The organism is Halococcus sp. PRR34, from assembly GCF_028617175.1.
GTDB lineage: Archaea > Halobacteriota > Halobacteria > Halobacteriales > Halococcaceae > Halococcus > Halococcus salifodinae.
This window is the reverse complement of the sequence record NZ_JAQJDA010000001.1, coordinates 279,946-502,813: the sequence shown is the minus strand read 5'-3', so window position 1 is coordinate 502,813 and position 222,868 is coordinate 279,946. Positions and strand designations below refer to the sequence as shown.

At 65.8% G+C, this 222,868-nt stretch carries 232 protein-coding genes, 8 tRNA genes and 2 pseudogenes (2 of these 242 running past the window's edge); 90 read left to right on the top strand and 152 right to left on the bottom strand.

Annotated features, from left to right (window positions below):
• The 4 genes from PHA81_RS02610 to PHA81_RS02595 form a co-directional block, all read right to left on the bottom strand.
• Positions 1-158, bottom strand: the start of a protein-coding gene (locus PHA81_RS02610; protein WP_273834987.1) for an ABC transporter ATP-binding protein. It extends 910 nt beyond the left edge of the window; only the first 158 of its 1,068 coding nucleotides appear in the window; it begins with the start codon at positions 156-158; its stop codon lies off the left edge, out of view.
• A gap of 72 nt (positions 159-230) precedes the next feature.
• Positions 231-461 (bottom strand): Rdx family protein, encoded by a 231-nt coding sequence (locus tag PHA81_RS02605; RefSeq protein WP_005045498.1) that lies wholly within the window; start codon positions 459-461, stop codon positions 231-233.
• A gap of 78 nt (positions 462-539) precedes the next feature.
• The gene (locus PHA81_RS02600) at positions 540-1,217 is read right to left on the bottom strand and encodes a hypothetical protein (RefSeq protein ID WP_273834984.1); all 678 of its coding nucleotides are present in this window, start codon (positions 1,215-1,217) and stop codon (positions 540-542) included.
• Positions 1,218-1,239: 22 nt separating this feature from the next.
• Positions 1,240-2,763 (bottom strand): heme o synthase, encoded by a 1,524-nt coding sequence (locus PHA81_RS02595; RefSeq protein ID WP_273834983.1) that lies wholly within the window; start codon positions 2,761-2,763, stop codon positions 1,240-1,242.
• A gap of 94 nt (positions 2,764-2,857) precedes the next feature.
• Between PHA81_RS02595 and coxB the strand changes: the two genes are divergently transcribed.
• Together coxB and PHA81_RS02585 are read left to right on the top strand one after the other, a co-directional pair.
• Positions 2,858-3,718, top strand: coding sequence for a cytochrome c oxidase subunit II (gene coxB, locus PHA81_RS02590; RefSeq protein WP_273834982.1), 861 nt, complete (start codon positions 2,858-2,860; stop codon positions 3,716-3,718).
• 232 nt (positions 3,719-3,950) lie between these two features.
• Entirely contained in the window at positions 3,951-7,199 is a 3,249-nt protein-coding gene (locus PHA81_RS02585) for an FAD-binding and (Fe-S)-binding domain-containing protein (protein ID WP_273834981.1), read from the top strand.
• Positions 7,200-7,279: 80 nt separating this feature from the next.
• Here PHA81_RS02585 and PHA81_RS02580 read toward each other — a convergent pair whose 3' ends face one another.
• Entirely contained in the window at positions 7,280-8,140 is an 861-nt protein-coding gene (locus tag PHA81_RS02580) for a heme-copper oxidase subunit III (RefSeq protein ID WP_005045505.1), read from the bottom strand.
• A gap of 117 nt (positions 8,141-8,257) precedes the next feature.
• On the opposite strand from PHA81_RS02580, the gene PHA81_RS02575 reads away from it, so the two are divergent.
• From PHA81_RS02575 to PHA81_RS02560, 4 genes are all read left to right on the top strand, one after another.
• Positions 8,258-8,662, top strand: a complete 405-nt coding sequence (locus tag PHA81_RS02575) for a hypothetical protein (RefSeq protein ID WP_005045506.1) — start codon at positions 8,258-8,260, stop codon at positions 8,660-8,662.
• Positions 8,663-8,702: 40 nt separating this feature from the next.
• Positions 8,703-9,095, top strand: coding sequence for a DUF6684 family protein (locus PHA81_RS02570; protein WP_273834978.1), 393 nt, complete (start codon positions 8,703-8,705; stop codon positions 9,093-9,095).
• Positions 9,096-9,285: 190 nt separating this feature from the next.
• The gene (locus PHA81_RS02565) at positions 9,286-11,079 is read left to right on the top strand and encodes a cbb3-type cytochrome c oxidase subunit I (protein WP_049910366.1); all 1,794 of its coding nucleotides are present in this window, start codon (positions 9,286-9,288) and stop codon (positions 11,077-11,079) included.
• 342 nt (positions 11,080-11,421) lie between these two features.
• Complete coding sequence (locus PHA81_RS02560) at positions 11,422-11,700, top strand: hypothetical protein (RefSeq protein ID WP_005045509.1); 279 nt, start codon at positions 11,422-11,424, stop codon at positions 11,698-11,700.
• Between the two features lie 46 nt (positions 11,701-11,746).
• Here the strand turns inward: PHA81_RS02560 and PHA81_RS02555 are convergent, their stop codons facing one another.
• Entirely contained in the window at positions 11,747-12,622 is an 876-nt protein-coding gene (locus PHA81_RS02555) for a hypothetical protein (protein ID WP_005045510.1), read from the bottom strand.
• Positions 12,623-12,709: 87 nt separating this feature from the next.
• Here PHA81_RS02555 and PHA81_RS02550 point away from each other — a divergent pair, with 87 nt between their 5' ends.
• On the top strand, positions 12,710-13,105 hold the full coding sequence (locus PHA81_RS02550) for a universal stress protein (RefSeq protein ID WP_005045511.1): 396 nt from the start codon (positions 12,710-12,712) through the stop codon (positions 13,103-13,105).
• Positions 13,106-13,172: 67 nt separating this feature from the next.
• On the opposite strand, the gene PHA81_RS02545 is transcribed toward PHA81_RS02550, so the two are convergent.
• The 13 genes from PHA81_RS02545 to PHA81_RS02485 all read right to left on the bottom strand — a co-directional run bounded on the left by PHA81_RS02545 (position 13,173) and on the right by PHA81_RS02485 (position 29,894).
• The gene (locus tag PHA81_RS02545) at positions 13,173-13,934 is read right to left on the bottom strand and encodes a thioredoxin family protein (protein WP_005045512.1); all 762 of its coding nucleotides are present in this window, start codon (positions 13,932-13,934) and stop codon (positions 13,173-13,175) included.
• Entirely contained in the window at positions 13,931-14,674 is a 744-nt protein-coding gene (locus tag PHA81_RS02540; RefSeq protein ID WP_005045513.1) for an ABC transporter ATP-binding protein, read from the bottom strand. The genes PHA81_RS02545 and PHA81_RS02540 overlap by 4 nt, the downstream gene beginning before the upstream one ends.
• Positions 14,671-15,429 (bottom strand): ABC transporter ATP-binding protein, encoded by a 759-nt coding sequence (locus PHA81_RS02535; RefSeq protein WP_049910360.1) that lies wholly within the window; start codon positions 15,427-15,429, stop codon positions 14,671-14,673. The genes PHA81_RS02540 and PHA81_RS02535 overlap by 4 nt, the downstream gene beginning before the upstream one ends.
• Positions 15,429-16,571 carry a branched-chain amino acid ABC transporter permease gene (locus PHA81_RS02530; protein WP_273834976.1) on the bottom strand — a complete coding sequence of 381 codons (1,143 nt, stop codon included), beginning with the start codon at positions 16,569-16,571 and terminating at the stop codon, positions 15,429-15,431. Before PHA81_RS02530 ends, PHA81_RS02535 begins: the two co-directional genes overlap by 1 nt.
• A 181-nt stretch (positions 16,572-16,752) precedes the next feature.
• On the bottom strand, positions 16,753-17,724 hold the full coding sequence (locus tag PHA81_RS02525; protein WP_005045516.1) for a branched-chain amino acid ABC transporter permease: 972 nt from the start codon (positions 17,722-17,724) through the stop codon (positions 16,753-16,755).
• 195 nt (positions 17,725-17,919) lie between these two features.
• Positions 17,920-19,392, bottom strand: coding sequence for a substrate-binding protein (locus PHA81_RS02520; RefSeq protein WP_273834972.1), 1,473 nt, complete (start codon positions 19,390-19,392; stop codon positions 17,920-17,922).
• A gap of 159 nt (positions 19,393-19,551) precedes the next feature.
• Complete coding sequence (gene acs / locus PHA81_RS02515) at positions 19,552-21,528, bottom strand: acetate--CoA ligase (protein ID WP_005045518.1); 1,977 nt, start codon at positions 21,526-21,528, stop codon at positions 19,552-19,554.
• 146 nt (positions 21,529-21,674) lie between these two features.
• Complete coding sequence (locus PHA81_RS02510; protein WP_005045519.1) at positions 21,675-23,375, bottom strand: methylmalonyl-CoA mutase family protein; 1,701 nt, start codon at positions 23,373-23,375, stop codon at positions 21,675-21,677.
• 344 nt (positions 23,376-23,719) lie between these two features.
• Positions 23,720-24,928 (bottom strand): PLP-dependent aspartate aminotransferase family protein, encoded by a 1,209-nt coding sequence (locus tag PHA81_RS02505; RefSeq protein WP_005045520.1) that lies wholly within the window; start codon positions 24,926-24,928, stop codon positions 23,720-23,722.
• Between the two features lie 376 nt (positions 24,929-25,304).
• The gene (locus tag PHA81_RS02500; RefSeq protein ID WP_005045522.1) at positions 25,305-26,120 is read right to left on the bottom strand and encodes an ABC transporter permease; all 816 of its coding nucleotides are present in this window, start codon (positions 26,118-26,120) and stop codon (positions 25,305-25,307) included.
• Entirely contained in the window at positions 26,117-27,139 is a 1,023-nt protein-coding gene (locus PHA81_RS02495; RefSeq protein WP_005045524.1) for an ABC transporter ATP-binding protein, read from the bottom strand. The genes PHA81_RS02500 and PHA81_RS02495 overlap by 4 nt, the downstream gene beginning before the upstream one ends.
• Before the next feature lie 322 nt (positions 27,140-27,461).
• The gene (locus tag PHA81_RS02490) at positions 27,462-28,265 is read right to left on the bottom strand and encodes a CBS domain-containing protein (protein ID WP_005045526.1); all 804 of its coding nucleotides are present in this window, start codon (positions 28,263-28,265) and stop codon (positions 27,462-27,464) included.
• A gap of 48 nt (positions 28,266-28,313) precedes the next feature.
• A complete protein-coding gene (locus PHA81_RS02485; RefSeq protein WP_005045527.1) occupies positions 28,314-29,894 on the bottom strand; it encodes a DHHA1 domain-containing protein in 1,581 nt (526 codons plus the stop codon).
• Between the two features lie 146 nt (positions 29,895-30,040).
• Between PHA81_RS02485 and PHA81_RS02480 the strand changes: the two genes are divergently transcribed.
• Positions 30,041-31,195, top strand: a complete 1,155-nt coding sequence (locus PHA81_RS02480) for an FAD-dependent oxidoreductase (protein WP_005045528.1) — start codon at positions 30,041-30,043, stop codon at positions 31,193-31,195.
• 58 nt (positions 31,196-31,253) lie between these two features.
• Here the strand turns inward: PHA81_RS02480 and PHA81_RS02475 are convergent.
• Positions 31,254-31,382: transfer RNA gene (locus PHA81_RS02475), tRNA-Ile, on the bottom strand.
• A 425-nt stretch (positions 31,383-31,807) separates the two neighbouring features.
• Positions 31,808-31,880, bottom strand: a tRNA-Asn gene (locus tag PHA81_RS02470).
• A gap of 84 nt (positions 31,881-31,964) precedes the next feature.
• Between PHA81_RS02470 and cca the strand changes: the two genes are divergently transcribed.
• Entirely contained in the window at positions 31,965-33,329 is a 1,365-nt protein-coding gene (gene cca / locus PHA81_RS02465; protein ID WP_005045529.1) for a CCA tRNA nucleotidyltransferase, read from the top strand.
• On the opposite strand, the gene PHA81_RS02460 is transcribed toward cca, so the two are convergent.
• Genes PHA81_RS02460 through PHA81_RS02450 form a run of 3 tightly spaced genes read right to left on the bottom strand, consistent with a single transcriptional unit; the run spans position 33,308 to position 36,258 of the window.
• On the bottom strand, positions 33,308-34,321 hold the full coding sequence (locus PHA81_RS02460) for a histone deacetylase (RefSeq protein ID WP_005045531.1): 1,014 nt from the start codon (positions 34,319-34,321) through the stop codon (positions 33,308-33,310). The genes cca and PHA81_RS02460 overlap by 22 nt on opposite strands.
• Positions 34,318-34,761, bottom strand: a complete 444-nt coding sequence (locus PHA81_RS02455; RefSeq protein ID WP_005045532.1) for a histone-like protein — start codon at positions 34,759-34,761, stop codon at positions 34,318-34,320. Before PHA81_RS02455 ends, PHA81_RS02460 begins: the two co-directional genes overlap by 4 nt.
• Before the next feature lie 45 nt (positions 34,762-34,806).
• A complete protein-coding gene (locus PHA81_RS02450; RefSeq protein ID WP_005045534.1) occupies positions 34,807-36,258 on the bottom strand; it encodes a single-stranded DNA binding protein in 1,452 nt (483 codons plus the stop codon).
• A gap of 364 nt (positions 36,259-36,622) precedes the next feature.
• On the opposite strand from PHA81_RS02450, the gene PHA81_RS02445 reads away from it, so the two are divergent.
• Together PHA81_RS02445 and PHA81_RS02440 are read left to right on the top strand one after the other, a co-directional pair.
• Positions 36,623-36,952 carry a twin-arginine translocation signal domain-containing protein gene (locus tag PHA81_RS02445; protein ID WP_273834964.1) on the top strand — a complete coding sequence of 110 codons (330 nt, stop codon included), beginning with the start codon at positions 36,623-36,625 and terminating at the stop codon, positions 36,950-36,952.
• Entirely contained in the window at positions 36,949-38,250 is a 1,302-nt protein-coding gene (locus PHA81_RS02440) for a S8 family serine peptidase (protein ID WP_005045536.1), read from the top strand. The genes PHA81_RS02445 and PHA81_RS02440 overlap by 4 nt, the downstream gene beginning before the upstream one ends.
• Before the next feature lie 95 nt (positions 38,251-38,345).
• Here the strand turns inward: PHA81_RS02440 and PHA81_RS02435 are convergent, their stop codons facing one another.
• The gene (locus tag PHA81_RS02435) at positions 38,346-39,035 is read right to left on the bottom strand and encodes a hypothetical protein (protein WP_005045537.1); all 690 of its coding nucleotides are present in this window, start codon (positions 39,033-39,035) and stop codon (positions 38,346-38,348) included.
• Positions 39,036-39,131: 96 nt separating this feature from the next.
• Here PHA81_RS02435 and PHA81_RS02430 point away from each other — a divergent pair.
• The 3 genes from PHA81_RS02430 (at position 39,132) to PHA81_RS02420 (ending at position 41,028) form a co-directional block, all read left to right on the top strand.
• Positions 39,132-39,204: transfer RNA gene (locus tag PHA81_RS02430), tRNA-Arg, on the top strand.
• 698 nt (positions 39,205-39,902) lie between these two features.
• On the top strand, positions 39,903-40,601 hold the full coding sequence (locus tag PHA81_RS02425; RefSeq protein WP_005045539.1) for a hypothetical protein: 699 nt from the start codon (positions 39,903-39,905) through the stop codon (positions 40,599-40,601).
• Positions 40,594-41,028, top strand: a complete 435-nt coding sequence (locus PHA81_RS02420) for a hypothetical protein (protein ID WP_005045541.1) — start codon at positions 40,594-40,596, stop codon at positions 41,026-41,028. The genes PHA81_RS02425 and PHA81_RS02420 overlap by 8 nt, the downstream gene beginning before the upstream one ends.
• Positions 41,029-41,403: 375 nt before the next feature.
• Here PHA81_RS02420 and PHA81_RS02415 read toward each other — a convergent pair whose 3' ends face one another.
• Positions 41,404-42,018, bottom strand: coding sequence for a YegP family protein (locus PHA81_RS02415; protein WP_005045542.1), 615 nt, complete (start codon positions 42,016-42,018; stop codon positions 41,404-41,406).
• 131 nt (positions 42,019-42,149) lie between these two features.
• On the opposite strand from PHA81_RS02415, the gene PHA81_RS02410 reads away from it, so the two are divergent.
• Positions 42,150-42,770 carry a VOC family protein gene (locus PHA81_RS02410; protein WP_005045543.1) on the top strand — a complete coding sequence of 207 codons (621 nt, stop codon included), beginning with the start codon at positions 42,150-42,152 and terminating at the stop codon, positions 42,768-42,770.
• A 49-nt stretch (positions 42,771-42,819) separates the two neighbouring features.
• Here the strand turns inward: PHA81_RS02410 and PHA81_RS02405 are convergent, their stop codons facing one another.
• The gene (locus PHA81_RS02405) at positions 42,820-43,266 is read right to left on the bottom strand and encodes a MaoC family dehydratase (RefSeq protein WP_005045545.1); all 447 of its coding nucleotides are present in this window, start codon (positions 43,264-43,266) and stop codon (positions 42,820-42,822) included.
• Between the two features lie 146 nt (positions 43,267-43,412).
• Here PHA81_RS02405 and PHA81_RS02400 point away from each other — a divergent pair, with 146 nt between their 5' ends.
• The 3 genes from PHA81_RS02400 (at position 43,413) to PHA81_RS02390 (ending at position 45,092) form a co-directional block, all read left to right on the top strand.
• Positions 43,413-43,850: a DUF4112 domain-containing protein gene (locus PHA81_RS02400; protein WP_005045546.1), complete on the top strand. Its 438-nt coding sequence runs from the start codon at positions 43,413-43,415 to the stop codon at positions 43,848-43,850.
• Between the two features lie 65 nt (positions 43,851-43,915).
• The gene (locus tag PHA81_RS02395) at positions 43,916-44,536 is read left to right on the top strand and encodes a DUF309 domain-containing protein (protein WP_005045547.1); all 621 of its coding nucleotides are present in this window, start codon (positions 43,916-43,918) and stop codon (positions 44,534-44,536) included.
• A gap of 61 nt (positions 44,537-44,597) precedes the next feature.
• The gene (locus PHA81_RS02390; protein WP_005045548.1) at positions 44,598-45,092 is read left to right on the top strand and encodes a hypothetical protein; all 495 of its coding nucleotides are present in this window, start codon (positions 44,598-44,600) and stop codon (positions 45,090-45,092) included.
• 36 nt (positions 45,093-45,128) lie between these two features.
• Here the strand turns inward: PHA81_RS02390 and azf are convergent, their stop codons facing one another.
• On the bottom strand, positions 45,129-45,884 hold the full coding sequence (gene azf / locus PHA81_RS02385) for an NAD-dependent glucose-6-phosphate dehydrogenase Azf (protein WP_049910363.1): 756 nt from the start codon (positions 45,882-45,884) through the stop codon (positions 45,129-45,131).
• A gap of 99 nt (positions 45,885-45,983) precedes the next feature.
• The gene (locus tag PHA81_RS02380; RefSeq protein WP_005045550.1) at positions 45,984-46,592 is read right to left on the bottom strand and encodes a translation initiation factor IF-2 subunit beta; all 609 of its coding nucleotides are present in this window, start codon (positions 46,590-46,592) and stop codon (positions 45,984-45,986) included.
• Positions 46,593-46,885: 293 nt separating this feature from the next.
• Between PHA81_RS02380 and PHA81_RS02375 the strand changes: the two genes are divergently transcribed.
• Positions 46,886-47,257 (top strand): dihydroneopterin aldolase family protein, encoded by a 372-nt coding sequence (locus tag PHA81_RS02375; protein ID WP_049910370.1) that lies wholly within the window; start codon positions 46,886-46,888, stop codon positions 47,255-47,257.
• Between the two features lie 10 nt (positions 47,258-47,267).
• On the opposite strand, the gene PHA81_RS02370 is transcribed toward PHA81_RS02375, so the two are convergent.
• Positions 47,268-47,573, bottom strand: a complete 306-nt coding sequence (locus PHA81_RS02370) for a MazG nucleotide pyrophosphohydrolase domain-containing protein (protein WP_005045553.1) — start codon at positions 47,571-47,573, stop codon at positions 47,268-47,270.
• A 161-nt stretch (positions 47,574-47,734) separates the two neighbouring features.
• On the opposite strand from PHA81_RS02370, the gene PHA81_RS02365 reads away from it, so the two are divergent.
• Positions 47,735-48,253 carry a DUF5790 family protein gene (locus PHA81_RS02365; RefSeq protein WP_049910371.1) on the top strand — a complete coding sequence of 173 codons (519 nt, stop codon included), beginning with the start codon at positions 47,735-47,737 and terminating at the stop codon, positions 48,251-48,253.
• Here PHA81_RS02365 and PHA81_RS02360 read toward each other — a convergent pair whose 3' ends face one another.
• Positions 48,254-49,000 carry a creatininase family protein gene (locus PHA81_RS02360; RefSeq protein WP_273834949.1) on the bottom strand — a complete coding sequence of 249 codons (747 nt, stop codon included), beginning with the start codon at positions 48,998-49,000 and terminating at the stop codon, positions 48,254-48,256.
• Between the two features lie 170 nt (positions 49,001-49,170).
• On the opposite strand from PHA81_RS02360, the gene PHA81_RS02355 reads away from it, so the two are divergent.
• Positions 49,171-49,497 (top strand): DUF5789 family protein, encoded by a 327-nt coding sequence (locus PHA81_RS02355; protein WP_005045558.1) that lies wholly within the window; start codon positions 49,171-49,173, stop codon positions 49,495-49,497.
• Positions 49,498-49,509: 12 nt separating this feature from the next.
• Here PHA81_RS02355 and PHA81_RS02350 read toward each other — a convergent pair whose 3' ends face one another.
• Both PHA81_RS02350 and PHA81_RS02345 read right to left on the bottom strand, forming a co-directional pair.
• Complete coding sequence (locus PHA81_RS02350) at positions 49,510-51,447, bottom strand: ABC transporter ATP-binding protein (RefSeq protein ID WP_005045559.1); 1,938 nt, start codon at positions 51,445-51,447, stop codon at positions 49,510-49,512.
• A gap of 105 nt (positions 51,448-51,552) precedes the next feature.
• Positions 51,553-52,080 (bottom strand): DUF192 domain-containing protein, encoded by a 528-nt coding sequence (locus PHA81_RS02345; RefSeq protein WP_273834948.1) that lies wholly within the window; start codon positions 52,078-52,080, stop codon positions 51,553-51,555.
• 82 nt (positions 52,081-52,162) lie between these two features.
• Here PHA81_RS02345 and PHA81_RS02340 point away from each other — a divergent pair.
• Positions 52,163-52,236 (top strand) — tRNA-Val (locus PHA81_RS02340).
• Between the two features lie 170 nt (positions 52,237-52,406).
• On the opposite strand, the gene PHA81_RS02335 is transcribed toward PHA81_RS02340, so the two are convergent.
• Entirely contained in the window at positions 52,407-52,910 is a 504-nt protein-coding gene (locus tag PHA81_RS02335) for an N-acetyltransferase (RefSeq protein WP_005045561.1), read from the bottom strand.
• An 86-nt stretch (positions 52,911-52,996) separates the two neighbouring features.
• Here PHA81_RS02335 and PHA81_RS02330 point away from each other — a divergent pair, with 86 nt between their 5' ends.
• From PHA81_RS02330 to PHA81_RS02320, 3 genes are read left to right on the top strand one after another with little or no spacing between them, the layout of a single operon-like run.
• On the top strand, positions 52,997-53,902 hold the full coding sequence (locus tag PHA81_RS02330) for a DUF502 domain-containing protein (protein WP_005045562.1): 906 nt from the start codon (positions 52,997-52,999) through the stop codon (positions 53,900-53,902).
• Positions 53,899-54,324, top strand: a complete 426-nt coding sequence (locus tag PHA81_RS02325) for an archease (protein ID WP_005045563.1) — start codon at positions 53,899-53,901, stop codon at positions 54,322-54,324. Before PHA81_RS02330 ends, PHA81_RS02325 begins: the two co-directional genes overlap by 4 nt.
• A 60-nt stretch (positions 54,325-54,384) precedes the next feature.
• Positions 54,385-55,842: an RtcB family protein gene (locus PHA81_RS02320; protein WP_005045564.1), complete on the top strand. Its 1,458-nt coding sequence runs from the start codon at positions 54,385-54,387 to the stop codon at positions 55,840-55,842.
• Here PHA81_RS02320 and PHA81_RS02315 read toward each other — a convergent pair.
• Complete coding sequence (locus PHA81_RS02315; protein WP_049910364.1) at positions 55,832-57,235, bottom strand: 5'-nucleotidase C-terminal domain-containing protein; 1,404 nt, start codon at positions 57,233-57,235, stop codon at positions 55,832-55,834. The two genes, PHA81_RS02320 and PHA81_RS02315, sit on opposite strands and share 11 nt — an antisense overlap.
• A 38-nt stretch (positions 57,236-57,273) precedes the next feature.
• The gene (locus tag PHA81_RS02310) at positions 57,274-57,567 is read right to left on the bottom strand and encodes a hypothetical protein (RefSeq protein ID WP_005045566.1); all 294 of its coding nucleotides are present in this window, start codon (positions 57,565-57,567) and stop codon (positions 57,274-57,276) included.
• Positions 57,568-57,992: 425 nt separating this feature from the next.
• Here PHA81_RS02310 and PHA81_RS02305 point away from each other — a divergent pair, with 425 nt between their 5' ends.
• Positions 57,993-58,847 carry a translation initiation factor eIF-2B gene (locus PHA81_RS02305; RefSeq protein WP_273834942.1) on the top strand — a complete coding sequence of 285 codons (855 nt, stop codon included), beginning with the start codon at positions 57,993-57,995 and terminating at the stop codon, positions 58,845-58,847.
• On the opposite strand, the gene PHA81_RS02300 is transcribed toward PHA81_RS02305, so the two are convergent.
• Positions 58,848-59,321 (bottom strand): phage terminase large subunit family protein, encoded by a 474-nt coding sequence (locus PHA81_RS02300; RefSeq protein ID WP_273834940.1) that lies wholly within the window; start codon positions 59,319-59,321, stop codon positions 58,848-58,850.
• Positions 59,203-59,949: a PAC2 family protein gene (locus PHA81_RS02295; protein ID WP_005045568.1), complete on the bottom strand. Its 747-nt coding sequence runs from the start codon at positions 59,947-59,949 to the stop codon at positions 59,203-59,205. Before PHA81_RS02295 ends, PHA81_RS02300 begins: the two co-directional genes overlap by 119 nt.
• 461 nt (positions 59,950-60,410) lie before the next feature.
• Here PHA81_RS02295 and PHA81_RS02290 point away from each other — a divergent pair, with 461 nt between their 5' ends.
• A complete protein-coding gene (locus PHA81_RS02290) occupies positions 60,411-61,430 on the top strand; it encodes a mechanosensitive ion channel family protein (protein ID WP_005045569.1) in 1,020 nt (339 codons plus the stop codon).
• A 12-nt stretch (positions 61,431-61,442) separates the two neighbouring features.
• Here the strand turns inward: PHA81_RS02290 and PHA81_RS02285 are convergent, their stop codons facing one another.
• On the bottom strand, positions 61,443-61,850 hold the full coding sequence (locus PHA81_RS02285; RefSeq protein WP_005045570.1) for a universal stress protein: 408 nt from the start codon (positions 61,848-61,850) through the stop codon (positions 61,443-61,445).
• A 136-nt stretch (positions 61,851-61,986) separates the two neighbouring features.
• Between PHA81_RS02285 and PHA81_RS02280 the strand changes: the two genes are divergently transcribed.
• Both PHA81_RS02280 and PHA81_RS02275 read left to right on the top strand, forming a co-directional pair.
• The gene (locus PHA81_RS02280) at positions 61,987-62,226 is read left to right on the top strand and encodes a DUF5816 domain-containing protein (protein WP_005045571.1); all 240 of its coding nucleotides are present in this window, start codon (positions 61,987-61,989) and stop codon (positions 62,224-62,226) included.
• A 66-nt stretch (positions 62,227-62,292) separates the two neighbouring features.
• Positions 62,293-62,613 carry a hypothetical protein gene (locus PHA81_RS02275; protein WP_005045572.1) on the top strand — a complete coding sequence of 107 codons (321 nt, stop codon included), beginning with the start codon at positions 62,293-62,295 and terminating at the stop codon, positions 62,611-62,613.
• 29 nt (positions 62,614-62,642) lie between these two features.
• Here PHA81_RS02275 and PHA81_RS02270 read toward each other — a convergent pair whose 3' ends face one another.
• The gene (locus PHA81_RS02270) at positions 62,643-63,815 is read right to left on the bottom strand and encodes an alanine--glyoxylate aminotransferase family protein (RefSeq protein ID WP_005045573.1); all 1,173 of its coding nucleotides are present in this window, start codon (positions 63,813-63,815) and stop codon (positions 62,643-62,645) included.
• A gap of 146 nt (positions 63,816-63,961) precedes the next feature.
• Between PHA81_RS02270 and PHA81_RS02265 the strand changes: the two genes are divergently transcribed.
• The 4 genes from PHA81_RS02265 to PHA81_RS02250 all read left to right on the top strand — a co-directional run bounded on the left by PHA81_RS02265 (position 63,962) and on the right by PHA81_RS02250 (position 66,530).
• The gene (locus tag PHA81_RS02265) at positions 63,962-64,969 is read left to right on the top strand and encodes a metal-dependent hydrolase (RefSeq protein ID WP_005045574.1); all 1,008 of its coding nucleotides are present in this window, start codon (positions 63,962-63,964) and stop codon (positions 64,967-64,969) included.
• Positions 64,970-65,009: 40 nt separating this feature from the next.
• The gene (locus PHA81_RS02260; RefSeq protein ID WP_005045575.1) at positions 65,010-65,597 is read left to right on the top strand and encodes a hypothetical protein; all 588 of its coding nucleotides are present in this window, start codon (positions 65,010-65,012) and stop codon (positions 65,595-65,597) included.
• Positions 65,594-66,265 (top strand): hypothetical protein, encoded by a 672-nt coding sequence (locus tag PHA81_RS02255; RefSeq protein ID WP_005045576.1) that lies wholly within the window; start codon positions 65,594-65,596, stop codon positions 66,263-66,265. Before PHA81_RS02260 ends, PHA81_RS02255 begins: the two co-directional genes overlap by 4 nt.
• A 64-nt stretch (positions 66,266-66,329) precedes the next feature.
• Complete coding sequence (locus PHA81_RS02250) at positions 66,330-66,530, top strand: dodecin (protein ID WP_005045578.1); 201 nt, start codon at positions 66,330-66,332, stop codon at positions 66,528-66,530.
• 324 nt (positions 66,531-66,854) lie between these two features.
• Here PHA81_RS02250 and PHA81_RS02245 read toward each other — a convergent pair whose 3' ends face one another.
• The 29 genes and pseudogenes from PHA81_RS02245 to PHA81_RS02105 form a co-directional block, all read right to left on the bottom strand.
• On the bottom strand, positions 66,855-68,402 hold the full coding sequence (locus tag PHA81_RS02245; RefSeq protein WP_049910372.1) for a TrkH family potassium uptake protein: 1,548 nt from the start codon (positions 68,400-68,402) through the stop codon (positions 66,855-66,857).
• Between the two features lie 87 nt (positions 68,403-68,489).
• Positions 68,490-69,977: a TrkH family potassium uptake protein gene (locus PHA81_RS02240; protein WP_005045581.1), complete on the bottom strand. Its 1,488-nt coding sequence runs from the start codon at positions 69,975-69,977 to the stop codon at positions 68,490-68,492.
• On the bottom strand, positions 69,977-71,311 hold the full coding sequence (gene trkA, locus PHA81_RS02235; protein ID WP_005045582.1) for a Trk system potassium transporter TrkA: 1,335 nt from the start codon (positions 71,309-71,311) through the stop codon (positions 69,977-69,979). Before trkA ends, PHA81_RS02240 begins: the two co-directional genes overlap by 1 nt.
• 134 nt (positions 71,312-71,445) lie before the next feature.
• A complete protein-coding gene (locus PHA81_RS02230) occupies positions 71,446-73,197 on the bottom strand; it encodes an alkaline phosphatase D family protein (protein ID WP_005045583.1) in 1,752 nt (583 codons plus the stop codon).
• Between the two features lie 239 nt (positions 73,198-73,436).
• Positions 73,437-74,864, bottom strand: a complete 1,428-nt coding sequence (gene secY, locus PHA81_RS02225; protein ID WP_005045584.1) for a preprotein translocase subunit SecY — start codon at positions 74,862-74,864, stop codon at positions 73,437-73,439.
• A 10-nt stretch (positions 74,865-74,874) separates the two neighbouring features.
• Positions 74,875-75,387, bottom strand: a complete 513-nt coding sequence (locus PHA81_RS02220) for an uL15m family ribosomal protein (RefSeq protein ID WP_005045587.1) — start codon at positions 75,385-75,387, stop codon at positions 74,875-74,877.
• Between the two features lie 24 nt (positions 75,388-75,411).
• On the bottom strand, positions 75,412-75,876 hold the full coding sequence (gene rpmD / locus PHA81_RS02215; RefSeq protein WP_005045588.1) for a 50S ribosomal protein L30: 465 nt from the start codon (positions 75,874-75,876) through the stop codon (positions 75,412-75,414).
• Positions 75,876-76,511: a 30S ribosomal protein S5 gene (locus PHA81_RS02210; protein WP_005045590.1), complete on the bottom strand. Its 636-nt coding sequence runs from the start codon at positions 76,509-76,511 to the stop codon at positions 75,876-75,878. The genes rpmD and PHA81_RS02210 overlap by 1 nt, the downstream gene beginning before the upstream one ends.
• Positions 76,504-77,085 (bottom strand): 50S ribosomal protein L18, encoded by a 582-nt coding sequence (locus PHA81_RS02205; RefSeq protein WP_049910365.1) that lies wholly within the window; start codon positions 77,083-77,085, stop codon positions 76,504-76,506. The genes PHA81_RS02210 and PHA81_RS02205 overlap by 8 nt, the downstream gene beginning before the upstream one ends.
• Before the next feature lie 2 nt (positions 77,086-77,087).
• Entirely contained in the window at positions 77,088-77,549 is a 462-nt protein-coding gene (locus tag PHA81_RS02200) for a 50S ribosomal protein L19e (RefSeq protein WP_005045593.1), read from the bottom strand.
• Positions 77,542-78,492 carry a 50S ribosomal protein L32e gene (locus tag PHA81_RS02195; RefSeq protein ID WP_005045595.1) on the bottom strand — a complete coding sequence of 317 codons (951 nt, stop codon included), beginning with the start codon at positions 78,490-78,492 and terminating at the stop codon, positions 77,542-77,544. The genes PHA81_RS02200 and PHA81_RS02195 overlap by 8 nt, the downstream gene beginning before the upstream one ends.
• Positions 78,482-79,033: a 50S ribosomal protein L6 gene (locus PHA81_RS02190; protein ID WP_005045596.1), complete on the bottom strand. Its 552-nt coding sequence runs from the start codon at positions 79,031-79,033 to the stop codon at positions 78,482-78,484. Before PHA81_RS02190 ends, PHA81_RS02195 begins: the two co-directional genes overlap by 11 nt.
• A gap of 6 nt (positions 79,034-79,039) precedes the next feature.
• The gene (locus PHA81_RS02185; RefSeq protein ID WP_273834917.1) at positions 79,040-79,432 is read right to left on the bottom strand and encodes a 30S ribosomal protein S8; all 393 of its coding nucleotides are present in this window, start codon (positions 79,430-79,432) and stop codon (positions 79,040-79,042) included.
• The gene (locus tag PHA81_RS02180) at positions 79,429-79,602 is read right to left on the bottom strand and encodes a 30S ribosomal protein S14 (RefSeq protein ID WP_273834915.1); all 174 of its coding nucleotides are present in this window, start codon (positions 79,600-79,602) and stop codon (positions 79,429-79,431) included. The genes PHA81_RS02185 and PHA81_RS02180 overlap by 4 nt, the downstream gene beginning before the upstream one ends.
• Complete coding sequence (locus PHA81_RS02175) at positions 79,599-80,117, bottom strand: 50S ribosomal protein L5 (RefSeq protein WP_005045605.1); 519 nt, start codon at positions 80,115-80,117, stop codon at positions 79,599-79,601. Before PHA81_RS02175 ends, PHA81_RS02180 begins: the two co-directional genes overlap by 4 nt.
• Positions 80,114-80,935 carry a 30S ribosomal protein S4e gene (locus PHA81_RS02170; protein ID WP_049910374.1) on the bottom strand — a complete coding sequence of 274 codons (822 nt, stop codon included), beginning with the start codon at positions 80,933-80,935 and terminating at the stop codon, positions 80,114-80,116. The genes PHA81_RS02175 and PHA81_RS02170 overlap by 4 nt, the downstream gene beginning before the upstream one ends.
• Positions 80,928-81,284, bottom strand: a complete 357-nt coding sequence (gene rplX, locus PHA81_RS02165) for a 50S ribosomal protein L24 (RefSeq protein ID WP_005045607.1) — start codon at positions 81,282-81,284, stop codon at positions 80,928-80,930. Before rplX ends, PHA81_RS02170 begins: the two co-directional genes overlap by 8 nt.
• A 12-nt stretch (positions 81,285-81,296) precedes the next feature.
• Complete coding sequence (locus PHA81_RS02160; protein ID WP_005045608.1) at positions 81,297-81,695, bottom strand: 50S ribosomal protein L14; 399 nt, start codon at positions 81,693-81,695, stop codon at positions 81,297-81,299.
• Positions 81,696-81,808: 113 nt separating this feature from the next.
• Positions 81,809-82,120, bottom strand: a pseudogene (locus tag PHA81_RS02155) (30S ribosomal protein S17); the annotation flags it as partial.
• A complete protein-coding gene (locus PHA81_RS02150; RefSeq protein ID WP_206536865.1) occupies positions 82,111-82,470 on the bottom strand; it encodes a ribonuclease P protein component 1 in 360 nt (119 codons plus the stop codon). The pseudogene PHA81_RS02155 and the gene PHA81_RS02150, both read right to left, overlap by 10 nt.
• Positions 82,467-82,688 carry a 50S ribosomal protein L29 gene (gene rpmC, locus PHA81_RS02145; RefSeq protein ID WP_005045611.1) on the bottom strand — a complete coding sequence of 74 codons (222 nt, stop codon included), beginning with the start codon at positions 82,686-82,688 and terminating at the stop codon, positions 82,467-82,469. Before rpmC ends, PHA81_RS02150 begins: the two co-directional genes overlap by 4 nt.
• A complete protein-coding gene (locus tag PHA81_RS02140; protein WP_005045612.1) occupies positions 82,688-83,806 on the bottom strand; it encodes a 30S ribosomal protein S3 in 1,119 nt (372 codons plus the stop codon). The genes rpmC and PHA81_RS02140 overlap by 1 nt, the downstream gene beginning before the upstream one ends.
• Positions 83,806-84,285, bottom strand: coding sequence for a 50S ribosomal protein L22 (locus PHA81_RS02135; protein WP_005045614.1), 480 nt, complete (start codon positions 84,283-84,285; stop codon positions 83,806-83,808). The genes PHA81_RS02140 and PHA81_RS02135 overlap by 1 nt, the downstream gene beginning before the upstream one ends.
• A gap of 14 nt (positions 84,286-84,299) precedes the next feature.
• Entirely contained in the window at positions 84,300-84,722 is a 423-nt protein-coding gene (locus tag PHA81_RS02130; RefSeq protein ID WP_005045615.1) for a 30S ribosomal protein S19, read from the bottom strand.
• Between the two features lie 3 nt (positions 84,723-84,725).
• Entirely contained in the window at positions 84,726-85,439 is a 714-nt protein-coding gene (locus PHA81_RS02125; protein ID WP_005045616.1) for a 50S ribosomal protein L2, read from the bottom strand.
• Positions 85,440-85,441: 2 nt separating this feature from the next.
• Positions 85,442-85,693 carry a 50S ribosomal protein L23 gene (locus tag PHA81_RS02120; RefSeq protein ID WP_005045617.1) on the bottom strand — a complete coding sequence of 84 codons (252 nt, stop codon included), beginning with the start codon at positions 85,691-85,693 and terminating at the stop codon, positions 85,442-85,444.
• On the bottom strand, positions 85,690-86,430 hold the full coding sequence (gene rpl4p, locus PHA81_RS02115; RefSeq protein WP_005045618.1) for a 50S ribosomal protein L4: 741 nt from the start codon (positions 86,428-86,430) through the stop codon (positions 85,690-85,692). Before rpl4p ends, PHA81_RS02120 begins: the two co-directional genes overlap by 4 nt.
• Positions 86,431-87,444: a 50S ribosomal protein L3 gene (locus tag PHA81_RS02110; RefSeq protein ID WP_005045619.1), complete on the bottom strand. Its 1,014-nt coding sequence runs from the start codon at positions 87,442-87,444 to the stop codon at positions 86,431-86,433.
• 16 nt (positions 87,445-87,460) lie between these two features.
• Complete coding sequence (locus PHA81_RS02105) at positions 87,461-88,300, bottom strand: RNA methyltransferase (protein WP_005045620.1); 840 nt, start codon at positions 88,298-88,300, stop codon at positions 87,461-87,463.
• Positions 88,301-88,549: 249 nt separating this feature from the next.
• On the opposite strand from PHA81_RS02105, the gene PHA81_RS02100 reads away from it, so the two are divergent.
• Positions 88,550-88,620 (top strand) — tRNA-Gly (locus PHA81_RS02100).
• A gap of 137 nt (positions 88,621-88,757) precedes the next feature.
• The gene (locus PHA81_RS02095; protein WP_005045621.1) at positions 88,758-89,633 is read left to right on the top strand and encodes a homoserine kinase; all 876 of its coding nucleotides are present in this window, start codon (positions 88,758-88,760) and stop codon (positions 89,631-89,633) included.
• Between the two features lie 45 nt (positions 89,634-89,678).
• Here the strand turns inward: PHA81_RS02095 and PHA81_RS02090 are convergent, their stop codons facing one another.
• The 7 genes from PHA81_RS02090 to PHA81_RS02060 form a co-directional block, all read right to left on the bottom strand.
• Positions 89,679-90,194: a PH domain-containing protein gene (locus PHA81_RS02090; protein WP_005045622.1), complete on the bottom strand. Its 516-nt coding sequence runs from the start codon at positions 90,192-90,194 to the stop codon at positions 89,679-89,681.
• 355 nt (positions 90,195-90,549) lie between these two features.
• The gene (hemA, locus tag PHA81_RS02085) at positions 90,550-91,890 is read right to left on the bottom strand and encodes a glutamyl-tRNA reductase (RefSeq protein WP_005045624.1); all 1,341 of its coding nucleotides are present in this window, start codon (positions 91,888-91,890) and stop codon (positions 90,550-90,552) included.
• Positions 91,887-92,597 (bottom strand): bifunctional precorrin-2 dehydrogenase/sirohydrochlorin ferrochelatase, encoded by a 711-nt coding sequence (locus PHA81_RS02080; RefSeq protein WP_273834908.1) that lies wholly within the window; start codon positions 92,595-92,597, stop codon positions 91,887-91,889. Before PHA81_RS02080 ends, hemA begins: the two co-directional genes overlap by 4 nt.
• 298 nt (positions 92,598-92,895) lie before the next feature.
• The gene (locus tag PHA81_RS02075) at positions 92,896-93,978 is read right to left on the bottom strand and encodes an Lrp/AsnC family transcriptional regulator (protein ID WP_005045627.1); all 1,083 of its coding nucleotides are present in this window, start codon (positions 93,976-93,978) and stop codon (positions 92,896-92,898) included.
• A 93-nt stretch (positions 93,979-94,071) separates the two neighbouring features.
• Positions 94,072-94,467: a DUF5778 family protein gene (locus tag PHA81_RS02070; protein ID WP_005045628.1), complete on the bottom strand. Its 396-nt coding sequence runs from the start codon at positions 94,465-94,467 to the stop codon at positions 94,072-94,074.
• Positions 94,468-94,573: 106 nt separating this feature from the next.
• Complete coding sequence (locus PHA81_RS02065) at positions 94,574-94,768, bottom strand: cold-shock protein (protein ID WP_005045629.1); 195 nt, start codon at positions 94,766-94,768, stop codon at positions 94,574-94,576.
• 2 nt (positions 94,769-94,770) lie between these two features.
• On the bottom strand, positions 94,771-94,965 hold the full coding sequence (locus PHA81_RS02060; protein WP_005045631.1) for a cold-shock protein: 195 nt from the start codon (positions 94,963-94,965) through the stop codon (positions 94,771-94,773).
• 122 nt (positions 94,966-95,087) lie between these two features.
• Here PHA81_RS02060 and uppS point away from each other — a divergent pair, with 122 nt between their 5' ends.
• Positions 95,088-96,011: a polyprenyl diphosphate synthase gene (uppS, locus tag PHA81_RS02055; protein ID WP_049910378.1), complete on the top strand. Its 924-nt coding sequence runs from the start codon at positions 95,088-95,090 to the stop codon at positions 96,009-96,011.
• Positions 96,012-96,035: 24 nt separating this feature from the next.
• On the opposite strand, the gene PHA81_RS02050 is transcribed toward uppS, so the two are convergent.
• On the bottom strand, positions 96,036-96,431 hold the full coding sequence (locus tag PHA81_RS02050) for a hypothetical protein (RefSeq protein ID WP_273834902.1): 396 nt from the start codon (positions 96,429-96,431) through the stop codon (positions 96,036-96,038).
• Positions 96,432-96,528: 97 nt separating this feature from the next.
• Positions 96,529-97,137 (bottom strand): undecaprenyl diphosphate synthase family protein, encoded by a 609-nt coding sequence (locus PHA81_RS02045; protein WP_005045636.1) that lies wholly within the window; start codon positions 97,135-97,137, stop codon positions 96,529-96,531.
• Between the two features lie 128 nt (positions 97,138-97,265).
• Here PHA81_RS02045 and PHA81_RS02040 point away from each other — a divergent pair, with 128 nt between their 5' ends.
• Together PHA81_RS02040 and PHA81_RS02035 are read left to right on the top strand one after the other, a co-directional pair.
• Positions 97,266-98,651, top strand: coding sequence for a DUF92 domain-containing protein (locus tag PHA81_RS02040; RefSeq protein WP_005045637.1), 1,386 nt, complete (start codon positions 97,266-97,268; stop codon positions 98,649-98,651).
• Positions 98,648-99,166 carry an N-acetyltransferase gene (locus PHA81_RS02035; RefSeq protein ID WP_005045638.1) on the top strand — a complete coding sequence of 173 codons (519 nt, stop codon included), beginning with the start codon at positions 98,648-98,650 and terminating at the stop codon, positions 99,164-99,166. Before PHA81_RS02040 ends, PHA81_RS02035 begins: the two co-directional genes overlap by 4 nt.
• Here the strand turns inward: PHA81_RS02035 and dnaG are convergent.
• Together dnaG and carA are read right to left on the bottom strand one after the other, a co-directional pair.
• Positions 99,097-100,632, bottom strand: a complete 1,536-nt coding sequence (gene dnaG / locus PHA81_RS02030) for a DNA primase DnaG (RefSeq protein ID WP_005045639.1) — start codon at positions 100,630-100,632, stop codon at positions 99,097-99,099. The genes PHA81_RS02035 and dnaG overlap by 70 nt on opposite strands.
• 135 nt (positions 100,633-100,767) lie before the next feature.
• Positions 100,768-101,832: a glutamine-hydrolyzing carbamoyl-phosphate synthase small subunit gene (gene carA / locus PHA81_RS02025; RefSeq protein WP_005045640.1), complete on the bottom strand. Its 1,065-nt coding sequence runs from the start codon at positions 101,830-101,832 to the stop codon at positions 100,768-100,770.
• A 98-nt stretch (positions 101,833-101,930) separates the two neighbouring features.
• Here carA and PHA81_RS02020 point away from each other — a divergent pair, with 98 nt between their 5' ends.
• A complete protein-coding gene (locus PHA81_RS02020) occupies positions 101,931-102,344 on the top strand; it encodes an Lrp/AsnC family transcriptional regulator (RefSeq protein WP_005045641.1) in 414 nt (137 codons plus the stop codon).
• Between the two features lie 11 nt (positions 102,345-102,355).
• Here PHA81_RS02020 and PHA81_RS02015 read toward each other — a convergent pair whose 3' ends face one another.
• Both PHA81_RS02015 and PHA81_RS02010 read right to left on the bottom strand, forming a co-directional pair.
• Positions 102,356-103,060, bottom strand: coding sequence for a hypothetical protein (locus PHA81_RS02015; protein ID WP_005045642.1), 705 nt, complete (start codon positions 103,058-103,060; stop codon positions 102,356-102,358).
• Positions 103,061-103,118: 58 nt separating this feature from the next.
• Positions 103,119-103,826, bottom strand: coding sequence for a CehA/McbA family metallohydrolase (locus PHA81_RS02010; RefSeq protein ID WP_005045644.1), 708 nt, complete (start codon positions 103,824-103,826; stop codon positions 103,119-103,121).
• 53 nt (positions 103,827-103,879) lie between these two features.
• Between PHA81_RS02010 and PHA81_RS02005 the strand changes: the two genes are divergently transcribed.
• From PHA81_RS02005 to PHA81_RS01990, 4 genes are all read left to right on the top strand, one after another.
• Positions 103,880-104,878, top strand: a complete 999-nt coding sequence (locus PHA81_RS02005) for a YegS/Rv2252/BmrU family lipid kinase (protein ID WP_005045645.1) — start codon at positions 103,880-103,882, stop codon at positions 104,876-104,878.
• A 101-nt stretch (positions 104,879-104,979) separates the two neighbouring features.
• Positions 104,980-105,552 (top strand): NUDIX domain-containing protein, encoded by a 573-nt coding sequence (locus PHA81_RS02000; protein WP_005045647.1) that lies wholly within the window; start codon positions 104,980-104,982, stop codon positions 105,550-105,552.
• A gap of 334 nt (positions 105,553-105,886) precedes the next feature.
• Positions 105,887-106,234 carry a tRNA-binding protein gene (locus tag PHA81_RS01995; RefSeq protein ID WP_005045650.1) on the top strand — a complete coding sequence of 116 codons (348 nt, stop codon included), beginning with the start codon at positions 105,887-105,889 and terminating at the stop codon, positions 106,232-106,234.
• A gap of 68 nt (positions 106,235-106,302) precedes the next feature.
• Complete coding sequence (locus PHA81_RS01990) at positions 106,303-107,202, top strand: DUF6293 family protein (RefSeq protein WP_005045652.1); 900 nt, start codon at positions 106,303-106,305, stop codon at positions 107,200-107,202.
• Positions 107,203-107,223: 21 nt separating this feature from the next.
• On the opposite strand, the gene PHA81_RS01985 is transcribed toward PHA81_RS01990, so the two are convergent.
• The 3 genes from PHA81_RS01985 to PHA81_RS01975 form a co-directional block, all read right to left on the bottom strand.
• Positions 107,224-107,937 (bottom strand): DUF1405 domain-containing protein, encoded by a 714-nt coding sequence (locus tag PHA81_RS01985; RefSeq protein WP_049910394.1) that lies wholly within the window; start codon positions 107,935-107,937, stop codon positions 107,224-107,226.
• 88 nt (positions 107,938-108,025) lie between these two features.
• A complete protein-coding gene (locus PHA81_RS01980; RefSeq protein ID WP_005045657.1) occupies positions 108,026-109,222 on the bottom strand; it encodes a cystathionine gamma-synthase in 1,197 nt (398 codons plus the stop codon).
• A gap of 40 nt (positions 109,223-109,262) precedes the next feature.
• The gene (locus PHA81_RS01975; protein WP_005045660.1) at positions 109,263-110,243 is read right to left on the bottom strand and encodes a cysteine synthase family protein; all 981 of its coding nucleotides are present in this window, start codon (positions 110,241-110,243) and stop codon (positions 109,263-109,265) included.
• Positions 110,244-110,418: 175 nt separating this feature from the next.
• On the opposite strand from PHA81_RS01975, the gene pdxS reads away from it, so the two are divergent.
• The 4 genes from pdxS (at position 110,419) to PHA81_RS01955 (ending at position 113,721) form a co-directional block, all read left to right on the top strand.
• Positions 110,419-111,327 carry a pyridoxal 5'-phosphate synthase lyase subunit PdxS gene (gene pdxS, locus PHA81_RS01970; RefSeq protein ID WP_005045661.1) on the top strand — a complete coding sequence of 303 codons (909 nt, stop codon included), beginning with the start codon at positions 110,419-110,421 and terminating at the stop codon, positions 111,325-111,327.
• 336 nt (positions 111,328-111,663) lie between these two features.
• Positions 111,664-113,040, top strand: coding sequence for an NAD-dependent succinate-semialdehyde dehydrogenase (locus PHA81_RS01965; RefSeq protein WP_273834885.1), 1,377 nt, complete (start codon positions 111,664-111,666; stop codon positions 113,038-113,040).
• 38 nt (positions 113,041-113,078) lie between these two features.
• Complete coding sequence (locus PHA81_RS01960) at positions 113,079-113,525, top strand: cytidine deaminase (protein ID WP_273834884.1); 447 nt, start codon at positions 113,079-113,081, stop codon at positions 113,523-113,525.
• Between the two features lie 40 nt (positions 113,526-113,565).
• Positions 113,566-113,721, top strand: coding sequence for an acyl-CoA dehydrogenase family protein (locus PHA81_RS01955; protein WP_005045667.1), 156 nt, complete (start codon positions 113,566-113,568; stop codon positions 113,719-113,721).
• A 117-nt stretch (positions 113,722-113,838) separates the two neighbouring features.
• Here the strand turns inward: PHA81_RS01955 and PHA81_RS01950 are convergent, their stop codons facing one another.
• Entirely contained in the window at positions 113,839-115,191 is a 1,353-nt protein-coding gene (locus PHA81_RS01950; protein ID WP_005045669.1) for an MmgE/PrpD family protein, read from the bottom strand.
• 111 nt (positions 115,192-115,302) lie between these two features.
• Here PHA81_RS01950 and PHA81_RS01945 point away from each other — a divergent pair, with 111 nt between their 5' ends.
• Complete coding sequence (locus tag PHA81_RS01945; protein WP_005045671.1) at positions 115,303-115,662, top strand: hypothetical protein; 360 nt, start codon at positions 115,303-115,305, stop codon at positions 115,660-115,662.
• Positions 115,663-115,850: 188 nt separating this feature from the next.
• Here the strand turns inward: PHA81_RS01945 and PHA81_RS01940 are convergent, their stop codons facing one another.
• From PHA81_RS01940 to PHA81_RS01925, 4 genes are all read right to left on the bottom strand, one after another.
• On the bottom strand, positions 115,851-118,022 hold the full coding sequence (locus PHA81_RS01940; RefSeq protein ID WP_005045673.1) for a hypothetical protein: 2,172 nt from the start codon (positions 118,020-118,022) through the stop codon (positions 115,851-115,853).
• 96 nt (positions 118,023-118,118) lie between these two features.
• On the bottom strand, positions 118,119-118,910 hold the full coding sequence (locus PHA81_RS01935) for a hypothetical protein (protein WP_005045676.1): 792 nt from the start codon (positions 118,908-118,910) through the stop codon (positions 118,119-118,121).
• 65 nt (positions 118,911-118,975) lie between these two features.
• On the bottom strand, positions 118,976-119,302 hold the full coding sequence (locus PHA81_RS01930; protein ID WP_005045678.1) for a hypothetical protein: 327 nt from the start codon (positions 119,300-119,302) through the stop codon (positions 118,976-118,978).
• 245 nt (positions 119,303-119,547) lie between these two features.
• Entirely contained in the window at positions 119,548-119,841 is a 294-nt protein-coding gene (locus tag PHA81_RS01925) for a hypothetical protein (protein ID WP_005045680.1), read from the bottom strand.
• Positions 119,842-119,951: 110 nt separating this feature from the next.
• Between PHA81_RS01925 and PHA81_RS01920 the strand changes: the two genes are divergently transcribed.
• Positions 119,952-120,605, top strand: a complete 654-nt coding sequence (locus tag PHA81_RS01920; RefSeq protein ID WP_005045682.1) for a MogA/MoaB family molybdenum cofactor biosynthesis protein — start codon at positions 119,952-119,954, stop codon at positions 120,603-120,605.
• Between the two features lie 123 nt (positions 120,606-120,728).
• Here the strand turns inward: PHA81_RS01920 and PHA81_RS01915 are convergent, their stop codons facing one another.
• The gene (locus tag PHA81_RS01915) at positions 120,729-121,532 is read right to left on the bottom strand and encodes an aldolase/citrate lyase family protein (protein WP_005045683.1); all 804 of its coding nucleotides are present in this window, start codon (positions 121,530-121,532) and stop codon (positions 120,729-120,731) included.
• A gap of 153 nt (positions 121,533-121,685) precedes the next feature.
• Between PHA81_RS01915 and PHA81_RS01910 the strand changes: the two genes are divergently transcribed.
• Positions 121,686-122,666: a Gfo/Idh/MocA family oxidoreductase gene (locus tag PHA81_RS01910; protein WP_005045685.1), complete on the top strand. Its 981-nt coding sequence runs from the start codon at positions 121,686-121,688 to the stop codon at positions 122,664-122,666.
• 159 nt (positions 122,667-122,825) lie between these two features.
• On the opposite strand, the gene PHA81_RS01905 is transcribed toward PHA81_RS01910, so the two are convergent.
• From PHA81_RS01905 to PHA81_RS01890, 4 genes are all read right to left on the bottom strand, one after another.
• On the bottom strand, positions 122,826-124,316 hold the full coding sequence (locus tag PHA81_RS01905; protein ID WP_273834873.1) for an ABC transporter: 1,491 nt from the start codon (positions 124,314-124,316) through the stop codon (positions 122,826-122,828).
• A gap of 58 nt (positions 124,317-124,374) precedes the next feature.
• Positions 124,375-125,229 carry an ABC transporter ATP-binding protein gene (locus tag PHA81_RS01900; RefSeq protein WP_005045689.1) on the bottom strand — a complete coding sequence of 285 codons (855 nt, stop codon included), beginning with the start codon at positions 125,227-125,229 and terminating at the stop codon, positions 124,375-124,377.
• A 97-nt stretch (positions 125,230-125,326) separates the two neighbouring features.
• On the bottom strand, positions 125,327-125,560 hold the full coding sequence (locus PHA81_RS01895; protein ID WP_005045692.1) for a TrkA C-terminal domain-containing protein: 234 nt from the start codon (positions 125,558-125,560) through the stop codon (positions 125,327-125,329).
• A 128-nt stretch (positions 125,561-125,688) separates the two neighbouring features.
• Positions 125,689-126,249: a hypothetical protein gene (locus PHA81_RS01890; protein ID WP_005045694.1), complete on the bottom strand. Its 561-nt coding sequence runs from the start codon at positions 126,247-126,249 to the stop codon at positions 125,689-125,691.
• A gap of 172 nt (positions 126,250-126,421) precedes the next feature.
• On the opposite strand from PHA81_RS01890, the gene PHA81_RS01885 reads away from it, so the two are divergent.
• Both PHA81_RS01885 and PHA81_RS01880 read left to right on the top strand, forming a co-directional pair.
• Positions 126,422-127,597, top strand: a complete 1,176-nt coding sequence (locus tag PHA81_RS01885) for an inorganic phosphate transporter (protein ID WP_273834870.1) — start codon at positions 126,422-126,424, stop codon at positions 127,595-127,597.
• Between the two features lie 113 nt (positions 127,598-127,710).
• Positions 127,711-129,828 (top strand): S9 family peptidase, encoded by a 2,118-nt coding sequence (locus PHA81_RS01880; protein WP_005045697.1) that lies wholly within the window; start codon positions 127,711-127,713, stop codon positions 129,826-129,828.
• A gap of 6 nt (positions 129,829-129,834) precedes the next feature.
• Here PHA81_RS01880 and PHA81_RS01875 read toward each other — a convergent pair whose 3' ends face one another.
• Entirely contained in the window at positions 129,835-130,179 is a 345-nt protein-coding gene (locus PHA81_RS01875; protein WP_005045699.1) for a hypothetical protein, read from the bottom strand.
• A gap of 270 nt (positions 130,180-130,449) precedes the next feature.
• Here PHA81_RS01875 and PHA81_RS01870 point away from each other — a divergent pair, with 270 nt between their 5' ends.
• Positions 130,450-131,355, top strand: a complete 906-nt coding sequence (locus PHA81_RS01870) for an alpha/beta hydrolase (protein WP_005045701.1) — start codon at positions 130,450-130,452, stop codon at positions 131,353-131,355.
• Positions 131,356-131,448: 93 nt separating this feature from the next.
• A complete protein-coding gene (gene kynU / locus PHA81_RS01865; RefSeq protein WP_005045702.1) occupies positions 131,449-132,732 on the top strand; it encodes a kynureninase in 1,284 nt (427 codons plus the stop codon).
• A gap of 333 nt (positions 132,733-133,065) precedes the next feature.
• Here the strand turns inward: kynU and PHA81_RS01860 are convergent, their stop codons facing one another.
• Entirely contained in the window at positions 133,066-133,380 is a 315-nt protein-coding gene (locus tag PHA81_RS01860) for a cupin domain-containing protein (RefSeq protein WP_005045704.1), read from the bottom strand.
• A gap of 116 nt (positions 133,381-133,496) precedes the next feature.
• On the opposite strand from PHA81_RS01860, the gene PHA81_RS01855 reads away from it, so the two are divergent.
• Positions 133,497-134,315, top strand: a complete 819-nt coding sequence (locus PHA81_RS01855; RefSeq protein WP_005045706.1) for an aldo/keto reductase — start codon at positions 133,497-133,499, stop codon at positions 134,313-134,315.
• Between the two features lie 36 nt (positions 134,316-134,351).
• Here PHA81_RS01855 and PHA81_RS01850 read toward each other — a convergent pair whose 3' ends face one another.
• Both PHA81_RS01850 and PHA81_RS01845 read right to left on the bottom strand, forming a co-directional pair.
• On the bottom strand, positions 134,352-134,654 hold the full coding sequence (locus PHA81_RS01850; protein WP_241430420.1) for a creatininase family protein: 303 nt from the start codon (positions 134,652-134,654) through the stop codon (positions 134,352-134,354).
• A 382-nt stretch (positions 134,655-135,036) separates the two neighbouring features.
• Positions 135,037-136,008, bottom strand: a complete 972-nt coding sequence (locus PHA81_RS01845) for a hypothetical protein (protein ID WP_005045711.1) — start codon at positions 136,006-136,008, stop codon at positions 135,037-135,039.
• Between the two features lie 277 nt (positions 136,009-136,285).
• Between PHA81_RS01845 and PHA81_RS01840 the strand changes: the two genes are divergently transcribed.
• Both PHA81_RS01840 and PHA81_RS01835 read left to right on the top strand, forming a co-directional pair.
• Positions 136,286-136,957, top strand: a complete 672-nt coding sequence (locus tag PHA81_RS01840) for an MBL fold metallo-hydrolase (protein ID WP_005045713.1) — start codon at positions 136,286-136,288, stop codon at positions 136,955-136,957.
• A 36-nt stretch (positions 136,958-136,993) separates the two neighbouring features.
• Entirely contained in the window at positions 136,994-137,329 is a 336-nt protein-coding gene (locus PHA81_RS01835; RefSeq protein ID WP_005045716.1) for a hypothetical protein, read from the top strand.
• Here the strand turns inward: PHA81_RS01835 and PHA81_RS01830 are convergent.
• Genes PHA81_RS01830 through PHA81_RS01815 form a run of 4 tightly spaced genes read right to left on the bottom strand, consistent with a single transcriptional unit; the run spans position 137,326 to position 140,895 of the window.
• Entirely contained in the window at positions 137,326-137,664 is a 339-nt protein-coding gene (locus PHA81_RS01830; protein ID WP_005045718.1) for a hypothetical protein, read from the bottom strand. The two genes, PHA81_RS01835 and PHA81_RS01830, sit on opposite strands and share 4 nt — an antisense overlap.
• Positions 137,664-138,581: a glutamine-hydrolyzing GMP synthase gene (guaA, locus tag PHA81_RS01825; RefSeq protein WP_005045722.1), complete on the bottom strand. Its 918-nt coding sequence runs from the start codon at positions 138,579-138,581 to the stop codon at positions 137,664-137,666. Before guaA ends, PHA81_RS01830 begins: the two co-directional genes overlap by 1 nt.
• Positions 138,581-140,224: a CTP synthase gene (locus PHA81_RS01820; protein ID WP_005045726.1), complete on the bottom strand. Its 1,644-nt coding sequence runs from the start codon at positions 140,222-140,224 to the stop codon at positions 138,581-138,583. The genes guaA and PHA81_RS01820 overlap by 1 nt, the downstream gene beginning before the upstream one ends.
• Before the next feature lie 59 nt (positions 140,225-140,283).
• The gene (locus PHA81_RS01815) at positions 140,284-140,895 is read right to left on the bottom strand and encodes a CocE/NonD family hydrolase (protein ID WP_005045728.1); all 612 of its coding nucleotides are present in this window, start codon (positions 140,893-140,895) and stop codon (positions 140,284-140,286) included.
• A gap of 54 nt (positions 140,896-140,949) precedes the next feature.
• Here PHA81_RS01815 and PHA81_RS01810 point away from each other — a divergent pair, with 54 nt between their 5' ends.
• Positions 140,950-141,810, top strand: a complete 861-nt coding sequence (locus PHA81_RS01810; protein WP_005045731.1) for a PspA/IM30 family protein — start codon at positions 140,950-140,952, stop codon at positions 141,808-141,810.
• A gap of 85 nt (positions 141,811-141,895) precedes the next feature.
• Positions 141,896-142,942, top strand: a complete 1,047-nt coding sequence (locus PHA81_RS01805) for a hypothetical protein (protein WP_005045735.1) — start codon at positions 141,896-141,898, stop codon at positions 142,940-142,942.
• A 27-nt stretch (positions 142,943-142,969) separates the two neighbouring features.
• On the opposite strand, the gene PHA81_RS01800 is transcribed toward PHA81_RS01805, so the two are convergent.
• A complete protein-coding gene (locus PHA81_RS01800; RefSeq protein WP_273835165.1) occupies positions 142,970-143,518 on the bottom strand; it encodes a deoxyuridine 5'-triphosphate nucleotidohydrolase in 549 nt (182 codons plus the stop codon).
• A 334-nt stretch (positions 143,519-143,852) separates the two neighbouring features.
• Between PHA81_RS01800 and PHA81_RS01795 the strand changes: the two genes are divergently transcribed.
• Positions 143,853-145,826: an aconitate hydratase gene (locus tag PHA81_RS01795; protein ID WP_005045738.1), complete on the top strand. Its 1,974-nt coding sequence runs from the start codon at positions 143,853-143,855 to the stop codon at positions 145,824-145,826.
• Between the two features lie 359 nt (positions 145,827-146,185).
• Here the strand turns inward: PHA81_RS01795 and PHA81_RS01790 are convergent, their stop codons facing one another.
• Together PHA81_RS01790 and PHA81_RS01785 are read right to left on the bottom strand one after the other, a co-directional pair.
• Complete coding sequence (locus PHA81_RS01790; RefSeq protein WP_005045741.1) at positions 146,186-146,479, bottom strand: hypothetical protein; 294 nt, start codon at positions 146,477-146,479, stop codon at positions 146,186-146,188.
• A 51-nt stretch (positions 146,480-146,530) separates the two neighbouring features.
• Positions 146,531-147,121: a DUF6663 family protein gene (locus PHA81_RS01785; RefSeq protein ID WP_005045743.1), complete on the bottom strand. Its 591-nt coding sequence runs from the start codon at positions 147,119-147,121 to the stop codon at positions 146,531-146,533.
• A gap of 73 nt (positions 147,122-147,194) precedes the next feature.
• On the opposite strand from PHA81_RS01785, the gene PHA81_RS01780 reads away from it, so the two are divergent.
• Positions 147,195-148,124 carry a cobalamin-binding protein gene (locus tag PHA81_RS01780; protein WP_005045746.1) on the top strand — a complete coding sequence of 310 codons (930 nt, stop codon included), beginning with the start codon at positions 147,195-147,197 and terminating at the stop codon, positions 148,122-148,124.
• Between the two features lie 79 nt (positions 148,125-148,203).
• The gene (locus PHA81_RS01775; protein WP_152424530.1) at positions 148,204-149,568 is read left to right on the top strand and encodes a HEPN domain-containing protein; all 1,365 of its coding nucleotides are present in this window, start codon (positions 148,204-148,206) and stop codon (positions 149,566-149,568) included.
• 6 nt (positions 149,569-149,574) lie between these two features.
• Here the strand turns inward: PHA81_RS01775 and moeB are convergent, their stop codons facing one another.
• Positions 149,575-150,390, bottom strand: a complete 816-nt coding sequence (moeB, locus tag PHA81_RS01770) for a molybdopterin-synthase adenylyltransferase MoeB (RefSeq protein ID WP_005045748.1) — start codon at positions 150,388-150,390, stop codon at positions 149,575-149,577.
• 148 nt (positions 150,391-150,538) lie between these two features.
• Between moeB and PHA81_RS01765 the strand changes: the two genes are divergently transcribed.
• The gene (locus PHA81_RS01765; protein ID WP_273834852.1) at positions 150,539-151,387 is read left to right on the top strand and encodes a PGF-CTERM sorting domain-containing protein; all 849 of its coding nucleotides are present in this window, start codon (positions 150,539-150,541) and stop codon (positions 151,385-151,387) included.
• 141 nt (positions 151,388-151,528) lie between these two features.
• Here the strand turns inward: PHA81_RS01765 and fer are convergent, their stop codons facing one another.
• From fer to PHA81_RS01720, 9 genes are all read right to left on the bottom strand, one after another.
• Positions 151,529-152,173, bottom strand: coding sequence for a ferredoxin Fer (gene fer / locus PHA81_RS01760; RefSeq protein ID WP_005045754.1), 645 nt, complete (start codon positions 152,171-152,173; stop codon positions 151,529-151,531).
• A 100-nt stretch (positions 152,174-152,273) separates the two neighbouring features.
• A complete protein-coding gene (locus PHA81_RS01755) occupies positions 152,274-153,101 on the bottom strand; it encodes a nucleoside phosphorylase (RefSeq protein ID WP_005045756.1) in 828 nt (275 codons plus the stop codon).
• Positions 153,098-153,790, bottom strand: a complete 693-nt coding sequence (gene cdd, locus PHA81_RS01750; RefSeq protein ID WP_241430421.1) for a cytidine deaminase — start codon at positions 153,788-153,790, stop codon at positions 153,098-153,100. Before cdd ends, PHA81_RS01755 begins: the two co-directional genes overlap by 4 nt.
• Positions 153,791-154,062: 272 nt before the next feature.
• Positions 154,063-155,151, bottom strand: a complete 1,089-nt coding sequence (locus PHA81_RS01745; protein ID WP_005045761.1) for an ABC transporter permease — start codon at positions 155,149-155,151, stop codon at positions 154,063-154,065.
• Complete coding sequence (locus tag PHA81_RS01740; RefSeq protein WP_005045763.1) at positions 155,148-156,437, bottom strand: ABC transporter permease; 1,290 nt, start codon at positions 156,435-156,437, stop codon at positions 155,148-155,150. The genes PHA81_RS01745 and PHA81_RS01740 overlap by 4 nt, the downstream gene beginning before the upstream one ends.
• Positions 156,434-158,050, bottom strand: coding sequence for an ABC transporter ATP-binding protein (locus PHA81_RS01735; protein ID WP_049910385.1), 1,617 nt, complete (start codon positions 158,048-158,050; stop codon positions 156,434-156,436). The genes PHA81_RS01740 and PHA81_RS01735 overlap by 4 nt, the downstream gene beginning before the upstream one ends.
• 44 nt (positions 158,051-158,094) lie before the next feature.
• Positions 158,095-159,270 (bottom strand): BMP family protein, encoded by a 1,176-nt coding sequence (locus tag PHA81_RS01730; protein WP_005045768.1) that lies wholly within the window; start codon positions 159,268-159,270, stop codon positions 158,095-158,097.
• A gap of 293 nt (positions 159,271-159,563) precedes the next feature.
• Positions 159,564-160,967 carry a phosphomannomutase gene (locus tag PHA81_RS01725; protein ID WP_005045770.1) on the bottom strand — a complete coding sequence of 468 codons (1,404 nt, stop codon included), beginning with the start codon at positions 160,965-160,967 and terminating at the stop codon, positions 159,564-159,566.
• A gap of 57 nt (positions 160,968-161,024) precedes the next feature.
• On the bottom strand, positions 161,025-161,480 hold the full coding sequence (locus tag PHA81_RS01720) for a DUF5793 family protein (RefSeq protein WP_049910396.1): 456 nt from the start codon (positions 161,478-161,480) through the stop codon (positions 161,025-161,027).
• A 132-nt stretch (positions 161,481-161,612) separates the two neighbouring features.
• Between PHA81_RS01720 and PHA81_RS01715 the strand changes: the two genes are divergently transcribed.
• Both PHA81_RS01715 and PHA81_RS01710 read left to right on the top strand, forming a co-directional pair.
• Positions 161,613-162,266, top strand: a complete 654-nt coding sequence (locus PHA81_RS01715; RefSeq protein ID WP_005045774.1) for a class I SAM-dependent methyltransferase — start codon at positions 161,613-161,615, stop codon at positions 162,264-162,266.
• A 41-nt stretch (positions 162,267-162,307) separates the two neighbouring features.
• Positions 162,308-162,408 (top strand) — tRNA-Gly (locus PHA81_RS01710).
• A 68-nt stretch (positions 162,409-162,476) separates the two neighbouring features.
• On the opposite strand, the gene PHA81_RS01705 is transcribed toward PHA81_RS01710, so the two are convergent.
• From PHA81_RS01705 to PHA81_RS01685, 5 genes are all read right to left on the bottom strand, one after another.
• On the bottom strand, positions 162,477-163,262 hold the full coding sequence (locus tag PHA81_RS01705; protein ID WP_005045776.1) for an ABC transporter permease: 786 nt from the start codon (positions 163,260-163,262) through the stop codon (positions 162,477-162,479).
• Positions 163,259-164,239: an ABC transporter ATP-binding protein gene (locus tag PHA81_RS01700; RefSeq protein ID WP_005045778.1), complete on the bottom strand. Its 981-nt coding sequence runs from the start codon at positions 164,237-164,239 to the stop codon at positions 163,259-163,261. The genes PHA81_RS01705 and PHA81_RS01700 overlap by 4 nt, the downstream gene beginning before the upstream one ends.
• Before the next feature lie 79 nt (positions 164,240-164,318).
• Positions 164,319-165,608, bottom strand: coding sequence for an MFS transporter (locus PHA81_RS01695; RefSeq protein WP_005045780.1), 1,290 nt, complete (start codon positions 165,606-165,608; stop codon positions 164,319-164,321).
• A gap of 737 nt (positions 165,609-166,345) precedes the next feature.
• Positions 166,346-166,418 (bottom strand) — tRNA-Arg (locus tag PHA81_RS01690).
• 40 nt (positions 166,419-166,458) lie between these two features.
• Positions 166,459-166,773: a twin-arginine translocase TatA/TatE family subunit gene (locus PHA81_RS01685; protein ID WP_049910397.1), complete on the bottom strand. Its 315-nt coding sequence runs from the start codon at positions 166,771-166,773 to the stop codon at positions 166,459-166,461.
• A gap of 83 nt (positions 166,774-166,856) precedes the next feature.
• Between PHA81_RS01685 and PHA81_RS01680 the strand changes: the two genes are divergently transcribed.
• From PHA81_RS01680 to PHA81_RS01670, 3 genes are all read left to right on the top strand, one after another.
• Positions 166,857-167,030 (top strand): hypothetical protein, encoded by a 174-nt coding sequence (locus PHA81_RS01680; protein ID WP_161606977.1) that lies wholly within the window; start codon positions 166,857-166,859, stop codon positions 167,028-167,030.
• Positions 167,023-167,844: an HD domain-containing protein gene (locus tag PHA81_RS01675; protein WP_005045786.1), complete on the top strand. Its 822-nt coding sequence runs from the start codon at positions 167,023-167,025 to the stop codon at positions 167,842-167,844. The genes PHA81_RS01680 and PHA81_RS01675 overlap by 8 nt, the downstream gene beginning before the upstream one ends.
• A gap of 74 nt (positions 167,845-167,918) precedes the next feature.
• Positions 167,919-167,991 (top strand) — tRNA-Gly (locus PHA81_RS01670).
• Positions 167,992-168,013: 22 nt separating this feature from the next.
• Here PHA81_RS01670 and PHA81_RS01665 read toward each other — a convergent pair.
• Together PHA81_RS01665 and PHA81_RS01660 are read right to left on the bottom strand one after the other, a co-directional pair.
• Entirely contained in the window at positions 168,014-169,795 is a 1,782-nt protein-coding gene (locus PHA81_RS01665; RefSeq protein ID WP_005045788.1) for an AarF/ABC1/UbiB kinase family protein, read from the bottom strand.
• A gap of 13 nt (positions 169,796-169,808) precedes the next feature.
• Complete coding sequence (locus tag PHA81_RS01660) at positions 169,809-170,186, bottom strand: Hsp20/alpha crystallin family protein (protein WP_049910387.1); 378 nt, start codon at positions 170,184-170,186, stop codon at positions 169,809-169,811.
• 177 nt (positions 170,187-170,363) lie between these two features.
• Between PHA81_RS01660 and PHA81_RS01655 the strand changes: the two genes are divergently transcribed.
• The 3 genes from PHA81_RS01655 (at position 170,364) to PHA81_RS01645 (ending at position 174,068) form a co-directional block, all read left to right on the top strand.
• Positions 170,364-170,720, top strand: a complete 357-nt coding sequence (locus PHA81_RS01655; RefSeq protein ID WP_005045794.1) for a hypothetical protein — start codon at positions 170,364-170,366, stop codon at positions 170,718-170,720.
• A gap of 112 nt (positions 170,721-170,832) precedes the next feature.
• Complete coding sequence (gene glp, locus PHA81_RS01650; protein WP_005045796.1) at positions 170,833-172,047, top strand: gephyrin-like molybdotransferase Glp; 1,215 nt, start codon at positions 170,833-170,835, stop codon at positions 172,045-172,047.
• Positions 172,044-174,068, top strand: a complete 2,025-nt coding sequence (locus PHA81_RS01645; RefSeq protein ID WP_005045797.1) for a molybdopterin biosynthesis protein — start codon at positions 172,044-172,046, stop codon at positions 174,066-174,068. The genes glp and PHA81_RS01645 overlap by 4 nt, the downstream gene beginning before the upstream one ends.
• Here PHA81_RS01645 and PHA81_RS01640 read toward each other — a convergent pair.
• The 9 genes from PHA81_RS01640 to PHA81_RS01600 all read right to left on the bottom strand — a co-directional run bounded on the left by PHA81_RS01640 (position 174,046) and on the right by PHA81_RS01600 (position 183,480).
• Positions 174,046-174,675: an HAD family hydrolase gene (locus PHA81_RS01640; RefSeq protein ID WP_005045801.1), complete on the bottom strand. Its 630-nt coding sequence runs from the start codon at positions 174,673-174,675 to the stop codon at positions 174,046-174,048. The two genes, PHA81_RS01645 and PHA81_RS01640, sit on opposite strands and share 23 nt — an antisense overlap.
• Positions 174,676-174,777: 102 nt before the next feature.
• On the bottom strand, positions 174,778-175,053 hold the full coding sequence (locus tag PHA81_RS01635) for a 4a-hydroxytetrahydrobiopterin dehydratase (protein WP_005045803.1): 276 nt from the start codon (positions 175,051-175,053) through the stop codon (positions 174,778-174,780).
• Between the two features lie 76 nt (positions 175,054-175,129).
• Positions 175,130-178,351: a carbamoyl-phosphate synthase large subunit gene (carB, locus tag PHA81_RS01630; protein WP_005045805.1), complete on the bottom strand. Its 3,222-nt coding sequence runs from the start codon at positions 178,349-178,351 to the stop codon at positions 175,130-175,132.
• A 219-nt stretch (positions 178,352-178,570) separates the two neighbouring features.
• Positions 178,571-178,801: a hypothetical protein gene (locus tag PHA81_RS01625; protein ID WP_005045806.1), complete on the bottom strand. Its 231-nt coding sequence runs from the start codon at positions 178,799-178,801 to the stop codon at positions 178,571-178,573.
• 104 nt (positions 178,802-178,905) lie between these two features.
• Complete coding sequence (locus PHA81_RS01620; protein ID WP_005045808.1) at positions 178,906-179,433, bottom strand: DUF5815 family protein; 528 nt, start codon at positions 179,431-179,433, stop codon at positions 178,906-178,908.
• Positions 179,434-179,481: 48 nt separating this feature from the next.
• The gene (locus tag PHA81_RS01615) at positions 179,482-180,303 is read right to left on the bottom strand and encodes a hypothetical protein (RefSeq protein WP_005045810.1); all 822 of its coding nucleotides are present in this window, start codon (positions 180,301-180,303) and stop codon (positions 179,482-179,484) included.
• Between the two features lie 91 nt (positions 180,304-180,394).
• Positions 180,395-180,814 (bottom strand): hypothetical protein, encoded by a 420-nt coding sequence (locus tag PHA81_RS01610; protein ID WP_005045812.1) that lies wholly within the window; start codon positions 180,812-180,814, stop codon positions 180,395-180,397.
• A gap of 480 nt (positions 180,815-181,294) precedes the next feature.
• Positions 181,295-182,581 (bottom strand): FAD-dependent oxidoreductase, encoded by a 1,287-nt coding sequence (locus PHA81_RS01605; protein ID WP_005045814.1) that lies wholly within the window; start codon positions 182,579-182,581, stop codon positions 181,295-181,297.
• 146 nt (positions 182,582-182,727) lie between these two features.
• Complete coding sequence (locus PHA81_RS01600; RefSeq protein WP_005045816.1) at positions 182,728-183,480, bottom strand: glucose 1-dehydrogenase; 753 nt, start codon at positions 183,478-183,480, stop codon at positions 182,728-182,730.
• Positions 183,481-183,602: 122 nt separating this feature from the next.
• Between PHA81_RS01600 and PHA81_RS01595 the strand changes: the two genes are divergently transcribed.
• Together PHA81_RS01595 and PHA81_RS01590 are read left to right on the top strand one after the other, a co-directional pair.
• Positions 183,603-184,196 carry a DUF6149 family protein gene (locus PHA81_RS01595; RefSeq protein ID WP_005045818.1) on the top strand — a complete coding sequence of 198 codons (594 nt, stop codon included), beginning with the start codon at positions 183,603-183,605 and terminating at the stop codon, positions 184,194-184,196.
• 70 nt (positions 184,197-184,266) lie between these two features.
• Entirely contained in the window at positions 184,267-184,527 is a 261-nt protein-coding gene (locus PHA81_RS01590; protein ID WP_049910398.1) for a hypothetical protein, read from the top strand.
• Positions 184,528-184,556: 29 nt separating this feature from the next.
• Here the strand turns inward: PHA81_RS01590 and PHA81_RS01585 are convergent, their stop codons facing one another.
• The 4 genes from PHA81_RS01585 to PHA81_RS01570 all read right to left on the bottom strand — a co-directional run bounded on the left by PHA81_RS01585 (position 184,557) and on the right by PHA81_RS01570 (position 190,052).
• Positions 184,557-187,034: an amino acid permease gene (locus PHA81_RS01585; protein ID WP_273834835.1), complete on the bottom strand. Its 2,478-nt coding sequence runs from the start codon at positions 187,032-187,034 to the stop codon at positions 184,557-184,559.
• A gap of 194 nt (positions 187,035-187,228) precedes the next feature.
• Positions 187,229-188,809, bottom strand: coding sequence for a TrkH family potassium uptake protein (locus PHA81_RS01580; protein ID WP_005045826.1), 1,581 nt, complete (start codon positions 188,807-188,809; stop codon positions 187,229-187,231).
• Between the two features lies 1 nt (position 188,810).
• Positions 188,811-189,521: a TrkA family potassium uptake protein gene (locus PHA81_RS01575; protein WP_005045828.1), complete on the bottom strand. Its 711-nt coding sequence runs from the start codon at positions 189,519-189,521 to the stop codon at positions 188,811-188,813.
• 45 nt (positions 189,522-189,566) lie between these two features.
• The gene (locus PHA81_RS01570) at positions 189,567-190,052 is read right to left on the bottom strand and encodes a hypothetical protein (protein ID WP_005045830.1); all 486 of its coding nucleotides are present in this window, start codon (positions 190,050-190,052) and stop codon (positions 189,567-189,569) included.
• Between the two features lie 97 nt (positions 190,053-190,149).
• Here PHA81_RS01570 and PHA81_RS01565 point away from each other — a divergent pair, with 97 nt between their 5' ends.
• Positions 190,150-190,926, top strand: a complete 777-nt coding sequence (locus PHA81_RS01565; RefSeq protein ID WP_005045831.1) for a carbon-nitrogen hydrolase family protein — start codon at positions 190,150-190,152, stop codon at positions 190,924-190,926.
• A 42-nt stretch (positions 190,927-190,968) separates the two neighbouring features.
• On the opposite strand, the gene PHA81_RS01560 is transcribed toward PHA81_RS01565, so the two are convergent.
• The 4 genes from PHA81_RS01560 to PHA81_RS01545 all read right to left on the bottom strand — a co-directional run bounded on the left by PHA81_RS01560 (position 190,969) and on the right by PHA81_RS01545 (position 194,091).
• On the bottom strand, positions 190,969-191,583 hold the full coding sequence (locus PHA81_RS01560; protein ID WP_005045832.1) for a class I SAM-dependent methyltransferase: 615 nt from the start codon (positions 191,581-191,583) through the stop codon (positions 190,969-190,971).
• Between the two features lie 200 nt (positions 191,584-191,783).
• Positions 191,784-191,969: a hypothetical protein gene (locus PHA81_RS01555; protein WP_005045835.1), complete on the bottom strand. Its 186-nt coding sequence runs from the start codon at positions 191,967-191,969 to the stop codon at positions 191,784-191,786.
• A 55-nt stretch (positions 191,970-192,024) separates the two neighbouring features.
• Complete coding sequence (gene rnz, locus PHA81_RS01550; protein ID WP_005045837.1) at positions 192,025-192,948, bottom strand: ribonuclease Z; 924 nt, start codon at positions 192,946-192,948, stop codon at positions 192,025-192,027.
• A gap of 423 nt (positions 192,949-193,371) precedes the next feature.
• A complete protein-coding gene (locus PHA81_RS01545; RefSeq protein ID WP_005045840.1) occupies positions 193,372-194,091 on the bottom strand; it encodes a galactosyltransferase-related protein in 720 nt (239 codons plus the stop codon).
• A 161-nt stretch (positions 194,092-194,252) separates the two neighbouring features.
• Here PHA81_RS01545 and PHA81_RS01540 point away from each other — a divergent pair, with 161 nt between their 5' ends.
• Together PHA81_RS01540 and PHA81_RS01535 are read left to right on the top strand one after the other, a co-directional pair.
• Entirely contained in the window at positions 194,253-195,416 is a 1,164-nt protein-coding gene (locus PHA81_RS01540) for a glycosyltransferase family 2 protein (protein ID WP_005045842.1), read from the top strand.
• A gap of 139 nt (positions 195,417-195,555) precedes the next feature.
• A complete protein-coding gene (locus PHA81_RS01535; RefSeq protein ID WP_005045844.1) occupies positions 195,556-196,908 on the top strand; it encodes a glycosyl hydrolase in 1,353 nt (450 codons plus the stop codon).
• On the opposite strand, the gene PHA81_RS01530 is transcribed toward PHA81_RS01535, so the two are convergent.
• The gene (locus tag PHA81_RS01530) at positions 196,905-197,927 is read right to left on the bottom strand and encodes a glycosyl hydrolase (RefSeq protein ID WP_005045847.1); all 1,023 of its coding nucleotides are present in this window, start codon (positions 197,925-197,927) and stop codon (positions 196,905-196,907) included. The genes PHA81_RS01535 and PHA81_RS01530 overlap by 4 nt on opposite strands.
• 280 nt (positions 197,928-198,207) lie before the next feature.
• On the opposite strand from PHA81_RS01530, the gene PHA81_RS01525 reads away from it, so the two are divergent.
• The 6 genes from PHA81_RS01525 to PHA81_RS01500 all read left to right on the top strand — a co-directional run bounded on the left by PHA81_RS01525 (position 198,208) and on the right by PHA81_RS01500 (position 203,568).
• Positions 198,208-199,455, top strand: coding sequence for a hypothetical protein (locus tag PHA81_RS01525; RefSeq protein WP_005045848.1), 1,248 nt, complete (start codon positions 198,208-198,210; stop codon positions 199,453-199,455).
• Between the two features lie 62 nt (positions 199,456-199,517).
• Positions 199,518-200,522, top strand: a complete 1,005-nt coding sequence (locus PHA81_RS01520; RefSeq protein WP_005045850.1) for an AAA family ATPase — start codon at positions 199,518-199,520, stop codon at positions 200,520-200,522.
• 125 nt (positions 200,523-200,647) lie between these two features.
• Complete coding sequence (locus tag PHA81_RS01515; RefSeq protein WP_273834829.1) at positions 200,648-200,779, top strand: hypothetical protein; 132 nt, start codon at positions 200,648-200,650, stop codon at positions 200,777-200,779.
• A complete protein-coding gene (locus PHA81_RS01510; protein ID WP_049910391.1) occupies positions 200,773-201,783 on the top strand; it encodes a putative sulfate exporter family transporter in 1,011 nt (336 codons plus the stop codon). The genes PHA81_RS01515 and PHA81_RS01510 overlap by 7 nt, the downstream gene beginning before the upstream one ends.
• A gap of 74 nt (positions 201,784-201,857) precedes the next feature.
• The gene (locus PHA81_RS01505; RefSeq protein WP_273834828.1) at positions 201,858-202,613 is read left to right on the top strand and encodes a helix-turn-helix domain-containing protein; all 756 of its coding nucleotides are present in this window, start codon (positions 201,858-201,860) and stop codon (positions 202,611-202,613) included.
• A gap of 79 nt (positions 202,614-202,692) precedes the next feature.
• Positions 202,693-203,568, top strand: coding sequence for a sulfurtransferase (locus PHA81_RS01500; RefSeq protein ID WP_005045875.1), 876 nt, complete (start codon positions 202,693-202,695; stop codon positions 203,566-203,568).
• 24 nt (positions 203,569-203,592) lie between these two features.
• Here the strand turns inward: PHA81_RS01500 and PHA81_RS01495 are convergent, their stop codons facing one another.
• Positions 203,593-204,567: an RNA methyltransferase gene (locus PHA81_RS01495; RefSeq protein WP_049910400.1), complete on the bottom strand. Its 975-nt coding sequence runs from the start codon at positions 204,565-204,567 to the stop codon at positions 203,593-203,595.
• A gap of 120 nt (positions 204,568-204,687) precedes the next feature.
• On the opposite strand from PHA81_RS01495, the gene PHA81_RS01490 reads away from it, so the two are divergent.
• On the top strand, positions 204,688-205,257 hold the full coding sequence (locus PHA81_RS01490; protein WP_005045880.1) for a TATA-box-binding protein: 570 nt from the start codon (positions 204,688-204,690) through the stop codon (positions 205,255-205,257).
• 30 nt (positions 205,258-205,287) lie between these two features.
• On the opposite strand, the gene PHA81_RS01485 is transcribed toward PHA81_RS01490, so the two are convergent.
• Positions 205,288-205,461: a hypothetical protein gene (locus PHA81_RS01485; protein ID WP_005045883.1), complete on the bottom strand. Its 174-nt coding sequence runs from the start codon at positions 205,459-205,461 to the stop codon at positions 205,288-205,290.
• A gap of 143 nt (positions 205,462-205,604) precedes the next feature.
• Here PHA81_RS01485 and PHA81_RS01480 point away from each other — a divergent pair, with 143 nt between their 5' ends.
• Entirely contained in the window at positions 205,605-206,009 is a 405-nt protein-coding gene (locus PHA81_RS01480) for a RidA family protein (RefSeq protein WP_005045885.1), read from the top strand.
• A gap of 30 nt (positions 206,010-206,039) precedes the next feature.
• Here the strand turns inward: PHA81_RS01480 and PHA81_RS01475 are convergent, their stop codons facing one another.
• Both PHA81_RS01475 and PHA81_RS01470 read right to left on the bottom strand, forming a co-directional pair.
• Positions 206,040-206,363 (bottom strand): hypothetical protein, encoded by a 324-nt coding sequence (locus PHA81_RS01475; protein ID WP_241430423.1) that lies wholly within the window; start codon positions 206,361-206,363, stop codon positions 206,040-206,042.
• A 97-nt stretch (positions 206,364-206,460) separates the two neighbouring features.
• Positions 206,461-207,411 carry a hypothetical protein gene (locus PHA81_RS01470; protein WP_049910402.1) on the bottom strand — a complete coding sequence of 317 codons (951 nt, stop codon included), beginning with the start codon at positions 207,409-207,411 and terminating at the stop codon, positions 206,461-206,463.
• A gap of 228 nt (positions 207,412-207,639) precedes the next feature.
• Between PHA81_RS01470 and PHA81_RS01465 the strand changes: the two genes are divergently transcribed.
• On the top strand, positions 207,640-208,014 hold the full coding sequence (locus PHA81_RS01465) for a hypothetical protein (protein WP_005045894.1): 375 nt from the start codon (positions 207,640-207,642) through the stop codon (positions 208,012-208,014).
• A gap of 54 nt (positions 208,015-208,068) precedes the next feature.
• On the opposite strand, the gene hisG is transcribed toward PHA81_RS01465, so the two are convergent.
• The 5 genes from hisG to PHA81_RS01440 form a co-directional block, all read right to left on the bottom strand.
• On the bottom strand, positions 208,069-208,914 hold the full coding sequence (gene hisG, locus PHA81_RS01460) for an ATP phosphoribosyltransferase (RefSeq protein ID WP_005045898.1): 846 nt from the start codon (positions 208,912-208,914) through the stop codon (positions 208,069-208,071).
• Between the two features lie 138 nt (positions 208,915-209,052).
• Positions 209,053-209,232: a hypothetical protein gene (locus PHA81_RS01455; RefSeq protein ID WP_005045900.1), complete on the bottom strand. Its 180-nt coding sequence runs from the start codon at positions 209,230-209,232 to the stop codon at positions 209,053-209,055.
• Between the two features lie 4 nt (positions 209,233-209,236).
• The gene (locus tag PHA81_RS01450; protein WP_005045903.1) at positions 209,237-210,304 is read right to left on the bottom strand and encodes a hypothetical protein; all 1,068 of its coding nucleotides are present in this window, start codon (positions 210,302-210,304) and stop codon (positions 209,237-209,239) included.
• Position 210,305: 1 nt separating this feature from the next.
• Positions 210,306-211,838: a glycerol kinase GlpK gene (gene glpK, locus PHA81_RS01445; RefSeq protein ID WP_005045905.1), complete on the bottom strand. Its 1,533-nt coding sequence runs from the start codon at positions 211,836-211,838 to the stop codon at positions 210,306-210,308.
• 176 nt (positions 211,839-212,014) lie between these two features.
• Complete coding sequence (locus tag PHA81_RS01440) at positions 212,015-213,193, bottom strand: AAA family ATPase (protein WP_005045908.1); 1,179 nt, start codon at positions 213,191-213,193, stop codon at positions 212,015-212,017.
• Between the two features lie 338 nt (positions 213,194-213,531).
• Between PHA81_RS01440 and glpA the strand changes: the two genes are divergently transcribed.
• From glpA to PHA81_RS01415, 5 genes are all read left to right on the top strand, one after another.
• Positions 213,532-215,256 (top strand): anaerobic glycerol-3-phosphate dehydrogenase subunit GlpA, encoded by a 1,725-nt coding sequence (glpA, locus tag PHA81_RS01435; RefSeq protein WP_049910403.1) that lies wholly within the window; start codon positions 213,532-213,534, stop codon positions 215,254-215,256.
• Complete coding sequence (gene glpB, locus PHA81_RS01430) at positions 215,246-216,520, top strand: glycerol-3-phosphate dehydrogenase subunit GlpB (RefSeq protein WP_005045912.1); 1,275 nt, start codon at positions 215,246-215,248, stop codon at positions 216,518-216,520. The genes glpA and glpB overlap by 11 nt, the downstream gene beginning before the upstream one ends.
• Positions 216,521-216,537: 17 nt before the next feature.
• Entirely contained in the window at positions 216,538-217,884 is a 1,347-nt protein-coding gene (locus PHA81_RS01425; RefSeq protein WP_005045915.1) for an anaerobic glycerol-3-phosphate dehydrogenase subunit C, read from the top strand.
• A gap of 106 nt (positions 217,885-217,990) precedes the next feature.
• On the top strand, positions 217,991-219,241 hold the full coding sequence (locus PHA81_RS01420; protein WP_049910416.1) for an FAD-dependent oxidoreductase: 1,251 nt from the start codon (positions 217,991-217,993) through the stop codon (positions 219,239-219,241).
• Positions 219,242-219,310: 69 nt separating this feature from the next.
• Positions 219,311-220,603 (top strand): amidohydrolase, encoded by a 1,293-nt coding sequence (locus PHA81_RS01415; RefSeq protein ID WP_005045919.1) that lies wholly within the window; start codon positions 219,311-219,313, stop codon positions 220,601-220,603.
• Here the strand turns inward: PHA81_RS01415 and PHA81_RS01410 are convergent.
• Both PHA81_RS01410 and PHA81_RS01405 read right to left on the bottom strand, forming a co-directional pair.
• Positions 220,604-222,265 (bottom strand): annotated as a pseudogene (locus tag PHA81_RS01410) (PQQ-dependent sugar dehydrogenase).
• Between the two features lie 72 nt (positions 222,266-222,337).
• Positions 222,338-222,868, bottom strand: the 3' portion of a protein-coding gene (locus PHA81_RS01405; RefSeq protein WP_049910405.1) for a PQQ-dependent sugar dehydrogenase. Its footprint extends 1,569 nt past the window's final position; the window shows 531 of its 2,100 coding nt (coding positions 1,570-2,100); its start codon lies off the right edge, out of view; its stop codon occupies positions 222,338-222,340.

Below are 222,868 nucleotides of genomic sequence, written 5' to 3'. Positions count from 1 at the left end.
GTGCCGGTCAGCGCGCGGACCAGCGTGGTCTTGCCCGCGCCGTTCGGCCCGACGAGCGCGAACACCTCGCCGGCGTCGACCGACAGCGAGACCCCATCGAGCGCGACCCGATCGCCGTATTTTCGATGGATGTCCTCGGCGACGAGTGCCCGTTCCATACCGAAACCGAGTGCCGCAGCCGTTCTAAGGGGATCGATTCGCCGACGATCGGTCGCACCGCTGACTGGTGCTCACAGCCGACTGCGGACTTCCCGCACGATCCCGTCGACGTCGTACTCGTCCTCCTCTTTGTCGAAAACGGTCTCGTCGTCGACCGCGACCGTGAGTACGCCGTGATCGCCAGTCACGAGCGCTACCCGGTCGAGTTCCTCGCCGAGACCGGCGAGCAGCGCGTGCTGGATTGCTTCGGCTCGTTCGAGGAAACCACACGGGACGCAGTATTCGATCTCGACGGTTGCCATGCAGATCACGACGGTCGCGGGCGATTTACGCTTTTGCCCCTCTGGTCCGTCCGCGTCCGCCTGCCGGTCGTCACGGCGCTACTCATCGCCCAACGGCCGCCAGTACAGCAGTCCGACCGTCACGACGAAGATCACGGTCGAGAGTCCGTACGATCCGGAGAGCGCAGCGTTCGCGGCCGCCGAGGAGCTCCCGGCGACGCCGCCGACGAACGAGGCGATCACGGGCCACGTACAGCTCACACACGAGAACAGCCCGAGAACGCCCCCGATCGCCGAGCCCGCCACGTCGAGTACGGTAGCGTAGACGAGGACGGCGAGCGCGACGTAGCCGACGATCCTGTAGGGGAAGAGCACCAGCCGGATCGCCTCACCACCGTAGATCAGCGCGGGCCCCTGTCCCGGTGGCAGGGGGGCGATCCGAAGCCCGGTCGCCATCTCGCCGAGACCGGAGCCCACGAGCCCGCCGGCGTACGCGAGCACCGCGAAATAGCCCACTGCGAGCGCGCCCGCGGCGTAGCGTCGCCGCCGACTCGCTGCCGGCGCGTCGGTCCGAACGAGCGCCCAGAGACCGACGTTGATCCAGATGAACGGGTAGACGTAGTACCGGATCGCGGTCGGTGTGACGTTCGGCTGGACGAGGTAGAGCAACAGCGCCAGGAGTTCGGCGGTGACGAGAATCGCGCCCCACAGCAGGGCTTCGGGCGTCGGACTGACGCGAGCGAGGCGATCGCGGACGGCGATGCGGTCGTAGCTCATGAGTGGTCTGGAAAGTACGAGGTCACAGCACGACAGCGTCGATCACGACCGCGACGAGCACCGCACCGAGGTAGGCGTTCGACGCGTGGAACGCCCGGAACGCGGCGTCCTCGGTCCGCTCGCGGTGGAGCCGGACCACCGCCCAGAGGAAGAGGCCGCCGAAGGCGACCGTGGCCGCGCCGTAGAGCCACCCGAGTTCGGCGACCGCAGCGAGCACGCTCGCGCCGAGCAGGGTGGCCCCGAGATACCACAGGATGTGCCGGCGGGTGACCCGATCGCCACGCACAAGCGGCATCATCGGGAACCCGCCGCGCTCGTAGTCGTCCTTGTACGCCAGGGCGAGGTTGTAGAAATGCGCCGGCGTCCAGAGGAAGATCACGCCCGCGAGCGCGAGGCCCGGGATTCCGATCTTTCCCGTGACGCCGACCCAGCCGATGATCGCCGGCAGCGCGCCCGCAGCACCCCCGAGCACCGTGTTCTGCACAGTGTTGGGTTTGAGTACGAGCGTGTAGATCACGCTGTAAAACAGAATGGCACACAGTCCGAGCGCCGCCGAGAGCAGGTTCACGGTGGCGAACAGACCGAGCGACGCGACCGCGAGCACGCAGCCGAAGATCATCGCGTTGCGGACACCGACTTCGTCGGTCGCGAGCGGCCGGTCGGCGGTCCGCTGCATCCGCCGGTCGATGTCGCGTTCGAGGACGTGGTTGAACGTGCCGCTCGCACCGATCGCGAGCACCCCACCACCGAGCACCCGCACGACGGTGCCGGCGTCGAGGTTTGGTCCGGCCGCGAGCGCCATCCCGGCGGCCGCGACGAGACACAGCAACCACATCAGTCGGGGTTTCATCAGCCGGAAGTACGCCGTGCCGACGGTCCGTGCGCGTTCGATCAGCCCCTCGTCAGCCGGCGACGGCGATCGGTTCGACAGTGGTTCGACGCCGTTCTCGACGACCGCTGGCTCGTCCGAGTCGTCAGCGGAGACCGTTCCGGCTGTCACCTGGTCGGTGGCTGTCGCGGCCGACGGAGCGGCGTCCGCGGCTCGTGCGTCGGTATCGGCTGCTGCGGCCGGTGTGTCGGTGCCGGGAGCATCGATTTCGAGCGTCCACGCGAGCGCGACGACGAGGCCGGTGAAGATCCCGACGCCACAGAGCAGGTGGGCGGTCGAAATCCACTCCGCGCTGGTGGTCGCGGCGAGCGCACCGATCCCGATCTGGACCGGGTAGAGCACGAACGGCACGGCGAGAACGGTCTTCGCGCGTCGCGGGGTCGGCGCGCGCCAGGCGGCGACGATCGCACCGAGGACGAGCAGGCCAACGAGGGCCGCGGCGATGCGATGGCCCCACGCGATGGCGAGGCGCGGGTTCGAGAGGTCGACGCCGCAGGCTGGCCACGTCGTACACGCGGCGGCGGCGTGCGAGAGCGTCGTGGTCGCCCCGATCACGATCAGGAGGTAGACGCCGACGGCGGCGGCGGCGAGCAGCGTCGTCACCCGCGTCGGGACGGAGTCTGTATCGGTGGCCACGGCTAGTGTAACTCGACTCATTGCTTCGTCGCGACCGCACTTAGGCCCCGCGTTTTCGGCCACCGAGCGGGAAAGTCAGCAGGTATTTATGCGCTACCGGCAAACTCCAGACCAAATGAAGCGAACGCGTATCGGCCTCTTCGCACCGCTCGTCGTCGCGCTACTTCTCGCCGCTGTCGAGCCGGCGATGGCGCAGTCGGTCACCGAGCGGATGATCTCGAACCTGAACACCTCGCTGCTGTACGTGGCGATCCCGATCACGATCCTCGTCGAGGTCATCCTGATCTACACGGTCATCCGATTCCGGAACAACGACGATCCCCAGCCCACCAGGGAGAACCGTCGTCTCGAGATCACGTGGACGATCACGACCGCGATCATCCTGCTGTTCGTCGGACTCGCATCGTTCGCCGTCCTCGCGAACCCCTACGTCTCGCTGGTGCCCGACGCGAGCGGCGGCCAGGCCCAGGCCCAACAGCAGGTCGGGGCGGACGTGTTGATCAACCAGTCGGGCGCGACCGCACCCCCACCGGACAGTGACGCGGTCGAAGTCGAGATCATCTCCTACCAGTGGGGCTGGACCTTCCACTACCCCGAGGCAGGCGTCAACGCCTCCACACTCGCCGTTCCGAACGGGACCGACACCTACTTCCACATCACCTCGACCGACGTGATCCACGCGGTCCACGTCCCCGAACTCGGGCTGAAACAGGACGCGGTCCCCGGCGAGTACAACACCATCAAGACCAAACCCACCGAACCCGGCTCCTACCAGCTCTACTGCGCCGAGTTCTGTGGCTCGGGTCACTCCGGGATGCTCGCGAACATGACCGTGATGCCCCAGGACGACTACCAACAGTGGCTCGATCAGCAGGAGGCGTCCGGCGGTAACGCCTCGTCGGGCGGCAACGCTTCGGCAGGCGGCAACGCCTCCAACAGCTCGGCGATGAGTGCGGTCCCGGCGAAGCCGGCGTAAACTCCCTTCGACACGACGAGCATCGTTCCCGACCGACATCACGGCTGCTCGACCAAAGAATCATTTCTGCGCTCTCGTTTGCTGTAGACATGCAACGCATTCGTCCAGTCCACTCGTTCACGACGGCCACGCAACGAGTGACCCGACCGCGGACGACCGAGCCAGAATTCGGGAGGCGTCCCCGTGATTCAGTCTCTCTCGACGGGATCGAACGCCGGGAGGTCGCTCGACGATGACCAGCGAGTTCGACCGGTCGCCGACGGCCGACCGACCAGCACACGACGCGAGCTACGACCACCGAAGCACCACGGTGGCACGGCCGGAGCTCCTCGACGATCTCCGATCGCGGATCGAGGGCGACGCACGCTTCGATACCTACACCAGACAGCTCTACGCCACCGACGCGAGCGCCTACGAGGTGACGCCAATCGGCGTCGTCTTCCCCCACTCGACCGCCGACGTGGCCGCGGTGATGGGCTACTGTGCCGAGCGGTCGATTCCGGTGCTCCCCCGCGGCGGCGGAACCAGCCTCGCGGGACAGGCGGTCAACGAGGCCGTCGTCCTCGATTTCACCCGTTACATGGATTCGCGCGTCGATGTCGATCCCGACGCGCGGACCGCACGTGCCCAGCCAGGGAGCTATCTCGCCGACATCGACGCGGCGCTCGTCTCCCACGGTCTGAAGTTCGCGCCCGATCCGGCGTGGGGCGACAAGAGCACCCTTGGGGGTGCGATCGGCAACAACTCCACGGGCGCACACTCGCTGAAATACGGCAAGACCGATGCCTACGTCGAATCGTGCGAGGTCGTGCTTGCCGACGGCACTGTGACCGAGTTCGGCGAGTGTCCGATCGAGGAACTCCGCGACCGCGCCGATTCGGAGGGCGATCTCGAAGCCCGGATTCACGCCGCGGTCGCACGCATCCTCGGCAAAGAGGCCGACGAGATCGAGGCAGTCTACCCCGATCTGAAGCGCAACGTCTCGGGGTACGATCTCGATCGGTTGATCGAGGACGCCCGCGAGGCGCGAAGCGCCTCGGAACAGGCGAACGGCGAAGCCGTGAGCGAGTCGGGGAGCGTCAACCTCGCCCGGCTGCTCTGTGGCAGCGAGGGCACTCTTGCGATCGTCACCGAGGCCACCGTCTCGCTCGAACCGATCCCCGAGACGAAGGCCGTCGCGCTGCTGACCTACGACTCCCTCGGCGACGCGATGGAAGACGTCGATCCGATCCTCGCACACGATCCCGCTGCTGTCGAGGTGATGGATGACGTGTTGCTCGATCTCGCTCGGGACACTAGCGAGTTCGCCGACGTCGTCGGCATGCTCCCCGACGGGACCGATTCGGTGCTTCTCGTCGAGTTCTACGCTGACTCCGATGGCGACGGCAGACAGCAGGTCGCCGACCTGATCGCCGACCGGGTTCCCGACGGCGATCCGGACGTGGAGCCGAGCGACGGCGCGGCCGAACGGACCGACGAGCCACGCTACGCCCGGGCAGCGATGGAGGCCCACGATGCTGACACCCGCGCACGGTTCTGGAAACTCCGGAAATCCGGACTCCCGATCTTGCTCTCGCGGACCTCCGACGCGAAACACATCTCGTTCATCGAGGACTGTGCCGTGCCGGCCGATCGCCTCCCGGAATACGTCGCCGGGTTTCAAGAAATCCTCGACGACAACGACACGTTTGCGAGCTTCTACGCCCACGCCGGTCCCGGCGTGCTTCACGTCCGGCCGCTGATCGACACCAAAACCGTCGACGGTGTCGCAACGATGGAAGCAATTGCCGACGACGTGACCGATCTCGTCGTCGAGCTCGGCGGATCGGTCTCGGGCGAACACGGCGACGGCCGCGCTCGCACCCAGTGGAACCGGAAACTCTACGGCGATCACCTCTGGGAGATGTTTCGTGACCTCAAGTCGGCGTTCGATCCCGACTGGCTCCTGAACCCGGGTCAGGTCTGTGGCCTTCCCGACGAGTCGGCGAGCGACACTGGAAAGGAGGGTGTGGACGCACCCGATCTCACCGAGAACCTCCGGTTCGATCCCGACTACGAGTTCGACGCCGGATTCGATCCCACGCTCCAGTGGGAGAACGAAAACGGGTTCGAGGGGATGGCCGAGCTGTGTCACGGCTGTGGCGGCTGTCGTGGTCACCAGTCGACCACCGGTGGCACGATGTGTCCGACCTACCGGGCCGCAGAGGAGGAGATTCTGAGCACGCGCGGCCGGGCGAACCTGCTCCGGCAGGCGATGAGCGGCGATCTCGGGGCGGCGACAGCCGCCAACTCGGAGCGGGCCGCACGGCCCGCGAAGGGAGACGGATCTGAAGCAGCGTTCGACGTCGAGTTCATGAACGAGGTGATGGATCTGTGTATCGGCTGCAAGGGCTGTGCGAACGACTGTCCGAGCGAGGTCGACATGGCGAAGATGAAGGCCGAGGTCACCCACGAACACCACCAGCGCCACGGCGCGAGCCTCCGCGATCGTCTCTTCGCCAACATCGACCGGCTCTCGGCGCTCGGCAGTCGGTTCGCGCCGCTCTCGAACTGGGCATCCGAGCTGCCGGGCGCGCGCACCGTATTGGAGAAGACCGTCGGTATCGCCCCTGACCGCACCCTTCCCACGTTCCACGACGAGTCTTTCGAGGACTGGTTCGAGGCACGCGGCGGCGCGCGGGTGCCGGCCGGTGACGCCGATCGGCGTGTCCTGCTCTTTCCGGACACCTACACCAACTACAACCATCCGGAAGCCGGGAAAGCCGCCGTCGCGGTGCTCGAAGCCGCCCAAATCCACGTTCGGCTGCCGCTCGGGGTCGCCGACAGCGGGCGGCCCGCGTTCTCGAAGGGGTTCCTCGACAAGGCGCGCACGGCCGCCGAGCAGAACGTCGCCGCGCTCGCGCCGCTGGTCCGCCGGAACTGGGATGTCGTGGTCGTCGAACCCTCTGATGCGGTGATGTTCCAGTCCGACTATCTCGATTTGCTCGGACCCGACGAGAGCGCGCCCACGGGTACCGTCGCGGCCGGTGAGGCCGGCGAACAGCCGGCGACGGACGGTGGGACGGCACAAGGTGGCATCGAGATCGTCGCCGAAAACACCTACGGCGTGATGGAGTATCTCGATCGGTTCCGCCTCGACGAGACGCTCGACACTGCCAGTCCCGACGAGTCGCTCACGTACCACGGCCACTGCCACCAGAAGGCCACGAAGAAAGACCACCACGCGGTGGGCGTGCTCCGACGGGCGGGCTACGAGATCGATCCGCTCGACTCGGGCTGCTGTGGGATGGCCGGTTCGTTCGGCTACGAGGCCGAACATCGCTCGATGAGCCGGGCGATCGCCGACGTGCTTTTCGACCAAGTGGAGCGGAGCGACGGCGATCGGGTCGTCGCACCGGGTGCGTCCTGCCGGAGTCAGATCGGCGAGCGCGTCGACGGCGAGCCGCCACATCCGATCGAGAAACTCGCCGAAACGCTTTGAGCCGCCGAAACGCTTTGAGACGCCGAAACGCTTTGAGACGCCGAAACGCTCCGATCGACGTTTTCAGCCGCCGAAACCGCTCAGACGTTCGCGACAGCGCCGACGTAGAGCACCACGACCAGGAAGAGCCAGACCACGTCGACGAAGTGCCAGTACATCGAGACCGTGCTCACGGAGGTGTGACGTTCGGCGGAGTACTGGCCGGCGAACGCCCGGATGAGGACGATCCCGATCAGGATCGCCCCGAGCGTGACGTGGAGACCGTGGAGGCCCGTGAGCCCGAAGAAGGCGCTCGCGAAGATGCCGCTAGTGAGCGTGAACCCCTCGTGGACGATGAACTCGTAGTACTCGAGGATCTGCCCACCGATGAAGACGATGCCGAGGAGCGCGGTGACCGAGAGCAAGCCGAGGAAGCGTTGCCGGTTGCCCTTCCGGAGTGCGACCTCGGCGAAGTGGAACGTGAAACTGCTGATCACGAGGATCGCGGTGTTGGCGAGGACGAGCGAACTCACCAGCGGTGGTAGCTCGCCGGGTGCCCACGTGCCGACCCGGATGAAGAAGTAGTAGATGAATCCGGCCCCGAAGGTGGCGATCTCGGTCCCGAGGAACAGGACCATCGCGAATCGGAGGGTGTCAGCGCTGTGTTCGTCGGTGCCGCGCGCCCAGAAGTCGGCGATGAAGGCGTGATACAGCCAGCCGAACAGGCCACCGAGGAACAGTCCGGTGCTGGCGATGAACACCGCCGGACCGGCCATCGGTGACACGATCTCCACGTCGCCACGCCCCAGCAAGAACAGGGCCGCGCCGACGTACAGCCCGGCCGCGCCCGCCGCGCTCACGAACGGCCACCAGCTCGCCTCGCCGAACCCGCGCGGCCAGTCCTCGTCCGCCGGGAGGTGATGGCCGCCGTGTTCTTCCGCCGTATCGTCCGCTGTTCCCATGCGCTCGGGTTGCGGACCGACCACCAAAAACCCTCCCAACCTCCTCGGTCGCCACGATCGCCGTCGTGGTCGCGTGGCTTTCGATGGATTTCTTACGCTCGCTGCCCAACGTCGGGTATGGATGAGCAGCCCGGAATCAGCGACCAGTACCGGATGTCGAGCCCCTGGCCGCTGATCGTGGTCCTCGGGTTCGTGTGTTCGGAGCTCGGCCTCCTCTTTAACGTCTTCCCGGTCGCCGTCGGCGGCCTCCTGTTGCTCGTCGCGTCGGTCGCGGGGATCGTCCAGGAGTCGGGCTACGCCGAGCGGCCCTGGAACCTGCTCGTGGGGCTCGGGCTCGCGCTCGTGGCGCTCGGCGCGATCCTCGCGTTCACCCAGCTCGATACCCTCTCGGTCGACGCGCTCGCGACCACTCTGCTCGAACCCAGCGCGATCGTCGCCCGTGGTGCGGCGCTCGCGGTCGCGGGAGTGGTCGCCGCACTCGTGGGGGCCGGCGGACGGTACGTCGAGAACGATCCGTACTGAACCGACAACCTATTTATCGGGCTGGCCGAACCCGCGGCCAATGTCAGAGCGTACCTTCGACCGCGAGACGCTCCTCGATCTCACGGTCAACGTCATCCCCCTGGGGATCATCCTGTTTTTCGTGGTGCTGTTTCTCGTCGTCAGGCCGTGGGAGCAGAACCTCTTCCTGACGGCGGTGAGCATGGCGCTGCTGGTGGTTCCCTTCGTCGCGCTCGCGCTCCTCACGTACTTCTCCGGACGGGCGATCGCCGGAGCCGAACAGGCCGACGCCGAAGCGGTGACCACCGATTCCAGCACCGCCGACTCCGGATCGACGGGTGCGACCGCTGACCTCGCCGATGGCGTCACCGCCGAGACGGCCGACGACGAAACGACGACCGATGGGGATGACGACGATCTCGAACCGGCCGTCACCGAAGCCGACTCGGAGTGACGATCGACCGGTCGTGATCCGGCCGTCGAACCGTCTCCATCCCGCCGTCGGTCTCGACCCAATTCGCCCGCGAAGAGGCTCCTGTCGGGCGATTCGTCTTCCCGAACTGCTGGCCGAAATCTAAGGATTCTTTACGCTGTGGATTCGAGATCCGCGTATGGTACAAGCCCAGCTCGCGCTGACGGTCCTGATGGGGCTGCTCCTCGCGGGCGTGGCGGTCTGGCTCACCCGAATCGAGGACTGGCGGTCGTACACGCCGCTGGCTGGCGGCGGTGGTGCCGTTTCCGGCGAAACCGGCTACGCCCACGAGGAGAAGCCCGGCGGGATCATCCGGTGGTTGACGACTGTCGATCACAAGGACATCGGGGTCCTGTACGGAACGTACGCAACCATTGCCTTTGCCGTCGGTGGGATCATGGTCATGCTGATGCGTGCCGAACTCCTCGCGCCGGCCACCGACGTCATCGGCGCTGAGTTCTACAACTCGTTGCTCACGAGCCACGGCATCACGATGCTGTTCCTGTTCGGCACGCCCGCGATCGCGGCCTTCGGGAACTACTTCATCCCGCTGCTGATCGGCGCTGACGACATGGCGTTCCCACGGATCAACGCCATCGCGTTCTGGCTCCTTCCACCAGGGGCGATCCTGATCTGGGCGGGGTTCTTTACTGCGCCGATCGCAAGCCTCGACATCGTCCCGGCACAGACCGCGTGGACGATGTACACCCCGCTGTCGGCGGGCGTCGGGTCCGGAACGCAGGCGAACGTCGGCGTCGACTTCATGCTGCTCGGCCTCCATCTTACCGGGGTTTCGGCGACGATGGGGTCGATCAACTTCATCGCCACCATCTTCACCGAGCGCGGTCCCGACGTCAACTGGGCGAATCTCGACATCTTCAGCTGGACGATCCTGACCCAGTCCGGGCTGATCCTGTTCGCGTTCCCGCTGCTGGGGAGCGCGCTCATCATGCTGCTGCTCGATCGCAACTTCGCGACGACGTTCTTCGCGGTCGGAGAGGGCGGCGGACCGATCCTCTGGCAGCACCTGTTCTGGTTCTTCGGCCATCCCGAGGTGTATATCCTCGCGCTACCGCCGATGGGGATACTGAGTCTCGTGATCCCGAAGTTCAGCGGACGGAAGCTGTTCGGCTTCAAGTTCGTGGTCTACTCGACGCTGGCGATCGGAGTGCTCTCGTTCGGCGTCTGGGCTCACCACATGTTCGCGACCGGGATCGATCCCCGGATCCGCGCGAGCTTCATGGCGGTCTCGCTCGCGATCGCGATCCCGAGCGCGGTCAAGACGTTCAACTGGATCACCACGATGTGGGGCGGCAACGTCAGACTGACAGCCCCGATGCTGTTCTGTATCGGCGCGGTGTCGAACTTCATCATCGGCGGGGTCACCGGTGTGTTCCTCGCCTCGATCCCCGTGGACCTCGTCCTCCACGACACCTACTACGTGGTGGGCCACTTCCATTACATCGTGATGGGGCTGCTCGGGTTCGCCTTCTTCGCCGGAATCTACTACTGGTTCCCGCTGTTCACCGGGAAGATGTACCAGAAGCGGCTGGCGAAAGCCCACTTCTGGCTCACCGCCATCGGGACCAACCTGACGTTCTTCGCCATGCTGTTCCTCGGCTATCTCGGGATGCCCCGGCGGTACGCGACGTACGACTTCGGCCTCGGGCCGGTGAACATCATCACCGTCTTCCACCAGCTCGCAACGCTCGGCGCACTGCTCATCTTCGTTGGCCAGGTCATCTGGATCTGGAACATCGTCCAGTCGTGGTACGAGGCTCCGACGATGGAGGACGCCGATCCGTGGAACCTGAAGGAGAGCGGCCAGTTCACCCACGAGTGGCAGTGGCACGAACGCCGCACCGAGACCGCGATCGCCGACGGCGGTGAGGATACCGACGAGGAGACGGCGATGACTGACGGCGGTGAGCCGAGCGAAACGAGGCGAACCTCGTCGGACGAGTGAAACGAGTCTCCCGGAAGTGAGCGGTCGCAACGCGACCGCAAACCACGTCGGATCGCTCCGACGATGGTGAACGCGCCGCTGTCGTACGACTCTCGTCGAAGGAGTGAAATAGAACTCCCGAACAGCAGAAGACGAGTAGAACAGGCGGTTGTGCTGTGCGGTCGGAGATTCGATCGCAGGTTGTCGGCGACCGTATCAGCTGACGACCAGCACGACGGTCATCACCGCCATCGACATCGAGATGGCGACCAGAATCAACAGGAGGAGTTCTTTTTCGGCCATACGGCATGTGAGGCGCGCGAGGACAAAAGGCTGATTGTCCGGCGGGCGCGACGTAGCGGTATGTCGGAGAATCCGACGGCGACGACGCCATCCACCGGCCGACGCGGTCGATCGGTGGTCATGGTCGTGTACGTCGTTGTCATCGCCATCGCTGGGCTCACGGGCTTTTTGCTCGGAACCTATGGCCCCGAGGAGCTCCGCCCGGTCGATCTCTTCTTCCTGATCGAACTCCAGCCCACGCCGCTCGGGCTCGCGATCTACGGGATGGGGACGATGGGGGTCGGGCTGGGAATCGTTTTGATCCTCGTGAGCTACGCCTCGCAGCGCTACGACGCATAACGGGCGGATTCACGAGCAAGCCGGACGACGGACCAATCAGGACCGTTCAGCCGGCTGTCGTCGGCCTCGGATTCGTCTCGTTTCGATTCGACGCCGTCGCGTCGGTCGCCGCGAGCGCGTTTCCGTACCAGGTGGGGCGCTCGACATCGGTCGCGCCGATCGCGGTGTAGCGCGCCGAGACGACGATCGTCGTCGCCCCGTCGGCCCCATCACCACTGAGTCGCTGGGTGAGCGTGTAGTTCCGCACGAGCCCCTGTTCGGTGACGCCAGCACGGACGCTGACGGATCGATCCAGAACGGTCGCCGTGTTCGACGTCTCTCGGCGAGCTACCGCCGGCACGAGGCGATAGACCGTCGTACCGTTGCGGTCTGTCCGGTTGGCGACGCGGGTTTCGGCGGCGACGAACATCGTTTCGATCCGTCCGCTGCCCGCTCCCAGGACCGACGACCGCTGGGCGACGACCGCCTGTGGCGACAACCGGCGATACGTCGTCGTGTCGTTCGCCCTGGTCGTTGCTACGAGAACACGCTCGCTGTCGTCGTAGTACTCCACCTGCTGCAACGTCGTCGATTCGTTCCAGCGCCTCGTGACCCGAAAGCGGCCATCGGCGACACGAGTAGTGCTCTCGATCCGACGGATCGACGTGCCGTTCTCGGCTCGGTACACCACCGTCTGCCGTACCGTGAACGACGTGTTCTCGAACGCGGCGGTGTGTGCCGCTGCGAGCGCACTGGCGTTCACGACTCCTTTGCCGGTGAGACCCGGTGCGAGCCGTGGCACGGGCGTCGGGGTCGGTTCGTCGGTCGGGACGGCTACCGGCGTGAGCGTCGGCGTCCGTTCGTCGCTCTCTGTCCCGAAGACACCGTTGCAGCCGGCGAGAACGACACAGACGACGAGGACGAACGGAAGGATGCGGCGCATGTGGGTGCCCCTCACGATACCCGTACTGCGATTCTGGATTCGATCCCGTCACAACAGCTAAGTCGCCGCTCTCCGGAGTGGTCGGACATGTACGAGATCCTGTTGTGTGTTGACGCGGACGGAACGAGCCTCGATCGACAGCTCGACGCCGTTACTCGTCTGCCGAACGCGGCCGACGGCGTTCACGTCACGGTCTGTCACGTCTTCGGCGAGAACCCGTCGGGGGCGTCCGTTACCCAGGTTGGATCGGTCCGGCGCGCGCTCGATCGCCTCGACGACGCCGGGATCGAGAACTCCGTCGCGGAGGAGAGTGGTGACCCGACCGACGCCATCCTTCGACTGGCGACCGAGCGGGACGCCGACGCGATCTACATCGGTGGACGAAAGCGCAACCCGTCGGGAAAGGCGCTGTTCGGCAGCGTGACTCAGTCGGTGATCCTCAACGCGGAGCGCCCGGTGCTCGTCGCCGGGTTGAACGACTGAGCGCCACGTCGCTTCGACGGCGCTCTCAAAATCGGGGTCGTTCGCCGCGCGAACCGTGCTCGCGGTGTCACGCGCCGTCGCCATCTTCGTAGACCTCGGTACACGCCGCGGCGACACGGTCAGGCGTCGCCCGACCGGTGAACCCTTCCCGAAGTTCCCCGTCCGTGAACAGCGCCAGCGCCGGGGCGGCGTCGATGCCGATTGCACGCCGAAACTCGGGGCAGTCCTCACCGTCGAGACCCCCGACGGCCACCTCATCGGGGATCGCGGCGAGGATCTCGTCGAGGTCGTCCTTCATCGCCTCGCAGGGGTCACAGTGGTGTTTCCAGACCGTGACGATCGCGCGGTCGTGCGACGAGACGAACCTCTCGTAGCTCCCGTCGTCGAGTTCGACCACCGCATCCGGAACCGGTGTCCCGGGACGCAGTTCGCTCACCACACGCGCCATCCTGGCGAGGGTCGCCGTCGACGGCGACCGATCGAGGTGGGCGTCGATCGCGAGGTACGCGACGAACTCTTCGCGGGTGACGCCGAGTTCGTCGACCTGCTCGGCCGCAGCCCCCGCCGAGTCGAGACCGAACACCTCGGCGACCGACTCGTGGAACCGTTCGGCCGACGCGTCGGCGTAGGTGTCGTGATACACCGCACGGGTGTCCTCGAATTCGGCGGTCGTGGCGACCGTCGAGGTTTCCGGGTCGACCGCGACCACGCCGCCGTCGATGAGCGCGTCGAGGAGCGCTTCGGCGTCGGGGTCGGCTCTATCGTTGTCGTCACTGCCGGTATCCACGGTGGCTCCGGTGCGTTCGGTGTCGGTATCGTCGGCCGTCATACGCCGAGATACCGTTCACGGGTTTCGTCGTCGTCACGAAGCTCCTCGGCGGTGCCGTCGAACACGATCGCACCCTGGTCGATCACGTAACACCGATCCGCGATCTTGATCGCCGCCGCGGCGTTCTGCTCGACCAGCAGGAGGGTCGTGCCTGCGTCGCGGATCCGCTCGATCGCGTTCTCGACCGCCTGGATGATCTGCGGTGCGAGCCCCTCGTAGGGTTCGTCGAGCATCAACAGCTCGGTGTTCTGTTTCAGCGCGCGACCGATCGCGAGCATCTGTTGTTCGCCACCGGAGAGCGTGCCGGCCTTCTGGGATTCGCGCTCTTCGAGTCGGGGGAAGAACTCGAACACATCCTCGGTCGACATCCCGCTCCGCTGGACCTGTACCGAGCGTCCGAACGTGTTTGAACGGTTGCGCGCGACGTCCGCAAGGTGGAGGTTCTCGCCGACGGTGAGGTCCGCGAAGATCCGTCGCTCCTCGGGCACGAGCGATATCCCGGCCATCGCGACGTCCTCGACGGCTCTCCCGGTGATGTCCTCGCCGTCGTAGGTGATCGTACCGTCGCGGACGTCGGGCGGCTTCGAACTCGCGATCGAGCGCAGCGTCGTCGTCTTCCCCGCGCCGTTGCGACCGAGCAGCGCACAGATCTCGCCGTCCTCGACCGTCATCGAGAGGTCGCGCAGGATGTGGCTCTCGCCGTAGTACGCGTCGACCTCGTCGAGCGTAAGCAGGCTCACAGCTCGACACCACCGAGGTAGGCTTCCTGAACGTCCGGATCGCCCTGGATCTCCTCGGGGGTCCCCTCCGCGATGACTCGGCCCCGATTGAGGACGATGATGCGATCGGAGACCTCGAAAACGATCTCCATGTCGTGTTCGACCAACACCAGTGTGAGTCCGAGCTCCTCCTTCACGTCCTCGATGAGCGAGACGGTCGCGTTGGTCTCCTCGGGGCTCATTCCGGCGGTGGGCTCGTCCATCAGGAGGAGATCCGGCTCGCTTGCGAGCGCGATCCCGATCTCCAGCCGGCGCTTGTCGCCGTAGGGGAGATCGGCCGCCGGCACTTCGCGCTGGCCCCAGAGATCGACGGCTTCGAGGGTTCGCTTGGTCGCGTCGTCGACCGCCGAATACCGGTTGCGATGACGGAGGAAGTTGAGCCGGAACGAGCCGTGTTCGGCCCCGAGTGCAGCTATTTCGGCGTTCTCCTCGACCGTGAGTTCCGGGAAGATCGAGGCGGTCTGGAACGATTTGCTGATCCCCTGCTGGACGACCTCGTAGGGGGCACGGTCGGTGATCGACTCGCCCTGGAACACGATGTCGCCCTCGGTTGGATCGAGCATCCGCGTGATGAGGTTGATGAGCGTGGTCTTCCCCGCGCCGTTCGGCCCGATCACGCTCACGCGCTCGCCCTCTTCGATCGCGATATCGACGTCGTCGGTCGCGGTGAGCCCGTTGAACCGCTTCACGAGCCCACGGGTTTCGAGCAGCGCCATCAGCGCTCCTCCAGCCGTGCCGCGATCCACGATCGACCGTCCTCCACGACGCCCCAGACGCCCTGGGGGAACAGGACGACGACCGTGACGAAGACCAGTCCGAGCACGAGATGCCAGTAGGGGCCGATCCAGTCGAAGGGGTAGCCACCGCTCACGATGTACTCGACCCAGAGGTAGATCCCGGCTCCGATCAGCGGGCCGATCAACGTCCCGACGCCGCCGAGAACGGTCATGATGACCACTTCGCCGCTCGTGGTCCAGTACAGCGAGGACAGCGGGACGTACTCGCCGTGGACGGTGAACAGCGCTCCCGCGAGCCCCGCAAACGTCCCCGAGAGCACGAACGCCGCCAGTTTGTATCGCCAGACGTTGAAGCCGACGAACGACGCGCGCTGCTCGTTCTCGTGGATGGCACGGAACACGATCCCGTACGGTGAGTTGAGGATCCGCAGGATGACCGCGACGCTCGCCACCAGTGCCGCGGCGATGAACGCGTATCGCCACGTGCCGAGCAGCGTTCCGGCGACCGACGGGAGCTCTGTCCCGAGGTCGAACGAGCCGAGCAGCGGCCCGATCTCCACGCCGGTCAACCCGTTGTCGCCGCCAGTGATGGACGCGAGCGGTGCCGAGGCCATGTAGTAGATCATCTGGGCGAACGCCAGCGTGAGAATCGCGAAGTAGATCCCGCCCCGCCGGAGCGACAACACCCCGAGCACGACCGAGAGGACCACAGCGAACAGCACCGCGATCCCGACGATCACGAGCGGGGACTGGACGACGTTCGCACTGAGCCAGCCGGCCGCGTACGCACCCGCTCCCCAGAGCGCAGCGTGGCCGAAGGAGAGCAGTCCTGTGCGCCCGAGCAGTAGGTCGAACCCGATCGCGAAGATCCCCCAGACGAGGATCAACGACGCCAGCTCCTGGTAGCCCTGAAGCAGATCGCTGATCACCGGTGCTCGGGCGAGCAGATACGGAAACAGCGCGACGCCGACGATCGTCAGCGCGATGATCGTCGACTCCCGCCCGCGGACGCGCTCCCACCGGGATCGGACCCCATCGAGGGACGCCGTACCGGTCCCCCCACTCACGGTCTCGCCGCCGTCGGCTTCGGTCTCGGTCGCGTTCGCGTTCTTATCACTCATGCACACCACCTCCACGGACGGCCACGAATCCACGTGGCCCAGTTCCGTCGACACCGTGGAACCGTACAATGGGGGTCGGTACCGTGATCGACGGTCTCATGTCTCTCACACGGAGTGCGCGCTAATAAACGCCGCGGGCGTGGGTCGGTCGATTCACCGTGGATCGGCGTCGTCTCCAGTCTCATGAGATATCCACCTCGCTGCCGAGCAGGCCCTGAGGACGCACGAGGAGGATGATCGCGGCGATCGCGTAGATCCCGACCTGGGACCACGGCGCGAGCCCGTAGTTGATCCCGAGCGCGGGGATCACGAGGCTCCACTGGATCAGGAACGACTGCGTGATCCCGAGGATCAGCCCGCCAAGCACCGCGCCTCTGATGCTGCCGAGCCCGCCGATGACGACCGTGAGGAACGCTGGCACGAGAACGTCGGTCCCGACGGTCGGGTTGACGACGGTCAGCGGGCCACCGACGACGCCGGCGACGCCAGCCAGCGCGGCACCGATACCGAACACCGCGATGTACGGCCGCGTGATCTTGATCCCGAGGAGTTGGACCATCTCCGAATCCTGGGTGCCCGCTCTCACGGTGAGCCCGAAGTCGGTGAACTCGATCAGCGCGTACACGAGCACAACCAACACTGCCGTGATGACGATCACCCAGAGCCGCCACTGGGGGAACCCGCCGACCAGCGGCAGCTGCACCGCCCCTGACGCCCACGCGGGCTGGGCGAAGCTTTGACTGTTGCCGCCGAAAAGCACCCTGAGAGCCTGCTGAACCACGATCGCGAGCCCGAAGGTGAGGAGGATCTGGTCGGTGTCGGGGCGGTCGTAAAACGGTCGTGCGACGAACCGTTCCATCGCCATCCCGAGCACGAAAACGATGATTGGGACGATGATCAACGCGGCCAGAAATCCCATGTCGAGCCCGAGCGTGCCGAATCCGAACTCGGCGAGCTGTCCCTGCGAGAACGTCGTTTCCTGGGAGACCAGAAGGCCGACGTAGAGTCCCACGACGTACAGCGCGCCGTGGGCGAAGTTCACGAACTTGAGCGTGCCGAGGATGATCGACAGCCCGATCGCCAACAGCACGTAGATCGCCCCCGTCTGGAGGCCGTTGAGGAGAATGCGGACCGTTTCGGCAAGGAGGCTCATCGAACGCTCCTGCTCTCGCTTCTCGGTCGTTCGCCACCGACGCCGAACTGCCGACGGTGGCAGGGAGATCGGTGGTACTTGACGGTACTGTTCGAGTCGGTCGCTGTTGGATCGTTCATTCTGTCGTCTTCTCTCGGCCGGTCGCTCGATCGTCGGTACCACATATTGCCCTCGAAACGCGGTGTGATGGGAGAACTACTCGTAGCTGCCGAGCTCGCACTCGGCCGCCGGGCCGGTGTTGCAGTCGTAGCCGACCTGGTCGCTGGGGACGAGGTTGACGAGATCCAGCAGGTCGCCCTCGCTCTGGTCGCCGGTCTGTTTCCCCTGGACGACCGGGACCGCCCGTTGAGCCTGGTGGTCGCATTTCCGCATCACTTCCTGGCCCAGACCGATGTTGTTGTACTCGTAACCCTCGAGCTGTCGGATGACTTCCGGCGGGTAGAACGTCCCAGCGCGTTCGGCGGCGGCCGCGTACTGGAGGATCTGTGCGTACGCGAGCTGTGCGACGCCCGGTGGTGGGTTGCCATACTCCTGCTGGAACGCGTCGGCGAACGTGTTCGATGGCTCGTTGTCGATCCCCGGATCCCACGCGGTCGTCCCGAACACGCCCGGGATCGCCTGTTTCGCGTTACCGGCCACCAGCTGGTTGTACAGCGGGACGACGATTTCCATGTTCTCCGTCAGACCCTGGTTGACGGCCTGCTTGAGCGAGTTCGCACCGTCGAGCCCGTACTCGTCGAGGAACAGCACGTCCGCGTCCGAGCTTTGGGCCTCCGAGAGGTACGAGGAGAAATCGGAGGTTCCCAGCGGCGTCGCCGTGTTGCCGACCTCGGTCCAGCCGGCCTCCTCGAAGAACTGCTTCATCGACGACTGGACGCTCTGGCCCCACGTGTAGTCGGCGTAGAGCTGGTAGAAGTTCAGGTCGTCCCCGTACTCCTCCGTCACCGGTGGCACGAGTGCCTGTGCGGTCGTGTACGCGTTGAACATCTCCCGGAAGGCGTACCGCCGGCAGTCCTTTCCGGTCGTGGCGTTCGAGTGGGTGAGACAACACTGGTACAGCACCTTCTCCTGTTGGGCCAGCGATTCGAGCGCGATCGCCACTGCACTCGACGACCCGCCGGTGAACATGATCACGTTGTCCCGATTGATCATCCGGCTGGCGGCGTTCCGTGCCGTGTCGGGGTCGGTCGCTGTGTCGCCCTCTACGAAGTCGATCTGCTTGCCGAGCACGCCATCACCGCTGAGGTCCTCGAAGTTGCCGACCCAGCCGCCGCCGTTGTTGAGATGGTTGATGGCGAGTTTGTACGCGTTGAGTTCGCTCGCGCCCTCTGCTTGGTAGGACCCGCTCTGGGGGACGGTGAGCCCGAACATCGCGGTATCGCCTTCGATCGGGAAGTTGCCGAGTGACGGGTAATCCCCGCCGCCACCGCCGGAACCGTTACCACCACCGCCGGAACCGTTACCACCACCGCCGGAACCGTTACCACCACCACCGGACCCGTTGCTTCCACCGCCGCCACCGCCGGAACCGTTACCGCCACCACTGGAGTCGTTTCCGTCGCCACCACCGCCGAGACAGCCTGCCAAACCGGCGATACCGACGGTTCCCGATGCACCGGCCAGTTTGAGCACGTCACGGCGGGTCTGTCCTGTGTCCTCGCGTCGCATACCAGTTGCATGGAAGAAGAACATAATAATCTTTGCATCAGAACAATATCTGTGGTTGATCAATAAAGCAGGCGATTGATGCCACTCCTGGAACTGAATCGATACCGTTCGACACGTTGGACCGTCGAGACGGCTCGGTGAGGACGAGTGGACGGCTGTTTAGTCGGCCTGGACCTGGTCGCGGATCTCCTCGGGGACGCTCGGATCCCGAAGTGTGGTGGTGTTCCCCAGATCGTCACCGTTCGAGATGTTCTCGAGCAGTCGGCGCATGATCTTGCCCGACCGGGTTTTCGGGAGGTCGTCGACGAAGATGACCTCGTTCGGTCGCGCGAACTTCCCGATCTCCTGCTCGATCGCGCCCACGATCCGGTCGCGGACCGCCTCGCTCTCTTCGACACCCTCCCTGACGGTGACGTAGACGTCGGGGACTTCGCCCTTCTGGGCGTCCTCGCGCGCGGCGACCGCGGCCTCGGCGACGTCCTCGACCTCCGCGACGGCACTTTCGAGCTCCATCGTTCCCAGCCGGTGGCCGGCGACGTTCATCACGTCGTCGAGCCGCCCGAGAACACGATAGTAGCCGTCCTCGGCCTGGACCGCGCCGTCGCCCGCCTCGTACACCCAGTCGCTCGAATCGTCGGAATCCGTGTCCGAGAACCGCTCCCAGTACTCCGAGATGAACCGCTCGTCGTTGCCGTAGACGGTCTGGAGCATCCCGGGCCACGGGCGCTCGATGACGAGGTTGCCCGCCTCGTCGCTTTCGGTCGGGATCGCCTCGCCGTTGTCGTCGTAGATCGCGGGCTGGATCCCCGGTGCGGGGTGGCCCGCGCTGCCTGGCTTCATGTCTTGGATCGCGGGCAGGTTGGTGATGAGGTGGCCGCCAGTCTCGGTCTGCCACCACGTGTCGACGATGACCGCGCTCTCGTCGCCGATGTGCTTGTAGTACCAGAGCCACGCCTCGGGCTGGATCGGCTCGCCCACGGTGGTCATGTGTCGGAAGTCGAAGTCGTGGCCCTCGACGTGCTCCTCGCCCCATTTCATGAACTGACGCACGGCAGTCGGCGAGGTGTGGAAGATATCGACGTCGTAGGACTCGGCGATCTCCCAGATCCGGCTCTTGGTGGGATGATCGGGTGCGCCCTCGTACATCACCGTCGTCGTGCCCAGCGAGAGTGGGCCGTAGACGATGTAGGAGTGGCCGGTGATCCAGCCGATGTCGGCGGGACACCAGTAGGTGTCCTCGGGTTTGATGTCCTCGACGTACTTCGAGGTCCCCGTCACGTACGCGAGATACCCGCCGGTGCGGTGCTGACAGCCCTTCGGCTGGCCGGTCGTGCCGGAGGTGTACATCAAAAAGAGGGGGTCCTCGGCGTCGCGACTGACCGGCTCGACCGTCTCGCCGCGGTGGTCGTCCAGCAGCGCCGACATCATCGTGTAGTCGTCGCTGACGTCGACCTCCGGCTCGTCGTGGCGGGTCCACGCGAGGACCTCGGGATCACGGTCGGTCTCCGTCATGGCCTGGTCGGCCTTCTCGATGTGATCGAGGAACTCGCCGCGGCGGTAGTAGCCGTCGATCGTCACGATGTGATCCGACTCGGCGCTGCCGACGCGCTCGGCGAGCGCGTTCGCCGAAAAGCCCGCGAAGACCACGCTGTGGGGCGCACCGATCCGGGCACACGCGAGCATCGTGATCGGGAGCGCGGGCACCATCGGGAGGTGGATCGTGACGATATCGTCCTCTTCGACCCCGACCGATCGGAGTGCGGCCGCGGTCTCGTTGACCTGTTCGTGGAGATCGTCGTAGGTGATGTCGCGGGTCTCGCCGTCCTCACCCTCCCAGAGGATGGCGGTCTCGTCGCCACGCTCTGCGAGGTGGCGGTCGACGCAGTTGTGGCTCGCGTTCAACTCCCCGCCGACGAACCACTCGTAGAACGGTGGGTTGGAGTCGTCGAGCACCGTGTCCCACTCGGACTCCCAGTCGAGCATCTCGGCGTACTCCTCGAAGCCTGCGGGGAACTCGTCGAAGCGGTCGTAGATCGCGGGGTCGGCGGCGTTCGCCTGGTCGACGAACGATTCGGGCGGCTCGAAGTAGTCCTGTTCGGCGAGCCGCGACTCGATCGTGATATCCTCGTCTGACATGATTGTCCTCCAGTCGTGTGGTTCGGTGGTACGCCACATATCGTTAACGATACCCGCATTGTTTCGCGACACAAGAACTCGAATCGAAAATCCGGGCGTGTCGCCGTCGGTCGATCGGGCGTGTTCGGACGTCGACGCTTCCGTGATCAGGCGACGCCGACGGTCTCGCTGTACGAACCGTGGCGCGCCTCGAACACCCGCATGATCTCGCCCATCGACGTCCCGACCTTGACCGCGTCGACGATCGCCGGCATCGTGTTCTCGCCCGTCTCGATGGCGTCTTCGAGGTCCGCCAGCGCGTCCTCGACCTTCCCGTCGTCGCGTTCTGCTTTCACGTCGGCGAGGCGGGACTGCTGTCGTTCCTGGACCCCCTCGTCGACTTCGAGGATCTCCGGGCGGGTGTCCTCGTCCATCGTGTACTCGTTGACGCCGACGACGGTCTCCTCGCCTTCCTCGACGCGCTCTTGATACTCGAACGAGGCGTCCTGAATCTCGCGGTGGAAGTAGCCCTGTTCGATTCCCGTCAGGACGCCGTCTCGAACGGAGCCGTCGCCCATCTCGCGGATCTCCTCGATGTATTCCATCGCTTTCGCCTCGGTCTCGTCGGTCAGCGACTCGACCGCGAAACTCCCCCCGAGCGGGTCAACGATGTCGGCCGCACCGGATTCCTCGGCGATGATCTGCTGAGTCCGGAGCGCCACACGAACGGCGTCTTCGGATGGCAGCGCAAGCGCCTCGTCGTAGCTGTTGGTGTGGAGGCTCTGTGTTCCACCGAGCACGCCCGCGAGCGCCTGAACCGTCACGCGGGCGATGTTGTTGAGCGGCTGCTGGGCAGTGAGAGACTGACCCGCGGTCTGGGTGTGGAACTTCAACTGCTTCGATTTCGGGTCCTCGGCGTCGTACCACTCGTCCATCACGTTCGCGTAGATCCGGCGGGCGGCCCGGAACTTCGCGACCTCCTCGAACAGCGAGTTGTGCGAGTTGAAGAAAAAGGACAGTTGCGGGGCGAACTCGTCGATCTCGAGTCCGCGCTCCATCGCGTCCTCGACGTACGCGAACCCGTCGGCGAGGGTGAAGGCGAGCTCCTGAATCGCGGTCGAGCCCGCTTCCCGGATGTGATATCCCGAGATCGAGATCGGCTTGATCTTCGGGGTCTCTTCGACCGCGAACTCGACAGTATCAGTAACGAGTTCGAGTGAAGACTCGGGGGGCGTGACCCACTCTTTCTGGGCGATGAACTCCTTCAGCATGTCGTTCTGCATGGTCCCACGAAGTTTCTCGCGGGGCACGCCACGCTTGTCGGCGAGCGCGACGTACATCGCGAAGATCACGGGTGCGCTCGGGTTGATGGTGAAGGAGGTCGAGACCTCTTCGAGATCGATCCCGTCGAAGAGGATCTCCATGTCCCGAAGCGTGTCGACAGCGACGCCCTCTCTCCCCACTTCGCCGTCGGCCATCGGATCGTCCGAATCGATCCCCATCAGCGTCGGCATGTCGAACGCGGTCGATAGGCCGGTTTGCCCTTCGTCGACGAGGAAACGGAACCGCTCGTTGGTCTCTTCTGCGGTGCCGAACCCGGCGAACTGGCGCATCGTCCACGTCCGACCGCGGTACATCGTGGGGTAGACACCCCGGGTGTAGGGCTCCTCGCCGGGGTACCCGAGATCCTCCTCGTAGTCGATGTCCGCGACGTCGTCGGGGGTGTAGAGTCGGTCGACTTCGAGGTTCGAGACGGTGGCGAAGCGCTCCTGGCGCTCGCCGTGGCGATCGAGAACGGGGTCGAGCGTCTCCTCGCTCCACCGTTCTTTCTCCTCCCGAATTGCGGCGAGATCTTCATCGTCGTACATACTGGACGTTGTTACCGGGCCGGTAAAGAAGATTCGGGCATCGGTGTCGATCGAGCACGGATCGATACCGACGGACGGCCGAACGTCGACCACGACCCACTCCACAGCGGATCCGAGCGACGCCTCTCGGCCCTCGGCAACGAAACGCGGGTCGCCATCCACCGTGAGATCGCGGATGCCGAGGACGCGCTTTCCTTTTCGGACCTGCGCGAGCGAGTCGGGACCCGCGACTCGGGGAAGTCCGTGGGTTGGACGGGTGTTGGAACTGCGGAGAGGAGGGGTTTCTGGAACGCTACGCCGCTTCGCTCGTCACTCGGGAGTCATATTCGGATCCGATGACACACTCATTGCGCTATCGATGCAAATCCGTCGTCGAGATCCGCAACGAGGTCGTCGATATGCTCGATACCTACGGACATTCTGATGAGTGTATCGGTGATTCCGAGCGCCGATCGGGTTTCGGCTCCCAGCGGTTCGTGCGTCATCGCTGCGGGCAGTTGGATCAGCGACTCGACACCACCAACCGAAACTGCCAGTGAGAACTCCGAAAGCGATTCGAGAAATTCGATCGCATCGGACTGATCTCCCTGGATATCGAACGAAAGAATACCCCCGTAGCCGGACTGCTGGCGCTCGGACAGATCGTGTTGGGGGTGGGACTCCAATCCAGGATAGTGGACGGTATCCACCGCATCGTGGTCTTCCAAGTACTCTGCGATCACCAGTGCGTTAGCTTCGTGATCACGCATCCGGGCAGAGAGCGTTTTCGTCCCCCGGAGAAGGAGATATGCGTCGAATGGCGGCATCTGATTCCCCAATGCGATCTGTTGGAGGAATTTCATCTCTTCGGCTACCGTATCGTGATCGGTGACGACAGCACCGCCGATGGAGTCGGAGTGGCCGTTGAGGTACTTCGTCGTGGAGTGAGCGACCACGTCAGCACCGAGCGAAAGTGGTTGCTGGAAGTACGGAGAGAGAAACGTGTTGTCGACACCGAGCAGCGCATCGTTTTCGTGGGCAACGTTCGCTATCGTAGACAGATCACATATCCGCATGGATGGGTTCGTTGGGGACTCCATCCAGACCAGCTTCGTTTCGGGCTGGATGGCTGCCTCGACGTTCCCAGGGTCGGTTGCATCAACACTGGTCACTCGAACGTTCAACTGCTTTTCGAAGAAATCGGTCAGCATCCGTGTTGTACCTGCATAGAGGTCATCGAACGCGACGACGTGATCACCTGGCTCGACGGTGGCGAGAAACGTGGTCGCGATGGCAGCAGAACCCGACGCGAAACAGAAGCCGTGATCTGCCCGTTCGAGGCTAGCAATTCGCTTCTCAGCAGCGTGCCGTGTTGGGTTCGAGAGCCGACCGTAGAGGTATTCGCCGCGATCCGGGTCGACGTCTTCCAACGAGAGGTCGGAGTCGATACCGGGGAGGGTGTACGTAGAGGCCAGATGAATCGGGACCGTCACGTCTCCGGCACTCGTCTCTGCGGGATCTTCGCCGGTCGAGACACTCCGTGTCTCGAAACGAGGCTCAGTCTCTCTCTCCATGCCACTGCCACGGACAGCCACGCGATAAACGTGTGCAATTTCGGGTAATAAAAACCAATATTCGTATTACTTTCGATCATCACGCAACGATACTACCTCTGGATTCGTGGGTTGTGTGCTGCTTTCAGAACTTCTTCGCGATTCGGGGTGGAACCCGATCGCTCCCGGTAGTTGTCGAACCGCTCGTATTCGAAGTGTGTCCCGGATCGCCGATGCTGATAACGGTAGCAACACAAAAGCGACGACTGGTGGCGTGCAAACGGGGGACAGGCTGTCGAGAGGGTAGCGAAAGTCCATGAAATCGTGCCGATCCCGGTCGCGAACAGTTCGCCGAGCTCGGCGACGCGATCCGGGCGGAGACGGCGGCGTCGAGCGCTCAGTAGTGACCCATGACGCCCTTTCGCCGCGCGCGGCGCTGCGCCCGGTGGAAGGCGAGATAGCCGACGCCGAGATAGCCGACCGCGGTGGCGACGAGGATCGCGAGCTCGGTGACAGGAAGCTCCCAGAGCCGGACGCCATCGGTCATCGCGCGCCCGAGGAGGTGGCTGCCCTGGGCGAGCGGGAGCCATTTGAGGAGCGGGTACTGGGTGACCGGCGCGGCGATCAGGCCGATCAGCACGAACTGGACGATGTTGAAGGCGTTCTCGACCCGCTTGTAGAGCAGGGCGAGCGCCCCCATGGCGAACCCGACGCCGACCGCGGGTGCGACCGCGAGCCCGCCGAGGATCAACACCGTCACCGGTTCGATGACGAGGGACTGACCGGTCGTGGCGAGCATCAACGCGAGGATAAGCACTCCCCAGAGGAACGCCTCCAGTACGTTTACCGCGGTCTTGATCGCCATCACCCGCCCGAAGCCAAAGGGCGACATGAACAGCTGTTCGAGGGTGCCCCACTGTGACTCGCGAGTCACGTTCCACGCGAGCCCGGAATAGGCCGTGATCGAGACCGACCAGAGCATGTAGCCCACGATGATCCCCTCGATCGAGTTCGCGAGCGCCGCGCCCGCGATCGCGCGCCCGCCGAAGAAGATGATGAGGAAGACCAGATACATCACCCCGAACTGTGAGAGCGTGTTGACCGGGTAGCGCACGAGGAGGAGCGCGCGCTTTTTCGCGATCGCCCTGACGAGGGTCGCAAGGCTGGCGTCGGTGGTTGCGCCCGTTCCTGGGCTCGCGGTGTCCGTACTCATCCGTCCTCACTCCCAGTGAGTTCGAGGAACACGTCTTCGAGGTCGGGCTCAATCGAGTCGACCGACGCCGGCACGGTGTCTGCCTCTCGAAGCGCGTCCATCACGTCGTAGAGCGCGCGCCCGTCGGGCAGCGACACTGCAAAGCGTGCCTGATCGCCGACCGACTCGAACCCGTCGGCGTCGAACTCGGCTTCGAGCCGGTCGCGCACCCCGTCCGGGAGGTCGTCGACGGTGATGTGGTAGGCCTGGCTCCGGAAGAGATCGATGAGGCCGTCGACGGTGTCGTCGGTCACGACGCGGCCGTCGTTCATGATGATCACCCGGTCGCAGACTGCCTGCACCACGTCCATGTCGTGGCTCGACAGCACGACCGTCATCGATTCTTGGTCGGCGAGCCGGCGGAGCTCTCGCTGGAGTTCGAGCGAACTCTCGACATCGAGGCCGAGGGTGGGTTCGTCGAGGAAAGCCACCGAGGCGTCGCGTGCGAGGGTGCAGGCGAGCGACACCTTCTGTTTCATCCCGCGTGAGAGGTCGTTCACGGGCTTGTCGGCCTTCTCCGCGAGCGCGAGCTGGTTGAGCAGCCGATCGTGGCGGTCGGCCACCGCGGCGGGCCGCCGGCCGCTGAGCGCGGCGAAGAACTCCAAGTTCTCTCTAACGGTGAGCTTCCAGTAGACGTTCCGCGCACCTTCCAGCATCGCGCCGACTTGCCGGTAGGCCGCCCGTGGATCGTCGTGGACATCGACGCCGTCGATCGTCACCGTTCCGGCGGTGGGGACGACGAGCCCGAGCATCGCCTTGATCGTCGTGGTCTTTCCGGCCCCGTTCGGCCCCAGCAGTCCGACCACAGTGCCCGGTTCGATGTCGAACGAGACGTCCTCGACGGCGCGAACAGCGTCGTCACCGTCTCCGTAGGTCTTTTCGAGTCCCTCAACTGAAACCACGGAACGACTCCGTTCGTCGGATTGCTCGGTCGCTCGATCGCTCGCCTGTTCGTGTTCGAGCGGTGCGTTCGTGCTCATTCGATCACATTCCCATGGCCGCTATCATTAAACGTTTCCAGAGTTATATTTCTGTTTGATGGAACACATGTGTCGGGGGAGGAGTTCTCGGGACTATCTCGAATGCGACTTCATCGGCGGACACGGCGGGACCGTCGTTTCCGAGGATCCCCCTCCCGGGTCAGGGTCGCCGTTACAGTCGACACTGACACGCTCCAGTTGACGCTCGACGGGATGCTGAGCGTCGTCGATTTCGATCACGCAGCCGGGAACGCGTAGCGTCACGGGCGTCTCTACCTGCTCTAAGAACGATCGACGGTGGCGGCTCGCGCGGCCGCGTCGCTCACTCGGCTTCGTTCAGTCTGGTGATCGTCTGCACCAGGGGATGGTGGGCGTAGTCGACGACGCAGATGTCTTCGATCGATTCGAGCCCCTCCTTGCGCGCGGTTTCGGCCATTCCGAGCTCGACGCTCTCCCCGAGTACGATCACGTAGGCGTCGGACTCCTCGATCCCCTGGCGGTCGGCAGCCTTCACGCGGTGGTGGCCGTCGGCGAGCAGGAGATTCCCCCCGTTGTCGATGACGACGAGAGGTTCGGCGAGACCGTGTTCGAGTTCGTATCGCCGGCCTTCGAGTTCGTCGGCGTACACCTTCGACTGGGTTGGTGTGAGGTCGTCGAGCGCGACCCGACGGCGCTCTTCTCGCGTCCCGATCTCGTGGATGTTTTCGAGGGTGCGCGAGAGCTTGCCGACCTTCTCGGGGGTGGCGCGCTCGATCTGGCTCCGGATCACGTCGGCGTTCGAGATGATCCCGACGAGATTGCCGGCGTCGTCCACGACGGGGAGTTTCTGGATGCCCGAGCGGAGGATGACCCGTGCGGCGTCGTCGAGATCCATCTCGGGGTGGGCGACGACTAGATCCTCGGACATCACCGTGAAAACGGCGGCGTTGTCCGCGGCGAGCAGGAGGTCGCGGGCGGTGACGAACCCCTCGCACCGCCGGCCGTCACACACCGGAAAACCGCTGTGTTCCTCGTCGCTCTCGGCGACGCGGCGGGCGACCGACGCGACCGTGTCGTCGGGCGAGACCGTCACGACGTCGCGAGTCATGTAGTCGCTGACCCGCGGTGTGCCGGTGTCGGTGGCCATTGGGTGTGTGATCGTCGTCGCCGGACAAAAACCTCTCGTTCAGGTGGCTCAACCGTCGTCGGTCGTTTCGCGACGTTCGTCATCGTCGCCGGACGCCTCCTCGGGGTCGCTATGGTTCCTACTCGTTCCGTCGCCCGCATTCGTTTCGACCGCCTCGCCCGTCTCGTCCGCCCCAGCCAGCTCGGTCGCTCCCGCGGTCACGTCGGGCGTCGTCGTTGTCGGCTCCACGTCCGGCCGCGATTCGATCGCTCCGAAGAACCGATCGTTGATGACGTCGTGGACGATCCCTGAGAGCGCGGTCTCGTCGGCGTCGCCGAGCAGTCCGAGCGGGAGCTGTGCGCCCGCCATGTCGGCGTGGCCGCCGGCACTCCCGATCCGATCGAACGCGTCCCGGAGCGTCTCGCCGATGTCGAGACCGCCACCCCGCGTCCGGCCGGAGCAGTAGATCGTGCCGTCGATGATCCCGTAGACGAGCGTCGTTCGGATGTCTTCGATGTCGAGGAGCTGGTCGGCGGCCTGGGCGAGCGCGTCGCGCTCGTGGAGGTCGTCGATGTAGCTCACCAGCACCGAACCCGAGACCTCGCGGTTCGAGATCGCGCGCGCGATCGTTTCGAGCGTCTCGGCGCTCATGCTCGGCGTCTCGACCTGCTCCAAGATGTCTTCGTCTGCGTACGGGAGCAAGAACGCAGCGGCGTCGAAGTCCACGGTCGACACCTCGCGCTGGAAGTCCTTGGTGTCGACCCGAATGCCGTAGAGCAGCGCTGTCGCCACCGTGCTGTCGATCTCGATCCCGAGTCGGCCGAGATAGTCCACGAGGAGGGTGCTGGTCGCACCGACGTCGCTCCGGAGGTCGACGAACCGCGCTTCGACCGGCGCGCGCGGCGGATGGTGGTCGATCAGCACGTCGATAGGGGTGTCCTCGGGGAGCTGGTCGTTGACTCCCGGCCGCGAGTGATCGACCAGCGCGATCCCGCCGTACTCGTCGATGTCGTCGGGCGCGAGCTCGCGCATCTCGATGTCGAGCAGGTTGACCATCGCGCGGTTCTGTTGGTGGGTGATCGCGCCGAAATAGCAGACCTCGGCGTCACAGCCGGCCGCTGCGGCGATCCGGCGGAGCGCGAGCGCGCTCGCGATCGCGTCGGGATCGGGGTTGTCGTGGGTCACGATCGCGAGCGGGCCGTCGATCGTGCGGAGCACCCGCCAGAGCCGGCGGGGGCGCATGCTCTCCTCGCCGATACGTTCGAGGAGTTCGGTCGCCGCGGTCGTCGCCGACGTGATCGTGCGGTCGGCGATCGACTCGATCGCGAACCGGCGGTCGTCGGTCGGTTCTTCGCCGGTGTACGCCAGTACGAACGCGTTCGGGTGGGTTTCGCGTGCCGCCGTCGCGGCGGCTTCGTTGGTTGCAGGGTCGTCGCTCGCTACGACGACGACGTCGACCGGTTTGTCGAGGTCGGCGAGCGTCGCGGGATCGGTCGGGTCGGCTCGTCGCGCCGCGACGCGGTCGCTTCGTAGCGTCTCGACGCGGTGCTCGTCGGTGCAGAGCACCGTGACGCCGCCGGGACGATCGCCGAGCGCGTCGACCAGAATGCGCCCGACCGAGCCACATCCCAGCACGAGCCGCGAGACCATGCCCACCGATGGACGCCACGATGGTTAAAACCCTCCGCCAGCATCCGGATCATGCCGCCGGATCGTCGTCGAACGGACGACCCACCACCGTTCCGCTCCCGCCCCGGTTTCAAAGGCTTTGTAACGACTGGCCGCGCAGGACGGACATGACCGAAACCGTTGTCGTGCTCGGTGCTGGCTACGCCGGCGCTGGGGCGATCAAGAGCCTCGAAGACGCCCTCGACGACGAGGCCGACATCATCTGGCTCTCCGATCACGACCACCACCTCGTGCTCCACGAGGCCCACCGGTGCATCCGGGACCCGAGCGTCCGTCAGAACATCACGATCCCGGTCGAGGAGATCAAATCCCCACACACCCGCTTCATCGAGGGCGAGGTCACCGATCTCGACTGCGACGACCGAGAGATCGCGCTTGCCGACGGCTCGACGGTCGACTACGACTACGCGCTGGTCACGCTGGGTTCGCAAACGGCGTACTACGGGATCGACGGTCTCGAAGCGCACTCGTTCACGCTCAAGAGTCTCGACGACGCGCTCGAGATCCACGACGAAGTGAAGGAAGCCGCCCGCGACGCCACTCCCGACGACCCGGCACAGGTCGTCGTCGGCGGTGCGGGCCTCTCGGGCATCCAGACCGCGGGCGAGATCGCGGAGTTCCGTGATCTACACCACGCCCCGATCGAGATCACGCTCGTCGAGGCCTTAGAAGAGATCTTCCCGGGCAACGATCCCGAACTCCAGGGCGCGCTCAGAAAGCGTCTGCTCGAACGCGACATCGAGATCTCGACCGCCGACCCGATCACCGAGGCCGACGAAGACGTGATCCACTTCGAGTCGGACGCAACGCTCGAACACGACGTCTTCGTCTGGGCCGGCGGGGTTACGGGTCAGGACGCGATGGGCGGTACAGAACTCGACAACGAGCACAACCGCGTCAACGCCGCAGCGACCTTCGAGACGAGCGACGATCGGGTGTTCGCGCTGGGCGATTCGGCGATCGTCGATCAGCCCGAGGGTCCGTGTCCACCGACCGCCCAGGCCGCGTGGCAGGCCGCCGAGGTCGCCGGCGAGAACGTCGCGCGCGCGCTCCACGGCCAGCCGCTGACGTCGTGGACTCACGAGGACAAGGGAACGCTGGTATCGGTCGGCGAGAAGGCGGTCGCGCACAACGTGGTCAACGTCCCGATCAACACCTTCGGCGGGCCGGCCGCGAAGTTCCTGAAGAAAGCGGTCGCCGCGCGGTGGATCCGGGACATCGCGGGCTCGTCCCGGGCGGCGCGCGCGTGGCCCGACATGTAGCGGTTCGGGACCGACAACACATCTCTACGCCGTCTGCTCCTTTCTCGGTCGCTGTAAATGGGCCCTGTCGGATTCGAACCAACGACCACTCGGTGTCTCATGTCATCCGAGGGTCGCACTGAGACGGCGGTGCATACCTTCAGATGTCAGTATGAGCCGAGCGCTCTTACCACTGAGCTAAGGGCCCTTGATTGGTTTCTTCCTGTGTCTGGCCCTTTAGCTTACCGAATGTGCTTTCGGCGATCCACGATCGGATAAAAATGGTAAAATCACTCCGCTCGCCACGTTGCGCGCCGAAAGAAGCGCCGTCGTCAGATTCCGGCGGGATCTGACGGGCCGTGAGATTTCGCAGAAATCTCACGCCGTCGTGAAAACTCGATGAGTTTTCACGGGTCGTAAAATCGCGGAGCGATTTTACACCGTCGCGAGACTACGTCTCGCGGGCCGTGAATTTCCGAAGAAAATTCACGCCGCCGCCAGGGCTCGAACGCCGAAAGACGGTCGGCCTCACTTCGTTCGGCCGCTGCGACTTTCGAGCCCGACCCCTGTCGGGTTGCGCTTTCACGGCGCGCTGGTGACTCGCTCCGCTCGTCACGTTGCGCGCCGAAAAGACGCCGCCGCCAGGGCTCGAACCTGGGACAACCTGGGTAACAACCAGGTGCTCTACCAACTGAGCTACGGCGGCTCTACTCCATCCTAACGCGAGTTCGTTCATAGCCGTTTCGCTTTCGACCGACACGTTTTCGCCCGGCGGCGGGGAACCCTCGGTATGACCGACGACGCCCTCGACGCCGTTCTCACGCGGGTCCGCGATCGCGTCACTCCCGACGCCGAGGAACGCACCCGTCTCGACGAGGCCGTCGATCGGCTCACCGACGCCACTGAGCGCGCGGTCGCGGATCGCCCGGTCGAAGCGGACGTCGTCCACGTCGGCTCAACCGCTCGCGGCACGTGGCTGCCCGGCGACCGCGACATCGATCTGTTCGTCCGGTTCCCGCCTGATCTCCCGCGCGAGGAGCTCGAACGCCACGGGCTCGCGGTCGGCCACCGGGTCCTCCCCGACGGCCGCGAGGAATACGCCGAACACCCCTACGTCACGGGCACGTTCGACGGGTTCGCGGTCGATCTCGTCCCCTGCTTTCGGGTCGAGCGCGCGGCCGACGTCCGGTCGGCGGTCGATCGGACGCCCTTCCACACGCAGTATCTCGACGCCCGACTCGACGCAGGACTCGCCGCCGACGTCAGACTCGCCAAACGATTCCTCTCGGCAGTCGGTGTCTACGGCAGCGACCTCCGCACACGGGGGTTTTCGGGCTATCTCGTCGAACTCCTCACGCTCGAACACGGCGGATTCCGCCCGCTGATCGAGGCGGCCGCCGACTGGAACTCCCCTGTGCGGTTCGATCCCGCTGGCCACGGCGACGCCCACAGCGAGAGCTTCGATGATCCGCTCGTGGTGGTCGATCCCACTGACTCGGGACGCAACGTCGCGGCGGTGCTCTCGACTACCAATCTCGCCCGGTTCCAGCACTACGCCCGCGACCTCCTCGCCGACCCGCGCGAATCGGCGTTCGATTTCGACTCGCCGACACCGCTCTCGGCCGCAAAGGTCCGGACCGAACTCGAACGCCGCGGCACGATCCCGGTCGCCGTGCGGTTCGACGCGCCGGATCTCGTCGCCGACCAGCTCTACCCCCAACTCGAACGCTCCCGTCGCGGGGTAGTCGACGCGCTCGACCGTCGCGGGTTCGACTCGCTCCGCTCGGCCGCGTTCGCCGACGAGTCGGCCGTTCTGTTCGTCGAACTCGGGGTTGCCGAACGTCCAGCGATCGAGCGCCACGAGGGTCCCCCGGTGAGCGCGCGCGAGCACGCAACCACCTTCTACCAGAAGTACTCCGATACGGACTGCTACGGTCCGTTCATCGATGACGGACGATACGTGGTCGAGCGCGACCGCACGTTTCCCAGCCCCCGCGCGTTCCTCGAAAGCGACGCACTGTTCGACGTAGCGCTCGGCGCGGACATCGAACGCGCGCTCGCAGCCGATTACACGGTGCTCGTTGGGGACGAGACGGCTCGCTTGGCCGACGAGTTCGGAGTAGAGCTGGCGCGTTACTTCTCGCCGAGACCGTGAGCCGCCTGGACTTCGTCGATGACCGCACGTGCGCGATCGTCGGCCGAGCCCTCGGGTTCGACGGGATCGTACCCGCCGAACACCTCGTTCACCGTCGTGATACTTTCGGAGAGGGTGTCGAGACCGTAGCCGCCTTCGAGAACGAACCCGAAGCCCGCGTCGGACCGGGCCGCGAGATCGCGGAGTCGGGCGGCCAGCACGCCGTAGCCCTCGGTCGAGACGCTCATCCGTGAGATCGGGTCGTGTTCGTGGGCGTCGAAGCCCGCGCTCACGAGGAGGAGATCGGGATCGAAATCGTCGAGCAGCGGAGCGAGCACCTCGTCGACTGCGGCGACGTACGCCGGATCGCCCGCCCCGGAGGGGAAGGCGAGGTTCGCGGTCGTCCCCTCGCCGTCGCCCGTTCCGATCTCGCCGGCCTCGCCAGTGCCCGGGTAGAGCCCGCGCTCGTGGATCGAGGCGTAGAACACGTCGCCCCGATCCTCGAAGATATCTTGGGTTCCGTTGCCGTGGTGGACGTCCCAGTCGATGATTGCGACCCGCTCCGCGCGGCCGTCGTCGATCATCGCCTCGGCCGCGATGGCGGCGTTGTTGAGGAAACAAAAGCCCATCGCGTCGTCGGCGACCGCGTGGTGGCCCGGCGGCCGCCCGAGAGCGAACGGCGTCTCGCGCTCGCTCGCACCGTCGAGGGCGGCCTCGGCGGCCCACACCGCCTGGCCCGCGCTCCGGAGTGCGGCGTCCCACGTCGCCTCGACAGCGACGGTGTCGGGATCCCACTGGCCGCCGCCCGACGCGCAGAACTCGCGGAACTTCTGTACATAATCGGGGTCGTGGGCCGCTCGTGCGGCGGACTCGTCGATCGGATCGGCCTCGACGTACTCGACACCGTGGCGTTTCGCGAGCGCCCGGCGGATGGCGCGGAGCCGATCGGGACTCTCGGGGTGGCGCGAGCCAGGGTCGTGTTCGAGACACTCCGCGGAGTAGCCGAATCTCATTCGTTGTGGTAGTACGGCGCGAGTTCGAAGTACGTCTCGACGTCGGCGACCGTGATCGTGCGCCGGCCGGCGTGGCGCGCGAGCACCGCCGCGGCCGTCGCGACCCGGCCGGCGTAGCGTTCGAGCCGGCCGGCGAGGGCGACACGGGCGTCGCGGGCGACCCGGTAGCGGTCGTCGATGTCGAGGCGAGCGATACGGTCGACCGGCGCGACCGGGAGTTCGAGTTCCCCGGACTCGGCGGCGTCAGTCTCGAAGTCAGCGGCCTGGAGAGTCTTGCGGTCGTCGTCGGTCGCGCGCTGGGCGGCGTCTGCCGCGAGGCGCGCGCCGCGCTCCTGGATGCGTTCGGCGAGCTCCTCGGTGGCCTCACTGCTCACCCGCAGCGAGCCGGCGTGCCGACGAATCACGGCATCGACCGGCGCGAACGGGAGCTCGACGCTCATAGCGCATACGGGGACTGTTCCGGTCTTAAGGGTTTCCGTGGGACGTCAGAACACCTCGTCCGCATCGAGCGTGCCGTCGGCCGTCCGTCCCCGAGCGGTGAGCTCCTCGCCGAGATGCACAGTCGAGGACGTCTCGACACGCATCGTCTCGCTGCCGTTGTCGAGCACCACCGGATCGCTCGCCTGCACGACCGTTCCGGTGAACTCGATCGGGCCGTCCTCCGTGTTGCTTCCGGCCCCGTTTTCGGCTGCCGCGTCCACTTCCGCTTCACGTTCGGTTTCGTGTCCGTCGCCCGTCGTCCCGTCCTCGCTGTCCGCACCATCGCCGGCGAACGCCCCGAGACCCGTCTCGTCGTCTGCGCCGGCCTCGTCGTCCTCGGTAGTCGAGGGCACCCCACCAGTGTCGAACGTCGTCACGCTCGTCTGCCAGCCCGCCGAGGCTTCGAGATCGTCCTGCCAGCCGTCCTGGATCTCGACGTCCGCGAACTGGACCTCGTCACCCGGTCCGAGATCACGGTCGGCCTTCTCGCCCCACAGCGCGACGCGGATGTCGCCGGTCTCGTCCTGGACGCGGATGTTTTTGACCTGGCCCTCCGAACCGTCGTCGCGGTCGAAGGTGCGTTTCGGATCGGTCGACCTGATGACGCCGCCGATGTCGACGGTCGTATCGATTTCGAGTCCCTCGATCGACGTGGTTTCGGGCGTGTACTCGACAGTCGTGTCGACCTCCGTGAGCCCGCCGCGATCGCCGACGTGGAGTTCGAGGTCGCCGTTGCGCTCGCGGACGTAGCCGTCGGTGAGTTCGATCGTCGTGCCGGCGGCGAGTTCCTCGACCCGTTCGGCCTGGTCGTCCCAGAGCGTCACTCGCGTCCGTCCCGTTTCGTCGCCGAGCGTGAGGTTCGCCACTCGTCCCTCCGAGCCGTCGTCGCGGTCGAACGTCCTGACGGTGTCGGTATCGAGGATCAATCCCGTGAGGTCGACGTCGGACTGACCGAGCGAGAGTCCGTCGATGGTGTCGGCGGCGTCGAGATCGACGTCGACTTCGACGTCGGCCGGCTCGACCCGATCCGCGCTGACCTCGATCCCGTTGTACCCTTCTCGCGGTCGGCCCGCAACCCTGAGCACCGCACCGGTTTCGAGCTCTTCGGCCGCGCCCGTTGCCTGTTCGTCCCAGAACGCGACCCTGATTCGCCCGGTTTCGTCGGCGACCTCGACGTTGATGACTTGGCCGTCCTCGTCCTCCTCGTCGCGCTCGAAGGTGCGGAGTTCGCCGACGCTCGTGACTTTCGCGACGAACTTCGCCTCCTCCATCCCCGGTTCGACGTCGGCGACGCCCTCGACTTCGCCGTCGGCGACCTCGTGGGCGATCAACATCGCGGCGGTCTCCTCGTCGGCGAGCCCCCCCATCTCCTCGACTTTCTCCTCGACGGCCTCCCGGAACTCCCCCTCGGGTACGTCGGCGTCGAGGTCCGCGTAGATCTCTGCTATCGCACCCATGTTCTACGCCAGTCCACGAGCGATGCGCGCTTAAACATTGTCGTCACGGCGTCGCACCGCCGTGGCCACCGATTCGCCTGACGGGATCGTCCATCCGCTCGTCGCTTTCGCGGTCGCCGACGAATCGGCCCGTTCGATACGGATCGTCGCGGATCATCGGAACTGCTCACGTCGTCCATGAGAACGTGAGTTACTCGCACAGCCATCTCGAAGACGATATCGACGAATCGATCGGTCCCGTAATCCGCCTTCGTGAGACAGACACAAACACCCTTACTGAGAATAATAAAATACCGACAAATACTGTAATATCATCCAATAACCAAATGATATTTATTTATCGAACTACGATAGGCTAAAGACGATGGAACGAACCCGACGGACGTTCATGAAACTGGCGGGAGTCACCGGTGGTCTGGTGCTGGGTGCCGGTCCCGTTGCGGCACAGGGGAGCGGCGACAACCAGCGGTTCATGATCGACCTCGAAGAGGTGTCTCGGTCGGAGATTCCCGAAAGCGTGGAGATCGTCCACGACCTCTCGGCGATCGACGTGCTGGCTGCCCGCGGCGACCCCGAGTCGGTCGGTGGCGACGCGGCGACCGTCCCCGACCTCGAGATGGTCAAACACGGGTCTGCCGCGGACAAGTCGCTTCAGGGCGATGTCGCGGCGGAGGCCGAGGGGGGGGGCCGGTGAAAGAATACGACGACGAGGACGAAGACGAGGAGGGGTCGGGGCTTCCCGAGCGCCGTCGGCTCCAGTGGGACAAGCGAGTACAGGACATCGAAGAAGTTCACGAAGTCACCGAGGGTGAGGGGTCACGGATCGCCATCATCGATTCCAGCGTGTACGCCGACCACCCGGATCTCGACGAAGTCGTCAATCGCGACCTCTCGAAGAACTTCACCAGCGACGGGAAGGGGTTCTTCGCCCCTGGTGGGGGCGACCACGGCACACACGTCGCCGGCATCGCCGCCGCGACGAACGACTTCGACGGCGGACGCGGCGGCGTGCTCGGCGTCGCTCCGGAGACTGACCTCCTCGCGCTTCGGGTGTTCTCGCCGACGGCCGAGAACAGCGGAGCCAACAGCGCTATCATCGCCGCGATCATGGACGCCGCCGACAAAGGCTGTGACGTGGCGAACATGAGCCTCGGTTTCCCAGAGATCTTCACCAACCCGCGCTTTTACGAGGGGTTGCTCCCGATCAAGGAGATGTTCGACCGAGCCGTCGCGTACGCCAACGAGCGGGGAACGGTGGTCGTCAACTCCGCCGGCAACGATGGAGACGATCCCGGTCTCGACGGAACCGACCTCGACCCCAAGCGGGTACTCGGTATCCCGACTGAGGCCGAGGGCATGTTCGTCGTTTCGGCGACGGGACCGATCGGCTTCCTCTGGGACGACGAGCCGCGGACCGGCGAGGGCGATGATGAAGAGGAGGACGACGAGGACGACGGAGAGTACGAGGGGCTCCCGCCGCTCCGGCAGCCGACCACGCAGCCGGCGAAGTACACCTTTTACGGCGGCAGCGTCATCGACGTGAGCGCCGGCGGCGGCAACTTCGATCCCGAGGCGTCTACGGAGTTCGGCGACGGCGATGCGGACAAACCCAAGTATTTCTACGACCTCGTGCTTTCGACGGTCTTCAGCCAACAGAACGGCGAAGTCTCCGCCGAGTACGGCTTCAAGGCTGGAACCTCGATGGCGGCCCCGCAGGTCGCGGGTGCGGTCGCACTCGCCAGATCGCTGCGACCCGATCTCAGCGTCAGCGAGGTCGAGGACGCCATCCGGAACACCGCGAGCGACATCGGTGAACCCGACTTCCGTGGCGACGGCCATCTCGACCTCACTGCGCTGGTTGCCAGGCTGTCGGACGACGACGAAGACGATGACGGCGAAGAAGAGGACGACGGGGAGAGGGAAGACGACGAAGAGGAAGAAGAAGAAGAAGAAGAAGAAGAAGAAGACGAAAAGGAAGAAGAAGATGACTGAAAGCGGCTAACGACGCGGTCTCTTTCGTTCGTCACAAACCCCCCGATCAGAATGAGACGGCGAGTGCGCGTTCGTTCGGTCTCTCGCTCGGACGGTCAACTGCCGGGTTCGGCGGTGGTGACTGTCTCCTCGCCGCCAGCGCCGCGGTGGATCACCGTCACCGACGTCGGCTGGCTCTCCACGGTGACGGTCGCGCGATAGCTGATCCCGACGAGCGCCTGCGTACACATCGTGCCGGCGTCCGCGGCGCGCTCGGTGGCGACCACGACTTGGAGTGTCCCGTCGTCGGTCCGCACTGCATCGAGGACGGCCGTCTGACACCCGTTCCCACCGGTGATCGTTCCGGCCACGACGATCCGCGAGCCCCCGCTCTCGACGGTCACGCTCGCCTCGTTGCCCGGTTCGCCTCCTGTCTCGCGCACCGTGAACGATCGGTCGGCCGCCGAGTCGCCCGTCGCCGTGCCGTTGGTCGCTGTCCCGTTCGTCGGCCCATCCGTGGTCGTTCCGTCCATCGTCGTTCCCTCTGGCGTCTTGGTGCGGGCTGCGGTGGTTTTCGTGGCCTCACCGCCGGTCGTCGTCCCCGTCGATTCGGCGGTCGTCGTGGCCGTTTCGGTCGCGGTGGTGGTCGATTCGGCCGTGTCCGTGGCGTCGGCTTCGGTCGTCTCGGTCGTTGTGGCGGCTCCATCGGTGGGTTCGGCAGTCGAGCCGTTCTCGCCCCCGCTGTTGCCGAGACAGCCAGTGCTCACGATGGCGGCAGTCGCCACGAGGACTTCACGACGGTTCATGTTGGCACGTCACCGGGCGAAAACATGTGTCTTGTGGCGGCTCGCCGACGCGGCAACCGTAACGGGTTTAACCCGAACTGGTGTAGAGGGGAGTGAGTCCTGGTTGGGTAGTGGACTATCCTACTGGCCTGCGGAGCCGGTGACCGGAGTTCAAATCTCCGCCAGGACGTTCACTCGCTTCGCTCGTTCACGTCCTGGCGTGCCCTGCGCTCACTGCGTTCGCGCAGGACTCCGCCAGGACGTCAATTTCACATAATGTGGTGTGCTGTTGGCCTGCCACCCACTCAGCATATTTGCTCTTATCGTCGCCGTAAGACTCGTTACGTACGTTGACGACGCCGTTTCGACACACTGTGAAGCCGAAAGACTCCCTGCGTGCGCGCTTCTCGACCAAAGTTTCATTGCCGTCGCTGTCGTTTGATTGCATGGCTTTCTGCCACCATGAGAAAGCCACGTTCGGGCGCTGCAACGCCCGGACGCTTCTGTTATCGTGACTTTCTCATATATAGATATATTAAGCGCGGATATAAACCTTCCCCTGAGACTATTGGTAGCGGCAAAATACGATTGACTAATCCGTCGATCTGCGAGATATGAGGGTCTTCTAAGTCCTAGAGTAAGACCACCAACACCTTCTTATGTTCTTAGCAACAATTGATAATTGCCTCTCAATGAAAACAGTAAGAGGCTGGCTAGCAGAGAATGAATTCCGCAAGTTCTACAGGCGATAGTGGCAACTCCAAGCCGCTAACCGACAGTACGGATACTACTGAGGGAGGGTATCCGCGAGGCATTGTTACGAAGTTCGAGCCCAGCAACTCGAACCATAGGGGGTTCCTTCCAGATTGCTCGAACCTGGAATACTTGATGACGACTCGCGAGCGAGCGAAGTGGCTTGCACGTCGTCCAGAGGTATTCAACGAAACATTTCGGCCCGACCAGAAGCTCATCGTCACTACCACTCAGGAGGACAAGTATCTCGTCGATCTGGAAGTCGAAGAAGAACTCGAGCAAATCGAAGAAGTCCGCCCTGACTACTACATCCCCCACGACAGGTGGGTATACAGGTCGATGACCGCTGACGAGCAAATCGAGCAGATCGATGAGTGCATGAACGGCCTGTTGGAGATCTACGAACACCTCAATGAGATCGCCAGCAGCACCCAAATCATCCCACTTGCAAAGGGATACAAACGGTGGCATTTCAAACGATGTTTGCGGACGTTCGAGAAGATCGACACTGGGTACTGTGCGTTCGACGTCACTCAATATCCTGGCTACCGCAGTATGGTCAGACACGCCACACGTCTTGTCGACGTGATAGACCCTAGCGGAGTTCTACTCATTGGGCGGCTCGCTCCCGATCATCTTCGGAGGCTTCCCCCTCGCGTCGTCGCAGCTGCAGGTAAGAGCAACTGGATCCGTGCGTGCAGAACTGAGTCGGGGGCATTCTCTCACGAAGAATTCGCTGCATGGGAGCCCAGCCCCAGAACAGCACTTCTCAAACCAACGACGCTCGATCACTTCACACAGTCGAGCGATCAAGAGGTCGACATTCATGGGTAACACATACGGCACACGACCAGAACGGGATGAAGACGAGGACAGCGCCGAAGAAACAACTGGAACCGATTCACGACAGCAGACACTCTCGGGGGGCGGGGCAGCCGAGGTTGACCAGGGGCTAAAATTCGGCGACATCGTCCACGACATCGATGACTCGGACCCCGATGATTTGGTCGTCGTGAATCTCCCCGACGCGACCGCATCGGAATGGGATCTCCCCGGTACAGGAGAAACTCTCGCTAAGCGAGACGACCACTATCCGCCGAACGACGACGTGGTCATCGTCGTCGAGCGTGATGTGCTCGATGATTACATGCCGAGTTGGCCTGATAGGGAAGAGGAGATACCCCTCTCAAAGCTCAACGGTGATGGAGTAGATTACGAGGTGTATCCCTCTCGCCGCCTGAAGCTGGCCGAGAAAAAGTAGTCAGCGGACTCGGCCAGCAGCGATTGGCCAACAGCCAGTGACGCGCGTCTTTATCAATCCTGATCACGTCGAATCGTACTGTGAGCAGGGGAGCACGTCCTATCCGGGTTTCTCACGCGGTGCGCCCCCGGCGCACCCGTGGAGTAACACTACTGGCCTGCGGAGCCGGTGACCGGAGTTCAAATCTCCGACAGGAGATTTGAGCAGACAAGTCGCAACCTGCGAGCAAAGCGAGCAGGTCCGTCTTGGCGAGTTCAAATCTCCGCCAGGACGTTCACTCGCTTCGCTCGTTCACGACCTGGCGTGCCCCACGCTCGCTGGCGCTCGCGTGGGACTCCGCCAGGACTTCCGCATCGAAAACCGGTGAGCGGTCGCTCAGTCTGCGATTTCTGCGCCGAGCGCGTTCGCCTTGAGCGCGGTGATGGATTCCTCGGCGTCCTCGCGCGACTCGTAGCCCGTCGGGCTGACCGCGAGCGTCTCGTCGTCGTGGGTCAGCCGCCAGCGCCAGCTCCCGCCGTCGTCCTCGTAGAGATCGAACGTCGCCGACGTTCCCGACAGCGAGATTTCGACGGTCGTATCGCGCGGACCAGGGATTTCGACCGTTCGGGGCGTTTCGGCCGCCCCGTCAGCATCCGCGATCCCGAGCGACGATCCCGACCGTCGCTCGCGGAGGTCCCCGATGCGCTCGCGCAACTGCCGGCCGTACTTGGTGGCGGTGTCGACGCCGCGTTCGAGACCGCGCTCGACGTCGCCCGATTCGACGAACGGTGTCCCGCGATCGAGGACGTTCTCGCCGTTGCGCGAGAGCGCGATCTCGTAGCCCCGCCATACGACCCCTTCGCTGGCGTCGCTCATTCCCTCGACTCCGTCGTGGCCGTACTCGAACGCGACCAGCGCCTTTTCGAGCGCCCCCTCGTCGGTGCTGTACGCGACTCTGAGGGTGGCGTTCGGCCGGACAGTCAGCGTGTAGTCGTGATCGTGCTCGCTCATGGGATCACCGTTGATCGTCCGCTCTCATAAACCTCCATCCGGCGATTGCAACTCCTCTCCCCTCCCCTCCCCATCCTCCTCCCTCTCCGCCACGGACAGATTCATCCACGTCGGCACCCGAATTCGACACGATGAGCGACGATCCATCTCCTGTCACGGCAACACGACCCGACAGCCCCTTCCACACCACCGGCACCGATCACGTCACCGTCTGGGGCAGCAACGAAGCCGACACGCTCGCGTTCTACCGCGATCTCTTCGGAATGTCCCTCGTGTTGCGCCAGCCCAACCTCGACGACCCTTCCCAAACACACCTCTTTTTCGACACCGGCGACGGCCGCATCATCACCTTCTTCGTGAGCGACGACCGCGAGTCGAACCCTCAGCCCCAGCGCAGCGGCGTCGGTGGGGTCCATCACCTCTCCTTCGGCGTCGATCCCGACCGTTTCGACGAGGTGATGGCAGCACTCGACGACGACGGCCGCGGCTACAACGTCTTCGACCGCGGGGTCTTCCACTCGCTGTACACCCGCGACAACAACGGCCTCGTGATCGAACTCGCCACCGACAAGTACGAGATCCCCGACGATCGTCGGGGTGAGGTGCTCGCGACCGCCCAGCGTATCCGTGAGGACGAGGGTGCCGATTACGCCGAGGAAGAACATCTCGCGGCCGCGCTCGAAGAACTCGACCTCCCCGCCGAACCCCACGACCTCCCGGACGCGGCGAGCGGCGTCGGTGGCGTCGAGTAACCCGGTCGCTCGTTTTGGCTGACGACCGTCAGTTACAGCGGACGCCCGCTCACTCCGGGTCGCGTCGCTCGTACAGCACGAGCCCGACCATCGACATGACGGTCTCGTCGTCCTGATTCTCGGTCGTCGTCTCGCTCCGAACCAGTCCGAGACGATCGCTCCACGACTCGGTGTCGAGCACCTCCGTCCGCACCGAGAGCGTGTCGCCCGGTCGCACCGGGTTCGGCCAGCGAAGCTCGTCGACCCCGACCGCACCTGTCGCGGCCGACCCCTCGAAGACGTTCGTGACGAGTAGTTCCATCGTCATCGCCGCGGTGTGCCACCCGCTCGCGATCAACCCGCCGAACATGGACTCCCCGGCCGCTGTTGCGTCGGTGTGGAACGGCTGTGGATCGTAGCGCCCGGCGAACTCGACGATCTCCTCGCGGGTCACGTCGCGGCTGCCGAACTCACGTGTCTCGCCGACGGCAACGTCCTCGAAGCACTCGCGCGCCATGTCCCGAACTGTCGGCCGGCGGCTATAGCTGTTCCCCACACCCCCGTTCGACGCCAGAACTCCCATCCGGCGAACGGAGACGGCGCGTGACGGTGCGTGCTCTCGCCGGCAGCATGTCTATCCGTGTGCGGGTCGGTGATGAGCGTATGCCAGGAGACGACCCGTCCACGGACTGGTTCGAAGACGTGACTGCCACCGAGGACGGTCTCGATCCCGACACACTCCCGTCCCGCGAGCGTGCGGCGCTGAAACGCTCCCGAGCGATGGCCACACTTCTCGACGAGGCGATCCCGATCCCCGGGATCGGCTACCGGGTCGGCATCGATCCGATCCTGAGCATCGCTCCGGTCTCGGGCGATATCGCTGGCGCGGCGCTTTCCTCACACATCGTCGTCGAGGCCACACGCCTCGGGGTACCGCCGAAGACGCTCGTCCGGATGATCGGCAACGTCGCCCTCGACACGATCGGTGGGCTGATTCCGGTCGCCGGAACGCTCCTCGATGCGGTCTGGAAAGCCAACAAGCGCAACGTCGCGCTGCTCGAATCCCACCTCGAAAACCGTACCGACGTGCCCATCGAGTGAGCGGGCAACCCCCGCAGCGTGGGCACACCCGGAACGCGTTTCGGCTCACGAACCGAACGGCAGGTATGGACGCTCATCTCCAGGCCGGTATCGCGATCTACAACGCCGGTCGCTTCCACGCCGCCCACGACGCGTGGGAAGACCGCTGGCTCGCTCTCGATGCGGGCGAGGACGAACGCTTTCTGCATGGATTGATCCAGTTCACTGCGGCAGTCCATCACGCGACTGAGCACAACTGGACGGGCGCGTGTGGCCTCGCCGAAAGCGCCCGCGAGTATCTCGCCGACCTCCCCGAAGACTACCGCGGCGTGAACGTCGACGAGGTCCGAGAGTATCTCGCCGTTCTCGGCACTGATCCCGAATCGATCGAACGCGCACCGCCGCTCTCGCTGACCCACGAGGGCCGCCAACTCGTCCTCGATGACCTCGACTTCGAAGCGAGTGCAGTCGCTGCGGAGGTCCTCGCCGAAGAGGGCGACTCCGACCACGCGACCGTCGAGTGCGCCGTCGAATACGCCCGCGAGGATGTCGCTGCCGGCAACGAGACCAGTCCGTTCGTGACGCTCGTGATGGACTTCGTCCGTGATCCCAACAACCGAGGAATCGTCCTCCAGCGCCTCACTGAACACACTGAACGCCGAGCCGCCCGCGACCGCGACGTTGATGGGCTGTTCGAGGAGCGGTAAAAAGTCACGAAGGTTATTTGTCGTTCAAAAATACTATTAGTGTGTCATCCGTGCTCGTGATATGGCCGATCACCCTTCACCACGCTCGACTACTCGACAGCAGTGCCACGAACGCATCGAGCACTACACGCCGGACGGTGCTTCCGGTCGGCTTCTCGTCGCAGTACCGTCCGGCTCCGTCGGTGTGTACTCGCTCGTCTGGTCGGTCGCTGGTCTCATCACGTCGAGTGCTTTCTGGGCTCCGTTCCTGCTGGCAGGGGTTAGTCTCGGGCTCGTTGTTTTCTCCCTCATGATGATCTGGCCGGTCTATCTCTCGCTCATCGGGAACGTCGAGTCGCCAGAAGCGTACTCCCAGCCTGATGCGACGCCACCATCCGAAGAGAACCACGACGACTCCATTGCTGTCGCGAAACGCCAGTATGCGGCCGGGAACATCTCCGAGATGGAGTTCGAACGGCGGGTTGAGACCATTCTGGATACCGACGCGAGAATGCGTCCGGAGTCGGGAACGACGAACTACCGGGACGATACCGATGTCGTCAGAGAAACGAACTGAGTACCACTGCAAGGGAGACGGGCGAGGGCGAGTGAGTCAGTATCTTGCCGAGTTGTCCTGGGGATCGTAGCCGAGCACTTCGCGGGCGCGCTCGATCGAGTAGTACTTCCGGTCGTTGTCGGAGATGCCGTAGACGATCTCGTAGTCGTAGTCGGCTTCGAGACACCGCTCGAAGAGGTGGGCACAGTCCCGATAGGAGAGCCACATCGCTTGCCCGCGCTCGTAATCGATCGGCGGGTGATCCTCGGTCAGGTTCCCGACGCGGACACAGACCGTGTTCATCCCCGTTTCGTCGTGGTAGTACCGACACAGCGTCTCGCCGGCGACCTTGCCGACGCCGTAGAGATTGCTCGGTCGCGGTAGCTCGGTGCCGTCGAGTCGGAACTCGTCGCTCGTACGATACAGCTCTGGTGTGCGCTCGTCGGTCTCGTACGCGCCGACTGCGTGGTTCGAGGACGCGAAGACGAACTTCCCGACGCCGGCGTCGGCGGCCGCCGCGACAACGGTCTGGGTCCCGTCGATGTTGTTCGCGAGCACGCTGTCCCACGGCGCTTCCGGCCGCGGATCGCCGGCGAGATGGATGACTGCATCCATCCCGTCGACTGCCTCGCGAACGGCCTCCTCGTCGGTGACGTCCGCGACGACGTACTCGTGGTCGGGCTCGCCCGTCGGTGGCTCGCGGTCGAGCAGCCGCCAGTCGTACTCCTCACCGAGCCGGCGCAGGATCGCCTCGCCGACGCGCCCCGACGCGCCGGTAAGTAACACTCTCGAATCCCGTGGCCTCTCCGCCATTCAGCCGGGAGTCGGGAACCCGCCGGTAAGTAACGTGCGGTTCACCCCGCGGCGGAAACAGTCGAAGAACAGCGACCCACTGGAATCCGTTTCGGCGCGCTACGCCAGCCGGGCGAACGCGAGCGTCCCGCTGATGTTCTCGATGTAGGCGTCGACCACGTCGCCCTCCTGTGCGCCGGGCACGAAGATGGTGTACTTGCCCTTTTCGGCGACGCCATCGCCTTTCCGGCCCGTACCCGTTATCTTGACCTCGTAGGTTCGGCCCTCCTCGACGTCGGGCTGCTGGCTGGACTGCTGGGAGCCCGTGTTCTTCGCGACCGGGCGGAAGGCCCCACACGCCTCACACCGGAGCATTCGGGTCCGTCCTTCCATTTCGAGGCGTGTGTCCGGGAGGCCACACTCCGAACAGGTCACGAACTCCTCGATGTAGCCGTCGATGGCCGTGCCGAAATCGTCGCTGGAGAACGATCCGTTGTACCGCGCGCGATCGTCGCCGAACTGGCCGTTCGTCCCGAGTTCGCGCTGGATCACCCGGTGGAGGTGTTCGGGCTCGCGCGAGAGCGCGTCGGCGACCCGTCCCAGATTCACGAGCCGCGTGAATGCGCCGTCCTTCTGGGCCTCCGCGTCGGGCACGTCGAGCCGCGAATCACCGGTGTCGAGATCGGGGACCGAGTCCATCGCTCGGTCGAGACTGGCTTCGTAATCCATGACTGATACGAGGATCTCACTCCCTAAATGGATTCCGTGAGAGAACGCGCCAGGGACGTTCGCCGCCGTTTGACACCGAGAACGGTGGACGGTAGGCGGTCGGCGGTAGGCGGTGGCGCGCGGGAGCACGCCGGAGGCGTGCGACTCGTGCGAGGGATGAGTGAGCGACCATAGGGAGCGAAAGAATCGGTTGGGGAGGGTGTGGCCTGCGGTTCTCATTTGTGTCGGAATTTGTTCGAATGAACTCATCCGACTGACAGTGTATTTGTCTACCCAGCATGAACCCCTACTTGATGACCGCCAACTCCGAAGCAAGTTCGCCCCCACCGACCGACGCCCAGACCGCCTGCTTCGAGGCGGGGATCAAGTTCGGCACGCTGTATCACCAGTTCGCCGGCACGCCGGTCAGTCCCGAAAGCGCGGCCAGTCTGGAGCGCGCGATCGAGGACGCGATCGAAAACCAGCCGTACTGCGAATCGGTCTCGGTCACGATCCTCGTCGACGAACTCGACGCCGCCATCGATCACGGCTACACCGAACTCACGGGCCGGTTCATGGAAGTCGAACTCGTCGTGGAGTACGAAGGAAACGAGATCACCGCACGAATGGCGATGGAGGAAGGGTATCCCCGGATGCGGGTCACATCGGTCGAGGCGCTGGACTGACCACGCCGGGTCAGCCGTCGGACGAGGCACTTCCCGTTTCGTCGAGACGCTCCTCGTACTTCGCGAGCGATTCGTCGAGAGCGTCTCCAGCATCGATGTCGAGCGATTCCGCCACGGCGAGCAACGAGAACAGGGCGTCGCCGATCTCGTCGGTCTCGACGTCGAGATCGTTCGGTTTCGTTCCCCAGTCGGTCGATTTTGTCGCGTCGGCCGCGATCTCGCCGACCTCGGCAGCCAGATCGAGAACCCGAAACGCCGGCTCGCCCTGCAGATCGTACTCCTCGACGAACGCCGCGACGCGCTGTTGTTCGTCCATTCGTGTCGATCGCTCCCGGCTGGAAAGTAAGCGTTGTGACGTCCGACGACTCCGACCCGATCGGAACGATACCGAAAACGGGTCGCGAACGGCGAAATCGGTTGTTTTCACTTTCACTTTCGGGCGCGGGTTTAAACCACGTGCTGACGAACCACACGGGTATGAGCCAGTCGACGTTCGAGGACGACGATCTGTTCGACGAGGCTGCAGCGGACGTCCGGAGCGATGTCGAGGCCGACCTCGCGGCGGCGCGCGACGCGCTCCCCGCGTCCGACGCGATCTGGATGGTCGAGGCCGACAACACCCTCGGGGTGCTCAACGCGCTCGGCCAGGCGCTCGACACCGGCGACGCCGCCGAACGCCTCCGCGACGCAAAGAAGTGGTACGCGATGGGCGAGCGCGCCGACGCGTTCGACGACGCCGACGACCTCGCCGACCAGATCGAGGAACTCGAAGCCGTACTGGAGGACGTCGAGACCGCCCACGACCACGCGAACGAGCTTTCGAGTACGGTCCCCGAACTTCGGGGGGCGCTCGACGACGCCAGCGAGGCTGCGGATGCGGACGACGCAGACGGCACGGACGACGCAGACGGCGCAGGTGAGAGCGGCGATGCGGACGACGCCGACGCGACTGACGCCTCCAGCGAGACGGATGAAACTGGAGAGGCCGCCGAGTAGTCACTTCCTCGCCGGTCGGCTCACGTCCCGTTCCTCGATGGCTTCCAGCAGTGTCACGAGTGCCGTCGTTGCGTCCTCTAGCAGTTCCTCGCCACGTTCCGCGCTTTCCTCTCCGGGGTCGCCGACCGCGCCGCTGTCGGTGAACTCTGCCGCATCGAACGCGAGGTTCGTCCCCGAGACCCACTCGCCCCACGTCTCGCTCGCTCCGTCCTGTGCCTCCTTGATGCGATCCTCGCGGACGAGGTCAGGGTGGATGGCCCGCAGGAGCGCGGTCTCGATCGGTCCCCCGTGGCCCATCTCGGACAGGCTCGCAGCGGCCTCGAACCACGTGAACAGGACGGCGTAGGCCGCGTCGTGGCGAGTGATCGTCCCACAGACCTCTCTGAGAGCACCGACGTTGCCGCCGTGGCCGTTGACGAGCACGACCCGATCCCAGCCGTGCGAGGCGAGGCTCGCGACGGTCTCGCGGACGTACTCCCGGAGGGTATCGGGTGTGACCCAGAGCGTCCCGGCGAACTGACGGTGCTCCTCGGCGATCCCCACTGGAATGGTGGGTGCGACGACCACTTCGGTGTCGCGGGTTTCCTCGTAGCGCTCCGCGCCCGCCGCCGCGACCGCACGCGCGGTGAGGCGGTCGGTGCCGAGCGGGGCGTGGGGACCGTGCTGTTCGGTGCTGCCGACGGGGAGGAGCGCGAGGTCGGTCTCGGCGGCGTCGGCGTCGGTCCACGTCGCCTCGGTGAGATCCATATCGGGGTGAACGCCGCCGGAGGCTTATACTGCCGGAGAGCCCCCTCCAGAGTCGACTGCGATGCTCGTCACTGTCCACCGAGTCGTCGTCATCGGCTGGTGAAGTCGGCTCTCCGACAGTAAAGCAGGCACAACTCCTTTGCCGTCGCTGTGCGTCGATCCGCTGCACCATGACCGACGAAGACGACGCCAGAGAGCACGGTATCGAGTTCGGCGACGTCGAGGACGAGCTCGAATCCATGAACTACCCTGTCGACAACGAAACGGTGATCGAACGCCACGGTGACGCGGAGATCGGTCTGCCCGATGGGAGCACCTCCCTCGAAGAAATCCTCGAACCCCTCCAGGACGAAGACCAGACCTATCAGAACACCGACGAAGTCACGACGATGGTCAAGAACATGGTCGACGCCGACGCCGTCGGTCGTGAGGGCTACTCCGATCGAGGCCCTTCGACGGAACCCGATCGCAACGGCGACGACGCGGAGTCGCTCTAACCCGGCCCCGCGTCAGTCGTCGCCGGCTTCGGCCTCGGTCTGTGCCTGACGCTGGGTCGCGCGCTCGATGAACTCCTGTGGCAGCTCGTCGATCTCGCCGGCCTGGACCGCCCAGAGATTCGCGTACAGCCCGTCTTCGTCGATGAGGGCGTCGTGGCTGCCCCGCTCGTGCACCTGGCCGTCCTCGAGAACCACGATCTGATCGGCGTCCTTGATACTCGACAGCCGGTGGGCGATCGCGAACGTGGTGCGGTCGGCGGTCAGCCGATCGAGACTGCGCTGGATCAGCATCTCGGTTTCGGTGTCGACGTCGCTCGTCGCCTCGTCGAGCACCAGGATCTCGGGATCCTTGAGGATCGCACGCGCGATGGTGATGCGCTGGCGTTGGCCGCCCGAGAGCTTCACGCCGCGTTCGCCGGCCATCGTGTCGTACCCGTCCGGAAGGTTCTGGATGAACTCGTGGGCCTCGGCGGCCTTCGCGGCCTCGACGATCTCCTCGTCGGTCGCGTCGAAGGAGCCGTACGCGATGTTCTCCTTCACCGTGCCGTAGAACAGGTAGGAGTTCTGGCTGACGTAGCCGATCGACTTCCGAAGGCTCGACAGCGTCACGCTGTCGATGTCCTGGCCGTCGATCCGGATCTCGCCCTCGTCGACGTCGTACATCCTGAGCAGGAGCTTCAGGACGGTGGACTTGCCGGCACCCGTGGGGCCGACGAGCGCCACAGTGTCGCCGCCCGACACGTCGAAGGAGATGTTCTCCACCGTGGAGCCGGTCTCGCCACGCTCGCTCTCGTAGCCGAAGCTCACGTCGTCGTACTCGACGTGCCCCTCGGAGACAGTGAGATTCCCGGCGTCGGGGTCTTGGTCCAGCCGGCTCGGCTCGTCCATCAACCCGAAGATGCGCTCTGCGGAGGCGCGGGCGCGCTGGTACATGTTGATGATCTGTCCGAACTGCGCCATCGGCCAGATGAACCGTTGGGTGTAGAGGATGAACGCGACGAACAGGCCCGGCGAGAGGCTGCCGGTGAACGGGCCGAACGGACCGTTGAGGACCCAGAACCCGCCGACGACGAACGTGGCGACGAAGCCGATGCCCGCGATGACTCGGAGCGTGGGGAAGAACTTGATCCGGAGATCGATCGCACCCCACTGGGCGTCGTAGTAGCTCTGTGAGACGTCATCGACGCGGTCTGACTCGTAGCCCTCGGTGTTCGTCGATTTGATGACCTGGATCCCGCCGAGGTTGTTCTCCAGACGAGAGTTCATCTCCCCGACGGTCGAGCGGACCTCGGCGTATTTGGGCTGGATCTTCTTGACGAAGTAGTAGGTGAACCCGGCGATCAGCGGAACCGGCAACAGCGCGATGATGGCGAGTTGCCAGTTGGTGACGAACATGATCACCGAGATGCCAACCACCATCGCTGCGAGCCGGAACACCGAGTTCATCCCACCGTTCAGGAACTGCTCTAACCTGTTGACGTCGTTCGAGAGCACCGACATCATCTCGCCGGTCTGCTTGTCGGCGAAGAAGTCCATGTTCAGGCGCTGCATCTTGTCGTACGTGTCCGTCCGGACCTGGTGCTGGATGTTCTGGGAGAAGGCGTTCCATCCCCAGTTCCGGCCGTAGTGAAAGCCCGCGCCGCCGAAGAAGGCAAACGCGATCAGTCCACCGAGCAGCCAGAACTGGCCGGTTCGGGTCGTGGGCAGCCACCCCTGTGGGACGAACGCCAGCCCGAACGGTTTTTGCTGATAAAACACCGAATCGATGGCGATCCCGAGCAACAGCGGTGGCAGCAGGTCAAGAATCCGAGCGACGAGACTCGTCAGTGTCCCGACTGCAAACGAAAACGTATTTTCGCGGCCGTAGACCGCAAACAACCGCCGCATCGCGTTCTCCGTTCCCTCCCGTTGATCTTCGAAAGGATCGTCGTCCTCAGTAGAAATACCCATTACTACACTGCAAGCCGACACGTGCCTAAAAGCGTTCGTAACCCTGAGAAAATACCCCATAGTTACGGCGCAGAGCTCGGTTCGTGGCCGCCACGAACCCGGTTCCTATCGTCGATCCGATCGGTCGATGTCGACCCGATGACCGACGTGGATTCCGTGGCTGGCCATCCACCCGCGCGGCACTTCGAGGATGTACTGTGCCTGGCCGGTACGCTGGATGTTCTCGCCGTTCTCGTTCGGCCCCGGTGCGGGCGCGCTCTCGATCGCGTTGATCCGGCCGTCGGCCCCGATGAAGACGATGTCGAGCGGGAAATCCATCTCCCGCATCACGTAGGTGTGTTCGGCCGGCTCCTCGTAGGTGAACAGCATGCCGGAGCCGTTCGCGAGCGACGTGGTGTTCGACAGTCCGGTGTACTTCTGCTGGTAGGTGTCGGCGATCCGGACGTCGACGGTGCCGAGAACCTGACTACAGTTGTTGGTGATCGTCACCTCCGTGCGCTCGTAATCGCCGTTGTCGGGCGCACCCATGAACGCCCCCGGCGGCGGGACGACTCCGGCCGCGACTGCCGCGGTGAGCACCAGCGCGAGCACCGCGATCACGCCGACGACGTTGAGAGCGCGCTGGAGCGTCATACTTCGATCGTGGGTCGGGGACGGCCTAAGCGTTCCGACAGAGAGAAAGGGTTATTCGCGCCGCACCGATTGGTCGGATGCGGGGCTCGTGGTCTAGGTGGTTATGACGCGGCCTTTACAAGGCCGAGGTCGGTGGTTCGAATCCGCCCGAGCCCATACTGGACCGCGGCGAACGGACGTGGGCCGCGCGTCCGTATCACGCGAGGGCGATTCGAACCCCGGCAGTCGCAGCGCGCACAGCGACCGCAGGGAGCGAGCACGACCGTCTGGCTCCGGTTCGAATCCGCCCGAGCCCATGAGTTCCTGCAAGCGACAGCGAGCAGCGGTCAGCGCCGCATGAACTCCGAAAGCCGATCGGTGAGGCCGCCACCGCCGAGTTTGAGGTAGTACGCCGCACCGCCGTCCTCGTAGTAGTTTTCGATATGGCGTTTGATCTCGAAGCCGATGTGTTCGTAGAAATCGATGGCGACCTCGTTGGTCGCGCGGGCGTGACAGGTCACGGAGTCGTGTTCGTCGGCGACGGTCGCCATGAGTTTGCGACCGAACCCTTCGCCGCGGTGGGCGGGATCGACCGCGAGAAAGAGCACGTAACCGTCGCGGCGAACGGCAGCAAACCCGATGAGATCGTCCGCCTCCGAGTCGTGTTCGCTGCCGTGGACGCCCGCGAACAGGAGATGGACGGTCGCGCGACGATAGGCGTTGGCGAAAAAGCCGTGGCGTTGTTTGAGTACGGCGTCCTCGCGACGAATGCGCTCTTTCAGCTCCCACGCGGCGTCGACGTGCTCGTCGCTGCCCGCCTCAACGACACGTTTCGTGACATCGACGCTCACTGCAGACCGGTAGCGGGCGCATCGATATAATTCCACCGCCCGTGCATGCACAACGCTTTCGCGTGGGGCTCCAGTCAGGCGAGGGTATGTCCGATGTCGATGCCGCTGCGACGACCGCACCGGGGACGAACGCGGGAGTTCGCGAAACGCTCCGCGAGTGGGTGATCACTGGGGCCGCGCTCACGATCCCGTTTCTCATCACGGTGATGGTGCTCGCGTTCGTGTTGAACTTCGTCAGCGACCTCCTCACGCCGATCGTCGGTGTCGCGAGATATTTCGGGCTCGTCAGCCCGATGGTGGTGATGGCGCGCTCGCTCGGCCTCGGGCCGGAGTTCGGCTCCGTGCTCATCGAACTCGGGACGGTTCTCGTGCTGGTGGCGATCATCCTCGGCGTCGGGATCGTCGCCACCCACACTTCTTCCGACCGCGAGTTCTCGAAGCTCTTTCACACCGCAATGGAAGCGATTCCGGGGGTTGGATCGGTCTACACCAGCTTCCGGCGGATGAGCGACGTGTTGATCGAGAGCGACACGTCGAGCTTTCAGGAGGTGAAGCTCATCGAGTTCCCGAACGAAGGGACCTACTCCTTCGCGTTCGTGACCGCCGAACCGCCCGCCTCGGTCGACGATGCCGCACGCCACGACGACCTCCGAACGCTGTTCATGCCGCTCGCGCCGAACCCCGTGATGGGAGGGTTCCTGATCCACGTCCCAGCGGAGCAGATCTACGACGTGGATCTCACTGTCGAGGAGGCCGTCAGCGCGATCGTCACCAGCGGCGTCGCGATCGGCGACACCGACGACGCGACGAGTCTCTCGGCCGACGAACTCGCCGCGCTCGGGCGGTACGGCGGTGCCGGGCCTGCCAGTTCGGAGAGCACCGAACCGACCGAGCCCACCGATACCGAGGAGGCGATCGTGGGTGCGACGGACGGTGCCGAACCGGCGATCAGCAAGACTAACGACGGAACGGCCCGGAACGAGGAGTCGTGACGTTCGAACTCCGGGAACACACGGCCGACGTCGCGGTCGCCGCCGACGGCTCTAGCCTCGACGGAGCCTTCGCGGCGGTCGCCGACGGACTGGCGGCGGCGATGTGCGAGTCGGTTCCGGCGGACGGCGCGCGTTTCGATCTCACCGCGTCGGCCGAAAACCGGGAGGCGCTGCTCTACGAGTACCTCGCGGAACTCATCTACCAACGCGACGTGAGGGGCGTTCTGCCGGTCGACAACCAGGCGACGATCCGACACGACGGCGGTGCGCAAGAGGCGGACGCCTGGCAGCTCGACGCGAGCGCACGTGGCGTCCCGCTCGAAACCGTCGACGCGCGGGAGGTGAAGGCAGTCACGTACTCCGAAATGCGCATCGAACGGACCGCCGACGGCTGGCGAGCCTACGTCGTGTTCGACGTGTAGTGTGAGCCGAGCGGCCCGGGAGACGAAACCCTCTCGGGCAACGCCGGAGTAGGCCTCGGTATGGACACCTACGACGCCGACGGGATCACGCTCGAACGAGTGGAGGAGTACGTCTGGGAGATCCCCCAAGAAGGGGAGATGAACGCGCCCGCACGGGTGCTCGCGAGCGAGGCGCTGCTGGACGAGATTTCGGACGACATGACGCTCGAACAGCTCAAGAACTCGACGCACCTTCCCGGTGTGCAAAAGTACGCGATCTGCATGCCCGACGGCCACCAGGGCTACGGTTTCCCGGTTGGCGGGGTCGCAGGAATCGACGCCGAGAACGGATGTATCTCGCCCGGAGCGGTGGGATTCGACATCAACTGCGGCGTCCGGATGATGACGACGAATCTGACCTACGCAGACGTCGAGGGCCACGAGGAAGAGCTGGTCGAGTCGCTGTTCGCGAACATCCCCTCGGGACTCGGCGGCGGTGGCGTGGTCGAGTCGGGCATCGACACCGTGGAGGCCATCCTCGAACGGGGAATGGACTGGGCGCTCGAAGAGGGCTACGCCGTCGAGGACGACCTCGCACACTGCGAGGACGAGGGTCGCCGACCGGACGCCGATCCAGGCGTGGTCTCACAGAAGGCGAAAGACCGCGGGAAGAACCAGATCGGGAGTCTCGGCTCGGGCAACCACTTCCTCGAAGTCCAGCGCGTGACCGACGTCTTCCGGGAGGACGTGGCGGATGCGTACGGCCTCACCGAGGACCAGATCGTGGTGTTGATCCACTGCGGGAGCCGGGGGCTGGGTCACCAGGTCTGTACCGAGTACACCCGCGAGGTTGAACAGGCCCATCCTGGGCTGCTCGATCGACTCCCGGACAAGGAGCTCGCGGCCGCACCCGCCGGGAGCCAACTCGCCGAGGAGTACTACGGCGCGATGTGTGCCGCGATCAACTACGCGTGGGTCAACCGCCAGCTCATCATGCACCGCACGCGCGAGGTGTTCGAGCGCGTCTTCGATCGCTCGTGGGAAGACATGGAGATGGATCTTCTCTATGACGTCGCGCACAACATCGCGAAGAAAGAGATTCACGATGTGGAGGGGGAGGAACGCGAACTGTACGTCCACCGGAAGGGCGCGACGCGGGCGTTCCCGGCCGGCCATCCGGAAGTCCCGAGCGCGTACCGCGACGTCGGCCAGCCCGTCATCATTCCGGGGAGCATGGGCGCGGGGAGCTACGTCCTCCGTGGCGGCGAGGCGTCGCTCGAAACGACGTTCGGCTCGACGGCCCACGGCGCGGGTCGGACGATGAGTCGGACTCAGGCGAAAAACGAGTTCTGGGGCGAGGACGTCCAGGACGACTTGGAAGAACAGAAGGTGTACGTGAAGGCCCAGAGCGGCGCGACGGTGGCCGAGGAGGCACCGGGCGTCTACAAGGATGTCGACGAGGTGGTGCGGGTCTCCGACGAGTTGGGAATCGGCGACACGGTCGCGCGGACGTTCCCGGTCTGCAACATCAAGGGCTGAACGGCCAATCGCGCTCGGGAACGTCGCCCGCTTCGAGCGTCGGTCGCTGGATTCGCCCGTCACGTTCGGGATCGAGGCCAGTTTCGCGCGCGTACTCCACGACTGCTTCGTACTGGAGTCCGTAGCTCGCAACGACGTCGTCCGGTCCGAACGCCGGAAACAGATCGTCGTTCGCGACGAAGAACTCGGTAGTCGCGATCTCATACGTCGTGTTCGGATCCACCGGAGACCCATCGACGCGCGCCTTTTGAAGCTCGTTCTTCGCATCGTCCCAGACGAGTTCCGCACCGCTCACGTGACTGAAGTGCCAGCGTGGCAGGCCGTCGGCGGCTCTCGCGAGCGCAGCGTGTCGAAGCGTTGCCAGCAGGTCCTTGCCATCGATCGTCAGCACTACGAGATCCGCACCGTACGGCGTGACGCCGACGAGATCGAAGGCCGTCACGTCCCCCGTGAGTGGCGGCTGTCGGCGAAATCCACCACCCGAATTGAGACCAATGGCCGCTCCCGTCCGCCATCGATAGGCATCCACGATCAGATTCCCGATCCTGCTCTCGCCGCGCTTGCAGGCCTGCAGATCGCAGACGATCGGTTCTTCGACAGTACCGACGACCTCCGTGAGTCCCGCTGTGTCCATCCGGTCGCGAAGCGTCGCCGTGATATCCGTATCGAGTGGGCCATCGGTGACTGTGTGATGAGTCGCCCGCGGCCGATCGCCATCGAACGAGACTTCGAGGAGGTATCGACCCGTTCCGCCTGGCCGACAGACGAGCGTCCCATCGATGCGTTCGACCAGCGCCTCGTGATCGTGGCCGCCGAGCACGACGTCCACATTCACCATCCGGGCGAGTTCGGTGTCGTCGCCGAGGTGAGAAATCACGACGATCCGATCGACGTTCTCGTCCTGGAGCGCATCGACGCCCGTCTCGACCGCCTGAATCGCGTCAGTGAACCGAACGTCGGCTGCGTTCGGATTGATCGTGGCGGTCTCAGGGTGAGTGACGCCGACGATACCGACCCGACGATCCCCTGCCTCGACGACGGTCCACGGGATGGCACCCTCGGCTGCCGCGAACCGTTCGCCGTTCTGGAAGGCGTTCGCACACACCCACGGCTGTGGCGAGTCGTCGACGACCGACAGCAAGGCGTCCGAGCCGTGGTCGAAGTCGTGGTTACCGAAGGTGTCAACGTCGGGATCGACCGCCTGGAAGAAATCGAGCGCCTGTCGTCCCTGCGTCACGAGCGAGAGCACGCCGGGTCCGGTGTTGTCGCCGGCTCCCGTGACCACCGTCTCCTCGTCACGCAGGTGGTCGACGAGACCGGCGAGTCGCCCGATCCGTTCGGGATCGTCGTAGGCGTTCTCGATATCGGCGTAATGGAGGAGACGAAGCGACACACCGGGGGAGACAGCAGCGGCGAACAAAGGCGTTCGGGCTACCGAAGAAAATCGAACGAAACGTCGGCCGGCGTCGTGCGCGCGTCGACCTCGCGGCCCAACTCGTATTTCACGAAGTTCAGATAGAACACCTCGCCGCAGCCCTCACCGTCGGTTTCGCTCGCCCCGCAGACGATCTCGACGCCGTCGCTTTCCTCGAACTCCTCGTACGGGGCGGCGTACTCCCAGTCGTCGAGCCCGAACGGCGTGACCGATTTGTCAGCGAGAGAAGCGTTGCGGTCGAGGGTGACGACCGCATCGCAGCGCGGGCAGGTGTACCGGACGGCGACCATATTGGCTGGTGGGACCGATCGCATATAGCTCCGGTGTCCCCGGCAGTAGTGGTGTGGTGGTGGTGGTGCGGTGGTAGCGGTGTGGTGGCGGTGCGGCGGCGGTTCCTGGTGGATGAAGGGCGAGGCCCGCGGAGCGGGCCGAGGGCTTCGGCGGTGCGGTAGTAGTTGCGGAAAGCGCCAGTGATTTCACCGCGAGTGAGCGGAGCGAACGAGCGGGTGTTTTTGGTCCAGATTTTTGCGAGGAGTGGTGGGGGGGCGGGGGGCGGAGCCCCCCGCGGCCGCCCCCCCCCCGCCGGGGTGGGGGCGGGGGGTGTGGTTTTTTTTTTTTTTTTTGGTGGGGGGGGGCGGCCCCCCCCCCCCCCCCCCCCGACGAAGTAAAAAGGTGGAGGGGAAGGGCTTTCACCGCGACCCGACACATGGGGGGTATGATCGACGAGACGGTCGAGGAGATCCGAGAGATGCGGACCCACTCCTCCTCTGTGGTCGCCGTCAAGGCCGCCCACGCGCTCGAAACGCTGACCGAGCGGGAGTTCCGGAGCCTCGACGACTATCTCCGGGACGTCGAGCGCAACGCGACCGCACTCCGCCAGGCCAATCCCTCTCACGCCTCGCTCCAGAACACACAGCGCGAGATCGTCGACAGCGTAATGGACGCGGATCCCGCGGACATCGACGCCGCGAAAGCCCGCACCAGCGAGGCGATCCGCACCGTGATCGAGCGGGTCGAGATGGCCAAACGTCGGGCCGCGGAGTACGGCGCAGCCGCGATCGAGGACGGGATGACCGTCTTGACCCACGATTACTCCTCCACAGTGTTGGAGGCGATCGAGCTCGCGGCGCGCGACGGGGCCGCGATCGAAGTGTACGTGACCGAGGCGCGTCCGCGCTATCTCGGGCGCAAAAGCGCGCGCACCCTCGCGGGGATCGACCGGGTCGAGCCACATCTGATCGTCGACAGCGCCTGTGGCCACTTCCTCTCCGAGTGCGACCGCGCTCTCTTCGGGATGGACTGCATCGTCGGTGACACCCTCTACAACCGGGTCGGGACCTTCCCGATCGCCGCGACCGCCGCGGCCTGTGACGTCCCCGTCACCGTGATCGGTTCGGGGGCGAAGATCATCGACGACGGGTTCGTCTTCGAGAACGAGTTCCGATCGAGCAGTGAAGTGATGCGCGAACCGGCCGAGGGGTTTCGGCTCGAAAACCCCGCTTACGACGCGACACCCACCGAGCTGCTCGATTCGGTCATCACCGACGAGGGGATGGGCGCGCTCGACTGACTACGCGATCGCGAGCCGGGCGGGCCGACGAGCGATGACTGCGCCACACTCGGGGCAGATGTAGGCGGCGCGGTCGCGATCGTCGTCGGTCGTGTGTTCGACGCGCCAGTCGCCATCGATCGTGCTCTCGTGGCCGCAGTCCGGGCAGTACAACGTCGTTTTTCTCCGGGTGCCGCCGTCCGGCGGTGGCCGGCGTTCCGATCGGGTCATGACCGACGGTACGGCTGCGACGAATATACGTCTGGCGAAGAGTTCCCTCAGATGAACTATTTCGCCAATCAATGGGGCAGAATGGTGAACGGAATCGAGCGATCGGTGCGGTGCGTGCCGGGGCGGTGCGTGTCGGGGCGGCGCGCTATCTGAACATCTGGTCGTCGTAGCGGTGGTCTTCGGTCGATTCGACGTGTTCGGCGAGGCTCTCGTAGTGCTGGCGGACCTCCTCCGCGAACGAGCGCAGTGGGCCGGCGTCGACACCGAGATCGTAGATCGCGTCGGCGGTTTCGAGCAGTCTCGCGGCGGCCTCGGCGTCGGGTGCGAGCGGATGCACGGGCGTCGTGAGCACGCAGGCGTCGAGCGACGAGTCGATGCCACGGGCCATGAGCGTCCCGTTGATACCATCGAGGAAGCCGTTGCCCATCGGCTGGGCGTCGACGCCGTCGAGCCGTCGCTCGCGGTACGCCTCGGTGGCGACGTAGAACGACCGGTGTTCGTCGGGCCCGTGGGCCATCGGCACCCCCGAGAGCACCGTGGTCTCCGTAACCCCGTTCGCCTCCGTCCATTCGAGAACCGACTCGGCCAGCGCGGCGGCGGCCGGCAGCGGGACGAACAGCTCACCGACCAACACCGTGAGATCGAGATCGGGGCGGGAGAACAGGCGGGTGTGGTGACGCGCTACGCCGTCGGAAAACGGGGTGATCGCCGGAAGTCGATCGGCGGTGATGTGGCCCGTCTGTTCGAGATCGAGCTGATCGACCAGCGAGTCGGCGGCGGTGAGGCCGGCCATTCCGAACTCCGCGAAGCCCGCGAGCAGCGTCTCCGGTGGCTCCGCGTCGTGGACCACGTCGAACGTCGCGTCGGGACTGGTCCGGGTCGTTTCGGCCATGCTTCGATCCACGACCGGCGGGTGCTTAGTCGTTTCCTGGTCGATAGCCGCGCCATGAATCGCGATTTTGGGGGTGGACGCGGTCGCGGGGCAGTGGTGGCGGTGCGGTTGCGGTACCTGGCGGATGAAGGTCGAGGCGCTCGCGGCTTCGCCGCTCGCTCGTTCCGAGGTCGTTCGAGAGGCGCGGAGCGCTCCTCGTGATGACGAGACGCCGAAGGCACCTCGAACCATGCTCGCTTCGCTTGCACCTCGCGGCCGAGGGCTTCGGCGGTGCGGAGGCGGTTGCCGTGTGGTCGCGGTAAGCGCTAGTGGCTCCACCGCGAGCGACCGGAGGGAGCGAGCGGGGGTTTTTGATCCACATTTTTGCGAGGGGTTGAGCGCCCGAGCGGAGCGAGGGCGCGACGCCCCGAAGTAAAAAGGTGGGTCGGAATCCTTTTTCCCGCCGCCGGTGAGCGAAGCGTATGGAGTCGGCACGCGTGGCGTGGGGCGTCACGCAGGCATTGCAGGTCGGCACGCAACCGAACGGCACGCCCGAGAACGGAACCATAGAGAACAGTACCGGCGAGGTCGTCGAGACCGCGACTCGGGTGCTGCCCGAGTGGCTTCCCCAGTGGACGGTGCAGGTAGGGCTGGCGCTGTTGGTGCTCGGGATCGCGTGGTACGGGTCGAAACTCTTCGTCAGACTGATCGGCCGTCGTGTTGCGCGGCGCTTCCGCCGACCCAGCGTCACCCGGGCAGTACTCCGCACGATCCGCGTCGTCGTCATGTTCTTTGGGGTGCTCACGGCGGCGGCGATCCTCGGGGTCGGTCTCAGCAACATTCTGCTGTCGGTGACGGTGCTCACAGCCGCGACTGCCGTCGTGATCTCACCGATTCTCGGCAGCATCATCAGCGGCCTGTTCGTGCTCTCCGATCAGTCGTACGAGATCGGCGACATGATCGAACTCACCGACACTGACGATACTATCCGTGGCTTCGTCGAGGACATCACTTTCCAGTACACCAAGATATTCACCCTCGACAACACTTTCTTGGTGATCCCGAACGGAACGATCCGCGACCGCGACGTCATCAACTACTCCGCCGAAGACCCGCGAACGAGGCTCTCGCTCGATATTCTCGTGACCTACGAGGGCGACCTCGCACAAGCTCGGGATCTGATCGAGCGCGCGGCGCGGGACGTCGACACCGTGATCCGGGGCGGACCGGACATCCGGATCGGCAGCGCGCGCTATCCCGCTGCACCGACGTGTTACATCAACGAGTACGCCGACAGCGGCGTGCTTCTGACGCTGCGGTACTGGGTCCGGGAGCCGTACAAACTCCTGACTGTGCGTTCGGCGGTGCAGGAAAACGTCTGGGAGCGACTCGACGGAACCGACGTCGAGTTCGCCTATCCGCACACGAAGGTCGTTTTCGACGATTCCAATGGCCCGTCCACACCGCGCGACGGCCCACAGTTCGACTACCGGCGAAGGTGAGAGGGAGCTGACTTATCCGGAGCGCGGCGCGGCGACGACGTGACAGTCGAGCTGGTCGCCAAGATACTGCGCGACGTCCGGCTCGTCGGTGATCCGGCGAACCATCCGTCGCCACCGACCGGCCTGCTTTCGACCGATCACGACCACGTCGGCGTCCTCGGTGGCGACTTCGTCGAGGATGGTCTCCTCGACGAGAAAGCCGGTGCGGACGGCGTACCGCGTCCGGTCGAGCGGACCGAACGTCGCTTCGACCGCGTGCTTGAGATCGGCCTGCGTGACCCGCTGATTCGACTGATAGAGATCGACGTGGAGCACCGAGAGGGCAGCGTCGCGTTCGTCGGCGACCGCGATCGCGGTTTCGAGCGTGCGCCGGGAGTGTTCGCTCAGCGGATACCGGACGGGCACGACGACCTGCGTCATCGATTGCTCGTAGCGGAGCGAGTCGCCTGAAGCTTTTCATTTCTCTATCGTGTCGGTGCGCGTCGAGCGACCGATCGCAGCAACCTCAGTGCACTGGACCCAGTACGCACTTGTCCGGCGCGGCCCACCGTCGATCATGGACGCGAAAACGACCGCCGACGGCCGACGGCTCTACGTCGACCACGAGGCGGCCGAACGCGGGTCGAAAGGGCCGTTTTTCGTGGCGTACACGAGCGAGACCGACGACTCGCGGTGGGGGTACTACTGCGCGAACTGCGGCGCGTTCGACAACGCGATGGATGCGATGGGCCGACTCAAATGCAACGTGTGCGCCAACATCAAGAAACCGGACGAGTGGGACGCAGCCCACGAGTAGCGAACGAACTAGAGAGTACATTGGGGGAGGAACACTTATTGCGTGACGTGTTGTATCCTCCGACGAATGGGGGTTGTTACCACGCCACCGACCGAAGCGGCCCGATCGATCTTCACCGATCTCGGCTACACCGTCTCCGGAAGCGGCTGCGAGTTCAGCGCCGAGCGAAAGTGGCGCGTCGTCGACGTTACTGCCGCCGACGAGTCGACGGAACTGCCCGAGTCGGGCGATCTGCGGTGTTTCGTCGCCCGAGAGGACACCGCACGTGACCTCCGCGAGCGACTGCTCGCGACCAAACCCGACTACGACTGGGCGGTCATCGGTGTCGATACTGCCGGCGAGTACGAGGTGCTCCACCCCTCGCTCGGCCCCGCACTCGTCGCCTGAGGCTGTCGGGCTACAACAGCACCGCCGGGCTACAGCCCGCGTCGCACCGCAGCGAGCCCGGCGTCGGGATCGATATCGGCATCCTGGGCCGCGAGCGCGTCGCCGAGTGCCGCCACGAGCGCGAGGACGTTCGCCGGCCGTGCGGAGTGGCCCATACACCCCACTCGAAGCACGTCGCCAGCGAGATCGCCGAGCCCGCCCGCGACCTCGATCCCGTGCTCGGAGAGCAGGTGATCGATGACTGCCGTGTCGTCGACGCCGTCGGGAAGGGCGACGGTGTTCAGGCTCGGAAGCCACGACTCGCTCGCGAGCCCGAGCCCCATCGCTTCGACGCCGTCCCGCAGCGCACCCGCGACCCGCTCGTGGCGCTCCCAGCGTGCTTCGATCCCCTCTTCTGCCACCAGTCGAAGCGCCTCGCGGAGCGCGTAGACGTTGGTGATCGGCGCGGTGTGGTGGTACGCACGCTCCTCGCCCCAGTAGTCCGCGAGCAGGGAGAGGTCGAGATACCACGATCGAACCGGGGCGTCGCGGCTCGTGACCTTCTCGACCGCGCGTTCGGAGAGAGTGAGCGGGCTCGCGCCCGGCGGCGCGGAGAGGCACTTCTGGGTGGCCGAGTACGCCGCGTCGATCCCCCACTCGTCGACCCGAAGCTCGACCCCGCCGAGCGACGTCACCGTGTCCGCGATCGTGAGCGCGCCGTGGTCGTGGGCGATCTCGGTGAGCGCCGGCACGTCGGGCTGAAGCACGCCGGTGCTGGTCTCGGCGTGGACGAACCCCACCACGTCGGGATCGTGGGTCTCGCACGCCGCGGCGACGTCGTCCGGATCGAGCGGTGCACCCCACGGCGCACTGACCCGTTCGACCGTCCCGCCGGCCCGACGGACCATCGACGCCATCCGATCACCGAAGTAGCCGTTGTCCGGAACCAGAACCGTGTCGTCGGGCTCGGTGAGGTTCGCGATCGCGCTCTCCATCGCGGCCGATCCCGTGCCGCTCACCGGGATGGTGAACTCGTTGTCGGTCCGAAAGGTGTATCGAAGCAGCTCCTGAACCTCGTCCATCAGATCGACGAAGGCCGGGTCGAGATGGCCGACCAGGGGCGTGCTCATCGCTCGCCGCACGCGCGGGTGGACCTCACTCGGACCGGGTCCCATCAACGTTCGATCCGGTGGCGTGAGTTCACCGGCTTCGGGCGGCTCCATACCGCTGTCCGGGGGGCTTCGGGCAAAAGGATGGGGGAATCGGCACGACTCGTTCTCCAGGACTGTCGATGGACGACCGAGCGCGGGGCGGGAGTGCGTCGCGTACCCACGAGTAATTTAATACTGTTGGCACTCTTCGTCGAACCATGTTCGTCGGCCACGGACTGCTGGCGTTCGCATTCGTCGCAGCGGGTGCGCGCTGGACCGGGCAATCGCGCGAGCACGCGCTCGCGCTCGCCATAGCGGCCGGCGCGTTCGCTACTCTGCCCGATGTCGACATCCTCTATGCGCCGATCGGCCTGGTGACCTCTGGCGCGCTCGGCGTCGAGGGGTTCTGGGCCGCCGGCAACGTCGTCCACCGTGCGGTCACCCACTCTCTCGTCGTCGCGCCGATCGCGGCGATCGCGTTTCGCTACTGGAGCCGGGCGGAGCGATCGACGGCCGCACCGGCGGTGGACGCGGCGCGAGCCTCGGACTGGTCGACGGCTGTGACTGCCGATCGTGCTGTGGCTGTCGTGCTCCTCGCAGGCCTCACCGTGGTTTCCGGGGTCGTCAGCGGTCCGCTCGGCGCGTTCGTCATGGTCGTGTTCGGCCTCGTGGGCTGTGGCGTGACGACGGTGGCGGTTCGACGTGGCGACCTCTCCCCGAAAGCAGTGCTGCTCGTTGCGGCGTTCGGGCTGGCGAGCCACCCGTTCGGTGATCTGGTCACCGGCGGGCCGCCGCAGTTGCTCTACCCGTTCGACCTCGGCCTGTTGACCCAGCGTATCAGCCTCGCCGCCGACCCGACGCTGCATCTGTTCGGCGCGTTCTGGCTCGAACTCGCCACGCTCTGGCTCGCACTCGTGGTCTACACCACACTCACCGACCGCCGGGTACGGGACGCGATTCACGGCCGGGCGGCGCTCGGTGTGGCCTACGCGGCGGCCGTGCTCGCCGTTCCCGCACCGACGCTCGCATCGTCGTACGAGTTCGTCTTCAGCGTACTCGCGGTCGGAATCGTCGGTCCCGTGCCGCTCGTGCGACGGCGGTGGCGCGCGTGGCGACGGACACACCGACCAGCCAGCGAGTACGGTGCGCTCACGGCGGCGCTCACCGGCCTCACGGCGATCACGCTCGCGTCGGTCGGCTATGCGATCGCCTACGCCGTGCTCTGAGGACGGCAGTCTTTATCCCCCGGGCGACGAACGAGGGGCTATGTCGCGGGCGGACATCGGTCGAATCGTCGAAAGCGAGCGCTCGAACGCGAGACTCGGGTGGGTGCTGATCGCGTTCATCGCGGTGGTCGCGGCAGCGAACCTGCTTGAGGGCGATCTCCTCGGAGCAGGGTTCGCGGCGAGCATCGTGGCTCTCGTTTCGTTTCCCTCGATCGCGTTCGGCTCCCCACGAGCGATGTTGCCGTGGGAGGTGCTCGCGGTCGTCACGCTGCCGATGATCGGCCGTACGATCGCCCCGCCGATGATCGCCGAAGTCGCCACGTACCTCGGCGTGGCAGCGATCGCACTGGTGATCGCGGTCGAGCTCCATCTCTTTACGACCGTCGAGATGAGCTACCGCTTCGCCGTGGTTTTCGTCGTGATCACCACGATCGCGACCGCCGGGATCTGGGCGGTCACGCGCTGGATCGCCGATCTCATCCTCGGCACTGGCTTTCTGGTGTCCGAGGACGCGCTGATGTGGGAGTTCGTCGCCTCGACCGTCGCCGGGATCGGTGCTGGGATCGTTTTCGAGTGGTACGTTCGCCGGCGGCTCGACCCCGCGCGGTTCGCCGGAGGCGTCGAATGAACCTTCGCGATCGAATCGGGATCACCGAGCGCCGCCAGCGCCAGGTCACGTGGGCGATGGAGGTCGGACTGATCGGGATGTTCTTCATCGGGCTCGATCGCGGGACCACGGGGATCGTGATCAACACCGGCATCGCGTTGCTCGTGACCCGGCTCCCTTCGGTGCTCGAACGCGACTACGAGATTCCGATGGATCCGGGGCTCACCCTCTGGATCACGAGCGCGGTGTTCCTCCATGCGTTCGGGACCGTCGGTTTGCCGGGATCGCCGCTCACGCCTTACCAGTCGGTGTGGTGGTACGACCACCTCACTCACGGGCTGTCGGCGTCGGTGGTTGCGGCGGTGGGCTACGCTGCCGTCCGCGCGCTCGACGTTCACAGCGACGAGGTGTCCTATCCGGCGGAGTTCACGGTCGTGTTCGTCTTCCTGTTCGTGCTCGCGTTCGGCGTGCTCTGGGAGGTGATCGAGTTCACGGTCGCGGAGCTCGCCGCGGTACTCGGGACCGGAAACGTCCTCACCCAGTACGGGCTCGAAGACACGATGCTCGATCTCATTTTCGACACCGTCGGCGCGGCGGTGGTCGCGATTTGGGGTGGTGCACGCCTGAGTGGGGTCGTGACCGCGCTCGCCGATCGCTTCGACGCCGCGAGGCGTAGTACCGAGCGATAGAGGAGGTCATCGACCGCCGGGAGCCGCGGTTTTATGATTCTGCCGGGCGAACCGGGCGACGCACATGGTGTACAAGAAGATCACGCTGATCGGGACGAGCGACGAAGGGTTCGATGCGGCCGTCGACGAGGCCGTCGACCGGGCGGAGGACACCCTCGACAACGTAAAATGGGCCAACGCCGAGAACCTCGGGGTCGAGATCGCGAACGCCGACGGCCGGGAGTATCAGGCCGAGGTCGAGGTCGCGTTCGAGCTCGACGGGTAGTCTGGCGGCGGAGCGGTTGCGGGTGCGGTGCTGTGCGGAGCGGTGGCCGTGAGCGCGCCCGAGCGCGACAGCGCCGGGCGCGCGAGCATGGGGAAGGGCAGGGCCTCAGCGCGTGCGAACGGGCACGAAGCGCCCGTGAGCAGACGCGACAGCGCGGGTCGCGCAATGCGGTCCTGGTGTCCTGACGAGCGGAGCGAGTCAGGGCTTGGAAGAGCTCTGCTCTTCCAGTGGACATGAAAAGGGCGAGGAACCGCCGCCAGGCGTCCGGCCGACCGTAGGGAGGCCGGATGCGCGGGCCGGTGGCCCGCGCAGTTCCGAGGGCTTTCAGGTGCGCCAGTAGGCAGGGGTGAGCAACACGAGCACCGGCAGAATTTCGAGGCGGCCGATCCACATCAGAAACGTCAGCAGGAGCTTCGACGTGGCCGGAAACCCGAGGTAGCTGTTCATCGGGCCAACCACGCCGAAGCCGGGCCCGACGTTGCCGAGGGTTGCGGCGACGGCGCTCATCGACTCGAACGCGGTCACCTGATAGCCGACCCGCCACGCGTCGGCGACCACCAGCATCGTGGCGACGAAAAAGAAGACGAGATACAGCAGGGTGAACGCGTAGATCCCTCTGAGGGCACGTTCGTCGATGACCCGCCCACCGAGTCGGACCGGCGAGACCGCCTCGGGATGCACAGTCGTGAACAGTTCGCGGCGGAGGGATTTGACGATCACCACCCACCGGACGATCTTGATCGCGCCACCGGTCGAGCCCGCGGAGCCACCGACGAACATCGCGAACAGGAGGAGGTATTTGGCCGGCGCGCCCCATGTGTTGAAGTCCATGCTGGCGTAGCCAGTCGTCGTGACGATCGAGACGATCTGGAACGCCGCGTGACGCACCGAATCCTCGAGTGCGCCGACGATCGGCGGGACGGCCGACGGGTTCGCGCTGATCCCGATGCCGGTGAACAGGAGCCCCGCGATCACGGCCGTCAGCACGCCGATGACGCCGGCGTACGACCGAAACTCGGTGTCCCGAAACAGACGCTCGGGTTCGCCGTTCAGCACGTGCCAGAACAGCGCGAAGTTCGTCCCGGCGGCGATCATGAACGGGATGATGACCCACTGGACCGCCGCGGAGAACGCCTCGATCGACCGTGCTTCCGGCGAGAATCCCCCAGTTGGCATCGTCGTGAGCGGATGCGAGACGGCGTTGAAGAGGTCCATGTTGGGGGCGAGCCCACCGAGATGGAGGCCGTAGAGGAGCAGCATCTCCAGGAGCGTGAAGCCGAGATACGCGAGCCAGAGGACGCGCGCGGTCTCGGCGATGCGTGGCGTGAGCTTCTGAATACCGGGGCCCGGCGCTTCGGCGTCCATCAACTGCGCGCCACCGACCGAGAGTTCGGGGAGGATCGCGACCGCGAGCACGACGATCCCCATCCCGCCGAGCCACTGGGTGAGCTGTCGCCAGAGCATGATGGCGTGGGAGTGACGATCGAGCGAGATATCGCCCATCACGGTCGCTCCCGTGGTGGTGAAGCCGCTCATCGACTCGAACAGCGCGTTCGTGGGCTGGGCGAGCGTCGACTCGGTGCCGAGGAAGCCCGCGAGGAGGTAGGGAATCGTCCCGACGATCGCGACCAGAAGCCACGTGAGCGCGACCATCAGGAAGCCCTCGCGCGCGCCGAGGTCGGGGTCGGGATCGACGCGTTCGAGCGCGACGCCGATCGCGACGGTGATGGCGAACGCGGCGGCGAACGTGGGTGCGTCGGCCCCGTAGTACAGACCCACGGCGAGCGGCACGAGCAACACTCCGGAGAGGTATTTGACGACCGTTCCGACGAGGCCGACGCTCGCCCGCCAGTCGACGTGCGACCAGCTCACCGCTCCCACCCCGAGGTCACGTTCGGTCCGGCGACTGTCGATCGGATCAATCTATCGCTCTCGATCCCCACGACCGCCGACGACTGCCTACGACCGCCAGAAGGCAGTCGTGAAGAGAACGAGAACGGGAACGATCTCGATGCGGCCGATCCACATCAGAACGATCATGACGAGCTTCGTCGAGACGGGAAACGCCTCGTAGCTCCCGTAGGGTCCCGCAAGCCCGAACGCCGGCCCGATGTTGAGAAACGTCGAGGCTGCCGCTCCCATCGCCTCGAACTCGCCGAGCGCCAGGCCGACCCGCGCAGCGTCCACGATCACGAACACCGTCAGAAACCCGAAGATCACGACGCTCACCAGAGTGTAGGTGTACACGTCGCGGATCGTGCTCTCGTCGATCGGCCGGCCGGAGAGGCGGATCGGTCGGATGGCCTCCGGGTGGATCGCGGTGAAGAGGTCGCGGCGGAACGCCTTGGCGACGACGAGCCACCGGAGCGTCTTGATCGAGCAGGTGGTGCTGCCGGCCATTCCGCCGACGAACATCCCGACGAGGAGGATGTGGCGCGCAAGTGTTGGCCATGTGTCGAAGTCGACGGTCGCGTAGCCCGTCGTCGTGAAAATCGAGACGGCCTGGAAGACGGCGTGGCGAAGGGTGTCGAGTCCCGAGAACCCCTCCTCGAACGCCAGCGCCGCCACGATGAGGGCCGTCGCGCCGGCGAGGATCGTGAGGTAGAAGCGAAACTCCTCGCTCTCGCGGAGCCGCGAGGGGTCGCCACGCGCGAGGTAGTACAGCAGGACGAAGTTGGTCGCACCGACGATCATGAAGAGGATCACGACCCACTGTACGGCCGGGGAGAACGCGCCGATGCTCGCCGCCTCGGGCGAGAAACCGGCGGTTGAGACGGTCGTGAGCGCGTGAGCAACCGCGTTGTAGGGCCCCATGTTCGGGGCGAGTCCCACGACCCGGAGTCCGAGCAACACGAGCACCAGCAGCGCCGTCAGCCCGACGTACAGTCCGCCGAGCAGGCGTGCGGTGCCGGCGATGCTGGGTGTGAGTTTCGTGACGTTTCTGGTTTGGGTCTCGGTCTCCATCAGCTGTGCGCCGCTGACCGAGAGCCGCGAGAGCAGCCCGACCGCGAGCACGAGGATGCCGAGCCCGCCGAGCCACTGGAGGACGCTCCGCCACAACAGGATCGAGCGCGAGTGGGCCTCGAACGACTGGATGACCGTCGCTCCCGTGGTGGTGATCCCGCTCATCGACTCGAACAGCGCGTTCACTGGAGTCGCGAGAACGCCCGTGTCGGCGAGAACAAATGGGATCGCTCCGACGAGCGCGACCGACAGCCACGAGAGCGCCACCAGCAAGAACGCCTCTCGTGGACCCGTATCGCCGCGTTCGAGCCGCTCCAACCCTTTACCGACGACGACCGAGGGCACGAGCGGGACGGCGAACGGAACGGGGGATTCGCCGTAACCGAGCGCGACCACCGTGAGGACGGAGAGCGGCCACGCGAGTCCCTTCAGTACGGTGCCGAGGAGGCTCGCGGTCGTCCGGAGATCGACCCGGACGGCCATCAAATCTGGCTGGCGACGGTGTCGATGGCGTCGCTCTCGGCGAACACGACGACGTGATCGCCGACCTCTACCACTGTGTCACCCCGCGGCGTGACGAACTCGCCGTCCCGCGTGATCGCGCCGATGGTCACCCTCGTCGGGAGGTCGGCGGCGGACTCGTGGATCGGGCGGCCGGCGAGTACGCTGTCGTCGCTGATCTCGATTTCGAGCACCTCCGCGCGGTCACGATCGACGATCGCGACGTTTTCGGGGGTGCCATCGTGTGCGAGCCGGATGATCTCCTCGGCGGTCGCCTCGCGTGGGTTGACTGCCGCGCCGACACCCACCGCCTCGAAGAGATCGGTGTATTCGGCGGTCTCGACCAGCGCGACCGTTCGTGGAACCCCGATCCGGGTGGCGAGCAGGCTGGCAAGCAGGTTCTTCTCGTCGCTGCCGAGCGCCGCGATCACCACGTCGGCATCGTCGACGTGTTCGCGCTGGAGGAACTCCTGGTCAGTTGCGTCGCTCTGCATCACCGTGGTGCCGGCGAGCTGCTCCGCGAGTTCGCGGGCACGATCGGGATCGCGCTCGATGAGTCGCGGGTGGAGCCCGCGGTCTTCGAGCAATCGTGCGGCCTCGACGGCGATCTCGCTGCCGCCGACGATCACGATGTCCTTGCCGTCCTCGTCCCGGCCAGGCGCGAGATCGCTCGCGAACGTGCGCGTGTTCTCGGGGCTCCCGATCACGATCAGCTCGTCGTCGACCTCGATCGTCGTCTCCCCCTTTGGAATCACGACGTCGCCGTCCCGCAGCATCGCCGCGAAGGTGAGTTCGGTGAAGTGATCCGCCTCGGCCACCGTCCGGCCCGCGACGGGGCTGCCCTCGGGCACGCAGAACTCCGCCATCATCACGCGGCCCTCGGCGAACACGTCGACGTCCCGAGCGGCGGGCAGCCCGATGACACGGACCATCGTCTCGGCCGCCAGCAGGTTGGTACACACCATGAAGTCGACGCCGAACGCGCCGCCGGCCTCCTGCCACGTGTCGAGGTAGTTGGTCCGCTTCACTCGCGCGACGGTGAACGCGTCGCTCGCGGTCTTCGCCGTCGCACACGCCACGATGTTGGTTTCGTCGTTGTCGGTGCTCGCGATCAGGAGGTCCGCCGCTTCGATCTCGGCCTCCCGGAGCGTCGACAGCGACGCACCGTCGCCCTCGATGGCGAGTACGTCGAGCGAGTACGTCAGCGCGTCGACCCGCTCTGCGTCCGCGTCGATCACCACGACCTCGTGGCCGGCGTCGAGACTCGCAGCGATGGAGGAACCGACCTGCCCCGCACCGATGATGACTACTCGCACGTGTACCGCCCTCGAACCATACCGACAGTTCTCCGGGCCGGGTAAGTGGATTTCCCTTCGCTACCGTTGAGCCGTAGCCGTGGTCACCGCACACGTCGCGGGTCGCACGGTCCGAGGCTCGTTCTCGGGTGAGTCTATTCGCGGTACTCGTCGGTCACGTCCTCGAGCTCCACGGCCCCTTCAGGCACTCGATAGGCGGTGACGACGGAGCGGTCGGCGTCCGGCGAGTTCACCGTCTTGTCGACCGCATAGCCCACGTACGTACAGTCATCGCGTGTGAACTCGACCACCGAGTAGCCCCAGTTGTGGCTGTCGAAAAAGTCGATATGGGGGTTCATCGCCGTGACCAGCCACGTCAGCAACGGCTCGGTGAGCCTGCCGCGCCAGCCCCGCGTGAGGCGGAGCGCCTCGGCGATGTTCAACGATGTGACGGCGGGTGTCATGAACTCGACGCCGATCCGATCGCCCCGCGCGACACCCTCACCGCCCGAGACTCGCCCCGGATAGGAGGTCTGTTGGTACGCCGCCACGTAGCAGTGCATGTCGCCGGTGAGCGTCACGTAGTTGTCGACGTCGGCAGCCCCGATCGACTCCGTGATCCGCTGGCGTTCGCGCGTGTAGCCGTCCCACCCGCCCTGGACCGGATAGATCGACAGCGGCCCGGAGCCCAGTCTGAGGGGGACCGTCAGCACCTCGTCTGCCCAGACCGTCCACGTCGACGTCGATTCGGTGATCGTGTCGATGAGCCACTCGCGCTGTTGCTCGCCAAGCATCGTCCGTCCGGGCGGTTCGTACTGCGGGCCGACGTTGTCCACCGTTGGAATCGCTTCCCGTGGGGGGTCGCGAAACAGGCGTTCGTCGGTCATCACGAGCGTCACGAGGTCGCCGAACGCGAACGAGCGCCACAATCGAAAACGCTCCTGGAGCGAGTCCCCGTTCGGATCGTACTCCACGCGAGCGGGCATGTACTCCCACCACGCGTGCATTGCGTCGGCGACGAGGTCGGTCATGAACGCGGGATCGTCGGCCCGTGGGTGATCGCCCGCCGGCGCGTCCCGCCGGTCGTCCCAATAGAGGTCGTTGACGAACTCGTGATCGTCCCAGCTGGCGATCAGGGTATGGGATTCGAGTGCTTCCTGATAGAACTCGTCCGAGCGATACTTGCGATAGAGATAGCGGTAATCATCCAAGTCCTGTACCCGGTCGTGGCCGCTCGGGAACGACGTCTCGCGGTCGTACTCGTCGGTGTCAGGGCCGCTGAAGTGGCCGTCGTCGGATTCGTAGATGGAGTCGCCGACGTGGACGAGGAAGTCGACGTCCTCCTCGGCAACGTGGTGGAGGGCGGGATAGTAGCCGTTCTGGTAGTTCTGACACGCGAGCACGCCGAGCCGGAGCGAGTCGGGCGAGTCGTCAGGCCGGGGAAGCGTTTGACACTGACCGGTCTTCGACGCCACCCCGTCGTAGACGAACCGGTAGTGGTACGCCTGGTTCGGGGCGAGATGGCCATCGAGATCGACGTTCACCGTGTGGTCGTGCGCGCGGATTCGGCGGTCGTCGTCGGTGACACCGCTGTACACGATGTCCTCGAACGCCGCGTCGGTGGCGACCTGCACCGCCAGGGATGCAGCAGCGTCGAAGGCGTCGGGTGCGATGCGCGTCCAGAGGATGACGCCCGTCGGCGTCGGTCCGCCGCTCGCGATCGACTGGGGGAACGTCTCGGCCGGATCGGCCTGTGGATCGAAATCGAAGACCGACGCATCGCTCGTCTCGGAGGGTGCCACCGCGGTCGCGAGGTCGTGCGAGTCGAGCGTCGACAGCAACGCCGAGTGGTCGTCCGCTCCGCGCGAGGGTTCGTCTCGCCCGCCGATACCCGCGTCGTTCGCCATGACCGACAGTCGAAAGCGAAGCGCATCCGCGTTGTGGTTGGCTCGCCCGAGACGATGGAGTCGGGTGTTCACGCCTCGCAGTCGCGGTTCCAGCGGGGCTGTCCGGTGCGGACAGCGGTGTGGAGAGCGCCAGCAGTTCTACCGCGAATGAGTGACCGCAGGGAGCGAGTGAGCGGAGGTTTTTGATGAACCTTTTTGCGAGGAGAGGTGCGCGAGCGCACCCGACGAAGTAAAAAGGTTCAGCCGAACATCTGGCGCATCATGGGATGCATCTCCATGAGCTGCTCCTCGGCGATCTCCTCGTAGAGCTTGTAGGTGATCGAGACCGTGAGTAGCAGGCCCGTCCCGCCGACGGTCCCGATGGTGCCGAGCATGTTCGCGCCGACCGCGAGCAGCCCCACCAGAGCCCCGCCGATCACCGTGACCTGCGGGATGTAGCGTTCGAGCACTTTCTCGATCACGCCGGGGTTCTGGCGGAAGCCGGGGATCTGCATCCCGGAGTTCTGGATCTGCTTGGCCGTCGACTCGGGACCCATGTCGGCGGTTTCGACCCAGAAGATCGCGAAGATCGCGCCACCGATCACCATGAACGTGAGATCGACCCCGACCCGGAGCGCGACCTGCCACGCCGCCTGGCTCGCTCCGAGCCAGTCCTGTGGGGTGTAGATCGGCGCGAAGTAGTAGAACAGCCCGCCGACTGGCTGGCCGTCCGAGTAGACGCCGATCCATGCCGGCAGACCGAGCTGGGAGTTCAGGATCCGGCCGAGGAACTGGATGTTGGCCTGGACCGCGCGAACGAGGATCATCGGCAGGACGCTCGCGTAGATCAGCTTCACCGGGAATCGGCCGCGTGCGCCCTTGACCCGCGCGTGGCTCAGCGGGATCTCGACTCGAACGCTCTCGGCGTACACCACCACGACGAAGATCAGGACGGTGGTGAACAGCGCCACGAGCTCGCCCTCCCCGAGCAGCAGCGTCTGGAGGCCCGAACTGGTCAGCGGTGAGACTTCGATCGAACCGGTCAGAATCCCGAACCAGCTCGCGAAGAAGCCGTCGGAACCGACGAGCCCACCGACGAGCCGCTGGCTCACGCCCGCGATGATGAACAGTCCGATCCCCGAGCCGACGCCCCACTTCGAGATGACTTCGTCCATGAACAGGATCAACACCCCGCCGACGAAGATCTGGGCGAATATCAGCCACTGCACGCCGACGAGACCGAGCCCGGTCGACTGCGCGACCGCTTCGCTCGCCGGCAAGAACCCGCCCGCGAACACGTACGGCAGTCCCGTGACGCAGATCATTACGATCACGAGGAACTTCTGGAGCCCCTGATAGAGGATCTGATCCCGCGGGTCTGAGGTGTCGAGTCCGAGCAGGTTGGCCCCGCCGAGGAGCTGGAGCACGATGCTCGCGGTCACGATCGGCCCGATCCCGAGCTGGAGGATGCTCCCCCGGCCTACCGCGAGGATCGAGCTGAACTGCCCGAACGGGTTCCCTGCCTGACCCGTCTGGAGGCCGTAGAGTGCGACGTTCGTCAGGAAAAAGTACAGAACGAGCACTCCGGCTGTCCACCCGAGCTTGCGTCTGAAGGGCACGTGACCCTCCGGCTGCCGGACCGTCGGCATCCGCGTCAGGACCGGCTCGGCGGTCTCCTTCCAACCCATTTTCGCGACCTCAGGACTCCGCGGTTGTAGCTTCTTCGTCTGACTCCTCGTCGTCGTCCTCGCGGGCGGCGAGGCGTTCCTCGCCGCGGTCGCTCAGGACGGCCTCGCCGCCCGCGCCGTCGAGCAGGTCGCGTGCGCTGTCCGAGAACGTGTCGGCGGTCACCGTCAGCGACTGGCGGACCTGGCCGCCGCCGAGCACCTTCACGACGTCGGCCTCGTGGCCGTCCTCGACGACGTCACGCGCGTCGAGCCGGTAGCCGTCCTCGGTATCCTCGGCGAGATCGTCGGCGGCGAACAGCGCCGCGTCCTCGTCGAGTTCGCGCACGTCGATCGTACGGATGTCCTCTTTGACCTTCTCCGGGCGGTCGAACCCGTGTTTGCCGAGCGGTCCGTAGTTGTGGAACTCGTGATCGTCACGCCCCGCGCGCCCGCGCCCGCCCCGGTGGCCGGCCCCGCGTCGGTTCTTGTGGGAGCCGCCGCCGTGGGTGCGCGACCCGCGCTGGCGTCGTTTCTTGCTTGTCATTGTTGTAATCCGTGAACCGCGTGATTACCGCATCGCCGTCAGCAGCGCGTCGATGCCGTCGGTGTCGTGCTTGCCGAGCTCGCCGCCCTCCGGCGTCGGGTGTTTGACGCCATCGTGCCCGCCCCGTGGCGGGTGGAGTCGGAGCGCGGGGACGAGCCCCGCCTCCCGCAGCGTGGTCTCTTCCGCGAGCAGCGCTGCCGCGAGCCCCGCGATGTCGTCGTGTTCGGTGTTGTCTGCTACCCACTCATCGTCGATTGCCCCCGATCCCTCGTCGGGCTCGCCACGACTCCGGATGGTGCGTTCGAGCACCGCCTGGCTCGGCTCGCCGAAGGCCACATAGTCGTTGACCTTCGTGATCATCCCGCGGTAGGTGTCGGTCTCGGGCACCAGCGCACAGTGGTTGGTGCTGTGGACGTTGAGCATCGTGAGGGTGTCGCGAACCTCCTGGCTCATGTTGACTTCGCCGCGGAGCTGAACGAGCGCTTGCATCACTCGATCACCTCCCGCTTGCGGCGGGTTTCTGCGGGAACTCTGGCCTCGCCGGTCGCTCGGAGCGCGTTGAACGTCGCCTTCGCGAAGTTCACCGTGGTTCGGGTCGTCCCCGACGAACGCGTCCAGATGTCCTCGATGCCCGCGAGTTCGAGGATCGAACGCGCGGTCTCCCCGCCCGCGAGCCCGAGTCCTCGGGGGGCCGGTCGGAGCTCGACCTCGACGCTGCCCGCCTTTCCGCTGGTGCGAAGCGCGACGGTGTGGGGGCGGCCGCAGCCACACTCCCACGACCCGCAGCCCCGCGAGACGTTGACGACGTTGAGCTTCGCGATCCCGATCGCCTTCTGGATCGCCGAGCCGACCTGATCGTCGCGGCCTTCCGCATACCCAACGTAGCCGTCGCGGTTGCCGATCGCGACCACACACCGGAACTTCACCCGGCGGCCGGAGTCGGTCATCCGCTGGACCATGTTGATGTCGAGGACGTCGTCCTCGAGGCCGGGGAGGAGCTGGTCGGTGATCTCGGGCTCCTTCAGCGGGAGCCCCGAGTTCAGCGCCTCGCCCATCGTAGTGATTTCCTCTTCGGCGACCTGTTTGCCGAGCCGCGTGCGCGGCTCCCAGCCGCGTCTACTCATCGGTCCCTCCAAGCTCGTGATCGAATTCGTCCATGATCGTGGTTCTGATCTCCTCGAAGTGTGCCGGCAGTTCGGTCGCGTCGAACTCACCGGAATACAGCTGTTCGTCCCGGCTCTCGGCGTACTCCGCGACGTGCTCGCCGCTGGTGCGCGACCAGTCAGCGAACACCGACTCGTTGTGCGGAACGTCGAGGCCGGCGTCGATCGCGCCCTCCTGGATCGCGAACACCTTGCTGCCCGGCGTCGCGGTGTTGAGGCCGATGTCGAGTACGGCCTGGTCGACGTCGGTATCTCGCGCGCGCAGTCCGGCGAGCAACCCCGTGAGGTACGCACTCGGCAGGTTCCCGGTGGGAGCCTCCCAGCCGTACTCGGCGAGATCGGCCGAACTCGCGCTCGCGTGCGTTTGGTCGCCGTCGGGGCCGGGAGTCACCAGCTGCGCCCTGACGTGGCGGTTGCTCTTGCGAGCAACCAGTCGGGGTTTGCCTGATTTCAACAGGCGCAACCGCTGATGGTAGTCCGTCCGGACCTCGCGCCGGCGGCGCATCGGAACGTTGTATCGTGGTCCTGTTGCCATTGTTATTCGTCCTCGATCGTCACGTCGTACTCGTTCGTGGCGAACGTTTCTAACCTGTCGACGCTGTCGAACTCGCCACCGCCCGCCTTGTCGTAGAGCGCGCGGTACTGGGTTCGATCGAGCGTCCCGTCGGCGCGCAGCTCCTTCAGCCGGCGGCGCTGGGCCCGAATCCGCGAGACCCACGCGTCCTTGCTGTTCTCACGGGCTCCGGCGGTCCCCTTCCGCGTGCCGGGGCCGCTGCGGTGGCCGGCGGCGCGCTTTTTGTCACGCTCGCGCGCGCGGCCTCGTGAGTTCGATTTCGCCGCCTTCGATTCGATGGTTCCGTTGGCGACCTGCTCGCGGATGTCCTCGCGGGTGATCGCCTCCGCGATCTCGCCCTGGGCCTCGGGATCGAACCAGACGCGGTTCTCCCCGCAATCGAGCACGTCCGCGGCCAGTCGCCGCTGTGCGGTCAGATCAGTCATCCTCTGTCACCTCGACTTCGACGTAGGTCGGGTTGAGAACCCGAATTCCGTCGTCTTCGGCCTGTTCTTCGATGCGTTCGCGCTTCCGGCCGCCGACCGTCGACCCGATCCGCACCGCCTCGGTGTCGCTGTCGACGCCCTCCAGATCGTCCGTGTTCTCCACACGGACCTCCTCGAACCCGCTCGGGTGACGGCCCCGAACCGGTTTCGCGGTTCGATAGCCCGCCTCGACGGTCGCGCCCTTGCCCTTGACGCCCCGGCGCTGTTTCGAGAGCGTCCCGGTGGGTCGTCGCCACGAGGTCGAGACTCGCTTTTTCATGTGGTGGTTCTGCCGGTTGAACGCCGGTCCCGGGTTGCGTCGGCGCTCGGCGAGGAGGCGACCCTCCTCGTCGTCGAGGTCCGGGGTCTTATCGGCGAGACCGCGCGGCTGGAGTTCCGTCTCGACGTCCTCGTCCGCTTCGGGTTCGGTCTCGTCTTCGACCTCGGTCTCGGTCTCGTCGGCGACTTCGAGACCACCGACGTCGGCTTTGATCCGTGCGGCGAGTGCGTTGCCGATCCCTTCGACATCGGCGAGGTCTGACTGCTCGGCCCGGCGAACGTCGTCGACGGACTCGAAGCCAGCCTCGCGGAGGGTGTCGGCCTTCGCGTCGCCGACACCGCTGACGTCGGTGAGATCGTCCGGAACCTCGTCGCTCTCGTCGTCAGCCGTCGTGTCGGTTTCGTTGGCTTCCGCAGCCTCGTCGACGTCGAGTTCGTCGACGTCGGCCTTGATCCGCGCGGCGAGTGCGTTGCCGATGCCCTCGATCTCGGCGAGGTCGTCCTGATCGGCGTCGCGGAGGTCCTCGATCGTCTCGAAGCCCGCGTCGCGGAGGTCGTCGGCCTTCTCGTCGCCGACGCCGTCGATCGCCGCGAGGTCGCGTTCGTTTTCGACGTCAGTTGCCACCGGCGGTCACCTCCGCTTTCCCCGGCTTCTCGGTGATGTACACGCCGTCCTGGAACACCCGTGTGTCCTTGCCGCTGACGCGGGTGAGCTGTTCGATGTCCGCAGCGGTCTGGCCCACGTCCTCCTTGTTCGGTCCGGAGAGCGTGACCAGCTCGTCGTCGATCTCGATCTCGGTGTCGCCGTGGACCGGCGTCCGGCGCGGCGCTTTCTCACCGAGGAAGTTCTGGATCACGACGTCGCCGTCCTCGGCGCGGACCTGCATCGGGAAGTGAGAGTAGAACACTTCCATCTCGTAGGTCCAGCCGTCGATTACACCGTGGATGGCGTTCGCGATGTGGCTCTTGAACGTGGTCGTGGTCGCGGTCGTCTTCGCGTCGTCGGCGTCGCTCTCGATCACGACCTCGCTGTCTTCGACTGCGACGGTGATGTTCGGGAACCACAGCCGGCGTGTGACGCTGCCCTCTGAACCGGAGACCGTGACGTCGAAGCGGTCGACTTCGACGGTTACGTCGTCCGGGATTGGTAGTCGTTCTTCTGTCATTGGTGATCAGTAGACGTACGCGAGCACCTGGCCACCGAAGCCCTGCTCGCGTGCCTCGTAGTGGCTCATCACGCCGTGGCTGGTCGTGACGATCAGCGTGCCGTAGTCCCGAGCCGGGAGGAACCGCTTCTCCCACTTCTCGAACTCGTCGGCCCCCGCCGAGTAGCGGGGTTTGACGGTGCCACAGCGGTTGATTGCGCCGTTCAGTTCGACCTCGAACTCCCCGGCACGGCCGTCCTCCACGAACTCGAAGCCGTCGATGTAGCCTCGGTCGTAGATGACTTCCAGCACCGAGCCGATCGTGTTCGAGGCGGGCTGCACAGTCAGGTCGAGCTTGCCGACGCGGCCGGCGTTGTCGAGGCCGCTGAGTGCGTCGGCGAGTGGATCGTTGTTCGTCATTTGTACTTCCTGAACCCTATGCCGCGCGCGATCTCGCGGAAGCACTGTCGGCAGAGCCAGATGTCGTACTTCCCGACGAGGCCCTGCTTGCGCCCGCAGCGCTGGCAGTCCTCGATCTGGCCTGTTCGCTTCGTCGCGTGTTCGCCGGTGTCGGTTTCGCTCTCGCTCATTGTACCTCCACGTCGAATTCGTTTTCGAGGAACGTGATCGCGTCCTCGACGTCGAGCCGGTGACGGCTCGGCAGCTGGCGTGTGGCCTTGTTCCGTCGTTTCACCCGTGCGCCGGGCCGGTTGAGGTTGACCGTGACGTCGAGCCCGTAGATCCCGATGCTCGGATCGTACTCCTGGTCGGGGAACTCGGTGTGCTCGGCGACCCCGAAGCTCACGTTGCCGGTCTCGTCGAACTGGGTGCGCGAGATATCGGCGAGGTCGAGCGCGGTGGCGAGGAACGTCTCGGCGTCCTCGCCACGCAGCGTGACCTTCGCGCCGATCGGATCGCCCTCGCGGATGTCGAACTCGGGCTCGGTCGCCTTGGCGCGCGTCCGGACGCTTTCCTGGCCGGTGACGGCCTCCAAGATCTCTTCGGCGTTCGCGAGCTCGCGACCACCCTCACCGACGCCCATGTGGACGACGATCTTCTCGACCACGGGTTCGCGCATCGCGTGGAACTCCGCGGCTTCGCTCACTCGTCGTCACCTCCGTCGTCGGCGTCGGTCCCGTCGTCTTCCGCCTCTGCCCCATCGTCCGCGTCCTCGGTGGGGTCGTCGGTGGCGTCGGTGTCCTCGCCGGCGGCCGTGACGGTGTCGTCGTCGTCCTCGTCGACGAAGTTCTCGTCGATGACGACCACGTACTCAGCGACCGTCTCGAACCCGCCGTCGTCCTGGGTGATGGTGACGTTGTTCGAGGAGCTGCCAGGCGTGACCTGGATGTCGTCGATCTCGCCGATCTCGCCGGCGTGACGACCCTCGACTGCGGTCACCAGCGCACCCTCCTCGTAGGGGAAGTGCGCGAGGATCTCGTCGTCCTCGTCGACCACGATCGAGTCGCTGCCGGCGTACTCGCTCGCGTCGTCGATCTCGAGGGTGCGGCCGTCGTGGAGCGCGAGCTGTGTCGCGCCGCCGGGCACCTGCTGTTTGCCCTCGATCTTGCCGAGTTTCGAGTCCGCGTCGTCGGCGTCGATCGTCGTCAGCGCGAGCCGACCGCCCTCGTCGGGGAACACTCGGTAATGCTCGTTTCGCTCGACGAACTCGAGGATGTCGAACATCCCGATCGGACGTTCCTCGTCGTCGAGCGTGTCGCCGTTGACGAGCACCGAGCCCTGATTCAGCGCGTAGCGCGCCTCTTTCCGGGAGTCGACGTAGCCGAGCACGTCCCGCAGAACGACGAGCAGCGGAACCCCGCTCTCGCCGTGCGGGCCCGCGCCCGCCTTCACGGTGAACGTCTCGGTCTTGCGCTCGACGGGCCACGAGTTCGGCACGGAAAGTCGCTTCTGGTGCTTACTCATCGTCGGCCTCCAGGCGCTCCTCGCGCCGGTCGTCCTCCAGATCGAGGTCGGTGATCCGAAGGTTGCTCGCGTCGAGCGGTCGGGCGACCTCCTCGCCGTCTGCGGTCTCGGTGACGACGTCCTCGACGTGGACGGTCGCGTCCTTCAGGTCGACAGCCACGACGTCGGCCTCCTCGCCGGCGAAATCGCCGCGCAGGACCTCGACGGTGTCGCCCTCGTTGACCCGGGCGTTCCGCCGGTCGTACTCCTCGCGGAGGTCGTCGTCGAGCGTCGCACGGACCTGGCGATGCTTCTCGTGGAGCGGCGCGCGCTCCGTTCGTGTCCGTTGTTTGTGTGGTTGTTTGCTCATGCGTTCGTACTCCTAAACGATCATCGTGGCCGCGCTCGCGATCGAGCCGAACCGCTCGGCGACTTCGCGTGCGACGGGCCCGCGGAGTTCGGTCCCCCGGGGGTCCTCGTTCTCGTCGACGACCACCGCGGCGTTGTCTTCGAACTTCACGCGGGTGCCGTCTGGTCGTCGGATCGGCTTTCGCTGGCGGACGATCACGGCTTCGAGCACCTGACGGCGCATCTCGGGGGTGCCTTTGGTCACCGAGACCGACACCTTGTCGCCGAGACCCGCCTTCGGGTGGCGATTTTTCGTGCCGGAGTAGCCCGACACGCTGATGACCCTCAGCTCGCGCGCGCCCGTGTTGTCCGCACACGTCACGAGCGAGCCCTTTTCGAGGCCCTGCGTGACGTCGGCGGCGAGGGCTTCCATCAGGCGTCACCTCCGGATTCTCCGGTCGACGCCTCGATCTCGTCGAGGGCGACCTCCGAATCGGGATCGGAGGGGCCGGAGAGACTGCTCGCGCCGAGGTCCCGGGTCGTGTCGAGCGTGCCGACGACGACGTGGGCCTTGGTCTTCGAGAGCGGCCGGGTCTCGGCGATCCGGACCGCGTCGCCCACCGAGAGGTCGAGACAGTCGGGCGCGTGCGCGGGAGTGCGCGAGCGCCGCTTCATCTTCCGATCGTACTTCGGTACGGTGACGTCGTACTCGCGTTCGACGATCACCGATCTATGCATCTCCGTCGAGGCGACCATCCCGTCGACCGTCCCGCCACGCACCGAAACCGTGCCGTGGAACGGACAGTTCGGGTCGTCGCAGGTCGTCTCGGGTTCGTCGACGTTCAATCCTAGCGCCATGTCGAATCACTGCTCCGTTCGGTGCGGCGGGCCGGTGTCGCGACCAGCCGCTCGCCCTCGACCGTCACGTGGACGGTCTCGGCTGCTTCGGGGTCGGCCGGGGTGACGTCCGCTGGGGCGACCGACTCGCCGCCGAGCGCGAACTCGAAGGTCGCGCCCGCCTTCGGTACCTGTTTCGCGGCCGTGGCTCCACCCGCGGTCGCCGCCGTTTCGACCGACAGCGTGTTTTTCGTCTCGCGCACGACCCGTCCCTCGATACCCGTGAGAGTGGCGTTGTCGGCCGCTGCGACCCGCGTGTGCAGGCCACAGAGTTCGTGTCGCGCGAGCGTTGCGGGAGTGAGCGCCATCAGGCGTCCTCCTCGCTCTCGTCGTCGCCTTCCTCGTTTCTGATCGTCTTGAGTCGCGCGATGGTCCGCCGGAGCTCCCCGATCCGGCCGGGGTTCTCTGGCGCACCGCCGGCTGCCTGCACAGCCCGTGTGTTGAGCAGCTCGGTCTCGAGCTCTTCGAGCTCGGCCTCGCGCTCGGCGGGCGTCATGTCGCGCATCTCCGCGGCGTGGAGGATCGCCATCAGGCGTCACCTCCGTCGAACTCCTCTGCGCCCGCCTTGATGCGCTCGGCGAACGCCGGGCCGACGCCTTCGGCCTCGGCGAGGTCGTCCTCGCTCGCCGCGCGCACGTCCGCGACCGACTCGAAGCCGGCCTCGACGAGTGCGTCGGCCTTCGCGTCGCCAACGCCGTCGATGACGGTGAGGTCTCCACCGGCCTCGGCGTCGTCCATCTCGTCGATGATCGCCTCGGCCGCGGCGTCGGTCTCCTCGGAGAGCTCCTCGTCGATGTCCTCGCCCGCTTCGGCGGGCTCCTCTGGTGAGGTTTCGGCCGAACCCTGCTCGGACTCGATCTCCTCTTCGATGATCTCCTCGGCCCCAGTGGCTTCCGCGTCACCTTCAGGGGGCGTTTCGGTCACCTCGAAGTCCTCGTCGCTCTCGGACTCGTCGGGACCGGCAACGGGCTCGTCGGCCTCGCCCTCGCCGCTGAGGAGTTCCTCGACGTCGTCGCCCTCGACCTCTTCGGGTTCGAGCACGCTGGTGTCGACGTCCTCCTGGATGCGGAAGTCGTCGGGCAGCTCCGCGTCCGGCGGGATGATTCTGACTGTGACGCCGATCGTCCCGAGCTTCATCACCGCGACACCGTCGCCGCGGTCGACGATGCTCTGGGCCGGTTCGCCGTTGTGCTTGATGTAGCCCCGGTTGAACTTCTCGTTACGCGAGCGTGCACCGGTCACCTTCCCGTTGAGGGTGATCTCCGCACCGCGTGCGCCCGCGTCCATGATCCGATCGATCGTGGTGTGGCCCGCCTTCCGGAAGTACCAGCCACGTTCGAGAGCGTTGCCCAGTCGATCCGCGACGATCTGGGCGTTGAGGTCGGGTTCGTCGACCTCCTGAACGTCGATCTGTGGGTCGTCGAGGTCGAAGCGCTCTTCGAGCTGGGTCGTGATCTTCCGGATGTTCTTCCCACCCTTCCCGATCACCATGCCGGGCTTCTCGGCCCGCAGCACGATCTGGGTCCCCATCGGGGTCTTGGCGAGATCCATCCCGCCGTAGCCAGCGCGCTCCAGCTCGTCGCCGAAGAACTCGTCGATCTGGGTCCGCTGCATCCCGTCCTCGATGAACGTCTGCTCGGAGCCCATCAGTTCTCACCCTCCTCGTCCTCGTCGGGTTCCTCGACGATCAGTTCGACGTCGACCTCGGGCGTGTTCCACGCGCTCGCGCGGCCCATCGCCCGGGGCTGTCGGCCCTGCACCTCGCCGATCTTGTGGGCGGCGACGTGTTTGATCGTCATCGGATCGGGCTCGAACCCCTGGTGTTCGGCGTTCGCGCCGACGTTTTCGAGCAGATCGAGAAAGGCCTTCGAGGCCTTCTCGGGGTAGCGACCGGCGTCCCAGCCGTCGATGTCGCTGCGATGGCCCACGCCCGTGTTGTGCGAGCGGAAGGGGACCGACCGATCGCCGGCGATCACGGCTTCGAGGTACGTGCGTGCGTCGGCGACGGTGCGGCCCTTCAGCTCCCGGGCGATCTCCTTGCTGTGCTTGTGGCTCATGTGGCGCTCCCGGAGCATGGCTTTCGCCGTTCGCTCGGGGTCCGCGTCCACGCTGTAGCTGATTCCCATGTGTTATGCCTCCATCATTTGAGCGGCACGAACTTCGAGGAGCGTGTCGCGCCGATCCCCGCCTGGCCGTGCTCGACCGAGGTCCGGGTGAGCTGGAACTCGCCCAGGTAATGGCCGAGCATCTCGGGCTCGACACGGACTCGCTCGAACTCTTGGCCATTATGAACCGCGAACGTCTTGTTGACGAACGCGGGCAGCACCGGCATGTCGCGCAGGTGCGTCCTGATCGGATCGTTCGCGGTCTCCTCGGTGCCGCTTTCGGCGGCCTCCTCGATCAGCTGTTCCTGTTCGACCGAGAGGCCGCGCTCGATGGTGCGGCGCAGGCGTGCGGGTAGCAGCTCCGCGACCGCTTCTCGGTCCATCTCCTGTAGCTCCTCAACTGTGTGGCCGCGGTAGGTGAACTCGCCCTCGCGACCGGTTCTGTAGTCCGAACTCATGTGTCACTTCCTCCCGGTCCGCTTGCTGGCGATGTCGCCGACCTTCCGGCCGGGCGGCGCGTCACGCGAGACGCTTTTCGGCTGGCCGGGATGCTGGCGACCGCCGCCACCGAACGGGTGGTCGACGGCGTTCATCGCGACGCCGCGCACTCGCGGGTACTTGCTCCCGCGCGAACGCATCTTGTGATGCTTGTTGCCCGCCTTCACGAACGGTTTTTCAGTACGGCCACCGCCCGCGACCACGCCGATCGTGGCGCGACACTGCGGATCGAGGCGTTTCACCTCGTCGCTCGGCAGTTCGACGACCGCCGTGCGGCGGTCGTGGGTGATGAGCTGGGCGTTCACGCCCGACGCGCGGGCGAACTTTCCGCCGTCGCCCGGCTGGCTCTCGACGTTACACACCGGCACACCCTCCGGAATCTCGGCGAGTGGGAGCGTGTTGCCCGGTTTGATCTCGGCCGAGACGCCGACCTGCATTTCCTCGCCCACGCCGATGCCTTCCGGCGCGAGCACGAGGCGCTGATCGCCGTCGTCGAACTCGACCGCCGCCACGGGCGCGCTCCGGGCGGGGTCGTGCTCGATGTCGACGACCGTGCCCGTGATCAGATCGCCCTCTTCGGTCGATTGATGCGACAGGTCGGCCTTGTATCGGTGGGATGGCGCGCGGAACGTCGGTCCGCCCCGGCCCCGGCGCTGTCCCTGAATGCGTCGTCCCATGTTCAGAACACCCCGATTCGCGAGGCGACTTCGTCCGCGTCGTCGTCCTCGCTGAGTTTGACGGTGGCTTTCTTCTCGCCGTTCGGCGTCACCTGCGTGGTGACGTCGACGATCGAGACGTCGAAACGCTCCTCGATCTCCTCGGCGATCTCGGGTTTCGTCGCGTCGAGCGAGACCATGAACTGGAGCTTATTTCGATAGTCCATCTCGTTCATCGCCTTCTCGGTGACGTGGGGGTAGCGGATCGAGCTCATCGGTCCGCCACCTCCTCGATGGCGCTCTCGGTCCAGATCGTCAGCCGGCCGCCCTGTGCGCCCGGCGCGAGATCTTCAGTATTGACCTCTCGTGCGGTGGCGACGTCCGCTCCCGCAAGATTTCGCGCCGCGCGCGAGGGCTCGTCGCTCGTGACGAACAGGATCGACGACGCCCGCTTGTACTTCCGGCCACGCGTCGTCCCGCGTCCCGCGCGGATCGTCTTGTCCTCGGCGCGCTCGATGTCGTCGTGGACGCCGAGCGCTTCGAGCAGCGAGACGACCTCCTGGGTCTTCACGAGATCCTCGAACTCGTCGCTCACCACGAGCGGGAGATCGCGGTCTTCGAACTGGTGGCCGCGGTCGGCCACCCGCTCTGCGTCGGTGGTCGCGGCGATCGCGCTCTGAGTGGCGAGCTTTCGCTCTTTCGTGTTGATCTGCTTCGAGCTGTCCTTCTCCTCTTTCGGCGGGTGGGCCTTCCGGCCGCCCACGGTCTGGGGGACGCGGCGGCCCTGGCCGTTCGATCGGGGAACGTGGGCCATACCGCGACCGCTGCCCTGTGACTCGGCGGGCGTCCGCATCCCGGCGTAGTCGTCGGCACCGGTCGCCTGGGTGCGGTTCGCCTGTGCGGCGCGCACCGCATCGCCGATCAGGTCGGGCCGGTACGGCGTCTCGAAGATCGCGGGGAGGTCGACCTCGCCCGCCTCGCCGCCGTCGGTGTCGTAGACTGTTGCGTTCATTTATCCTTGCCCCTGGTTCGATGCCGTCGAAACGTACCGGACCTCGGGATCGAGGCGCGGCTGGTCGCCGGGTCTGACCGCCGGCCGGAACCGGAGCAGTCGCTGGTCCGGACCGGGGAGCGATCCCTTCACGAGCGCGTACGGCCCGTCGATCTCGCCGTAGTTGACGAACCCGCCGTCGACGGAGGGCTCGTCGCCGTCGCCCGAATCGACGAGGCGTTTGTTGAGCTCGGTGCGCTGGTGGTAGCCCGTCTGGCCCTGCTGGGGGACCGTCGAGCGAACCCGCGAGGGGTTCCACGGGCCGAGGTTGCCGATCCGGCGCTTGTAGCCCTGGCGGAAGTGTTTGCCTTTGCGTTTCTGGACGCCCCAGCGCTTGACGGGGCCCTGGGTGCCCTTGCCCTTGGTGACGCCAGCGGCGTCCATGTACTCACCGGGGCGGAACACCTCGGTCAGATTGTGTTCGCCGCCACCGGTGATGAGTTCGAGCCCGAACTCGACTCGATCGTCGAGTGAGCCGCCGCCGATCCGGGTCTCCATCACGTCCGGCTTTTTCTTCGGAATGTTCACCATCTCGCCCGGCACCGTGTGGGTGATCGCGCGGACGTCGCCGATATCGGCCTCACTGATGGCCTCCCGGAACGCATCCGGGTCGGCCTCGCCATCGGGGACGTCGAGCGCGCGGTCGAGATCCGCGTGGAACTCGTCGGTCCACGTCTCGGTCAACGGTCGGAGCCCGTAGGGCGTGTCTTCGTACGCCCGGAGCGCGACCGCCCGCATCGGCGGCGTCTCGACCACCGTCACGGGTACTGTCTGTTCCATGCCTTCGCGCGGGGAGTTGGCCGCGTCGTCGATCATCACGACGTGGCTCATTCCGGCCTTGTAGCCGGCAAAGCCCTGAAGCCCGGGCTGGCCGTCAGCCTCGGGCCACGAGCCGAAGCGCGGGACTTCGCTCGACGCGCGTTGTCGCGGGCCGTATCCCAACGAGCCCTTGCGTGGTCTGCTTGGTTGTACCATGTGTTTTCTCCTCCTGCTATCGCGGTAGGGTGAGACAGGCGAGGGTGGCGAACACCGCTTCTTCGGTGCGCACGACCTCGCTGCCCTGGTTCGGAACCGTGTCGAGCCAGCGATCGAACCCCGCAGGCTCGTCGGTCTCGCTGCCACTCGCCACCGACCCGGTGTCGATGCCAAGCATCGCCGGCAGCCCTCTCTCGGGCGCGCCGAAGGCGACGGTCATGCCGTCTTCGACCCGTCCGGCCAGCACTCCGAGTCGATCCGTCGTGAGCGCCTCACCGTGGCGCGACGTGGCGATCCGGAGCCCGGCGTCCTCACGGCCGAGCGCTGCCGAGAGGTCCGCGCGCTCGACGGCGAACCCGGGTGCGGGCTCGTCGACGATCCGCGCGCGGACCGGCTCTCGCGAAGAGATCCTGACGGTCACACGCTCTCCCTCGTCGAGTCCCACGTCGGTGGGATCGACCAGTGAGATCGGGTGTTGCAGTCCGCAATTGACCCGAACGCGTCCATCAGGGCCGACCTCGGTCACGATTCCCTGTCTTGACGACCCCGAACCTTGCGATTCGGAGCCGGTCCGTGAGACGGCGCGAAGCGGTGGCAAGACGCCCGCTTGCTCCAGTTCGTCCCGCGTGCCCCACGCCTCCTTTCGGAGGTACGGAGCGGTCGCGGCGTACCGCAGTACCGTGGAAACGAACCCGCCGCCCCATCGCCGGTCGCCGTCGGGATCCGGGAAGACCGTAACGCGGTCGATCCGGAAGACGGTGGCCGCGCGGGCAACGAGACCGACCTTGTGGGTCGCCTCGCGCTTGTCGGCGGCCTCCCGGCAAAGGGACGACGGCACGAGCAGGCTGACTGTCATGCCGTGACGCTTTCGTGCCGTGCCACTAGACTGTAGCGCTTCTACCGTAGTGGGTTACAAAAACGTAGCGTTTCATCGCGAGCGAAGCGAGCGTGAAGCCTGTCGTGAGCGGAGCGAAACGACAACGCTTCGCGTGAGGGGTGTGTGGCGTTCACAGGCGATTCGAGGGACTGTACGGCGTTGGGTACTGCCACAGTCGGGCGGGTTCGGAACGTTTTTATCTCTCACCGGAATATGAACAAGTGCAGGGCGCTGGTAGTGTAGTGGTATCACGTGACCTTGCCATGGTCACAACCCGAGTTCAAATCTCGGCCAGCGCACTTCTATCGAATCCACCGTCGAGTAGTTCGTCGCTCGGTACGTCGAATGTAGTGTGGGTGGCGAGCTGACGACAAACGATCCTCAGGAGAGGACAGCGTCCGCTATCCTTTTGCGCCCCCTCGCACAATCCGCGGACATGCTCACCGTCCGGGCCCCCGCGACGAGCGCCAACCTCGGCAGCGGGTTCGACGTGTTCGGCGTCGCCCTGGAGCGCCCGGCGGACGTCGTTCGGGTCGAAAAGGCCGACCGGACGACGATCGAGGTCACGGGCACCGGGAGCCAGTACATCCCCGAGGACCCCGAGAAGAACACCGTCGGGGCGGTCGCTGAGGCGCTCGACGCGCCCGCGCACATCGAGATCGACAAGGGCGTACGGCCGGCTTCCGGGCTCGGGTCGTCGGCCGCGAGCGCTGCTGCCGCCGCGGTCGCACTCGACGAACTCTACGCACGCGGACGCACGCGCGAGGAACTCGTTCCGATCGCGGCCGAGGGCGAGGCGGTCGTTTCTGGAACTCCCCACGCCGACAACGTCGCACCCGCGATTCTCGGTGGGTTCACGATCGCCGCGGGCGAGGGCGTCTCGCAGGTCGACACCACGATCCCGCTCGTGGCGTGCCTGCCCGAGATCGTGGTCTCCACCCGTGATGCGCGCCGGGTCGTTCCTGAAAGGGCGACGATGGAGGAGCTTGTCGAGACGGTCGGTGCGGCTGCGACGCTCACGGTCGGAATGTGTCGCGGTGATCCCGGACTCGTCGGCGCGGGGATGGACGATCCGGTGGTGACGCCCGCCCGCGCCGATCTGATCGACGGGTACGACGCGGTCAGGACTGCGGCGCTCGAAGCGGGCGCGACGGGCGTCACCGTCAGCGGTGCGGGACCGGGTGTGATCGCGGCGTGCGAGGCGGACGACCGGCGGCAGATTGCGAGCGTGATGCTCGACGCGTTCGCCGAGCGCGGGATCGACGCGCGCGCGTACCCGACGCGAGTCGGGCGAGGCGCGACGATCCACTAACGGACGTCTCACTCACACGACGTCTTCATCCGGCGTTCGTTCGACTCAGAGTCCGTCTCGCTCTCCGGTAGCGATGTCGTCGAGCGCCTCCGTCAGGGATTGATTGACCTGCTGGGGATCGGAAACGCCGTTGAAAGAGACATCCATGGTGTCCGAGCCGGCGGTGTAGATCGTGATGTGGCCGTACGAGAACAGGCGTTCGAGCACCGACTGGTCGTAGGTCGTATTTTGTACGCGATCGAGCCTGACCTGGGCGACGTTGCGGTTCACGATCCCGGTCTTGCGGTAGACCTCCTCGCTCGTGATGATGTAGTGGGTGCTCCGCTGGGAGACGTACGCCCATGCGACGATCACGAGCCCGATCGGAACCCCCACGAGGGGGAGCCACCGGACCGGCGGCTCGGTCAGAACGACGGCCGTCAACACGATCCCGGCGATCGCGATCACGAGTCCGATCACGATCGATGGCAGGACCAACCGGAGACTGGGGTGGCCATCCCACCGGACTTCCTCGCCCTCTGTGAGCGTGACCCATTCCGGAACGTCAGCGTTCTGTGACATGCTCGCTGATACTGAGCCGGTCCGGATAGATGTACCGACGATCGATGGACCGGATGGCGATTCGCTACGCGTGAGTGATTTTTGTGGAGCTGCGCCGCGTGGCTGCGGGGCGGTAGCGGGGCGGTGGTCCCTGACGGATGAAAGACGAAGCTACGAGCGTAGCGAGTAACTGAGGGCTCCGGCGGTGCTGTGTGGCTGCGGAGAAAATCGTCTGTGCGAGCGAAGCGAGCGCGGCTCGCCGTGAACGAGCGATCGTCGGGAGCGAGTGTTTTCAATCCAGGTTTTGCGGGGAGGGGTGCCCGCAGCGCGGCGAAGCCGCGTGAGGACCACCCCCTCTCCGTAAAAATGTGGGTGCTTAGTCGTCCAGTTCGTCGTAGACGGCTGCGGCGAACGCACGTTCCATCTCGGAAGCCGGCTCGTCGGCCGCCAGCTCGTCCTCGTCGGCAGGCTCGTCGCCGTCGAACGTGGGATCGAACAGCTGGAGCGCGGTGTTGATCGTCGACCAGTCGTCGGCTTCGGCGGCGTCGCGCAGGCTCCGGGTGGGAGCGGCGAGCAGCTGGTTCACGAGCGTGTCCGCGAACGACTCGACGACGGCGTGCTGGTCGTCGGTCAGCCCGTCGGTTTCGAGCTTCGAAACCGCGCGCGCGAGTTCGCGCTCTTTCATGCGTTCCGCACCCGCGTACATCGTCCCGATCACCTCGTCGGCACGCTGGCGCTTGTAACGGGCGAGCAGCCGATCGAACTCGTCGTCGATCAGCGTCTCGACCCGCGCCGCGGCCTCCCGGCGACGTTCGTGGGTCTCGTCGGTGACGGATTCGAGCGCATCGAGGTCACACACTGTCACGTCCGGCCGGTTGCCAGCACTGGGCGGCACGTCGCGCGGCTGGGCGAGATCGACCACGAGCGTCTCGCCAACCGCCTCGAACATTGTCCGCTCGAAGACCGGATCGGGACTGCCGGTCGCCGAAACCACGACATCGGCAGCGTCGACCGCCGCCGCTACCCCGTCGAGCGTGAGCGCGGTTGCCTCGACATCGACGGTGCTGGCGACGTGCTCCGCGTTCGCCGCCGTCCGGTTCGCGATCAGGAGTTCGTCGACCGACTCGGCGAGCGCGGTAGCGACGAGCGTTCCCATCTCGCCCGCGCCGACCACGAGCGCGGTCGCGTTCGCGAGCTCCGCCTCGTTCGTGGCGAGTTCGGCGGCGGCGCTGCCGAGCGAGACCACGCCCTCGTTGATCGCGGTTTCGGCCCGCGCGCGCTCGCCGACGTGGAGCGCTTTCTCGATCCCCGTCTCGAACAGCCGCCCGATCCCGCCGGCCGTCCGGGCGGTCGCGTAGGCGTCTCGGAGCTGGCCGAGGATCTGATCCTCGCCGAGCACGATCGATTCGAGGCCGCAGGCGACCCGCATGAGGTGACGCAGACTCTCCTCGTGGCCCAGATCGATCACCGCTTCGTCCGGTACGTCCTCGACGACCGACGCGACGATCGCCCGCCCGCGATCGGGATCGTCGGTGACGACGTACGCTTCGACCCGGTTGCACGTCTCGACGACGAACGCCTCGCAGACGTCCTCACGGTCGAGCAGCGCCTCGACGGCCGCGCGTTCGTCACGGACGCCGGCGGCCTCGATCGTTTCGACGTTCGCACGCCGGTGCGAGACGCTGACGCCGGAGATGACACCGGTGGCCGTGGTCATTGCTTTCCCGTCGACGAGAGCACGTCGCTGATCACTGATTCCGCCTCTGTCTCTGTTTTGTGATCCGGATCACCTAAACCCTTCCAAACCCGTTCCGATCGGACGACCGCCCGGATGGCTGCCCGACGCTGGGAGGGGCCGATGCCGCGCTCGCGGAGCTCCGTGCGGAGCTGTCCGGAGAGATCAGCCATCGCTCCCACATCTGCGAACTCCGCCTCGAAGCGCTCGCGGAGATACCGGCTGAGTGCTGGACTCCGGCCACCGGTGGCGACCGCCATCGTCACCGGATCGTCCCGGACCGTCGCTGGCACGACGACCTCCCTCGCATACCTATCGCTCCCGCCGTCCCCATCGTCAGTTGGCTCGCCGTTCGATTCATCCGCATCTCCACCCTTGCTTCGATCGGCACGATTCAGGAGGACGCCGCGTTCGTTTGCCACGCTCGCGATGGCGTCGTTCACCGCGTCGTCGTCGGTCGCCGCGACCGCGAGCGCCGGGTCGGTCCGTTCGAACCAATCCGGGACGACTGTGGGATCGGGGGCAGCCCGAACCCGCTCCGCACCGCCGAACTCGTCGCCAGCGAACGACGGGCTCACGACCACGACTTGCGCCTCGCGGGCGAACCGGCGGGCCTTGCGCGCACCGACCGACCCGCCACCGAACACCAGCACCGTCGCTCCAGTGAAATCGTGGAGTAGCGGTATCACGACGCTACCTCTGGTGTGCCGTTGCGGTGTGGCGCACGGCGCGGTCTACGGTGCGGTCGGTGTGGCGGTCTGCGGTGGCGGTCCCTGGTGGACTGGAAGGGCGAGCGGGCTACGCGAACCCGGACGAAGTAAGCACCGCAGGGAGTGAGCGAGCGGAGCGAGGCGCGAACGAAGTGAGCGTGGTTCGAAGGACGCGAAGCGTCTTTCATCATCACGAGAGAGCTTCGCTCTCTCGGACGACAACGAGTCCCGGGAGCGTACCCGCGAGGGCTTCCGCCGTCATCGCGGTGGACGTTCTTCATTCGTCGTCTTCGCCGTCGGTGTTCGCTGCGGCGCGTTCGTCCAGCCGGATGCCCGTCTTCTTCAGGATGCGCGTCGAGAACAGCGTGTCCCAGTCGTCGTCGCTGACGTCGAAGAACGCCGTCATTCGCTCCGTGACCTCAGCAACCCGCCGTTCGCTCTCGGCCTCGGAGCGGCCGTGAGTCATCGCGAAGAAGTTGTACGGCCAGACGCCCTCGTGGCGCGGGCGCTCGTAGCAGTGGGTGACGAAATCGAGGTCGGCGATCGCTGGCCCGACCTCGCCGACGAGGTCGTCGGGGACGTTCCAGACCGTCATCCCGTTCTCGGTGTACCCCAACGAGTAGTGGTTCGGGACGACGCCCACGCGCCGGATCTTCCCGCCGCGCTCGAAGCGTGTGATCGTCTCGATCACCCACTCGACGTCCGCGTCGATCGCTGCGGCGACGTCGCGGTACGGCGTTTCGGTGATCGGCAGCCCACCCTGGAGTTCGACGACGAGATCGCGTTCGGCGGGCGTGAGCCGGTCGTCGGTCGCGGGATCGACATCGGGCCCGAGATGCGATAGATCGAGGTCGCCGTCGTCCACCGGCCCGTCGAGCAGGAACTTCGCCTCGACTCGGAACTCCTGCTGCTTCGGGAGATTGTAGGTTTCCTGGCCGGTCTCGGCCTCGATCTCGGCAAGCACCTCGTCGACCCGCTCCGAGTCGGCGACGCTCACGACGAACCACATGTTGAGATGGGGATGCTCGCGCTCGTAGTTGTGCGCGACCTCGCGGTGGGCGTTGACCTGCTCGGCAACCTCCTCGAATCGTTCTTCGGGTGCGTGCATCGCCACGAGGGTCGCCGTGCCGCCGATCGCCTCGGCGTCGATCAGCGCACCGAACCGCGAGAGGGTGCCCTCCTCGTCGAGTCGTTGTATCCGATCGAGCAACTCGTCGGCCGAGCAGTCGACGTCACGCTCGCGGAGGGCCGCGGCCGCGGGCTCGAACGGCCGCTCGACCACCGGGAACCCGCCCTGGAAGGCGTTGAGAATCGCGCGATCGCGACGATCGAGATCGACTGCGACGTCCGCCTCGTTCATGATCGTTGTCGGTGCGCATCGGGGATAAACACCCCGTTCGGCCGGTCTTCGATACCGCGAACTCTGTCGCCGTCGTCCCCCGATCGTCCGTCGTCAGCCTTCGACGCCAGTCACCGTGTACCCTTCGTCGCGGAGATCGTCGAGGATCGCCGCGTGGTCGGCGCTCGCCTCGTAGTAAAACACCACGTCGTGGGTCCCCTCCCGGAGGAGTTGCTGGCACTCCCAGACGAACGCGTCGCCCTCGATCGTGAGTCCCTGGTGTTGGTTCAGTCCGAACTCGGGGTCGTCGGTGCCCGAGTGGACGTAGGTGTCGCCGGCGTCGGCGTGGCTCGCGATGGTCTCGCCGATCTCGATCGTGGCCTGGTGGAGCAGGCTCTCCTCGGCGCTCGAAAACTCGGTGTGGACCACGACGCCGTTGAGTTCGATCTCGCCCGGTTCGAGCAGCGCCGCCGCCCGCCGATAGAGGTCATCGTCGATGGATTCGCTCATACCGGAGGCTCACGGGCGGGACGTATAGATGCTGTCGATACCGCCGGCGACCGACTGAACAACGCTGTCGCTCGCCGGGAGCAAATATTGTGTTCGAAGGTCGCCGTTACAGCCGTTCGAGGTTCTCGGCGCGCGGACCCTTGTCCGCCTGCACGATGTCGAACTCGACCTCCTGGCCCTCTTCGAGATCGGGGCCGCCGATGTCCTCCATGTGGAAGAACACGTCTTCCTCGGAGTCGTCGCTGTCGATGAAACCGTACCCGCCCGTGTCGTTGAAGAAGTCTACTGTGCCGTTCGCCATGATTACAGCCGTTCGAGGTTTTCCGCGCGCGGACCCTTGTCTGCCTGCACGATATCGAACTCGACCTCTTGGTCCTCTTCGAGGTCGGGGCCGCCGATATCTTCCATGTGGAAGAAGACGTCCTCCTCGGAGTCCTCGCTGTCGATGAAGCCGTAACCGCCCGTGTCGTTGAAGAAGTCGACCGTACCTGTCGCCATTGCACTCGGTCCGAGGCACTGGGGACATAAAAACCTGCGCAAATCCTCGCCGTCCATGCCACCCTTTCGCGCCCGCATGTCGTGGCATAAGACTCATTTCACCCGCGCGAGTGCGAAGCATAATGCCTTCCAGTGCGCGTCGCTTGCTCGATCGGACGTACGAACGTCTGCTCGAACGCGAGGTCGACGGCGCGCCCTCCCACGTCGCCGTGATCCAGGACGGCAACCGACGGTACGCCGACGAGCGTGGCAAGGACGCCTCCGATGGCCACCGTGCGGGGGCGGAAACCACCGAACAGGTCCTCGATTGGTGTGCCGATGTCGGCGTCGAGGAGCTCACCCTCTACACCTTCTCGACCGAGAACTTCGATCGCCCGCCTGAGGAGAACGAACGCCTCTTCGCACTGCTCGACGAGAAGCTCCGGGAGTTCGCCGAAGCCGAGCGCGTCCACGATCGGGAAGTCTCGATTCGTGCCATCGGCGAGACCGATCAACTGCCCGAGCACCTCCGCGACGCCGTCGAGTACGCCGAAACCCGCACCAGCGGCTACGATCAGCTCCGCCTCAACATCGCGCTCGCCTATGGAGGCCGCGCCGAACTCCTCGGCGCGGCCCGTGACGCCGCTCGCGCGGTCGAGGAAGGCGATCTCGCGCCACACGAGATCGGCGCCGACGAGATCGATCGTCGGCTCTACGAGGGGCCGACGCGCGACGTCGACCTCATCATCCGTACTGGTGGTGACGAGCGCACCTCGAACTTCCTGCCGTGGCACGCCAACGGCAACGAAGCAGCGGTCTTTTTCTGCACGCCCTACTGGCCGGCGTTCGCGAAAAAGGACTTCCTGCGGGCGATCCGGACCTACGAGTCCCGCGAGGAATCGTGGCGGCGCACCCGTGCGCGGCGCGCGCTCGCGCTGGTGCGGGCGGTCGGCAGTGCGGAGCTCGACGAGGCGAGCGCCATCGTCGATCGGTTCCGCGAGTATCTCCCGCGTCGCGAACTCGAACGGGTCGACCGCGACGAGGGCGAGTCGGCGACCGCCGACTGACTGGCGACGCACTGCGGGCGTTCATCACGTCGCACGACGCTCGACGGTCAACAGCGTCGCGGCAAGCACCGACAAAACCGCGAACGGGACGATTGCGTTGCCGATGCTGAACAGCGAGAGCACCGAAAGCATCGACGCTGCCACCGCGAGTCCCCAGAGGCGCCACACGCGTTCGGTCCACGCCCAGTACCCAACGCCGAGCGAGAGCGCGGCGACGACGACCGACCAAAAGAGGATTATCGGTGCGTTCTCGGCGGCGAGCGTTGTGCCGTCTACGAACAGATATGGAATCGCGGACGTGACGAGCAGATAGCCAGCACCGAACAGTCCGGCGAGGGCCGCGAGCACGCCGACGCTCCTCCCGACGAGATTGAGGCGGGACCCGTCCGCCCGGTCGCGGTCGGTCGTGACGTTCACCACAGCCGACTGTTCGTTTCAACGGCACATAGTTCTTGTCGAGCCATGAAATCCGCTCGCCTTCCGGCCCTGGAGACATCACGGCGGCCGCTCTCCGGCCTCACTTTCCGTACCGGCGCTGTCGGTTCTGATAGTCCCGAAGCGCCCGCAGATAGTCGCGCTTCCGGAAGTCCCGCCAGTTCACGTCGGTGAAGTGGAGCTCCGAATACACCGACTGCCAGATCATGAAATCCGAGAGGCGCTCCGCGCCGGTCTTGATCACGAGGTCGGGATCGGTCGGAAAGACCAGCCGCTCCTCGATCGCGTCGCCGTCGACGTCGTCGGGCGCGAGCGTCCCGGCCTCGACCTGGGTTGCGACCCCGCGGACCGCCGCCGCGAACTCGTGTTTGCCACCGAGACCGATGCTGACCTGAATGGGGGCGTCGGCGCGCTCGGCGTCGTCGGGGCCCCGAACCGCGAGCTCGCGCGGCGCGTCACACCGCTCGAAGACCTGCCGGATGGCGGGCACGGCACCGGTGTCGAGCACGCTGACGTACACCATCACGCGGTCGGCCCCGTACTCGAACGCCCACGCGAAACAGTCCTCGAGGGTGCGGTAGGCACCGTCCTCCAGGAGGTCGCGCTCGGCGATAACCACCGCGATCCGCTCGGGCAGCGTGGCCGGGTTCCGGCGGACCCGGGCGGCGAGATACCTGTCGTAAAGTCCCACACCCCGACTACTCGCGGGGTGCGCCTAAAACTCACGGCTCGTCCCGGCGAAATCGGCGATTCGCCGCGTCACACCTGTCGGTTCCGGGCTTCGGGAGTGTTAAGTGGCCATCGGCGAAACGACGGGCAGTGACATCCACCGTCCGGCGGGCGGGCGCGTTCGCACTCGTCGGCGCGCTCTCGCTCGCCGCGCCCTTCCTCGGGCCCGCGATCGCGGCCCCGTTCGTGCTGATCGCCGGCCTCGCGGCCTTCGTGATCGACGACGGGCCGGTGTTCGAGCTGTTCGCCCGCTCGGGCGATCGCCAGGAACGCACCCTCTACGGGCTCGCGGGCTTCGCACTCGCGATCGCGGGGCTCGCGCTGTTCGCCTCGGTGTTCGAAATGCCGACGTTCGTGTTCGTGGCGAGCGTCCTCGTCCTCTCGGGTGGCACCCTCGCCGAGGCGGTGGCCCAGGAGTGGCGGGGCACACCGATCGCGGGCGTCGTCGGGTTCGTGGTCGGCGGAACTCTCACAGGCGCGGCGGGCCAGCTTGCTGTCGGACTCGCGGCTCCTGCGCCCCTGCCCGCGCTCGCGGTCTTTTACGCTGCCAGCGGGGCGTTGCTCGGCGCGCTGGTGCGCTCGGTGCTGTTCGAGCGCGACGATCCCCTCGTCCTGTTCTCGATGGGACTCCTGCTCTGGCTACTGGCCGCCCTCGAACCGTCGGTCCCCGCCACCGGAATCGGTCTCGCGCTCGCGGTCACCGCCGGGTTCGGCTATCTCGCGTACGCGCTCGACACCGCCTCGATCCCGGGGATGGTGACGGGCGTGCTCTCCGGCCTCCTGATGATCGTGCTCGGCGGGTTCGGCTGGTTCGCCCTCCTCATCGCCTTCTTCGCGGGCGGCGGGCTCGCCACCAAGTTCCGCTACGACCGGAAACGACAGCGCGGCATCGCCGAGGACGACGGCGGCGCACGCGGCAGCGGGAACGTGCTCGCGAACGCCGCGGTCGCGCTGGCTGCGGTGCTCGGCTACGCCGCGGCCCCGCTGCACCCCGTCGGCGGCGAACTGTTCCGGTTCGTCTTCGCGGGATCGATCGCCGCCGCGATGGCCGACACGCTGTCGAGCGAGATCGGCGGTCTCTACGATACCCCCAGGCTCATCACGACGCTCGAACCCGTCCCTCCCGGCACCGATGGCGGCGTGACGTGGCAGGGTGTGGTCGCCGGACTCGGTGGCGCGGCGCTGGTCGCCGGGCTCGCTGCCCTCGTCTTCGACGTGACACCTGCGGGCGCGGCGATCATCGCTGCGGCGGGCGTCGCGGGGATGATCGTCGACAGCCTCCTCGGGGCGCTGTTCGAGAACCAGCGCTTCGACAGTCTGCTCCCGGGTACGAGCGGCGTTCCCGGAGCCGAGCCCGGCGGCGGCTCGCTCGGGAGTCTGGAGTTCGACAACCGGACCGTGAACTTTCTCGCGACGCTCGCGGCCGCGATGATCTGTGCCGCGCTCGCCGTGAGCATCGGCCTCGCTCCGGGATGATCGAAATCCGCGAGGCGACCCGCGACGATCTCACGACGCTGCTCGCCATTCAGTCGGTGTCGCTCGACTCGACGTGGCCCGATCTCCTGCATGCGGGAATCGACGGCCCACCGTTGGTGCTGGTTGCCGGACAGCCGCCGGTGGGCTACGCGCTCGCGATCACGGGCGATCCAGCCTACCTCGCCGAACTCGCGGTCGCGCCCGATCACCGAGGAACGGGCCACGGCTCGGCGCTTCTCGGTGCACTCGTCGACCGCGTGGGTGGAAGCGAACTCCGACTCACGACCCGTGCGGATGCGAGGCGTGCGAAACGGTTCTACGAGCGCCACGGCTTCACGGTCGCCGAGCGGTTGCCGGGCCACTACGACGGCGACGACGGCCTCCTGCTCGTCCGTCAGTCCGAGGCCGATCTGCCGGACGGCGACGACGGCCTCCTGCTCGTCCGTCAGTCCGAGGCCGATCTGCCGGACGGCGACGACGAATCGGCCTCCCCGTCGGATTCGGGCCGGAGCTGAGCCGGCGTCCGCACCCGAACGCCGGTGGGTTTCTTGACGAACTCGCCCTCCGAACGCGCGACGACCTGCTCGACGCCGCGCTGGGCGGCGATGTCGAGTACGCGCTGGGAGAGTTCGCCGTCGATCACCACGCTCGCCGGCACCGCTGTCGCCTCGGCGATGGTATCGAACGCCTCTGCCGCCGGGGCCTCGGCTACCGTCTCGAACTCGGTGTCGAGCAGCCGAACACGCTCCGTTCCATCGTCGATGACTGCTCTGACGTGCCCTTGGAGCGTTTCGGGCTCGGATGTGGCGTCCGATTCGGTGTCGGCCGACTCGTCGTCCGCTGGTTCGTCGCTCGCCGGTTCGTCCGTGTCGCCGGTCGGTTCGCCGTTCGCGTCGCTCCTGGCCGATTCGGCTCCCTCGGTCGGTGCCTGTGCTCCGGGTTCGTCCCTTTCGTCCCCTTCGTCCGTCGAATCTGGTCCTGTCGAGGGCGACTCCGCCGAATCGACCGACTGGGTCGCCGGATCGCCGGCAGCGTCGTCCACCGACGTCTCGATCTGGCCAGCGAGGGCGTTGGATCGGGCCGCACCATCGGATTCGACCGGCGGCGCGGGCTCGGCGCTCTCGGGCGCGGGCCGCAAACTGCCGTCGGTGGCGGCGACGGCCTCGCGCGGGCTGCTCGCGCCCGCAACGAGATCGTAGGCGACCTTCTCGCGGAGTGCCGACAGCGCCGCCTCGCGCGCGAGGTCCTCGACGCTCTCTCCCGTTGGCGCGACCGCGACGTAGTCGACATTGCCGACCTGATCGAGCTCCTTCAAGATCAGATCGCCCCCGCGGTCGCCGTCGAGGAAGGCGGTCGTCGTGCGCTCCGTGGTGAGCGCGGCGACCGCGTCGGGGACGTTGGTGCCCTCGACCGCGATGGCGTTTTTGACGCCGTACCCGAGCAGGGTGAGCACGTCCGCACGCCCCTCAACCACGATGATCGCGTCGGCGTCGGCGACCCGCGGGCCGGCCGGCAGCCCCTCGTAGGTGGTGATCTCCCCGGTGCGTGCGCTCTCGCGGACGGCCTCGACGAGCTCCGCCGAGCTCATCGTGCTCTCCTCGAACGCGCCCAGCAGCGCCTTCGCTCGATCGACCACCTCGCGGCGTCTGGCCGCCCGAACGTCCTCGATCCGGTCGACGTCGACGATCGAGCGACACGGCCCGATCCGGTCGATGGTTTCGAGCGACGCGCCGAGGATCGCGGTCTCGACCTTGTCGAGCCCGCTCGCGATGGTGATCCGGCCGAACGACTGGCCGTTTTGAGAGTTGATCGTCACGTCGATCCGGCCGACCTTCGAGGCGTCCTGAAGCGTCCGGAGATCGAGGTCGTCGCCGAGCAGCCCTTCGGTCTGGCCGAAGACTGCGCCGACAACGTCGTTGCGCTCCACCACCCCCTCGGCGGTGACGTCCGCGTGAATCAGATACTTCGCTGAGTCCTCCATGATTGTGAACTGCCCCAGTGGGGCGTACTCCGTGAACCGCGTTGAAACCGCGTCACTGATGCAGCAGATATTGCCAGTCCGAACGCATATACCTACCGCCACACGGCTCCGTCGTAAAAACCGGACGTGAAACGCTCAGTCCGCAGTCGGGGCGACTCGTTGGGCGTCCGCCATCGCGAGCACGTCGTCGAAGAAGTCGAGCGAGTCGTGTGGGCCGGGGTTGGCCTCGGGGTGGTACTGACGGGTGATGACGTCGAGTGCGTCGCTCGCGAGCCCTTCCGGCGTGTCGTCGTTGACGTTGATCTGTGTGACGTCGAGCTCGCCCGGCTCGGTCACGGTGTAGCCGTGGTTCTGGGTCGTCATCACCACACGGCCCGAATCGAGGTCACGAACCGGCTGGTTCACGCCGCGGTGGCCGAAGGCCATCTTTTCGGTGGTACCGCCGAGGGCCGCCGCGACGATCTGCTGGCCGAGACAGATCCCGGCGAGCGGGAGGTCGCCCGCGAACTCCTCCACGAGTGCCTGAGCGGCCTCGAAGTTCTCGGGATCGCCGGGGCCGTTCGAGACGAACAGGAGGTCCGGATCAGTCCTCGAAACGTCTTCGGGGGTGGCGTCGTACGGCAGCACGGTGACGTCCGCACCACGCTCCATGAGCGACGACCGGATCGAGCCCTTCGCGCCGCAGTCGATCAGCGCGACGTCGTACGCTCCATCGCCCTCGTAGCGCGCGGGTTCGTCGACGCTGACCGTCGCGCCGATGTCGGTGTGCTCGCTCATTCCCCTGCACCGATCGAGCTCGGCGAGTGCGTCCTCGGGGGTCGCGTCGGGGCCGGCGGCGATCCCACACTCCATCGCGCCCTCCTCGCGGACGTCGGTCACCACGTCGCGGGTGTCGAGGTGATCGATCGCGGGGATTTCTTCGCTTCCGAGCCACTCGGCAACGTCGTCGGTGAGTTCGCGCGCGAGGACCGCCGTGGGCTGGACCTGATCGGATTCGAACCGCTCGTCCCGAACGCCGTAGTTGCCGATCAGCGGGTACGAGAAGGTGAGCACCTGCTCGGCGTAGGAGGGATCGGTGAGACTCTCCTCGTAGCCGGTGTAGGCGGTCGTGAAAACCAGTTCGCCACGGGCCGTGCCCGGGGCGCGCGCACGCCCGGTCAGGACGTGGCCGCCCTCGATCGCCACGTAGGCATCCGTCATTACGATATGCGTACAGACGCACCCCTAATAACCGTTGTGTTCGAAACAAGGTTACGATATTCGTAATCGTGAAGTGCCGGCGATCGGTACGGTCACGAATGGACGACCTCGATCGCCGCATCCTGAACGTCCTCCGACGCGATTCGCGGACACCGTACACCGAGATCGCCGAGGAAGTAGGAACGTCGGAGGGGACGGTCAGAAATCGCGTCGAGCAGCTCGTCGACGATGGGACCATCGAGCGCTTCACCGTGACCACCCGGACGGGTAACATCAAGGCGATGATCGAAGTCGGGGTCGCGGTCGACGTCGACACCTCGGCAGTCTCGAAGCGGATGACCGAGTGGCCCGAGGTGGATTTCGTCTGGCAGGTTTCGGGCGAGGAGGACGTGGTGCTCGTCGTCGACGCGGCCGATACCGCCGCGGTCAACGCGCTGATCACCCAGGCCCGCGAGCTCGACGACGTCGTGAGCACCAAGACCCGGCTGATCCTCGACGAACGCCGCGGGTAGGGTGGTCGTCGTCAATCCCCGAGCGCCGCGATCCCGGCGCGGAGCTGTGTCCAGCCGCTCGTGACCAGTGCCTGGGGAAATCGTCGCCGTGCGCCGTCGAGTGTCTCTATGAGCGCCGCCGTGGCGTCGTCGAAGATTCCGGTTCCGTGGCCGAGGAGAATTCGCTCCGGACGGAGATCACCGAACAGGTGTCGTGGTGGAAACAGCCGTCCGGGGAGAAACAGCGCGATGCGCTCGTCGCCCACGGTCGCCGAAAGCTCGGTGCTCAGCACGTCGGGGACGTAGAGCGTCCCGTTCGATTCGTGGTACGCGATCGATTCTCGACAGCCCGGGAACGGCCGCGCGTTCCGCACCCGAAAGCCGGAATCTCCGATCTCGTCGGTGAACTGCTCGATCGGTGCGTCGATGCGCGCCGTGGCCCGGTTCAGCCACCGCGGGACGTGAACCGACACGCCATAGCGCTCCGCGAAGACGGCGGCATCTCGGGCATGAAAGTCCGACAGAACGGCCACACCGACGATTTCGCCGATCGATTCGATGAGGTCGTCCACGCCCGGTGCGTCGAGCGGGTCGACGAGCCACACGCCGTCGTCGCCACCGATTGCGTGACTCGCCCGCCGACCGTCCTCGTGGGGATGCGCCAACCAGCCGACGCCACCCGCCCACCGATCGATGGGGCGACACTTGGTCGGCTCGTCGCGTGCGTACATCGGCATGGCCGACCCGTCGGCGGAACTGGTCAAGAGTATTGTGCTTCGGCCGGAACGAGCGCCGTCAGTCGTCCTCGGGCGGCGCGCCGACGCCCGGGGTGGCCCACTCGGGACGGTCGAACTGCTCGCTCTCCTCGTGGATGTATCGATAGAGCCGGCCGATGACCTGGTAGGGGAGCCAGTCGTCGACTCGTGGCTCGACCCGTCCGTCCTTGATGGCTGCGACCACGTTTTCGGGGGTGGGTTCGGCGACGTCGACTGCGGTGTACGCCCGGCCGACCTCCGGGGGGTAATGGACGTCGCTGCCGCCGGTCATCGGGAGTCCGTGGCGGTCGGCGAGGCGTTCGACCCACGCCCGCGTTCGGGGGTGTTTCCCGTTGACCTCGATGGCGTCGAACGACGCGTCGACCTCTCTGACCGTCGAGTTTCGGTAGGGATGAGCGACGATCGCGGCACAGCCCCGATCGTGGGCGATTTCGACGACTTCCGTTGGCGTGAGCTCTCCGCGCACCGTCTCGGACGGTGGATCGGGGCCGACCACGAGCACGTGACCCTTCGTCGTCGAAACCTCGATTCCGGGAATGACCGCGACGCCGGCGAGTTCGTCGCCGAACTCCCGATAGTAGTCGTGGTTGGTGGTGGCGACCCCGTCGAGCCCGCGAAGGCGTGCGGTCCCGGCGAGCAGCCGGGCCCCGAGCGGGTCGTAGGCGTCGCCGAGCCGACGATGACCGTGGAAGAATCGCGTGTGTGCGTGGAGGTCGATCCGATACACACTGGACGGTGGAGCCGGCAGGCCTTTGCTGTTCCGTCCGCAATCAGGGGGCCATGAACGGACGATCGGTGCGCAGAGGGCGTGGTCCCGAACCCCCCATCCGCACCGACGGCGGCCGCGCTGCCGACGGGCACGCCACCGATACCGGGAGCGAGGGATCGCGGGTGCTCGTCCTGAACCCGGTGAGCGGGAGCGCCGATCACACCGAGCGGATCCACGAGCTCGCCGCCGATCACGACTTCGCCGTCCGCGAGACCAGCGAGGCCGGCGACGCCATCGAATTCGCCCGCGAAGCGGCCGACGCCGACCTCGTCGCGGCCGCCGGGGGCGACGGGACGATCCACGAGGTGGTCCGAGGCCTCTACGACGCCGACGCGCTCGATTCGACGACTATCGGGGTCGTGCCGACGGGAACGGGCAACAACTTCGCCGGCAACATCGGGGTCGGCGATGTCGAGGAGGCGTTCGCGGTGCTCGAAACCGGCGATACGCGCGATATCGATTGCGGGATCGCGAACGGTCGGCCGTTCGTCAACTCCGCGATCGCGGGGCTGACCGCCGACGCGAGCTCCGAGACCACCGCCGACATGAAAGACAGCTTCGGCGTACTCGCATACGTCGTGAACACCGTCCAAACCGCCGCGTCGTTCGAGGGGCTCACGATCGACGTCGAGACCGCCGCGGACGAGGAGTCGTGGCACGGCGAGGCGGCGTTCGTCCTCATCGGCAACGGCCGCCGGTTCCCCGTCGAGGGCCACACTCAGGCCGACATGGAGGACGGCCGGTTCGAGGTCACCATCATCGAGGACCGTCCGACCGGGAAGCTCGTCGGTGAGGCTGCCATCCGGCGGCTGCTGGGGACCGACACGTCGAACATCACCCGACTCGAAACCGCCGCGCTCTCCATCTCCGTGCGGGACGGCGAGCCGGGAACGTTCAGCCTCGACGGCGAGATGCTCTCGGCGCGCGAACTCGATGTCGAGGCGGAGCGCGAGGCGCTCTCGATCCGGGTCGGCGAGGGCTACGAGATCGACCCGGAGCCGCTGGACTGATCCCCACTCGTCGACGTTCGGATCGGCGGCCGCACAGCTCCGGCGGCGACCTTCCTCCCGGGAGTCGAAGCCGCTTTGAGTCCCCTCCGCGAGACCCACCCATGAGCACGCCCGAGTCACCCAGCGCGGACGCCGACGCGGCCCACCCGAACGCCGGCCAGGACGTGATCGCGGTCGACGCCGACGACGAGCCGACGGGGACGGTCAACCGCCTCGACGCCCACACCGGCGACGGGACCCGCCACCGCGCGTTCACGGTGATGGTCTTCGATCAGGACGGCCGCATTTTGCTCGCCCAGCGCAGCCCCGACAAGCGCCTCTGGGACACCTTTTGGGATGGCACCGTCGCCTCCCACCCAGTCGAGGGCCAGACCCAGGTCGAGGCCACTCGCGAGCGCCTCGTCGACGAGCTCGGCATCACCGCCGACCAGTACGAGGAGGTCCGGGTGACCGATCGCTTCGAGTACAAACGCTACTACTACGACGAAGGCATCGAGCACGAGGTCTGCACCGTGCTGAAGGCCACGCTTGCCGATACCGACCTCGACCCCGACGAAAGCGAGGTCGCCGGCCTGCTGTGGGTTCCCTACGAGCACCTCCACGAGAACCCGCGGTGGTACCGCCAGCTCCGACTCTGTCCCTGGTTCGAGATCGCGATGCGCCGCGATTTCTAGAACGTACCTTTTTACTTCGTCGGGTGTCCTCGCGCTCGCTGCGCTCGCGCTGCGGGCACCACTCCTCGCAAAAATCTACGCTAAAAACACCCGCTCGCTCACCCCTTTGGGGTTCGCTCGCGGTAGACCTGCTGGCGCTTTCCGCGACCGCACGGCAACCGCCTCCGCGGCCGCACAGCACCGTCGAAGCCCTCGGCGCTCCCCCGCTGGTCGCGCCTCGCCCTTCATCCGCCAGGAACCGCCGCCGCACTGCTCCCGCCACCGAAACCACACCGCAGCCGCCGGCCGCACGGTGGTCCGGTGCAGTCATGACACCGGCGCACACACGAAACGCATGGGCATCGACGAACCCGACATCGATTCCGCAGCGTTCCTCGACGACGTGGAGATGCGCGTTGGCGAGATCGTCGCTGTCGATGAGTTCCCCGAAGCGCGAAAAGACGTCTACAAGCTTGACGTCGACTTCGGCGGCGAAACCCTCCAGTCGGCAGCCGGACTGACGCGCTACGAGCAGGACGAACTCCTCGGTCGCCAGGTGATCGCTGTCGTGAACCTCGGCACCGTTTCGATCGCGGGCTTCGAAAGCCAGTGTCTCGTGACCGGCGTCGACGCGGCCGACGGCGACGGCGTCGTGCATCTCCAGCCCGAGGGTGAGGTCGAGAACGGTGCGCGGGTGTACTGACCTATCCTCGCCGACGGTTCGCGATCCGCTCGACAAGGTTTATTCGTCGCTCAGGGGAACGAACGACCATGCAGACACACATCGTCCCGGTCGGGTTCGACTACGACCGGCTCATCGCGCCCCTCGTACGGGACAAACTCGATGTCGATCACGTGATCCTTCTCGAAGGCGCGGTCGGGAGCGCCGCGAACGTCGAATACTCCCGCAATCTCGCGGCGAAGCTCGAACAGGACTTCCGGAACCTGCTTGGCGCGGAGACCGAGCGGTTCGTCGTCGACGACGTCTACGACTACGACGCGGCGTTCGAGCAGGCCTACGAGATGATCAACACCGAGCTCGACGCGGATCGGGAGGTCTGGGCCAACATCAGCGCGATGCCCCGAACCGTGAGCTTCGCTTTCGCTACCGCCGCCCACTCGATCGGCGTCGAGCGCAGCGAGGACCGCGGACAGATTCACACCTACTACACGATCCCCGAGAAGTACTTAGAAACCGAGCTCGCCGAGGAACTCCACAGACAGATCGACCTCCTCGAGGATCTCGCCGGCGAGGTCGACGACGAGCGCGTCGACGAGCGCCTTCGGAGTGCGCGCGACCTGCTCGCGGAGTTCGACGAGCGCGGCACCACCATCGGCGCGAAGGCGGTCGACGGCAGCCATATCATCGAACTTCCCGTTGCTTCCTTCTCGAACGTCAAACCGTTCGAGGAGCTGATCCTGTTCAAACTCGGCGAGGACGGCCCGTTCGAGTCGGTAAGCGAACTCGCGCAGGCGCTCGCGCGCGAACTCTCCGAGGAGTACACCGACAGTTTCCGATCGAAAGTGATCTACAACGTCGATCGGCTCGGCCCCGGCGGGAAGGGGTACATCGAACAGGACGCGCAGGGGAAATCCCACCGGACGCGGCTCTCGCGGATCGGCGAGCTGTGGGTGCGCTCGCACGCGAACGGGGAGACACGAACGGAGTGAGTACCTCGGAGGCGGAACCGACTACTGCCCGGTTTCGAGCTTCTTCACCCGGGTCGCGAGCACGAGAAACGTCGCGAGCAGTGTCAGCGTCACCGCTGCGGCCGCCGCGAGGTCGTGGGCAGGCAGCGAGTGACCGATCACGCCGTCGACGAACTCCGCGCGCAGGAGGGTATGGTGGTAGTCGCCGACGAGCGGGACGAAGTAATCGACCACGTCGTTGAACCCGTACCATGCCACGGCGACCGCGACCGCGCCGACCGGAAAGTCGGCGTAGCGATGGATCACGAAGGCTTGCAGCGCCATCGCGAGATGGCTCAGGATCAGGAACCAGTAGAGCCACGCCGCGATGCCACTCGGGCCGTTGACGAACAGTTGGACGAACGGCGTCCAGAGGCCGAGTTTGAGACAGCCGAAAAAGGCGAGCGCGTTCAGCCACTCCGGGTCGTAGCCGAACTTCCACGCCGCGAGCGACAGCGCGACGAACAGCGTCGCTGCCGGACTGTCGGGCACGAACGGCCACATCACGATCGGGGTTCCGGCGAACTGGACTCGATAGTACCAGAAACCGAAGGCCGTGCCGACGAGGTTCACCGTAATGACGAGCCACACGAGCCGAAACCCGAGGTCCTCGATCGCACGTGGCACCGGCGCGACGTACCACGGCAGCGCGTCGCGGTCGGGAACCCGTCCGTCGAGGACGCGCCCGAGCGGGCCGACACCGGGTTCTCCGGCCATTGTGTGGTCGAAGGGTGGCCGTGGCAAAACGATGGCGGTCCGATCGGAAGACGGCGTGCCGTCGAGACCGCCGAACCGCAGCGACTGGTCAGTCGAGTGCGGCGTCGATCGCGCAGTCGAGATCGCGACGCTGGTCGTCGAGGTGTTCGATCCCCACCGAGACACGAATCAGGCCGTCGGTCAGCCCCGCTTCGAGGCGCTCTTCGCGCGGGATCGCGGCGTGGGTCATCGCGGCGGGCTGTTCGATCAGGCTCTCGACGCCGCCCAACGATTCGGCGAGCGTGAACACCTCCGTACTCTCGACGACCGTACTCGCCTCCGCCAGGCTGCCGTCGAGCTCGAAACTCAACATCCCACCGAAGTCGTCCATCTGCCGTGCGGCGAGGTCGTGCTGTGGGTGTGAGTCGAGCCCGGGGTAGTACACCTCGCTCACGTCGGGATGGTCGTCGAGCCACGTGGCGAGCGCACGGGCGTTCTCGCAGTGGCGATCCATCCGCACCGGGAGGGTCTTGGTTCCCCGGAGGACGAGAAAGCTCTCGAAGGGACCGGGTGTCGCGCCGACAGAGTTCTGGTAGAACCCGATCCGTTCGTCGAGGTCGTCGCTATCGACCACGAGCGCGCCGCCGACCACGTCCGAGTGCCCTCCGAGATACTTCGTCAGCGAGTGACTGACGATGTCCGCGCCGTGTTCGAGCGGGCGCTGGAGATACGGCGTGGCGAAGGTGTTGTCGACCGCACACAGCGCGTCGTTCGCGTGGGCAAGGTCGGCGAGCGCGGCGATGTCGACCACTCGCATAAGGGGGTTCGTCGGGGTTTCGAGCCAGAGAAGTTCGGTATCGGGTCCCATTGCCGACGCGACCGCATCGGGATCGGTGGTGTCGACGAAGTCGAAATCGAGATCGTACTCCTCGTAGACTTGGGTGAACAGTCGGTGTGTCCCTCCATAGACATCGTTGCCCGCCACGACGTGATCGCCCGCTTCGAGCAGGTTCAGCACGGTGTTGATCGATCCCATCCCGCTCGCGAAGGCGCGACCGTGAGCGCCACCTTCGAGGCTCGCGAGATTGGCTTCGAGGTCGGTGCGGGTCGGATTCCCCGTCCGGGAGTACTCGTAGCCACGATCCTTGCCGGGAGCGTCCTGGACGTACGTGGAGTTGGCGTGGATCGGCGTCATCAGCGCGCCCGTCTCCGTGTCGGGTGCCTGGCCGGCGTGGATCGCGCGGGTCTCGATGTGATCCTCGTGACCGTCGTGGTCCGTGTGATCCGTACCGTCGTTGTTCGCCATGAGTCGACGTGGGTGGCGCGAACCGTGACTCTTGTCGTTTCTACCCTTCCCAGTTCTCGAACTCGTCGTAGATCCCCTTCGAGAGGTAGCGCTCCGAGGAGTCGGGAAACACCGTCACCACCGTGTCGTGGGGGGCGTCGATCTCACCATTCGAAATCCGTTCGGCCACGTCGCGGGCGGCGACGCTCGCCATCCCCGCGCTCGCCGCGACGAGGTGACCTTCCTCGCGTGCGAGCCGTTTGAGTTCGTCCTGGGCGGTGCGATCCCCGACTCGAAGCACTTGATCGACGATCGCGGGATCGAACAGCTCGTTCTTCGAGGGGTCGTGCGTGCCGATCCCCTCGGTTTTGTACTCGCCCTCCTCGACATCGGTGCCCATGACCTCGGCGTAGCGCGATCCCTGGGGTTCGACCGCGGCAACGAACGTCTCCGGGTGCTGCTCGCGGGCGTAGCGTGCGAGTCCCATGAGCGTCCCCGCCGTGCCACAGCCTGCGACCACCGCACCGACCCGCCCGTCGAGCGCGTCGTGGATCTCGGGGGCGGTGGTCGCGTAGTGCGCCTCGGCGTTGAGCGGGTTCGCGAACTGCTGGGGGACGACCGCGTTCTCGTGTTCGGCGGCGAGCTCGTCGGCGCGATCGATCGCGCCGCCCATCCCCTCGTCGGTCGGCGTGTTGACGACCTCCGCGCCCAGCGATCGCATCAGCTGCTGCTTTTCGAGGCTGAACCGCTCGGGCACCACGAACACCGCCTCGACGTCCAGCTGGGTGGCGGCGAGCGCGATCCCGATTCCGGTGTTGCCGGCCGTGGGTTCGATCACGGTCCCACCAGGATCGAGGTCGCCACGGTCGAGCATTGCTTCGAGCATATACTCCCCGATGCGGTCCTTGACGCTCGCGCCGGGGTTGAACGATTCGAGCTTCGCGTACACCGGGACCGATTCGGGGGCGGCGTGAACGCGAACCAGCGGGGTCTCGCCGATGGCCTCGTTCACCGAGTCGAGCGGTTCTCGGTGGGTCGTCATCGGCCGTGCGGGGACGACGGGCTGGCTTTGGGGATCTGTGCCGGGGACATGAGCGGTATCATCGTTACGACTGAGGCAGTATTCGCGCGGGCGACGTTTGTTCCTTCTGCCTTCGGCGGCCGAACGATCTGTGGCCGAAGAGGAGGGTTAAGTGCGTCGGGCGGCAACTCCGGTCATGGCCGACGAGACCGACTTGGAGGAACTGAAGCGCGGTACCGACCTCGTGAAACGGGGGTTCGCCCGGATGCAGCAGGGCGGGGTCATCATGGACGTCGTGAACGCGGAGCAGGCACGGATCGCGGAGGACGCCGGCGCGGTGGCGGTGATGTCGCTCGAAGCCGTCCCCGCCGACATCCGCAAGCGCGGCGGCGTCGCCCGGATGGCCGATCCCGCCGACGTGACCGAAATCATCGAGGAGGTCTCGCTCCCGGTGATGGGCAAGTCGCGGATCGGCCACACCAAGGAGGCCCAGATCCTCGAAGCCACGGGCGTCGACATGATCGACGAATCCGAAGTTCTGACGCCCGCCGACGACGAGTACCACATCGACAAGCGCGACTTTACTGCGCCGTTCGTCTGCGGCGCGCGCGATCTCGGCGAAGCACTCAGGAGAATCGGCGAGGGTGCGGCGATGATCCGGACCAAGGGCGAGGCCGGCACCGGCGACGTCAACCAGGCAGTCTACCACCAGCGCACGATCAAGGGCGCGATCCGGAAGCTGGAGGGGATGAACCACGAGGAACGCGAGGCCTACGCCCGCGAGATCGAGGCCCCCGCCGACCTCGTCCACGAGACTGCCGAGGCCGGCCGGCTGCCCGTGGTGAACTTCGCCGCTGGCGGGATCGCGACTCCTGCGGACGCCGCGCTGATGATGCACCACGGCTGTGACGGCATCTTCGTCGGGTCGGGCATCTTCGGTGCGGAGAACCCCGCCGCGATGGGCGAAGCGATCGTCGAGGCCACCAACTCGTGGGACGATCCCGAGACGCTCGCGGAGATCGCCACGAACGCCGGCTCGGGGATGAAAGGCGACGCGAACGCCGACCTCGCCGAGGAAGAGAAGCTCCAGGGTCGCGGCGTCTAGTCACCCACTTTTTTACACGGGGTCCTCGGCTCGCTTCGCTCGCCTCAAACCCCGTCCAAAAACCTGGACTAAAAACACCCGCTCACTCACTCGCTCCGCTCGTTCGTTCACGGTAGGACTGCTGGCGCTCTTCCGCACCGCAACAGCCCCGTGACCGCACAGCACCGCCCGAGCCCTCGACCGTTCGCTTCGCTCACGGTCTCGCCCTCGATCCGCCAGGACCGCCCCGCAACCGCACCACAGCCACGCTGCACCGCTCTGCGCCCGCACCGCCATGCGAACAGCCGACGAATCACAGGCCGAAACTACAACTACGTCCCCGTCCCAACGCGGCGCATGGATCGTGTGAACCCGGCCACCGGCGAGGCGCTCGAACCCGTCGAGGGACACTCTGACGAGGAGGTCGACGACGCGCTCGGGCGCGCGAACAGGGCGTTCGAATCGTGGCGCGACCGCTCGATGATCGAGCGCCGCGAACTCCTCGCCGACGCCGCAAGCGTCCTCCGCGAGAACAAACACGAGTACGCCGAGGTCATGACCCGAGAGATGGGCAAACCCATCTCGGGGGCGCTCTCGGAAGTCGAGAAATGCGCATGGGTGTGTGACTACTACGCCGAGACCGCCGGCGAGCAGCTCGCTGACGAGGCCCTCCCGAGCGCGTCCGAGGCGTCCGCATTCGTCTCCTACGAGCCTCTCGGCCCGATCCTCGCGGTGATGCCGTGGAACTACCCGTTCTGGCAGGTGTTCCGGTTCGCCGCGCCCCACCTCACCGCTGGCAACGTCGGCCTCCTCAAGCATGCCTCGAACGTCCCCGAATGCGCGATGGCGATCGCGGACGTCTTCGAGCGCGCTGGCTACCCCGAGGACGTCTTCCAGACGCTGCTGATCGGCTCGGACCAGGTCGAGAACGTTCTCGAAGACGATCGGCTCAGGGCCGCGACGCTAACGGGAAGCGAATACGCCGGCCGGGCGGTCGCCGAGACCGCCGGCCGCGAACTCAAGAAAACCGTCCTCGAACTCGGCGGGAGCGACCCGTTCGTGGTGCTCGACGACGCCGACCTCGACGCCGCCGCCGCGACCGGCGCGGGCGCGCGCACCCTGAACTCCGGCCAGTCGTGCATCGCCGCGAAGCGGTTCATCGTCCACGAGGACGTCTACGACGAGTTCCTCGGCAAGTTCTCCGACGAGATGGAGGATTTGGTTATCGGCGATCCCACCGACGAGGACACCGACATCGGCCCCCAGGCCCGCGAGGACCTGATGAACGACCTCCACGACCAGGTCGAGCGCACGCTCGACGACGGGGCGAGCCTCGAACTCGGTGGCGAACCGATGGATCGGGAGGGGTTCTACTACCCACCGACCGTCCTCACCGATGTCCCGGAGGACGCCGCTGCGGCCTGCGAGGAGACGTTCGGTCCGGTCGCGCCGGTCTTCCAGGTGGCCGACGAGGACGAAGCGATCGAACTCGCGAACGACGTCGATCTCGGGCTGGGTGCCTCGGTCTGGACCGAGGACCTCGAACGCGGCGAGCGGGTCGCCCGTCGGTTCGAGGCGGGGTGTTGTTTCGTCAACGAACTCGTGAAATCCGATCCCCGAGTGCCGTTCGGTGGGATCAAGAATTCGGGGTACGGCCGCGAACTCGCCGGCCACGGCATCCGGGAGTTCGTCAACAAGAAGACGATCTGGGTCCAGTCTCCTGAAGGCGAGTAGACCGGAAGACGTTCGTTCTTGCTGGCGTTCGATCGGGCATGGACGTCCAGCCGCCGCCGTCCGATGCGGAGCTGCTGACCGATCCCGGCCAGCGACTCGTTGAGCACGCCCGTGAGGCGACTGAGACTGCATTTGATCCCGAGCACTTCCACGGCGCGCACATGGTCGGCGCGGCCGTTCGGACGACCGACGGCGATGTGTTCACCGGTGTTAGCCAGCCCGCCGGCGTCGGCCGTGCGTCGGTCTGTGCGGAGCCGTCAGCGCTCTCGGCCGCTCGGATTGCCGGGGCCGACGGGTTCGCCGCCAGCGCCGCGGTTCGTCATCCACTGCCGGACGAGGATCGCGAATTCGAGGTCGTGAGTGCTTGTGGCGTCTGTCGCGAACTGCTCTGTGACTACGACGAGTCGTGTGCCGTGATCTTCCCGACGACTGACGGGCCACGAAAGGCTCCCGTGGAGTCGCTGTTGCCGACGCGACACTGGTAACGTCCCGTACAGTCAAGCGTCGTACCATCGATACGCCGGTATGGGATTCGGACCGACGGACGCACAGCGCGACCTACGGGACGACGTGCGAGAGTACGCACGAACCGAAATCGTGCCACTGGCCGCCGAAATCGATCGAAACGAGGAGTATCCGGCGGAGATTCTCGACGTCACGGATGCGGTTCTCGACGACTGAACTACTCTCGACCACCCAGGGTCCGTCAGCATCGAACGGTCTTCCGGATGTACCCGTTCCGTGAGGATTGCCGGCCACTTACTGATCGGTGACGACGGTGATCACCGGGTGACTTCATCACCCCAGTAGCGCGACGAGATCGGCGACATCGTGGGTTTCGAGGGTTCTGACGGCGTCGACGATCCGTTCTCTATGATCCTCGTCGTAGCGTTCCTCGGTCATCGTGTGGAACTTCGTCTCTACTTGGCCCCACGTCATCGGATCGGTCGGATGGCCGCTGAACGCGTCCTTTGCGACGTGGCGGGTCGCGTCGTTCGTGAGCTCGATGTCGACGACTGCGGGCATCTCGCCGTCCTCGAAGCGCCGGGTGAGTTCCTCGTCCTCCTTGACCTCCACAGTTCGAAGGAGTTCCTGAACGTCCTCTCGCTGAATGCGCTCGGGATCGTAGGCATCGTTCGTGAGCTCGCGGTCGATCAGCGCCGCCGCGAGCATGTATGGGAGGGAGTGGTCGGCCTGGGCTTTCGTCTCGACCTCGTATCTCGATCCCTCGCCGCCGCCGATGATGAGTTTCGCGCCGTGGAAGGTGTCGAGGCGGATCGCGTTCACCTGGTCGGGATCGATGTCGGCCCGCTCGGCGAGTTCGATCACGCCCTCGACCGCGGACTGGGCGTAGGTCTCGGCGACGTAGCGCTTGGTCATCGTGTCGAACACGCGCCCACACCCGGGATCGAGATCCACGGTGAAATCGCCCGCAATGATCTGTTTCCATCCCTTCTGGCCCTCGAAGAGGTTCGTCGGCCCGCCCATCCCGTTGCTGGCGAGCAGCGCCGAATAGATCGCGTTCCGGGCGGCGTTCGCACTCGCGACGCCCTTCCACTCGTTGATTCCTCCTGTGCGGGTCACTCGAAGTGCGTTGTGGGCGGTCCCGGCGATCCCGACCGCGTTCCGGAGTTCCTCGTGGCTGAGCCCGAGCACCTTCCCCGCACCCGCTGCGGCCGAGATGACGGTGTGGGTCACGTGATCGTACCCGCGGTCGCGGACGGGCGCGTTCCACGCGAGTTCGCCCTGGATCTCGTAGCTCACGCCGATCGCCTCGACGAGCTCCGCGCCGGTGGCGTCGGTGTGCTCACCGCACGCGATCAGGCTCGCGATGTTGTCGCTCGGATGTGGGGTCTCGCCGGGCGCGAGAAACGAGTCCATGAAATCCAGATATCTGGTGAGCGTGGTGTTGTACATCGCCGCTCCCGTCGGACTGGCGCGCATCGCCGATCCCCACAGCCGGGCAGCGTCGCCCGATGCAGTCGTTTCGACCGTCTCGCGGACGGCCTCGACTGGCTCCGCGCCGAGCGCACCCACCGCGATCCCGACCGAGTCGAGCACGCGCTTTTTCAGTTCCTCGATCGTGTCGTCGTCGAGATCGTCGAACGCAACCGCCTCGGTGAACGACGCGAGCTCGTCGGTCGTGGTCATAGTTCACATATTCCTGACGCCGGCAAAAGCTTTCGCCGCCGACCGTCACACTGCATCGCATCGCACTACCGCGACGATTTATTCCGACCGACGGCCAACCACGTCCGAACCATGAGCGAGAGCGTGGGGCCAGCGGTGAGCGGGACAGGATCGCCGGTACGGATCACCGAGCGTGATAGCCAGAAGGTCAAGCTGGTGTTCGGCCACGCAGACTCCGGGGAACTGCTCGCTACCGCCGACGGGACGACTCTCCCGATCCCCGAAACCGACGAACCGATCCGCTTCGGTGAGATCGGGCCTGACGAGACGGGTAGTCAGGCCGCGAACGTCGGCGACGAAACGTACGTCGTGGTGGGTCGAGAGTACCACTACTTCGACGTCGACATCGCGGACGTCCCCGAACGCGAGGAATCGGCGTGTCTCGTGACCGTCGTCGTTCGGGTGCTGCCGGAAGCCACCATCGAGAAGTGATCGAGCAGCGAACGATGGTTCCTCGACGACGATGGATCGATGACTGAGGGGCCGACACGCGGTCGTGTCGCCCAAAAACACTCGTCACGGTGTTCCGAGCGACGACTATCGAGCGACGGCCGCTCCTCGCTGGAACCACCGATCTGTTGTGAGTGCGGCTGAGGACGAGGACGAAAACCGACTGTCAGTTAGGCACCGGTCCGGAGGTCTTTCACACCGACCTCGGTGCCGTCGCGGTAGAGCGTCACCGGGCCGTCGGCGGCGACGAAAACGCGTGAGGCCCCGTCGATCCGGTAGCGATGTTTCGTTCCGTCGAGTTCGCCGTGCGCTGTGCCGAGGACGGGCTTGCCCCCGTCGCCGTTTCCTGAGCCACGTTTTTCGACTGCACCATCGCCTCCGAGGACGTAGACAGTCTTTCCGGCCGCGGCCTCGACCGCCAATTCCCACGGCTCGTCCTGTGTGGTACTTCCTTCATCGCCCGGACAGTCCTTGTCGGTGGTGAGGTTCTCGGTCGCGGCTCCCTCGACGGGCGTGCCGCTCACGTTCACGTTCGAGTTCCGGACCGTCGTGCCGGACGAGCCGGTACATCGTACGCCGGTCCGGTTCTTTCCGTCACACGAGACGCAGAGTTCGTTGATGGTCGAGTTCGGCCGATCGACCAGTCGGATCGCCGGGGCCGCGCCGCCTCGGCCGATGACCGAAACCTGCTCGATCGTCGCGGCGTGGGGCGTCGGTGGTGGACTTCGATTGCCGATGCCACACGGCTGTTTTCCGACCACACCGCGGACGCCGCCGGTATCGATCCGGATGCGGACGTTGTGGACGCCGAACGCGCCGGTGTCCTGGTTCGCGACCACCGCGCCGTCGGAGTGAGGTGTGTCGGCGATCCGGATCGTGGAGTCGCGTGCTTCGGCTCCGTGGACCTTCGATTTCGGGCCGTCGAAACGGACGCCACGGGTGTTGAGCGCCGATTCGGGGTTCGGCGAGCGCGAATCCCGCATGTCGACCTCGAGCAGCGCGTTCTGGACGTAGCTGCCCTCGCTGCCGAGGCGGACCTGCGAGATGTCGTTGTTCCGGAACAGGCCACCCTCGACCTGGACCGCGCCGTTGGTCCGGCTGGTGTAGAGACCGTTGTTCGGGAACCCCTCGATGTTACAGCCCTCGATGGTGAGAGTGCCCTCGTTCGCCCGACCGGTGAAGATCCCGACGCGGCCGTCGCCCTCGTTGTACGCCCCCATCAGGCCGGCGTTGTGGGCGATGACGTGTTTGACCCGGCCGGTGCCGTCGGGCGCGCGGACATGAGCGTTGAGCGCGTTCGTCACGTCGGGATTGCCCGATCCCTCTCCGCGGGGCGTGGAGTCGGGGTGGATACCCTGACCGCGATAGCGGACGTGTCGGACGTCGAGACCGTCCTGGGCAGCGAGATGCAGCCCGGGCGTCGCGTTGTTCGCCCGGAGGTCGACGTCGATGTTCTCGAACAGCGTGTTCATCCCGCGATCGATGACCACGAACTTCCCGTTGAACCCTTCAGGCGCGACGAACCGCGTCGCGTCCTGCCCGCACAGCCCGAAGTTCTGGAGCCCCGTGTGGACCGTCTTCTCGTGTTTGGCGAACGCCCCGTCCGGGAAGACGATCAGCGTGTAGTCGGCGGCCGCGTCGCTGAGTTTCTCGTCGATAGGCTCGTTGCCGTTGGGATCCATCCCGAGATCGTTGACGGCGTGGAGCACGGTTTTGAACCGGATGCCGTGGCGCTCGATCGGTCCGTCGCCGCTTGCGGGTAGCGATCCTGCGTCGCAGTTGCCGCCGCTGCCACCGCTCCCGCTACTGTCACCGCTACCGCCGTCCCCACTGCTGCCACCGCCGCCCCCACTACTGCCACCGTCCCCGCTACTGCCGCCGCCTCCGCTACCGCCGCTGGCGCTGTTGTTATTCCCTTCGCTGCCGTCGTTACTGCCACCGCCGCTACTCCCGCTACCGCCACTTCCGCTACCGCCACTCCCGCTACCGCCGCTACCGCCACTCCCGCTACCGCCACTACCGCCGCTTCCGCCGGACCACGATATCGTCTCCCCGAACGCGCTGGGGGGCTGCCAGTCCTGGTCGTTGATCTTGATTCGGATGCGCTCGGGATGCTCGAACGCCATTCCGAGGCGCTTTCCGTAGTAGCGGTAGGCGTCGCGGCCGCCGTAGACTTCGCCTTCGACTCGGTACCCCTCCGCTGTCTGCGTGATCCCATCGCTGTCGTCCGTGGTCGCGCCGTGGACGGTCCCCTTTTCGGGTCGAGTGTCGCCGCTGAACGCGACCCAGTAGCTGTTCGCCTCGCCGTTGCCGTCGTCGCGGATCGTGATCGTGTGTCCCATCTGTTGTCTCTGATCGAATTCACTCGCCGTTCGATTCGCGTACGCCGTCCACCGTTCTCCTGCGGCGATCGTGGTCGGTCCCGTCGCTCTCGTGGGCTACGTCCGCGATCCCACTGTGGCTGCCGTTTCCGGCGCGTGTTCGTTCTGTGGGTCGGTTTCCGGTTCCGCAACGAGGGACACGTCGCGTGCGCCGTCGATGCGGACGGCGCGCTCGTCGGTGACGGTGATCGACTGTGCCGCCGCGATGTGGAGGATACGCCCGTCCATCGGTGCGGCTACATCCTCGTCCGTGCTCCCCGTAGCGGCCCTCGTGCGGTCGTCGGTGGCTCCGTCTGGTTCCGGGTCGGAGCCGTCACTCGCCGGTGCCGACGTCGCCGTTGCTGTCTCTGAATCGCCCCCTGTCTCGCCACTGGACACGTCGTTCGCCCCTGTCTCGGCCGTACCGCTTGAGGCGTCGGCTGCGCCGGTCCGCTGTGCGTCGGCGGTCGTATCGGCTCCCGCGACCGCTGCTCCGTCCACACCGATGTCCGCAGCCACGTCGTCCTGTGGGGCTGACGTACCGTCGTTACGGCCCGGTTTGCCGCGTTTCGCTCGGCCGCTGTCCTCCGTTCCGAGATCGGCCGCCACGTCGTCGCGCGGCCCGTCGTCGTTGCGGTGCTCGCTATCGTCTTTCGTCGCTGTCTCGACCGAATCCGCCGCACCTCCGCTGTCTCGGAACGCGAACGTGTCGCTGCGTGCTGCGTCGTTCGTGGGGGATTCGGTCGTTCCGGCGGAGTCGTCCCTGGCCGTACCGGTGCCATCGGTCCGTTCTCGAGACGCCGTTCCCTCGTCCGTCGTTCGATTCGTTGTCGTCTCCCCGTCGCCGAGTAGCTTCTCGGTGAATTCCATCGTATGCTGTGAGTTTCGTCGTGTTCGTTCGTCGGTCGTATCGCTGTTCCGCCCGGGGATGGTGGTTATTTCCCGCCGCCACCGCTGCGATCGCCCCCCCATGTTTCGAACGCCATCTCGCCGAACGCCCAGACGCCGGCGGCCCCGACGAGACTCACGTAGACCACTCGCATCTCGACCGGGATGGCCCCCAGGTCGATGATACCCCGCCCGGCGATCGCCAACAACCCGACGAACGAGAGGGTGAGGACGATCGCGAGGATGTCGTTCGTCAGCCAGAACCGCGCCCTCGTGGACGTCGTGTCCTCCGACGTGCCTTCGACGTCGACGATCTGTTTCTTATCCGTCTCGCCTCCGGTGTTCGATGGCTGTCCGCTTTGATTGGATGACATTGGTTGCGCTCCGGTGTCCGCGTCGAACGGCGCTGTGATCGCTCCGCTATGCGTCGCTGTTGTGCTCTCCCCGTCGGCGTCAGTTCGCTCGGTGGCTGAAAGCGGCCACCGAGACCACCGACTGTCGGCTCGGGAGTCATCCGCGTCCGCAACGCGTCGTCCGGGGCGTACGTCTCGGAGTTGTCGTGTACGAACAAAACCTCGTCGTCGATCTACAGATCAGCACTGTTCGCACCGATCGTTCCCTACGCCCGTGCAGCCGCCCACACTGCCGTCAGTCCGAGCGCGAGTGCGGGAAGCAGCGGGAGCACGAGAAAGGTGTCGCGCCACGTCAGCCCGAACGCACTCAGCGTGCCGCCGGCGTACGGTATCGCGAGGATCAGTCCCGGTGCGATCAGGAAGGCAAAAACGATCACGCCGACGAGGGCCCAGCCACGCCAGTCGAACGACCGGTCCTCGCCGCGCGCAGCGGCCTCGTCGTACTCGCTCCGCGGGGCGTCCTCGAACGCCTCCGGGTCGTGGACGTACTCGTCGGTCATCCCGACACCCCACGCCCCGCCGATCGGCGTTCGGAACCGCGCATACCCGAACCACGGCCGGTGTGGGCAAAAACCCGGCGGGTTTTGGTCGCGCAGGTGTAGTTTCGCCCATGCGACGCACCGACGGCGGCGATCCCGACGACGCACACGGCGCGGACGACCACGAGCACGGCCACGCCGATCACGGGGGCGACCATGCTGCCCACGATCACGACGAAGACGCCGTCCACGCTCACGCTCACGATTTCGGCTCGATCGGTATCGGGGTCGTGACGATCTCGACCAGCCGAACGCTGGAGGACGATCCCGCGGGCGACGCGATCGCGGCCGCGATCGAGGACACCGAGCACGAGGTCGCCACTCGCGAACTCGTCGACGACGACCACGACGGCATCCAGGGCAGCGTCGACGCCCTCGTCGGGCGCGAGGACGTCGACTGCGTCGTCACCACTGGTGGCACGGGCGTCACACCCGACGACGTGACCATCGAGGCCGTCCGGCCGCTGTTCGGGAAGGAGCTTCCCGGGTTCGGCGAACTGTTCCGCGCGCTCTCGCGCGAGGAGATCGGCACACGGGTCGTCGCCACCCGTGCGACCGCGGGGATCGTCGACCGGAGTTCGAGCGGCGGCGGGACCGAGGACGGCGGCAACGGCGTGCCGGTGTTCTGTCTACCCGGCAGCGAGGACGCCGCCCGCCTCGGCGTGGACATCGTGATCGAGGAAGCGCCACATCTCGCCGGGCTCGCCACACGCGACGATCAGTAGATCCGATCCTTCGGATTCCTGTCGTCGGTCGCTGACTAACCAGCGAACCCGTCACCGCTCCAGTACCTGGTTGAGTTCGGCTTGCACAGCCGCTGCCGACTCCGTGACCGTTGCCACTGTCGCTTAGCGCTGTGTTCCGTCGCATTCGGCCGCTGCTCGCTCGAAGGCCGATCGCATCGTCTCGTTTCGCTCCACGAGGAACGCCGCATCGAACCCCAGGATCGCGAAGTCGAATCCCATCGCCAGCCAGTCGTCGATCCGGTCGGGCTCCGTCGCGAACACTCCGACCGGCACGTCCTCGTCGGCTGCAGCGTCGATCACCTCCTCGACCGCGGCCCGGAAGTCGTCGGCGTCGAAGTCGAGATGAACGTCGAGCGCGGCGGAGAGGTCGGTCGGACCGACGAACAGCGCGTCGACTCCCTCGACGCCGGCGATATCGCCGGCCGCTGCCACCGCCGCTGCCGTCTCGATCTGGATGATCCGAGTCAGCACGTCGTCGGCCCGTTCGAGGTACGTCGGGAACGTCCGGCCGTACCCCGAGGCACGACCCGCGGCGGTCCCCCGGACCCCCGTCGGCGGATACCGGGTGGCCTCGACGACCCTGGCCGCCGTCTCGGCGGAATCCACCCGTGGCACCATGATCCCTCCAGCACCGGTGTCGAGAACCCGCTTGATCGCGACCGGATCGGCGGCCGGCGGGCGGACGATCGGGACCGCGTCGCCCGCGGCGTCGACCGCCCGGACGAGGTTCTCGACCGTCTCGATGCTGTTCGCGGCGTGTTCCGTGTCGATCGTCACGAAATCGTAGCCCGCCGCTCCGGTGATCTCGGCGACCGCCGGGTGACCGATCGACACCCAACCGCCGACGACGCGCTCGCCCGAGCGGACCGCCTGCCGGAACGCCGCCATGTCCGCCGTTGGATCCATGTCTCCTCACCCGGGTCGGGTGGTCTTAACTCGCCCGTCGATCCCGGATCGTCGGAGGCGAACCCCTGCCTCCAGACCGACGCGACACGCAGGTGGAGATCGCTGCGGGCGTCCGGCGGATGGTTTTTCTCACTGGCGCTGTCGAGTGACGCCATGCGATTCGGCATCCTCGGCACGGCGAACATCGGACGGATCGCGGTGCTCCCGGCCATCGAGGCCACGGAACACGAAGCGCTCGCGGTCGCCTCCCGCGACGAGGAGCGCGCCCGAGCCTTCGCCGACGAGTGTGACGTTCCCCGGGCGTACGGCTCCTACGAGGCGTTGCTTGCGGACGACGACATCGAGGCGGTGTACAACCCGTTGCCGAACGCCCGCCACGCCGAGTGGACCAGGCGGGCGGCCGATGCCGGCTGTCACGTCCTCTGTGAGAAACCGCTGACCGTCGACGCGGCCGAAGCGCGCGAACTGGGTGAATACTGCGACGAGCGCGGCGTCACCCTGATGGAGGCGTTCATGTACCGTTACCATCCCCGGACCGAGCGCGCGGTCGAGGTGGTCCGCGAGGAGCTCGACGATGTCCGGTTCGTGAAATCGTCCTTCCAGTTCCCGCTCGGCCGCGACGCCGAGGACATCCGGCTCGATCCCGACCTCGCCGGTGGGAGCCTGATGGACGTCGGGTGTTACGCCGTCACCGCCGCGCGGCTGTTCCTCGGTGAGCCCGATCGTGCGTACGCGAGCGCGGCCGACAGCCGGGATTGCGGCGTCGACACCCAGCTCGCGGGACTCCTCGAATACGCCGAGGGCGCGACCGCCGAGGTGTCATGTAGCTTCGACACCCAGGACACCCAGTTCTACCGGATCGAGGCCGAAAACGGGTGGCTCGAAGCCGACCCGGCGTTCGTCCCGCGTGAGGACGACCAGGCCACGCTCCGATACGCGGTCGACGGCCGCGAGGTCATCGAACGGTTCCCCGACATCGACCAGTACCGCCGCCAGGTCGAACACTTCGTCGACTGCGTTCGCCACGACCGCCGGCCGCGAACCGACGCCCGCGAGGCCGAGCGCACGATGGCTGTCATGGATGCGCTCGCCGAGAGCGCCGAGCGGGGGGAGCCGATCGAACTCGCCGAGTGAGTGCCCTCAGTACATCCCCTCGACCGAGCGTGAGTGGATCAGAGCGTCGTGCTCGGCATCGCCTCGATATCGCAGAGCACGTCCGTCGGACGTCGTTCGTGGTTCTCGATAGCGCCTTCATTCACGCACACCGGCAACGACTCGATTATCGGCGGTCTGTTAGTCGGCCCGCCGAGCGAACGTCCGTCCGAGCCACGCGAGCACAAGCAGGTGTGAAACGCCACCGACGAAGAGATACAGCGGCCAGATGGGTTCGCTGCTGGTGCCCGCTACGAAGGCCTTTACCGGCCAGTACGTGGGAAGTGCTCCTGCGACGAACTGGAGTGGCTCCGGCACCACCGCGATGACGACTGCGGGACCGAGGACGAGTACGTTGACGAGCTTACTGATTGCGAGTCCCTCGATAGTGTTCGACGCCAGCGTGCCGAACCCCAGGGCAAGGACTGGCCCACCGAGCACACTGACGGCCGCCGTCCCGATCAGGACCGCCGGTGAAACCGGAACCAGGCCGATGACGGCCAGCGCCGGGAGGGTCGCCAGCAGACTCAGCACGTACGCCGTCCCTCCTCGATACAGCAGATATCCGCGGGCCGACAGCGGACTCACGCGGTATGCAGCGAGTACGCCTTGCTCGCGGTCCTCCAGGACGAACATGCCGACGACGAACCCGTAGATCGCAGGCCCGAACGCCGCCATCGATCCCGCGACTACCGGGTAGTACGGGGAAAGTTCGAGTACCGGCGCTGCCATGTCCGCCACGATCGGTGTACCGAACCTGATGATCACCGAAAGCACGAGCGGACCGACGGCGGCGATCGACAACATCGGGTCCCGGACCCAGTTGCGGAGATCCGCGAGTGCCAGTCCGACAGCCGGCGAGCGAGACGCGAGCCCGCTTCGATCGCTCCGCTCTCGGCTCCGGGGCACTTCACCGCGACCGAACTGATCTCCGGGGTCACCGCCACGGACGACGTGACGCCGGAACGCCCGACGTGCCCACACGTACGCGACGGCGTTGCCGACCAGCAAGTACCCGGTCCCGTAGGCCACCTCCCACGCGGCCAGCGGCTCGAAGCCGCCCGTGACGAGCACCAGCGTCGGCTGCACGGGCAGCACGTAGAACAGTTGCGTGTCGAGAACTCCGACGTAGCCGAACAGCGGCAGGAACAGGATCGTCCCCCAGCCGACGGCGCTGATGAAGTACTCGTTGATCGAATCGAAGCGCGCGACGGCCACGAACCCCACGAGGACGAACAACGATGCCGACAGCGCGACGCCGACGACCAGTATCGCCAGTCCCCATGGTGAGCCGTGTCCGAAGACGGCGACCGAGGTTGCAGCGACGACCGCCAGCAGCGATAGGGAGATGACTTTCGAGACGAGGTAGCCCCGATCGCCCAGCGGCGACACCGTCAGCGCGTCCAACACGCCTTCCTCTTTTTCGAACAGCACTATCGAAGCGATGAAATAGAACCCAAGCACTGTCGGGTCGGTGACGATCAACAGCACTGCGGCGTCGGTCCGGAGCCCGGGTCCCACCGCCCGGAGGCCGAGGACGAACACCACGGTGAGAATCGCATAGACTGCATAGAAGCCGTAGCGTCTCTGTAGACGAACGTCCCACGCCAGCATCGACCGAAGTGCGCTCACGCCACTGCCTCCGGTACCACGGGTTCGATGGCCGCGACTCCCTCGTTCGGAGGTCCATTCACGTTAGTTCCTCCCCGGTCACGGCGATGAACACGTCCTCGAGAGTGGCCTCCTCGGTGTGGATAGTCTCGACGTGACCGCTCCGCAACAGGTCGTGGAACGCCTGGTCGTCGTCGAGGGAGGTCAGCGGGAACGCACGGCGTTCGAGTGCTCCGTCGGGGCGATATTCCACAGCGACGGTCGGTTCGCCGTGAGCGAGCTTCAGCGCCCGAGGCGTGTCGACCACCGGGAGCCGGCCGTCGACGATGAACGCCACCCGATCACACAGCTGGTCGGCAACGGCCATGTCGTGTGTAGTGAGGAAGACGGTTGTGCCCTCTTTTCTGAGCTCCTCGACGACGGTCTTCACCGCACGGGCGTTCCCTGGATCGATACCCGCGGTGGGTTCGTCGAGGAACACCAACTCGGGCTCGTGAATCAGCGCCCGGACGAAGTTCAGACGCATCTGCATCCCTCGTGAGTAGGTGCCGACCCGGCGATCGACTGCGCCGGCCATTCCGACCCGATCGAGCAACTCGATCGGGCTGCGGGCTGCACCGCCGTACAGCGAGGCGAACAGTTCGAGGTTTTCTCGTCCGGTCAGTTTGCGGTAGTGGTTCGGTGCCTCGGCGGAGATGCCGATACGTTCGTACAGCTCTCGCCCCCATTCGCTGACGTCACGGTCGAACATCCGAACCTCGCCCGCGTAGTCATCCAGTAGACCGATCAACACCTTCTGAGTCGTGGTCTTACCGGCCCCGCTCGGGCCGAGGAACCCGAACACCTCGCCGTCTTCGACGTCGAAGTCGAGCCCGTGTAGTGCGGGCTCGTTCGCCCCGGCATACGAGTACTGGAGATCCCGGACGCGAATCATCACCTGTTCGTACGGCGCTCGGGGAAATAGCGTTGGTGGCGGATGGAGCACGGCTAGCGGTCCCCGTCTGCACTATCGGACCGGCCCGCGGCCGCGCTCACCCGCGCAGGAGGTTCATCACCTCGTCGGCGACGCCGGACTCGACGGCGACCACGTAGCGATGACCCGCTTCGAGCACCGTGTCGGGCCCGCCGATCCGGCCGCCGCGGGCGTCGGAGATGATGAGGCTGCCCCGGGGGAGTCGGATCTGTTCGAGAGGTTTTCCGGCGGCCGGGGCGTCCTCTCGCACCTCGATCTCGACGATCTCCAGATCGTCGGTGACCTCCTCCATGGTGCGCACGCCGATCCCGCTGATCTCGTTGGCGGCGACCCTCGCGGTGGGGGTGCCGGGAAAAACGATGCCGTCGACGAACGCCGAGTACTGACCGCCTGGCTCGTGCGGCCGAACGCGACGACGACTCAGTTCGTGTCGCTATCCTCGTCTCGGCTCTCCTCCTCGCGCTGTTCTTCGGTCAGTTGGTCGATCTTCTCCTCGACCTCCTCCTCGCGCGGTCGTCGATCGACGCGCTCGTTGACCTCCTCCACTCGTTCCGTGACCTCGTCGACTTCTTCGGAGACCGTCTCCTCGACCCGTTCGTCGACCTCTTCGGCGACGGTTTCCTCGACACGCTCGTCGACCTCCTCCGAAACCGTCTCTTCGACCCGTTCGTCGACCTCCTCGGTGAGCACTTCCTCGACCTCGTCCTCGCGCGGTCGTCGGTCGACGCGCTCGTTGACCTCCTCGACCCGGTCCATGATCTCGTTGACTTCCTCGGCGAGCGTTTTCGTCGTTTCCTCAGTCATCCACCGGGGGTCGAACCGGGCCATTTTCCACCCGACGTGGATGGCGTAAGCGACGAGCACGCCCAGGCCGAACGCGACGCCGACCGCGGTGCCGACGGTGAGGATCAGGGCGACTGCGGCGAAGATCAGCACGCCGTAGGTGAAGTCGACGATGGAATCGACGCGGTTCGGATTCATTGTCTATCATACGAGTAGGTGTCGAGGATAGTTATACCGTCGATCGTGCATCGTCGCGCGAAGTTGCAGGACAGCGAGGACGAACCTCCTCGGTTGTTCCCTTGGAGAGCCGTACTCGAAGAGACCGCCGGCCAGGCGGGTCGTTTAAGCCACCTTGCCCGCTCTTTTCGGTATGGTCGATCCTCTCCTCGTTGTGGGTCTCGTCGTCGCGCTCTTTGTCGGCTACAACATCGGCGGTGCGAACACCGGCCCGGCCTTTGGCCCGGCAGTCGGCGCGGGGGTGCTCTCGAAGGTCGGCGCGGCGGGATTGATGTCGGTGTTTTTCTTCCTCGGCGCGTGGACCGTTGGCCGTCGGGTCGTGGACACACTCGGCCAGGATTTACTCACTGATCCCGGCGTGTTCACGATCGAGACCAGCATCGTCGTCCTGTTTTTCATCGGCGGCGCGCTGTTCGTAGGCAACTACTCGGGAGCCCCCGCTTCGACGTCGATGACCGCCGTGGGCGCGATCGCGGGTCTCGGGGTCGCCACGGAAAAACTCGACTGGGCCGTGATGGGTGAGATCGCGATCTGGTGGATCGTCGCCCCGCTCGTGGGCTTCTGGGTCTCGATGGTGGTCGGTCGGTACTTCTACCCCAGGATCAACCGTTGGATCGCGATCACGAGCACCGAGGGGGCGCTGCTCGAACTCGATCGAACGGGAACGGTTCCGACGCCCCAGCGCGGAGCGAACACCACGATGCGAGAACTGGCCGGCGCGGTGGTCGTCGTCGCCATCGCATGTGTCATGGCCTTCTCGGCGGGAACGTCGAACATGGCGAACGCGATCGCGCCGCTCTATGGGGCCGGCGTCTCGCTCGACCCGCTGATGATCCTCGGCGGCGTCGCGGTCACCATCGGGGCGTTCACGATCGCGCGCCGGACGCTCGACACCCTCGGTAGCGACATCACCACCCTGCCGCTGACCGCGGCTATCGTGGTTGCGGTGATCTCCTCGGGCATCGTGATCGGGCTTTCGGCGATCGGCATCCCCGCCTCCTTCGTCATCATCGCCACGATGTCGATCGTCGGACTCGGCTGGGGGCGGGCGACCCGCACCGTCACCGTCTCGGAGGGGCTCCGCGGCGAGGAGACGCCCCCGCTCTCGAAGGACGCGCTGGCCGCCGACGAACCCGGCGAGGAGCCACCCGAGATCGGCGAGGAGGAGCCCGAAGACGTGGCCGACGCGGGCGAGCTGTTCGACCCCGGCACGACCGGCCGGGTGATCGTGATGCAGAACGTCGTGCCGGTGCTCTCGACGCTCGGCGCGTACGGCACGTTCCGGGTGACGTTCGCGTTCTGGTGGTAGGTCCAGAACGAGCGAGGCGGGACGCCGCGGACGCGACGCGGCGAGCGCACGCCCCGGTGAGTCGACTGCCGCGGGGCACAGTCTGATTACCCGGCCACTCCGTGCGTGGTAGTATGGCACCCGACACCGCCCCGCTTCCGGCTGACGCGTTCTACGAGTACACCGCGATCCTCGATATCGCCACGTCGCCGAACGGCGAACGGGTGGCGTTCGTCGCCACCGAGTCCGACGAGCGTGAGGACGAACGCCGACGATCGGTGTTCGTCGCACCCACCGACGGCACCGACGAGCCCTACCGGCTGACACGCGCCTCGGACGCGGGCAGCCCGCAGTGGAGTCCCGACGGATCGAAACTCGCCATCACCGCTGCCCGCGAGCAGGACACCGAACTCGCGGTCGAACCGAGCGACGACGCCGACGAGGAGGACGCGGCGGACGGAAACGGCGACGACGGAGAGGGTGGGGATGGCAACGGCGGCGGGGACGACGGACCGGAGAGCCAGGTCTGGGTGTTCGATCTCGTTCGCGGTGGTGACGCACGCCAGATCACCGACCGATCCGAGGGAGTCACCGGGTTCGACTGGGGGCCCGACGGCGACCGGATCGTGGTCGCGGCTCCCGATCCGACCGACGAGGAAGAGGGGTATCAGGAGCAGGTCGACGACGACGGTCCGATCGAGATCGAGCGCCTCCAGCACAAGGTCAACGGATCGGGCTGGACCGACACCGTCACCACCTATCTGTTCGTCGTCGACATCGAGAGTCGGGAGGAAACCAGGCTCGACCGCGCCAACGACGGCGAGATGGGGAGTCGCCGTCCGCTCGCGCCCGCATGGAGTCCCGACGGCGACCGGATCGCCTTCACCGCCTACCTCGGCGACGATCCCGACGACACGATGGCGCTTGATCTCTACACGATTCGGCCCGACGGCACCGGCCGCGAGCGCCTCACCGACGCCGACCGCCGGCTCCAAGCACCGACGTGGAGCCCGGACGGCGACCGGATCGCCTTCGTCGGCGGCGACCCGACCAACTGGTACATCCCCTCGGAAGTGTTCGTCGCCGACGCCGCATCGGGCGAGGATCACAGCGTGTCGGCCTCGCTGGATCGCACCGTCGCGTGGGGCGGTGGTCCGCAGTGGATCGACGAGGACACGCTTCTCGCCCTGATCGCCGACGAAGGAAACTCCGTTCCTGTCCGACTCGACGCCGACGCCGACGACCCGGCGTGGCTCGCGCCGTGGCAGGGCGACGACCGCGCGATCCGCGCGCTCGATACGAGCGACGACGGTGAACAGGCCGCCGTCCTCGTCAGCGAACCGTCGGCCGCCGACGTGTACGCGCTCAATGTCGCCGACTTCGGAACCATCGACGGCCACGCGAGCGCCGATGACGATCCCCTCGACCGCGTCACGACGGCAAACGAGGGACTGCTCGACGAGGGACAGGTTCCGGGCTTCGAGCGGGTGACGTGGGAAGATAGCGATGGAATCGAGATCGAGGGGCTCGTCTACCTTCCGTCCGGTTTCGATCCCGACGATCCCGACGCTCGCCCGGTCGTCGCGTCGGTCCACGGCGGGCCGATGTCCTACGATGCGCCGGCCTTCGGCTTCGACACTCCCTACTGGACCAGCCGGGGGTACGTCGTGCTCCGGCCGAACTACCGGGGATCGACCTCCTACGGCCGGGAGTTCAGCGAGCGGCTACGGGGAACGCGGGGCGAAAAGGAGGTCGACGACGTGGTTTCAGGAGTCGATCACCTCGTCGAACGCGGCTGGGCCGACGGCGACCGCGCGTTCGTCACCGGTTTTTCATATGGTGGGATCACCACCGCAGCGACCGTGACGTCGACCGATCGGTTCGCGGCGGCGGCCGCCGAACACGGCATCTACGACTTCTACTCGGTGTTCGGCACCGACGACAACCACAACTGGCACGAAGACGAGTTCGGGCTGCCGTGGGAGAACCCCGAGGCCTATCGCGAGCTCTCCTCGCTCACCGACGTCGGTGAGATCGACACGCCGCTACTCGTGACCGCTGGCGAGCGCGACTGGCGGTGTCCACCCACGCAGGCCGAACAGCTCCACGTCAGCGTCAAAAAGCAGGGTGTGGACTCGAAGCTCGTGATCTACCAAGACGAGCACCACAACATCGGCGATCCCGACCGGGCGATCCACCGGATCGAGGCGCTCACCGACTGGTTCGACGACCACGATCCCGGAACCGAGTAGCCGAGTCTATGCTTTCTGTTGCTCGATGTGAAACGCGGCCTTCTCGCCGCGGGCAGTCACGCCGAAGATCGGCCCGTCAGACGCCTCTTCGGGGACGAGCAGCTCGACGAGATCGCGTTTGTGGAGCTCGGTCAGCGCCCGATGCGCTCGGCCGGCGCTGATCGGCGTGTCCGATCCGATCGCTTCTGGGGACACCGGCCCCTCGATCAGCCGGAACAGCACCACCGCACGCGCCGATCGCGTCGACTCCGCGGTGCTCACCGACGCTGTCGATGCACCCTCTGCCTCCGTGATGAACCCGGCGTCCGCTGCCATCTGCTCCCGCTCGGATTCAATGGCATCGTTCGGCATGTCTCGGGTTTCGACCCTCACGACACTAAGTGTATCGCCCAGCCCAACCATTTTTGAAAATATGGTATGATGACACGACACGTTCACTCTCTTTCAGCGATGGCGTCACTGGCGGAGCTGGCGAATCGCTGTACGGAGCAGCGGGACGGAACTAGGTGTCTCGATCGAGCGGAACAGTGATGACCGATGCGGCGGAACGGATCGATACATCGACCAGTGACCCGACGACGAACCGATACAGACTCCCTGCGATCGACGCTCCACCCCGCAATGGCGGCCGCCATCGCGGCGATCCGCCGCGGGGAGGGACTGCCGGCGTGGCACGAGATGTCGATCGATCGGGCACGCCAGCGCGAGAACGATGTGTTCACCGTTACCACCGACGCCCCTGCCGTCGATCGCGTCGACGACCGATCGATTCCCGGTCCGGCGGGCGACATCCCGATCCGTCTCTACCGGCCAGCGGTCGCCTCGCCCGCGCCGGTACTCGTCTTCTATCACGGCGGCGGGTGGACACTGGGAACGCTCGACTCCGCGGGATCGATCTGCCGACGCCTCGCTCGCCGCACAGGTCATATCGTCGTTTCGGTCGACTACCGCCTCGCCCCCGAACACCCGTTCCCGGCAGCGGTCGCGGACGCCGAGAGCGCGCTCTCGTGGGTGGCCGCGAACGCCGAGACGTTCGGCGGCGATCCCGACCGCCTCGCGGTCGCCGGGACCAGCGCGGGCGGCAATCTCGCGGCGGTCGTCGCGCGTCACACACGCGATACCGATGTCGATCTCCGCCACCAGCTCCTCCTCTACCCGATCACCGATCACGCCGCCGACGCCGATCCCTGTGATGACTGGTCGGGCCTCCTCACGCGCGCGGACATGAACTGGTTCTGGGAGCAGTACCTCCCGACGCCCGCCGACGGGACCGATCCAGACGCCTCGCCGCTCCACGCAGACGACCTCTCGGAACTCGCTCCGGCCACCGTCGTCACCTGCGGGTTCGATCCGCTCGGCGCGGAGGGCGTCGCCTACGCCGATCGGCTTCGCGACGCCGGTGTCGCCGTCGATCACGCCCACTATCCCCGGATGGCTCACGGGTTCCTCAGCCTCGCAAGCTCGATCGACGCCGCCGACGAAGCGTTCGACGACGTAGCGACTGCCGTCCACGAACGACTCGGATGAGTGTGCGCATCCGCTGGTCGGCGGGAACAAGGGGATGTGCGAGCGAACCGAGCGCCGACAGGACATTGTACCCTGAACGAGTAGCCCGGGCACATGGACGAGTCCGACGCCGACAGAGCGTCCGCCGAGCGGCTGGATCGAGACGATCCGTTGGCGTGGTGCGCAGAGCGATTCGCGGTCCCCGACGAGATCTATCTCGATGGGAACTCACTGGGACCGCTGTCGGCCGACGCCGAGCGAGCGCTCGACGATACCGTTGACGAGTGGCGGGAGCTGGGAATCCGGGGCTGGACCGACGCCGACCCGCCGTGGTTTCGCTACGGCGAGCGGCTCGGCGACCGGCTCGCGCCGCTCGTCGGCGCACGCGAGTCCGAGGTGGTGGTCGCGAACTCGACCACCGTCAACATCCACACGCTGATCGGGACCTTCCTCGATGGGCTCGACGGCAGCTCGAAGATCCTGGTGAACGAACTCGACTTCCCGACGGACCACTACGCGATCAGGGCGCAGTTCCGCCAGCGCGGTCTCGACCCCGACGAACATCTCGTGGTCGTCGAGAGCGATGACGGTCGGACGATCGACGAAGAGCGTGTCGTCCGAGCGATGGACGACCACGACGTGGGCATCCTGTTCATGCCGTCGGTGCTCTACCGGAGCGGTCAGCTCCTCGATATCGAGTATCTCACCAGAGCAGCCCACGAGCGGGACGTGCTCGCCGGATTCGATCTCGCGCACTCGATCGGCGTCGTTCCGCACGAGCTGTCGAACCACGACGTCGACTTCGCGGTCTGGTGTTCGTACAAGTATCTCAACGCCGGCCCGGGCGCGATCGCGGGGCTCTACGTGAACGAGGAGCACTTCGGCGCGACGCCCGCCCTCGCCGGCTGGTGGGGCCACGAGAAAGAAACTCAGTTCGAGATGAACCCCCAATTCACCCCGGCGGCCGACACCGGTGCGTACCAGATCGGCACGATCCCGATCCTCAGCGCCGCGCCGCTCGACGGTGCGCTCGATCTCATCGAGGAGGTCGGGATCGACGCGATCCGTGAGAAGTCGCTCGCCCTGTCGTCGTATCTCGTCGCTCTCGTCGACGAACGCCTCGACGACTCCTTCGAGTGTTCCGTCGGCACTCCGCGAGACCCCAACCGACGGGGCGGACACGTCGCGACCGAACACCCCGAGGCCGAACGGATCGCCCAGGCGCTCACCGAGGACGGTGTGGTGGTCGACTTCCGCCCGCCGAACGTCGTCCGGCTGTGTCCGTCGCCGCTGTACACCGGCTACGCCGACGTGTGGGACGCGGTCGAGCGCTGGCGGGAAATCCTCGATTCGGGAGCCCACGAACGGTTCGACGCCGATCGCTCGGGCGTCACCTGACGAATACGGAACGGGATCGGTGTGGATCGTTTCGCGGTCGTTCGACTCGTCGGACCGACCACTCGTCGTCGGGTCGCTCACGACAACGTCTTTCACATATCTCTATAGAGCGGTGCCGAAAGTACGGCCGTGAGATTCATTGGTTCCGACGGTCTCTTTCGAGATGCGGCACCGCCACCGCTACTGCCAATCACGTCGGGCGGGCGTTCGAATCGACCGACCTACCGCCACCACCATCGTCGGTCGCTCGATCCCGCCACGCCGTTTTTCCGGCCGAACGACGTGCTCCCGAGAACGTCGGCCGCGAACGCAGTCCTTCGATCGGTCGTTGCCTCAACTTGGCAGCGGACACAGACTCGCGGTGAGCACCGCCCGTTCGTCGGTTTCGTTGCGCGCACCGTGGACCGCCCCCCGTTCGTTGGGGACCACGCCGGGTGCGCTCACCCGTTCTTCCTCGTCGCCTCGCGTCACGACGACCGTCCCGTCGAGCACGTGGAAGACGTTGGTCGCGCCGGGGTGGTCGTGGGGATCGACCGCCGCGCCGGGACCGAGCACGAACGCCTTCACGAGCACGTCGTCGCTAACGTGGAGTTCTTCGGTTAGAACTTCGCCCGCGTCGGGATCGAGGTCGGGATACTGATCGAGCACACCCCGACGACGGTGGCGAGTCACGTAGCCGTTTCGCCCGTCTGAGCGGGTGGACGACGGGACGGTGGAATGCCACGAGACGGGAGCGTTTTACGCGCGCCGTTCCCCGTTACAGTATGGAACACGTCACTATCCAGGATGTCTCGGTCCCGGCCATCGGGCTCGGTACGTGGCGGATGACCGGTCCGACGTGCCGGCGCGCCGTGTCGACCGCGCTCGATCTGGGCTATCGCCGGATCGACACCGCCCAGGCGTACGGCAACGAGCGCGAAGTCGGCGCGGCGATCGACACCGCCGACGTGGATCGCGAGGACGTCTTCCTCACCACGAAGCTCGACGCCGGCAATCGGGACCATGACTCGGTCCTCGACTCGACCCGCGAGAGCCTCGACAAGCTCCGGACCGAGTACGTCGACCTCCTCCTGATCCATCAGCCGAACCCGGTCGCCGACCTCGAAGAAACCCTCGGCGCGATGGACGAGCTCGTCGACGAGGGTAGTGTGGAGCACATAGGTGTCTCGAACTTCGGCGTCGAACGGCTCCACACCGCACGCGAGCACGCCGACACGCCGATTCTCGCCGACCAGGTCCAGTACCACCCCTTCTGGGATCAGACGACGCTGCGGGATTACTGCCAGATCAACGATATCATGTTGACGGCGTACAGCCCGCTGGCCCACGGCGGCGCGGTCGACGACGACGTGCTCCGTGACGTCGGCGCGCGCTACGGCAAGACTCCCGCCCAGGTCGCGCTCCGGTGGCTGGTCCAGCAGGAGAACGTCTCGACGATCCCCAAATCCACGAGTCCCGAACACCTCGAAGCCAACCTCCAGGTGTTCGACTTCGAACTCACTGACGCGGAGATGGACGAGATCGCGCGACCGTCGCTCTCGCGCACCGCGTCGAGCTTCCTCCACCAGCGCCTCCCGTTCTGAGACGGGCGACGGCCGCCCCAGCCGCATCGGCCGTTTTCAGGCGGCGTCGCGTTCGGTTTCGATCCGTTCGGCGTACGCGCTCGCGATGCGTTCGAGGATCGCTTCGCCCGCTTCGGCCGTTCCTTCCCGCGGATCGCCGAGAACACCGTTCTCGCTGATCGCGTCGAACCCCTCGCTGAGCAGTCGCGACGCCGAAACATCGCCCTCGTGGCCGACCGCGAGCTCGTCCGTCCGGACGAGCCCCTCGTTCACCGCGAGCACGATCGCGGTTTCGGCGGCCCCCGCGTGAATCACCGGCTCCTCGTACTCGACGCCGGCCTCGCGGAGTCCTTCGTTCATCAGCCGCATAACACTCAACAATACTATTACTACACTATCTTAGTCGTCGCTGAACCTGCCGTAGCCGAAACACTTTTTCCATACCTGTTCTTGTGAATAAATCCGACTGACCCAGCCACCCAGTCGGGACGTGAGGAGGAGTGTTCCATGTCGTCTGTCCTCTGTCCCTCCCACGTTTAGACTGAGTAACTATACACGGTTTTGTGCTGTCCTAATCGCCACAGAAGACACTCCTATCGGCTGTTTAGCTGCCGGAAACCGCCAGTAAGTGCGCAAGATCGATCCTGCGACGACAACCAGTATCCGATACAGACTCGAAACCGGGTTGCACGAGATTACCACAAAAGGCGGTACGGTCTCGAGCGAGATTGGAAGTATCCCGTTAACGGTAGATGGCGATCGGCGAAATCCCTATCGATGGGTGTGATACTTTAAATCCGAATTCTGCTGCAATATCATCGGTAAAGTGGTGGAAGGAGCCAAGACTTAAATCATCCATCTCGTCCGGTTGAGTCCCTCCCTCAGATGTAGTTATAGTTTCCACACGAGCAAGAACTGTACAATCAGGAACGCTACTTGATTGATACTTAGACAATAGTTCTGCTGGATTCGAGTTTAACTTCTCGCTTTCTACTAATCCCCAAAAACTCGGCTCAGGGTGTTCATTTTGAGCTCGAATCTCGGCTGCGACCATATTTCGATATTCCTCTGGCATCATATCTTCGAAGAGATCGAAGATCAAGCTAATAAGTTCCATTTCGGCTGAATTGATCTCAGTAATTTCTCCGAGATCATATTCTGCTTTCAATCTCTCGTCAATATCAAGATCTTCTACTTTTTGTTCGAAGTTGTCGAATCCTTCAAATATACCATTCGCAAATTCCAGACTGGTTTGAAAATCAAGAAGATCCAGATCTCCCGTAACCCGTATTATATCGCCCTCTTCGATGCGATCTCGAACTCCTCCCTGTGCTACATTAGGTTGGCGCTCATATTCCTCAAGAATTGTATCAACGTCGTGGAACCACCCTGTTTCGGCCCCATCTAGCCACTCTTCGAGTAGTGTATACGAGTAATGGTGCAGGGATTTAGTTTCCTCAGAGATCTCAGTGTTAGTTTCACCTACTTCCGTCTCATTTTGTGCTGCAAAGCCACCAATTCCGTACAGTGTAGCCTTGACGCTGGCTGTGAAACGATTAGCCCATTGGAACTCGTCTTCTTCGGCCTCTACCATTTCCTCAACAATTCCTTCGTCCATTCGCGATGCGATAGACCGGACTCGTTCCATGTCCAAGTAAAGGAAGCCGGGAACTCGCTCGGACGCCATCTCGGTCTGGGAATCACTAGCACCCATACCTTCGATACGGACGAAAGTGGATTGTATGTTCGCCCTATACAGCTAGTGCTCAGACATGAAGGTAGTAGTTGAAAGCCACATTTGCGATTATAGCTACTATGGACTGTCTCGTGTTTATCCCTAATACTGGTCGAGGAAGCACACAGCAGCGTTTAATTATCACACATCGAAAATGGCAAGCATTTAAGCCCGTTCGTTCGCTCCGGCTGTGGTGTCGTCGTTCGCGTTCCGACGCAAGCGCCGGAGATTTCACCGCGTGGGTCGTACCCCCGACATGGCCACACAGCTCGGCGACGGCATCTGGTGGTTCGGCCTCCGCGGTGTGAACGCCTACCTCGTGGAGGACGACGTGTTGACGCTCGTCGACGCCGGTACGCCGCTCGACGCGGGAGCCATCGCAGCCGGCATCGAAGCGGCGGGCCACGCCGTCGCAGACGTCGAACGCGTGCTCCTGACCCACTACGACCTGGATCACGTGGGCACACTCGACCGGCTCGACGACCTCGACGCGGTGGTGCGGACGGGTGCGGCCGACGCCGCGATGCTCACCGGCGAGACGAACCCACCGTGGCGAAACCACAAGGGTGCGCTCCAGCGCGCCACGGGGACGTTCCTCGGCTGTGACCTCCCGGTTGCGGCGATCGACGACGGCGAGGAGGTCGGCTCGTTCACGGCGTATCACACGCCCGGCCACACGCCAGGTCACACCGCATTCGTGAGCGAGGAGCGCTCTGCGGGATTTCTCGGCGATCTCGTCTTCGAGGGCGGCGGTTCGCTCGACGCCTCGCCGTGGCTCGTGAGCTACGACACCCGCGAGGCCGCAGCGAGCGTCCGCTCACTCGCCGAGCGCGCGCCCGCGTTCGACGTCCTCGGAATGGGCCACGGCGTCCCGTTCGTCCGCGACGGCGATCAGCGCCTCGCGGATCTTGCCGGATCGCTCCGGTGAGAGGGATTTTACGCAGGGGAGTCGAACCCACCGCCGATGAGCGCTACTGACGACCTTCCCGGCGGCTGGACGGAGATCGACGACACCGACGAAAAAGCCGGCCAGTACGATCCACAGCGGCCGCTTCAATACGAACACGCCGACGGGATCGAACTCGTCGTCCAGCCCACATCGCCGAACGTCGCCGACGCCGATCAGGACGTCTGGCGCGTCCGCTCGATCCGTGAGGGTGGCGACGAAACCGAAACCCTCCGTGAGGAAGTCGAAGGCCGCGACGATGCGATCGGCGTCGCCCGCGAGTTCATGACGGTGTACGAAGAGCGGTGTGTCGAGGGTGACGAATCGCCAACGGACCTTGCGGCGTCGTTCTAACCCGCGAGTTCCTCGGCGACGATGTCGGGGTCCAGCAGCCCGGGATCGACGAGCAGATCCGCCTGACCCTTCGCGAACTCGGGCAGCGACTCACGCGCGTAGACGATCACTCGGAGATCGGCCGCGAGATCGAGCGCGACCGGGATCGAGGTCGCGTGACTGACGTCTGTCAGCACGAACAGGTCCGCCTCACTGACTCCACCTTCTTCGAGCGCCGGCCGGTTCGCCGCACCGTCGATCCTGGCCACCGACAGTCCGTGCGCTTCGAGCGCGTCACCGAGTCCCTCGGGATCGGGTCCGGTGACGATTGCCGTCTCGACTTCGTCTCCCGTCATCACTCGTACTCGATGGTCGCGGGCGGTTTGTGCGTGACGTCATAGACCACGCGCGCGACGTTCTCCTGCGAGCCGGTGATCCGGCTCTGGAGGCGCTGGAGGGTCTCCCAGTCGATTTCGAGGGCGCGAGCGGTCATCCCGTCGCGGCTCTCGACTGCGCGGACCGAAACCACCCAGCCGTGAACCCGGTTGTCGCCCTTCACGCCCGTGGCTTTGCCGATGACGGCGGCGAGTGCCTGCCACGGATCGTACTCTTCGAGCTCTTCCTCGACCGCGTGGGTCGCCTCGCGCGCGACCTCCAACTTCTCCTCGGTGACCTCGCCGAGGACTCTGACGGCGAGGCCCGGCCCGGGGAAGGGCATCCGTTCGGCCACCAGCTCGTCGAGACCAAGTTCGCGCGCGACCTCGCGGACCTCGTCCTTGTACAGCTCCCGAACGGGCTCGACGATCCCCTCGAAGTCCACGACGTCGGGCAGTCCGCCGACGTTGTGGTGGGACTTGATGTTGCCCTCGCTCTCGATTCGGTCGGGGTAGATCGTGCCCTGGACGAGGTAGTCGGCCTCGGTGTCGCGGGCCTCGCGCTCGAACTCCCGGATGAACCCTTCGCCGACGATGTGGCGTTTCTCCTCGGGGTCCGTGACGCCTTCGAGCGCGTCGAGGAACCGGTCGTGGGCGTCGACGATCCGCAGGCTGTCCATGTACGAGAAGGTGTCCGCGACCTGTTCGGTCTCGCCTTTCCGCATCAGGCCGGTATCGACGTACACCGGGGTGAGGCGGTCGCCGAGCGCTTCGTAGGCCAGCGCGGCCGCGACCGACGAATCCACGCCACCGGAGAGTGCGATCACCGCGTTCGCGTCGCCGACCTCGTTCTCGATCTCCGCGACGGCTTCCTCGATGAACGATTCAGTATCGACCATCAGGCTTCGACCTCGTCGATCGTTTGGTGGTCGTCATCCTCCATCGCGGCGTCGAGCAGCCCCACGAACGGCGGGCTCGCCCGGCCAGGCCGCGATCGGAACTCGGGGTGGAACTGGGTTCCGAAGAAGAACGGATGATCGGGGAGTTCGAGGATCTCCATCCGGTTGTTCGCTCGGCCCGAGAACTGAAGTCCTGCGTCCTCCAGCCGGTCGATGTACTCGGGATTGACCTCGTAGCGGTGGCGGTGACGTTCGGTACACGACTCGCCGTAGAGGTCGGCTGCGAGCGTCTCGGGCTCGATATCGGTCTCGTGCGCACCGAGGCGCATCGTTCCACCGAGGTCCTCGATGTCGTACTGTTCGGGCAGCAGACCGATCACGGGATTCGCTGTTTCGGGTTCCATCTCGGTCGAGTGCGCGTCGTCGAGGCCGCAGACGTTTCTGGCATATTCGATGACCGCCATCTGGAAGCCGAGACAGAGTCCGAGGAACGGGACGTCGTTCTCGCGGGCGTACCGCGCGGCAGCGATCTTCTCGGTCGTCCCGCGGGTGCCGAACCCGCCCGGCACCACTACGCCGTCGGCCTCCTTGAGCCGCTGGACGTGGGTGTTCGCCATCTCCTCGGCGTCGACCCAGAGCACGTCGACCTCGACGCCGTGTTCGAGACCGGCGTGTTTGAGTGCCTCGTGGATCGAGAGGTACGCATCTTCGAGGGCGTACTTCCCGACGAGAGCGATCGTCACGGTACCGGATTGCTCGCGGGTCACGAGGTCGCGCCACTGACTCGTGCGCTCGTCGGTAGGGAGCGCTTCGCCCTCGATCCCCAGCTCGTCCATCACGTACTTGTCGAGCCCTTCGCCCTCGACCATCAGCGGGACGTGATAGATGTCCTCGACATCGGGGTTCGAGAACACCGCGTCCTCGGGAACGTCACAGAACAGCGCGATCTTCTCTTTGGTCTCGGGATCGAGCTCGTCCTCGCAGCGGCCCACCACGATGTCGGGCTGCAAACCAATGGAGCGGAGCTCCTTCACGCTGTGCTGGGTGGGTTTGGTCTTCTGCTCGCCGTTTTTCGAGTACGGGACGAGCGTGACGTGGGCGAGGAGAACGTCCTCGTCGTCTTCCTCGTGACTGAACTGCCGGATCGCCTCGTAGTACGGTCCGCCCTCGATGTCTCCCACTGTTCCACCGACCTCGATCAGACAGACGTCGTGGCCCGCGGCAGCCTCCCGAACGCGACGCTTGATGTCGTCGGTGATGTGCGGGATGATTTGTACTGTCTTCCCGAGATAATCGCCGCTTCGCTCCTTCTCGATGACGTTCTTGTAGAGCTTCCCGGTCGTGATGTTCTGGTCGAAGCTCATGTCCGCATCGAGGAAGCGCTCGTAGTTGCCGAGATCGAGGTCGACCTCGCCGCCGTCGTTCAGGACGTAGACCTCGCCATGCTGGTAGGGGTTCATCGTCCCGGCGTCGACGTTGAGGTAAGGATCGATCTTGACGGCGGTGACGTCGAAGCCAGCGTTGGCGAGTAGTCGGCCGGTGCTGGCGGCCGTGATGCCCTTTCCGAGGCCACTCATCACACCTCCGGTGACGAAAACGAACTTCGGTCCCTCGCCGGGACCGGTGTCGGGGGTTGTCGGCATATCAACGGTGCGCCAGCGGGGGACAAAATCGTTTCGGAGCCCGCGGTGCCAGCCGTGCGTCACCACTCCTCGTCGAAGAACCCGACGACCTCCGCAGCCACCTTCTCGGCCTGCCCGACGAAGAAGTGATCCGCCGACAGCGCCGTCACCGTCAGATCGAGCTCGCGGGCGCGATCAACCACCGGCTCCCAGTCGGCGGTCGTGTCGCGCTCGGCATAGAGTACCTGGGCCGGACAGTCGACCCCGTCGAGGGCGGCCACCGCGTCCGCACCCTCGCGGCCGCGATCGGGCGCGAGCGCGCTCACCGCTCGGAGGCTTTCGATCTCGGCGGCCGCACACAGCGCCATCGTCGCGCCGAAACTGAACCCGAAGAGGCCGACCGAATCGGCGTGCTCGTGTGCCCACCGCACGGCGTTTTTCACGTCGGCCTGCTCGCCACGGCCCTCGTCCCATTCCCCATAATCGAACCGGAGACACGCAACGCCACGTTCACCGAGTGCGTCGCTCACCGCTACGAGCCGCCGATCCGAGCGCGTTCCGCCGTCCTGGGGATGGGGCGGACACGCGACCACGATTTGTTCGAGTTCCGAGTCCATGCTCTCGTCCGACGTATCGTCGGGATGATCGAGCGTTCCACGCACGTCCCGACCGCCAGGCACCACGACGTCCATCGTCCGGGGTTCGCGTAGGAGGTGTTTTAAGATGACGGGACTCCAACGGGCGGCATGGGAATCCTCTCGCGCGCGTCGTACGTCATCCGGTCGCGGCTGAACTCGGTCCTCAACAGCGCCGAGGACCCGGGCGAAGCGCTGGATTACTCCTACGAACAGCTCCGCGATCAGTTGCAGGATGTGAAGGGCGGGATCGCGGATCTCACCACCCAGAAGAAACGCCTCGAGATCCAGAAGCGCCGGCTGGAGGAGAACGTCGAGAAACACAACGAGCAGGCCCGCGAGGCCGTCCGCCAGGACCGTGAGGACCTCGCGCGTCAGGCCCTCGAAAAGAAAAAGCAGAAGATGACCCAGATCGAGGACCTCGAAGGTCAGATCGCGGAGCTCCAGAACACCCAGGACCAGCTCGTCGAGAAGAAAAACACCCTTCAGGGTCGGATCGAGGAGTTCCGCACGAAAAAGGAAAGCATGAAAGCGCGGTACGAGGCCGCCGAGGCGAGTACGAGGGTGTCCGAAGCGATGACGGGCGCTGGCGACGAGATGGAGGACGTGGGCCGATCCATCGAGCGCGCGAACGAGCAGACCGAGGACATGGAAGCCCGCGCGGCGGCGATGGACGAACTCGAAGAGTCGGGCGCGTTCGAGGACGCCCTGTCGGACAAGGACCAGCTGGATCGTGAGCTCGAATCGCTCAGCTCCGACAGCGAAGTCGACGCCGAACTCGAAACCCTCCAGGCCGAAATGGGGGCCGACGGCGGCTCCGAAACGGCGAGCGACTCCACGAGTGAGGACGTCGAATCGGCGACCTCCGAGGTCGAGGCAGCCAGCAACGGGGCCGACGGCGGTAGTGACGAGTCGGCCGATCCCGCGGTCGAGGCCGAGCTCGAAGAGCTCCAAAGCGACGAGGATACGTAGCGGAACGAGCTCCCGTCGGTAGCGGGACTCCGTTCCCGACGGCCGCAACCACAACCTTTTGCCCGACAGCGATGGGACGGTGAGTATGGCCGAGTCGGACGCCGACCAGCCGAGTGACACGATGCGCGAGCGGGTCGGCGAGAGCCGGACGAAGCTGTGGCTGTTGCTCGACGCCGACCGTCGCGTGATCGCGGCCATTCCTCTCGGTCTCGTGTTCGTCTCACTCGTTCTCCTCGGCGTGCTCGATCCCGCACCGATCTCGGGAGCGATCGCCACGGGTGACCCCATCGAAACCGTTTTTCAGGGCTTTCTGACCGCCATCATCACCGGCGTCACCCTCGTGGTCACCATCAACCAGCTCGTGCTCTCCCAGGAGCTCGGCGCGGTCGACGACCAGCGCGAACGGATGGCGGGCGCGATGGACTTCCGCGAGGACGTCGAGACCGCGATCGAGGCCCCGATCAGTCCTCCGGAGCCGTCGAGTTTCCTCCGGGCGATCATCGACGTGACCCAGACCCGCGCGAACGCGCTCGAAGAGGCCGTCTCGGAGAGCCGGGACGAGCAGTTCAAAGAGCGCACCGAGGACTACGTCGACAGCCTCACGGTAAACGCCGAGACGGTCGGCAACCAGCTCGAAGACGCCCAGTTCGGCACGTTCGACCTCCTGTTCGCTGCGCTGGATTACAACTACTCCTGGAAGATCTACGAGGCGCGCCGCCTCCGCAACGAACACGGGGACGCGGTGACCGACGAAACCGACGACGCCTTCGAGGGGCTGATCGAGGTGCTCAAGTTCTTCGGGCCGGCGCGCGAACATTTCAAGACGCTGTACTTCGAGTGGGAGCTCATCAACCTCTCGCGCGCGATGCTCTACTCGGCCGTACCGGCGCTGGTCGTGGTCCTCTCGATGATGCTGTACGTCGCCAATCCCGGCTCGATCACCGGCACCACGTTCGGCGTCGAGAACCTCGTCTTGGTCGCAAGCGCCGCCTCGACGATCGCGCTGATCCCGTTCATGCTCCTGCTTTCGTTCATCCTTCGGATCGCCACGGTCGCGAAGCGGACCCTCTCGATCGGGCCGTTCATCCTGCGCGAGTCCGCCCGCACCGAGGATATCGCGTGGGACGAGTAGCGCTCCGTCTGGTGGTCTGACGCCGGGTCAATCGACGTTCTCGCCCTGATAGCTCCCGTCGTATCGGCCGTCGTGGTCGGCCTCGGCGAGCACGAGCTGGGCGATGCGCGCGCTCCGCTCGATCTCGATGTCGTGGTGGACCTGAAGAAGTCCCTCGCCCCGTCCCTCGTAGCCCGCGTCCCAGACCGCGGTGTTGAGCATACACGAGTTTCGCATGAGCGACGAGCGCGGGTGGATGAACCCGATGTGGCCATCGGGGATCCGAACGGTTTCGGCGTACCGGACGACGTACCCGCCCGGCGGGAGATAGTACGGATCGGTCGCGTCGTCGGCCCCGAAATCGGTGTCGTCGGCCCCTGAATCTTCGGTGACGTGTTCGCGCCGTCGGTGACGGTCGCCGATCTCCTTGCCGTCGACCCCGATCTGGCCCGGCTCGTGCTGTTCGAACACTGCTTCGAGCGTGAGATCGACGCCGTTGGGCTGGATCTGTTCGTCCGTGACCGGCGTGACGTGCTCGGCGACGAACCGTCCGCTCTCGTACATACACTCGCTTTCCGGCCGTGAGTAAAGGCGTATCGAAGGGTCCGCCTTCCCCGTCGGAACGGTCGGGCAGTTCGACTCGAAATCGGTCACGATGTACGACGCCACCACTGCGAATCCCGATCCAAATGAGAACCGCAGGCCACACCCTCCCCAGCCGATTCGCTCCGTTTGGTCTTCGACCTCGCGTCACTCATCCCTCGCGCGAGTCGTGCGCTTCGCGCACTCCCGCGCGCCGCCGCCTTCAGCAGTCAGTGCTTTCGAGTGTCAGCGTGTGTCCTGTCCCGTCCGGCAATTCTTGCGGAGTGTGGCGGTCTTTCGTGCGAAACGCGCGGGATTTATACCGATGGCCGGCCGAGTATTCGGTGCTATGGGAAAAACGCTGACCGAGAAGATTCTCGACGACCATCTCGTCGAGGGCGAGCTCGAAACCGGCGAGGAGATCGGGATCGACATCGACCAAGTGCTCACCCAGGACACCACCGGTACCTTGGTTTGGCTCCAGTTCGAGGCACTCGGCCTCGACGAGGTCCAGACCGAACTCGCGGCCCAATACTGTGACCACCAGACCTACCAGTTCGACTTCAAAAACAGCGACGACCACCGCTTCCTCCGCTCGGCGGCCGGCACGTTCGGTGCGCACTTCTCTCGACCGGGCAACGGCATCTGTCACCAAGTTCATAAAGAACGGTTCGCCGCGCCCGGCAAGACGATGCTCGGCAGCGACTCGCACACCCCCACCCCGGGTGGGATGGGCGAACTCGCGATCGGCTCCGGCGGTCTCGACGTGGCCGTCGCGATGGGTGGCGGTCAGTACTACATCGAGATGCCGGAGGTCGTGAGCGTCCGCCTCGAAGGCGAGCTGCCCGACTGGGCCACCGCCAAAGACGTGATCCTCCACCTGCTCGGCGAGCTCTCCGTGAAAGGTGGCGTCGGCAAGGTGCTCGAATACACCGGGCCTGGCGTCGAGAACCTCTCGGTGCCCGAGCGGACCACGATCACCAACATGGGGACCGAGCTCGGGGCGACGACCTCGATCTTCCCGACCGACGACCACACCCAGGAGTTCCTCGACCGGCTCGGCCGCGGCGACGAGCACGTCGAGATCGGACCGGACGACGACGCCGAGTACGACGACGAGATCGTGGTCGATCTCTCCGACCTCGAACCCCTCATCGCGACGCCGTCGATGCCCGACAACGTCGTTCCCGTGCGCGAGGTTGCCGGCGAGGACGTCGAACAGGTCATCATCGGCTCGTGCACCAACGGAGCCTACGAGGACATCCTTCCCGGCGCGAAGATGCTCGAAGGCCGCGAGGTCGACAAGCGCACCGAGATGATCGTCGCGCCCGGCTCGAAACAGGCCTCCGAGCTCCTCGCGCGCGAGGGCTGGACCGCCGAGATGATGGCTGCCGGCGTCAACTTCTCCGAGGCGACCTGTGGCGCGTGTATCGGTATCGGTCACGTGCCCGCCTCCGACTCCGTGAGCCTCAGAACGTTCAACCGCAACTTCGAGGGCCGATCTGGCATCGAGGACGACTCGGTGTACCTCTGCTCGCCGGAGGTCGCCACTGCGTCGGCGCTCGCGGGCGAGATCATCGATCCGCGCGACCTCGCCGACGACCTCGGCGATCTCGAGGATCCCGGCTTCGAGATGGCCGACCAGTACGACGGCTCGACCGCCGACCTCATCGCGCCCGACGAGGCGGTCGACGACGGACTCGTGAAAGGGCCGAACATCGGCGACGTGCCCCTGAAGGACCCGCTCGACGCCCACCTCCAGGGCTCGGCGCTGCTCAAGATGGACGACAACATCACGACCGACCACATCATTCCGGCCACCCAGGACATCCTGATGTACCGGTCGAACATCCCCAAACTGAGCGAGTTCACTCTCTCCCGAGTGGACGACGACTTCGCCCAGCGCGCACTGGACGCCGATGGCGGCTTCCTCGTTGCCGGCGAGAACTACGGTCAGGGCTCCTCGCGCGAGCACGCCGCGCTCTGCCCGATGTATCTCGGCGTCGAGGGCGTCCTCGCACAGAGCTTCGCCCGGATCCACAAGGCGAACCTGTTCAACTTCGGACTCCTGCCCCTCACGATCGACGAGGACACCTACGCCGACATCGAGCAGGGCGACGATATCGAAATCGTCGACGATGTCGAGGAGGCCGTCCGGAGCGGCCAGGACGAGTTCACGATCCGCGTGAACGACGACTGGGAGGCAACTGGTCAGCTCGACGCCTCCGCCCGCGAGCGCGAGATCCTCGCCGACGGCGGCAAGCTCCCGCACACGAAGGCCAAGCAGGACGAGAGCTCGGGCGCGGCTCCCGCTGACGACTAACGACTTTTTTACTTCGGGGGTTCGCGCTCCCTGCGGTCGCGCTCAACCCCTCGCAAAAACCTCGACTAAAAACACCCGCTCACTCACGCCTTCGGCGCTCACTCGCGGTACAACTGCTCGCGCTTTCCGCAACCGCCTGCTACCGCAACAGCACCGCCGAAGCCCTCGGTGCTCGCTTCGCTCGCACCTCGCCCTTCATCTGCTGTCAGAGAAACCTCCGACAAGCCTCGTGCTCGTTTCACTCACACGAGACGCCAGGAGAGCGTTGCTCTCCTGAGCCCTGCGGTCGCGGAGCGACCGCAGGACGCCAGGCCCGCACCGCCCGGCGGCCGCAGCCGCCCCCAACGAGAGCAGCGCCGCTATTCGTCGGATCGATCGCTGTATGCGGCGTATCGGAGGAGATTGAGGCTCCACTCCTCGGGGAGTTCGGCGACGAGTTCGTTGACACCGGTCGACTCGTACTCGTCGTCGAGGATGGCGGCGACGTGATCGGCTGCTTTCCCGTACGCGACGCTCTTGCCTTCGGCTTCGCCTGCCTCGCGGTCGGTCAGCTCGTCCTGGTTCTCGATGGCATCGAGCTTGTGCATCCCGCTCAGGACGCGCAGCCGCAGCCGGATGTTCTCCAAGTCCTCACGATCTGCCTCGTCGAGCATGGGGGTGGGTTGTGCGCTCCGGAGTATAAACGGACCGTCGTGACCGCGAGATCAGTCGACGTACGTATCGCGGATCGTCTCCGTGAACAGGCCATCGCGATCGAGCGCGAGCGCGACGAGCACGAAAGGGTGTTCGGCCGGTCGGATCACGAAGGCTGCGTACGGTGGCTCCGCACCCTCGCCGAGCCGATCGATCAGCGGTTCGAGCGGGGTGACACCGTCCCGAAACTCGCCGTAGAGATCGCGCTGGCCCGCCTGCTCGGCGAACGTGTAGACCACACCGTTTTCCTCGCCGTCAGTGTCCTGAGTCACCCGCGAGTTCATCGCTTCCCCCTCGCGCCGCGCCTCGTTCCACGTCTCGCGCGCGACCTCGAAGATGTCGGTCGCACCGTCGACGAACTCGATCGCCGTCCGGGTGTCGATCGCGAGGTCGTCGAACCGCGGCGCGCTGTCGTCCCACGACAGCGTCGCGTCGATCCGGTTGCCGGGTTCCAGTTCCGCGACCGTTTCGGCGAGATCGCCCTCGTAGCCTGCGGTCGTGACGTAGGTCGGGTCCTGACTTTCGACATCGAGCAGAAGCAACTCGTCGGACCCACGCGTGCTGTCGAGCACGCGGTAGGTCCCGGCCGTGGTCGGCTGCATACCCGCCATCGCCCCGCCGCGGGTAAATCTCTGTCACCTGAACGGCTTTGGGGCTCCCGCCCGTAGCGAGTGCATGCGCATCGTCACGCTGCTGCCCTCGGCGACCGAGATCGTCTACGCGCTGGGGCTCGAACCCGTCGGGACCTCCCACGAGTGCGACTACCCGCCCGAAGCGGCCGCAAAGCCCGCGGCCAATCGCTCGCGGGTCGACGCCGAGGCGTCGAGTGCCGCAATCGACAGCCAGGTCCTCGAAGCCGAGGACGGCGAGGGAGTCTACGACATCGATCTCGACACGCTCGACCGGCTCGATCCCGATCTCGTGGTCTCCCAGGGGATCTGTGACGTCTGCGCGGTGGACTCGGTGCTGGTCAGAGAGGCAGTCGACGAACTCGACCTCGACTGCGAGGTGCTGACGACCGATCCCCACAGTCTGGGGGATGTCTTTGCGGACATCCGGCGGATCGGCAACGCCACGGATACTCAGGAACAGGCCGACGAACTCGTCGCCGACCTCGAAGCGCGCGTCGAGGCCGTCGCGAGGACGGCCGAGGATGCCATGGAACGCCCGCGCGTGGCGGTGCTTGACTGGACCGATCCCGTAATGACCGCCGGCCACTGGGTGCCCGAGATGGTCGACCTCGCCGGTGGGTCGTTCGGCCTCGCCGAATCGGGTGACACCTCGCGACCCCGCAAGTGGAACGCAATCCGCGAGTACGACCCCGAAGTGCTCGTGGTCGCGCCCTGCGGGTTCGACCTCGACCAGACCGCCGAAAACCTCGCGGACCTGACCGACCGTGAGGACTGGGACGATCTCACTGCGGTGCGTGAGGGACGCGCGTACGCGCTCGACGGTCATCAGTTCATGAACCGACCAGGACCCCGGCTCGTCGACTCGCTCGAACATCTCGCAGGAATCGTCCATCCCGACCTGTTCGATTCGCCGCCCACCGAGGCTGCCCGCCCGCTCCGGACGCTCCGGGGCGAGCCCACGGTCGAACCCTAAATAAACTACAATGAAATCATCACTTTCGGACCGCAATGCTTAGCGCTGTTGGCGAGTTGAGTGAGTCAATACGAAGAATATGAACAGTACGACACGAGAACTGTTCCGTGATTTTGCTAATGTTGCTACTGGAAAGGTTGTTCAGGAAACTGAATCGGTAAGTTATACCCACGGCTTGAGTGTTGATTGGAGGCCGGCAACTAAACACAACTCAAACACTGGCGAGACGACCGAAATCCCACAAGGCTCTCTTCACACTGAGAACTACGCAAAACCAGACTATTACAGATTAGTTCATGATTGTAGGGAAACAGTCACTCAACTATGCCAATTCAAGCGATTGAGAGAACATCTCTATTCGGAATATGAGTGCATTGTGGAATATCATTCGCCAAACAGAGAATTAAACAAGATTTTGTTGGGATTTCTAGTAGACCTTTTTGAGAAATCTTGTACTAACACACTTGTTTCCTTTTTGGATGAGGATTTTGATAGACAGTTTAAGGACTATATCTCTAGCCTTGATTGTGACTCGATATCAGTTTCAGCTATTGTACCTTTGGCAGGATTAGTATTTGATGGTGATTCAATCAAGTTAGACAAGAACACATGCATCAGACGCACAACAACGGAAGACTTAGAGTTCTTTCTGGGAACCTCAGATCAAGAAGAACATATGCATTGGACAAACTCACAAAGTTTAATAGAGTATCGGTTTGCAAAACAGAAATCTGCCGAGCAAGGTAGAGATACCGACATCTCTCAGAGCAAACGTAGAGAAACAAAACAGCGGATCGAAAATATACTCACATCTATGCGAATCTCGCATTCAGGGAACGCTGTATACTTCGCACATTACGAACGCTCGAAAGCTCCCTGGTTACGAGGCATCCGAAGTACTATTGAAAAGAATCGTGTACGGCCAAGATTATGGGGCGACCTTACAATCGATCAAGAAGAGAAACTATTGAATATGTATGGGATTCTCGAATCAAAGGATTTCTCGTCGATGGAATCCAATTTGCGTATGGCGATAGAGAAATTCAATTCAAGCTATGTTAGGAGAAATGATCGAGTGGCATTTAGTGATTTGATAATCATACTTGAGGCACTCTATTCTGCAAACTCTGGTCAAGAAGGGTTACATAGAAGCGATTTAGCGCAGCGAGTTGCCATCCTATTAGGTACTGATCCTGAATCTAAAGAGAGGATTCGCGATGATATTGCCGAATTGTATGATGAAAGGAGCGGTGTATGGGGAGTCGCTCACGGTGGCGGACGCAGGGAACTGAAAGAGGACAGTTTGGAAAAATCTCGAGGCTATGTTCGAAAATCATTAGAACAAATACTGTCACATGAGATGGATTTTGGCGGAAGAAACAATTTAATCAAAGAGATGAGGGATGAAATCAGACGAAGTAGCCTTGGTATTACATTTCCTTAATTCGACTTAGCTTGATCCAACCGCACACGAGTCGGTGTACTCGATTTCACCGACTGACTCGATCCCTCCCTCGCCACACACCGGGCAGTCGGGGTTCGGTGCGATCGGCACCTCCTCGAAATTCATGTCCATCGCGTCGTACACCAGCAGCCGACCGTCGAGGGTCTCGCCCACACCGATCAGATACTTTGCGGCCTCGGTCGCCTGAATCGAACCCACCACCCCAGGAAGCGCACCGAGAACGCCCACGGTCGCACAGTCCGGCACCGTCCCCTCGGGCGGCGCTTCGGGGAACAGACACCGATAGCACGGCGATCCTTGGGTGAAGGTCGTGACCTGCCCCTCGAAGCGGTAGATCGCGCCGTGGCTGAAGGGAATGCCGGCGAGCGTGCAGGCGTCGTTCACGAGATATCTGGTGCGGAAGTTGTCCGACCCGTCGAGAACGAAATCGTAGTCGGCGACGAGATCGGCGATCGTGCCGGGGCCGACGCGCAGATCGTGAGTCTCGACATCGATATCGGGGTTCAGTCTCGTGACGAAGTCGGCGGCGCTGTCGACTTTTTTCCGGCCGACGTCGCTGTCGCCGTGGACGACCTGGCGCTGGAGGTTCGATCGTTCGACGATGTCGTCGTCGGCGATCCCGAGCGCGCCGACGCCCGCAGCGGCGAGATACTGGATCGCGGGCGAGCCGAGCCCGCCCGCCCCGACCACGAGCACGCGCGCGTCGAGCAGTTTGGCTTGGCCCGCCGGACCGATCTCGTCCATGATGACGTGTCTGGAGTACCGATCGAGCTGGGTCGGATCGAGACCAGGGCCGCTCATGTGGATCGATTGGTAGCGAACCGAATAAGCCCGCGGGTGTACCGGACTGTGGCATCGGCGCAGTCACCGGCCGGGAACCCGCCTCCGGCCGTCGGCCCGCCGGCCCGATCTCCACATTTATGTGCCCCGACTCTGTACGGTGGTCCGTATGCGAACGAGCACACTCACTGTTGCCCTCCTATCGGCGCTGCTGGTGGCAAGCGCCGGTATGGCGGGTGCGCTCACCACGAACGGTCTCCAGCCACAGGAATCACCGACCAACACCACGACGAGCGGTGGCGACGCGGCGGTCGAGGGTAGTCCGAGCGTCACGTTCGATGATCAGGAAAGTAGCGGCGAGTCGCTCCTCGTCGCGTCGGCGAGCCTCCCCCGACAGGGCTTCGTCGCCATCTACGATAGCAGCCAATCCGGCAACCAGACCGATCAGGTCGTCGGTGCGTCGTACCTGCTCGAACCTGGCACGTCCGACAACATCCGGATCGCACTCGACGAGTCCCTCGACAGCTCGGCGTCGCTGACAGCGGTCGTGCACGCCGACACCAACGAGAACGGCGAGTTCGACTACGTTTCCTCGGATGGCCAAGAGGACGCGGCGCTCACGCCCGAGGGCGACCGACGGATCGTCGACATCGCTCAGGTCACCGTCGAGAACGCTGGCGGCACGAACGACAGCGCTGCCGACGGGTCGAACACGACCGCAGCGACCACCGACGACGACGCGGCCGACAACGCCACCACCGGCACGACCGCCGATGGGATGACGACGGCCGACGTGACGAGTGCCGAGGAAACGACGGCTGAAGAGACGAGCGCCGAAGAAACGGCCGCTGACGACGCCACCGAGGCAACCAACGGAACAAACGGAACGGCCGCGAACGAATCGAACGGCTCCGGCGATTCGGGCGGTAGCGGTGCGTTCGGCCCCGGATTCGGTCCCGTGGTTGCCGTCGTTGCACTGCTCGCAGCCGCGTTGCTCGCAAGCCGACGGCGCGAGTAACGTCCACGAACCGTACCGAACTTTTCTTTACACCGGTCCAGCGTTCGAGTCCACCGGACCAGCCAACCGCTCCGCAAACGACTTCGTGAACGATTAAAAGACGTTCTAACGTTGCCGGTGTCTCGCCGATCGAACGCGGTTTCAATCGCCCGGATACGCCTGCTCGAACGGTCGTGGCGGCAGCCGGAGCTCTTCGAGTTCGGGGAGGTGTTTGACGTTGTAGAGCACCTGCATCTCGTCGGTGACCGGGATACCGTTACACGACAGCCGGATGTCCTGCTCGATCATCTCCGGCGGGAGGATGTTGTTGACGGGCATCGAGAGCTCGCCCTGCTTGACGATGACCGCACAGTTCGCACACGCGCCGCCGCGGCAGGCGAAGGGCCACATGAACCCGCGATTTTCGGCGGCTTCGAGCAACGACTCGTGGGGTTCGACGAGGAACTCGCCGTAGTCCTCGTGGTCGAGGTCGCCCTCTGCGGCCTTCCCAAAGAGATCGTCGTCGTCGAGATCCCAGCCGTGGTCGTCGAGCACCGCGTAGTTGAGGTACTCGACCCGCGAGCCAGCCTGCTCGTAACTCTCCTCGTCTTCGAGTTCTGGCTCGGTATCGACTTCGGGCTCGTAGCCCGCCTGGAGCTGCTTGTACGCCGTCCGAACACGTTGAAACTCCTCGGGAGAACCCCCGTGGTCCGGGTGGGCCTCGATCACCCGCTCGCGGTAGGCCTGCTCGATCGCCTCCTCGCTCGCGTCGGGCTCGACTCGGAGGACATCGAACGGGGACGCCACATCGGAGGAAGGGTCTCGGGATCGAAAAGGGTTCTCAATCGGGAAACCGCTGTCGTCGGTGATCGGTTCGCATCACGTTACGGCGGTGTCGATTTCGCCGCTACTCGGCCTCGATACCAAGCCCGGGATACCACCGATCGGCCCCGGCCTCGCGCGCCCGCTCGTCCATCTTGGCGAGCAGCGCGCATGCGAGACTCGCAGTCTCGGCGGCGCGGGTCTCGCCCTCGGTTCGGAACTCGCCGGTGACGCGGTTCGCGTACACCGTACAGACCGCGCCCGCCCGGAGGCCGTAGAGGTTCGCGAGAGTGCAGATCGTGCTCGCCTCCATCTCGATGTTCAGGACGTTGGCTTCTTGGAGATTCTCGACGAGTTCGTCGCTGCCGGCGGCCTCGAACCCCTCGAACCCGGGGCGACCCTGGCCGGCGTAGAAGCTGTCGGTGCTCGCGGTCACGCCGACGTGGTAGTCGTAATCGAGGCGTTCAGCGGCCGCGACCAGCGCCGCCACCACGCGGTCGTCCGCCGCTGCGGGGTAGTCCTCGCGGACGTACTCCTCGCTGGTACCTTCCTGGCGCACAGCGCCGGAGGTGATGACGAGATCACCCACTTCCATTTCGGGCTGGATCGCGCCGCAGGAGCCCACCCGGAGGAAGGTGTCCACGCCGACGCGTGCGAGCTCCTCGACCGCGATCGCCGCCGAGGGGCTGCCGATCCCCGTTGAGGTGGTGCTGATCGGCGTTCCCCGGTGCTCGCCGGTCGCGGTGCGGTACTCGCGGTGTTCGGCCACGATTGCCGCATCGTCCCACACGCCGGTGATCTTCGGGATGCGCTCGGGGTCGCCAGGCAGGAGCACGGTGTCGGCGACGTCGTCCTCGCCGACGCCGAGGTGGTACTGCACCTCGTCGTTCGGGTCCTCGCTGTCGCCGGTCATCGTCCCAGAGTCTCGGCGGTGATCGCGTCGGGCAGGAGGTCGCCGAGGCGGTACTCGGCGAGCTCGTCCGCTTCGTCACAGAGCACGCGAAAGTCGTCGTCACAGAACTCGGTGAAGGTCTGGCGGCACATCCCGCAGGGGAGCACGCCGTCGCGCTCGCTCGACGTCACCGCGACCTGCGCGAACTCGTCGTGGCCGTTTTTCACGGCCTCGGCGATCGCCACCTCCTCGGCGTGGAGGCTGTTCGAGTAGTTCGCGTTTTCGATGTTGCAGCCCGTGAACACCGTTCCGTCGGCGGTTTCGAGTGCCGCGCCGACCTGATATTCGGAGTACGGGACGTGGGCGTTCGCCGTGGCCTCGCGGGCGGCCGCGACGAGGTCTTCGTCGTCCATGCTCCGCGATTCGCTCTCGTTCGTGAAATAACCACCGAGCGCGAGGCTGTGACGGTGGCAGCGGTGGCGGTGTGGCAGCGGCGGCGGTGCCTGGAGGATGAAGGGCGAGGCGCTCGCGGCTTCGCCGCTCGCTCGTTCCGAGGTGCTCGCTTCGCTTGCATCTCGCGGCCGAGGGCTTCGGCGGTGCGGTTGCGGATGTGGACCGTCCGCACGAGCGTGGGCGGCGCTACGCGCCGCGATTCGAGGTGGCTCCGTCGCCTCGCGCCGCCCGTGAGCAGACGCAGCGAGGGCCGCCAAACGAACGAGGAGCAACGTGACCCGTGAGCGTAGCGAGTGCGGTTCACCGCGAACGAGGCCGAAGTTCTCGTGAGGCGGAGGCGAACGAGAGCACGGAAGAGCTCCGCTCTTCCGGAGGCCGAGTGAGCGGGAGTTTTCAGTCCTCCGGAAGACTCGTTTCGCTCGTCTTCCGAGCTCTGCCTTACTTCGTTCGGCAGAACAGGTTTTTGGAAGGGGTTCGAGGGAGCGAGCGAAGCGAGTGACCGAGGACCCCTTGTAAAAAGTGGGGGTCTCTAGTCCTCGCCCGACTCGTAGTGATCGCCGGCCGCCGACGGAATTCGAGTTCGGCCGACCAGCGCCAGCACGATGATCACCGTGATGTACGGGATGGTCTGGACGAGCGAGCTCGGCACTGCGTACGCCGGGATCTGCTGGAGACGGAGCTGAAGCGCGTCGAGACCAGCAAAGAGCACGCCGGCCCCGAACGCTCCCACCGGGTTGTAGTTGCCGAAGAGGTAGGCCACGATCGCGATGAACCCGCGGCCGTTGACCATCGTCTGGCCGTTACCGATGAACAGCCCGACCTGGCCGAGCGAGAGCCCGACGCCGCCGATCCCCGAGAGCACGCCCGAGAGCGTGACGGCCACGTACCGGGTCCGGGTGACGTTCACGCCGGCGGTGTCGAGCGCCTTCGGGTTCTCGCCGCTCGCACGGACGTGCCGGCCGAACGACGTGCGATTCAGGACGTACCACGAGCCGGCCACCGCGAACAGCATGATGTACACCACCGGGCTCGCATCGAACAGTACGGATCCCACGAACGGGAGCTCCGAGAGCACCGGGATCGTCCATGTCCCGAGCGTGCCGACGCTGTCGGTGTTGACGCTGCCGTAGGCGACCTGCGAGATGAACGGGGCCAGCCCGAGCGCGATCAGCCACACCGCGAGCCCGGCGATGATCTGGTCGGCCTGATACTCCAGACAGACCACCGCGAACAGCAGCGACAGCAGCGTGCTCGCGAGCACGCCGGCGAAGAAGCCGACCCAGATCCCGGGCAGGAACGCCAGCGAACCGATCGCATCGGCGACGTAGACGCCCGTGAACGCCGAGATGATCAGCAATCCTTCGAGCCCGATGTTGATCACGCCGGATTTCTCTGCGAAGATCCCGCCGAGCGCAGCACACACGATCGGCACCGCGAGCCGGAGTGCGGCCCCCAGCGTGCTCTCGCTCAGTGCGACTCGAAGGAGATCGCCGGCGGCCGTGTTCGGGAAGATTGCACCGTAGACCACCGCGATCGCGAGGAGCACACCAGCACCGTAGGCGAGCAGCCGCCGGGGTCCGTACTCCGCGACGGTGTTTCGAAGCTCGGTGGTACTCATTGTTCGCCCTCCGTCCGCTCGAACTCCGTGCTACCGCCGGACTCGATTTGCTCGTCCGGCGAGGACCGTCGGTCTTCGACGGGCTTACCGCCGTCAGTCGCGACGGGATCGCGGCCGGTGGTGACGAATCGTTTCCCGAGCAGCCGGAAGAACTCCGGCATCGCCACGAACAGGATGATCAGTCCGCGGAGCACGCCCACGAGCTGTTTCGGTGGCGACTCGGCCGAGAGCTGGAGCGCGAGCGACCCGCTTTTGAGCACGCCGAACAGCAGCGCCGCGGGCACCACGCCGAGAGGGTTGTTGCCCGCGAGGATCGACACCGTGATGCCGTCGAACCCGAGCGAAGGAACCGAGGCCGTGAAGCGTCCCGTGACCATCAGCACCCAGACCGCGCCCCCGATGCCCGCGAACGCACCCGAGAGCGCCATGCTTGTCACGATCGTGCGATCGGCGTCGACGCCACCGTACTCGGCGGCCTCGGGCTGGAGCCCGCTCGTCCGGAGATCGTACCCGAACGCGGTTCGCTCGATCAGGTAGTACAGCCCTGCGACCAGCGCGAGCCCGAAGACGAACACGAACACCGAGAAGTTGCTGCCCGAGCCGAACAGTGTGGATTCGAGCACCGCCGCTCCCGGAACGGTTCGCGTTTCGACCGACTGGCTCCCCGGCGCGGGGAAATACGACGAGACGAGGAAGAAGGCGACCTGGGCCGCGACGAAGTTGAGCATGATCGTCGTGATGACCTCGTTCGCGTCGGCATACGCCTTGAGCGCTCCTGGAATCGCGCCGTAGAGGCCGCCGACGATCGCGCCCGCGATCACGCCGAGCGGCACCAGCACGATCGTGCCGAGTCCGGCGGGCACCAGCGGGGCGGCGAACAGCACCGCGAGCGCGGTCGCGAGCGCGCCAGCCACGAGTTGGCCCTGCGAGCCGATATTAAAGAGGCCGGCGCGGAACGCGACCGCGACCGACAGTCCAGTAAAGACGAGCAGCGTGGTCTCCTTCAGCGTGAGTGCGATCTGGAAGTTGAAGGGATCGGCGAGGACGTTCCCGATCGCGCCCTGGAACAGCTGGACGTACACGCCGACCGGATCGTAACACGACGTCGGCCCGAAGAAAGCGAACGCCGGCTCCTCGCATGTCGCCGCCATTCCCGACACCACCACGATGACGCCGCCGACGACGATCGACGCCGCGAGCGCCGCGAGGCTCAACAGCAGCCGCTCGACCCACGACGCCGCCACCAGCCGTGCGAGTCCGTCTTCGATGTCATCCCGGCGGCTCATCGCTCACCTCCGGTCGAGCGCTGCTCCGCACCGGTCTCGTCGTCACGTGACACGTCGTCCTGCTGACTGCCATCGGCCGTCACGTCGGCGGACTCGCGCTCTGCGAGCTGTTCGCCCGCCATCAGGAGGCCGAGATCCTCCTCGGTGACCGCATCGGGATCGACGACGTCGACGAACCGGCCGTCGTGCATCACCGCGAGCCGGTCGGACAGTCCCCGGACCTCCGTGAGGTTCGCCGATACCAGAAGGACGGCGACGCCCGCATCACGGAGTTCGAGCAAGCGGTCGTGGATGAACTCGGTCGAGCCGACGTCCACTCCTCGGGTGGGGTGGGTCGCCACCACGACGTCGGGATCGCGTTCGAACTCACGGCCGACCAGGAACTTCTGCTGGTTGCCACCCGAGAGCGAGTGGGCTGCCGCCGCCGGTTCCGGCGGCCGGACGTCGTACTCCTCGATGATGTCCGTGGCGTGGCCGCGAGCGCCGTTCCAGTCGATCCGGCCGCCGCCGATCGGCGGGGTGTGCTGACTTCCCAGCACGCCGTTCTCGGTGAGATCGAACTCCATCACGAGACCGCGTTCCTGGCGGTCTTCGGGGACGTAGGCCATCCCGCGGTCGATGTGGCCGCTTCGCGAGACCCGGGTGATATCCTCGTCGTCGAGATCGACGGTGCCGGCGTCGGGTACCCGGAGCCCGGTGATCGCCTCGATGAGTTCGGACTGGCCGTTGCCGTCGACGCCCGCGATGCCGAAGATCTCGCCCTCGCGCACCGTGAACCCCGTATCTGTGACGTGCCTCGCGCCGTGCTCGCCATGAACTGAGAGGCCGTCGACCGAGAGGACGCTATCGCCGGGATCGGCGGGGCCGGCGTCGACATCGAGCACGACTTCACGGCCGACCATCATCTCCGCGAGCTCCTCGCGGGTGGTGGCGTCCGCATCTACGGTGCCGACGTTCACGCCGTCTCTGAGCACCGTGATCTCGTCGGCAGCCTCCATCGCCTCGCCGAGCTTGTGGGTGATGAAGATCAGTGTCTTCCCCTCCGCCGTCAGCTCCTCGAACACGGCGAACAGCTCCTCGACCTCCTGTGGCGTCAGCACGCCCGTGGGCTCGTCGAGGATCAACACGTCGGCACCCCGATACAGCGCCTTCAGAATCTCGACGCGCTGCTGTTCGCCGACGCTGATGTCTTCGACCGTCGCGTCGGGGTCGGCCGCGAACCCGTAGCGTTCGGCGAGCTCCCGAACCGCGTCGCTCGCCTGGTTCCGGTCGGTCGCGAGCCCGCCCCACTTTTTCGGCTCGTGGCCGAGCACGACGTTCTCGGCCACCGACATCGGCGGGACGAGCATGAAGTGCTGGTGGATCATCCCGATTCCGGCATCGATGGCGTCCCGTGGCGAGTCGAACGTTCTGGACTGTCCGTCGAGCTCGATGGTGCCCGCATCGGGTTCGTAGAGCCCGTAGAGCACGTTCATCAACGTCGACTTGCCCGCGCCGTTCTCGCCGAGCAGCGCGTGTACGGTGCCGGGTTCGACCGCGAGCGAGACGTCATCGTTGGCGATCACTCCCGGGAAGCGCTTGGTGATCTCTTGGAGTTCGACTGCGTTCGTCATCGGATCTCCCACGTCGTCCGTGGCATGAATCGTTCGTCGGCCACTCACTCGCCCTGGCCGGGCTTTTGTGGCACCGAGATGTCGCCCGCGATGATCTTCTCCTGGGACTCCTCGAGGGACTGTTTGACCTCCTCGGGGATCTCCGAGCCGAGTTCCTGGCCGTAGACCGCCTCGACGCCGTTCCCTTCGAGACCGAGGGTCGTCACGCTCCCGCCGTTGAAGCTGTCGTTGGCGACGTTCTCGATCGACCTGAACACGGCGTTGTTGACCTTCTTGACCATGCTCGCGAGGATCACGTCGGAGAAATTCGGCGAACTCTTCGACTGATCGGAGTCGACACCGATGGCGTACCGGCCCTGTCCCTGGGCGGCCTGGAACACGCCGATACCACTCCCACCGGCGGCGTGGTAGACGATGTCCGCGCCGTTGTCGTACATCGAGACCGCGGCCTCCTTGCCTGCACCGGGATCGGAGAACGAACCGGTGTACGCGACCCGCACGTTCGCCTCCTCGTTCGCGTGTTTCGCACCTGCCTCGAACCCGGCCTGGAACTTCTTGATCAGCGGGACTTCCTCGCCACCGACGAACCCGAGCGTCGCGTTTTCGGGGTTGGTTTCGCCCGCACCCGCGCTCATCTCACGTGTCGTGAGCAGACCCGCGAGGTGGCCGATCTGGAACGATCCGACGTGTTCTTTGAACGTGTAGCTCGCGACGTTCGGCTCCTCGACCACACCGTCGACGAGCATGAAGTTCTGGTCGGAAAAGTTGGGAGCGACGTCCTGAAGCCCGCTCACCTGTGCGAACCCGATACAACAGATCAGGTCGTAGGCTGGGCTGGTCTGCTGGGCGAACCGGCGCTGAAACGTCGGAAAATCCGAGTTCTGCTCCGGCTGAGCGTTGTTGAAACTGACGCCGATCTCGTTGGCGGCCCGCTTGACGCCGCGGTTGGCCGAGTCGTTGAACGACTTGTCGCCGAGGCCACCCTTCGCGTACACCATCCCGACGTTCATGTCGGAGCCACTACCCGACCCGCCGCTCGCGTTCCCGGTCGCGTTCGAGCCGTTGCCACCGGACCCGTTCGATCCTCCTGAATCGTTCGACCCACCGGAGTCGTTGCCCGAACCGCTTCCACCACCGCCGCTCGTACAGCCCGCAAGACCGGCGATACCGGCTGCTCCAGTGATCTGCAGGAATCGTCGTCTGTCCGGACTCGTGCGCATGCCATGAACCACTGTCGTAGTGGAATAAGTGTATCGTTCATTCGGGACCACCGACGGTGCCGGCGATGTTCGCATAGCGACATCGACGGACACGTGTGGGTGTCGCCCAGCATCGTTCACTCGCCGACCGACGCCTCCGAGAAGTCGACGGGAGACGCCCGTCCGGCGCAAGCAGATCGGTTCGGATGCGGAGGGCAGCAGTGAGAACGCGACGGCGATCGTCGGAATACCGGATGCCGTCGGGGCGATCCCATCGTAGAAAACCTTGAAAACGATTTTCGCGGATTCGACGCTCAGTCTTCGACGGCCGTCTCGACCGTCGCCACCGCCCGTTCGCGGAGCTCTTCGACCTGCTCGCTCTCGGCGTACACCCGGACTTTGGGTTCGGTACCGCTCGGTCTGACGAGCACCCACCCCTCGTCGAGATCGAGCCGGACGCCGTGTTCGGTCTCGACAGCGGCGTCCGGGAACGCCTCGGGAAGCGTCGTCGCGAGGCGCTCCATCACCGCGTCCTTTCGATCGTCGGGACAGTCGACGCTCACCTTCCGGTAGGGGCGCTCGGCGATCGGCTCGCGGAGCGCGGCGAGGCTCCGACCGGCGACCAGCCGCGAGAACACCGCAGCGCTCGCCACACCATCGATCCACGGCCCGAGGGCGGTGTGGATGTGTTTCCACGGTTCGGCCGCAAAGACCACCGACGTGTCGGCGTCGCCCGCCTCGCGCACCGCCGCGATCCCGACGTGGAGCGCTCCCAATCGGACGCGCTCGACTCGGCCGCCGGCCGCCGCGACCCGCTCGTCGATCCGTGAGGAGGCGTTCGGCGTGGTCACCACCACCGGGTCGTCGGCGTCGCTCGCGCGGGTGTAGTGCTCGGCGAGGATCGCCACGATGGTGTCCTCGTGGACGATCTCGCCCGTTTCGTCGAGAAACACGACCCGATCGGCGTCACCGTCGTGGGCGATCCCGAGCGTCGGTCCATCGGTCTCGTTGGCCGCGGCTCCGTCGCCGTCGTCGCTGTCGTCGAGAAACACCTGAAGATCGCCGAGCGTCTCGGGCGTGGGCTTGCTCCCGCGGGCGGGGAAGTGGCCGTCGACGTTCGCGTTCAGCGCCACCACGTCGGCCCCGAGCGCGCGGAGCACCTGCGGGGTCGCGCGGCTCGCCATCCCGTTGCCGCAGTCGACGACGATTTCCATCCCGTCGAGCGCCGCCCCGTGGCCTGCGGCGTAGTCCGCGATGCGGTCACGATAGCCCGTGAGCGGGCCGATCCGTTCGGTGTCGCCCCACTCGTGCCACGCCGTTGGCGACCCGTCCTCCTCGACGCGTTCCTCGATCCGGGCTTCGGCGTCGTCGCCGTACTCCTCGCCGTTTTCGAACAGCTTCAGCCCGTTGTCGGTCGGTGGGTTGTGACTCGCTGTGACCATCACGCCGCGACGGCCGCGCGAGGCAAAGGCGAGCGCTGGCGTCGGGAGTACCCCTGCCCGTCGGACCGTCGCCCCCGCGCTTTCGAGGCCGGCTTCGAGCGCCGCCGCGAGCGCCGGGCCGGTCTCGCGGCCGTCACGGGCGATCACGAACTCGACCGGCTGACCGTCTTGGTCGACAGCGTCGGTTCCGGCGGCCCGGCCGACCGCGAGCGCGAGCTCGGGCGTGAGGCGCTCGCGGACGTCACCGCGGATACCCGCGGTACCGAAGAGAGTCATGGTCGAGGATCGAACGGGCGGTATTTATGGCGGGTGGTTTCCGCCGACGGTCCTGGCTTAGAGCTCGACGCCGCCGGGGATCAGACTGTGCTGGCGCACGAGATTTCCTTCGCTATTGTACACGAGAAACGTCGTCTTGTCCTGGGTGAGCACGTCACGGCCCTCGAAGCGGACGACCATCTGGTAGCGCCCCTCGTCGTCGGTCGCCTCGCCGTAGGCGCGCGCCGCCCGGATGAACCCGAGCACACCATCCGAATCGGCGTTGAGTTCGAGCACGAAATCGCCGGTGATGCGGTTGGTGACGCTGAGGACACCGTCACCATCGTCGGCGTGGAGGCGGTAGTTGACGTCGGTCTCGTCGGCGGCAACGAGGTCGTCGGTTCCCGCGAGTCGCTCCTCGAGCACCTCGCTCGGGCCGTCGAAGTCGATGGTGAGGGTGGGTTTCGCCGGCTGGCCGTCCACCGCCACCCAGTCGGTGTTGCTGACGTGGAGGTCGAAGTACTCGCGCCTCATTCGGTATGGCTCGCCTACGACGCCCGGCGTCATGAACGTAACGCCGGTGTGGCCGATCGGTGGGCGACCGCCCAGCCGAGAATCGCCGAGCCGAACGGTTGAGGTGGGCGGGGACCGAACGCGACTCACTCGATGGACGACGATTCGCCCACGCGCCGCGGCGTCAGAGAAACCTACGACCGGATCGGGAGCCACTTCGCCCAGACGCGTGCACACCCGTGGCCGGCGGTCGAGCGGTTCGTCGAGCGCGCGACGCCCGCGACCGACGCGACCTGGGGACTCGATCTCGGCTGTGGGAACGCGCGCCACGCCGCCCTGCTGACCGACCGAACGGAGCGGGTCGTGGGGATCGACGCGAGCCGCACGGTGCTCGACACCGCACGCGAGCGGGTCCAGGAGGTGGACGGCAAAATCGAACTCTGTCAGGCCGACGCAACCCACCTCCCGCTCGCCAGCAACAGCGTGGCCCTCGCGGTGTACATCGCCACGATCCACCACCTCCCGACCCGCGACGCACGCATCGCGAGTCTCGACGAACTCTCGCACGTGCTCGCACCGGGTGGGCGCGCCCTCGTGAGCGCGTGGAGCACGACCCACGAGACGTTCGACCGGGAGGAGGGGTTCGATACGACCGTCGACTGGACGCTGCCCGGCGGCGAGACCGTTCCGCGATACTACCACATCTACGACCCGGACGAGTTCGAACGGGACCTACGCACAAGCGCGCTCGGAATCGAGCGAACCTTCGAAGAAGCGGGAAACTGCTACGCCGTGGTGGGCGACTAAAGGGAAAGGTCCTTAGTCGCCGCCGAGAGAAACTCGAATGCGCACCAGTGGTCTAATGGCAAGACCTGGGCCTTCCATACGCGGACGGTCCCCGTTCGGGTGAAGACAGCCCATGATCCGAGTTCGATTCTCGGCTGGTGCAATCGCTTTCTTGACGCTCGACGATTCGTTCGGTCGCCCTTCGAGTGTCCATTCGAGTTCGAGGACGACCTACTCGGTTAGTCCGTACCCACGCTGGAACAGCCAGACATCGATCGCGACGACCACTGCGGCCGCACCGCCGAGCACGGCGAGCGAAACGTTTGGCTCGATCGAGGCGATCCCGAGGAAGCCGTATCGCACCCCGTCGACCATGTAGACCATCGGGTTCACCAGCGAGACCGTTCGCCACACGGGTGGAAGCGCGTCGAGCGGATAGAACACCGCACCGAAGAACACGAGGGGACGGATGATGAACTGGTTCAGCACGGTGAGATAATCGAAGTCGCGTGCCCAGAGCCCGCCCATCACGCCGAAGCCAGCGAACAGCACCGCGATCACGAGCACGAACGCGACCGCGTAGACCGGGTTCGCGAGCCCGACGCCCGTCCCGATGGTCAGCGGGATCATGACAGCGCCGACGAGCGCGATGAGCACGCCGATGATCATGCCGCGGAGCGCGCTCGCGCTCACGTACGCGCCGACCATCTCGGTGTAGGAGAGCGGCGAGGTCTGAATCTCGTGGATGTACTCGTTCCAGCGGCCGTGGAAGATCGAAAACGAGGCGTTCTCGAAGGCGTTCGCGATCACGCCGAGCACGATCAGTCCCGGGAGGATGTAGAGGATGTAATCGACGCCCTCGATCGAGCCGACGCGCGCACCGAGGATCACCCCGAACACCGAAAAGTAGAGCACGTTGGTGATCAGCGGCGGCAGGAACGTGTTCCGGGGCCGGCGGACGAACCGGAGGATCTCGCGGTGGACGAGGGTTCGCAGACCGGTCGAGACGACGCTCATATCGAGGCCTCCGGCGATTCCGTTTCGTCGGCCCGATCGGTCCCGTCGGTTTCGTCCGCTTCGTCGCGTCTGGTCAGCTCGACGAACACCTCTTCGAGCGAGGTTCGAGAGATGTCGATGTCGACCACGGTGTGGCCCTGGCGATCGAGCTGGCGGATGAGATCGGGCGCGACCTCGCCACCCTGTGGAGCCGTGATCACGAGGGTGTCGCCGTCGAGATCGACGTTCACGACCCGTTCGTTGTCGATATTGGGAGCTTTCGCGGGTGGTTCGCGGAGCTGGAGTCTGATGGTGTCGTTGCCGCGGGCCATCAGCTCGTCGGGGCTCGCGACCGTGACCTTCTGCCCCGAGTCCATGATCGCGACCTCGTCACAGAGGCGTTCGGCCTCCTCGATGTAGTGGGTGGTGAGGAGGATCGTCGTGCCGTCGTCGTTGAGATCGGTGATGATCTCCCAGAGATCCCGACGGAGTTCGACATCGACCCCGGCGGTGGGCTCGTCGAGGATCAGGAGGTCGGGGTCCGACACCAGCGCGCGGGCGAGCATGAACCGGCGTTTCATCCCGCCGGAGAGCCAGTCGAAGCGCGTCTCGCGCTTGTCGTAGATTCCCACCGTTCGGAGTGCCTCGTCGGCGCGCCGACCCGCTTCCTCGGTCGAAATCCCGTGATAACCTGCCTTGTGGATCAGGACTTCTCGGATCGGGAAGAACCGGTCGACGTTGAACTCCTGGGGCGCGAGGCCGATCCGGTCACGGGCCTCGCGGTACTCGTCCTTGACGTCGTGGCCGAACACGCTGGCCTCGCCGCCGGATTTCCGGACGAGCCCGACGAGAACGTTGATGAACGTGGTCTTGCCCGCGCCGTTCGGGCCGAGGAGGCCGAAGAACTCGCCCCGCTCGACCGACAGCGAGAGCCCGTCGAGCGCCTGCACGTCGCCATAGCTTTTTTCGAGATCGGTCGTAGAAATCGCGAGCGACACTACCGGACAATGGGTCGGCGGGCGATTAAGCGTGTTGGCTTCGGCTGGGCAAGGTCCTCGCTGGTGCGATTCCGGCAGATCAGTCGCCCGGCGTGGGTGTCGCGCTCGGTGCGGGATCGAGGCTGTAGAGTGCGGCGAACACGCCGGTGGCAACCACGATGAACCCCGAGGCCGTCAGGAAAGCGACGAACACGCCCGTCGCGTCCCAGATCGCGCCCACAGTGAAGGGACCGGCGACCTGGCCGACCTTCCACCCGATCGAGCGCAGCGAGAGGCTCGCCGCGACCGCGTCGAAGTGCTCGCCCTCCTCGACGAACAGCGCCATGCTTGCGGGGAGCCGGAGACTGTCGGCGATCCCGATCACCGCGAACGCACTGAATAGCACGAAAAAGGCCGGCACGAGCGTGAACCCACCGAACGCATTCGTCGAGAGGGTGGGGAACACCGCGCCTGCGTACTCGGCCAGCGGGATGATCGCCGCGCCGAGCGCGTACACCAGTGCGCCCGCGATCACGAACTGGTGTTTGTGGCCCACTCGATCGGTGTAGCTGCCGACGCGGCCCTGAAGGAGGGATTTCGTGAGTTTGCCACCCGCGAGCACGATCCCGACGAGGAAGGGGTTCATCCCGAACTCGGTCCGGGCGTAGATCGGGAGGAAGATGATGACCGCCATCTTGCCGAAGCTGAGGCCGAGCCGGAGGACGACGAGCGCGCGGATCGCGGTCCGGTCCATGAGTCTGCGGAGGGTCTCGACGCCGGTGGCTGCCTCGGGGTCGGTCCGCCCGCCGGGGTTGTCCCGGAGGAAGAAGAAGACCGCGACCGTCGCGCCGATGGTGACGACACTTAGAACGGCGTAGGTCAGGGAGAACCCGTAGACGTAGAGCAGGAGGCCGCCGACGAGGTCGCCAGCGAGGCTCGAAAACGCCCCGACCTGGTTGTAGGTCCCGAGCCACTTCCCGCGCTCCTCGCTCGGGCTGAGTTCGCCCACGACCGCCGAGCCGGTGATCCAGAGGACGCTCGCGCCGAAGCCCTGGACCACGCGCATCAGGATGACACCGGAAACGTCGCCGACCTGCGAGAATCCGACGAAGACGAGAACGTTGAGCACCAGGCCGGCGAGCAGGAAGCGTTTCGCGTTGTGGGTGTCGATCAGTCGCCCGAGCGGGAGGACGATCAGGAGCTGGACCAGCGCGAATGCCGTGCCGAACAGCCCTTCCACAGTACCAGTGGTCCCGAACTGGTCGGCGTACAGCGCGAGCGCGATCAGGATGGTGGAGTACGCCTGTGAGCGCGCGAACGCGGTGCTCGCGAGCGCGACGAACTCCCGATTTCTGAAGAGGCTCAGCGAGCCGCCGTCGGTTTCCGCCACTATCGTGGAATCCGCGATGGAGACTGAAATATTCGATTATTCCGGGGATGTTCGGAGGGTTCTGGCACGTTATCGAGGACCACGAAGCGGTTCGTGTGGGCGGCCGCTGTGCAGCTGCGGTGGCGGAGCGGTCGTGGTGGCGGCGGTGCAGTTGTAGTGGTGGCGGTGCAGTCCTGGTGGATCGAGGGCGAGGCCCGAACGAAGTGAGGGGCCGAGGGCTCGGGCGGTGCTGTGCGGGGCGGTTGCGGAGAGCGCAGCGTCCGCACGAGCGGAGCGAGCGCGGTTCACGAGAGACGCTCCGCGTCTCTCTGGCTCTCGTTCGCTCCCTGCGGTCGCTCACGGCGAGCGCCCAGCGGGCGCGAGCGGGGGTTTTTCATGTCCTCGTGAGCAGCGTGGGATCGAAGGTCCCACGGGCCGTTCGCGCGGCTTCGCCGCGCGAAGACGAAGCGAACGAGGGCTCGGAGCGGCTACGCCGCTCCGGTGAACGTTTTTGCAAGGAGGGTTGCGCGAGCGAACGTAGTGAGCGAGCGCAATCCCTCCGCAGTAAAAAGGTTCGTGCGCGGGATTCGAACCCCGGTCGATCGCTTCCTCGCTCCCGTCGGTCGCGAGACTGCGCTCTCCCTGCTTCGAATCTCGCACGGTACGCTGTCGGTTGCTCACGTCCGTTCGCAACACGACAGCGGGCGTGGCGGGACTCCCACGAGCGTAGCGAGTGGGAGTACGTCACGGCCGCGAAGCGGGCGTGACGGGATTCGAACCCGCGATCGAGAGGTTAGGAACCTCTCGCCCTATCCGCTAGGCCACACGCCCCGGCGGGGCGAAGTGGCGGGTGGGAAAAACCGTTGTGTTGTTAGTTGCTCTCGACTTCGGTGTTCTTCTCGTTGACTTCCGGCGGGTTGTGATCGACCGCGTCGCCCCCCGAACTGGCCTCGTTCGCGGCGTTTGCCGTCTCCGAAGTGGCGTCGCTCTGGGCGACGTCCTGCATGTCTTCGAGTTCGTTCTCGACTTCCGATCGTCCTTGCTCGAACTCGCCGCGGGCTTCGCCGAGTGCGCCAGCGAGTTCGGGGATCTTGTTCGCCCCGAACAGGAAGACGATGATCACGAGAATGATCAACACCTCCGGCCCGCCGGGAATGCCTGGTATCTGGAGTATGGCTCCGAACATCGTGGTCATAGCTTACGAACTGTGTAATATAGGCTTTTTGCTCGGGTAGGAAGCGTTTTGCGCTCGTCACGTCTACCCGGCTCGTGGCCGATATCGGCGACACGGCCCCCGATTTCACCACACTGCTCGCGAACGGCGACCTCGCCGAGACGCTCGCCCTCGCCGATCGGTGCGGCGCTGTACCGTCTCGATCATTCACCGCAGCACACGACCCCATCAGTTTTCCTTCCAGCCATCGAACGCCGTCCGATGAGTGACACCGCCGGCACCGCGAACAGCGGTCGCGTCTACGCCCCCGAAAACGACCACGCGTTCCCCGACGAACGGGTCAACGAGGTGCTCGATCTCGTCGAAAGCGACCCCGAGATCCAGGCGTACCTCGACGCCCAGAACGTCAACCCGGTCGCGCGCAAGCGCTACAACGACCACGGAGCGAAACACATCTCGATCGTGCGCAACCGTGCGCTCTGTCTGTACGACCTGCTCAAGGCCGGCAGCGTCCAGTTCAACGGCGCAGCCGATCAGGGTCTCGACGAAGCCGACGAGCCCGTGATCATCGCACTCGCCGCCACGCTCCACGACATCGGCCACGTCGTCCACCGCGACGAGCACCCCTACTACTCGATCCCGCTCGCCGCCGACGTGCTCGATCGGGTCCTCCCCGAGTTCGGGTTCTACGACACCGAAGCCCGCGTCCGTGTCAAGGGCGAAGTCCTCCACGCGATCCTCTGCCATCACACTCCGGAGACGCCGCTGACCCTGGAGGCGGGCGTCGTCCGGGTCGCCGACGCGCTCGACATGGAACACGGCCGCTCGCGCAAACCCTACGAGCAGGGCGGGCGGGGGATCAACACCGTGTCGAGTCAGGCGATCCAGGAGGTCTCGCTCGAAACCGGCGACGGTGCGCCCGTCCTCGTCGAGATCGAGATGACCGACGCTGCCGGCGTCTACCAGGTCGACACGCTCCTGAAGGCCAAACTCACCGACTCCGGTCTCGAAGACCACATCCGGATCGTCGCCGTCACGACCCACAGCGCCGACGAACAGCTGGTCGAACGCGTCGAGCTCTGATCTCCCCGCATCTTCCCCGCCACAGCGCACGAGTTCGGGTGATTTATGTCGTCGAAGCACGTCCTCCCGGATGCGCGTCAGTGGTGTAGCCTGGTATCACCTCAGCTTCCCATGCTGATGACCCGCGTTCAAATCGCGGCTGACGCACTTCTCTCCATCCGACTACCGACTATCGGTCGTCGGGCTCTCGCTCGACGTCGATCGGTGTGCCGATCGGCCCTGCCTCTTCGTCCCCGGTATCGCGCTCGGCCATGGTGTCGGTCGCGCCGTCACCTTCGGTCACGGAGTCCGTGTCCTGTCCGCGACGCTGGCGCAGGCTCTGGCGAGTGAACTCCGGCGTGGCCTGGAGCCGCTGTCGGCTGCGGAACGACCGGTACAACAAGAGTGCAATTCCCACCGAGAACGTCGCGGCGACCGCAGTCGCAAACGGCGTCGCGAACGCGTAGAGTATCGCCACCGAAAGCACGCCCGCCGTCAGCAGGAGGCCGAAGACCAGGCGGTTCGCGAGCGATTCGAACAGGCCGTCGGTGTCGTCGAGATCGGCGTGTACAGTGAGATCGCCCCGGTTGAGTCCGTCGAGCGCACGTTCGAGTTTCGGCGGGGTTCGCACCGTGGCCTCGGCGAGGTCGGTGACCTCCGTGCCGCGCTGTTCGAGGAACTGCTTGATCCCTTCCTCACGATACCCCTCCTCGACGAGGTAGTCGGTCGCGACCGAGATGAAATCGAAGTTCTGATCGAGCGTGACACAGACCCCCTCGACGACGGTCGCGACACGAAGGACCAGGGCGAGGTTCGCGGGCAGCCGGAGCGGGAACTCGTAGATGGTGTCCTCGACCTGCCCGACGACCTCCTGAACGCGGTACTGGTCGACCTCCTCGCCCCGGATGTCCTGTATCGCGAGCTCCATCACGTTGCCCATCGTCTCGCGGTCGGCGGTCGGGCTGAGGGTGCCCATCTCGACCAGTGCGTCGAGGATCGCGTCGATGTCCTGGTTCGCGATCCCGATGTAGAACTCCACGATCTTGCTCTGGATGTAGTCGTCGACCCGACCGCTCATCCCGAAGTCGTAGAACACGAGCGTGCCGTCGGGTTCGACCGCGAGGTTGCCGGGATGGGGATCGGCGTGGAACACGCCGTCGTCGACGATCATCTGGAGGTAGACCCGTTCGAGGCGCTCCGACAGCTTGGTGCGGTCGATCCCCATCTCATCGAGCTCGTCGACCGCGGTGATCTTGGTCCCGGGAACGTACTCCATCGTGAGCACGCGGGGGGTGGAGTGACTCTCGACCACGTTCGGGATGCGGATCGTGTCGTCGCCCGCGAAGTTCTCCCGGATCTCCTGGAGCATCCGTGCCTCCCGAGTGTAGTCGATCTCCTCGTGGATCGTCTTGTCGAACTCCTCGGCCAGCGTTTCGAGCGAGAACGAGCGCGCCTCGCCGATGAACCGGATGAGGACGGGCAGACTCCACTTGATGACCTGGAGATCGGCCTCGATCAGCGATTCGATGTCCGGTCGACGGACCTTGACCGCGACCGGCTCGCCCTCTAGCTCCGCCCGGTAGACCTGACCGAGGCTCGCACCGGATATCGCGTCGGTGTCGAACGCCGAGAACGCCTCGTCGACCGATCCCAGCTCTTCCTCGACCACCGGTTCGGCCTCGGCCCATTCCGCAGGGGGGACCTCGTCCTGGAGCTTCGAGAACTCCGCGACGTACTCTGGTGGCAGGACGTCGGGCCGCGTCGAGAGGAGCTGGCCGAGCTTGATGAACGTCGGGCCGAGTGTCAACAGCGAATCGAGCAGCACACGCGCGCGTTCGCGTCGCATCGTGCTCGTGACCTCACGCCGCCCGCCGAACAGGAAGTATCGTCGGCGGTCCCGAAGGTACGCGACGATCAGCGGGAGGAACTGGCGGAAGACGACGAAGAACCGGCCGTACGCACGGAGGTTCACAGCGTGTGCCCCGTCACAGCTCGTCGGACTCGCTCCCGCCGACCGCTATCGGGATCGACGTCGCCTCGGTGGCGTCGCGCTTCGGGAGCCGGAGCGTGAGGGTGCCCCGATCGAGCGTCCCCTCCGCGCCCGTCCCGGCGACGTCCGGCGGCAGCGGGAGCTCCGCGTCGAGGAAGAGCGGCCGGTCCTCGTCGAGATACCGAAACGCCATCGGGAGGTCCTTCTCGCGCCGGGCCTCGATCCGAAGACGCGCCCCGTCGAGTCGGACATCGAGCGTCTCGCTGCCGACACCCGGAAGATCGATGACGAGGAGATACGCCGCCTCGGACTCCAGCAGGTCGGCGAACACTGGGTCCGGGAGGTCGCCCAACGCATCGCGCAGCGCGGACATGGGGAAACCGTGGAACGCCGGGGCGAAAAACCCCCCGATAGCGGTCACCGACACCCTACCAACGGCCCGATTTCACGTCTGAGACGCCGTGAAACAGTCCGAAACAGTGCTGAACGATCGGGAACGGTCGGTAACGGTCCACATGGTTCATATTGGGGAGGTGCTATCTTCGGATAGATGACGAAGACCCGTCCCGAGCCCAGGGTCGAAGGTGATGCCGCCGCCGGCCCACAGCCCACCGCCACCGAACCGCCGACCGTCCTCCTCCGCAACGAAGACGACACCGATCACGCGCTCGACGTGTGTATCGCTGCCGGCGATGGCGTCCTCGTCGACGATTCGCCCACCGTCGACGGCGACAGTCAGCGTACCGTCACCGCCACGGCCGGCAGTGTCGGCACCGTCCGGGTCGAACTCCGCGCCGACCACGGCGGCTCCGCCAGTCTCGCGTTCGATCCCGGCCAGCCCGGCTCGACGCGGGTCCCGGAGTTCGTCATCCGTCCCGAGACCATCGTCGTCGCCGGTCTCCACTGAAGCGCTCGTTCTCCCGGCTCTCCATTCGATCACTGCCACCAGTCGTTCTCACCGTCTTTCCTCGCCACCGTTCCGGCACACGTTTTTGCCCACCCGCCCGGTTAGGAGTGGTATGAACGACGTCCGCGAGAGCGGGTTCAAACGGCTCACTCGGCTCGAAACGGCGCGCGAACGGCTGCTCGACCGGGCCGAACCCACGGAGCGGGTCGAATCGGTCGGCCTCGTCGCCGCCGACGACCGTGTGCTCGCCGAGCCGGTCGTCAGCGAGCGGGACGTGCCGCACTACCCGCGTGCGGCGATGGACGGGTTCGCGGTTCGGGCCACCGACACGTTCGATGCGAGTCGGCGCTCGCCTGCCGTCCTCCGACGGGATGCGATCGACGATCCCGACACCGCGATGCGGGTTCACACCGGCAGCGAACTCCCGGACGGGGCCGATGCGGTCGTGATGGTCGAACACGTCGAGACGGTCGGTGACGAGATCGAGGTACTCGATCCGGTCGCCGCCGGCGAGAACGTCGCACCGGTCGGCGAGGACGTTCAGTCGGGAAAGTGCCTCTACGAACCGGGCCATCGGCTCCGGCCTTCGGACCTTGGTCTGCTGAAGTCGGTCGGCATCGACGAGGTTTCGGTGTACGATCGCCCGACCGTGGGGGTGATACCGACGGGCGAGGAACTCGTGCAAGCCGACCCCGACCCCGGTGAAGTCGTCGAAACCAACGGTCTCACGACCTCACGGTACGTCGAGCGCTGGGGCGGACGGGCGACCTACCGCGACGTCGTGACCGACGACCGCGCGGCGCTTCGGGCGGCGATCGAGCGCGATCTGACGAAGGACCTCGTGGTGACGACTGGGGGTTCGTCGGTCGGCGAGCGCGACCTCGTTCCCGAGATCGTCGACGACCTCGGCGAGGTGCTGGTCCACGGTGTCGCGTGCAAACCCGGCCATCCCACAGGATTCGGGGTCGTCGCGGACACACCAGTTTTGATGCTCCCAGGCTATCCGGTCTCGTGTATCGTCGCCGCAGTCCAACTGCTTCGACCCGCGCTTCGGCACGTCGGCCACCACTCGGTCCGGTCCCATCCGACGACCGAGGCGCACCTCGATCGAAAGATCCCCAGCGAACCTGGCGTCCGAACCCACGCACGGATCGAGCTACGAGAGGAGGGCGACGACACGCCGACGGCCGTTCCGACGCGGACGAGCGGCGCGGGCGTGCTGTCGAGCGTCGCGCTCGCTGACGGCTGGGTGGTCGTCGCCGAAGAGCGTGAGGGGATTCCAGCGGGTGAGACCGTTGCGGTCGAACACTGGGAGGCAGAAATATGAGCGAGCGCAAGCAGTTCCGCGATCTCGCATCGCCTGCGGCGGCCCACGACGCGATCGCGTCGCTCGACCTCGATCCGGGAACCGAAACCGTGTCGCTCGACGCGGCCGAGGGCCGGGTACTCGCCGAGCGGGTCGACGCGACGCTCGACGTTCCCGGGTTCGACCGGTCGGCGCTCGACGGCTATGCGCTCCACGCACGCGAGACGTTCGGGGCGACCGAAACCGATCCCGCGACGTTCGATCTCGTCGGCGTCGTCGAAGCTGGCGAACGGCCGACGGTCGATCTCGATCCTGGCGAAGCGGTCGAGATCGCGACCGGCGCGGTGATGCCGCCCGACGCCGACGCGATGGTGGCAGTCGAGCGGACCGACCGCGTTGGGGGCGAGGACGTAGCGGGTGACGACGGTGGTGCAGGCAGCGACGATGCAGCGGGCGACACGGGCGGCGAGCGGGTCGCGGTCCGGACGTCGGTGACGCCGGGCGAGAACGTGATGCCCGCTGGCGCGGACATCGCGGCGGGCGAGCGCGCACTCGGGCCCGGAACCCGGCTGACGGCGCGCGAGATCGGGCTGCTCGCCGCGCTCGGCGTCGATCGAGTTCCGGTGCGTGCGAAACCTCGAGTCGGGATCGTCTCGACCGGCGACGAACTCGTCCGCGTTGGCGAGGATCTCGACAGCGAGGCGGGCCAGATCTACGACGTGAACTCCAACGCGACCGCGGCCGCGGTTCGCGAGGCCGGCGGCGAGCCCGTCGTCTACCCACACGCTGGCGACGACTACGACGCACTCGAAGACGTGCTCCGTGAGGCCGCCGCCGAGTGCGATCTGGTCTGCTCGTCGGGCTCGACCTCCGCGAGCGCCGTCGACGTGATCTACAAGGTCATCGAGGAGCAGGGCGACCTTCTCCTTCATGGGGTCGCGATCAAGCCGGGCAAGCCGATGTTGGTGGGCCAGTTGGAGGTCTCCGGGTCCGAACAGGACTCGGACGGTACGGAAGACGAGCAGAGCGAGTCTTCCGGTAGATCGGCGTACGTCGGGCTGCCCGGGTATCCGGTCTCGGCGCTCTCGATCTTCCGGACGTTCGTCGCCCCCGCGATCCGCCGGACCGCCGGGCTGCCGGAACCGGCGACCGCGACGGTCCGGGGACGGATGGCGGTCGAGGAGCGCGCCGAGGAAGGTCGTCATCGACTCGTTCCCGTCGGACTGGTCGAAAACGGTGCGGGTGAGACTCTGGTCTACCCGGTCGACAAGGGCAGCGGCGCGACCACCAGCCTCGTCGAAGCCGACGGGATCGTGGAGATGGACGCCGAGGTCGCCTATCTCGACGCGGGCGAGGCGGTGACGATCGAGCTGTTCTCGCCCGAGGTTCGTCCTCCGACGGTTCTCGGCGTCGGCGAGGACGACCCGCTCCTCTCGCGACTGCTCGACCGGATCGACCGACCGCGCTATCTGGGTGTCGGGAGCCGTGCGGCCCGTCGGTGGCTCCGCGACGGCGTTTCCGACATCGTGGCGGTGACGGGCGATCCCGACGAACTGGACGCCAACACGACTGAGATCGGCGGCTGGACCCGCGAGTGGGGCCTCGTCGTTCCGTTCGGCAACCCCGAAGACGTGGACGATCTCGCCGATCTCGTGGATCGCGACCTCGCGTTCGTCAACCGTCCGACGGCCTCTGGATTGCGAACGACCCTCTCGAACGCGATCGCCGACCTCGCCGACGAGCGCGAGGCCGACCGCCACGATCTCGTCGACGCGATCGACGGGTTCGATTTCACCCTCGAAGCCCACGAGAGCCCGGCCCGGCGGGTGGCTGCCGGCGGGGCCGACGCGGGGCTCGGGCTCCGTGCGACCGCCGAGAAGCTCGACTGTGGGTTCGTTCCGCTCGGCGAAGAGACCGTTCGGCTGCTCGCTGCTTCGGATCGGATGGAGAAACCTGGTGTCGCGGCGCTCGAACGCGCGCTCGACGATCTCGACGAGTTGTGTACGGACCTGCCGGGATTCAAAGGTCGCCGAAGCCAGTGATGCGGCGGTCGCCCCGGACACACCATCCCCGGCGATCGTGACCGTGGCGCTCGACGTGGATCCCGTCGAGGCCCGCGTTCCACGCTGCGCCGACGTCGTGGGGGCCGTCACCGACGAGCACCCCTTGACTCTCGGGCGCGACATCGAGGCGGTCGATCGCCAGCTGGACGGGTGCGGGATCGGGTTTCCAGCCGATCTCGCTCGTACAGCAGACCACCGCGTCGAACCGTTCGCGGAGATCGAGACGATCAAGTACCGGATTGGCGAGGAACGGCTGGCAGTGGGTCACCACACCGATCGGGGCGTCGATCGACGCGAGGAACGCCCGCGCGTCGTCGTAGAGGAAGGTCGCGGCCGCGCGGGCCTCGGGGTCCTCGATCGCGTGGAGCGCGTCCCAGAACCGGGCAACGTCGATCCCCCACGCCCGGAGCTGGTCGTCGCGCAGACCGCCGAGCCCGTGCCAGAGCCTTTCGGCCTCGCGGTCGGTGAACCGCCGGCCGAGGCGCTCGCCGACGCGGTCGAACACGCTGCGGACGTAGCTCGCCTCGACGTCGACCAGCGTGCCGTCGAGATCGAGCAGCCAGAAATCGTACTGTGGAGGGGCCATCGGGCTCTGTAAATACGGTCGCCACCGATAAATCCCTTCTGCCGGGGGCCGATGACGTGCAGCAGTCGCCCGCCGGAGCGGGTCGCTGGTGATCCTGCTGCGTTACCGCACGTCGTCGAACCGTCCTGCCATCTCGATGTCCTGATCGGTCACCCCGCCGGCCTCGTGGCTCGTCAGGCGCACCTCGACCTCGTCGAAGCGCACCTGAATCTCGGGATGGTGAAACTCCTCGTCGGCGATCTCGGCGACATCGGTAGCAAAGGCCACGCCATCGAGGTACTCTTCGAACTCGTAGACGCGGACGATCTCGTCGCCGTCCTGCTGCCACTCTGCGGGGGCGTTCTCGCTGATTTCCTCGTCGGCAAGCGTTTCGGCCATGAGTGAGGTGTCGCGGCCCGGACGAATAAAGATGGTGTCGATGGTCGCCCTCGGCTCGGATTCTCCCCTGAGACGGTCAGTCGGCGCGACCCCACTCGGCGTCGCGTTTCGGCCGCCGGTCGACCGCCGCGACCGCCGAATCCGTGTCGCGCGCCGCGAGGCCGTCGAGTGCGGCGCGGGCGCTCGCCTCGGTCGAGAAGTACGTGACCTCTTCCTCGACACACACTTCGAGCGCCGCGCGATCCCGCGAGATCACGAGATCGACCTTCCCCTCCCGAATCGCCGCTGCGAGGTCGTCGAACTCCTGACAGTCGAAGTGTGCGGCGAACCCGTTCTGGAGGTCGCCTCCCGCATCGCTCTCGGGATCGGGGAACTCAGCCGCCGAGAGGTCGACCGCCGCGACGCCCTCGGCCGGGATCGGCTTGCCCGTCGCGGACTGTGCCTTCCAGTACGCCTTCCCGAACTCCTCGGCGGTCCCCATCACCTCGCCCGTGCTCTTCATCTCGGGGCCGAGTCGCGGGTCGCTTCCCGGGAGCCGGTCGAACGGCAGGACGACCTCCTTCACGCTCGTCTGCTCGGGGACCTGTTCGGTCGCGTCGAGGTCTGCGAGCGACGCACCCGCCATCACCTGGGCAGCGAGTTTGGCGATCGGGACGCCCGTCGCCTTCGAGACGAACGGCACGGTGCGGGACGAGCGCGGGTTCGCCTCCAGAACGTACACCTCGCCCTCCTTTATCGCGAGCTGGACGTTGAGCAGACCGACGGTGTCGAGCGCGCCCGCGATCCCCTCGACGACATCGCGTACCTGCGTTAGCACGTCGGCGTCGAGCGAGCGCGGCGGGATCATACACGCCGAGTCGCCCGAGTGGACCCCGGCGGACTCGACGTGCTCCATGATCCCGCCGATCAGGACGTCTCCCGCTTCATCTGCAACGGCATCGACGTCGAGTTCGACCGCGCCCGCGAGGAACTCGTCGATCAGGACCGGCTGGTCCGGGCTCACGCGGACGGCTTCCTCGACGTACTCGCGGAGATCGTCGTCGTCGTAGACCACGTCCATCGCGCGGCCACCGAGGACGTAGCTCGGCCGGACGAGCACGGGATAGCCGATCTCGTGGGCGAGTTCGAGCGCTTCGGTCTCGCTGACGGCCGCACCGCCGACAGGCTGGGAAACGTCGAGATCGTCCATCAGGACGTTGAACCGATCGCGGTTCTCCGCGAGGTCCATCGCCTCGACCGACGTGCCGAGCACCTCGCAGTCGAGGCCCCGCCGGTCGAGTTCGCTCTCCAGTCCGCGCCCGATGTCGACCGAGGTCTGGCCGCCGAACTGGACCATCACGCCGTCGGCCCCGGTGGCCTCGATCGCATCGGCGACCTCTTCGGGGGTGATCGGTTCGAAGAACAACCCATCGGACGTGTCGTAGTCGGTCGACACGGTTTCTGGATTGTTGTTGACGACGTGGGCCTCGATCCCCATCTCGCGGAGCGCGCGGACCGCGTGGACCGAGCAGTAGTCGAACTCCACGCCCTGGCCGATCCGGATCGGGCCACCACCGACCACGACGACGCTCTCGACGTCGCGATCGACTTCGAGCTCGCCCGCCGCTCCCTCTCCCTCGTAGGGACCGGTGTCGGCGTACTCGGGCTTGCGCGCGGAGTAGTAGTACGGCGTCTCGGCCGCGAACTCGCCGGCACAGGTGTCGACTTGCTTGTATTTCCGGCCTGTCACCGACGACTCGACGTCGCCGACACCGCCGATCTCGGTGCCACCGGCCGCGGCGGTCGCGGCGATCTCGCTGTTGGTGAATCCGGCGCTCGCTGCGGGTTGGAAATCGCCCGCGGCGGCCGCTTGCGCGGCGTCGGCGATCCGAACGTAGCGCTCGGTGTACCACGATTTGATCCCGGTGAGCGCCGCGAGATCGTCGGCGGTGTAGCCCCGCTCGGCCGCCTCGAACATCGCGTAGGGGCGGTCGGGCGTCGGGCGTTCGAGATACTCCGTTTCGAGCGCCGCGTCGTCGAGTGCGTCCCACTCGACATCGGGCTCGTACTCGGTCGAGCGCAGCGCCTTCAGAAGCGATTCCTCGAAGGTCCGCCCGATCGCCATCGCCTCGCCGGTGCTCTTCATCGCGGTTCCGAGCTCGAACTCCACGTCCCGGAACTTCTCGCTCGGCCACCGGGGGACCTTCGTGACCACGTAGTCGATCGCGGGCTCGAACGCTGCGGTGGTCTCGCCGGTGATCTCGTTGTCGATCTCGTGGAGCCGTTTCCCGAGGGCGACCTTCGCGGTGACGCGCGCGATCGGGTACCCGGTCGCCTTCGAGGCGAGCGCGGAGGAGCGCGAGACTCTGGGATTGACCTCGACGACACGATACTCACCGCCAGGCGTGCCGTCGTCGCGCCACGCGAACTGGATGTTACACCCACCCTGAATCCCGAGGTCGCGGATCACGTCGAGCGCCGCGGTCCGCATCTCCTGATGGCCGTCGTCGGGGATCACCTGCGAGGGCGTCACGACGACCGACTCTCCCGTGTGAATCCCCATCGGATCGAGGTTCTCCATGTTGCAGATGATGATACACGAGTCGTCGGCGTCGCGCATCACCTCGTACTCGAGTTCGACCCAGCCCGCGATCGACTCGGTGATGAGGACCTCGCTGTTGCGCGAGAGCCGCAATCCCTTCCGGACGCGCTCGTACAGCTCCTCGCTGTCCGCGACGACGCCCGACCCGCTCCCGCCGAGTGTGTAGGTCGTCCGGGAAATAACTGGCAGTCCGCCGACCGAATCGACGGCCGCGTCGACGCGCTCGCGCAGGCCTGCCTCGTCGAGGTTCGTCTCCGATTCGCCCTCTTCGAGGGTGATCGTCGTCGAGGCAGGCACCGGCTGTCCGATGTCTTCCATCCGCTGGCGGAACAGATCGCGGTCCTCGGTGGCGTAGATGGTGTCGAGCGGCGTCCCCATGATCTCGACGTCGTACTCGTCGAGGACGCCCTCCTCGGCGAGCTCGGCGGTCACGTTCAATCCCGTCTGGCCCCCAAGCCCCGCGATGACGCCGTCCGGGCGCTCCTCGTCGATGATCTCGGCGATCGCGTCGGTCGTGATGGGCTCGATGTACACCTCGTCGGCCATCTCGGGATCGGTCATGATGGTCGCCGGGTTGGAGTTGACGAGGACGACTCGCGCGCCCTCCTCCGCGAGTGCGCGACACGCCTGCGCGCCGGAGTAGTCGAACTCCGCCGCCTGGCCGATCTGTATCGGACCGCTGCCGATGAGCAAAATCGTTCTGTCCTCGTCGGTCATTACCCGTCGTGGTGCGTACATCGTAATAAGCACCACGATTGGGTACGAGATACGCAACTCAGTTTCGAAAATCGAAATCAAGGGGCCGGCGACCTCGTTCCGTGACCTGTTCGAAGACGTGACGCCACAGCAGCTCGTCGGAGTTACTGTCTCGATGGAACGAAGCGCCGCTCCGCTCGAAAAGCAGTCGGTCGACCGAAACCGCTCGATTTCGGCGGGTCAGTTCACCGTACCGTCGAGCACGCGATACCGGTACGGCCGATCTCGGATGACTTCGACCTCGCCGTCCGCACGGCGGCCGAGGACGGTGGCCACCCGGTGTGGACTGTCGAGTGTTTCGTCGCGCTCGTCGAGCAGGTCGTGGATCTCCCGCGCCGTCAGCGGCTCGTCGGGGTTGACCTCCGCGAGCACCGTCCGGATGCGTTCGAACTCGCCCCGGCGGAGTTGCATACGTCTTCCCATGGCCTCCACCCACATAACATGGCGTCAGACAGCCGTATGACGGCGCACTCGATGAATCGCCAGCCGGCACCGATACGCCCGGTGCGGGGGCGTCAGACGGGCGTATCGGTCTCGCGTTCGAACTCGCGCTCGCGGCGGTACTGGTCGACGAACGCCTCGACGTCGAACTCGTGCATCTGGCGTTCGAACTCGCTCGCCGCGTCGTCGTCGGTGTGGCTCACCGCGTGTTCCATCAGCTCCACGACGAGTTCGACCACGATCTCGTGGAGTCGCCGGGCGTCGAAGTCGGTGGCCCAGACGAGGGCGTAGCCGACGTCGCTGTTCTCGGCGACGTCCTCGGCGACGACCTTCTCGGGGAACTCCTCTAAGACGACGCCCATCAGATGGAGCGTGTCGAACTCGTCGCCCTCGGTGGGTTCGATCGTCTCGCGGAGCACTTCGACGAGCGACTCGGGAACGAACCGACTCGGTGGATGGACGTCCATCACGAGCGCGTGGCGCTCGCCGCAGTCACAGTCGAACTCCCGCATCCCCATGTCGAGATCCGCAATCGCGACCGACTCGCCGCAGGGGAGGGCGAGGTCCGACCCCCGACTCCCGGGGACGCGTGGCTCTGCCATACGTCAGCAAAGGGACGGCACGCGGTTAAACGCCGCGGCTCCCCGGCGTTAGACCGCCCACTCGTCGATGTCCTCGCCGTTCTGGACGGCGGCGCGGTCGGCGTGAAGCTGTGCGTACGCACGCGTTATCACCGCAGTCCCGAACACGGCCGTCACGCCGCCGAGAAGGATCGAAACGACCACGTTGAGCAGCGGGCTGACGGCCCCGACCAGCAGCGGCACCACCGTCGAGGCGAGCGTGACGAGGATCGCCACTCCAATCACGAGCGCGAACAGTTCGAGTCGGTTGCCCTTCGTCAACTGCCAGCTGTCTGCCATCGCGTCGACGAAATTGCTGTCTTCGATCGCGATCTCCTGTCTGAGAAAGAGGAAGGCGATCGCGAAGAAGATCCCCGGAACGATCAGGAAGATCAGCCCGATGGCGACGATGATCCCGACGACGATCCCGCCGACGATACCGTTGAGTGTCGCCAGCACGATATTCCGGCCGGCGAGCCCGCCCGAAAGCGCTCGGCTACTCTCGGCGAAGAAGGCCCGAGCGGCAATGATGTTGGCTGCCTCCCCGAGGACGGCAGTGAGTGCGATGAGCAGCCACGCGACGATGGGCGGAACCGGCAGGGCGAACGGCGTCAGTCCCTCGGTCGACGTCTCGACCATCCTGATCTGCTCGCGAGTGAACTCCGCCTCGCCAGCCCCCTGATTCGATCGCATGAGTTCGAGCACCGTATCGACGGCGTTCGCGGCGATCGTCTGTGTGGCCAGAGCGGTAACGATCCCGATGACGACGAACACGACGGCGAGAACGAGACCGTCGCGCGTGAACGTCCGGCGGGCTCCCTCACGGAGCGCCGTCCCGATTCGCAGTGACATATCACGACCGTCCACGCGGCAGATATTAAATCAATGCATGTGGCCGGCGATTGCGGGCCGGGAAATCAACGCACACGAACGGCGATCGGATTCAGGGCCAGTCGTCGCGCGTCGCGGTGTCGGTGTCGGGATCGTCCTCGTCGGGTGCGTCGGCAGCGAGCGTCCACCCGGCGGCGTCGGCCGCGTCGTCGAGCGCCAGATACTCCCACTCGACATCCTCCGCGAGGTCGACGTCATCCTCGTCGGTGCCGACGAAAACGTGGCGTTCGGTGTCGAACTGGCGTTTGACGTTGTCGAGGCTCTCCTCGCGCCCGCGCGGTCCCGAGAAGAAATCCTGCCGGATGCGGTGTTTCCGGGTGAAGTTCGTGACCACGTAGGTGGGCTGGTCGGAGATCACGCCGACGTACTCGGTCCACCGGCGTGCGTCCGAAACCACCTCGGTGGGGTCAGCGAGCGCTTCGAGCGCCGCGAGTTCGAACGCCAGCGTCATGTCGCCGCTGCCGCCTTCCATACCTCGGATCGGCCGTGCTGGAGGAAAACGGCTTCGATGCGATTCCCGCTTTTCGACGGAGACGACGGACTGTCGGCAGCTCGTTCGACGGACCCAGTTGCAGGACCCAATCGCGACGAGGACTCTCCCGACACAAATGAGAACCGCAGGCCACTCCCTCCCGCACCCACTTTTTTACTCCTCGGGTGCGCTCGCTACGCTCACGCACCGCTCGTCGCAAAAACCTGGACTAAAAACACCTGCTCACTCGCGTTGCTCGTTCGCAGTTCGATCACTGGTACCCCACCCCAGCACCGCGCCGCGACCGCCACACCCTCCCCAACCGACTCCCTCGTTCGCTCACTCCGTTCGCTTCACTCGGTCATCCCTCGCGCGGGTCGCACGCCTTCGGCGTGCTCCCGCGCGCCACCACCGGGCGTCGGTGGTGCAGACTGCCGGAGGGATCGAGGGTCGTTCGCTATGATAGCCGTTCGTGCCGGTCTACTGCTCCGGGGCGGGCGCGAGCTCGTCGAGATCGACCTCCTCTCGCATCAAGACGTCTTTCTGATCGGCCACGACACGCTCCTCGCGAGCCAGCTTCTTGTACTTGCTCTGGGGGGCGAGATCGCCGATCAGGACGCCGCCGACGATCTTGCCGTCCTTGAACGCGAGCCGCCGCCACTCGGTGTCGGAGAACTTCGCCTCGGCGTGGTCGTCGCCGAGAGTCGGATGGCCAAAGGAGAGGAAGGGGAAGTCGAAGTGGGTGATCGAATAGGACGAAACCCAACGGAACGCTTCCTCCTCACCGTCGACGGCTTCGCCGTCTGCTCGTTGCGTCTCCGACGCAACGGTGTCCGCGAGCATGTTCTGAGCCGCGATCGAACCCTGCTCTTTCGCGCTGCCCCACGAGCCGTTCTGGGCGTAGTCGTCGATGATCGTGTCGTAAAACCGGGTGAGGTCGCCCGCGGCGTAGACGTCGTCGACCGAGGTCTGCATATACTCGTCGACCACCACGCCGTTGTCGCGCTCGATGTCTGTCCCCTGGAGCAGTTCGAGATTGAAGTCGAGCCCGATCGCCACCCCGGCGAACTCGCTGTCGTAGGTCTCGCCGTTCGGGTCGACAGTCGAGGAGATGTGGCCCGAATCGTCGACTTCGAACCGATCGACGCCGCTGTCGAAGACGGGGGTGACGTTGTTCTCTTCGAGCGCGTCGTGGATGATGTCGGCTCCGTCCTTCGAGAGCGCGTACCGCCACCAGCACTCGCCGCGCATCAGGTAGTGGGCGTCGATCTCCTGTGCGCCGCAGATGGCCGCGAAGTCGATCCCGAGGAGCCCGGCACCCACGACGACGCCGGTGTCGGCGTCTTCGGCGTGTTCCTTGATCGCGCGTGCGTCGTCGAACGTCCAGAAGTGGTGGATTCCCTCGGCGTCGCTGTTGTCGACGGGGAGCTGGACCGGCGTCCCGCCCGTCGCGACGAGGAGTTTGTCGTAGCTGTACTCCGTGCCCTCGTGGGTGTGGAGGGTGTGTGCGTCGGTGTCGATCTCGGTGACGTGGGTGTCGAGCTGGAGGTCGATGTCGCGCTCGTCGTACCAGTCGGGATCGTGGATCGACATCGGGGCCGCGGGTAGTTTCCCCTTCGCGAACTCCTTGATCAGAATGCGATTGTAGAGCGCTTCACCCTCGTCGGTGATCACGGTGATGTCGGCGTCGGGAGCGCCCTCCCGGAGGCTCTCCGCCGCGGAGCTCCCCGCGATCCCGTCACCGATGATGACGTACGACCCAGCCATAGGTGGGCTTCGACACCCGGGGTAATGTGAATTGCTATCTCCGTAGCCGGTCGGCTCGGCGGCTGGCGCGCCCACGATCGATTCGGCGTGATCGGTCGTCCCGATCCGCTCGCCCTGGTCCGCTCGTCGCCGTCCGCGCTGGTGTGTCAGCCCTGCGTCTCGCCGCCGTCGACGGGGAGTGCGTGGGCGGTCACGAACGACGCATCGGCCGAACAGAGCCACACGATCGCGCTCGCTATCTCGTCGGGCTGTGCCGGCCGATCCATCGGCACGTCGGCAGTGACTTTCTCGCGCTCTTCGGGCGACAGCGATTCGATGGCCGCCGTCTCGACGATGGTCGGACAGACGGCGTTGACCCGAACCCCCTCGGTCGCGTACTCGACGCCGGCCGAGCGGGTCAGCCCGACGACGCCGTGCTTGCTCGCTGCGTAGGGCGTCCGCCCGGGACTGGCCTCGATGCCGGCCGTCGAGGCGACGTTGACGACCGCCCCGTCGCCCTCGCCGTCGAGGATCGCCGGGATTTCGTGTTTCAGCCCGAGCCACGTCCCCTTCTGGGCGATCGCCGTGACACGATCCCAGTCGTCCTCGTCGATGTCGGCGGTGCGCGCCGCCGGGGCGCCGGCAGCAACGTTGTTCACCGCGAAATCGAGCCCCCCGAACTTGTCGACGGCGAACTCGACCATCGCCGCAACGGCGTCCCCGTCGCTGACATCCGCCTCGACGAACGCCGCGGTGCCGCCCTCGTCCCCGATGCGTTCGACCGTCTCCTCGCCGGCGTCCACATCGATGTCCGAGACGACGACCGAGGCCCCCTCGCGAGCGAACCGTTCCGCCGTCGCTCGTCCGATCCCCGCCCCTGCACCCGTCACCAACGCCACGTTGTCGATGATCTCGTTCATACGCACCACTACATACTGACCATTCATTCAAACCGGTTTTGTTCCCGGGCCGATCGGAACGAGAGTCCGGATCTAACGGTCGAGGCGGTGCGTTGATGTGACTCCCACCCCAAGATCGGCCGATGAAGATCAACCAGAACGTGCGTCACTTCGCGGCGAAACAGGCGCTCACGACGCCCGGGGTCGCGTCGGTCGTCAGCTACGGGCTGGTCAAACTCCACACCCGGGTGTTCCTCGGGAAGGCCGACCCCGCCCACGCGGAGGAGCGCGAGGACCACCTCGACGGGCTCTTCGAGGCCACGACCGATTCGTACACCGCGGCGCTCAAAGCGGGATTCACCGAGGCTGAGGCCCGCGAGATCACCCATATCCAGGCCAACTTCGACTTCTACAACCACGGCTGGACCGAGATGATGGAGATCCCGGCCGACGAGATCGAGGCCCACTACGACCGCTACCACGAGTTCTTCTCCCAATACGACATCACCATCGCCGATCCGCTCGGGTCGTTCGCGCCGCGTGGCGGAATCCCCGAGGCTCCCTCGACCCCCGAGAGGCTCGACGAGCCCGAGCATCCGCACGCGAAAGGTGGGTTCGCCGACGACGTCTACGTCGAGGGCCCGGACGGCGAGATCCTGGTCGGCGGCCACGACGAGCCGGACGATGTCGATCTCACCGACGCGCCCGGCGTCGGATCCGAGGACGTCGACGACTGAGACGATCGGCGACCGCGAACGGTCGAGTCGCAGGCCACGGATTTATTTTGTCCCCGACGGTGACGACGGTATGGTCGATCCCGAACTCGGTCGCGCCACTATCGTCTACGACAAACTCGACGAAGGACAGGTCGAGATCACCGTCGACAACGAGTACATCGCATATTTCGACGACCACTGGCTCGTGAAGGTCGGCGAGGACGACGACGGCAACGACGTCGTGCGCCGGATCCCGAGAGATCGCGTCCAGCACGTCGAGCGCTCGGTCGAGAAGTTTCAGGACAAGCTCGACATGATGGCCGACGAGGCGAGAGAACGACTCCCGTTCTGAACGCCAACGGACGGCCGCTTTCCGTCCCGTTATCGCCTGTCGAAGAGGCGTCGGAGCCACGACGTGATCCCGAGGTTCCGTTTTGCGAGGATCACCGTACTCTCCGCGGCCTCGCCGACCCGTTCGGGGATCGAACCGAACACGACCTGCTGGAGGAGTCCCGACCGGGTCGCGCCGATGACCGTGAGATCGTGGTCCGCCGAGTGATCGACGATGGCGTCGACGACGTCGTCGCTCTCGGCAACTGTCGCCGTCGTCTTCACGCCGTCGAGCGCGTCGGCGGCGGTGTCGACCGTCGTCTGCGCTTCGGTGCGCTCGCTCTCGGGTGCGTTCGGGTCGACGACGGTGAGCAGTTCGACGCTGACGCCGGTGGGTCGCGCGACGGCAGCGGCGACGTCGCCGGCCAGCTCCGCGTGCGGCCCGCCGGCGGTCGGCAGCAGGATCGATTCGACCGACGCCGAGGCGTCGGGATCGATGCGTTCGACGAGGACATCGCAGTCGGCTTCCTGCACCACCGTGTCGACGATGTTCCCGAGAACGACGTCCCGCCGCCGGGCCCGCCAGCCACCCCAGCCCATCAGGACGGTGTCGCCGTCGTACTGCTCGACGGTGTGGAGGATCGTGTCGTCGATGTGGTGGCCGATACGAACCGTCCCGCTGATCGGAACGTCCCCCGCACCGTCGAACTCGCTTCGCTCGTCTGCCGATGTTCGAGAAGCTGTGCTTCTCTCACCACCGTCCGCGAGCGCCATCGCCCGGTTCAGCACCTCGCGACGATCGTCGACGTACTGGTGGCCCTCCGACAGCGGCGTCTGCTCGGGGAGATCGACGACCGAGAGCACGAGTATTTCGCCGTTCTCGTCGCGCGCGAGGTCGAGCGCCGTTCCCATCAACTGCTCGACGTGGTCGGGGTTGGCGATCGGGACGATGATCCGGTGGTCGCGCTCGTGGCCCGACGGGTTGCGCTCGGCGACGGCGGTCGGCGTCTCCCGTTCGAGTTCCTCGGTCGAGGGCGTGCGCCGCTTCCACGCGAACCAAAAGCCGATCCCGACGAGTTCGGCAACCAGTCCGAGGAAGAAACTCGATGGCTCGACGTTGAACAGAAGGACGAGAGTCGCGAGCACCGCGACTGCGGGGATCCACGGCACTGCCGGGACTTTGAAGGATCGATCGAGGTCGGGGAACTTCCGGCGCGATCGCACGATCGCGAGGTTGACCACGACCAACCCGGTGAGCAGCATGAAGTCGGCGAAGTGCGTGATGGCCTCGATACCGAGGTGGAGCTCCGTACCGAGCAGCGGCAGCGCGAACGGCAGGTGGACAAGGGCCTCGCTGCCGGGGCCGCCGCCGAACACCACGGTAAAGACGAAGATGAACAGGACGATCAGCCCGCCCGTGAGAAGCACCGACTGATACGGCGTGTTGAGCGAGGGATGCAGCTTCTCGAACCGATCGGGGAGGTGGTCCCGCCGACCCATAGCGAGCTTGACCCGCGAACCGGCGAGGATCGTGGCGTTCGCCGCGGACAACATCGAGAGCAGCGCACCGACGATGATCACGTAGAACCCGGCAGGGCCGAGGTAGTACTGGGCGGCGTACGCCATCGACACCTCGCCGTTGTTGGCGATGAACTGTCGGGGGGCAACGCCGCCGAGATCGGTGTTCGTCGTGAGGAACTGGAGGAAGGCGTCGTTGTTCACCGCGAAGACGATGACCATCACCACGAGCGCGTAGACCACCGTGACGAACCCCATACTGAAGAAGATCGCGCGCGGGATGGTCGTACCTGGTTCCTTGATTTCCTCGGCGTTGGTCGCGATCGCCTCGAATCCGAAAAAGGTGATGAACACGAGCGAGCTCGTGACGGCGATGTCGCGGAAGTCGGCGATTCCCTGGGTGTTCTGTGCGATCGAGGTGCCGATCACGTCGGTGTTGAACGCCTGGAGGCCGCCGTAGAGGAAGAACAGGATCAGTACGACCTTCAGGCCGGTGACGACGATCTGGAACGCCCCCGTTTCCTCGGTTCCCTTGAGATTGACTCCGACCAAGAGGGCGAGCACCCCGACTGCGGAGAGCCAGTACGGGACCGCTTCGGGGATCGAGAGGACGGGATAGATGAATCGGTAGAACCAGTCACCGAAGCTCGCGAGATAGAACGCCGCACTCGCGGGATAGCCGAGGATCATCGACCAGCCGACGATGTACGTCCAGTCGCGGTCGAACGTGTTGGCGACGTAGGCGTACCCGCCGCCGCTCTCGGGGTAGAGCGCGGCGAACTCCGCGTACGCGAACGCGGTGAACGAAGCGACGAACGCGGCGATCAGGAACGCACCGATCGCCATGATGCCCACGTTGCTCACCGCAAGCCCCGAGAGCACGAAGATGCCCGCCGCGATCATCGTGCCAACGCCGAGCGCGACCGCACCGACGAAGCCGATGTCACGGTCGAGTTCGGTCTCGATGTCGCCCGCCCCGCCAGCAGTCTCACCACCGGCTCCATCGCTCATTGGGAACGACGATGACCGAAGGGCCAAAAACCCTTCACCCACTCTCCCGGTCGCCTTCCTGACATCATCGTCCGCTTCGAGGAGCAACGAACCGCGATAGCGGAGCCGTTTTGCCTGCGCTCGACTCCGATGGATCACTGTAATCTCGGACGTTTCGCTCCCGCTCGAAACGCCCGGGCCGATTCACTGTGGGACTACGGATCGAGCCCGTACAGCACCGCACGGGCGAACACGAGCACTGGGATGATTTCGAGCCGCCCGATCCACATGTTGACGACGAGCATCGCCTCGGCGAGCGGTCGCATCGACGGCCCGGTGATCCCGGTCGAGAGGCCGACGTTGCCCTGAGCACTCGCCACCTCGAACAGCGCGTCGGCGTAGCCGAACTCCGGCCCGGCGAGGTTCGTGAGCACCACGCTGCTCGCGAGCAGGACGAGCAGCCAGAGCAGGCTCACGATGGCGGCCTCGCTGAACTCGCGTTCCATCCCCTCCCTGTCGAGTTGCCGATCCCCGATCCGGGCCGTCACAACCGTACTCGCGGGTAGGAACACTCGCGAGAACTGCCACTTGATGCCGCGCGCGATGGTGTACCCCCGGATGATCTTGATGCCGCCGACGGTGGAACCGGCCGCGCCGCCGAGCACCATCGCCCCCGAGGTGATGAGTTTCCCGCCCGCTGTCCACGACCCAATCGGCGAGGACTGAAAGCCCGTGCAGGTGAGTGCGCTCACGAACTGGAACGCCGAATCGCGCAGCGAGAGCGCTGGGGCGAACGTCCGCACGTTCTGGAGCGTCAGGACGACGATCCCCACACCGAACAGCACGAACAGCCAGCGCGTCTGGAGGTCCGCGACGAGCGCGCGGAGATCGCGATCCCTGAGAACGACGTAGTGGATGGGAAAGGCGATCGCGCCGAGGGTCATGATCGGCAGCAGGACGGTTTCGATCAACGGTGAGTCGTAGGTCGCGATCGAGTTATCAGTGACCGAAAATCCACCGGTGGCAAGCCCCGTCATCGCGTGATTGAGCGCCTGCCACGCCGCCTCCGCCGGCGGCAACGACTCGCTTGCGAGGATCGCGCCGAACAGCACGATCACCGCGAGGACGGTGTACGCGAGGAAGATCTTCCAGACCGTTCTGACTGTGGAAACGATGCTCGGATGGATGCGCTCCTCGCGCGCCTCGCTGCGGTAGAGCGTGTAGCTCCCGCTGCCGGGCCGCGAGAGGATCGACACCGTGAGTACGATCACGCCGACGCCGCCGACCCATTGAATGAGCGAGCGCCACCACAGCAGCGCGCGCGGCAGCGACGGCTCGTGAATCGCCATCGTCAGCCCGCTGCCGGTCCAGCCCGACATCGACTCGAAGACGGCGTGGAGCGGATCGGCGAAATATCGGAGGCTCGACTCGGCGTAGCTCGCCCCCGCAGGCACGTAGGCGGCCGTATCGGCCGGCGAGAGGAGGTGTGCCGAGATGAAAAAAGGGAGTGCGCCGAACAGCGCGGTGAGGAGCCAGCCGGCGGCAGCGATGACCATCCCGTGTTTCATCCGCGGGGCTGGCGCGGTGGCGAAGACGTGTCTCGTGGCCCCGCCGACCGCAAGCGTCGCCACCGCGGAGAGGATGAACGCGAGTGCGACGCCGTACTCCCCGAGTGCGAGCGCCACCAGCGCGGAGCCGGCCATGAGCACCGCCTCCATCGACAGCAACGAACCGACATCGCGCGCGATGGTGGCGAGGTCCGACGGCACGCTGGCGACGGTGTGACCGCGGCGCATTTCAGTACCGCTCGCGTCGTTGTCGGGGCGCTCCGGCGTGGTCCTCGTCGCAGCCGAAGACGTCCGTGACTTCGGGCGTCGCGCCCTCGCCCGAGTACACCGCCAGCAGATCGCCGACCTCGATCCTGGTTCCGCCTCGCGGCGTGATCGGATCACCACCCTCGCGTTCGACCGCAACGATCAACGTCTCCTCGGGGAGCAGCCCCGCCTCGTCGGCCTCGGCGAGGGTGTAACCGGCAATATCGGCGTCCTCGGCGACGGTGACTTCGAACACTTCCGCGTGCTCACCGATCCGCATGAAGTCGACGATCGACGGGCGCGTGGCGGCGCGATAGAGGTGTTCGGCGATCAGCCGCTGGGGGTTCTCCATCCCGGTGACCCCGATCTGTCGGAAGACGTTCAAATGGTCGGGGTCGTGGACGACCGAGACCACGTCGGGGACGTCGAGTTCCTGGGCGAGCAGGCAGACCATGATGTTGGTGGCATCACGCTCGGTCGTCGAGATCAGCGCGTCCGCACGGTCGGCCCCCGCGTCTTCGAGCGTCTCCTTGATCGTGGCGTCGTCGTTGAGAACGAGACAGTCGTACTCCGTGGCGGCCGCCTCGGCCTTCGCCGCATCGTGCTCGATCACGACCACCTCGTTGCCGCCCGCGGTGGCGACCTCGATCAGCGGCGTGCCGATGCCGCCCGCACCGACGATCACGATGTACATTCTTTCGGCGGTTCTGCCCCACCGGTAGAAAACCTACCGTTCTAGTCAGACGGCTGTAACCCACGCACGGTATCCGTCAGAGCGGTCGTAGACCTGTCGAAAGACCCGATCCACGAACTCACCGACGCGCTTGTCGTCCGTTCGCGCCATCACCCGAACGTTGGTGCCGTCAGCCTCGTCCGGGGTGGCGAGATCGTCGATGGTGAACGACGGGAACTCGTCGAGCAGCGACTTCAGACGGTCGAGCTCGTCGTCGGTGCAGTCGAGGTTGAGTGTGCCGTCGGCGTACTGGACCCACGGCGGTCCGTCGGTGTCGGTCGCATCGGCTTCGTCGCCGGTCGCGTCGGCTTCGCCGGTCCCACCGACTTCGTGGGTCGCGTCGTCGCTCTCGCTCGTATCGTCGGTTCCATCCGCGTCGACCGTGGCGGTCTCGATCGTCAGGAACGTGCTGTCGCGCTCGGTGTGGGCACGGATCGCATCAACGAACAGCTCTTGGCGGGTGTCCGCGGTAGCGGCGTCGAAACGGGTCATGAGCCAGCTTCGGCCGTCGGAGTGAAAAGCCGGACGAACGCCGTGTCGTCCGGTTGAATAGTAGGATTTATGTCCAACGTCGCTGCACGGCGATGAGATGCGCGTCACCGTCTGTGAACTCCCCGAGGACCGCACCACGTTCGAACGCGAGTGGCCGAAGCTGGTCGAGCACGTCGCCCGCGAGGAAAGCGATCTCGTGGTGTTGCCCGAGATGCCGTTCGCGCCGTGGCTTCCCGCGACCCCGACCGACGACAAGGCTGCGTGGGAGCGCGCCGCCGCCGCACACGACGAGTGGATCGAACGTCTCGACGCCCTCGCACCCGCGACCGTGCTACTGTCCCGTCCGTCGATCCGCGGGGAGCGACGGTGTAACGAGGGCGTCCGGTGGACTGACGACGACGGCGCGACGACGGTCCACGAGAAGCGCTACCTTCCCGAAGAACCCGGGTTCTGGGAGGCGTCGTGGTACGATCGCGGCGAGCGCGAGTTCTCCCTCGTCGACTGTGCCGGCGCGCAAACCGGGTTCCTCATCTGTACCGACCTGTGGGCCGCCGAGGAGGCGCGTTCGTACGGCCACGCCGGCGCACACCTCATCGCCAATCCGCGGGCGACCGAGCAGCGCACCCTCGAAAAGTGGCGTGCCGGCGGGCGTTCGACCGGGGTCGTCTCGGGCGCGTTCGTAGCGTCGTCGAACCGGGTCACGATCGAAGACGAGTCGAACGTGGTCTTCGGCGGTGAGGGCTGGATCGTCGATCCCGACGGGGCTGTGATCGCCCGCACCACGCGAAACCAGCCGTTCGTCACGGTCGGGATCGATCTCGACGCCGCGGAACAGGCGAAAGAAACGTACCCGCGTCCGGCGTTTCGCGAGTGATGGGCATCTCCGGGAGCGGGCCCGGACGGCACGACGGCCGCGCTACTCCGCTCTCGCGAGGAGGTGAAGCCACTCCCTGTCGCTTCCCTCGTGGAGCTCCTCAACGACGAAGCCTGCGTCGACCGCGCGCTCGCGCAACCCATCCGGTGTGTAGAGCGTGAAGCGGCGTTCGTCCCGTTCTCCATAGGCTTCGCTCTCGCTCGCCCGCACACCCTCGCCCCGTGCCACAGCACAGAAGAACACTCCGTCTGGTCGGAGCACGCGCCGAAACTCCCGGAGCGTGCCGTTGGCGTCGGCGCGCGGGACGTGGAGAAACGACGCACACGACCAGAGACCGTCGAAGGCGTTCGCGGCGAACCCGAGCGTGCGCATGTCCATCCGCGCACGGCTCGCCCCAGGAGCGATCTCACGAGTAGCGTCGAGGAAGGGCCGCGAGAGATCGATGGCACTCACGTCGAATCCGTGCTCGCGGAAGGTCGCGGACTCCCAGCCAGGACCGCAGCCGACGTCCAGCACACGATCACCGTCGATCCCGCCGATCGCCTCGAGAAACAGTTCGATAGCGTCGGCGATCACGCTACGATCGGCGTGGCGCTCTCGGTACTCGGGGGCGACCCGTTCGTAGGTGGCGACCGTGCTCGCGACCGACTCGTCCATACACCGGCCACCGATGCCGCGCCCCATCAAGATTGGCGTCGTCGGAGCGGCAGTACGCTCCGTGGTCAGGTGGTGACGAACGACGGTCGTGACCAGAACTACTGTTCGATCGGGCCGTCGGCTGGGTCGGGCTGAAAAACGGGGTAGCGACTGTTCGTCGATACCTATCGCGGATCAAACGGTTCGTTTTGCTACACGGCTCACAGCTCGATTCGACAGCACGCCCCCTCGGTCAGTCCTTCCTCGTCGATGTGTGCCGACAAACAGGCGTAGTTACAGAACTGCCCCTCGCGACGTCGTTCGCCGTCCGTGTCGATGGAGCCACGTTCGACGGACACCGGGTCGTACGACGAGAGATCACTATCGCAGTACGTACACGTGTTCATAACGATCGAACGGTTTCGGCGTGAATATCGATTTCGATAGTCCATCCCTCAGTAGTCACTCCGCGCCGGGGTACGGAACGTCGATCGCCTGGCCGTCCTCGGCGACGAACGCCTCGCACTCGGCGATTTCGCGCGCCTCGCGATCGAGTTGGGAAGCGTCGCCCGCGTACCGCGAGGAGATGTGGGTGAGCGCGAGCCGTTTCGCGCCCGCGCGGTTGGCGAGTTCGGCGGCCTGGATCGCTGTCGAGTGGCCGGTTTGGGCGGCACGCTCGGCGCGATCGTCGGCGAAGGTCGCCTCGTGAACCAGGAGGTCGGCGTCGGTTGCGGCCTCGACGGTCGCGCCCGTCGGTCGCGTGTCGCCGGTGTAGACAATCCGGCGGCCCGGCCGCGGCGGTCCCACTACCTGTTCGGGCTCGATCACGGTGTCATCGTCGAGCTCGACGGTCTCTCCCCTGTGGAGTCGGGAGAACTTCGGCCCCTCGGGCACGCCGAGTTCCTCTGCGTGCTCGCGATCGAATCGGCCCTTGCGGTCGTCCTCGATTAGCGCGTAGCCCACCGACTGGGTGCGGTGGTCGGTCGCGAACGCACGGACCTCGTATTCGTTTTTCCGGAGCACGACGCCGCCCGGCTGGGCGTCGCTCACCCTGATGGGGTAGCCGAGGCGCGCGCCGGTGACGCCGACGAGGTTCTCGACCGTGCTCCGGGTGCCCGGTGGCGTGTGGATCGCGAGCGGCTCCTCGCGGTCGTTGAAATCGAGGGTCTGACACAACCCGGGAAGTCCGAGGACGTGATCGCCGTGGAGATGGGTGAGGAACACATGGGAAACGGTGAACCCGGTGGAAAAGCGCATCATCTGGCGCTGGGTCCCCTCGCCGCAGTCGAAGAGAAGGCGCTCGCCGTCGCGGCGGAGCAGCAGTCCGCTGGTGTTGCGTCGTGTCGTCGGGACCGCGCCGCCCGTCCCGAGGAACGTTACCTGCATACCCGTGCTCGCCCGCCCGCCGGGATAGCCGCTTCGGACCGATGATCGGTGTGATTGACTCCGACGATCAGCGTGGTTGCTGCGGCTGGTGCTGGTTTGCGGTAGTGCTGCTTGCGGTAGTGCTGCTTGCGGTTGGCGCGCGGCTGCGCCGAGCGGGACGGCTTGCCGTCCCGCTGGCCGTGCGAACGGCGCGAAGCGCCGTGAGCAGACGCCGCTCCGTCGGCGCACAACTCCCGTGCGAGGGATGACTGAGCAGAGTGAGCGAATGCGAACGAGCGAAGGAGTCGGTTGGGGAGGCGTGTGGCCTGCGGTTCTCAGTTGTGTCGGGATCGTAGCGGTCGTAACAGCAGCGACAGCAACCGAAACGAAAGCAACTGCGACAACGATCACAGATGCCCGAACACTCCGAACACCTCGCCCCTATTAGTCCCGACCGGCGACCGTTTCAGCGATCCAGCCGACGCGCTGAGCTACCCGTCGCGCGGTTCCGAGCCGCGAATCCTCTCGAAGCGAAGTGTTGAGCGTCTGTCGCAGCAGCCACCGGTCGGATTTGCCGTCGAGCCGCCACCACCGCACGTCGGCCCGGCCGAGGAGATACGATTTTTCGAGGAAGTCCCGGAAGGACTCGACGTAGGTGTGCTCGACGACGAGTTCGGGGACGTACTGTATCGCGTACTCCTCGGCGATCCGTTCGGCGAGTTCGGACTCCTCGTGGCCCCAACCGAAGGCTTCCTCGTCGAACCCACCGACCGATTCGATGACCTCACGCCGGATCGCCATGTTACAGCCCGGCAGCAGATCGGTGGGTTTGGTCTTCTCGCCCTGATCGTACCACGGGAGTTCGAGGTCGCGATACGGCGCGTCGGCGGGCTGGACCACCCGGCCCGCGACTGCGGGGTAGGCGTCGAGCGCGACGCTCGCCGTTCTGAGAAACCCCTCACACGGAACGGAGTCGTCGTCGAGGAAGACGAGTTTCTCGCCGCTGGCCCGTTCGATACCGACGTTGCGCGCGTGGGCCGCCCCGTCGTCGCGACGGACGATCACCTCGTAGTCGTCGAATCCGTCGCGCGCGAGGCGCTCGACGGGCTCGATCGTCGCCCCGGGCGGCAGGATCGTCGGCACGATGACGCTCACCTCGACCATCGCTCCCCGCTTTCACCAGCCACCGGAAAGCCCTTCCGGGCGCGCGCCGCGGGCCGTCCCGACTGTCGAGACGGGACGAACGGGCGACAGCATGCGGTAGACCGTCCCGATGACACCGCAGTCAGCAACACTTAATGTGTCCGCTGTCGTTCATATTGCCAATGGTCGGACAGGTTCTCGCGGCGGTTCCCGCGATCCTCTCGGTGATCCTCTGGATCATCGTTCTCCTTGCTGCCTGTTCCATCGTGTACTGGACGTATCTGGTGGCGTTCGTCGGCCGGCGTTACGAGTATCCCGACCCCGCGTACGATCCCGCCGACGTTCAGGTGCGCTTTCTGACGGTCGACTCCGAGCGGATCGTCCAGGAGAGCGTGAACGCGCTCCCCGAGTCGATCACCGACCGTCACGTGATCGCCGAGCAGCCGATGACGATCGACGGGGCGACCGTCCACGTCGTCCCCGAGGCGTTCAAGTGCGAGGCGATCCGGAAGGGGCGCGCGCTCGAATGGGCGCGACAGCATCTCACCTGCGAGAAGGAGTTCGTGCTCTTTCTCGACGAGGACAGCATCGTGACCGACCTCGACGGGGTTCCGGACGCCGACGTGGTCCAGTTCCGCGAACGGCCGCGCCGGAGTCAGTCGTGGCTCACCTATCTCGCCGAGGTCTTTCGACTGGGGTTCCAGATCGAACAGCGCGCGTTCCCCTCGCTCTCGGTGCCGCTGTACGCGTGGGGTGGCGGGATCGCGATCCGTGCGGAGCTCGAAGGCTGGGTCGGGTGGGATCGGAAGACGATGATCGAGGACACCACGTTCGTCTGGAGCGTGGCGGCCGACGAGGGGATCGATCTCGACTTCGCGCTCGCGCGCGACATGTTCGACACCCAGGCCCCGCCGACGGTCCGGGCGATGATCGCCCAGCGGAGCCGGTGGATCGCGGGCTCGCAGGCCCAGCGCGGCCTGCTCTCACCGCTGTATCGCACGCTCACAACCGTTCGGAACATCGCGTGGGCGTTCTCGCCTGCGGTGCCGTTGCTGACGTTCGTCCCGCTGTTCATCCCCGGAACCATCGCGTTCGAGCTCGCCTTCCAGGTGCTCTCGGTCGCGGTGTTCACGTTCGTGCTCGTCTGGTCACTCCTCGGGATTCGGTACTACGACGAGTCGTTGCTCGTCGGTGTGGCGTTGGTCGTGCTGACGCCGATCGTGAGCCTGCTCCACTCGCTCGGGGCGCTCGCCGGTCTCGTGATCCCGCCGACGGACTTCGCGGTGACGCGGAAGGTCAACCCCGATCTGGTCGATACCACCGACCGCGAGATCGACGGCGACTGAACTCGTCGCCACGAAACGCGAATCCGGGCGTCGCGGGCGGCCGCTCGGCTGTCGGCTCCCCCGGTGGAACAGGGGGTTTTCTCCCGGGCCGTCGCACCACAATCTTTAACGGGGCATGCAGCCATTCCCGAACCAGTAGATGAATCGTCGGACGTTCCTGCGAGCGGCGGGCGTTGCCGGAATCCTCGGAGCCAGCGGCTGTGCGACGCCGTTCGATTCCCTCGGTGGTTCCGGCCAGAACGGCTCAAGCAATGGATCCGGATCGGACGGTTCGAACGGATCGGCCGGGATGGGTGGCTCGTCCGGCTCGAACGGTTCGAACGACTCGACCGGGACGACCACCTCGCCGGCGACGGCAACGCCCGAAGCGCCGTCGACGCGCTCGGGGGCAGCACTCGCCGGCGTCTATCCCGGTGGCCCCGATTTCGCTTCGAACCTCGCACCCCTCACGGAGTGGCTCGGCCAGCCGCCGGCGGTTGCCCTCCTGTTCGTCGATGCGCTCGGCCCGACCGAGAACAAACGGCGGTTCGTCGAGGGGCCTCTCACCAACGTCTGGGAGGCGGGCCACGTCCCGATGATCTCGTGGCAGCCGTTCGTCCCCGAGCGACAGCAGACCTCCGAGGCGATCGAACGTGAGATCGCCGAGGGCGAGTACGACGACCAGCTCGCGGAATGGGCGTCGCTGCTCGAATCGTGGGCGCGCCCGCGAGGCGACCAAACACGCGGGCGGCGGTTTTACTTCCGACCCGCCCACGAGATGAACGGCAGCTGGTTCCCGTGGAGTGCGGTCGATTCGAGCCGTATCGAGTCGACGCCTGTGCCCGTCGAAGACACCGGCAACGCCACCGGCGGCGAGAACCCCACAGCCGGAACGCCACAGGACTACGTGGAGATGTGGCGACGGCTGTACGACGCGTTCGACGAGACCGATCTCGACGAGACGGACGTCCAGTGGGTCTGGGCGGTGAACGCCGAGCAGGTCCCCTCTTACCTGCAAACCGAACGGTACTACCCCGGCGACGAGTACGTCGACTGGGTGGGGATCGACGGGTTCAATCGGGGTGGGACGGAGTCGTATTCGAGCTGGCAGTCGCCAACACAGCTGTTCGACCCGATGCTCGGGCGGCTGCGCGAGCTGACCGACAAGCCGATGGCGCTGACCGAGTTCGCCTCGACCTCGGTCGTCGGCGGAGAGGGTGGCACTGAGCCCCGACCGGCACGCAAGGCCGAGTGGATCGAGAGCGCGTTCACGTACGTCGAGGAGAACGACATCAAGATGACGTGCTGGTTCAACGTCGACAAGACCGGGGTCGACGAGGCTGACTGGGCGATCTTCGGCGGCGAACGCGGGACGGGACAGGTCTCGGCTTCGGGCACCCAATACGCCGCCTACGAGGCGTACAAGCGATCGGTCTCCCGCGATGGGTTCCTCAGCGCGCTCCCCGATTACCCGCCGCTGTTGACCGACGACGAGTTCGCCGGCGAGTTCTAACCCCGCCCGAGAAACGCCGCATCACTCACGATCCGTGATCTCGGTGGCTCCGCACGGTCACCGCCGGCGAGCGCCCCTCTGTACGTCGCGTACGCTTCGTGGGATGGCTCGCCAGCGACACGTTCGGTTCCGCGCTCGCCGCCGAACGCCGCCCAGTCGGTCTCCTTGTCCTCGTTGAACCAGCACGCCAGCGCTACCTCTGCGTCGTCGAGATACTCGTACGCCGCCCGGATCCACGCCGCCTTCCGTGCGGGGTCGTGGCCGTTCGCGGTCTGGGAGGTGCTCGCAAACTCCGGTACGGCGATCGGTTTGTCGGCGAGGTGGGTCAGTCGATCGAGCGCATCGTCGAACACCGCCGCGGGCGAGCGCCACGCCGACCACTCCCGACTATCCCCCCAGTTGAACCCGTCGATGCCGAGCCAGTCGACGAATTCGTCACCCGGATAACAGTCCTCCATCGACACGCCGCCAACGTCGACGTGGTTGACACACCAGAGCCACTGGCAGTGCGTGCCGTCGATACCTTCTCGCTCGATGCGATCGTGAGCGTGACGCCACAGCTCCCGGTACGTCGACGGATCGGCCGCCGTTCGGCTATCGTTTTCGCCGACGGTCGGGCTCCAGGGGTACCAGTCACCGTTCATCTCGTGGGCGAGTCGGAGATACAGCCGCCGGTCGTCCGCGGTCCCCAGCTCGCTATCGGGGCCGGCGAGCCATGTGGCCAGCCGGTCGGCCCACCGATCGAGATACTCGTCGTACTCGCCGGCAACGATCCGGGCCGCGACGTCGGGCGGTGTCGCATCGGGCGTCGGGGTGAACGGTTCCCACGTGAGGAGCGGGACGCGACCCGCCGTCCAGATCGACGGGAGGATTCGATCGAACAGTTCGTCGATGGCACCCGGACTCCACGGCGTGAACACCGTCTGGATCGCGTGGGACGTGCCGAGCCACTGCTCCATCCGTTCGAGGACAGCCATCCGATCCGGATCGTTGTAGACGCCGAACAGCGGGGCGGTCACGCCGCCGACTCCGTGTGCCGGGCGGTTATACTGTTCGTCGGATGTGTCGGTGATGATTGCGAGAGTAATTCGGGTATCCTGATGTCGCGTACGGGACTGACGACCACTCGTCGACCACGACGACTGCCAGCGAGCGGGGTTGTCTGGTTGCGCGAAACGCGTGGCTAACACCTGTCGGACACATCGTCGGGCTTTTAACCGTCCCTCTCATTCCGGAAGTGATGACGCTGACGAGGGCGGCCGCCTGCCACGCGGCGTTCGCCCCGGCGGAGCTGTTCGCATGACCTCCATTCGACGACGCAGCGCCCTCCTGCTCGCCGTGCTCGCAGCGGCGAGCCTCGCGATGACGACGGGGGCTGCTGGGAGCGCGCCCGCGATTTCGGCCGGTGGGGCGGCGTTGCAAACCGACGACGCAAACGCAACGACGAACGCCTCGATCACCGTCGCGAACCAGACGCGTGACGGCCGGTCGGTTGCTATCGAAGCCGCCACGCTCCCCGACGGCGGGTTCGTCCTGCTCGAAGAGGCCGGGTCGAACGGCTCGGTCGTCGGGGTAAGCCTGCCGCTCAGTGCTGGCACCCACGAGGGCCGGGTGACGCTGCGTGGCGTTCCCGGGGCCGACGTGAACGTGAGCCGTCTCAGCACGAACACGACGCTGGTCGCCACGATCCACCGTGACACCGACGGCGACGATCGGTTCGATGGGCTGATCGCGGCGGATACCGACGGAGCCTACACCACGAACGGATCGCCGGTCGCCGATCGCGTCCGCGTGACGGTGCCGTCCGCCGAGCGACCGACGAACGCGACGCTCGCGTTCCCGAACGAAACCACGAACGGCTCGACCGTCACCGTCGGGCCGGTCACGCTCCCCGAGGGCGGCTACGTCGGTGTTCACCGGGGTCCGTACAACGACTCGAACGCGACCGAGAGCGTGATCGGGGCCACCCGATATCTCGAACCCGGCAGCTACACGAACGTCACCGTCCCGGTCAGCAGCGACGATTCCGGCCTGAACGCCACGGCACAGGATCGGAACATGCGTCTCAGCGCGGCCGCCTACACCGACTCCGACGGCGACCGCGAGTTCCAGTACGTGCCCTCCAACGGGAGTGAGGACGAACCGTACATCGACGATGGACCGGTGAACGCCTCGGGCGTCGTCACCATCGAAGCGCCGAATACGACCGTGACGCCATCGGGGAGCGTCGCCGCCCCGACGACCGCCGAGAACGGGACGCAGCAGCCGACACAGGGCGAATCCACTACGACCGCCCCACAGCCGTCGTCGACCACGTCGGGAGCGAACGTGTCGTCGGCCACGCTGACACCGACCACGACCCAGACGGCCGAGACGACCGAGCCAGCCACGTCCACCCCCGATCCTGCGAGCGGGTCGGATCACGAGACCACCGCTTACGGTGGCGGGAGCGACGGCCGTGAGGGCATCCTCGACAACCCGCTGTTCCCGGTGCTCGCGCTCGTCTTCGCCGTCTTCGTGGTGCTCGTCGTGGTCACCGGGCAGTAGTCCGGAATCGCAGCCGGCCACGACCGACCGATTCATCTTCGTGGCGTCCCGATCACTCGTCGATGGACGGGCCGCTGTGGACCGACACGCACGCGCCGGCGCTCGCCGATCTTCCCCAATCGTCGGTTCGGGAGTCGCTGGAGCGCGCGATCGACGAACCGCTGAATCTGATCCTCCACGGACCATCGGGTGCGGGCAAGACCGCCGCGGTGCGCGCGCTCGCCGAGCAAACGCACGCCGACCCCGACAACGATCTGGTGGAGCTGAACGTCGCCGACGTCTTCGGCCGGACGAAAAAGGAAGTGAGCAACGACCCTCGATTCGCGTCGTTCATCACGCCGAAGCGCCGGCGCAACTCCTCGAAGGCCGATCTCATCAAACACGTGCTCTCGGAATCCGCGAGCTACGCGCCGGTGTCTGGCGGATACAAAACCGTGCTCCTCGACAACGCCGAGGGGATCCGTGAGGACTTCCAGCAGGCGCTCCGGCGGGTGATGGAGCGCCATCATCGGACGACACAGTTCGTCATCGCGACGCGCCAGCCCTCGAAGCTGATCCCGCCGATCCGCTCGCGGTGCTTTTCGATCCCGGTGCGCGCGCCGACCACCGACGAGATCGTGGGCGTCCTCGAATCGATCGTCGCACGCGAGGACGTGGCTCACGACGTGGACGGTCTCGAATACGTCGCCGCCTCCGCCGACGGCGATCTCCGGCGGGCGATCTTGGGCGCGCAGACCACCGCCGAGGAGGTCGGCGAGATCACGATGGACGCCGCCTACGACGCGCTCGGTTCCGTGGGCCGCGACGACCGGATCGAGGCGATGATCACTGAGGCTGCCGACGGCGAGTTCACCGACGCCCGGTCGACCCTCGACGACCTGCTCGTCGACGAAGGGATGGACGGCGGCGAGGTCCTCGCCGAACTCCTCCGTGTCGCGCGATCACGATCGGTGGGTCCGGACGCCGCCGCGCTCCACCGCCTCGCGGGTGAGATCGACATGGATCTCGCGGAGGGCACCAACGACCGCCTTCATCTCTCGCACCTGCTCGCCGAACTCGATCGGTAGCCCGTGGTGATACGTTCCGCCAGCGTCTCTCGATCAGCTCGTCGTAACGTGCAGTTCGTCGTGCGCCAACCTTGTCGTACGACGAACGAACGCGTATGACCGTCCCTGACTGATCCGGAGACACGATGGACGACAGCGTGCCGGCGCTCGCCGGCGTCGTGGGATGGTGGACCGACCTCGACAGCGGTTGGCAGGCCGTCGTTCTCGGCGGGGTTCTCGTTGCGATCGTCCAAGCGGGAGTGTCGATCCCGTGGTGAGGCGGATACGACGGTTGCTGCCGGGACTCGTGGCGCTCGTTGTGATCGGCCTCGCTGCCCGCACCGTCGCATCGGTGGTGCCCTCGATGAACTACCTCATCGTGGCGATCGTCATCGGAATCGTCATTGCCAACACCTACGGCGTCCCTTCGTGGGCACAGCCGGGTGTCGGGACCCACAACGTCTGGCTCGAAACCGGCATCGTGGTGATGGGCGCGAGCGTCGCACTCGATCGGGTTCTCGCCGCCGGGCCCAGCATCCTGTTGCTCGTTATTGGTACTGTTCTCGCGACCCTCGTGGTCGTCGAAGCGCTCGCTCGCGGGGTGTTCGCCATCCACGAGGAGACCGGATCGCTGCTCGCCGCGGGATCGAGCATCTGTGGCGTGTCGGCGGTCGTCGCCATCGCCGAAAGTATCGACGCCGACGAAACCCGGATCGCCTACGCCGCCGCCACGGTGTTGCTGTTCGACGCGGCGACGCTGTTCGTCTACCCGCTGGTCGGCCACGTCCTCCAACTCTCCGATACCGTCTTCGGCATCTGGGCCGGGCTCACGATGTTCAGCACCGGGCCCGTGACCGCCGCCGGGTTCGCCTTTTCCGAGACTGCCGGCGAGTGGGCACTGCTCGTCAAACTCACCCGGAACGCATTGATCGGGCTCGCCGCCATCGGCTACGCCCTCCACTACGCCCGACGGACGGAGGGATCGGGCGTCGCCGAAAGCGTCTCCGGCGGCGTGGCCCACCTCTGGAAGACGTTTCCGAAGTTCGTGCTCGGATTTCTGGGGGTGATGGTCGTCGCCAACCTCGGCGTCCTCGGCGATCCCGCGATCACGTCGCTCTCACACGCCTCCGACTGGGCGTTCATGCTCGCGTTCGCAGGACTCGGACTCGAAATCGATATCGACGACCTCCGCTCGACCGGCTACCGCCCGATCCTCGTGGTGCTCGTCGGGCTGGTCGCCGTCAGCACCACCGTCCTATTGGTGGTCAACGGACTGTTCTGAGACCCACCCCGTCGACTGTCTCTCGGCCGTCCACGGACGGCACCCTTTTGTCGAGCGCCAACTCGTCTCCACGAGTGCGGGAGTTCACGTTCGCCATCGACTACGACGCCGGGGCCGACCCCATCATGGACGTCTGCATCGAGTGGCCGTCGGTCGTGGCCCACTCGCTCGACGGCTTCGTGACCGAGGATCGGTTCTGGCGGATCGAACGGATCTCCGGGCCGGAGCGTGCGCTCGACCGGATCGAGGACGTTCGCTTCGACGGGACGAAATGCGGGGAGTCGATCACGGAACAGGACTGCGAGGCGGCCCGGTATCACGACGTGCTCGAACGATCTGCCGACGAGCTCGTAATCTACACGTATCTCGAAGACATCGCGGCGTGCGAGTCGGTGCATACGCTCGCCGGCAACCACCTCCCGTCGGGGCTGGTCTTCGAGACTCGCCGCCAGGGCTCGCGCCACCAGTGGCGGGTGCTGATGCGCTCGGACGCGAAGGTCGGGGTGCTCTACGACGAGATCGGTGCGCGCCTCCGCGACGGGCTCACTTTCCGGATGGGCCATCTCCGTGACGCCGACGGCTGGCAACGCGACTCGCTCACGACGCTCTCGATGCCGGACGAGCAGCGGACGGCGCTGCGCGCCGCCGTCGAGAGTGGGTACTACGAGACGCCACGGGGGACGACCCTCGACGACCTCGCCGATACGCTCTCGGTGCCGCGATCGACGCTGTCCTACCGGCTCCGACAGGCCGAAACCCGACTCGCGCGTCGGTACGTCGGGGACGGGACCGACGACCGATGGCTCCGAGATCGGGGGGAGGGTGAGTGAGTTCGCGCCGACGCGGTCTCGCTTCTGGCACCTCTCGCCACGAGGTTAATGCGTCTCGCGGTACGAGGTGGGTCACCGGATGAGCGACTACGCGAACGACGTGCTCGTTTCGACCGCGTGGGTGAACGAGCGACTCGACGGGTTCGAGCGCGACGATCCCTCGCTTCGGCTGCTGGAGGTCGACATCGATCCGAGCAACTACGACGCGGGCCACGTGCCGGGAGCGACGAAGATCGACTGGGAGCGCGACCTCCAGGACGCCACGACGTTCGACGTCCCGACGCGAACCGATTTCGAGCGGCTGCTCGGCGACGCCGCCATCACCGCCGACTCGACGGTCGTCATCTACGGCGACATGATGAACTGGTTCGCCGCCTACGCCTACTGGCTGTTCATCTACTACGGCCACGACGACGTTCGCCTGCTCGACGGCGGCCGTGATCGCTGGCGGGCCCGCGATCTGCCGGTGACGACCGACGTGCCCCGATTCACCGGTCGGTCGTACGAAGTGACGACGACGAACGGCGCTGTCAGGGCGGACCGACCGGACGTCGAGGACGCGATGGGTCGTGGCGTCCCGCTCGTCGACGTTCGCACCCCCGAGGAGTACCGCGGCGAGATCCTCGCTCCACCGGGCTGGAACGAGGGCGTTCAGCGCGGCGGTCACATCCCAGGGGCGGTGAACGTCCCGTGGAGCCAGGTCGTCGACGACGACGGCTGTTTCAAACCCGGGGCGGAGCTGCGGGAGCTCTACCGAGAGGCGGGCCTCGATCCGGCAACCGAGGTCATCACCTACTGTCGTATCGGCGAACGCTCGGCGCTGACGTGGTTCGTCCTCAGCGAACTCCTCGGCTACGACGACGTGCGCAACTACTACGGCTCGTGGGTCGAGTGGGGAAACACGGTCGGCGCGTCGATCGAGAAGGGCCAGCGTGCCGAGATTCGCCGAGAGTAGCGCTCGATATCAGCGATCTTCCTCTCAGTCGAGAACCGCGATGTGGCGCACCAGCGAGCGGTGGACCTGGCGCTCGAACGTCGTCTCGACTGTCCACCCCGCTTCGCGCGCCGCGGTCGTCCACGGTCGATCACCGACCACCACCGCCCGCTCCGCGATCCGCCGTACTTCCGTGAACGCGCCCGCCACCACGCCATCGAGATCGCCCTCGATCTTCGACTGACGGCCGTACGGTGCGTCGAACACCACCGCGTCGGCCGCATCGTCGCGAAGCGGCAGGCGGGTTGCGTCGGATCGCGCGGTGGCGAACTCGGGATCAGCTTCCCCATCGAGGTAGTGTGCGAGATTCCGGGCCGCACCGTGGGCCATCGTCGCCTGGGCGTCGAAGCCGACGACGTCCGCTTCGACGAGTCCCGCCTCGACGAGTATCCCTCCCGTGCCGCACATCGGATCGACGAGGAGGTTTCCGGACCGCGCGCCCGCGATGTTGACGAGGGCACGCGCGAGCAGCGGGTCCATCGATCCCGGTTTGAAGAAGGGCTTCTTGGTGGGTTTGCGCGGGCCGAAATCCCGAACGCTCTCCGTGACGAGCCACCCCAGAATGCAGGTCCCGTCCGCGAACAGCGCTCGGAGTTCGTGGTCGGGGTCGTCGAGATCGACCGCGAACCCGTGGTCGGTGAGCACGCCACCGAGGCGTCGTTCGACCAGTTGTGTATCGATGCCCGTCGTGCGGCGCACGTCGCGTGCCCGGACCGCGACCGTTCCTTCGACATCGAGCGTCGCGTCGCCGAGGAGTGCCGTGGCGTCCGCGATGGTGGCATCGGTTCGGCCGAGCACTCGACTCGCCCGGTGGGTGTACGCGAGCGTTCGGACCCGTTCGTGTTCGACCTCGCGAGCGAGCGCGAGCCCCGGTACGACGACCTCGACAGCGGCCGCCGCGCTCGCCGCCTCGCGGGCGGCGAACGCGTCGTCCTCGCCACCGAGTTCGAACACGTACACGCGCGGAGGTGAGTCGGTGTGGAGTATGACGCTGTTGATCGGCGGAGCGGTCGTCACCGCGACCTATCAGCCTGTGACACCAATATTTATAAGCCTTAAATACGAGCTTTAAGACGAGTCATGTCTGCCCAAGACCCAAAGGAGACGATCAACATCGAGAACGTTGTGGCGTCGACGGGTATCGGCCAGGAGCTCGATCTCCAGAGCGTGGCGATGGACCTCGAAGGGGCCGACTACGACCCCGAACAGTTCCCCGGCCTCGTCTACCGGACCCAGGAGCCCAAATCCGCCGCGCTGATCTTCCGGTCGGGCAAGATCGTCTGTACCGGGGCGAAAAGCACCGCCGACGTCCACGAGAGTCTGGAGATCGTCTTCGACAAGCTCCGCGACCTCGAGATCCGCGTCGAGGACGACCCCGAGATCGTGGTCCAGAACATCGTCACGAGCGCCGACCTCCAGAAGACGCTGAATCTGAACGCGATCGCGATCGGGCTCGGTCTCGAAAACATCGAGTACGAGCCCGAGCAGTTCCCCGGCCTCGTCTACCGGCTCGACGATCCCGAGGTCGTCGCGCTGCTGTTCGGATCGGGCAAACTCGTCATCACTGGCGGGAAGGAGCCTGCCGACGCCGAACACGCGGTCGACAAGATCACCGACCGACTCGACGATCTCGGCCTCCTCGACGGGTAACGCTTCTCTGTCGCGATTTCTGCGTCCTTCTCACTCCCTGAAATCCGGGTTGATGATCTCCGCCATCGGCACGATGTCGGTGCCGCCACACTCCGGACACGTCTCGTCGGTCTCCAGCGGTACGCCACAGCTCTCGCACGCGTATCGGTCCTGATCTCGATTCTCGGCGTCGTGTTCCCGCCTGAGATCGTCAGCCCTGGTCATACTCACTACTATGGCTCATGTCATCATGTACCTATCGTCTGCAAATGCCTGCGATGGGATCGTCAGTGGTGATGGATCGAGCGGTGTCGTTGCAGCAGTGACGCCGCCGTGTTTTTGCTCCTGGCCGGTGGACGATCGAGGTGATGCACCGCGAGCGCGTCTCGACCGGCACCGAGTGGGAATCGCAGGTGGGTTACTCGCGCGCCGTGCGTGTCGGGTCCCAGGTCCACGTCTCGGGGACGACTGCGACCGACGACAGTGGTGCGATCGTCGGTGTGGGCGATCCGTACGAACAGACCGTCCACGCGCTCTCGAACATCGAGCGTGCGCTCGAAGACACGGGCACGGCGATCGGGAACGTGGTTCGCACTCGCCTCTACGTCACCGATATCGACGATTGGGAAGCGATCGGTGCGGCCCACCGTGAGGTCTTCGATGACGTTCGGCCCGCGACCAGCATGGTCGAGGTTGCACGGCTGATCGATCCCGACCTCCTCGTGGAGATCGAGGCCACCGCCGTCGTGGGTGCGACTGACGACGCCGAGTAACCTAGGAATTCAGTAGGGCGTTCGATCGGTTCAGAGTCCGGCCTGCACTGCCACCACCACGAGGAAAAAGAGCGCGAGCACGCTGATCACCGCACCGCCAAGGACGAGCCACGACGTTGGAGTCGGTTCGTGTCCTCGGCGGATGGAATCGGGACGGCGGTGATAGTACACTGCCATCCCGAACATGAAGAGCCCATTGGCGAGAAAGAAAGTGTCGGCCGACACCAGTTCGTTCGGCACCCCGTCTCCGAACGCGCTCACCAGCGAAAAGATGCCCATCGCAGCCCAGAGCACGGCGAGGAAGTCCGCGCGCCGGAGTGAGATCGGCGCGGCGTCGTCGGTAGGCGTGCTCATGCCGGACCAGTAGCACTGCTCACACATATGCGTATGGGAAGTGTGCGAAAACGTTCGGGGATTCGGTCAGTATCCAGAACCGAACACGATTCAGTCGTCAGTATTGATCAGAGAATGCTGTGAGGAGGGATCGAATGCGGTCGAAGATGCCGATGGACCATTTCACCACGAGCCACAGCGCGATGAAGAACGCGAGAGGTACTATCGGTCCAGCGAAAAAGAACTGCGGCCAGACGAACCCGGCACCGAACGGGATGCCGACGAGCGAGAGCAGACCCTCTGCGTTCCGTCGTCGGACGACGGTTCTGCTGGTCCCTTCTTCGATACGATCACGGATCGGGATGTCGTGCGAAGAGAGCATCTCTCGGAGGACATCCAACTGGCTGGTGGGAACGAGAACCGATCTCGGACTGACGGAAAATCGGGTTTCGTACCGGAGTATGGCCAGCGGTTGCGTACCGACACGACGGAGCTCCACTCGTTGGACGCCGGCGAGATCGATTTCCTGTTCGGAACCGCTCGGCGAAAGCGGGTGGTCTCCGCCCCGCCACGTCACTTCGATCGTGCCGTCCGCTAGATCGAGTCGGATGGTCGTGTCGGTGAACGCATTGGCGGTGCCCAGATACGTCAGCCAGAACAGACAGCAGAACCAGGACAGCACGATGGCGATGCGTGCATCCACGAGGACGGCGAGGATCAACAGGATCGGCGAGCCGGTGACTGCCACCTGCCAGAGTGTTTGCCCGTCCTGGATGGTGTACACGAGTCGCCGGGGAAGTCGACGAAGCCCTCGGTTTTCGATGGTCCAGACTGCCTCACCTGCTGTCTCGGTTGTCGTCGGTGGAGCGAGATCCCGGGTCGGCAACTCCTTGCGCCGCGAGAGATACGCTGCAAGGATAAGGAATCCGACGAGCGGGATCGAGACACCATAAAAATACAGTCCGGAATAATCGAGCTCGCGCCGATTGGCGTCCATGTAGACGAAACCCCCGAGAACGAACTGGAGAAGTACCACGCCAGCAATTCCAAGAGGGATCGTATCCGCCATCACGTAGAGCTATCGGTACGTTGAATATAGTTCTGTGCCTCGATACCCCCAGAACTGGCACGATCTGTCGTCGGTACGAAACTGACCGAACTACCGAACTGCACCACCCCGTGGTAGCGTATCGTTGCGTGAGTACACAGCCGGCAGCGCACGCGTCACTCGTGCTCACGGGACGTCTCACCGACGGAAATAGCCAGACACAAGCCGCCGCGGGGCGGATCGCCGTCCATGATCGGGACCGCCGTGTTACAGGTTTCCCCGACTACGGGCGGCCCGCTCGCCTATCTCGGCACCTTTCTCCTCGCGGCAGGGGCGTACGCGCTGACGGCCCACATCGCCGCACGGAACGTGCTCGGCGACGTCCCGCTTCGGCGGGCGGGCGTGATCGGTCTCGTGCTCGCGGTGATCGTCGTCGCCCTCCAGCAGTACGGACTGATCGCGTTCGTCGTGGCGATCGCGGTCGATTTCGCTCTCATCCGGTACGTCTATCGACTGCGGCTTCGGACGACGGGCCTCGTCACCCTCGTCCACGTCGTCGTGAGTATCCTCCTGCTGTTCGTCGTTCTCAGTGCCTATCGGCTGATCGGGACCGCCCCGACCTGACGCCCTCGAGTGATCGCTGGTCGCCATCGCCGATCGGGTTCTCCGGCGCGGCCGTTACTCGACGAGGCGCTCGATCTCGGTCACGAGAACGTCGCTCGCGCCCATTCCCTTGACGTCGTTGATCGTCGCGAAGACGTCGTCCTCGTCGACCACCGCATGGACCGCGACCCAGTCCTCGCCCGCGATGTCCATCACCGTCGGCCCGCCGAGACCGGGGATGACCTCGCGAACGTCGTCGAGGCGGTCGGTCGGGACGTTCATCATCAGATAGCGCTTGTCGTCGGCCGAGATCACCGACGCGAGCGCGGTCGCGACCTCCTCGACTTTCGGGTCGTCGACGACGTCGGGGCGGGCGACCAGCCGCACCGAACTCTGGAGCACCTCCTCGACGATCGCGAGGTTGTTGACCGCGAGCGTGGTCCCCGTCGAGGTGATGTCGATGATCGCGTCGGCGACGTCGACGTGGGGTGTGAGCTCCGTTGCCCCCGAGACCTCCACGATGTCGGGATCGATCCCTCGCTCGGCGAAGAAGTTGCGAGCGACGTTCGGGAACTCTGTCGCTACGGTGCCGCCGGCGAGATCGTCGACCGACTCGACCGCGCTTTTCTCGGGGGCGGCGAGTACCAATCGACAGGAGCCGTAGCCGAGATCGAGCAGGTCGTGGAGGTCGACTCCGGCTTCGTGGACCTGGTCCAACCCCGTGATCCCGACGTCGGCCGCCCCGTCGGCGACGTACTCCGGGATGTCGGCGGCGCGAACGAACAGGACTGTGACCTCGGGATCGACCGTCTCGGCGTAGAGCTTCCGGTCAGCGCCGTCGGCGACGTGGAGCCCGGCGCGTTCGAGCACGTCGATCGTCGGATCGTGCAGGCGGCCCTTGTTGGGCACGGCGATGCGCATACTGGACTCCGGCGTTCGCGAAGCAACTACCTTTCGTTACTCTCAGTGCTCGTCCCGCCGCCGCTTCGGGCGACCGTTCGGGGGCCCCATCCGTACCGTGCGATCACATCTCTCGGTCGGGAGCGTCCCGGCGATCCCTCAGCCGAAGTGTGGGTACTCCTCGATCTCGATGAACTCGGTGTTGCCACACCCGGAACACTCTCCGGGCGCGCTGTACACGTGATCCTCGGGGGTCGGCCCTTCCGAGACGTCTCCGACGAACACGCTCTGACAGCCCCGACAGACGTACAGTTCGGGTTGTTCTGCGACGTGTGACATGGTTTTAGAGCCCCAGGTAGCCCGAGGTGGGAATGATGCCGACGAGGTAGAGCACCCCGATGATGAACATGAACAGCGCGATCGCCATCGCCGGCGGATCGACGTGCGTTCCCGAGTGTGAGTAGAAGATCCGTTGGGTCATCTCGCCGAAGAGGCCACTGATCGCGCCGAAGACGCCGGCAACGATGATGGCTGCAACCGGCCCGCCGATCATCTCGGTCGCGACGACGGCACCCACCGATCCCAACAGCGTGATGTGATGCGTGACTGGAATCTTCTCGACACCGAGGTTGAGGAACAACAGACTCATCGCGGAGAACGCGTACCCGAGGAACACGCTCCCGGTTTCGATCCAGATGAACCCGCCGAGGATACCGCCGACCAGCCCGATCACGGCGACGCCGGACCACTTGTACTGGTGGGGGAGCCACGGCTCGGTCGCCAGCCGGACGTCCGTCCCGCCGTCCGCCACCGCCCGTTCCTCCTCGCGCTCGAACGGCGACATGTCGAGGAGCGAGGAACCGCCCGTCGAGCCGATCAACGGGTAGTCGAAGACGACGCGGGCGAGCATCGCCGTCAGGAACACCGAGAGCGCGATCCCGTCGGTCGGGAACCCGATCCCGCTTGCCAGTTGATTGATCAGCATCCCGACGGCCCCGAAGACGGCACCGACCGCGAGGATGTCGGGTTTCGTCCCGAACGCGTACAGGATGTCCTTCCCGAAGTGGTAGTCCCACCCGGCAGGGTTCATCTCGGGGTATTTCTTGCCGGCGTACGCCGTCGCCGCTACCCCGCCGGCGAAGGCGATGTGCGGCCCGAACACCATCCCGAAGCCGATCGTGCCAGTCACGCCGGTGGCGATGTCGCCCTCGATGCCGCCGGCACCGGCGAGATTCCCTTCGAGGATCGCGAGTCCCTCACCGAGGAACACCGCGAACCCGGTGAAGACGAACGCCGGTAGTGCTCCGAGCGCCGCGCCGAAGGCCCCGCCGGCGAGCGCCGCGATGAGCAGGACCACGAACTCCTCGACCTCCACCCCGATGACGGGGATCTGCAGCAACAGGTGCTCCATCTCAGGCCTCCCGCGCCCAGTCGCGCGATCGGTCGACCGCCTCGCTCCACCGCTCGTAGCGCCCGTCGACGTCCGCCTCGTCGTCGGTGGAGAACTCGCGGTCGACACGCCAGTTGTCCCGGAGTTCCTCGGGGTCATCCCAGTACCCCACGGCGAGGCCGGCGGCGTACGCCGAGCCGAGCGCCGTGGTCTCGTCGACCTCGGGCCGGACGATCTCGGTGCCAACGATGTCTGCCTGCTGCTGGCAGAGGAAGTCGTTTTTCACCGCGCCGCCGTCGACTTTCAGGCTATTGATGTCGAGACCCGCGTCGGCCGCCATCGCCTCGGCGACGTCGCGGGTCTGGAACGCGATGGATTCGAGCACCGCGCGGACGATGTGTGCCTTCTCGGTGCCGCGGGTCATTCCCACGATCGTCCCGCGCGCACGCCCGTCCCAGTGGGGTGCGCCCAGGCCGGTGAACGCGGGCACGAAGTAGACCCCGTCTGTCGAATCCACCGAGCGGGCGAGATCCGCGGTCTGGGCGGCGTTGTTGATGAGGCCGACGTCTTCGAGCCACTCGATCGCCGCGCCCGTCACGAAGATCGCGCCTTCGAGCGCGTACTGGACGGGTTCGCCCGAGCGCTGGAACCCGACCGTCGTGAGGAGGCCGTGATCGCTCTCGACGGCCTCGTCGCCCGTGTTGAGAAGGAAAAAGGAGCCGGTGCCGTAGGTGTTCTTCGCGTCGCCCTCGTCGAAACAGGTCTGGCCGAACAGCGCGGCCTGCTGGTCACCGAGCGCGCCCGCGACCGGGATTTCCGCGTCGAGAAATCCATCAGAATCGGTCGTTCCGTAGAAGTCGTCGTCCGAGGACGGTCGGACTTCGGGGAGCATCTCACGGGGTACATCGAACTCCGCCAGGAGCTCGTCGTCCCACGCCATGTCGTGGATGTCGAACAGCATGGTCCGGGAGGCGTTCGTGACGTCCGTGATGTGATTCCCGGTGAGCTGCCAGATCAGCCACGTGTCGATCGTCCCGAAACAGAGTTCGCCGGCGGCGGCACGATCCCTGAGGTCGGCGGGCTGGGCACCCTGGGTCTTGAGCGGGTCGGCGTTGTCGAGCAGCCACTCGGCCTTGGTCGCCGAGAAGTACGCGTCGGCTTCGAGCCCGGTCTTCGCCCGGATGTCCTCGACTTTCCCTGCTTCTTCCAGCTCCTCGACACGATCGGTGGTTCGACGGTCCTGCCAGACGATCGCGTTGTAGATTGGCCGTCCCGACGCGCGGTCCCAGATCAGCGTGGTCTCACGCTGGTTGGTGATCCCGAGCGCTTCGAGCTGGCCGGCGTCGAGCCCGGCACTGTCGAGTGCCTCCGTCACGACGGCCTGGGTCTTCTCCCAGATCTCTACGGGGTCGTGCTCGACCCACCCCGGCTCGGGGTAGATCTGTTCGTGTTTCTCGTAGGCCTGTGCGACCACTTCGCCGCCGTGGTCGAAGATCATGAACCGCGTGCCGGTCGTTCCCTGATCGATCGCGCCGACGTATGTATCGGATGTCATGTGGTGTCCCTTCGGTCTGATTCTGGAATCCATCCAGCCATTATTTACTAGTGGCGGTGCTTCGTCCGTAAACACCATAGTGTACCATTATAAATCCTCGGGTACTTTCGACGAATCGACGACGGGACGCCGTCCTGATCGGTACGTGGCTACTCCAACCACGAGGCTGCGGTGCGCTACGCGTTCGACAGGTCGTAGAGCCGCCGGAAGACCGTGGTCGGGAATCGGGGTTCGAGCCGGCTCGGTGGCCGACCGACGCTCTCGGACGCGCGGTCGCTGGTGACGCGCTCGGCGATGCCGTCGTTCGCGATCTCGTAGAGCAAGCGTTTCACGGTTCCTGCCGACAGATCGATGTTCGGCGACGCGGCGACGGCATCGGCTGCGGCATCGACGGAACCGCATTGCCCCGCGTCGATGTCGATGAGGCGGCGCAACACCCGCTGGCGGTTGTCCGGCAGCGCGAACACCCGCCCGAGCGAGACCGACGGGCGGGGAACGGCGTTCATCCCGGTGCGGAGGTCGCGTTCGCGAAGCCGGGTACTCCCTTCGGCGACGGCCTCGTCCGCCGCAACGAACAGCGCACAGAGCGCGTCGTGGGCGTTGCCGTCGGCCCAGCTCGCGAGCCGTCGAAGCTGTTCGTGCTCGACGGCCTGGCGAGCCATTCCTTCCGACGCACGAGCCGTCAGCACGTCCACCAGCGCGAGATCGCGGTAGGCGGGCACCTCGATGTGCTCCGGCGGCCGAACGGAATCGGGAAGCGTCGACGGCGACGGTCGACCGACGACGAGCCACGAGAGCGACGCGTCGTCCGCGAACGCCGCCACGATCTCGGAGAGTGGGCGCGCTCCGGGCTCGCCGACGTGATCGATGGCGACGAGGACGCGACGTTCGTAGGGCGCGAGGTACTCGGTCAGGCGCGCGTGGAGCGCGTCCGTGCCGACGCCGTGTTCCGGAACGGACTCGTCGAGCACCGCGTCGAGCACCGTCCGATACAGCCCGAAGTCGCTGCTCGCGTGGCGCGCGTCGACGTACACGAGATCGGGCGTCGTGCCCGTCCCGCCACGGGTCGAGGTGTGGATGACCGATCTCGACGGCGAATGCAGCCGTCCGAGCCGGGCGAACAGCGCGGTGACGACTGCCGACTTCCCCGTTCCGGGGGGCCCCCAGACGTACGCGTTCGGCGGGAGTTCCCCGTCGAACACCGGATCGACGTAGTCGAGGAGGCGTTCGAGTACCGATCCTCGACCAGTCGGCTCTCCGAGGTGGGCGACGGGGCTGATCGCATCGTAATCGAGCACCAGCCGCGAGTCGTTCCCCGAGCGCTGTCGTCGGCGGATACGGGCTGTGAGGTCCATCGTGGTCGTCACCGGCTATCGCCCCGCTCGGAACTACCGGTGACCTCACGGGACGGCAAGGGCCGACGCCTTCGGCCCGCCCGGGAAGTTGTTTACCGATAGCGCGGTTCCGGGGGTAAAGCGTCCGCAGGAAGGCATAAACTTTGCGTGCGCGGTCGACGAGCTCGGAACCCTGTCTCCGGACGAAACCGTTGTCGGATCGACGGATCGCCGCTGTCAGCCGTGATATCCGAGAACGGTAATCGTCATCAAATCACACAGCAGAAATAAATTTTACTGCTGGTATCGGAATGCCCGATAAAGTAAAGTGGCGACGGGACGATCACCGAAACGATTGGATGGGACGTGAAATGGAGGTGCTCGTCATCGGGGGTGGGTCGACCGGCTGCGGTATCGCTCGTGACCTGTCGATGCGCGGCGTCGACGTCACGCTCGTCGAACGGGGCAACCTCACTCACGGCACGACCGGGCGGATGCACGGGCTGCTCCACAGCGGCGGGCGGTATGCGGTCTCGGATCAAGAGAGCGCCGCCGAGTGTATCGCCGAGAACCGCGTGCTCCGGGAGATCGCGAGCCACACGGTCGAGATGACCGGCGGGCTGTTCGTCCAGAAACCCGGCGATCCGGACGAGTACTTCGAGGAGAAACTCGCGGGCTGTCGGGAGTGTGGAATCCCGGCGGAGGTGCTCTCCGGTGCGGAGGCTCGCGAGATCGAGCCGTATCTCGCGCGTGATGTCGAGCGCGCGATCCGGGTCCCCGACGGAGCCATCGATCCGTTCCGGCTCTGTGTCGCGAACGCCGCCGACGCGGAGAAACACGGTGCGCGCATCGAAACCCACGCCGAGGTCACGGACGTGCTCGTCGAGGACGGGCAAGTCAAAGGTGTCGAAGTGCGTCACGCGAGCGGTCCCGGCAAGCGCACCCACCGCGATCCTGGCACCACCGAGCGTATCGAGGCCGACCACGTCGTGAACGCGACGGGCGCGTGGGCCGGCCAGTTAGGAGCGATGGCGGGCGTCGAGGTCGAGGTTCGCCCGTCGAAGGGCGTGATGACGGTGATGAACTGCCGGCAGGTCGATACCGTGGTCAATCGATGTCGACCGAAGGGCGACGCCGATATCGTGGTGCCCCACGAGACGGCGTGTATCCTCGGCACGACCGACGAGGAGGTCGAAGATCCCGACGACTACCCCGAGGAGCAGTGGGAGGTGGACATGATGATCGACACCCTCTCGGAGCTCGTGCCGATCCTGAGCGAGGCGCGCACGCTCCGATCCTTTTGGGGTGTCCGCCCGCTGTACGAACCGCCGGACACCGGCACCACGGACCCGACCGACATCACGCGACAGTTCTTCCTGCTCGATCACGCCGATCGCGACGACCTCGCCGGCATGACCACCATCGTGGGCGGGAAGTTCACGACCTATCGGTTGATGGCCGAGCAGATCACCGATCACGTCTGCGGGAAACTCGGCGTCGACGCCCCCTGCCGAACCGCCGACGAGCCGCTACCGGGGAGCAACGACTTCTCCGTGCTCCGGGACTACATGGAGGAGTTCGGGCTGCGATCGCCCATCGGTCGCCGGAGCACCGAACGGCTGGGGAGCAAGGCCGACAGGGTCCTGAAGACCGACGATCCGAACCCGGTGGTCTGTACGTGCGAGGCGGTCACGCGCGCGGAACTGGAGGACGCGATCGACGACGCTGGCACCGACCTGAACGCCACCCGCATCCGGACCCGTGCCTCGATGGGCAACTGTCAGGGTGGGTTCTGTGCACATCGGATGGCTTCTCTGTTGCATCCCGACCACGACGAGGCCACCACGCGCGCCGCGCTCGATGACCTCTACGCCGAGCGCTGGAAGGGCCAGCGCCACGCGCTCTGGGGCGAACAGCTCTCCCAGGCGATGTTGAACCACGCGCTTCACGCGACCACGATGAACCGCGACCACGACCCGGCTGCGCGCGAGGAAACGATCGAGTACGACCGATTCGATGCAGGGCCGTCCACGTCGGCCGCCGACGCAGCGACCGACGGAGAGGGGGTCAACCGTGGCGATTGAGGACGACGTTTGCGTGATCGGCGGCGGCCTCGCGGGGATGACGAGCGCGCTCCGGGCGGCCCGCGAGGGCGCACGGGTGCGACTCGTCTCCCACAAGAAGAGCACGCTCCGGCACGCGAGCGGTCTCGTCGACGTTCTGGGGTACACCCCAGATGGCGAACTGGTCGCGGAGCCGTTCGGTGCGCTCGCCGCCCTTCCGGCGGGCCATCCCTACGAACGGGTCGGCGTCGACGCGGTGCGGGACGGACTCGGCCTGTTCGACGAGGTGGTCGGTGACGCCTACTACGGCGATCACACCGACGCGAACGCGCTCGTGCCGACTCACGGGGGAACGGTGAAACCGACTGCGCGCTATCCCGAAAGCGCGGCTGCTGGGTTGGCGAGCGATCCCCGGGAAACGCTGCTCGTGGGCTTCGAAACCCTGACCGCGTTCGACGCGCCGCTCGCCGCCGACCACCTCGACGCTGCTGGCGTCCCTGCGGCGACACGCGGCGTCACGGTCCCGTTCCCCGGCGCGTTCCGGGCCGATTCGCGGGTGACGCGCTTTGCGCACGCGCTCGACCGTGACGAGGCGATCGAGACGAATGCCGGGACGACCGGTGCGCGGCGGGCGCTCGCCACGGCGGTCGACCCCCACCTCGACGGTGCGGAACGAGTGGGGTTCCCGGCGGTGCTCGGCGACGACGAGTCGAGCGACGTTCGGGCAGCGCTCGAAACCCGCCTCGGGGTCGACGTTTTCGAGGTCCCGATGGGGCCGCCGAGCCTCCCCGGGCTCCGGCTCGAACGGCTGTTTACGGCAGCGCTCGACGATGCGGGCGTTCGCCGGACGACCGGCAACCCGGTCGTGGATTTCGAGGCCGACGGCGAGCGGATACAGGCGGTGTACGTGGATCGGAACGGCCAGCGAGCCCCCTTCCACGCCGACGAGTTCGTGCTCGCCACCGGCGGCCTCGTCGGCAAGGGGATCGACTCCGACCGCGACGGCGTGATCGAACCGATCTTCGACTGTCACGTTCCCCACCCCGACGACCGCTACGAGTGGTTCGTCGACGAGGCGTTCGGCGACCATCCGTTCGCACGCTTCGGCGTCGATGTCGATGCGGAGTTGCGACCGCTCGACGCCGACGGGGGTATCGAGTACGCGAACCTTCGCGCTGCTGGGGGCGTTCTCGGTGGTGCGGACTTCGCGGCGGAGAAATCGGGCAGCGGTATCTCGCTTGCGACCGGCTACGCTGCCGGTCGTGCGGCGGGCGAGGCGGTGTGATTCGACGAGCTACCACAATGAGTGATGCAGATTCCACGGACGAGTTCGAGCCGGTAGAAGTGTTCGAGACGACCGACATGGATCTCCGATCGGGATCGGACGACTGCTACAAATGTTCGACGTGCGATACGTCCTGTCCGGTCGCCGAGGTCGACGACGAGTTCCCGGGACCGAAGTTCCAGGGGCCCGAGCAGTGGCGGCTCAAACGCAAGGAGGGCCACGAGATCGACGACTCGATCACGGGCTGTTCGAACTGTATGCGGTGTGACGACGCCTGTCCCTCCTCCGTCCCGCTGAGCCAGATGCACAACACCGCTCGCGGGGAGTACGTCGAGAGCCAGCGGTTCGGGCGCGAGGCGCTCGCCGCGCTCCGGCAGGGCGAACCGCGCGAAGCGCTCGAAATCGTTCGGAATGGGACCGACGGACTCGTCGAGCGGGTTCGCAATCGGGTGCTCGCGAACTACCGGACGTCGGCGTGGCTCGCCTCGAAGGTCCCGTGGCTCGCCAACCGCGCGATGAACTTCGGGCCCGCGCGCTGGCTGATGGAGGCAACGCTCGGCGTCACGAAAGAACGCGAGTTCCCCGCGTTCGCCGACCAGACCTTCCGAGAGTGGTGGGTCGAACGCGGCGGCGCACACGTCGGAAATCCGGACAAACAGGTCGCGTACTTCCACGGCTGTTACTCGAACTTCAACACGCCCGAGGTCGCGAAAGCGATGGTCCACGTGTTCGAGGAGTTCGGGTACGAGGTGCTGGTCCCGCCACAGAAATGTTCGGGAACGCCGATGTTCGCGAACGGAATGCTCGGCGACGCGCGCCGACACGCCGAGACCAACGTCGAGAACCTCGCGGCGGCGATCGACGGCGGAGCCGACATCGTCGCCTCCTGCACGTCGTGTTCGATGGCGCTGCGCCAGGAGTACCCCGAACTGTTCGATCTCGACGGGATCGACTCGGTCGCCGCCCACACCTACGAGGCCGTCGAGTACCTCCGCCTCCACGAGGATCTGGAGGGCGAACTCGCCGCAGCCGAGGTCGACGCGAGCGAGTTCGCCTACCACGCGCCGTGTCACGCCCGGAACCAGGGAATCGACCGGCAGGCGATCGAACTCTTTTCCGACCTCGACGGCGCGACGGTCGAGGACGTCGGCGACTCCTGTTCGGGGATCTCGGGCACCTACGGCTGGAAGGAGGAGAAGTACGACTACTCGATGGAAATCGGCGAAGAGATGTTCGAACACATGGAGAGTGCCGACGGCGAGACCGGGATGACCGAGTGTCCGACCTGCGCGATGCAGATGGAACACGGAACGGGCTACGAGATCAGTCACCCGCTCGAACTCCTCGAAGAAGCGCTGGTCTGAGCCGCAGCGGCTTCGAGCTGCTGTGTGTTCCGCTGAGTGCTGTCGCCACGAGGGCACCGACTTCCGAGACTGACGGAGTGAAGTGGAGTGGACCCTCATCGACGACGTGTCCGTAACAACCGACGTGCTCGTGATCGGCGGCGGGGCCACCGGGACCGGCGTCGCGCGCGATCTCGCGATGCGCGGGGTCGACGTCGTGCTCGTTGAACGCGACGGCCTCTCCGGCGGGACCACCGGCCGCTCGCACGGCCTGCTCCACAGCGGGGCGCGCTACGCCGAGGCCGACCCCGAGGGCGCTGCGGCGTGCATCGCCGAAAACCGCGTGCTCCGAGAGATTGCGGGGGCGTGTCTCCGCGACACCGGCGGCTACTTCGTCCAGCTCGCGGGCGACGATCCCGACTACTTCGCGGCGAAGCGCGACGCGTGCCGTGGCCTCGGGATCGAGGTCGACGTCCGCTCCGGGACGGCAGCACGCGAGACCGTCCCGGAACTCTCGTCCGACGTCGAGCGCGTCATGCAGATCCCCGACGCCGTGGCGTACCCATCACGGCTGGTCGCCGCGACCGCACAGAGTGCCCGCGATCACGGGGCTGCGATTCACACCGACGCCCCTCTAACCGACCTCCACAGCGACACCGAGACAGCCGCGGACGGAGCCACGGACGAGGCGGTCACTGCCGCGACGGTCGGTGGAAGAGTCGACGACCGCGTGGAGGCCGAGCACGTCGTGAACGCCACGGGCGCGTGGGCTGGCGAGTGCGCCGCGCTCGCGGGGATCGACCTGGCGATGAGCCCGACGCGCGGCGTCATGGTCGCGGTCGAAAACGAGGAGCTCGACACCGTGCTCAACCGCTGCCGCGAGCCCGCCGACGGCGACATCGTGGTTCCACACGAGAACCAAGTCGTGCTCGGCACGACCAGCGTCGCGGTCGACGACCCCGACGAGTATCCACAGCCGGGACGGGCGGTCGAGCGGATGATCGACGAGTGCGCTGCGATGGTGCCGGTGCTCGACGGCCGCGAGCCCGCACGCACCTACTGGGGTGTCAGACCGCTCTACGATCCCGGGGCGGCAGGCGAGGGCGCACGCGCCATCTCGCGGGATTTCTTCCTGCTGGATCACGAGGCGCGCGACGACATCGATGGGTTCACCAGCATCGTCGGCGGGAAGCTCACTACCCATCGACGGATGGCCGAGGCGGTCGCGGACCACGTTTGCGCCCGGCTGGGCGTCGACGTCGCGTGTCGGACCGCCGACGAGCCATTGCCGGGCCACGACGATCCGGCCGTCCTCGACGAGTTGGTCCGGGAGTTCGACGCCGGCTCGCCCGCCGATCGGGACGTGACCGGTGCGTGAGTCGACGGGACACTCGCTTCGTCGGCAGCGAACCCGTAAATTGACACCACCGGGGCCGAAACGACCGGTATGACGACGCTCGAAATCGTCGGCGGGCGCGTGCTCCGCCCCGATATGACCGTCGAACGCGCGGACGTGCTCGCCGACCAGGAAACCGGCGACATCCTCGCGGTCGGCGACGTTCCGGGTGGCGACGAAACGCTCGACGCTACCGGCGGTCTCGTGATTCCGGGACTCGTGAACGCCCACACCCACGTTGCAATGGCGCTGCTGCGGGGATACGCCGACGACAAGCCGCTCCACGACTGGCTCCGCGAGGACATCTGGCCGATCGAGGGCGTCCTCGAACCCGACGACGTCCGTGCGGGGGCCGAACTCGGACTGGTGGAGATGATCCGATCGGGAACGACGGGATTTTGCGATATGTACTTCGATGTCGGCGAGATCGTCGACGCCGTCGATCGTGCGGGCCTCCGAGCACGGGTTGGCTACGGCTCGGTCACCGTCGGGAAAGACGAGGAAGCGGCCCGCGAGGAACTCGAAACGGGACTCCGGGTGGCCCAGGAGTACGACGGCGCGGCCGATGGCCGGGTCTCGACCGCATTCATGCCCCACAGCCTCACCACCGTCGATGGTGAGGAGCTCGACGAGTTCGTTCCACAAGCGCGCGAGGCAGGTGTGCCGATCCACACCCACGCGAACGAAACGACGGGGGAAGTCGAACCGATCGTCGATGAACACGACGAACGGCCGCTCGCGTACGCCGTAGGTCACGGGCTGCTCGAAGATCGCGACTTCATCGCCCACGGGACTCACTGCGACGAGAGCGAGATCGAACTGCTCGCCGAGCGCGGCGCGGGCGTGGTCCACTGCCCCGCCTCGAACATGAAGCTCGCGAGCGGGATCGCGCCGGTCCAGGCGATGTGCGACGCTGGCGTCGCCGTCGGAATCGGCACCGACGGCGCGGCCTCGAACAACGATCTCTCGATGTTCGACGAGCTCCGCGACGCCGCGATGGTCGGCAAGCTCGCTGCCGGGGACGCGAGCGCGGTCGACGCACCGACGGCGTTCGGAATGGCCACCGCGGGGAGCGCCGCGGTCGCGGGGTTCGACGCCGGCCGGATCGCCGAGGGGAAAAACGCCGATCTCGCCGTCGTCGACCTCGATCGAGCCCACCTCACGCCACACCACGATCTCGTGAGTCATCTCGTCTACGCCGTCACTGCGGCCGACGTGCGCCACACGGTCTGTGACGGCCGGGTGCTGATGCGCGACCGCGAGGTGCTGACGCTCGACGCCGATGCGGTGCGCGAGACGGCCGAGCGCCGGGCACGGGCGGCCGTCGACCGCGCGGAGTCCTGACTACTCCTCGCCCGCGAGCAGGTAGGCGACGACGCTTGCGAGGCCCGACAGCACTGCGACCGCACCGAATCCCGGCCCCGAGCCGGTGCTCGTTCCGTTCTCGGCTCCTTCCTCACCCGCCGCCGTTCCGTTCGCTCCATCCGTTCCGGTCGCAGTGTCCGCACCGCCCGCGCCGCTACCGTTCGCTTCGGTTCCCGCTGTTGTTTCGGCCGTTGCATTCGTCCCCGCATCCGTTCCGTTCGCGCTCCCGGTCGCGTTTGCGGCCGTCCCCCTCGATTCGCCGGGCGAGACGAGCTTGTGGACCGCGCCGCCGAGATCACCACCGGCCGTCAGGGCGTAGAGTTCGCCGGCATCGTCCCGACCCACATCGAGCAAGTAGCCGCCGAGTTCGCCGTCGTCCGCGCCGGCGATTTCGAGTTTTGTGAACTCCCAGAGCCCCTCGTCGCTGGGTGTGGCGGCGAACAACGATCCTTTTGGGCTGCCGTCCTGGCTGTAATCGCCGAAGACGTACTGGCCGCCGAGCGCATCGATCGCGCCGTCGTAGACGTACCCGCCGATGACCGAAATACCGATGGTCTCGCCGTCGCGGGTATGGGGGTACTCGATGACGGGATCGCGGAGCGGTTCGCCGCCGCGGACGTTCTGCGGTGTCGTGTCGGGACACTCGGTCGTCTCCTCGCCCGTGCTGAAACAGTGGGTTCCCTCCTTCACGTTCCAGCCGTAGTTGCCGCCTTTCACGACTCGATCGACCTCCTCGTAGCGGTTCTGGCCGACGTCGCCGACGTACAGCGCCCCATCACTGAACCCCATCCGTCACGGGTTGCGAAAGCCCCACGCGAACTGCTCGTCGAGGCCCTCCTCGCCGACGAGCGGGTTGTCGTCGGGGATTCCGTACGGCTTGTCTCCCGTCCGGCTGTCGACGTCGATCCGGAGGAGCGATCCGAGGAAGTTCTCGGTGACGTCCTGGCCGTTGCCGCCGTCGTTCGCGTCGTACCAGTCGTCGACGTGGCCGGTACCGATGTCGTTGGCCGCGCCGCCGTCGCCGAACGGCACGTAGAGAAACCCGTCGGGACCGAACGCGAGCGCGCCCGCGTTGTGGTTGCTCTGGGGTTCGGGGACTTCGAGCAGTCGGCGCTCGGAGCCGGGCCGCGCCGCGGTTCGGTCGTCGTTCGCGCGGAACTCGGCGAGCACCGCTGTGTGGGAGTGGCTGTCGGGCGTCGCGTCGGTCGCTGGGGCGCTGTAGCGCAGGTAAAATCGTCCGTTCGTCTCGAAATCAGGGTGGAACGCGAGCCCGAGCAGTCCCTGCTCACCCTCGACGGGCGTCATCAGATCGCTGACGTCGAGGAACGGCTCTTCACGCCGGCCGTCCGCCCCGACGACGTAGATCTGTCCCGGGCGATCGACCACGAACCGACGGTCGTCGCCAGAGGGTGTCGCGAAGTCGGTCGGCATCTCGAATCCCCCGGCGACGGATTCGAGCGCCACGGTCGGCCCTGCTGGAACGGGACCACCGTCCTGTGCGGTCGCGCTCGTGGTGGCACCACCGTATCCGACCACTCCGGCGACCGCACCGGCCGCAGTCGTTCGGAGTAGTCGGCGACGGGTCACTTCCGACCGATCCTGCTCGGCAGTGTCAGCTGCCGTCGCTGTCGTGCGGGTCACTACCACCAACGAGTGGTCGTCCGACCAAAGACCTGACGCAAAGCGGCCAGCGATACCGTGCGAACGCGCCTATTATCGTCTCACGAAGCGGCGTGCCGCCACACCCGCCAGCCCGGCGAGCGCAGCGAAGACCCCGAACCCGGGACCATCGGCGTCGCTCGTTTCGTCCGGGTTCGTTCCATCCGTCTCTCCCGACGTCGATTCTGCCGATAGCGTCGAGGTCGCGTTCGTCCCGACGGTCGTCGTCTCGGTCGTTTCCGTCGCCATAGCAGTCGTTTCGGTCGCCGATCCGGCCGTCTCGGTCGAGGTTTCACGCGTCGTCCCCGTCGCTGGCGAGTCGGTCGGTTCGACCGTCGTCTCGGTTGCGTCAGTCGTCGTTCCGTTGGTCGTCGTTCCGTTCGCGCTCGCGGTCGCGTTTGCGGCCGTTCCTCTCGATTCGTCGGAGGAGACGAGCTTGTGGACCGCGCCACCGAGGTCGCCGGCGGACGTGAGTGCGTAGAGTTCGCCGGAATCGTCCCGGCCGATGTCGATGAGGTAGCCGCCGAGCTCGCCGTCGTCCGCGCCCGCAACCGAGAGTTTCTCGAACTCCCAGAGGCCCTCGTC

Bases quoted from the DNA above. Each gene is read 5' to 3' on its own strand.
- PHA81_RS02390 (WP_005045548.1), top strand. From the start codon at position 44,598: ATGGCCGATCACCCTTCACCACGCTCGACTACTCGACAGCAGTGCCAC.
- PHA81_RS01805 (WP_005045735.1), top strand. From the start codon at position 141,896: ATGGCCGAGTCGGACGCCGACCAGCCGAGTGACACGATGCGCGAGCGG.
- azf (WP_049910363.1), bottom strand. From the start codon at position 45,884: ATGGCGGAGAGGCCACGGGATTCGAGAGTGTTACTTACCGGCGCGTCG.
- PHA81_RS01450 (WP_005045903.1), bottom strand. From the start codon at position 210,304: ATGGAGCACCTGTTGCTGCAGATCCCCGTCATCGGGGTGGAGGTCGAG.
- PHA81_RS02295 (WP_005045568.1), bottom strand. From the start codon at position 59,949: ATGGCCGAAACGACCCGGACCAGTCCCGACGCGACGTTCGACGTGGTC.
- PHA81_RS02020 (WP_005045641.1), top strand. From the start codon at position 101,931: ATGGACGACCTCGATCGCCGCATCCTGAACGTCCTCCGACGCGATTCG.
- PHA81_RS02500 (WP_005045522.1), bottom strand. From the start codon at position 26,120: ATGAGTACGGACACCGCGAGCCCAGGAACGGGCGCAACCACCGACGCC.
- uppS (WP_049910378.1), top strand. From the start codon at position 95,088: ATGCCTTCCAGTGCGCGTCGCTTGCTCGATCGGACGTACGAACGTCTG.
- PHA81_RS01440 (WP_005045908.1), bottom strand. From the start codon at position 213,193: ATGGACCTCACAGCCCGTATCCGCCGACGACAGCGCTCGGGGAACGAC.
- carB (WP_005045805.1), bottom strand. From the start codon at position 178,351: ATGACCGACGAGGACAGAACGATTTTGCTCATCGGCAGCGGTCCGATA.
- PHA81_RS02260 (WP_005045575.1), top strand. From the start codon at position 65,010: ATGTCGCGGGCGGACATCGGTCGAATCGTCGAAAGCGAGCGCTCGAAC.
- PHA81_RS01500 (WP_005045875.1), top strand. From the start codon at position 202,693: ATGAGCGACTACGCGAACGACGTGCTCGTTTCGACCGCGTGGGTGAAC.
- PHA81_RS02350 (WP_005045559.1), bottom strand. From the start codon at position 51,447: ATGGGTATTTCTACTGAGGACGACGATCCTTTCGAAGATCAACGGGAG.
- PHA81_RS02015 (WP_005045642.1), bottom strand. From the start codon at position 103,060: ATGCCGATGTACGCACGCGACGAGCCGACCAAGTGTCGCCCCATCGAT.
- PHA81_RS01785 (WP_005045743.1), bottom strand. From the start codon at position 147,121: ATGCAGCCGACCACGGCCGGGACCTACCGCGTGCTCGACAGCACGCGT.
- PHA81_RS01515 (WP_273834829.1), top strand. From the start codon at position 200,648: ATGGACGACAGCGTGCCGGCGCTCGCCGGCGTCGTGGGATGGTGGACC.
- PHA81_RS01920 (WP_005045682.1), top strand. From the start codon at position 119,952: ATGCGACGCACCGACGGCGGCGATCCCGACGACGCACACGGCGCGGAC.
- PHA81_RS01490 (WP_005045880.1), top strand. From the start codon at position 204,688: ATGTCTGCCCAAGACCCAAAGGAGACGATCAACATCGAGAACGTTGTG.
- PHA81_RS01585 (WP_273834835.1), bottom strand. From the start codon at position 187,034: ATGAGCGATGGAGCCGGTGGTGAGACTGCTGGCGGGGCGGGCGACATC.
- rpmD (WP_005045588.1), bottom strand. From the start codon at position 75,876: ATGCAAGCGCTCGTTCAGCTCCGCGGCGAAGTCAACATGAGCCAGGAG.
- PHA81_RS01480 (WP_005045885.1), top strand. From the start codon at position 205,605: ATGCACCGCGAGCGCGTCTCGACCGGCACCGAGTGGGAATCGCAGGTG.
- PHA81_RS01675 (WP_005045786.1), top strand. From the start codon at position 167,023: ATGAGTGACACCGCCGGCACCGCGAACAGCGGTCGCGTCTACGCCCCC.
- PHA81_RS02035 (WP_005045638.1), top strand. From the start codon at position 98,648: ATGATCGAAATCCGCGAGGCGACCCGCGACGATCTCACGACGCTGCTC.
- PHA81_RS01950 (WP_005045669.1), bottom strand. From the start codon at position 115,191: ATGACCACGACCGACGAGCTCGCGTCGTTCACCGAGGCGGTTGCGTTC.
- PHA81_RS01990 (WP_005045652.1), top strand. From the start codon at position 106,303: ATGCAGACACACATCGTCCCGGTCGGGTTCGACTACGACCGGCTCATC.
- PHA81_RS02595 (WP_273834983.1), bottom strand. From the start codon at position 2,763: ATGAGTCGAGTTACACTAGCCGTGGCCACCGATACAGACTCCGTCCCG.
- PHA81_RS02140 (WP_005045612.1), bottom strand. From the start codon at position 83,806: ATGGGCTCCGAGCAGACGTTCATCGAGGACGGGATGCAGCGGACCCAG.
- PHA81_RS02510 (WP_005045519.1), bottom strand. From the start codon at position 23,375: ATGTACGACGATGAAGATCTCGCCGCAATTCGGGAGGAGAAAGAACGG.
- PHA81_RS01775 (WP_152424530.1), top strand. From the start codon at position 148,204: ATGAACAGTACGACACGAGAACTGTTCCGTGATTTTGCTAATGTTGCT.
- PHA81_RS01635 (WP_005045803.1), bottom strand. From the start codon at position 175,053: ATGGCCGAAACGCTTGCCGACGAGGAAATCAGCGAGAACGCCCCCGCA.
- coxB (WP_273834982.1), top strand. From the start codon at position 2,858: ATGAAGCGAACGCGTATCGGCCTCTTCGCACCGCTCGTCGTCGCGCTA.
- PHA81_RS01780 (WP_005045746.1), top strand. From the start codon at position 147,195: ATGCGCATCGTCACGCTGCTGCCCTCGGCGACCGAGATCGTCTACGCG.
- PHA81_RS01840 (WP_005045713.1), top strand. From the start codon at position 136,286: ATGGCCACACAGCTCGGCGACGGCATCTGGTGGTTCGGCCTCCGCGGT.
- PHA81_RS01880 (WP_005045697.1), top strand. From the start codon at position 127,711: ATGGCACCCGACACCGCCCCGCTTCCGGCTGACGCGTTCTACGAGTAC.
- PHA81_RS01715 (WP_005045774.1), top strand. From the start codon at position 161,613: ATGGACGACGATTCGCCCACGCGCCGCGGCGTCAGAGAAACCTACGAC.
- PHA81_RS02135 (WP_005045614.1), bottom strand. From the start codon at position 84,285: ATGGGAATCAGCTACAGCGTGGACGCGGACCCCGAGCGAACGGCGAAA.
- PHA81_RS01545 (WP_005045840.1), bottom strand. From the start codon at position 194,091: ATGGTCGAGGTGAGCGTCATCGTGCCGACGATCCTGCCGCCCGGGGCG.
- PHA81_RS02355 (WP_005045558.1), top strand. From the start codon at position 49,171: ATGACCGACGAAGACGACGCCAGAGAGCACGGTATCGAGTTCGGCGAC.
- PHA81_RS01720 (WP_049910396.1), bottom strand. From the start codon at position 161,480: ATGAGGCGCGAGTACTTCGACCTCCACGTCAGCAACACCGACTGGGTG.
- glpA (WP_049910403.1), top strand. From the start codon at position 213,532: ATGGGACGTGAAATGGAGGTGCTCGTCATCGGGGGTGGGTCGACCGGC.
- dnaG (WP_005045639.1), bottom strand. From the start codon at position 100,632: ATGGAGGACTCAGCGAAGTATCTGATTCACGCGGACGTCACCGCCGAG.
- PHA81_RS01935 (WP_005045676.1), bottom strand. From the start codon at position 118,910: ATGGAATTCACCGAGAAGCTACTCGGCGACGGGGAGACGACAACGAAT.
- PHA81_RS02570 (WP_273834978.1), top strand. From the start codon at position 8,703: ATGTCAGAGCGTACCTTCGACCGCGAGACGCTCCTCGATCTCACGGTC.
- PHA81_RS02110 (WP_005045619.1), bottom strand. From the start codon at position 87,444: ATGGTACAACCAAGCAGACCACGCAAGGGCTCGTTGGGATACGGCCCG.
- PHA81_RS01845 (WP_005045711.1), bottom strand. From the start codon at position 136,008: ATGGGTGCTAGTGATTCCCAGACCGAGATGGCGTCCGAGCGAGTTCCC.
- PHA81_RS02580 (WP_005045505.1), bottom strand. From the start codon at position 8,140: ATGGGAACAGCGGACGATACGGCGGAAGAACACGGCGGCCATCACCTC.
- PHA81_RS02600 (WP_273834984.1), bottom strand. From the start codon at position 1,217: ATGAGCTACGACCGCATCGCCGTCCGCGATCGCCTCGCTCGCGTCAGT.
- PHA81_RS01425 (WP_005045915.1), top strand. From the start codon at position 216,538: ATGAGTGATGCAGATTCCACGGACGAGTTCGAGCCGGTAGAAGTGTTC.
- PHA81_RS02445 (WP_273834964.1), top strand. From the start codon at position 36,623: ATGGAACGAACCCGACGGACGTTCATGAAACTGGCGGGAGTCACCGGT.
- PHA81_RS02345 (WP_273834948.1), bottom strand. From the start codon at position 52,080: ATGACGCTCCAGCGCGCTCTCAACGTCGTCGGCGTGATCGCGGTGCTC.
- PHA81_RS01620 (WP_005045808.1), bottom strand. From the start codon at position 179,433: ATGGCAGAGCCACGCGTCCCCGGGAGTCGGGGGTCGGACCTCGCCCTC.
- PHA81_RS02280 (WP_005045571.1), top strand. From the start codon at position 61,987: ATGGACGCGAAAACGACCGCCGACGGCCGACGGCTCTACGTCGACCAC.
- PHA81_RS01475 (WP_241430423.1), bottom strand. From the start codon at position 206,363: ATGAGCACGCCTACCGACGACGCCGCGCCGATCTCACTCCGGCGCGCG.
- PHA81_RS02505 (WP_005045520.1), bottom strand. From the start codon at position 24,928: ATGGAGAGAGAGACTGAGCCTCGTTTCGAGACACGGAGTGTCTCGACC.
- PHA81_RS02255 (WP_005045576.1), top strand. From the start codon at position 65,594: ATGAACCTTCGCGATCGAATCGGGATCACCGAGCGCCGCCAGCGCCAG.
- PHA81_RS02455 (WP_005045532.1), bottom strand. From the start codon at position 34,761: ATGAGCGTCGAGCTCCCGTTCGCGCCGGTCGATGCCGTGATTCGTCGG.
- PHA81_RS02090 (WP_005045622.1), bottom strand. From the start codon at position 90,194: ATGTCACAGAACGCTGACGTTCCGGAATGGGTCACGCTCACAGAGGGC.
- PHA81_RS01610 (WP_005045812.1), bottom strand. From the start codon at position 180,814: ATGGAAGGCGGCAGCGGCGACATGACGCTGGCGTTCGAACTCGCGGCG.
- PHA81_RS02270 (WP_005045573.1), bottom strand. From the start codon at position 63,815: ATGGAGCCGCCCGAAGCCGGTGAACTCACGCCACCGGATCGAACGTTG.
- PHA81_RS02130 (WP_005045615.1), bottom strand. From the start codon at position 84,722: ATGAGTTCGGACTACAGAACCGGTCGCGAGGGCGAGTTCACCTACCGC.
- secY (WP_005045584.1), bottom strand. From the start codon at position 74,864: ATGGGTTGGAAGGAGACCGCCGAGCCGGTCCTGACGCGGATGCCGACG.
- PHA81_RS01945 (WP_005045671.1), top strand. From the start codon at position 115,303: ATGAGCGAGAGCGTGGGGCCAGCGGTGAGCGGGACAGGATCGCCGGTA.
- PHA81_RS01600 (WP_005045816.1), bottom strand. From the start codon at position 183,480: ATGAACGAGATCATCGACAACGTGGCGTTGGTGACGGGTGCAGGGGCG.
- PHA81_RS02290 (WP_005045569.1), top strand. From the start codon at position 60,411: ATGGAGTCGGCACGCGTGGCGTGGGGCGTCACGCAGGCATTGCAGGTC.
- PHA81_RS01645 (WP_005045797.1), top strand. From the start codon at position 172,044: ATGAGCGAGCGCAAGCAGTTCCGCGATCTCGCATCGCCTGCGGCGGCC.
- PHA81_RS02095 (WP_005045621.1), top strand. From the start codon at position 88,758: ATGCTCACCGTCCGGGCCCCCGCGACGAGCGCCAACCTCGGCAGCGGG.
- PHA81_RS01415 (WP_005045919.1), top strand. From the start codon at position 219,311: ATGACGACGCTCGAAATCGTCGGCGGGCGCGTGCTCCGCCCCGATATG.
- rpl4p (WP_005045618.1), bottom strand. From the start codon at position 86,430: ATGAACGCAACAGTCTACGACACCGACGGCGGCGAGGCGGGCGAGGTC.
- PHA81_RS01745 (WP_005045761.1), bottom strand. From the start codon at position 155,151: ATGAGTACCACCGAGCTTCGAAACACCGTCGCGGAGTACGGACCCCGG.
- kynU (WP_005045702.1), top strand. From the start codon at position 131,449: ATGGACGAGTCCGACGCCGACAGAGCGTCCGCCGAGCGGCTGGATCGA.
- PHA81_RS01910 (WP_005045685.1), top strand. From the start codon at position 121,686: ATGCGATTCGGCATCCTCGGCACGGCGAACATCGGACGGATCGCGGTG.
- glpK (WP_005045905.1), bottom strand. From the start codon at position 211,838: ATGACATCCGATACATACGTCGGCGCGATCGATCAGGGAACGACCGGC.
- PHA81_RS01965 (WP_273834885.1), top strand. From the start codon at position 111,664: ATGGATCGTGTGAACCCGGCCACCGGCGAGGCGCTCGAACCCGTCGAG.
- PHA81_RS02520 (WP_273834972.1), bottom strand. From the start codon at position 19,392: ATGCGACGCGAGGACACAGGACAGACCCGCCGTGACGTGCTCAAACTG.
- PHA81_RS01975 (WP_005045660.1), bottom strand. From the start codon at position 110,243: ATGACGACCCACCGAGAACCGCTCGACTCGGTGAACGAGGCCATCGGC.
- PHA81_RS02265 (WP_005045574.1), top strand. From the start codon at position 63,962: ATGTTCGTCGGCCACGGACTGCTGGCGTTCGCATTCGTCGCAGCGGGT.
- PHA81_RS02395 (WP_005045547.1), top strand. From the start codon at position 43,916: ATGGACGCTCATCTCCAGGCCGGTATCGCGATCTACAACGCCGGTCGC.
- PHA81_RS01835 (WP_005045716.1), top strand. From the start codon at position 136,994: ATGAGCGCTACTGACGACCTTCCCGGCGGCTGGACGGAGATCGACGAC.
- PHA81_RS01640 (WP_005045801.1), bottom strand. From the start codon at position 174,675: ATGGCCCCTCCACAGTACGATTTCTGGCTGCTCGATCTCGACGGCACG.
- PHA81_RS02560 (WP_005045509.1), top strand. From the start codon at position 11,422: ATGTCGGAGAATCCGACGGCGACGACGCCATCCACCGGCCGACGCGGT.
- PHA81_RS02330 (WP_005045562.1), top strand. From the start codon at position 52,997: ATGTCCGATGTCGATGCCGCTGCGACGACCGCACCGGGGACGAACGCG.
- PHA81_RS02565 (WP_049910366.1), top strand. From the start codon at position 9,286: ATGGGGCTGCTCCTCGCGGGCGTGGCGGTCTGGCTCACCCGAATCGAG.
- PHA81_RS02170 (WP_049910374.1), bottom strand. From the start codon at position 80,935: ATGAGTAAGCACCAGAAGCGACTTTCCGTGCCGAACTCGTGGCCCGTC.
- PHA81_RS02000 (WP_005045647.1), top strand. From the start codon at position 104,980: ATGAGCACGCCCGAGTCACCCAGCGCGGACGCCGACGCGGCCCACCCG.
- PHA81_RS01900 (WP_005045689.1), bottom strand. From the start codon at position 125,229: ATGATTCGCGTCCGGGATCTCCAGTACTCGTATGCCGGGGCGAACGAG.
- PHA81_RS01755 (WP_005045756.1), bottom strand. From the start codon at position 153,101: ATGACCGGCGACAGCGAGGACCCGAACGACGAGGTGCAGTACCACCTC.
- PHA81_RS02230 (WP_005045583.1), bottom strand. From the start codon at position 73,197: ATGGCGAACGACGCGGGTATCGGCGGGCGAGACGAACCCTCGCGCGGA.
- PHA81_RS02480 (WP_005045528.1), top strand. From the start codon at position 30,041: ATGACCGAAACCGTTGTCGTGCTCGGTGCTGGCTACGCCGGCGCTGGG.
- PHA81_RS01455 (WP_005045900.1), bottom strand. From the start codon at position 209,232: ATGTCACACGTCGCAGAACAACCCGAACTGTACGTCTGTCGGGGCTGT.
- rplX (WP_005045607.1), bottom strand. From the start codon at position 81,284: ATGAGCAAACAACCACACAAACAACGGACACGAACGGAGCGCGCGCCG.
- PHA81_RS02070 (WP_005045628.1), bottom strand. From the start codon at position 94,467: ATGAGCGAATCCATCGACGATGACCTCTATCGGCGGGCGGCGGCGCTG.
- PHA81_RS02210 (WP_005045590.1), bottom strand. From the start codon at position 76,511: ATGAGTAGACGCGGCTGGGAGCCGCGCACGCGGCTCGGCAAACAGGTC.
- PHA81_RS02420 (WP_005045541.1), top strand. From the start codon at position 40,594: ATGGGTAACACATACGGCACACGACCAGAACGGGATGAAGACGAGGAC.
- PHA81_RS01725 (WP_005045770.1), bottom strand. From the start codon at position 160,967: ATGACTCTCTTCGGTACCGCGGGTATCCGCGGTGACGTCCGCGAGCGC.
- PHA81_RS02120 (WP_005045617.1), bottom strand. From the start codon at position 85,693: ATGAGCTCGATCCGCTACCCCCACGTCACCGAGAAGGCGATGAACGAG.
- PHA81_RS01765 (WP_273834852.1), top strand. From the start codon at position 150,539: ATGCGAACGAGCACACTCACTGTTGCCCTCCTATCGGCGCTGCTGGTG.
- PHA81_RS02285 (WP_005045570.1), bottom strand. From the start codon at position 61,850: ATGACGCAGGTCGTCGTGCCCGTCCGGTATCCGCTGAGCGAACACTCC.
- PHA81_RS01955 (WP_005045667.1), top strand. From the start codon at position 113,566: ATGGGATTCGGACCGACGGACGCACAGCGCGACCTACGGGACGACGTG.
- rpmC (WP_005045611.1), bottom strand. From the start codon at position 82,688: ATGGCGATCCTCCACGCCGCGGAGATGCGCGACATGACGCCCGCCGAG.
- PHA81_RS02415 (WP_005045542.1), bottom strand. From the start codon at position 42,018: ATGAGCGAGCACGATCACGACTACACGCTGACTGTCCGGCCGAACGCC.
- PHA81_RS01590 (WP_049910398.1), top strand. From the start codon at position 184,267: ATGGTCGATCCCGAACTCGGTCGCGCCACTATCGTCTACGACAAACTC.
- PHA81_RS02380 (WP_005045550.1), bottom strand. From the start codon at position 46,592: ATGGATTACGAAGCCAGTCTCGACCGAGCGATGGACTCGGTCCCCGAT.
- PHA81_RS02125 (WP_005045616.1), bottom strand. From the start codon at position 85,439: ATGGGACGACGCATTCAGGGACAGCGCCGGGGCCGGGGCGGACCGACG.
- PHA81_RS02275 (WP_005045572.1), top strand. From the start codon at position 62,293: ATGGGGGTTGTTACCACGCCACCGACCGAAGCGGCCCGATCGATCTTC.
- PHA81_RS01980 (WP_005045657.1), bottom strand. From the start codon at position 109,222: ATGGCGAACAACGACGGTACGGATCACACGGACCACGACGGTCACGAG.
- PHA81_RS02400 (WP_005045546.1), top strand. From the start codon at position 43,413: ATGCCAGGAGACGACCCGTCCACGGACTGGTTCGAAGACGTGACTGCC.
- PHA81_RS01465 (WP_005045894.1), top strand. From the start codon at position 207,640: ATGATCGGGACCGCCGTGTTACAGGTTTCCCCGACTACGGGCGGCCCG.
- PHA81_RS02250 (WP_005045578.1), top strand. From the start codon at position 66,330: ATGGTGTACAAGAAGATCACGCTGATCGGGACGAGCGACGAAGGGTTC.
- PHA81_RS01810 (WP_005045731.1), top strand. From the start codon at position 140,950: ATGGGAATCCTCTCGCGCGCGTCGTACGTCATCCGGTCGCGGCTGAAC.
- PHA81_RS02495 (WP_005045524.1), bottom strand. From the start codon at position 27,139: ATGAGCACGAACGCACCGCTCGAACACGAACAGGCGAGCGATCGAGCG.
- PHA81_RS01790 (WP_005045741.1), bottom strand. From the start codon at position 146,479: ATGCTCGACGAGGCAGATCGTGAGGACTTGGAGAACATCCGGCTGCGG.
- PHA81_RS02555 (WP_005045510.1), bottom strand. From the start codon at position 12,622: ATGCGCCGCATCCTTCCGTTCGTCCTCGTCGTCTGTGTCGTTCTCGCC.
- PHA81_RS01470 (WP_049910402.1), bottom strand. From the start codon at position 207,411: ATGGCGGATACGATCCCTCTTGGAATTGCTGGCGTGGTACTTCTCCAG.
- PHA81_RS01535 (WP_005045844.1), top strand. From the start codon at position 195,556: ATGAATCGTCGGACGTTCCTGCGAGCGGCGGGCGTTGCCGGAATCCTC.
- PHA81_RS02485 (WP_005045527.1), bottom strand. From the start codon at position 29,894: ATGGTCTCGCGGCTCGTGCTGGGATGTGGCTCGGTCGGGCGCATTCTG.
- PHA81_RS02375 (WP_049910370.1), top strand. From the start codon at position 46,886: ATGACCGCCAACTCCGAAGCAAGTTCGCCCCCACCGACCGACGCCCAG.
- PHA81_RS02605 (WP_005045498.1), bottom strand. From the start codon at position 461: ATGGCAACCGTCGAGATCGAATACTGCGTCCCGTGTGGTTTCCTCGAA.
- PHA81_RS01575 (WP_005045828.1), bottom strand. From the start codon at position 189,521: ATGTACATCGTGATCGTCGGTGCGGGCGGCATCGGCACGCCGCTGATC.
- PHA81_RS01565 (WP_005045831.1), top strand. From the start codon at position 190,150: ATGCGCGTCACCGTCTGTGAACTCCCCGAGGACCGCACCACGTTCGAA.
- PHA81_RS02585 (WP_273834981.1), top strand. From the start codon at position 3,951: ATGACCAGCGAGTTCGACCGGTCGCCGACGGCCGACCGACCAGCACAC.
- PHA81_RS01995 (WP_005045650.1), top strand. From the start codon at position 105,887: ATGGGCATCGACGAACCCGACATCGATTCCGCAGCGTTCCTCGACGAC.
- PHA81_RS02305 (WP_273834942.1), top strand. From the start codon at position 57,993: ATGATCGACGAGACGGTCGAGGAGATCCGAGAGATGCGGACCCACTCC.
- glp (WP_005045796.1), top strand. From the start codon at position 170,833: ATGAACGACGTCCGCGAGAGCGGGTTCAAACGGCTCACTCGGCTCGAA.
- PHA81_RS01560 (WP_005045832.1), bottom strand. From the start codon at position 191,583: ATGGACGAGTCGGTCGCGAGCACGGTCGCCACCTACGAACGGGTCGCC.
- PHA81_RS02405 (WP_005045545.1), bottom strand. From the start codon at position 43,266: ATGGCGCGCGAGTGCTTCGAGGACGTTGCCGTCGGCGAGACACGTGAG.
- PHA81_RS02105 (WP_005045620.1), bottom strand. From the start codon at position 88,300: ATGACAGTCAGCCTGCTCGTGCCGTCGTCCCTTTGCCGGGAGGCCGCC.
- PHA81_RS01925 (WP_005045680.1), bottom strand. From the start codon at position 119,841: ATGACCGACGAGTACGTCCACGACCCGGAGGCGTTCGAGGACGCCCCG.
- PHA81_RS02205 (WP_049910365.1), bottom strand. From the start codon at position 77,085: ATGGCAACAGGACCACGATACAACGTTCCGATGCGCCGCCGGCGCGAG.
- PHA81_RS02530 (WP_273834976.1), bottom strand. From the start codon at position 16,571: ATGAGTGATAAGAACGCGAACGCGACCGAGACCGAAGCCGACGGCGGC.
- PHA81_RS01855 (WP_005045706.1), top strand. From the start codon at position 133,497: ATGGAACACGTCACTATCCAGGATGTCTCGGTCCCGGCCATCGGGCTC.
- PHA81_RS02240 (WP_005045581.1), bottom strand. From the start codon at position 69,977: ATGGCCGTCCGGGTCGATCTCCGGACGACCGCGAGCCTCCTCGGCACC.
- PHA81_RS02550 (WP_005045511.1), top strand. From the start codon at position 12,710: ATGTACGAGATCCTGTTGTGTGTTGACGCGGACGGAACGAGCCTCGAT.
- PHA81_RS01735 (WP_049910385.1), bottom strand. From the start codon at position 158,050: ATGACGAACGCAGTCGAACTCCAAGAGATCACCAAGCGCTTCCCGGGA.
- PHA81_RS02200 (WP_005045593.1), bottom strand. From the start codon at position 77,549: ATGACTGATCTGACCGCACAGCGGCGACTGGCCGCGGACGTGCTCGAT.
- PHA81_RS02490 (WP_005045526.1), bottom strand. From the start codon at position 28,265: ATGGCCACCGACACCGGCACACCGCGGGTCAGCGACTACATGACTCGC.
- PHA81_RS01795 (WP_005045738.1), top strand. From the start codon at position 143,853: ATGGGAAAAACGCTGACCGAGAAGATTCTCGACGACCATCTCGTCGAG.
- PHA81_RS02005 (WP_005045645.1), top strand. From the start codon at position 103,880: ATGAACGGACGATCGGTGCGCAGAGGGCGTGGTCCCGAACCCCCCATC.
- PHA81_RS01595 (WP_005045818.1), top strand. From the start codon at position 183,603: ATGAAGATCAACCAGAACGTGCGTCACTTCGCGGCGAAACAGGCGCTC.
- PHA81_RS01960 (WP_273834884.1), top strand. From the start codon at position 113,079: ATGGACGTCCAGCCGCCGCCGTCCGATGCGGAGCTGCTGACCGATCCC.
- PHA81_RS02220 (WP_005045587.1), bottom strand. From the start codon at position 75,387: ATGACAAGCAAGAAACGACGCCAGCGCGGGTCGCGCACCCACGGCGGC.
- PHA81_RS02180 (WP_273834915.1), bottom strand. From the start codon at position 79,602: ATGAGCGAGAGCGAAACCGACACCGGCGAACACGCGACGAAGCGAACA.
- PHA81_RS02545 (WP_005045512.1), bottom strand. From the start codon at position 13,934: ATGACGGCCGACGATACCGACACCGAACGCACCGGAGCCACCGTGGAT.
- PHA81_RS01815 (WP_005045728.1), bottom strand. From the start codon at position 140,895: ATGGACGTCGTGGTGCCTGGCGGTCGGGACGTGCGTGGAACGCTCGAT.
- PHA81_RS02320 (WP_005045564.1), top strand. From the start codon at position 54,385: ATGGACACCTACGACGCCGACGGGATCACGCTCGAACGAGTGGAGGAG.
- PHA81_RS01885 (WP_273834870.1), top strand. From the start codon at position 126,422: ATGGTCGATCCTCTCCTCGTTGTGGGTCTCGTCGTCGCGCTCTTTGTC.
- PHA81_RS01605 (WP_005045814.1), bottom strand. From the start codon at position 182,581: ATGGCTGGGTCGTACGTCATCATCGGTGACGGGATCGCGGGGAGCTCC.
- hisG (WP_005045898.1), bottom strand. From the start codon at position 208,914: ATGCGCATCGCCGTGCCCAACAAGGGCCGCCTGCACGATCCGACGATC.
- PHA81_RS01740 (WP_005045763.1), bottom strand. From the start codon at position 156,437: ATGAGCCGCCGGGATGACATCGAAGACGGACTCGCACGGCTGGTGGCG.
- PHA81_RS01570 (WP_005045830.1), bottom strand. From the start codon at position 190,052: ATGACCCGTTTCGACGCCGCTACCGCGGACACCCGCCAAGAGCTGTTC.
- PHA81_RS01520 (WP_005045850.1), top strand. From the start codon at position 199,518: ATGGACGGGCCGCTGTGGACCGACACGCACGCGCCGGCGCTCGCCGAT.
- PHA81_RS02185 (WP_273834917.1), bottom strand. From the start codon at position 79,432: ATGACGAACAACGATCCACTCGCCGACGCACTCAGCGGCCTCGACAAC.
- PHA81_RS01985 (WP_049910394.1), bottom strand. From the start codon at position 107,937: ATGGCCGGAGAACCCGGTGTCGGCCCGCTCGGGCGCGTCCTCGACGGA.
- acs (WP_005045518.1), bottom strand. From the start codon at position 21,528: ATGTCAGACGAGGATATCACGATCGAGTCGCGGCTCGCCGAACAGGAC.
- PHA81_RS01875 (WP_005045699.1), bottom strand. From the start codon at position 130,179: ATGCCGAACGATGCCATTGAATCCGAGCGGGAGCAGATGGCAGCGGAC.
- rnz (WP_005045837.1), bottom strand. From the start codon at position 192,948: ATGCAGGTAACGTTCCTCGGGACGGGCGGCGCGGTCCCGACGACACGA.
- PHA81_RS02410 (WP_005045543.1), top strand. From the start codon at position 42,150: ATGAGCGACGATCCATCTCCTGTCACGGCAACACGACCCGACAGCCCC.
- PHA81_RS01895 (WP_005045692.1), bottom strand. From the start codon at position 125,560: ATGGAGGAGGTCACCGACGATCTGGAGATCGTCGAGATCGAGGTGCGA.
- PHA81_RS01625 (WP_005045806.1), bottom strand. From the start codon at position 178,801: ATGCAACTCCGCCGGGGCGAGTTCGAACGCATCCGGACGGTGCTCGCG.
- PHA81_RS01940 (WP_005045673.1), bottom strand. From the start codon at position 118,022: ATGGGACACACGATCACGATCCGCGACGACGGCAACGGCGAGGCGAAC.
- PHA81_RS02575 (WP_005045506.1), top strand. From the start codon at position 8,258: ATGGATGAGCAGCCCGGAATCAGCGACCAGTACCGGATGTCGAGCCCC.
- PHA81_RS02060 (WP_005045631.1), bottom strand. From the start codon at position 94,965: ATGGCGACAGGTACGGTCGACTTCTTCAACGACACGGGCGGTTACGGC.
- cca (WP_005045529.1), top strand. From the start codon at position 31,965: ATGACCGACGACGCCCTCGACGCCGTTCTCACGCGGGTCCGCGATCGC.
- PHA81_RS02435 (WP_005045537.1), bottom strand. From the start codon at position 39,035: ATGAACCGTCGTGAAGTCCTCGTGGCGACTGCCGCCATCGTGAGCACT.
- PHA81_RS02310 (WP_005045566.1), bottom strand. From the start codon at position 57,567: ATGGTCGCCGTCCGGTACACCTGCCCGCGCTGCGATGCGGTCGTCACC.
- PHA81_RS01820 (WP_005045726.1), bottom strand. From the start codon at position 140,224: ATGCCGACAACCCCCGACACCGGTCCCGGCGAGGGACCGAAGTTCGTT.
- PHA81_RS02065 (WP_005045629.1), bottom strand. From the start codon at position 94,768: ATGGCGAACGGCACAGTAGACTTCTTCAACGACACGGGCGGGTACGGT.
- PHA81_RS02160 (WP_005045608.1), bottom strand. From the start codon at position 81,695: ATGGAAGCCCTCGCCGCCGACGTCACGCAGGGCCTCGAAAAGGGCTCG.
- PHA81_RS01730 (WP_005045768.1), bottom strand. From the start codon at position 159,270: ATGCGCACGAGTCCGGACAGACGACGATTCCTGCAGATCACTGGAGCA.
- PHA81_RS02075 (WP_005045627.1), bottom strand. From the start codon at position 93,978: ATGAACGAGGCGGACGTCGCAGTCGATCTCGATCGTCGCGATCGCGCG.
- moeB (WP_005045748.1), bottom strand. From the start codon at position 150,390: ATGAGCGGCCCTGGTCTCGATCCGACCCAGCTCGATCGGTACTCCAGA.
- PHA81_RS01660 (WP_049910387.1), bottom strand. From the start codon at position 170,186: ATGTCCGCGCTGCGCGATGCGTTGGGCGACCTCCCGGACCCAGTGTTC.
- PHA81_RS02535 (WP_049910360.1), bottom strand. From the start codon at position 15,429: ATGGCGCTGCTCGAAACCCGTGGGCTCGTGAAGCGGTTCAACGGGCTC.
- guaA (WP_005045722.1), bottom strand. From the start codon at position 138,581: ATGGTCGATACTGAATCGTTCATCGAGGAAGCCGTCGCGGAGATCGAG.
- PHA81_RS02425 (WP_005045539.1), top strand. From the start codon at position 39,903: ATGACGACTCGCGAGCGAGCGAAGTGGCTTGCACGTCGTCCAGAGGTA.
- PHA81_RS02190 (WP_005045596.1), bottom strand. From the start codon at position 79,033: ATGACAGAAGAACGACTACCAATCCCGGACGACGTAACCGTCGAAGTC.
- PHA81_RS01540 (WP_005045842.1), top strand. From the start codon at position 194,253: ATGGTCGGACAGGTTCTCGCGGCGGTTCCCGCGATCCTCTCGGTGATC.
- PHA81_RS02525 (WP_005045516.1), bottom strand. From the start codon at position 17,724: ATGAGCCTCCTTGCCGAAACGGTCCGCATTCTCCTCAACGGCCTCCAG.
- PHA81_RS02360 (WP_273834949.1), bottom strand. From the start codon at position 49,000: ATGGATCTCACCGAGGCGACGTGGACCGACGCCGACGCCGCCGAGACC.
- PHA81_RS02365 (WP_049910371.1), top strand. From the start codon at position 47,735: ATGAGCCAGTCGACGTTCGAGGACGACGATCTGTTCGACGAGGCTGCA.
- PHA81_RS01850 (WP_241430420.1), bottom strand. From the start codon at position 134,654: ATGAACGAAGGACTCCGCGAGGCCGGCGTCGAGTACGAGGAGCCGGTG.
- PHA81_RS01555 (WP_005045835.1), bottom strand. From the start codon at position 191,969: ATGAACACGTGTACGTACTGCGATAGTGATCTCTCGTCGTACGACCCG.
- PHA81_RS01525 (WP_005045848.1), top strand. From the start codon at position 198,208: ATGACCTCCATTCGACGACGCAGCGCCCTCCTGCTCGCCGTGCTCGCA.
- PHA81_RS01615 (WP_005045810.1), bottom strand. From the start codon at position 180,303: ATGTCACTGCGAATCGGGACGGCGCTCCGTGAGGGAGCCCGCCGGACG.
- PHA81_RS01830 (WP_005045718.1), bottom strand. From the start codon at position 137,664: ATGACGGGAGACGAAGTCGAGACGGCAATCGTCACCGGACCCGATCCC.
- pdxS (WP_005045661.1), top strand. From the start codon at position 110,419: ATGGCCGACGAGACCGACTTGGAGGAACTGAAGCGCGGTACCGACCTC.
- carA (WP_005045640.1), bottom strand. From the start codon at position 101,832: ATGACGGATGCCTACGTGGCGATCGAGGGCGGCCACGTCCTGACCGGG.
- PHA81_RS02450 (WP_005045534.1), bottom strand. From the start codon at position 36,258: ATGGGTGCGATAGCAGAGATCTACGCGGACCTCGACGCCGACGTACCC.
- PHA81_RS01485 (WP_005045883.1), bottom strand. From the start codon at position 205,461: ATGACCAGGGCTGACGATCTCAGGCGGGAACACGACGCCGAGAATCGA.
- PHA81_RS02460 (WP_005045531.1), bottom strand. From the start codon at position 34,321: ATGAGATTCGGCTACTCCGCGGAGTGTCTCGAACACGACCCTGGCTCG.
- PHA81_RS01655 (WP_005045794.1), top strand. From the start codon at position 170,364: ATGACGAAGACCCGTCCCGAGCCCAGGGTCGAAGGTGATGCCGCCGCC.
- PHA81_RS01890 (WP_005045694.1), bottom strand. From the start codon at position 126,249: ATGAATCCGAACCGCGTCGATTCCATCGTCGACTTCACCTACGGCGTG.
- PHA81_RS01870 (WP_005045701.1), top strand. From the start codon at position 130,450: ATGGCGGCCGCCATCGCGGCGATCCGCCGCGGGGAGGGACTGCCGGCG.
- hemA (WP_005045624.1), bottom strand. From the start codon at position 91,890: ATGACCACGGCCACCGGTGTCATCTCCGGCGTCAGCGTCTCGCACCGG.
- PHA81_RS01685 (WP_049910397.1), bottom strand. From the start codon at position 166,773: ATGTTCGGAGCCATACTCCAGATACCAGGCATTCCCGGCGGGCCGGAG.
- PHA81_RS02370 (WP_005045553.1), bottom strand. From the start codon at position 47,573: ATGGACGAACAACAGCGCGTCGCGGCGTTCGTCGAGGAGTACGATCTG.
- PHA81_RS01930 (WP_005045678.1), bottom strand. From the start codon at position 119,302: ATGTCATCCAATCAAAGCGGACAGCCATCGAACACCGGAGGCGAGACG.
- PHA81_RS01580 (WP_005045826.1), bottom strand. From the start codon at position 188,809: ATGCGCCGCGGTCACACCGTCGCCAGCGTGCCGTCGGACCTCGCCACC.
- PHA81_RS01705 (WP_005045776.1), bottom strand. From the start codon at position 163,262: ATGAGCGTCGTCTCGACCGGTCTGCGAACCCTCGTCCACCGCGAGATC.
- PHA81_RS01915 (WP_005045683.1), bottom strand. From the start codon at position 121,532: ATGGATCCAACGGCGGACATGGCGGCGTTCCGGCAGGCGGTCCGCTCG.